At 42.7% G+C, this 230,686-nt stretch carries 200 protein-coding genes, 14 tRNA genes, 2 pseudogenes and 1 other annotated feature (1 of these 217 cut by a window edge); of the genes and pseudogenes, 92 read left to right on the forward strand and 124 right to left on the reverse strand.

Annotated elements, in window-relative coordinates:
- The first annotated feature begins 67 nt into the window (after positions 1 to 67).
- From lolB to F9817_RS00085, 17 genes are all read left to right on the forward strand, one after another.
- Positions 68 to 685 (forward strand): lipoprotein insertase outer membrane protein LolB, encoded by a 618-nt coding sequence (lolB, locus tag F9817_RS00005; RefSeq protein WP_161152915.1) that lies wholly within the window; start codon positions 68 to 70, stop codon positions 683 to 685.
- Positions 667 to 1,554 (forward strand): 4-(cytidine 5'-diphospho)-2-C-methyl-D-erythritol kinase, encoded by an 888-nt coding sequence (gene ispE / locus F9817_RS00010; protein ID WP_202436291.1) that lies wholly within the window; start codon positions 667 to 669, stop codon positions 1,552 to 1,554. Before lolB ends, ispE begins: the two co-directional genes overlap by 19 nt.
- A 29-nt stretch (positions 1,555 to 1,583) precedes the next feature.
- The gene (locus F9817_RS00015; protein ID WP_161152917.1) at positions 1,584 to 2,531 is read left to right on the forward strand and encodes a ribose-phosphate pyrophosphokinase; all 948 of its coding nucleotides are present in this window, start codon (positions 1,584 to 1,586) and stop codon (positions 2,529 to 2,531) included.
- Between the two features lie 137 nt (positions 2,532 to 2,668).
- A complete protein-coding gene (gene pth, locus F9817_RS00020; protein WP_161152918.1) occupies positions 2,669 to 3,259 on the forward strand; it encodes an aminoacyl-tRNA hydrolase in 591 nt (196 codons plus the stop codon).
- Positions 3,260 to 3,269: 10 nt separating this feature from the next.
- Positions 3,270 to 4,361: a redox-regulated ATPase YchF gene (gene ychF / locus F9817_RS00025; RefSeq protein WP_161152919.1), complete on the forward strand. Its 1,092-nt coding sequence runs from the start codon at positions 3,270 to 3,272 to the stop codon at positions 4,359 to 4,361.
- 273 nt (positions 4,362 to 4,634) lie between these two features.
- A tRNA-Met gene (locus tag F9817_RS00030) sits at positions 4,635 to 4,711 on the forward strand.
- 49 nt (positions 4,712 to 4,760) lie between these two features.
- Positions 4,761 to 4,824, forward strand: a tRNA-OTHER gene (locus tag F9817_RS00035).
- A gap of 28 nt (positions 4,825 to 4,852) precedes the next feature.
- A tRNA-Gln gene (locus F9817_RS00040) sits at positions 4,853 to 4,927 on the forward strand.
- Between the two features lie 78 nt (positions 4,928 to 5,005).
- Positions 5,006 to 5,082, forward strand: a tRNA-Met gene (locus F9817_RS00045).
- A 49-nt stretch (positions 5,083 to 5,131) separates the two neighbouring features.
- Positions 5,132 to 5,216, forward strand: a tRNA-Leu gene (locus tag F9817_RS00050).
- Positions 5,217 to 5,281: 65 nt separating this feature from the next.
- Positions 5,282 to 5,366 (forward strand) — tRNA-Leu (locus F9817_RS00055).
- A 28-nt stretch (positions 5,367 to 5,394) separates the two neighbouring features.
- Positions 5,395 to 5,469 (forward strand) — tRNA-Gln (locus F9817_RS00060).
- A 55-nt stretch (positions 5,470 to 5,524) separates the two neighbouring features.
- Positions 5,525 to 5,609, forward strand: a tRNA-Leu gene (locus F9817_RS00065).
- Positions 5,610 to 5,674: 65 nt separating this feature from the next.
- Positions 5,675 to 5,759 (forward strand) — tRNA-Leu (locus F9817_RS00070).
- An 11-nt stretch (positions 5,760 to 5,770) separates the two neighbouring features.
- Positions 5,771 to 5,847 (forward strand) — tRNA-Met (locus F9817_RS00075).
- 127 nt (positions 5,848 to 5,974) lie between these two features.
- Positions 5,975 to 6,048, forward strand: a tRNA-Gln gene (locus F9817_RS00080).
- Between the two features lie 56 nt (positions 6,049 to 6,104).
- A tRNA-Leu gene (locus F9817_RS00085) sits at positions 6,105 to 6,189 on the forward strand.
- 108 nt (positions 6,190 to 6,297) lie between these two features.
- On the opposite strand, the gene F9817_RS00090 is transcribed toward F9817_RS00085, so the two are convergent.
- The 15 genes from F9817_RS00090 to F9817_RS00160 all read right to left on the reverse strand — a co-directional run bounded on the left by F9817_RS00090 (position 6,298) and on the right by F9817_RS00160 (position 22,467).
- Positions 6,298 to 7,434 (reverse strand): flagellin, encoded by a 1,137-nt coding sequence (locus F9817_RS00090; protein ID WP_161152920.1) that lies wholly within the window; start codon positions 7,432 to 7,434, stop codon positions 6,298 to 6,300.
- A 521-nt stretch (positions 7,435 to 7,955) separates the two neighbouring features.
- A complete protein-coding gene (locus F9817_RS00095; protein WP_161152921.1) occupies positions 7,956 to 9,095 on the reverse strand; it encodes a flagellin in 1,140 nt (379 codons plus the stop codon).
- A gap of 380 nt (positions 9,096 to 9,475) precedes the next feature.
- Positions 9,476 to 10,681, reverse strand: a complete 1,206-nt coding sequence (gene flgL, locus F9817_RS00100) for a flagellar hook-associated protein FlgL (RefSeq protein WP_161152922.1) — start codon at positions 10,679 to 10,681, stop codon at positions 9,476 to 9,478.
- A gap of 14 nt (positions 10,682 to 10,695) precedes the next feature.
- Positions 10,696 to 12,600, reverse strand: coding sequence for a flagellar hook-associated protein FlgK (flgK, locus tag F9817_RS00105; RefSeq protein WP_161152923.1), 1,905 nt, complete (start codon positions 12,598 to 12,600; stop codon positions 10,696 to 10,698).
- Positions 12,601 to 12,818: 218 nt separating this feature from the next.
- Entirely contained in the window at positions 12,819 to 13,766 is a 948-nt protein-coding gene (gene flgJ, locus F9817_RS00110; protein WP_161152924.1) for a flagellar assembly peptidoglycan hydrolase FlgJ, read from the reverse strand.
- A gap of 11 nt (positions 13,767 to 13,777) precedes the next feature.
- Positions 13,778 to 14,863: a flagellar basal body P-ring protein FlgI gene (locus tag F9817_RS00115; RefSeq protein WP_161152925.1), complete on the reverse strand. Its 1,086-nt coding sequence runs from the start codon at positions 14,861 to 14,863 to the stop codon at positions 13,778 to 13,780.
- Positions 14,864 to 14,946: 83 nt separating this feature from the next.
- A complete protein-coding gene (gene flgH / locus F9817_RS00120) occupies positions 14,947 to 15,735 on the reverse strand; it encodes a flagellar basal body L-ring protein FlgH (protein ID WP_161152926.1) in 789 nt (262 codons plus the stop codon).
- A 60-nt stretch (positions 15,736 to 15,795) separates the two neighbouring features.
- Positions 15,796 to 16,584, reverse strand: coding sequence for a flagellar basal-body rod protein FlgG (flgG, locus tag F9817_RS00125; RefSeq protein WP_161152927.1), 789 nt, complete (start codon positions 16,582 to 16,584; stop codon positions 15,796 to 15,798).
- A 21-nt stretch (positions 16,585 to 16,605) separates the two neighbouring features.
- On the reverse strand, positions 16,606 to 17,355 hold the full coding sequence (gene flgF / locus F9817_RS00130; RefSeq protein ID WP_161152928.1) for a flagellar basal-body rod protein FlgF: 750 nt from the start codon (positions 17,353 to 17,355) through the stop codon (positions 16,606 to 16,608).
- A 183-nt stretch (positions 17,356 to 17,538) separates the two neighbouring features.
- Positions 17,539 to 18,846, reverse strand: coding sequence for a flagellar hook protein FlgE (flgE, locus tag F9817_RS00135; protein WP_161152929.1), 1,308 nt, complete (start codon positions 18,844 to 18,846; stop codon positions 17,539 to 17,541).
- 30 nt (positions 18,847 to 18,876) lie between these two features.
- Complete coding sequence (flgD, locus tag F9817_RS00140) at positions 18,877 to 19,584, reverse strand: flagellar hook assembly protein FlgD (protein ID WP_161152930.1); 708 nt, start codon at positions 19,582 to 19,584, stop codon at positions 18,877 to 18,879.
- 17 nt (positions 19,585 to 19,601) lie between these two features.
- Positions 19,602 to 20,018, reverse strand: coding sequence for a flagellar basal body rod protein FlgC (gene flgC, locus F9817_RS00145; protein WP_161152931.1), 417 nt, complete (start codon positions 20,016 to 20,018; stop codon positions 19,602 to 19,604).
- A 4-nt stretch (positions 20,019 to 20,022) separates the two neighbouring features.
- On the reverse strand, positions 20,023 to 20,418 hold the full coding sequence (gene flgB / locus F9817_RS00150; RefSeq protein ID WP_161152932.1) for a flagellar basal body rod protein FlgB: 396 nt from the start codon (positions 20,416 to 20,418) through the stop codon (positions 20,023 to 20,025).
- A gap of 283 nt (positions 20,419 to 20,701) precedes the next feature.
- A complete protein-coding gene (locus F9817_RS00155; protein WP_161152933.1) occupies positions 20,702 to 21,529 on the reverse strand; it encodes a CheR family methyltransferase in 828 nt (275 codons plus the stop codon).
- An 11-nt stretch (positions 21,530 to 21,540) separates the two neighbouring features.
- Complete coding sequence (locus tag F9817_RS00160) at positions 21,541 to 22,467, reverse strand: chemotaxis protein CheV (RefSeq protein ID WP_161152934.1); 927 nt, start codon at positions 22,465 to 22,467, stop codon at positions 21,541 to 21,543.
- A 77-nt stretch (positions 22,468 to 22,544) separates the two neighbouring features.
- Here F9817_RS00160 and flgA point away from each other — a divergent pair, with 77 nt between their 5' ends.
- The 3 genes from flgA to F9817_RS00175 all read left to right on the forward strand — a co-directional run bounded on the left by flgA (position 22,545) and on the right by F9817_RS00175 (position 24,193).
- Positions 22,545 to 23,288 carry a flagellar basal body P-ring formation chaperone FlgA gene (gene flgA / locus F9817_RS00165; protein WP_161152935.1) on the forward strand — a complete coding sequence of 248 codons (744 nt, stop codon included), beginning with the start codon at positions 22,545 to 22,547 and terminating at the stop codon, positions 23,286 to 23,288.
- 116 nt (positions 23,289 to 23,404) lie between these two features.
- Positions 23,405 to 23,734 (forward strand): flagellar biosynthesis anti-sigma factor FlgM, encoded by a 330-nt coding sequence (gene flgM / locus F9817_RS00170; protein ID WP_161152936.1) that lies wholly within the window; start codon positions 23,405 to 23,407, stop codon positions 23,732 to 23,734.
- Positions 23,735 to 23,767: 33 nt separating this feature from the next.
- Positions 23,768 to 24,193 carry a flagella synthesis protein FlgN gene (locus tag F9817_RS00175; protein ID WP_161152937.1) on the forward strand — a complete coding sequence of 142 codons (426 nt, stop codon included), beginning with the start codon at positions 23,768 to 23,770 and terminating at the stop codon, positions 24,191 to 24,193.
- 88 nt (positions 24,194 to 24,281) lie between these two features.
- Here the strand turns inward: F9817_RS00175 and F9817_RS00180 are convergent, their stop codons facing one another.
- Positions 24,282 to 24,716 (reverse strand): LPP20 family lipoprotein, encoded by a 435-nt coding sequence (locus F9817_RS00180; RefSeq protein ID WP_161152938.1) that lies wholly within the window; start codon positions 24,714 to 24,716, stop codon positions 24,282 to 24,284.
- Between the two features lie 12 nt (positions 24,717 to 24,728).
- On the reverse strand, positions 24,729 to 25,364 hold the full coding sequence (locus F9817_RS00185; RefSeq protein ID WP_161152939.1) for a FlgO family outer membrane protein: 636 nt from the start codon (positions 25,362 to 25,364) through the stop codon (positions 24,729 to 24,731).
- 162 nt (positions 25,365 to 25,526) lie between these two features.
- Between F9817_RS00185 and F9817_RS00190 the strand changes: the two genes are divergently transcribed.
- The 9 genes from F9817_RS00190 to F9817_RS00230 all read left to right on the forward strand — a co-directional run bounded on the left by F9817_RS00190 (position 25,527) and on the right by F9817_RS00230 (position 34,661).
- On the forward strand, positions 25,527 to 26,672 hold the full coding sequence (locus F9817_RS00190; protein ID WP_161153136.1) for a flagellar assembly protein FlgT: 1,146 nt from the start codon (positions 25,527 to 25,529) through the stop codon (positions 26,670 to 26,672).
- A 93-nt stretch (positions 26,673 to 26,765) separates the two neighbouring features.
- Positions 26,766 to 26,841: transfer RNA gene (locus F9817_RS00195), tRNA-Arg, on the forward strand.
- Between the two features lie 172 nt (positions 26,842 to 27,013).
- A complete protein-coding gene (locus F9817_RS00200) occupies positions 27,014 to 28,831 on the forward strand; it encodes an ABC transporter permease (RefSeq protein WP_161152940.1) in 1,818 nt (605 codons plus the stop codon).
- A gap of 2 nt (positions 28,832 to 28,833) precedes the next feature.
- Positions 28,834 to 30,003: an ABC transporter ATP-binding protein gene (locus tag F9817_RS00205; RefSeq protein ID WP_161152941.1), complete on the forward strand. Its 1,170-nt coding sequence runs from the start codon at positions 28,834 to 28,836 to the stop codon at positions 30,001 to 30,003.
- A gap of 33 nt (positions 30,004 to 30,036) precedes the next feature.
- Positions 30,037 to 31,143: an ABC transporter substrate-binding protein gene (locus F9817_RS00210; RefSeq protein ID WP_161152942.1), complete on the forward strand. Its 1,107-nt coding sequence runs from the start codon at positions 30,037 to 30,039 to the stop codon at positions 31,141 to 31,143.
- Positions 31,144 to 31,252: 109 nt separating this feature from the next.
- Positions 31,253 to 32,056: an inositol monophosphatase family protein gene (locus F9817_RS00215; RefSeq protein ID WP_161152943.1), complete on the forward strand. Its 804-nt coding sequence runs from the start codon at positions 31,253 to 31,255 to the stop codon at positions 32,054 to 32,056.
- Positions 32,057 to 32,067: 11 nt separating this feature from the next.
- Entirely contained in the window at positions 32,068 to 32,691 is a 624-nt protein-coding gene (locus F9817_RS00220; protein ID WP_161152944.1) for a protein-tyrosine phosphatase family protein, read from the forward strand.
- A 28-nt stretch (positions 32,692 to 32,719) separates the two neighbouring features.
- Positions 32,720 to 33,757 carry a LacI family DNA-binding transcriptional regulator gene (locus F9817_RS00225; protein WP_161152945.1) on the forward strand — a complete coding sequence of 346 codons (1,038 nt, stop codon included), beginning with the start codon at positions 32,720 to 32,722 and terminating at the stop codon, positions 33,755 to 33,757.
- A 397-nt stretch (positions 33,758 to 34,154) separates the two neighbouring features.
- Positions 34,155 to 34,661, forward strand: a complete 507-nt coding sequence (locus F9817_RS00230; protein ID WP_161152946.1) for a Fe3+-citrate ABC transporter substrate-binding protein — start codon at positions 34,155 to 34,157, stop codon at positions 34,659 to 34,661.
- Positions 34,662 to 34,767: 106 nt separating this feature from the next.
- On the opposite strand, the gene gltX is transcribed toward F9817_RS00230, so the two are convergent.
- The gene (gltX, locus tag F9817_RS00235) at positions 34,768 to 36,195 is read right to left on the reverse strand and encodes a glutamate--tRNA ligase (protein WP_161152947.1); all 1,428 of its coding nucleotides are present in this window, start codon (positions 36,193 to 36,195) and stop codon (positions 34,768 to 34,770) included.
- 238 nt (positions 36,196 to 36,433) lie between these two features.
- Between gltX and F9817_RS00240 the strand changes: the two genes are divergently transcribed.
- Together F9817_RS00240 and F9817_RS00245 are read left to right on the forward strand one after the other, a co-directional pair.
- Positions 36,434 to 39,151, forward strand: a complete 2,718-nt coding sequence (locus F9817_RS00240) for a heavy metal translocating P-type ATPase (protein ID WP_161152948.1) — start codon at positions 36,434 to 36,436, stop codon at positions 39,149 to 39,151.
- Between the two features lie 120 nt (positions 39,152 to 39,271).
- Positions 39,272 to 40,147 (forward strand): TraB/GumN family protein, encoded by an 876-nt coding sequence (locus tag F9817_RS00245; protein WP_161152949.1) that lies wholly within the window; start codon positions 39,272 to 39,274, stop codon positions 40,145 to 40,147.
- 356 nt (positions 40,148 to 40,503) lie between these two features.
- Here F9817_RS00245 and F9817_RS00250 read toward each other — a convergent pair.
- Positions 40,504 to 40,580: transfer RNA gene (locus F9817_RS00250), tRNA-Pro, on the reverse strand.
- A gap of 519 nt (positions 40,581 to 41,099) precedes the next feature.
- On the opposite strand from F9817_RS00250, the gene smrA reads away from it, so the two are divergent.
- Both smrA and rluF read left to right on the forward strand, forming a co-directional pair.
- Entirely contained in the window at positions 41,100 to 41,681 is a 582-nt protein-coding gene (gene smrA / locus F9817_RS00255) for a DNA endonuclease SmrA (protein WP_161152950.1), read from the forward strand.
- Between the two features lie 91 nt (positions 41,682 to 41,772).
- A complete protein-coding gene (gene rluF, locus F9817_RS00260; RefSeq protein WP_161152951.1) occupies positions 41,773 to 42,792 on the forward strand; it encodes a 23S rRNA pseudouridine(2604) synthase RluF in 1,020 nt (339 codons plus the stop codon).
- 85 nt (positions 42,793 to 42,877) lie between these two features.
- Here the strand turns inward: rluF and upp are convergent, their stop codons facing one another.
- Complete coding sequence (upp, locus tag F9817_RS00265; RefSeq protein ID WP_161152952.1) at positions 42,878 to 43,504, reverse strand: uracil phosphoribosyltransferase; 627 nt, start codon at positions 43,502 to 43,504, stop codon at positions 42,878 to 42,880.
- A 249-nt stretch (positions 43,505 to 43,753) separates the two neighbouring features.
- Between upp and purM the strand changes: the two genes are divergently transcribed.
- Both purM and purN read left to right on the forward strand, forming a co-directional pair.
- Complete coding sequence (gene purM, locus F9817_RS00270; protein ID WP_161152953.1) at positions 43,754 to 44,794, forward strand: phosphoribosylformylglycinamidine cyclo-ligase; 1,041 nt, start codon at positions 43,754 to 43,756, stop codon at positions 44,792 to 44,794.
- A gap of 3 nt (positions 44,795 to 44,797) precedes the next feature.
- Entirely contained in the window at positions 44,798 to 45,436 is a 639-nt protein-coding gene (gene purN, locus F9817_RS00275) for a phosphoribosylglycinamide formyltransferase (protein WP_161152954.1), read from the forward strand.
- 105 nt (positions 45,437 to 45,541) lie between these two features.
- Here purN and F9817_RS00280 read toward each other — a convergent pair whose 3' ends face one another.
- The 5 genes from F9817_RS00280 to dnaQ form a co-directional block, all read right to left on the reverse strand.
- The gene (locus F9817_RS00280; protein ID WP_161152955.1) at positions 45,542 to 46,387 is read right to left on the reverse strand and encodes a class II glutamine amidotransferase; all 846 of its coding nucleotides are present in this window, start codon (positions 46,385 to 46,387) and stop codon (positions 45,542 to 45,544) included.
- An 88-nt stretch (positions 46,388 to 46,475) separates the two neighbouring features.
- Positions 46,476 to 47,051, reverse strand: coding sequence for a D-sedoheptulose 7-phosphate isomerase (gene lpcA, locus F9817_RS00285; RefSeq protein ID WP_161152956.1), 576 nt, complete (start codon positions 47,049 to 47,051; stop codon positions 46,476 to 46,478).
- The gene (locus tag F9817_RS00290; RefSeq protein ID WP_161152957.1) at positions 47,041 to 47,181 is read right to left on the reverse strand and encodes a hypothetical protein; all 141 of its coding nucleotides are present in this window, start codon (positions 47,179 to 47,181) and stop codon (positions 47,041 to 47,043) included. The genes lpcA and F9817_RS00290 overlap by 11 nt, the downstream gene beginning before the upstream one ends.
- Before the next feature lie 76 nt (positions 47,182 to 47,257).
- Positions 47,258 to 48,508 carry a TIGR03503 family protein gene (locus tag F9817_RS00295; RefSeq protein ID WP_161152958.1) on the reverse strand — a complete coding sequence of 417 codons (1,251 nt, stop codon included), beginning with the start codon at positions 48,506 to 48,508 and terminating at the stop codon, positions 47,258 to 47,260.
- A gap of 2 nt (positions 48,509 to 48,510) precedes the next feature.
- Positions 48,511 to 49,245 carry a DNA polymerase III subunit epsilon gene (gene dnaQ, locus F9817_RS00300; protein ID WP_161152959.1) on the reverse strand — a complete coding sequence of 245 codons (735 nt, stop codon included), beginning with the start codon at positions 49,243 to 49,245 and terminating at the stop codon, positions 48,511 to 48,513.
- 56 nt (positions 49,246 to 49,301) lie between these two features.
- Here dnaQ and rnhA point away from each other — a divergent pair, with 56 nt between their 5' ends.
- A complete protein-coding gene (rnhA, locus tag F9817_RS00305; RefSeq protein ID WP_161152960.1) occupies positions 49,302 to 49,766 on the forward strand; it encodes a ribonuclease HI in 465 nt (154 codons plus the stop codon).
- A 39-nt stretch (positions 49,767 to 49,805) separates the two neighbouring features.
- On the opposite strand, the gene F9817_RS00310 is transcribed toward rnhA, so the two are convergent.
- Positions 49,806 to 50,579, reverse strand: coding sequence for a class I SAM-dependent methyltransferase (locus F9817_RS00310; protein WP_161152961.1), 774 nt, complete (start codon positions 50,577 to 50,579; stop codon positions 49,806 to 49,808).
- Positions 50,580 to 50,616: 37 nt separating this feature from the next.
- Between F9817_RS00310 and gloB the strand changes: the two genes are divergently transcribed.
- A complete protein-coding gene (gene gloB, locus F9817_RS00315) occupies positions 50,617 to 51,375 on the forward strand; it encodes a hydroxyacylglutathione hydrolase (protein WP_161152962.1) in 759 nt (252 codons plus the stop codon).
- A 73-nt stretch (positions 51,376 to 51,448) separates the two neighbouring features.
- Positions 51,449 to 53,023 (forward strand): LysM peptidoglycan-binding domain-containing protein, encoded by a 1,575-nt coding sequence (locus tag F9817_RS00320; RefSeq protein WP_161152963.1) that lies wholly within the window; start codon positions 51,449 to 51,451, stop codon positions 53,021 to 53,023.
- Between the two features lie 54 nt (positions 53,024 to 53,077).
- Here F9817_RS00320 and F9817_RS00325 read toward each other — a convergent pair whose 3' ends face one another.
- From F9817_RS00325 to rpsB, 21 genes are all read right to left on the reverse strand, one after another.
- Positions 53,078 to 53,923, reverse strand: coding sequence for an endonuclease/exonuclease/phosphatase family protein (locus F9817_RS00325; RefSeq protein WP_161152964.1), 846 nt, complete (start codon positions 53,921 to 53,923; stop codon positions 53,078 to 53,080).
- Between the two features lie 110 nt (positions 53,924 to 54,033).
- Positions 54,034 to 54,372 carry a nitrogen regulatory protein P-II gene (gene glnB / locus F9817_RS00330; protein WP_161152965.1) on the reverse strand — a complete coding sequence of 113 codons (339 nt, stop codon included), beginning with the start codon at positions 54,370 to 54,372 and terminating at the stop codon, positions 54,034 to 54,036.
- A gap of 131 nt (positions 54,373 to 54,503) precedes the next feature.
- The gene (locus F9817_RS00335; RefSeq protein ID WP_161152966.1) at positions 54,504 to 54,815 is read right to left on the reverse strand and encodes a c-type cytochrome; all 312 of its coding nucleotides are present in this window, start codon (positions 54,813 to 54,815) and stop codon (positions 54,504 to 54,506) included.
- Positions 54,816 to 54,835: 20 nt separating this feature from the next.
- The gene (tilS, locus tag F9817_RS00340) at positions 54,836 to 56,164 is read right to left on the reverse strand and encodes a tRNA lysidine(34) synthetase TilS (protein ID WP_161152967.1); all 1,329 of its coding nucleotides are present in this window, start codon (positions 56,162 to 56,164) and stop codon (positions 54,836 to 54,838) included.
- Positions 56,165 to 56,294: 130 nt separating this feature from the next.
- Positions 56,295 to 57,254: an acetyl-CoA carboxylase carboxyl transferase subunit alpha gene (accA, locus tag F9817_RS00345; protein WP_161152968.1), complete on the reverse strand. Its 960-nt coding sequence runs from the start codon at positions 57,252 to 57,254 to the stop codon at positions 56,295 to 56,297.
- A gap of 45 nt (positions 57,255 to 57,299) precedes the next feature.
- Complete coding sequence (dnaE, locus tag F9817_RS00350; protein WP_161152969.1) at positions 57,300 to 60,779, reverse strand: DNA polymerase III subunit alpha; 3,480 nt, start codon at positions 60,777 to 60,779, stop codon at positions 57,300 to 57,302.
- Positions 60,780 to 60,859: 80 nt separating this feature from the next.
- Positions 60,860 to 61,480: a ribonuclease HII gene (rnhB, locus tag F9817_RS00355; RefSeq protein WP_161152970.1), complete on the reverse strand. Its 621-nt coding sequence runs from the start codon at positions 61,478 to 61,480 to the stop codon at positions 60,860 to 60,862.
- Positions 61,473 to 62,624: a lipid-A-disaccharide synthase gene (gene lpxB, locus F9817_RS00360; RefSeq protein ID WP_161152971.1), complete on the reverse strand. Its 1,152-nt coding sequence runs from the start codon at positions 62,622 to 62,624 to the stop codon at positions 61,473 to 61,475. Before lpxB ends, rnhB begins: the two co-directional genes overlap by 8 nt.
- A 181-nt stretch (positions 62,625 to 62,805) precedes the next feature.
- Positions 62,806 to 63,594 carry an acyl-ACP--UDP-N-acetylglucosamine O-acyltransferase gene (gene lpxA / locus F9817_RS00365; protein WP_161152972.1) on the reverse strand — a complete coding sequence of 263 codons (789 nt, stop codon included), beginning with the start codon at positions 63,592 to 63,594 and terminating at the stop codon, positions 62,806 to 62,808.
- A gap of 1 nt (position 63,595) precedes the next feature.
- Complete coding sequence (fabZ, locus tag F9817_RS00370) at positions 63,596 to 64,027, reverse strand: 3-hydroxyacyl-ACP dehydratase FabZ (RefSeq protein ID WP_196123763.1); 432 nt, start codon at positions 64,025 to 64,027, stop codon at positions 63,596 to 63,598.
- Between the two features lie 120 nt (positions 64,028 to 64,147).
- Entirely contained in the window at positions 64,148 to 65,179 is a 1,032-nt protein-coding gene (gene lpxD, locus F9817_RS00375) for a UDP-3-O-(3-hydroxymyristoyl)glucosamine N-acyltransferase (RefSeq protein WP_161152974.1), read from the reverse strand.
- An 8-nt stretch (positions 65,180 to 65,187) separates the two neighbouring features.
- The gene (locus F9817_RS00380; protein ID WP_161152975.1) at positions 65,188 to 65,697 is read right to left on the reverse strand and encodes an OmpH family outer membrane protein; all 510 of its coding nucleotides are present in this window, start codon (positions 65,695 to 65,697) and stop codon (positions 65,188 to 65,190) included.
- Between the two features lie 11 nt (positions 65,698 to 65,708).
- Positions 65,709 to 68,120, reverse strand: a complete 2,412-nt coding sequence (bamA, locus tag F9817_RS00385) for an outer membrane protein assembly factor BamA (protein WP_161152976.1) — start codon at positions 68,118 to 68,120, stop codon at positions 65,709 to 65,711.
- Positions 68,121 to 68,167: 47 nt separating this feature from the next.
- The gene (gene rseP / locus F9817_RS00390; RefSeq protein ID WP_161152977.1) at positions 68,168 to 69,526 is read right to left on the reverse strand and encodes a sigma E protease regulator RseP; all 1,359 of its coding nucleotides are present in this window, start codon (positions 69,524 to 69,526) and stop codon (positions 68,168 to 68,170) included.
- A gap of 2 nt (positions 69,527 to 69,528) precedes the next feature.
- A complete protein-coding gene (gene ispC, locus F9817_RS00395) occupies positions 69,529 to 70,731 on the reverse strand; it encodes a 1-deoxy-D-xylulose-5-phosphate reductoisomerase (protein WP_161152978.1) in 1,203 nt (400 codons plus the stop codon).
- 51 nt (positions 70,732 to 70,782) lie between these two features.
- On the reverse strand, positions 70,783 to 71,625 hold the full coding sequence (locus F9817_RS00400; RefSeq protein ID WP_161152979.1) for a phosphatidate cytidylyltransferase: 843 nt from the start codon (positions 71,623 to 71,625) through the stop codon (positions 70,783 to 70,785).
- A 14-nt stretch (positions 71,626 to 71,639) separates the two neighbouring features.
- Complete coding sequence (gene uppS, locus F9817_RS00405) at positions 71,640 to 72,392, reverse strand: undecaprenyl pyrophosphate synthase (RefSeq protein WP_161152980.1); 753 nt, start codon at positions 72,390 to 72,392, stop codon at positions 71,640 to 71,642.
- Between the two features lie 98 nt (positions 72,393 to 72,490).
- Positions 72,491 to 73,048 (reverse strand): ribosome recycling factor, encoded by a 558-nt coding sequence (gene frr / locus F9817_RS00410; RefSeq protein WP_161152981.1) that lies wholly within the window; start codon positions 73,046 to 73,048, stop codon positions 72,491 to 72,493.
- A gap of 42 nt (positions 73,049 to 73,090) precedes the next feature.
- Positions 73,091 to 73,816, reverse strand: a complete 726-nt coding sequence (gene pyrH, locus F9817_RS00415) for a UMP kinase (protein ID WP_161152982.1) — start codon at positions 73,814 to 73,816, stop codon at positions 73,091 to 73,093.
- Between the two features lie 182 nt (positions 73,817 to 73,998).
- Positions 73,999 to 74,841 carry a translation elongation factor Ts gene (gene tsf, locus F9817_RS00420; protein WP_161152983.1) on the reverse strand — a complete coding sequence of 281 codons (843 nt, stop codon included), beginning with the start codon at positions 74,839 to 74,841 and terminating at the stop codon, positions 73,999 to 74,001.
- 134 nt (positions 74,842 to 74,975) lie between these two features.
- Positions 74,976 to 75,710: a 30S ribosomal protein S2 gene (gene rpsB, locus F9817_RS00425; RefSeq protein WP_161152984.1), complete on the reverse strand. Its 735-nt coding sequence runs from the start codon at positions 75,708 to 75,710 to the stop codon at positions 74,976 to 74,978.
- Positions 75,711 to 76,005: 295 nt separating this feature from the next.
- On the opposite strand from rpsB, the gene map reads away from it, so the two are divergent.
- The 3 genes from map (at position 76,006) to F9817_RS00440 (ending at position 80,272) form a co-directional block, all read left to right on the forward strand.
- A complete protein-coding gene (map, locus tag F9817_RS00430; RefSeq protein WP_161152985.1) occupies positions 76,006 to 76,896 on the forward strand; it encodes a type I methionyl aminopeptidase in 891 nt (296 codons plus the stop codon).
- Positions 76,897 to 77,009: 113 nt separating this feature from the next.
- Positions 77,010 to 79,634: a bifunctional uridylyltransferase/uridylyl-removing protein GlnD gene (glnD, locus tag F9817_RS00435; protein WP_161152986.1), complete on the forward strand. Its 2,625-nt coding sequence runs from the start codon at positions 77,010 to 77,012 to the stop codon at positions 79,632 to 79,634.
- A gap of 254 nt (positions 79,635 to 79,888) precedes the next feature.
- Entirely contained in the window at positions 79,889 to 80,272 is a 384-nt protein-coding gene (locus F9817_RS00440; protein WP_161152987.1) for a DUF3461 family protein, read from the forward strand.
- Positions 80,273 to 80,354: 82 nt separating this feature from the next.
- Here F9817_RS00440 and pgpA read toward each other — a convergent pair whose 3' ends face one another.
- From pgpA to F9817_RS00510, 14 genes are all read right to left on the reverse strand, one after another.
- Complete coding sequence (gene pgpA, locus F9817_RS00445) at positions 80,355 to 80,858, reverse strand: phosphatidylglycerophosphatase A (protein WP_161152988.1); 504 nt, start codon at positions 80,856 to 80,858, stop codon at positions 80,355 to 80,357.
- A gap of 2 nt (positions 80,859 to 80,860) precedes the next feature.
- A complete protein-coding gene (gene thiL, locus F9817_RS00450; protein ID WP_161152989.1) occupies positions 80,861 to 81,829 on the reverse strand; it encodes a thiamine-phosphate kinase in 969 nt (322 codons plus the stop codon).
- Positions 81,830 to 81,943: 114 nt separating this feature from the next.
- Positions 81,944 to 82,414: a transcription antitermination factor NusB gene (nusB, locus tag F9817_RS00455; RefSeq protein ID WP_161152990.1), complete on the reverse strand. Its 471-nt coding sequence runs from the start codon at positions 82,412 to 82,414 to the stop codon at positions 81,944 to 81,946.
- Positions 82,414 to 82,884 carry a 6,7-dimethyl-8-ribityllumazine synthase gene (ribH, locus tag F9817_RS00460; RefSeq protein WP_161152991.1) on the reverse strand — a complete coding sequence of 157 codons (471 nt, stop codon included), beginning with the start codon at positions 82,882 to 82,884 and terminating at the stop codon, positions 82,414 to 82,416. Before ribH ends, nusB begins: the two co-directional genes overlap by 1 nt.
- Positions 82,885 to 83,021: 137 nt before the next feature.
- Positions 83,022 to 84,131 (reverse strand): bifunctional 3,4-dihydroxy-2-butanone-4-phosphate synthase/GTP cyclohydrolase II, encoded by a 1,110-nt coding sequence (gene ribBA / locus F9817_RS00465; RefSeq protein ID WP_161152992.1) that lies wholly within the window; start codon positions 84,129 to 84,131, stop codon positions 83,022 to 83,024.
- Between the two features lie 45 nt (positions 84,132 to 84,176).
- Complete coding sequence (locus F9817_RS00470; RefSeq protein WP_161152993.1) at positions 84,177 to 84,833, reverse strand: riboflavin synthase; 657 nt, start codon at positions 84,831 to 84,833, stop codon at positions 84,177 to 84,179.
- Between the two features lie 3 nt (positions 84,834 to 84,836).
- Positions 84,837 to 85,946 (reverse strand): bifunctional diaminohydroxyphosphoribosylaminopyrimidine deaminase/5-amino-6-(5-phosphoribosylamino)uracil reductase RibD, encoded by a 1,110-nt coding sequence (gene ribD, locus F9817_RS00475; RefSeq protein WP_161152994.1) that lies wholly within the window; start codon positions 85,944 to 85,946, stop codon positions 84,837 to 84,839.
- 12 nt (positions 85,947 to 85,958) lie between these two features.
- On the reverse strand, positions 85,959 to 86,408 hold the full coding sequence (gene nrdR, locus F9817_RS00480) for a transcriptional regulator NrdR (protein ID WP_161152995.1): 450 nt from the start codon (positions 86,406 to 86,408) through the stop codon (positions 85,959 to 85,961).
- A gap of 104 nt (positions 86,409 to 86,512) precedes the next feature.
- Complete coding sequence (locus F9817_RS00485) at positions 86,513 to 87,763, reverse strand: glutamate-5-semialdehyde dehydrogenase (protein WP_161152996.1); 1,251 nt, start codon at positions 87,761 to 87,763, stop codon at positions 86,513 to 86,515.
- 15 nt (positions 87,764 to 87,778) lie between these two features.
- Positions 87,779 to 88,912 carry a glutamate 5-kinase gene (gene proB, locus F9817_RS00490; protein WP_202436293.1) on the reverse strand — a complete coding sequence of 378 codons (1,134 nt, stop codon included), beginning with the start codon at positions 88,910 to 88,912 and terminating at the stop codon, positions 87,779 to 87,781.
- A 130-nt stretch (positions 88,913 to 89,042) separates the two neighbouring features.
- Positions 89,043 to 89,414, reverse strand: coding sequence for a sigma factor-binding protein Crl (gene crl, locus F9817_RS00495; RefSeq protein WP_161152998.1), 372 nt, complete (start codon positions 89,412 to 89,414; stop codon positions 89,043 to 89,045).
- 96 nt (positions 89,415 to 89,510) lie between these two features.
- Positions 89,511 to 90,758, reverse strand: a complete 1,248-nt coding sequence (gene frsA / locus F9817_RS00500) for an esterase FrsA (protein WP_161152999.1) — start codon at positions 90,756 to 90,758, stop codon at positions 89,511 to 89,513.
- A 197-nt stretch (positions 90,759 to 90,955) separates the two neighbouring features.
- Positions 90,956 to 91,420 (reverse strand): xanthine phosphoribosyltransferase, encoded by a 465-nt coding sequence (gene gpt / locus F9817_RS00505; RefSeq protein ID WP_161153000.1) that lies wholly within the window; start codon positions 91,418 to 91,420, stop codon positions 90,956 to 90,958.
- Positions 91,421 to 91,454: 34 nt separating this feature from the next.
- Positions 91,455 to 92,744 carry an NCS2 family permease gene (locus F9817_RS00510; protein WP_161153001.1) on the reverse strand — a complete coding sequence of 430 codons (1,290 nt, stop codon included), beginning with the start codon at positions 92,742 to 92,744 and terminating at the stop codon, positions 91,455 to 91,457.
- A 533-nt stretch (positions 92,745 to 93,277) separates the two neighbouring features.
- Here F9817_RS00510 and gabT point away from each other — a divergent pair.
- From gabT to F9817_RS00535, 5 genes are all read left to right on the forward strand, one after another.
- Complete coding sequence (gene gabT / locus F9817_RS00515; protein ID WP_161153002.1) at positions 93,278 to 94,552, forward strand: 4-aminobutyrate--2-oxoglutarate transaminase; 1,275 nt, start codon at positions 93,278 to 93,280, stop codon at positions 94,550 to 94,552.
- 860 nt (positions 94,553 to 95,412) lie between these two features.
- Complete coding sequence (locus F9817_RS00520) at positions 95,413 to 96,885, forward strand: aminoacyl-histidine dipeptidase (RefSeq protein ID WP_161153003.1); 1,473 nt, start codon at positions 95,413 to 95,415, stop codon at positions 96,883 to 96,885.
- Between the two features lie 285 nt (positions 96,886 to 97,170).
- The gene (locus F9817_RS00525) at positions 97,171 to 97,611 is read left to right on the forward strand and encodes an ATP-dependent zinc protease family protein (RefSeq protein ID WP_161153004.1); all 441 of its coding nucleotides are present in this window, start codon (positions 97,171 to 97,173) and stop codon (positions 97,609 to 97,611) included.
- Positions 97,611 to 98,516 carry a 30S ribosomal protein S6--L-glutamate ligase gene (gene rimK, locus F9817_RS00530; RefSeq protein ID WP_161153005.1) on the forward strand — a complete coding sequence of 302 codons (906 nt, stop codon included), beginning with the start codon at positions 97,611 to 97,613 and terminating at the stop codon, positions 98,514 to 98,516. The genes F9817_RS00525 and rimK overlap by 1 nt, the downstream gene beginning before the upstream one ends.
- Positions 98,476 to 99,576: a succinylglutamate desuccinylase/aspartoacylase family protein gene (locus tag F9817_RS00535; RefSeq protein WP_161153006.1), complete on the forward strand. Its 1,101-nt coding sequence runs from the start codon at positions 98,476 to 98,478 to the stop codon at positions 99,574 to 99,576. Before rimK ends, F9817_RS00535 begins: the two co-directional genes overlap by 41 nt.
- 61 nt (positions 99,577 to 99,637) lie before the next feature.
- Here F9817_RS00535 and F9817_RS00540 read toward each other — a convergent pair whose 3' ends face one another.
- The 3 genes from F9817_RS00540 to dinB form a co-directional block, all read right to left on the reverse strand.
- Entirely contained in the window at positions 99,638 to 100,993 is a 1,356-nt protein-coding gene (locus F9817_RS00540; RefSeq protein WP_161153007.1) for a sodium-dependent transporter, read from the reverse strand.
- Positions 100,994 to 101,205: 212 nt separating this feature from the next.
- Positions 101,206 to 101,952 (reverse strand): YggN family protein, encoded by a 747-nt coding sequence (locus tag F9817_RS00545; RefSeq protein ID WP_161153008.1) that lies wholly within the window; start codon positions 101,950 to 101,952, stop codon positions 101,206 to 101,208.
- 115 nt (positions 101,953 to 102,067) lie between these two features.
- Entirely contained in the window at positions 102,068 to 103,135 is a 1,068-nt protein-coding gene (gene dinB, locus F9817_RS00550) for a DNA polymerase IV (RefSeq protein WP_161153137.1), read from the reverse strand.
- Positions 103,136 to 103,484: 349 nt separating this feature from the next.
- On the opposite strand from dinB, the gene F9817_RS00555 reads away from it, so the two are divergent.
- Positions 103,485 to 104,711 (forward strand): GGDEF domain-containing response regulator, encoded by a 1,227-nt coding sequence (locus tag F9817_RS00555; RefSeq protein ID WP_161153009.1) that lies wholly within the window; start codon positions 103,485 to 103,487, stop codon positions 104,709 to 104,711.
- A 67-nt stretch (positions 104,712 to 104,778) separates the two neighbouring features.
- On the opposite strand, the gene nqrM is transcribed toward F9817_RS00555, so the two are convergent.
- The 9 genes from nqrM to F9817_RS00600 all read right to left on the reverse strand — a co-directional run bounded on the left by nqrM (position 104,779) and on the right by F9817_RS00600 (position 112,899).
- Positions 104,779 to 105,012: a (Na+)-NQR maturation NqrM gene (gene nqrM, locus F9817_RS00560; RefSeq protein WP_161153010.1), complete on the reverse strand. Its 234-nt coding sequence runs from the start codon at positions 105,010 to 105,012 to the stop codon at positions 104,779 to 104,781.
- Positions 105,013 to 105,026: 14 nt separating this feature from the next.
- Positions 105,027 to 105,995 carry an FAD:protein FMN transferase gene (locus F9817_RS00565; RefSeq protein ID WP_427916696.1) on the reverse strand — a complete coding sequence of 323 codons (969 nt, stop codon included), beginning with the start codon at positions 105,993 to 105,995 and terminating at the stop codon, positions 105,027 to 105,029.
- A 228-nt stretch (positions 105,996 to 106,223) separates the two neighbouring features.
- Entirely contained in the window at positions 106,224 to 107,447 is a 1,224-nt protein-coding gene (nqrF, locus tag F9817_RS00570) for an NADH:ubiquinone reductase (Na(+)-transporting) subunit F (RefSeq protein WP_161153012.1), read from the reverse strand.
- Positions 107,448 to 107,480: 33 nt separating this feature from the next.
- Positions 107,481 to 108,077, reverse strand: coding sequence for an NADH:ubiquinone reductase (Na(+)-transporting) subunit E (nqrE, locus tag F9817_RS00575; protein WP_161153013.1), 597 nt, complete (start codon positions 108,075 to 108,077; stop codon positions 107,481 to 107,483).
- Positions 108,078 to 108,084: 7 nt separating this feature from the next.
- Entirely contained in the window at positions 108,085 to 108,717 is a 633-nt protein-coding gene (locus F9817_RS00580) for an NADH:ubiquinone reductase (Na(+)-transporting) subunit D (RefSeq protein ID WP_161153014.1), read from the reverse strand.
- The gene (locus tag F9817_RS00585) at positions 108,717 to 109,505 is read right to left on the reverse strand and encodes a Na(+)-translocating NADH-quinone reductase subunit C (protein WP_161153015.1); all 789 of its coding nucleotides are present in this window, start codon (positions 109,503 to 109,505) and stop codon (positions 108,717 to 108,719) included. Before F9817_RS00585 ends, F9817_RS00580 begins: the two co-directional genes overlap by 1 nt.
- Entirely contained in the window at positions 109,492 to 110,742 is a 1,251-nt protein-coding gene (locus F9817_RS00590) for an NADH:ubiquinone reductase (Na(+)-transporting) subunit B (RefSeq protein ID WP_161153016.1), read from the reverse strand. The genes F9817_RS00585 and F9817_RS00590 overlap by 14 nt, the downstream gene beginning before the upstream one ends.
- 4 nt (positions 110,743 to 110,746) lie before the next feature.
- Entirely contained in the window at positions 110,747 to 112,087 is a 1,341-nt protein-coding gene (locus F9817_RS00595) for a Na(+)-translocating NADH-quinone reductase subunit A (RefSeq protein ID WP_161153017.1), read from the reverse strand.
- Positions 112,088 to 112,590: 503 nt separating this feature from the next.
- The gene (locus F9817_RS00600; protein WP_161153018.1) at positions 112,591 to 112,899 is read right to left on the reverse strand and encodes a BolA family protein; all 309 of its coding nucleotides are present in this window, start codon (positions 112,897 to 112,899) and stop codon (positions 112,591 to 112,593) included.
- A 159-nt stretch (positions 112,900 to 113,058) separates the two neighbouring features.
- Between F9817_RS00600 and F9817_RS00605 the strand changes: the two genes are divergently transcribed.
- The 4 genes from F9817_RS00605 to F9817_RS00620 are packed head-to-tail and all read left to right on the forward strand — an operon-like array spanning position 113,059 to position 116,760.
- Complete coding sequence (locus tag F9817_RS00605; protein ID WP_161153019.1) at positions 113,059 to 114,195, forward strand: methyltransferase; 1,137 nt, start codon at positions 113,059 to 113,061, stop codon at positions 114,193 to 114,195.
- 43 nt (positions 114,196 to 114,238) lie between these two features.
- A complete protein-coding gene (locus F9817_RS00610; RefSeq protein ID WP_161153020.1) occupies positions 114,239 to 114,814 on the forward strand; it encodes a YajG family lipoprotein in 576 nt (191 codons plus the stop codon).
- Positions 114,807 to 115,352, forward strand: a complete 546-nt coding sequence (locus F9817_RS00615; protein WP_161153021.1) for a peptidylprolyl isomerase — start codon at positions 114,807 to 114,809, stop codon at positions 115,350 to 115,352. The genes F9817_RS00610 and F9817_RS00615 overlap by 8 nt, the downstream gene beginning before the upstream one ends.
- Before the next feature lie 49 nt (positions 115,353 to 115,401).
- Positions 115,402 to 116,760 carry an AmpG family muropeptide MFS transporter gene (locus F9817_RS00620; protein ID WP_161153022.1) on the forward strand — a complete coding sequence of 453 codons (1,359 nt, stop codon included), beginning with the start codon at positions 115,402 to 115,404 and terminating at the stop codon, positions 116,758 to 116,760.
- Positions 116,761 to 116,821: 61 nt separating this feature from the next.
- Here the strand turns inward: F9817_RS00620 and F9817_RS00625 are convergent, their stop codons facing one another.
- From F9817_RS00625 to F9817_RS00635, 3 genes are all read right to left on the reverse strand, one after another.
- Positions 116,822 to 117,505, reverse strand: a complete 684-nt coding sequence (locus F9817_RS00625; RefSeq protein ID WP_161153023.1) for a ChrR family anti-sigma-E factor — start codon at positions 117,503 to 117,505, stop codon at positions 116,822 to 116,824.
- Positions 117,502 to 118,101 carry a sigma-70 family RNA polymerase sigma factor gene (locus F9817_RS00630; RefSeq protein WP_196122508.1) on the reverse strand — a complete coding sequence of 200 codons (600 nt, stop codon included), beginning with the start codon at positions 118,099 to 118,101 and terminating at the stop codon, positions 117,502 to 117,504. The genes F9817_RS00625 and F9817_RS00630 overlap by 4 nt, the downstream gene beginning before the upstream one ends.
- An 84-nt stretch (positions 118,102 to 118,185) precedes the next feature.
- Positions 118,186 to 118,767 carry an LON peptidase substrate-binding domain-containing protein gene (locus F9817_RS00635; RefSeq protein WP_345789708.1) on the reverse strand — a complete coding sequence of 194 codons (582 nt, stop codon included), beginning with the start codon at positions 118,765 to 118,767 and terminating at the stop codon, positions 118,186 to 118,188.
- Between the two features lie 321 nt (positions 118,768 to 119,088).
- Between F9817_RS00635 and F9817_RS00640 the strand changes: the two genes are divergently transcribed.
- The 6 genes from F9817_RS00640 to F9817_RS00665 all read left to right on the forward strand — a co-directional run bounded on the left by F9817_RS00640 (position 119,089) and on the right by F9817_RS00665 (position 125,164).
- Entirely contained in the window at positions 119,089 to 119,883 is a 795-nt protein-coding gene (locus F9817_RS00640) for a nucleoside-specific channel-forming Tsx family protein (RefSeq protein ID WP_161153024.1), read from the forward strand.
- A gap of 155 nt (positions 119,884 to 120,038) precedes the next feature.
- On the forward strand, positions 120,039 to 120,944 hold the full coding sequence (gene panE, locus F9817_RS00645; RefSeq protein WP_161153025.1) for a 2-dehydropantoate 2-reductase: 906 nt from the start codon (positions 120,039 to 120,041) through the stop codon (positions 120,942 to 120,944).
- On the forward strand, positions 120,941 to 121,540 hold the full coding sequence (locus F9817_RS00650) for a DJ-1 family glyoxalase III (RefSeq protein WP_161153026.1): 600 nt from the start codon (positions 120,941 to 120,943) through the stop codon (positions 121,538 to 121,540). The genes panE and F9817_RS00650 overlap by 4 nt, the downstream gene beginning before the upstream one ends.
- 10 nt (positions 121,541 to 121,550) lie before the next feature.
- Positions 121,551 to 122,765 (forward strand): cysteine desulfurase CsdA, encoded by a 1,215-nt coding sequence (gene csdA, locus F9817_RS00655; protein ID WP_161153027.1) that lies wholly within the window; start codon positions 121,551 to 121,553, stop codon positions 122,763 to 122,765.
- Between the two features lie 195 nt (positions 122,766 to 122,960).
- Positions 122,961 to 123,896 carry a stealth family protein gene (locus tag F9817_RS00660; protein WP_161153028.1) on the forward strand — a complete coding sequence of 312 codons (936 nt, stop codon included), beginning with the start codon at positions 122,961 to 122,963 and terminating at the stop codon, positions 123,894 to 123,896.
- A 116-nt stretch (positions 123,897 to 124,012) separates the two neighbouring features.
- On the forward strand, positions 124,013 to 125,164 hold the full coding sequence (locus F9817_RS00665; protein ID WP_161153029.1) for an esterase-like activity of phytase family protein: 1,152 nt from the start codon (positions 124,013 to 124,015) through the stop codon (positions 125,162 to 125,164).
- 42 nt (positions 125,165 to 125,206) lie between these two features.
- On the opposite strand, the gene csdE is transcribed toward F9817_RS00665, so the two are convergent.
- The 4 genes from csdE to F9817_RS00685 all read right to left on the reverse strand — a co-directional run bounded on the left by csdE (position 125,207) and on the right by F9817_RS00685 (position 128,147).
- Complete coding sequence (gene csdE, locus F9817_RS00670) at positions 125,207 to 125,638, reverse strand: cysteine desulfurase sulfur acceptor subunit CsdE (RefSeq protein WP_161153030.1); 432 nt, start codon at positions 125,636 to 125,638, stop codon at positions 125,207 to 125,209.
- 20 nt (positions 125,639 to 125,658) lie between these two features.
- Complete coding sequence (gene tcdA / locus F9817_RS00675) at positions 125,659 to 126,468, reverse strand: tRNA cyclic N6-threonylcarbamoyladenosine(37) synthase TcdA (RefSeq protein ID WP_161153031.1); 810 nt, start codon at positions 126,466 to 126,468, stop codon at positions 125,659 to 125,661.
- 109 nt (positions 126,469 to 126,577) lie between these two features.
- Positions 126,578 to 127,678 carry a murein transglycosylase A gene (gene mltA, locus F9817_RS00680; RefSeq protein WP_161153032.1) on the reverse strand — a complete coding sequence of 367 codons (1,101 nt, stop codon included), beginning with the start codon at positions 127,676 to 127,678 and terminating at the stop codon, positions 126,578 to 126,580.
- Between the two features lie 73 nt (positions 127,679 to 127,751).
- Positions 127,752 to 128,147, reverse strand: a complete 396-nt coding sequence (locus F9817_RS00685; protein WP_329604796.1) for a DUF2850 domain-containing protein — start codon at positions 128,145 to 128,147, stop codon at positions 127,752 to 127,754.
- Positions 128,148 to 128,320: 173 nt separating this feature from the next.
- On the opposite strand from F9817_RS00685, the gene argA reads away from it, so the two are divergent.
- Positions 128,321 to 129,658 carry an amino-acid N-acetyltransferase gene (gene argA / locus F9817_RS00690; RefSeq protein WP_161153033.1) on the forward strand — a complete coding sequence of 446 codons (1,338 nt, stop codon included), beginning with the start codon at positions 128,321 to 128,323 and terminating at the stop codon, positions 129,656 to 129,658.
- 330 nt (positions 129,659 to 129,988) lie between these two features.
- Positions 129,989 to 130,180, forward strand: coding sequence for a hypothetical protein (locus F9817_RS24365; protein WP_161153141.1), 192 nt, complete (start codon positions 129,989 to 129,991; stop codon positions 130,178 to 130,180).
- Between the two features lie 47 nt (positions 130,181 to 130,227).
- Here F9817_RS24365 and recD read toward each other — a convergent pair whose 3' ends face one another.
- From recD to recC, 3 genes are all read right to left on the reverse strand, one after another.
- A complete protein-coding gene (gene recD / locus F9817_RS00700; RefSeq protein ID WP_161153034.1) occupies positions 130,228 to 132,321 on the reverse strand; it encodes an exodeoxyribonuclease V subunit alpha in 2,094 nt (697 codons plus the stop codon).
- Positions 132,321 to 135,935 (reverse strand): exodeoxyribonuclease V subunit beta, encoded by a 3,615-nt coding sequence (gene recB, locus F9817_RS00705; RefSeq protein WP_161153035.1) that lies wholly within the window; start codon positions 135,933 to 135,935, stop codon positions 132,321 to 132,323. Before recB ends, recD begins: the two co-directional genes overlap by 1 nt.
- A 281-nt stretch (positions 135,936 to 136,216) precedes the next feature.
- A complete protein-coding gene (gene recC / locus F9817_RS00710) occupies positions 136,217 to 139,669 on the reverse strand; it encodes an exodeoxyribonuclease V subunit gamma (RefSeq protein ID WP_161153142.1) in 3,453 nt (1,150 codons plus the stop codon).
- Positions 139,670 to 139,861: 192 nt separating this feature from the next.
- Here recC and F9817_RS00715 point away from each other — a divergent pair, with 192 nt between their 5' ends.
- The 4 genes from F9817_RS00715 to F9817_RS00730 all read left to right on the forward strand — a co-directional run bounded on the left by F9817_RS00715 (position 139,862) and on the right by F9817_RS00730 (position 143,768).
- A complete protein-coding gene (locus F9817_RS00715; protein ID WP_161153036.1) occupies positions 139,862 to 140,755 on the forward strand; it encodes a LysR family transcriptional regulator in 894 nt (297 codons plus the stop codon).
- A gap of 112 nt (positions 140,756 to 140,867) precedes the next feature.
- Positions 140,868 to 141,161: a YebG family protein gene (locus F9817_RS00720; RefSeq protein WP_161153037.1), complete on the forward strand. Its 294-nt coding sequence runs from the start codon at positions 140,868 to 140,870 to the stop codon at positions 141,159 to 141,161.
- Between the two features lie 280 nt (positions 141,162 to 141,441).
- Positions 141,442 to 142,473, forward strand: coding sequence for a 2,3,4,5-tetrahydropyridine-2,6-dicarboxylate N-succinyltransferase (gene dapD, locus F9817_RS00725; protein WP_161153038.1), 1,032 nt, complete (start codon positions 141,442 to 141,444; stop codon positions 142,471 to 142,473).
- Positions 142,474 to 142,760: 287 nt separating this feature from the next.
- Positions 142,761 to 143,768, forward strand: a complete 1,008-nt coding sequence (locus F9817_RS00730) for an adenosine deaminase (RefSeq protein WP_161153039.1) — start codon at positions 142,761 to 142,763, stop codon at positions 143,766 to 143,768.
- A 130-nt stretch (positions 143,769 to 143,898) separates the two neighbouring features.
- Here F9817_RS00730 and F9817_RS00735 read toward each other — a convergent pair whose 3' ends face one another.
- Both F9817_RS00735 and F9817_RS00740 read right to left on the reverse strand, forming a co-directional pair.
- The gene (locus F9817_RS00735) at positions 143,899 to 145,077 is read right to left on the reverse strand and encodes a uroporphyrinogen decarboxylase/cobalamine-independent methonine synthase family protein (RefSeq protein WP_161153040.1); all 1,179 of its coding nucleotides are present in this window, start codon (positions 145,075 to 145,077) and stop codon (positions 143,899 to 143,901) included.
- Positions 145,078 to 145,302: 225 nt separating this feature from the next.
- The gene (locus F9817_RS00740) at positions 145,303 to 146,391 is read right to left on the reverse strand and encodes a GNAT family N-acetyltransferase/peptidase C39 family protein (RefSeq protein WP_161153041.1); all 1,089 of its coding nucleotides are present in this window, start codon (positions 146,389 to 146,391) and stop codon (positions 145,303 to 145,305) included.
- A gap of 70 nt (positions 146,392 to 146,461) precedes the next feature.
- Here F9817_RS00740 and F9817_RS00745 point away from each other — a divergent pair, with 70 nt between their 5' ends.
- From F9817_RS00745 to F9817_RS00755, 3 genes are read left to right on the forward strand one after another with little or no spacing between them, the layout of a single operon-like run.
- Positions 146,462 to 147,913 (forward strand): RimK family protein, encoded by a 1,452-nt coding sequence (locus F9817_RS00745; RefSeq protein ID WP_161153042.1) that lies wholly within the window; start codon positions 146,462 to 146,464, stop codon positions 147,911 to 147,913.
- Positions 147,914 to 147,969: 56 nt separating this feature from the next.
- The gene (locus F9817_RS00750) at positions 147,970 to 148,908 is read left to right on the forward strand and encodes a zinc transporter ZntB (RefSeq protein ID WP_161153043.1); all 939 of its coding nucleotides are present in this window, start codon (positions 147,970 to 147,972) and stop codon (positions 148,906 to 148,908) included.
- 55 nt (positions 148,909 to 148,963) lie between these two features.
- Complete coding sequence (locus F9817_RS00755; RefSeq protein WP_161153044.1) at positions 148,964 to 149,524, forward strand: gamma-glutamylcyclotransferase family protein; 561 nt, start codon at positions 148,964 to 148,966, stop codon at positions 149,522 to 149,524.
- A 64-nt stretch (positions 149,525 to 149,588) separates the two neighbouring features.
- On the opposite strand, the gene galM is transcribed toward F9817_RS00755, so the two are convergent.
- Complete coding sequence (gene galM / locus F9817_RS00760) at positions 149,589 to 150,641, reverse strand: galactose-1-epimerase (RefSeq protein ID WP_161153045.1); 1,053 nt, start codon at positions 150,639 to 150,641, stop codon at positions 149,589 to 149,591.
- A 448-nt stretch (positions 150,642 to 151,089) separates the two neighbouring features.
- Between galM and F9817_RS00765 the strand changes: the two genes are divergently transcribed.
- The gene (locus tag F9817_RS00765; RefSeq protein WP_161153046.1) at positions 151,090 to 152,241 is read left to right on the forward strand and encodes an HD domain-containing phosphohydrolase; all 1,152 of its coding nucleotides are present in this window, start codon (positions 151,090 to 151,092) and stop codon (positions 152,239 to 152,241) included.
- 72 nt (positions 152,242 to 152,313) lie between these two features.
- Positions 152,314 to 153,993, forward strand: a complete 1,680-nt coding sequence (locus F9817_RS00770) for an AMP-binding protein (RefSeq protein WP_161153047.1) — start codon at positions 152,314 to 152,316, stop codon at positions 153,991 to 153,993.
- A 438-nt stretch (positions 153,994 to 154,431) separates the two neighbouring features.
- Here F9817_RS00770 and fusA read toward each other — a convergent pair whose 3' ends face one another.
- Together fusA and radA are read right to left on the reverse strand one after the other, a co-directional pair.
- Positions 154,432 to 156,519: an elongation factor G gene (gene fusA, locus F9817_RS00775; protein ID WP_161153048.1), complete on the reverse strand. Its 2,088-nt coding sequence runs from the start codon at positions 156,517 to 156,519 to the stop codon at positions 154,432 to 154,434.
- A gap of 332 nt (positions 156,520 to 156,851) precedes the next feature.
- The gene (gene radA, locus F9817_RS00780) at positions 156,852 to 158,228 is read right to left on the reverse strand and encodes a DNA repair protein RadA (RefSeq protein ID WP_161153049.1); all 1,377 of its coding nucleotides are present in this window, start codon (positions 158,226 to 158,228) and stop codon (positions 156,852 to 156,854) included.
- Positions 158,229 to 158,459: 231 nt separating this feature from the next.
- Here radA and F9817_RS00785 point away from each other — a divergent pair, with 231 nt between their 5' ends.
- Positions 158,460 to 160,802, forward strand: coding sequence for a PilZ domain-containing protein (locus F9817_RS00785; protein ID WP_161153050.1), 2,343 nt, complete (start codon positions 158,460 to 158,462; stop codon positions 160,800 to 160,802).
- A 68-nt stretch (positions 160,803 to 160,870) separates the two neighbouring features.
- On the opposite strand, the gene serB is transcribed toward F9817_RS00785, so the two are convergent.
- Positions 160,871 to 161,851, reverse strand: a complete 981-nt coding sequence (gene serB / locus F9817_RS00790; RefSeq protein WP_161153051.1) for a phosphoserine phosphatase — start codon at positions 161,849 to 161,851, stop codon at positions 160,871 to 160,873.
- 106 nt (positions 161,852 to 161,957) lie between these two features.
- Between serB and F9817_RS00795 the strand changes: the two genes are divergently transcribed.
- A complete protein-coding gene (locus F9817_RS00795; RefSeq protein ID WP_161153052.1) occupies positions 161,958 to 162,575 on the forward strand; it encodes a YtjB family periplasmic protein in 618 nt (205 codons plus the stop codon).
- A gap of 257 nt (positions 162,576 to 162,832) precedes the next feature.
- On the opposite strand, the pseudogene deoD reads toward F9817_RS00795, so the two are convergent.
- From deoD to F9817_RS00820, 5 genes and pseudogenes are all read right to left on the reverse strand, one after another.
- Positions 162,833 to 163,363: pseudogene (gene deoD, locus F9817_RS00800) on the reverse strand (purine-nucleoside phosphorylase); the annotation flags it as partial.
- Positions 163,364 to 163,470: 107 nt separating this feature from the next.
- A complete protein-coding gene (locus F9817_RS00805; RefSeq protein WP_161153053.1) occupies positions 163,471 to 164,691 on the reverse strand; it encodes a phosphopentomutase in 1,221 nt (406 codons plus the stop codon).
- 29 nt (positions 164,692 to 164,720) lie between these two features.
- Positions 164,721 to 166,037, reverse strand: coding sequence for a thymidine phosphorylase (gene deoA / locus F9817_RS00810; protein WP_161153054.1), 1,317 nt, complete (start codon positions 166,035 to 166,037; stop codon positions 164,721 to 164,723).
- 63 nt (positions 166,038 to 166,100) lie between these two features.
- The gene (deoC, locus tag F9817_RS00815) at positions 166,101 to 166,880 is read right to left on the reverse strand and encodes a deoxyribose-phosphate aldolase (RefSeq protein WP_161153055.1); all 780 of its coding nucleotides are present in this window, start codon (positions 166,878 to 166,880) and stop codon (positions 166,101 to 166,103) included.
- 381 nt (positions 166,881 to 167,261) lie between these two features.
- Positions 167,262 to 168,530: a NupC/NupG family nucleoside CNT transporter gene (locus tag F9817_RS00820; protein ID WP_161153056.1), complete on the reverse strand. Its 1,269-nt coding sequence runs from the start codon at positions 168,528 to 168,530 to the stop codon at positions 167,262 to 167,264.
- Positions 168,531 to 169,492: 962 nt separating this feature from the next.
- On the opposite strand from F9817_RS00820, the gene F9817_RS00825 reads away from it, so the two are divergent.
- From F9817_RS00825 to F9817_RS00840, 4 genes are all read left to right on the forward strand, one after another.
- A complete protein-coding gene (locus F9817_RS00825; RefSeq protein ID WP_329604795.1) occupies positions 169,493 to 170,488 on the forward strand; it encodes a BMP family lipoprotein in 996 nt (331 codons plus the stop codon).
- Between the two features lie 124 nt (positions 170,489 to 170,612).
- On the forward strand, positions 170,613 to 172,175 hold the full coding sequence (locus F9817_RS00830; RefSeq protein WP_161153057.1) for an ABC transporter ATP-binding protein: 1,563 nt from the start codon (positions 170,613 to 170,615) through the stop codon (positions 172,173 to 172,175).
- A complete protein-coding gene (locus F9817_RS00835) occupies positions 172,172 to 173,296 on the forward strand; it encodes an ABC transporter permease (protein ID WP_161153058.1) in 1,125 nt (374 codons plus the stop codon). The genes F9817_RS00830 and F9817_RS00835 overlap by 4 nt, the downstream gene beginning before the upstream one ends.
- A complete protein-coding gene (locus F9817_RS00840) occupies positions 173,296 to 174,261 on the forward strand; it encodes an ABC transporter permease (protein ID WP_161153059.1) in 966 nt (321 codons plus the stop codon). The genes F9817_RS00835 and F9817_RS00840 overlap by 1 nt, the downstream gene beginning before the upstream one ends.
- A gap of 50 nt (positions 174,262 to 174,311) precedes the next feature.
- Here the strand turns inward: F9817_RS00840 and F9817_RS00845 are convergent, their stop codons facing one another.
- The 3 genes from F9817_RS00845 to F9817_RS00855 form a co-directional block, all read right to left on the reverse strand.
- On the reverse strand, positions 174,312 to 175,088 hold the full coding sequence (locus F9817_RS00845; protein ID WP_161153060.1) for a TatD family hydrolase: 777 nt from the start codon (positions 175,086 to 175,088) through the stop codon (positions 174,312 to 174,314).
- Between the two features lie 3 nt (positions 175,089 to 175,091).
- On the reverse strand, positions 175,092 to 175,865 hold the full coding sequence (yaaA, locus tag F9817_RS00850; protein ID WP_161153061.1) for a peroxide stress protein YaaA: 774 nt from the start codon (positions 175,863 to 175,865) through the stop codon (positions 175,092 to 175,094).
- Between the two features lie 195 nt (positions 175,866 to 176,060).
- On the reverse strand, positions 176,061 to 177,491 hold the full coding sequence (locus F9817_RS00855; protein ID WP_161153062.1) for an amino acid carrier protein: 1,431 nt from the start codon (positions 177,489 to 177,491) through the stop codon (positions 176,061 to 176,063).
- A gap of 693 nt (positions 177,492 to 178,184) precedes the next feature.
- Between F9817_RS00855 and F9817_RS00860 the strand changes: the two genes are divergently transcribed.
- Positions 178,185 to 178,370, forward strand: coding sequence for a DUF3545 family protein (locus tag F9817_RS00860; RefSeq protein ID WP_161153063.1), 186 nt, complete (start codon positions 178,185 to 178,187; stop codon positions 178,368 to 178,370).
- Between the two features lie 55 nt (positions 178,371 to 178,425).
- Here F9817_RS00860 and F9817_RS00865 read toward each other — a convergent pair whose 3' ends face one another.
- The 4 genes from F9817_RS00865 to nfo all read right to left on the reverse strand — a co-directional run bounded on the left by F9817_RS00865 (position 178,426) and on the right by nfo (position 181,172).
- Positions 178,426 to 178,977 (reverse strand): hemerythrin domain-containing protein, encoded by a 552-nt coding sequence (locus F9817_RS00865; RefSeq protein ID WP_161153064.1) that lies wholly within the window; start codon positions 178,975 to 178,977, stop codon positions 178,426 to 178,428.
- A gap of 325 nt (positions 178,978 to 179,302) precedes the next feature.
- Positions 179,303 to 179,992 (reverse strand): uracil-DNA glycosylase, encoded by a 690-nt coding sequence (gene ung, locus F9817_RS00870; protein WP_161153065.1) that lies wholly within the window; start codon positions 179,990 to 179,992, stop codon positions 179,303 to 179,305.
- A gap of 100 nt (positions 179,993 to 180,092) precedes the next feature.
- The gene (locus F9817_RS24225; protein ID WP_272918861.1) at positions 180,093 to 180,218 is read right to left on the reverse strand and encodes a hypothetical protein; all 126 of its coding nucleotides are present in this window, start codon (positions 180,216 to 180,218) and stop codon (positions 180,093 to 180,095) included.
- A 78-nt stretch (positions 180,219 to 180,296) separates the two neighbouring features.
- On the reverse strand, positions 180,297 to 181,172 hold the full coding sequence (nfo, locus tag F9817_RS00875; RefSeq protein WP_161153066.1) for a deoxyribonuclease IV: 876 nt from the start codon (positions 181,170 to 181,172) through the stop codon (positions 180,297 to 180,299).
- Between the two features lie 328 nt (positions 181,173 to 181,500).
- Here nfo and grcA point away from each other — a divergent pair, with 328 nt between their 5' ends.
- Positions 181,501 to 181,878, forward strand: a complete 378-nt coding sequence (grcA, locus tag F9817_RS00880; protein WP_161153067.1) for an autonomous glycyl radical cofactor GrcA — start codon at positions 181,501 to 181,503, stop codon at positions 181,876 to 181,878.
- Between the two features lie 135 nt (positions 181,879 to 182,013).
- On the opposite strand, the gene thrC is transcribed toward grcA, so the two are convergent.
- The 4 genes from thrC to F9817_RS24470 all read right to left on the reverse strand — a co-directional run bounded on the left by thrC (position 182,014) and on the right by F9817_RS24470 (position 186,934).
- A complete protein-coding gene (thrC, locus tag F9817_RS00885; protein ID WP_161153068.1) occupies positions 182,014 to 183,303 on the reverse strand; it encodes a threonine synthase in 1,290 nt (429 codons plus the stop codon).
- Complete coding sequence (gene thrB, locus F9817_RS00890) at positions 183,300 to 184,256, reverse strand: homoserine kinase (protein ID WP_161153144.1); 957 nt, start codon at positions 184,254 to 184,256, stop codon at positions 183,300 to 183,302. The genes thrC and thrB overlap by 4 nt, the downstream gene beginning before the upstream one ends.
- A gap of 20 nt (positions 184,257 to 184,276) precedes the next feature.
- Positions 184,277 to 186,736 (reverse strand): bifunctional aspartate kinase/homoserine dehydrogenase I, encoded by a 2,460-nt coding sequence (thrA, locus tag F9817_RS00895; RefSeq protein ID WP_161153069.1) that lies wholly within the window; start codon positions 186,734 to 186,736, stop codon positions 184,277 to 184,279.
- Positions 186,737 to 186,766: 30 nt separating this feature from the next.
- Positions 186,767 to 186,885: a sequence feature (Thr leader region), on the reverse strand.
- On the reverse strand, positions 186,821 to 186,934 hold the full coding sequence (locus tag F9817_RS24470) for a thr operon leader peptide (protein WP_408063520.1): 114 nt from the start codon (positions 186,932 to 186,934) through the stop codon (positions 186,821 to 186,823). Its footprint overlaps the feature before it by 65 nt.
- Positions 186,935 to 187,220: 286 nt before the next feature.
- Here F9817_RS24470 and F9817_RS00900 point away from each other — a divergent pair, with 286 nt between their 5' ends.
- Positions 187,221 to 187,700, forward strand: a complete 480-nt coding sequence (locus tag F9817_RS00900) for a ribonuclease regulator (protein ID WP_161153070.1) — start codon at positions 187,221 to 187,223, stop codon at positions 187,698 to 187,700.
- Here F9817_RS00900 and F9817_RS00905 read toward each other — a convergent pair.
- Both F9817_RS00905 and F9817_RS00910 read right to left on the reverse strand, forming a co-directional pair.
- Entirely contained in the window at positions 187,697 to 188,188 is a 492-nt protein-coding gene (locus F9817_RS00905; protein ID WP_161153071.1) for a putative 4-hydroxy-4-methyl-2-oxoglutarate aldolase, read from the reverse strand. The two genes, F9817_RS00900 and F9817_RS00905, sit on opposite strands and share 4 nt — an antisense overlap.
- A 234-nt stretch (positions 188,189 to 188,422) precedes the next feature.
- A complete protein-coding gene (locus F9817_RS00910) occupies positions 188,423 to 188,809 on the reverse strand; it encodes a DUF3293 domain-containing protein (RefSeq protein ID WP_161153072.1) in 387 nt (128 codons plus the stop codon).
- Positions 188,810 to 189,144: 335 nt separating this feature from the next.
- Between F9817_RS00910 and arcA the strand changes: the two genes are divergently transcribed.
- Positions 189,145 to 189,864 carry a two-component system response regulator ArcA gene (gene arcA, locus F9817_RS00915; protein WP_161153073.1) on the forward strand — a complete coding sequence of 240 codons (720 nt, stop codon included), beginning with the start codon at positions 189,145 to 189,147 and terminating at the stop codon, positions 189,862 to 189,864.
- 117 nt (positions 189,865 to 189,981) lie between these two features.
- Here the strand turns inward: arcA and F9817_RS00920 are convergent, their stop codons facing one another.
- On the reverse strand, positions 189,982 to 190,428 hold the full coding sequence (locus F9817_RS00920; RefSeq protein WP_161153074.1) for a hypothetical protein: 447 nt from the start codon (positions 190,426 to 190,428) through the stop codon (positions 189,982 to 189,984).
- A 1-nt stretch (position 190,429) separates the two neighbouring features.
- On the reverse strand, positions 190,430 to 192,784 hold the full coding sequence (gene arcB / locus F9817_RS00925; RefSeq protein WP_161153075.1) for an aerobic respiration two-component sensor histidine kinase ArcB: 2,355 nt from the start codon (positions 192,782 to 192,784) through the stop codon (positions 190,430 to 190,432).
- A 310-nt stretch (positions 192,785 to 193,094) separates the two neighbouring features.
- Here arcB and F9817_RS00930 point away from each other — a divergent pair, with 310 nt between their 5' ends.
- The 3 genes from F9817_RS00930 (at position 193,095) to F9817_RS00940 (ending at position 196,410) form a co-directional block, all read left to right on the forward strand.
- A complete protein-coding gene (locus F9817_RS00930; protein ID WP_161153076.1) occupies positions 193,095 to 194,468 on the forward strand; it encodes an acetaldehyde dehydrogenase (acetylating) in 1,374 nt (457 codons plus the stop codon).
- A gap of 340 nt (positions 194,469 to 194,808) precedes the next feature.
- Entirely contained in the window at positions 194,809 to 195,660 is an 852-nt protein-coding gene (locus F9817_RS00935) for a helix-turn-helix domain-containing protein (protein ID WP_161153077.1), read from the forward strand.
- Between the two features lie 192 nt (positions 195,661 to 195,852).
- On the forward strand, positions 195,853 to 196,410 hold the full coding sequence (locus F9817_RS00940) for a sugar O-acetyltransferase (protein WP_237476175.1): 558 nt from the start codon (positions 195,853 to 195,855) through the stop codon (positions 196,408 to 196,410).
- A gap of 34 nt (positions 196,411 to 196,444) precedes the next feature.
- On the opposite strand, the gene mnmL is transcribed toward F9817_RS00940, so the two are convergent.
- Positions 196,445 to 197,362, reverse strand: coding sequence for a tRNA modification radical SAM protein MnmL/YtqA (mnmL, locus tag F9817_RS00945; protein WP_161153078.1), 918 nt, complete (start codon positions 197,360 to 197,362; stop codon positions 196,445 to 196,447).
- A gap of 594 nt (positions 197,363 to 197,956) precedes the next feature.
- Between mnmL and gltB the strand changes: the two genes are divergently transcribed.
- The 10 genes from gltB (at position 197,957) to F9817_RS00995 (ending at position 210,588) form a co-directional block, all read left to right on the forward strand.
- Entirely contained in the window at positions 197,957 to 202,420 is a 4,464-nt protein-coding gene (gltB, locus tag F9817_RS00950) for a glutamate synthase large subunit (RefSeq protein WP_161153079.1), read from the forward strand.
- A gap of 19 nt (positions 202,421 to 202,439) precedes the next feature.
- On the forward strand, positions 202,440 to 203,852 hold the full coding sequence (locus tag F9817_RS00955; RefSeq protein WP_161153080.1) for an FAD-dependent oxidoreductase: 1,413 nt from the start codon (positions 202,440 to 202,442) through the stop codon (positions 203,850 to 203,852).
- A gap of 207 nt (positions 203,853 to 204,059) precedes the next feature.
- Positions 204,060 to 204,464 (forward strand): DUF1499 domain-containing protein, encoded by a 405-nt coding sequence (locus F9817_RS00960; RefSeq protein WP_230389505.1) that lies wholly within the window; start codon positions 204,060 to 204,062, stop codon positions 204,462 to 204,464.
- 132 nt (positions 204,465 to 204,596) lie between these two features.
- The gene (gene mtnN / locus F9817_RS00965; RefSeq protein WP_161153082.1) at positions 204,597 to 205,289 is read left to right on the forward strand and encodes a 5'-methylthioadenosine/S-adenosylhomocysteine nucleosidase; all 693 of its coding nucleotides are present in this window, start codon (positions 204,597 to 204,599) and stop codon (positions 205,287 to 205,289) included.
- An 11-nt stretch (positions 205,290 to 205,300) separates the two neighbouring features.
- Positions 205,301 to 206,254, forward strand: coding sequence for a cobalamin biosynthesis family protein (locus tag F9817_RS00970; RefSeq protein WP_161153083.1), 954 nt, complete (start codon positions 205,301 to 205,303; stop codon positions 206,252 to 206,254).
- A gap of 25 nt (positions 206,255 to 206,279) precedes the next feature.
- A complete protein-coding gene (gene btuF, locus F9817_RS00975; RefSeq protein WP_161153146.1) occupies positions 206,280 to 207,119 on the forward strand; it encodes a vitamin B12 ABC transporter substrate-binding protein BtuF in 840 nt (279 codons plus the stop codon).
- A gap of 74 nt (positions 207,120 to 207,193) precedes the next feature.
- Entirely contained in the window at positions 207,194 to 207,814 is a 621-nt protein-coding gene (locus F9817_RS00980) for a TRIC cation channel family protein (protein ID WP_161153147.1), read from the forward strand.
- Between the two features lie 376 nt (positions 207,815 to 208,190).
- Positions 208,191 to 209,069, forward strand: a complete 879-nt coding sequence (gene pdxY, locus F9817_RS00985; RefSeq protein ID WP_161153084.1) for a pyridoxal kinase PdxY — start codon at positions 208,191 to 208,193, stop codon at positions 209,067 to 209,069.
- Between the two features lie 205 nt (positions 209,070 to 209,274).
- The gene (locus F9817_RS00990; RefSeq protein WP_161153085.1) at positions 209,275 to 209,688 is read left to right on the forward strand and encodes a VOC family protein; all 414 of its coding nucleotides are present in this window, start codon (positions 209,275 to 209,277) and stop codon (positions 209,686 to 209,688) included.
- A 45-nt stretch (positions 209,689 to 209,733) separates the two neighbouring features.
- Positions 209,734 to 210,588, forward strand: a complete 855-nt coding sequence (locus F9817_RS00995) for a LysR family transcriptional regulator (protein WP_161153086.1) — start codon at positions 209,734 to 209,736, stop codon at positions 210,586 to 210,588.
- On the opposite strand, the gene F9817_RS01000 is transcribed toward F9817_RS00995, so the two are convergent.
- The 6 genes from F9817_RS01000 to secA form a co-directional block, all read right to left on the reverse strand.
- Complete coding sequence (locus F9817_RS01000; RefSeq protein ID WP_161153087.1) at positions 210,530 to 211,309, reverse strand: TSUP family transporter; 780 nt, start codon at positions 211,307 to 211,309, stop codon at positions 210,530 to 210,532. The genes F9817_RS00995 and F9817_RS01000 overlap by 59 nt on opposite strands.
- A 215-nt stretch (positions 211,310 to 211,524) precedes the next feature.
- Positions 211,525 to 214,755 carry a carbamoyl-phosphate synthase large subunit gene (carB, locus tag F9817_RS01005; protein WP_161153088.1) on the reverse strand — a complete coding sequence of 1,077 codons (3,231 nt, stop codon included), beginning with the start codon at positions 214,753 to 214,755 and terminating at the stop codon, positions 211,525 to 211,527.
- A gap of 16 nt (positions 214,756 to 214,771) precedes the next feature.
- Complete coding sequence (carA, locus tag F9817_RS01010; RefSeq protein WP_161153089.1) at positions 214,772 to 215,911, reverse strand: glutamine-hydrolyzing carbamoyl-phosphate synthase small subunit; 1,140 nt, start codon at positions 215,909 to 215,911, stop codon at positions 214,772 to 214,774.
- 493 nt (positions 215,912 to 216,404) lie between these two features.
- Positions 216,405 to 217,214 carry a 4-hydroxy-tetrahydrodipicolinate reductase gene (dapB, locus tag F9817_RS01015; RefSeq protein ID WP_161153090.1) on the reverse strand — a complete coding sequence of 270 codons (810 nt, stop codon included), beginning with the start codon at positions 217,212 to 217,214 and terminating at the stop codon, positions 216,405 to 216,407.
- A gap of 100 nt (positions 217,215 to 217,314) precedes the next feature.
- Positions 217,315 to 217,713 (reverse strand): 8-oxo-dGTP diphosphatase MutT, encoded by a 399-nt coding sequence (gene mutT, locus F9817_RS01020; RefSeq protein ID WP_161153091.1) that lies wholly within the window; start codon positions 217,711 to 217,713, stop codon positions 217,315 to 217,317.
- Positions 217,714 to 217,812: 99 nt separating this feature from the next.
- Positions 217,813 to 220,527 carry a preprotein translocase subunit SecA gene (secA, locus tag F9817_RS01025; RefSeq protein ID WP_161153092.1) on the reverse strand — a complete coding sequence of 905 codons (2,715 nt, stop codon included), beginning with the start codon at positions 220,525 to 220,527 and terminating at the stop codon, positions 217,813 to 217,815.
- Between the two features lie 465 nt (positions 220,528 to 220,992).
- Here secA and F9817_RS01030 point away from each other — a divergent pair, with 465 nt between their 5' ends.
- Positions 220,993 to 221,454, forward strand: a complete 462-nt coding sequence (locus F9817_RS01030; protein WP_161153093.1) for a DUF721 domain-containing protein — start codon at positions 220,993 to 220,995, stop codon at positions 221,452 to 221,454.
- Between the two features lie 104 nt (positions 221,455 to 221,558).
- On the opposite strand, the gene lpxC is transcribed toward F9817_RS01030, so the two are convergent.
- From lpxC to murD, 8 genes and pseudogenes are all read right to left on the reverse strand, one after another.
- Positions 221,559 to 222,476, reverse strand: coding sequence for a UDP-3-O-acyl-N-acetylglucosamine deacetylase (lpxC, locus tag F9817_RS01035; RefSeq protein WP_161153094.1), 918 nt, complete (start codon positions 222,474 to 222,476; stop codon positions 221,559 to 221,561).
- A gap of 96 nt (positions 222,477 to 222,572) precedes the next feature.
- Positions 222,573 to 223,769 carry a cell division protein FtsZ gene (gene ftsZ / locus F9817_RS01040; RefSeq protein WP_161153095.1) on the reverse strand — a complete coding sequence of 399 codons (1,197 nt, stop codon included), beginning with the start codon at positions 223,767 to 223,769 and terminating at the stop codon, positions 222,573 to 222,575.
- A gap of 30 nt (positions 223,770 to 223,799) precedes the next feature.
- The gene (ftsA, locus tag F9817_RS01045; RefSeq protein ID WP_161153096.1) at positions 223,800 to 225,065 is read right to left on the reverse strand and encodes a cell division protein FtsA; all 1,266 of its coding nucleotides are present in this window, start codon (positions 225,063 to 225,065) and stop codon (positions 223,800 to 223,802) included.
- Complete coding sequence (locus F9817_RS01050; protein WP_408063532.1) at positions 225,058 to 225,789, reverse strand: cell division protein FtsQ/DivIB; 732 nt, start codon at positions 225,787 to 225,789, stop codon at positions 225,058 to 225,060. The genes ftsA and F9817_RS01050 overlap by 8 nt, the downstream gene beginning before the upstream one ends.
- Positions 225,790 to 226,024: 235 nt before the next feature.
- The gene (gene murC / locus F9817_RS01055; RefSeq protein ID WP_161153098.1) at positions 226,025 to 227,485 is read right to left on the reverse strand and encodes a UDP-N-acetylmuramate--L-alanine ligase; all 1,461 of its coding nucleotides are present in this window, start codon (positions 227,483 to 227,485) and stop codon (positions 226,025 to 226,027) included.
- A gap of 10 nt (positions 227,486 to 227,495) precedes the next feature.
- Complete coding sequence (gene murG / locus F9817_RS01060) at positions 227,496 to 228,560, reverse strand: undecaprenyldiphospho-muramoylpentapeptide beta-N-acetylglucosaminyltransferase (RefSeq protein ID WP_161153099.1); 1,065 nt, start codon at positions 228,558 to 228,560, stop codon at positions 227,496 to 227,498.
- Positions 228,547 to 229,743, reverse strand: coding sequence for a cell division protein FtsW (gene ftsW, locus F9817_RS01065; protein ID WP_161153100.1), 1,197 nt, complete (start codon positions 229,741 to 229,743; stop codon positions 228,547 to 228,549). The genes murG and ftsW overlap by 14 nt, the downstream gene beginning before the upstream one ends.
- A 15-nt stretch (positions 229,744 to 229,758) precedes the next feature.
- Positions 229,759 to 230,686 (reverse strand): annotated as a pseudogene (murD, locus tag F9817_RS01070) (UDP-N-acetylmuramoyl-L-alanine--D-glutamate ligase); it runs 421 nt beyond the window's last position.

Raw genomic sequence — 230,686 nt, forward strand, 5'->3', positions numbered from 1 at the left:
ATCTATATATACTTATATACGGTTATAAAATAGAAAAACTTCCTCTATAAAGGATGAGATTTCCATAATGACTTTGGCTAGTAAAAGACTTTATTTAATATTCGCTCTACTCATGACACTTGCCGGCTGTACCACAGTACAAACGCCAGTAACGCAGGTAAACTGGCAGGCACATCAAACTAAATTAGAACAACTCGATCAATACCGTCTGTCCGGTAAATTAGGCTATATTTCACCGCAGAAGCGCCAATCCATGAATTTTCAATGGATAAAATCACCCGATAAAACAGACTTGCGTTTAACCAACTTTCTTGGCCAAACTGTGCTGCACCTTACGGTAGACAGTCACGGTGCAAAAGTAGAAACGTATGATGACCAAGTATTTACAGACCCAAATCCTGAGGTACTCATTACTCGTTTAACTGGGTTAGTTCTGCCATTAAAATCACTCCAAGATTGGATTGTAGGCCTACCAAGTAACGCGGATGATTATATTCTCAACACCAACAATACTCTGGCATCATTAGTCAAAACCATCGGGGGACAACGTTGGTTAGTTACTTACACTGATTACGGCGAATATCCAAAGGGGAAAGAGACGCTACCTCTTCCAACTAAGCTAAAATTGGTGCAAAACCAAACTAAATTACACATCGTTATTACCAAATGGACTCTGCCACAATGATAAGCACCACAACTCACTGGCCTTCGCCCGCCAAACTAAATCTGTTTTTATACATCAATGGGCAAAGAGACAATGGGTATCATGAACTGCAAACGTTATTTCAGTTTTTAGATTATGGCGATGAGCTTGCCATTACGCCCAATCAATCTGGAGAGATAACGATTACTCCTGAGATTGCAGGGTTACCTTTAGAATCAAACCTCATTTGGCAGGCAGCCACCGCCCTGCAAACACAGACAAACACAGCATTGGGCGCAGACATACAACTGAACAAAGTATTGCCCATGGGTGGCGGCATTGGCGGAGGCTCATCCAATGCGGCAACAGCATTGGTTGCATTAAATCTTATCTGGCAAACCAATTTAAGCGACGATCAACTGGCAGAAATTGGACTGGCACTTGGCGCTGATGTTCCCGTTTTTGTGAAAGGATTCGCTGCCTTTGCCGAAGGGGTCGGTGAAAAATTATCCCAAGTTGAACCAGAAGAAAAATGGTACTTGGTGATTCGCCCTAATGTTGCCATTTCGACCAAAGATATTTTCACTCATCCGGATCTCACAAGAAATACGCCTAAGCGAGGATTATCAACCCTTCTAGAGTCACCATACGAAAACGATTGCGAAAAAATTGTCCGATTACTGTACCCAGAGGTTGATAAGAAACTTTTTTGGCTGCTACAATACGCGCCGTCAAGATTGACCGGGACGGGATCTTGCATTTTTGCTGAGTTTTCCAGTGAGCAAGAAGCAACCGCTGTCCTTGCCAAACTTGTTGATAATGTCTCAGCGTTTGTCGCCCAAGGGCGCAATATATCCCCGCTAAAAGAGACACTTGCTGCCTATAGTGCAGCACAGACCCTTTCTATTTAAAAACTGGACGCAACCCTGAGGTTTCCACCGTGCCTGATATGAAGCTATTTGCTGGTAACGCCACACCTGAACTAGCCCAACGTATTGCTGATCGTCTCTACATTTCTCTTGGTGATGCTACAGTTTCCCGTTTCTCTGACGGTGAAGTTGCAGTACAAATCAACGAGAACGTTCGTGGTAGTGATGTATTTATTATTCAATCAACTTGTGCACCAACCAACGACAACCTAATGGAACTGGTGGTGATGATTGATGCAATGCGCCGCGCTTCAGCAGGCCGTATTACTGCTGTAATCCCTTATTTTGGTTATGCTCGCCAAGATCGCCGCGTACGTTCTGCTCGTGTGCCAATCACAGCTAAAGTTGTTGCTGATTTCCTATCTAACGTGGGTGTTGACCGCGTTCTTACCATCGACCTTCATGCTGAACAAATCCAAGGTTTCTTCGACGTTCCTGTTGATAACATTTTCGGCACACCAGTACTTCTAGAAGACATGATCGAACGTGATTTAGAAGATCCAGTCGTTGTTTCTCCTGACCTTGGCGGTGTTGTTCGCGCTCGTGCAACTGCGAAAGCTATGGGTGATATCGACATTGCTATCGTTGATAAACGTCGCCCTCGTGCAAACGTTTCTGAAGTAATGAACCTTATCGGTGACGTTGAAGGTCGTGACTGCATCATCGTTGATGACATGATCGATACAGGTGGTACTCTTTGTAAAGCAGCTGAAGCATTGAAAAACCGCGGCGCAAAACGTGTATTTGCTTACGCAACTCACGCTGTTTTCTCCGGTAATGCAGCGAAAAACATCAAAAGTTCAGTGTTGGATCAAGTCATCGTGACCGATTCAATCACATTGAGCAAAGAAATGGCGGCAACTGGCAAAGTATGTCAATTGACCCTTTCAACTATGCTTGCAGAAGCTATTCGTCGCATCAGTAACGAAGAATCTATTTCAGCGATGTTTAATCAATAAACGTCCAGTTGAATAATAAAGCGCCTTATCGGTTTGGTAAGGCGCTTTTTATTTACCCGCTATTCGCCCTATCTCGCGCCAATCAGTAAATCTGTGCTATCATACGGCGCTTTTCTGTTTACGAAGGGATAATAACCTTGAGTCAACCAATAAAATTATTAGTCGGATTAGGTAATCCGGGGCCTGAATACACCAGAACACGCCACAATGCTGGTGCGTGGGTAATTGAAGAATTGGCACGTATCACCAATACGCCATTAAAAAATGAACCTAAGTTCTATGGTCTTACAGCGCGTATTACGGTTAATGGCTCAGATCTTCGTTTACTGATCCCCACAACATTTATGAACTTATCTGGTAAAGCGGTCTCTGCTATGGCGAAGTTTTACCAGATTGCACCGGAAGAAATCATGATCGCACATGATGAACTTGATCTTCCTCCAGGTGTGGCTAAGTTCAAAAAGGGAGGAGGTCATGGTGGCCATAATGGTCTAAAAGACACCATCTCTAAATTAGGTAACAACAAAGAATTTTACCGTCTGCGGATTGGCATTGGTCATCCCGGACACAAAGATAAAGTAGCAGGCTATGTGTTAGGCAAAGCTCCCGCTAAAGAGCAGGAGTGTTTAGACGCCGTGGTCGATGAATCCGTTCGTTGTCTCGACATTTTGCTTAAAGATGGTCTAACGAAAGCACAAAACCGCTTACACACGTTCAAAGCTGAATAAGGTTATAGTCATGGGTTTTAAATGTGGCATTGTGGGTTTACCAAATGTTGGTAAATCGACTCTTTTTAATGCGCTTACTAAAGCAGGTATTGAAGCGGCTAACTTCCCGTTTTGTACCATCGAACCAAATACAGGTGTCGTTCCTGTTCCGGATTTGCGTTTAGATGCACTCGCAGAAATCGTTAACCCAGAGCGTATTTTACCGACAACCATGGAATTTGTGGATATCGCAGGACTCGTTGCCGGCGCTTCTAAAGGTGAAGGTTTAGGTAACAAATTCCTAGCGAACATCCGCGAAACTGACGCTATCGGTCATGTTGTTCGTTGTTTTGAAAACGAAAACATCGTTCACGTAGCCGGTAAAGTATCGCCACTTGAAGATATTGAAGTCATCAACTTAGAGCTAGCACTTGCTGACTTAGACAGTTGTGAGCGAGCAATGCAACGCCAAGCAAAACGTGCGAAAGGCGGTGATAAAGAGGCGAAGTTTGAAATTTCAGTCCTAGAAAAACTGCTTCCAGTATTCACTGAAGGCGGTTCTGCTCGCTCGGTTGAATTAAGTAAAGAAGAGTTAACCGCTGTAGGTTATCTAAACTTCTTAACCCTTAAGCCAACCATGTACATTGCAAACGTTAACGAAGATGGCTTTGAAGAAAACCCCTATCTTGACGCTGTTCGTGAACATGCTGAGAAAGAAAATGCAGTTGTAGTGCCTGTTTGTGCTGCAATTGAATCTGAAATGGCAGAGCTCGAAGATGAAGAACGTGACGAATTCCTAGCCGATCTTGGCATTGAGGAGCCAGGTTTAAATCGCGTTATTCGTTCTGGCTACGAATTGTTAGATCTTCAAACCTACTTCACTGCTGGTGTTAAAGAAGTTCGCGCATGGACAATTCCTGTAGGAGCAACAGCACCTCAAGCAGCAGGTAAGATTCACACTGACTTCGAACGTGGTTTTATCCGTGCTGAAGTTGTCGGTTATGACGACTTTATTCAATACCGCGGTGAAAACGGCGCAAAAGAAGCAGGTAAATGGCGTCTTGAAGGTAAAGACTACATCGTTAAAGACGGTGATGTAGTTCACTTCCGCTTCAATGTCTAAGCATTAATTCTGTTTACTGTTCAAAAAGCCAACCGCCTGCGGTTGGCTTTTTCTTTTGGCAAAAGAAAGCTGCAAAATTGACTCGGCTCAATATGAATAAAAATGTTGTTTTGCTAGCAGTTTTTGATCATAAACGCGCCTCTTCGTCTAAAAAAAAACCGAACAGTCACTTTTCGGGAATTTATTCAAAAAAACTGTTGACGGTACACGGTCATATCCGCATAATGCGCTCCGTTCTCAACAAGAAGGCAACTTCTTGAAAGAGACAAAAATGGCTACGTAGCTCAGTTGGTTAGAGCACATCACTCATAATGATGGGGTCACAGGTTCGAATCCCGTCGTAGCCACCATTTCCTAAGCACTTTTTGCTAGAGTTTTTAGGAAATTACAATTTAATGTGCGGAAGTGGCGAAATTGGTAGACGCCGCAAGGTGTGGGAGTTCAAGTCTCCCCTTCCGCACCACTATTTAGATAGCATTAGCTATCACCTTAGGTCTATCGCCAAGTGGTAAGGCAGCGGCTTTTGATGCCGCCATCCCCTGGTTCGAATCCAGGTAGACCTGCCATATTTCAGTAAGTATCAATACTTAAAAAAGTATTGGAACTCAGAGTGAGATTGTATTATATTGTCTCGCTCGAAAAACGGCTACGTAGCTCAGTTGGTTAGAGCACATCACTCATAATGATGGGGTCACAGGTTCGAATCCCGTCGTAGCCACCATTTCCTAAGCACTTTTTGCTAGAGTTTTTAGGAAATTACAATTTAATGTGCGGAAGTGGCGAAATTGGTAGACGCACCAGATTTAGGTTCTGGCGCCGCAAGGTGTGGGAGTTCAAGTCTCCCCTTCCGCACCANGACCTGCCATATTACAACGATGATTTGATTGTCTATCCAAGTCANNTTATCTACAGAACAAGTTGCGGAAGTGGCGAAATTGGTAGACGCACCAGATTTAGGTTCTGGCGCCGCAAGGTGTGGGAGTTCAAGTCTCCCCTTCCGCACCANTATTTAGATAGCATTAGCTATCACCGTAGGTCTATCGCCAAGTGGTAAGGCAGCGGCTTTTGATGCCGCCATNCCCTGGTTCGAATCCAGGTAGACCTGCCATATTACAACGATGATTTGATTGTCTATCCAAGTCANNTTATCTACAGAACAAGTTGCGGAAGTGGCGAAATTGGTAGACGCACCAGATTTAGGTTCTGGCGCCGCAAGGTGTGGGAGTTCAAGTCTCCCCTTCCGCACCANGACCTGCCATATTACAACGATGATTTGATTGTCTATCCAAGTCANNTTATCTACAGAACAAGTTGCGGAAGTGGCGAAATTGGTAGACGCACCAGATTTAGGTTCTGGCGCCGCAAGGTGTGGGAGTTCAAGTCTCCCCTTCCGCACCACTATTTAGAGTGGCTACGTAGCTCAGTTGGTTAGAGCACATCACTCATAATGATGGGGTCACAGGTTCGAATCCCGTCGTAGCCACCATTTATAATTTTCACTTGATCCAACCTCTCGGTTAGAGAATTGACTGACACTATATAGCGTGCCGCTTTCAACGAGCTTAAGAGCCTAATTCTTATCTCCGCACCAGTGCTTCAAGTGAGTTTACCGCAGGTCTATCGCCAAGCGGTAAGGCTACGGGTTCTGATCCCGTCATCCCAGGTTCGAATCCTGGTAGACCTGCCATACACAACGATGATTCGATATAGTCTATCCGAGTCGAGTTATCTACAGAATAAGTTGCGGAAGTGGCGAAATTGGTAGACGCACCAGATTTAGGTTCTGGCGCCGCAAGGTGTGGGAGTTCAAGTCTCCCCTTCCGCACCATATTAACAAAACCCAGCTTCGGCTGGGTTTTGTTTTATCTGGTGGTTATACCTAGACAAAAAAATCCAGCCGAAGCTGGATTTTGGTCTTTGAAAGGGGAAATATCTTTTAACCAAGTAACGCAAGTGCCGCTTGAGGCGCCTGTTTTGCTTGAGCCAATACTGAGCTTGATGCTTGCCCCAGTATTTGTGACTTCGTTAATGCCGTTGTTTCTTTGGCAAAATCCGTATCTTTAATACGACTCTTAGATGCATTCACATTTTCGTTAATGTTATCTAAGTTGCTAATTGCATGTCCAAATCGGTTTTGGAATGCACCCAATTCCGCCCGGTTACTATCAACATATTTCAATGCTGAGTCGACTACAGCAACAGCTTGCTGAGCGCCTCCGACCGTCGTCACATCAATATCATTAACCGTTTCTGCTTTGCCAGCTCCCATATTAAGCTCACCAGCTAAACTGCCACCGAATGTTAATGGGCCAGACACTTTGCTACTGTCGGTAAACATTTGCAGCTTACCATCTTGATCAACGGATGCTGATATTAGATTGGTTTGACCATTTATATAGGTTGCTAACTCTTCAATATCATCGCCTTTTTTTGCTTTAATATTGATCGTTTGATCTTGGCCACTCATTTTATCTTTGAGAGTAATCGTTAGATCATTCGCGCCCTCTTTAACGCTCCAATCTTTGCCCTTACTATTTTGAGCAACATACGCACTGCCACCCATCAAGCTTGTGTCACTGCGCATACTGTTAAGGTTAAGATTTACCGCCTCGCCACTCATTGCGCCGATTTGAAATGCCTTACTACCAAATGTACCATTGAGTAGCTTATTTCCACCAAATGAGGTGGTTTCCGCCACACGGTTAAGTTCGTCATTCAAAGCCGTCACTTCTTCCTGAATCGCTTGACGATCAGACTTAGAGTTTGAGCCGTTAGACGATTGTAAAGATAGATCACGTATGCGTTGTAGAATATTGGTTGTCTCTTTCATTGCGCCTTCAGCTGTCTGCGCAATAGAGATACCATCATTCGCATTTCGTACAGCGACGTCTAAACCACGACTCTGAACATTTAAGCGATTCGAAATTTGCAGCCCAGCTGCATCATCCTTAGCGCTATTAATGCGAAACCCTGAAGATAACCGTTCCATTGAATTTTGCTGAGCTGCGCTCGCGCTATTCAAGTAACGCTGTGCCGTCATTGCTGACACGTTCGTATTAACATTTACCGCCATTGTGGTGCCTCCTAGTGATTTTCCGACTTAGCGGAACTCCCGAGCGGTTTCCGACGTCTCGGAAAACCAGTAGTTCTCTCAAAGTTATCTCTAATAGCGGCCTATTTATCGGCTACTTTAGATAAAGCGGATAAAAAAGAACCAAATCGTAGGAAGATTCACCAAGTTGTGCTCACTCACACGAAACACAAAGAAACACCAAGAAATCGCTAAAGTTTTCTATAGATCTGACGAATGGTTTTATCTTAATAAAAGACTCAGTAAATAAATAACAAGATGGAGAGAAGTCAGAATGGAGAAAAAGAAAAGCCCCTTTCCTTTGAGAGAACCGGGGCTATTGGTATTTAGCCATCGCCAATGTGGAGATCAAGAGAAATGAACACATGGCTGACCATTCGCATGACTACATCAAATAAAAAGCAGGTTTGATTGAGAGAGCTTTTTACATTTCAATAATCATACGTTGCCAAAGAAGCCTCATCACACACTCACGTCTGAGCTCATTGATGAAGCCTCCAAGATTACTGCAATAATTTCATTGCAGCATTTGGCAACTGTTTCGCTTGGGCAAGGATAGATGTCCCAGCCTGTTGCAGAATTTGTGCTTTGGTAAGTTCAGTGGTTTCTTTCGCAAAGTCGGTATCTTTAATACGACTTTTTGATGCTTCCACGTTTTCTTGAATGTTAGATAAGTTACTGATGCTATGACCCAAGCGGTTTTGTTTTGCACCAAGGTCTGCACGCTGCGCATCCACGTATTTTAACGCAGCATCGAGCACACCAACCGCGTTTTGTGAACCACCAACTGTAGTAATATCAATATCATTAACTGTAGTTTTTTGACCGGGGCCGCCATTAAGGCCTAATTCAGAAGCTAAACCACCCGATATATTTAGGTTACCTTGCATGCCGTACTGAGGCATAAATAATTGTAACTTACCATCTTGGTCGACAGAGGCTTTCAAGTCATCTGTTTGACCATTGATATAGGTAGCAAGTTCCTCAATATCATCACCTGGTTTTGCCATAATATCGATTGTTACAGGTTTACCTGCGCCATCAGTGTATTCAAACTTAAGATCGCGTCCTTGTGGAGGAACCCCCCAATCTTTTGTTTTACCGTTTAACGCTTTAAAAGTTTCGCCACCCATACGATAATCATCAGCACGAACACTGGTTAAACCAACGATGATCGCTTCACCTGAGCTCGAACCGATTTGGAATGCAGACTCACCAAAAGTACCGTTCAGTAACTTACGACCACCAAATGATGTCGTTTCAGCAATTCGATTCAACTCATCTTGCAAAGCTGTCGATTCTTCATTCAACGCCTTACGTTCAGATGCCGAGTTGGTACCGTTAGCGGATTGCAAAGCCAAATCACGCATACGCTGTAAAATGTTAGTCGATTCATTCATTGCCCCTTCAGCTGTTTGGGCAATTGAAATTCCGTCATTGGCGTTACGCATTGCTACTTCCAAACCACGAGACTGCGCGCTCAAACGGTTTGATATTTGTAGACCCGCTGCATCATCTTTTGCACTGTTAATACGGTTACCTGATGACAAACGCTCCATTGACGTATTAAGTTCGTTTGAAGCTTTGTTTAGGTAACGCTGAGCCGTCATTGCCGAGACGTTAGTATTTACGTTAATGGTCATAGTTTGCTCTCCTGTCGAGTTCGCAAGCCCTTTGCGAAGCGGTCAGCTTTACTCTGTTTGGAAGCATGACCGGTAATCACTGGGTTAAACCAGCTCAATGCCAGTTTAATCGGGTATTCACCCTATAAATTGTTTAATTCAATTACTGTGCCAACTTATAAGCTGGGAATTAAAAAATTAAATTATTCAGCTTATTCAATTGGTTACATATATAACGATCAATACAATCTATTGCATAAGCATTTAGATTGCCACCAGCTACAGAGGGCGTTGCCGCTCAGTTGCCGCTTTTTGCCTACCTAGTAGATAGAGCAACTTTCAGGCCAATATTTAACCAAACTCCCTTCGCTCATACGGCATTGCACGTAAGGCATTGAAGGTTAGATATAATTAAATAAAGTTAAATCTTTCGTTTTACCAAATGCTTTCTGTGACGCTTCTAAAGCTCGCGTATTTTCATTGAATTCAATAACGGCATCCGAATAATCAAGATCTTCAAATTCGCTTTTAGACTTAGCTAAACTCAGCTTGAAATCCTGATGTTGTTCTTCTTGAATATCTAACGTATCAAGTCGCGCACCGATATCAGTTCGTGCTTTATTCAAATGAATAAACGCATGATGCAGTTCTTCCGTCGCTTGTTGAAGTTTGGCGGTGGCAGAAGCATCTGAAACCGAAGCTTTTGAATATTCGACGGCATCTTTAAAACTATCGAAAATGCTGTACGTTTTACGCGGTGTTAAATCCAATTCGTCACCGGCGGTAATTTGCCCTTTCACGTGAATTGTGAGTACATTATTGCCGCTTTGATATTTAATCCCTTCTTTAGGATCAAATTCACTCGCCTGAACAACGCTGCCGTTTTGTGATAACTGATAACCAAATTTACCTGTTGGTAATTTATTAAAGGTCACTTTATAGGTTGAGTCGTCGTTAGTATCAGTATTGGTTGCGCGCTCAAGCAGTAACTCTGAGCCCTTATTCAACTTATAATCAGGTTCGTAATCACCAAATGGATTATCAATTTCCATGAATAACTTGCTACCAGGACTGTTAAATGGCATTTCTTGACTATTTGAAATACGCATTTTGCGCTGGTAATCATCACCGGAATAAGAAACATTGCCTTCGTTATCCCGAAAAAATGGCTGATTTTTAGGCTTGGTGCCAGCAAAAATATAGTTACCGGATTCATCCTGTGAATTAGCCAAATTGAGAAAGTTACTTCCCATCTCTTCAAGTTCTCGGGCATGTGCTTCGCGATCTTGTGGTGATAATGAACCGTTAATCATTTCCATCACATTACGTGTCGCATCATCAGCAAAATCTTCCGCATTAGACATCAACACTTCTTGGTGCTCTAGTCGATTTCGGACCAATGTAATAGCATCGAGATACTGACGAACCTGCTCTTCTTGTTGAGATACATTTTGAATGTAATGAGTCGCCAATGGATTATCTGCCGCTGATAACAATTTTTTACCTGACGCTAATTGCGCTTGGTTATGGTGAACTTTTGTTTCCTGACGACGTAAATCATTTTGCACAGTCTGATAGTTGTGGAAGCTAGAGATACGGTTGATCATTTACTCTCCTCCCTCTATCTCAATGCCAATATTGTTTTGAACGTATCATTAGCAGCTTGGATGATACGAGACGATGCCATATACGCCTGCTGAAATTTCATCATATTAGCCGCTTCTTCATCCAAGTTTACCCCGGAAACAGAAGCCACTCGATCCGCTGCGTTTTGCTGCTCTAAACGCGCAACATCCGTCAAGCGTGATGCTGTAGATAGCTTCAACCCAGTATTGGTATTCAAGTTGTGATAAACATCGATCAACGTGGACTCGTTATCATCCAAATTTTTCGCATTTTGAATATCAATCATCTTACGCAAGTTACCGTTATCTCCTTCAGAAGGGACAAGGTTGGCGGTAAATTTATCTTTGGGTAATGCCCCTGAGGTTAACTCAAACTGTGTACCTTGGTAGCTGACCGGTCCGCTTGGTGGATAGGCTTGATTGTCCAGCAACACTTTGCCGTTCTTATCACGAATCGAAAACATATCGCCTTTATCATTAATCACGACTTGGAACTCTCGCAGAGCGCCAGCTTCTTTGATAGTGAACTTAGCTTTACCTTGAGCAAATGTATTTGATGCCTCATAACTTTGAGCAGCAAGCTTCTCCGCATCGGTAAACTGAACTTTAATATCACCAGCACCACTTCGAGTTGGACGAATCAACACGCGTTCCCCTGTATCAGGCGCGTTATTGACCTGAATCCGCATCCCGTCTAATTCGCTGAGATCACCATTAGCGTTCTGCACATACAGATTGCCACCACTTTCGATTAAGGTTTTTTTATCGCCATTGGGCATGGCGGCAATATAATCACTGCCATCGTATTGCAGGGAATACTCACCACCTTTGAGTGCAGATACATCATCAATATAAACCGCCATATCAGCACTTGAGTTACTGGCTGTTACTACACGTGATTTAGCAATACGTTCTGAGTTAACATCGGTAAATAAGTCATCGCCAACATCACCATTGAGATCTAAACCTTGTTTTTGTAGTTTGTTCACTTGGTAGGAAAATGCCGTTGACATACGACCAATTTCATCCAAAAGATCGGGAATGTTTTTATCACGCATTTCAAATAAAGCACCAAGCTTACCGCCGATATCACGATGAGTAATCGGTTTAACCGCACCACCTTCTACCATGGCCAAACGACGCTGTTTAACATCTGGATACCCATCAATCATTTTTAATTGACTCGCTTCTGTGCCAGAAACCAAGGTATTGCCATTACCGATGTGGACGTTAAAACCTTCACCATTTTTACGTGGGGTTACCGTAACTTTGGTATATTGTGAAAGCTCTTTAATTAATTTTTCGTGCTTGTCCATCAAATCATTATGTGGACCGGGTTCTCTCATCATCAAACGTTGTAAATCACGAATTTCAATGGCCAGTTGGTTAATGCGTTTAATCCCAACGGTTAACCCTTCGTTTGTATTTTCGTATTGACGACGAACCGTCTCGTGAAAGTCATTTAAGTTCTGCGCAATAATGTTGGCTTTTTCTAACACGACTTTACGCGCACCAACATCATTTGGTGTATCGGATGATGTTTTTACCGCATCAAACCAATCGTTTAAATTTTGAGGGATTTTCTTTGAAGCAACCGAAGAAAGTAACTTAGAGAGCATTTCTAAATTTTCTTCGTGATCGCGCTTATTTGAGAAGTTGGTAGTGGCAAGGTTCAGCTCTTTAACGGCAAATTGATCCCAAGAGCGGCGAACATTGTCCACATGGACACCCATACCATAAGTTTGCCCACCAAATTGGCGAGGCATATTGGTCCCTTGGATCACAGACTGACGGCTGTAACCCTCTGTATTAACATTAGAAATGTTATGACCAGTGGTATTGAGTTGTCTCTGAGAGGTAAGAACACTTTGCCTACCTATATTCAGAAGATCAGACGCCATATTGCCCCCAAAAACCTGTAAAAACACCAGCAAAAACTGGCTCCCTACAGAGATAAAGCAACATATATGCCAATTAATGTTTTAGTCGGTAAGCGGTAGAAATATAAGAAGAAAAACAAGGAGGTCGAAAATAAAATACCGGTTACCCAAACAGCAACCGGCATACGATTTTCTACGTAGAACGACTCTATCTACAAATCTGTCACTCGGTTATAAGATTAAATCTTGTTCATCGATTCGATTTGCGATTTCAATTTCAATACCTTATCTGCGTAATTTGGATCAGTTGCATAACCTGCCTGATGGACATTACGGATAAAGTTTTCATCCCCTTTCTGAGCAAGCGCATTACTGTAACGAGGATTGTTCTTCAAGAAGTGCACATAATCATCAAAACTGGCTTGATAACTTGGGTAAGCACGAAAAGCAGCTTTTTCCATCACTGGGGTATTATCTTGATATTCCAGTGTTTGAGTCGCGATCTTATCCCCTTTCCATCCAGAGCTTGCTTTTATATTGAAAAGGTTATTACTTGTTTCACGCGCATTCTTCACCATTTTTTGTCCCCAACCGGTCTCTAGAGCGGCTTGAGCCAATAACAAGGTAGAATCAACCCCTAGCATTTTGGCGGCTTTATCTGCATAAGGCTTCATTGTTTTGACAAAAGACTGTGGCGAATCAAATTTGGTTGCAGTGCTGCTTACTGGCACTTTTGTAGCTGGTTCTGAAGATACATGTATCGGTGTTGCCAACTGCTCTGAAGCTTTCTCTGCTCTGACTTGATGAACACGTTCCATTGCATCATGGAAAGTTCGCTCACCTTGATCATTCACTAGGTTAGCCTGAGAAAGCTGTTTAACTATCATATCAGCAAGTCCTAATGAGCCATGAGCACTTAAGCTGCTTGCCATCTGTTCATCTTTCATTTTTTGATACATGTCGCCTGCTTGGCTATCAAACATGCCAGATTTAAACGCAGAGTTTGCATCACGCATCGACTTTAACATCATCGACGTAAAAATAGATTCAAACTGACGCGCCGCCGCTTGCAAAGCTTCTTTCTCAGAAGCTTTATCCCCTTTCACCGCTTTTTTACGAAGGCTATCAAGTCCAGCAATATCTTGGATAAAGCCAATGTCATTTGCGTTATTGATTGAGTTTGCCATGCCACTGCTCCCTAGATAATGATCAATTGGCCTTCAATAGCTCCAGCTTGTTTTAATGCTTGGAGAATGGCCATTAAGTCAGAAGGTGCCGCCCCAACTTCATTGACGGCTCTCACAAGATCATCCAATGTCGTCCCTGTTTGGAATTTAAACATCTTGCCTTTCTTCTCTGACACTTCAATATCAGAATCGGGGACAACAGCAGTCTGACCACCAGAAAACCCATTAGGTTGACTCACATTAAGATTTTCCTTAATAGCGACAGTCATACCACCATGAGTGACCGCAGCTGGTTTAAGACGAACATGTTCACCGACAACAATGGTACCGGTACGAGAGTTTACGATAATTTTCGCAGCACCATCTGCTGGATTAAACTCTAGGTTTTCAATAGTAGATAGAAAAGCAACTCGTTGGCTGACATCTCTCGGCGCTCTGACCTTAATCGATGTGGCATCTACTGGAGAGGCCATATTAGGCCCTAAGAAATTATTCACCGCATCAGCAAGACGTTGTGCGGTTGTAAAGTCTGATTGGAATAAATTAAAAGTGATGTAATCACCGCGGCTAAATGGACTTGGTATTTCACGTTCAACCGTCGCGCCACTAGAAATCATACCTACCGTCGGCGTATTGCCAACCAGTTTAGAACCGTCAGCACCAGTAGCACTGAAGCCACTGACAACTAAGTTACCCTGAGCGACTGCATACACCTTGCCATCAAGACCTTTAAGCATCGTTTGCATTAAAGTACCGCCCCGCAGACTCTTAGCAGAACCAATCGATGATACCGTGACATCCACTTCTTGACCGGGCTTCGAAAACGCTGGCAATTCAGCGGTTACCATCACAGCGGCAACGTTTTTGGTTTTAGGGCTAGTACCCTCCGGCAATTGAATGCCGAACTTCTGCAGCATGGTATTAAAGCTTTGGTCGGTAAATGGTGTCGATTCTCCAGTGCCTGGCAGACCGGTCACAAGACCATAGCCAACTAACTGGTTACTACGCACGCCCGCAACCTGAGCTACATCCTTGATGCGAGCGGCTTGAACGCTTGCAACAACGAACATTAATATCACGAAGGTGAGCTTTTTCATTGGATAACCCTTATAAAAAAATGAGGCCATATAGACCTCATTTTCATCATTATACTGTCAAATCTTCGACGTCGAGATCTTGTCTATAGGGAGACATTAAAAAATCGTGCCAAAAATCCAGGTTCCTGCATATCTTGTTGGTTACCAGTACCAGAATATTGAATTCGAGCATTCGCAATTCTTGTAGAATCAATGGTGTTATCGTTGGCAATATCATCTGGTCGGACCGTACCACTTAGCCGTACATATTCATCACCCGTGTTCAATGTCATCCATTTTTCACCGCGGATAACTAAATTGCCATTCGCCAGAACGTCAACAACTTGAACAGAAATCGAACCACTGATGCTATTACTCTGGTTTGCCGCAGAGCTACCAGAGAATTTGTTATCGTTTTTCAGCGCATATGAGAAGTTATAATTGCCCATCTTCAACTCCTGCCCACCGACGCTCAGTGGATCCATTGAAGCATCATTATTTTTCGATAGGTCAGCATCTGCACTTTTGGCCGCTTTAGTGCTTTCATTGAGATTAACAGTAATGATGTCACCTAAACCATGCGGTTTTGAATCATCGTATAATCCACGCTCTCCATCAGGATTAAACAAAGAGCCGGTTTCTGCTGCATAATGTTCGGGTTTCTGTTTCGGACGCACTGGTGCCCATGCCGGATCATCTTGCACGGGATCGGTTCTTTGCCGCAGCGTATCGACCAATCCATCCAGACCCTTCGATGAATTATTTGCAGAAGTATTCCCTTCAACGGCATCGACCACTGTAGGTGTTTGTTCAGTCGGCGTATTCTGTTGCAGAAAGTTACTACATCCCGACAGCAACACCACCAAACATGATAGGCTTGTTAACTTCTTCATCCCGTGTCTCTCACTCTTAACGCTGATATTAATCAACTCAACATCAATTTAACCAAAAACTTAAAGCTGCTGATTCACGTAGCTCATCATTTTATCCACGGCAGAGATCACTTTAGAGTTCATTTCATAGACACGCTGAGCTTCAATCATGTTTACGAGTTCTTCAGTGACGTTAACGTTAGAGCTTTCCAACATGTTTTGTCGAATATTCCCCATACCATCTAGTCCCGGAACCCCTTCTTGTGGATCACCACTTGCGCCCGTTGGTAAGTAAAGGTTTTGACCAATTGGCTCTAAACCACCAGGGTTAATAAAATCAGTGGTCGTAATTTGCCCTAACACTTGGTTATTCTGTTGGCCACGGATACGTGCCGATACTTCACCATCGTTACCAATCGTGATTGAAATAGCGTTTTGTGGCACCACGATTTGGGGCTGTAATGGGTAACCACTACCTGACGTTACGATGGTGCCTTCATCATTTAGAGTAAACTGACCATTACGGGTATAACCAATGTTGCCGTCTGGCATTAGAATCTGGAAGAAACCATCACCTTCAATCATCATATCTAATGCGTTAGATGTAGTCTGAGCATTACCATTGGTATGTACTTTTTGAGTTGCTACCACTTTTGAACCGGCGCCTAACATCAGGCCACTTGGTGCCTCTGTATTTTGCGATGTTTGACCGCCAGGTTGGTTAATGTTTTGGTAAAACAGATCCTCAAAAACCGCACGACTCTTTTTAAAGCCAACGGTTGAGGCGTTGGCAAGGTTGTTCGATATCGTCGCAATATTGGTTTGCTGAGCGTCTAAGCCGGTCTTACTGACCCATAGTGCTGGTTGCATACTTAACTCCCGTGACTCTCACTAACTCATACGGAGCAGCGAATCGGACGTCTTGTCGTTATCTTCTGCCGTGCGCATCATTTTTACTTGCATTTCAAAACGACGCTGTAAATCGATTAGGTTGGTCATTTCACCAACCGCATTAACGTTACTGCCCTCTAACGCTCCCGTTAGAACTTTCACACTTGCATCCGCATCATAAGTGGCATTTGGGTCTTTCGCGCGAAATAGGCCATTCACATCTTTAAATAAGGAACGATCATTCGGCTTAACCAATTTAATACGGTCAACCACTTCCATCGCATCCGGTGGAGCCCCTTGAGGTCGTACTGAAATTGTTCCATCGTTGCCAATCTCAATCTTACTCAATGGTACAGGTAGTGTGATCGGTGCGCCTGTTTCTCCCAGCACTGGATAACCATTGCCGTTTAGTAACAGACCCGTTTGATCAATACGCAAATTACCGTTACGTGTTAATCCCTCTTTACCGGTTTTATCAACCACAGAGATCCAACCCTGACCCTGAATCGTAATATCCAAATCCCGGCCTGTAGTAATCACGCTGCCTTGTTTGAAATCGTTTCCTGGTCGTTCTGTCATACTGAATACGCGGCTCGGTAAACCTTCACCATAAGCCTGCATAGACCGAGCTTGCTCTAAGTCAGCGCGAAAGCCAGTTGTACTCACGTTTGCCAAGTTGTTGGCTCGTAGCTGCATGGCTTGCATATTTTGTTTAGCGCCACTCATGGCAAGATACAGTGCGCGGTCCATAATTCGCTCCAATAAACACGTCTTGTGATTATATAAAGCAATAGGCGTGCCAATTTAAAATTGCTATTTAAATCAATTTATTAGCTTTATTTGTAGAGAAAATATATCGGAAGGTATAACAATAAACGGCAAGGAGGCAAACAAACAGAGCCAGCGATTGCCGCTGACTCTGCCACCCGATCCTTAACGAATCTGGAGGATATTTTGTTGTAGCTGGTTATGTACTTCTAGCGCACGAGAGTTCGCTTGGAAGTTACGCTGAGCTGAGATTAAATCCACCAACTCTTGGGTCATGTCGATATTTGATTGTTCAAGGGTACCGTTTTTAATAGCACCAAATGAACCTTTGTTCGACTCGCCCCAAATTTTATCACCTGAGAACTGAGTAGAATCCCATTGCGTACCGCTCTTCTTATCCAAACCTTGTTCGTTAGGTACACGAACCAGTGCCACACGACCAAGAGTCACGTTCTCACCATTTGAATAAGTCCCAAGTACACTACCATTTTCATCAAAATCAATCTTGGTTAAGAAGCCCGTTGTCGCGCCATCTTCATCAAACTTAGTGAGTTCAAATGGAGCAGCAAACTGCGTTGCCGACTGCAAATCAAATGACAATGTTTGAGTCGGATCGGCTCCGTTAAGATCAACAGGTGGCGTTCCTGAACCTAGCTGTTGAGACAAGATCGGTTGACCATTGTTTACACTGGCTAAAGTACCATCGTTATTAAATTTCAGAGTGTGACCAACTTGGCCACTTCCTGCCACAGCATCACCACCTGTGATATTGATAGGCTTTTCACCCTCTTTATCTGTCATGGTGTAGTAAACCTGCCATGTATTTGCTTGAGTCTGATCTTTCAAATAATACGTGGTCAATTTATACGACTGTCCCATCGAGTCATAGATGGTAGAAGACGTTGAACGGTTGTACGTCTCTGGATCACTATAATCAAACAAAGTTGGATCCTTTAACTTACCGTTAGCAGGCAAGTTAGCGCCAATAGTAATATTCGCGGTCTGTTTTGGCTTACCAAACTCTGCCGGGATCTTAAGAGGTTGAGGCTCGTAAGAGAGCACTTGACCCGTTTCAGGATCCACATTATAGCCAAGCAATGACTCATCGTTAGCATTGACCATGTAGTCATTCTTATCGAGGTGAAATGCGCCGTTACGCGTTAGCTCATTTTGCTGTGGCGTCATACGATCTTTCGCCACGGCAAAGAAGCCGGTACCAGCAACACGCAAATCCATAGGGTTGTTGGTATAAATACTCGACCCCTCATGAAATTGTTGTGATACTTTTTGCGCTTGAACACCACCACCAGGGGTTGTTTTCGCGTTAGTGAACAGTGAGTTTGAATACACATCACCGAACTCGGCACGAGACTCTTTAAAGCCGTAAGTGTTTGCGTTCGCGATGTTGTTACTCGTGGTATTCAAATCCAACTGAGCTGCGGATAAACCGCTAAGAGAGACATAGCTTGCCATTCCAAATTCTCCTATCTGGCTAGCGCTTAATTACGCTTTACCAACTTCCAGTACTTCAGCAAGTCGAACTGGTGAATCAAAACCAGCCAGATTGAGCAGTACATTACCATTACCTTTGCCGAGTAATACGCTATTTACATTGGCGTATGTGGAAACACTGAAGTCTTTGCTTGCGCCATCAATGAGGCCTGCAGCTTTAACTTTGTATTTTCCGGCCGGCAATGGATTACCGTTCTGGTCTTTGCCGTCCCATTCGATACGAGAATCGCCCGAAGGTTTCGCTCCTGCATCAAAGGTACGAACTAATTGACCGTGTGAATCTTCAATACGAACCATCAGGTTATCGACAGATTTTGGTACTTTCACCATAGCTGCCATACCTGCGCCATCTTTCTTAATTCCGGCAGCGCCAGGAACTAAGACGTCTCGACCGACCAGAGACGATGCTTGCAAGGCCTGATTTGAGGTCATAGATGAGTTCAGGCTTTCGAACTGTTTGTTCATTTTCCCGATACCATCGACGGTCGCAAACGAAGCCATCTGGGCAATCATCTGGTCATTGCTAACCGGCTTAAAAGGATCTTGCTGAGACAATTGCTTGGTAAGCAAAGATAAGAAATCTTCCTGTTTAAGGTCTTTCTTACCTGTTGTTTCATCAGGCTTCTTGTTCTCTTGTAGATTTTTAAGCTGATCAACATAGGACAAGCCGCTTTGACCAACGTTATTGACTCCGGCCATACGCTAACTCCTTATCCTTATTGACCCATCTGCAGCGTACGCAGCAGCATCTGTTTACTCGCATCTGCTACTTGCACATTGGTTTGGTATGCACGAGAAGCAGAAATCATATTGGCCATTTCTTCCATTACGTTCACATTTGGTTTGTAAATATAACCATCAGCGTTCGCAAGTGGATGATCCGGATTATACTCAGCAACGAGAGGCTTGTTGCTCTCAACGATGCCAAGCACCTTCACAGGTACATTCGGATCATTACGGTAACGCGCTTTGTTTAACTCAGCACCGAACACAGCATGGCGGGCTTTGTAAGTGTCCTTTGCAGAACTACTAACACTATCCGCATTAGCTAAGTTACTTGAAGTGGTATTTAGACGAACAGATTCAGCACTCATGGCAGAACCAGTTACATTGAATACATTAAATAAGCCCATCTAACTACTCCCCTTTAATTGCTTTTGTTAAGCCTTTAAACTTGCCGCCTAGGAAATCTAGTGCCGCCTGATGACGTAATTGGTTTTGCATAAACAAGTTACGCTCCAAATCGACATCAACTGTGTTACCGTCGCCCGTATCTGGCTGAGTAGGAATACGATATTCCACTTCACCTGACATAGAGCTAGAGGCAGGAATATGCCGACTATTGGTTCGATCGAGACTAACACTTGCCCCCGATGTTGCCGCCTGCAATGCCTTTTGAAAGTCCATCCCTTTTGCTTTAAATCCAGGGGTATCCGCTTGAGCAATGTTCGTTGCAATCAACTCTGCATTGTGCTCACGTAGACCAACTGTGTATTGGTGTATCCCTAGAGCTTTATCAAAAGAAATAGCCATGTTTTGCCTCTTTAATTCAGAACTGACCGTACTGCATGAATAACTGCAATTAGCATACCAACTTTCATAATTCATCATTGAAAATGGGTTGAGCCAGGTTCGATATTGTTCACAGAGTGCAAATAGCACGCCATGTTTCACTTAGGTAGTTTTAGAATGTCACTCTAATGTATATACCAAAAAGGACAGAATTGATACCTATCGCTCGGTTAGAGTAGAGGAGGATAAAATAAAAAAACCTCGACACTAGTGCCGAGGTTTATCAGTAAATCAAACATTATCGCTATTTTAATTTATAGATGATACCTGGGTTACAGCGTACCATTTCGAAACGGTCTGTCAGTCCAGTCAACGATTCTGATGCACCAAGCAATAGATATCCACCTGGATTCAAACATCCTGCCATCTGATTAAGAACTTTCGATTTCATATCAGCAGAAAAGTAAATCAGAACATTACGACAAAAGATAATATCGAACTTGCCCAGCAGAGAATAACTTTCCATCAAGTTCTGGGGACGAAAGTTAACGAGGCGCTTAACGTTATCTTTTACTTTCATCCGACCGTCACCGGCATCTTCAAAGAAAGTACGGCGACGCTCTGGAGATAATCCACGCCCTAATGCAAGGTTGTCGTAAATACCAGCCTTACACATATCGAGCATGCTCGTAGATATATCTGTCGCTGTGATTGATACGTTAGGTAACATTCCTGGACGCTTCTGCTGAACCTCTAAAATGGTCATTCCCATTGAATAAGGTTCTTGACCAGACGAACTTGCCGCCGACCAAATTTTTATCGGTCGTTTGTTTGCCGCCATCTCTGGTAACAATTTATCAGCAAGAACTTGAAACGGATAAGTGTCGCGAAACCATAACGTTTCGTTGGTGGTCATAGCGTCAACAGCCGCGACACGTAAATCACGGTTGCGCCCAGAAACAACGTCACGTAACAAATCAGACAATGTTCCACATTTGAACCTTGCAACGAGTGGGCTTAATCGACTACGAACCAAATATTGCTTGCTATCCCCCAGTACGATACCGCACTGGGATTCTAAGAATCGACAAAATTCACGATATTCTTGATCGCTTATAGTTATAGCAGTCATTCATTTCTCTTTTATTTTATGAGTGCGGATTTCACCGCATTACCAAGCTCATCGGGATTGAATTTCGCAATGAAGGAGTTAGCTCCCACCCGCTCAACCATTGCTTGGTTAAATACGCCACTCAACGAGGAGTGAAGGATAACGTAGAGATCTTTGAGATCGTTATTACGACGAATTTCAGCAGTCAATGTGTAACCATCCATTTCTGGCATTTCAATGTCCGAAATCACCAGAGCAATTTGGTCATGAATGCTCCCTTGTTCTGACATTTCTAGAAGCTTTTCATACGCATCTTTGCCATCTTTGGTAAGGATACACTCGAAACCAATAGATTCAATAGCGCGTTGCACCTGTTTACGTGCAACCGTCGAATCGTCAGCAATCAAAATGCGGCGCACAATATCTTGCTCTTGCTGTGCTTCAGCAATGCCTTGAGTAATGCTTTCGTCCATCTTCTCATTAATGGGCGCAATTTCAGCCAAGATTTTTTCTACATCAATAATTTCAACGAGTTCATTATCGATATTTGTAACCGCAGTTAGGTAGTTTGATTTACCCGCACCATTTGGCGGCGGTAGTATCGCTTCCCAACGCATATTTATAATACGCTCAACAGAGCTTACAAGAAACGCTTGTATCGTTCTGTTAAATTCCGCAATAACAACAAAACTCTTTGCAACATCAGCCGTTGGACGACCACCTATTGCTAAACTCATATCAATCACAGACACGGTTTGTCCGCGAATATGAGCCACCCCTTTAACTAAACGATGAAGGTTAGGCATAGCGGTAAGTTTGGGACATTGGAGAACTTCTTTTACTTTAAAGACGTTAATCCCGTAACGTTGTTTACCGTTAAGGCGAAACGTTAATAATTCTAATCGGTTTTGACCGACGAGTTGCGTACGCTGATTCACAGAATCAAGGATACCCGTCATAAGCTAATCTCCATCTCTAACTTTTATCCTAAAAAGTGGTAGTCTACTAAAGGCTATAAGAAACCAGAGAAACAAACATGCTCACAAAAAAGCGTTCTGATTTACATGCTGCCTCTAAGTGTAGAGCTTTCTGTCGAAGTTTATATACCACTATCGGCTTTTTATTGCTTTTCTTTAGCGTTAATGTGCTGTCTGCTACACCTGAACAAATAAAAAAAATTCAAGACGCTGCGGAACATCACGTTCTCAGTACTGTAGAAAAACCTGCGGGCAGTGAAGTTGAAGCTCAAGCGGCAGACTTGGATTCTCGCGTATATGCAACTATTTGTCCAAGCCCTTTGCAAACTTCTTCTTCTTCACATAACGGTTCCGCAAGTCATATCACTGTATTAGTCGAGTGTGAACCAGATAATTGGAAACTCTATGTTCCCGTCCGAGTAACATTGAATGTCCCGATGATCACCGCAGCGACGCCACTGACTCGGGGACAAGTCATCACTTCACAAAATATTAGTATAAGTATGGTGAATATGCTGCGTTTTAGACGGCAAGGTTTTTCCTCTGAGTCGATGGTTATCGGCGCAAAATTAAAACACAGTGTCCGTTTAGGTGATGTCATTTCACAAAATGATGTTTGTGTAGTGTGTCGTAATGAAAGCGTCATCATTAAAGCTGGAACTAGCGGGATGAGCATCACAACTAAAGGGACAGCCTTATCTGATGGGAATTACGGAGAGCAGATTAAGGTGAAAAATGATAAATCTAATCGTATAATTGATGCAAAAGTAAGCGGAATTGGTCAAGTCGTGGTACAGTTCTAGCTTAAGAGTTATTTATATAGACTTTTATTTCAGTATCGAATGATAAAATTACTAAAGTAATGCTTTTATCTGTCGATATTGGTTATAACAAAATCACACTGATTAAGGCTCGTTTTATGGCAGGCATTGATAATATTCGTTCAGGGCAGTCTTTGACTTCGACATCGTCGAATCGATCTCTGAACCGTTCAGATAGCAATGCATCTTCCGTTAGCTCTCAAGAATCGCAGCAAGCGAATCGTCCAAGAGATGCTGTTTCGCTAAGCTCACAAAGCAAAGCGATTGAGGAAATGCGTAACGACATGGCATCAAAACCTAGTTTTGATAGTGCTAAAGTCGAGGCAATTAAAAAAGCGATTGCTAACGGCTCCTACGTCGTTGATGCTGACAAATTGGCAGATAATATTATTAAGTTCGAGAAAGAACTTGGTGGTATTAAATCTTAGAATACACCCTGAGAACTAAATGGGGCGCAAACAATGGCAGCACTACAAGACCTAGTTGAGTTTCAATTACAGAATGCAAATGATCTTGCAGAACTGTTAGAGAAAGAAAAAATAGCCATAACTTCACGTGTTTCTGCGCATATAGAAGCACTAGCCAAACAGAAAGTAACCTTGGTGTCTCAACTACAACAAACAGATCAACGGATTGCTACTCATCCTCATGTTTTGAGCCTAACTGAAGATGAATATTTGAATAATCTGGTTGAAAAGATTCGTACGATCGTTGCCGATTGCCAAGAAGCCAATTTAGTCAATGGCGAAGCTCTTAACAGAGCTCAACTAAGCTTCAATAAATTAAATAACCTAATGCAGCAGAGCTTAGGAAAGAATGGTATGACCTATAATGCGACAGGACAAACCCGTGGTGTATCAACATTAGGTACCAATATAAAAGCTTAGTATCAACCGTTCGATATAATAAAAAGCGACCCAAGTGGTCGCTTTTTATTTGAAGATGATAAATGAGATCAGTGAACTTACATTCAAGTTAGAACAGTGTTTGTTGTCGTTGTTCAGGTACTTGCTGAACTTCACCCAAATTTTGCAGTTTTTCCATTTTACGAATATCTAAACGGAGTTCAGTGACATAACTGTCACCTACTTTGTAGCTACGAACCACTTCGGCACCACGAATAACGCCATCCGTTGCGCCACTCGCTCGCTCGTTACCTAAACGTTGATCGCGCAACTCGGAACTGCCACTGATACGCATACCATAGACTTGTTCAGATAATTCTCGATACGCGTCAACTTTTGAAGCTCGCATCGCCCTAATCTGCTTCTCGTGAATATCGTTCCCTTTCTGTTCACTAATAGTGGCGTAACCCACCGCCGTTAAAAAATCATCGGCGCGGAGTGACATCAATGGTTGGCACCCACTAAGAAATAGTACAGTCATTAGGATACTGATTAATACTTTCATCAAACTCTCTCCTTAATGACGTAAAATAATCGTATTTTTTTCGTTGATATTTGGGTCTGAGCGAATCAACACGCCGTCTTGACTACGCATAGTATTCAGCGTATCTAAATCACGTCCAATACGGTCAGCAGGCAAGAACCCTTGAGCAGTGGCGACAACAACACGAGATTGCAAGCCAATAACTCGAGCATTAACTAAAACGCCACCTTCTTGACGCAGCATAGTGCCCGTTAATACATACTGAATTTGTTGCTCTTTAGACAAATCTTTCCAATCTCTGCTAAAGGCAAAATCCCCCTGATTAGTCACTTGAATAGAACCTGTTGTTTTAAAATCTACGACTTTAAAACCGCGTTGCTGTAACTGATTGATAAAACCTTCTGATACGGTATTTCCCAACCAGTTAGTTGAATCCAAGTTTTGCAAGTCAACAAATGAGGTTACAGCAATAGGAGTTCTTGCAGTAACACTGGTATTCGACTTAATTAAATCGTCGGTCATACTCTCAACAAAATAATTGAGTGTATGTTGTGGACTTGCCATTAATAGGAATTGCGACCCACTATACGGTTCTTTACCATTATAGATAGGCGCATACGAACATGCTGTTAATAAAGCAGCAGGTACGCAAATAAGCCACTTTTTCATTCTCTTCATCTCCATTTATCAAACAGATGGAGCATTCGTTTTCTCTCAATCGTAAAACTGGAACGCTCTTTGCTTTTCTAAATTCGTCAACTCATTCAGAATAGCGCTATCGACATCTGCTATGATTGAAAAGCAAGATTTGTACCTGACTGGTTAATTATGATGAAAAAAATTATATTTTATTTAATTTCAATCTGTTCTGCTCTGGTAGTCACACCAACGGCCTTTGCCGCTTGGTATGAAGTCACCGGCAGTTCACCTATCGTTTCATCCAGCGATACAGCTCGCTTGCATGCTTTAGAAGATGCTTTATATAAAGCCGTCAACTTTGCTGGCGGAGATATCGGAAATATTAGTAATGTCAGGACGTTACTAAGCACAGAAAAAGATGAATATCAGTTTTCTAATAACGAGATTCGTACCATAAAGATAGAACGAACCCGAAGCCATAATAATACGATGTATGTAAAAGCTCGTATTGACATTTACCCCTCGGCAACGGGTTGCCACGTCAACCAATACAAAAAGACACTTCTAATTAGTCAATTCGATATTCAAACACCTCAACAAGCGGTTATGGGACAAATTAATGACCTTAACCAAGACTTTGCTAAAGTACTTAGCCGCCAATTTGAATTGGATTCACAAAGCTTCGTTTCGCTGGGGTTAAGTCAATATACCGTGAACGAAAAAACACCTGAACGAATTAAAATGGTGGCTGAAGACACTGGAGCTCAATACATCATTACGGGGGAAATTACCGATCTAAGTGCCACTATCGAAGCAGCAAATCTTACTCAATATAATATTAATCGCCAGTTCGCCCTGGAAATGAAAGTCTTTGATGGTAAAACTGGTACTCGAGTTTTCGATAAAACCTATCGACAAGTAGCAATATGGCCTTTTTCACGAACCAGTTTGGTCGACACCAGTAGTGCGAGATTTTGGCAGTCAAGCTATGGTGTGATGTTGCAACGACTCACTCGCGACATCATGCTTGATCTCGAATCTAATATGGCTTGTAAGATTACCTTACCCGAAGTCGTTGCCAAATTTGATAATACGGTCACCATTAGTTTGGGTCGTATTCACGGAGTCAAACAAGGGGACAAATTGGAACTCTGGCACACAGCTTCCTTTATCGATCAAAAGGGCTTACCGCGCACAAAAGTGGCTAAAAGCGATATTACGCTAACGGTTTCCCGTGTGTTTGATCATGATGCTGAAGCGAAAATTGATCAGGCAGACTTAGCTGGAAGTGTTCAAATAGGCGATGTCATGGAGAAAAAGCTACAAAATGACTTTTAGTACTCACGGGATTTTTGGACAAATTACAGTCAGTTAAGCATGCTGATATTCACGCCTTACTCAATTTGGTATACAATGCGTGGCGATCAATAAGTCCCCTTAGTTCAGCTGGATAGAACAAGGACCTCCTAAGTCTTAGACGTGAGTTCGAATCTCGCAGGGGACACCAAATATTCAAAAAGCAGCATTCAATGCTGCTTTTTTATTTTTATACCCAAGTAACCTCAAGATGCTTCCCCATATGACAGTTTCATGAACTTTTGCACATAGGTGCAAAACGTAACCATTCTGTCACAGTTGGTTTTTATATTGGCCTCATACCTTGTTAGCCAATGTAAACTATGAACATTCAGCAACCAACATCAATACCATTTGGGCAAAGATTGTATCGCAAGCTGGTTCTTGCTAAGAATGAGCCCGCCAATTTATTAGGGGTTATGCTTGCCGCTCTGTTTGCGTACCTTATTTTGGCTCCGGTCATTGCTATTTTGACCAATGCTTTTATTGTACAGTCAGGTGATGGCAACCGAGTGCACTCTGCAGAAGGTAGCATGACGCTTTACTATTTAGCGCGTTCGCTCACTTCTCGTATGTCAGAACTGTTACTTTGGGCACCTCTTGCACACACCATCAGCATTGCTTTAACCACGGTAGTACTTGCAGTATTACTCGGTATGACTCTGGCTTGGCTGGTCAACCGCACCGATATGTTCGGTCGTAAGTGGTTTGCCACAGCATTAGTTGTTCCCTTTATGTTACCTACCTGGACCTTTGCGCTAGCTTGGACCACTATTTTCAAAAACAGAACCATAGGTGGGCAACCTGGGTGGCTAGAAGCCATGGGGGTTCATACGCCTAATTGGCTTGCCTATGGCTATTTACCTATTGTGGTCATTTTGGTCATTCACTACACACCACTCGTGTTACTGATTGTGGGAAATGCATTACGACGTGTTGATGGTCAACTTGAAGATTGTGCTCGTGTACTCGGTGCCAAACCCGATATCATTGCCAAACAAATTCTTTTCCCTTTGATTCGTCCCGCACTACTGTCCTCAGGATTACTGATTTTTGCCGATTGTATTGGTGAATTCGCAGTACCGTATATTTTGGGGTTACCTGTACATTACAACACTTTAGCTACGGGACTTTATCGCTCATTAGATTCTCGTCAAAATGGCGTCGCCGCTGTCATCGCCGGTGTCATCATGCTTATCGGTATCATTACTCTATTAATCGATACACGCATGATGAAAGAAGCACGCCGATTCGTGACAGTTGGAGGTAAAGGTAGCCTAACGAGAACCAGAGCATTAGGCCCGTGGCGCTTTTCTGCCGCTATGGTAGCGGGTTGCGTAGTCACTATTGGTGTTGCCATTCCACTACTCACATTATTCTTTTCTACCATCATGAAAATTCCAGGTCGTTTCACGTGGGATAACTTTACCTTCGACTTCTGGATTGGCCATAACCTCGATACCATCGCGTTGAAAAATGGCATCTTACTTACTCCCGACTTTTGGCATGCGGTGGGGAATACCGTGCTTATCGTCGGAAGTGCATCTATAGCATCGGGCATATTAGGATTGTTGGTTGGCTATGCCGTCATGCGAGTGAATACCCCATGGCTTAGCCAGTTTTTAAGACAAATCACTTTCATGCCGTATTTAGTACCCGGTATTGCCTTTGCAGCAGCGATGTTATCTCTCTTTGCTGTACAGCGAGGCCCAATTCCAGCGCTTTACGGCACACCGATTCTGCTGATTATTGCTTTGGTGGCAGAAAAGATGCCATTTGCAAGCCGTTCCGGTATAGCAGCCATGACTCAATTAGGTAAAGAATCCGAAGAAGCGGCTCGCATTGCCGGTGCCAATTGGTTTACCCGACTGACAAAAATCATCATTCCTATTCAAGCTGGGCCTTTAGTCACGGGTATATTGCTACCGTTTATTTCAGGAATTAAAGGAGTGAGTCTGTTTATTATCTTAGCCATACCGGTGACCGATGTTCTCACTACCTACTCGTTACGCTTAATCGATTATAACTACGACCAAGCAGCTAATGCTGTCGTACTTATGATTGCCCTTATCGCTTGGTTAGGCACTGTTCTAATCCAAAAAATGACCGGAACAGGTCTCGCTCAAGGTCTGGAGAGTTAATCATGCCATCTATCACTTTATCGCACTTAGAAAAAAAGTATTCAGGTAGCAGTAAACCTGCTGTTCAAGATCTTAATTTGACCGTGAATGACGGAGAGTTCATGTGTCTACTCGGCCCTTCCGGCTGCGGTAAAACCACGATTCTGCGCATGATTGCCGGTATTGAGCATATTTCCGGTGGTCATATCGCGATTGGAGATCAACGGGTTGATAGTATTTCGCCATCCATCTACCTACCGCCAGAACAGCGGGAAATAGGATTAGTTTTTCAAAGCTACGCATTGTGGCCACATATGACAGTAAAACGTAATGTTGACTTTGGTCTGCGCCTACAAAAAGTGCCAACAGAAGAACGCGAGCGACGTACATTAGACGTCATGGAAAAATTGCGCATTGCAGAATACGCAGACCGTTATCCATCGCAACTCTCAGGCGGCCAGCAACAGCGTGTCGCATTAGCAAGGATGTTAGCTGTTAACCCGAAAGTTCTGCTATTAGATGAGCCTTTATCTAATTTGGATGCTGCTTTGCGCTTAGAGATGCGCGCAGAACTAAAACGTATCCATGAAACCTTCGGTACCACCATCGTTTTTGTTAGTCACGATCAATGGGAAGCGATGACACTTGCCACTAGGATAGCCGTCATGAAAGAGGGTCAACTACAGCAAGTTGGAACGCCTGATGAAATCTATGCTCAACCAAGCAACACCTTCATCGCTGAGTTTATTGGCAATCCCAGAATTAACTGGATTGACCCTTTCAAGCATCCACAATCCGAGCTTAATCGCTATTTACAGCCATACATAGATTCATCGGCTCATTTACATAAGGTAGGCGTACGCCCTGAAGCACTACAACTGAGTCATGACCCTATCGGTTTTCCTGTCACCATTAAGCAAATCATCCCAACCGGTGGCAGTTGGTTAATAGAGTTAACCAGTGGTGAGAACACTCTCACACTCTCTACTCAGATTTACCCGACTTGGGCGGTAGGTCAAACGGCCTATTGCTCATTCCCCGACCATGGCATACACGGTTTTAACGCGTTAGGGCAAAGTATAGAAATGCCCACCGCAACTCATAAGCAGAATATCCAATCTCATCTATATAACACAGATGCCGATTCCCTTTCTGCAACGACTTTACCCCCGTCACAGTCTTTCGCTTTTTAAGCGTTACCCAAACCATAGGATGTCATCTTCACTATGAAAATTCGCTACGCTCTCAGTGCTCTTGCATTATCGGTTGTCGCAACGTTTCCAGCTATGGCCGAAAACGATAGTTCACTACAAAAAATTATCACGGCCGCAAAACATGAAGCACCTATTACGGTTTACGCGTCAACTGGAAAAATAGTTAAACAAGCTAAAGCTTTTAGCAAAAAATATGGTCTGAAAGCCGTAGGAGTAAAAGCAAAAGCACCACAAATATTAGAAATTGTCAGCCGAGAAGCTCAAGCTCATAACATTAAAACGGATGTGGCATTCTTATCGGATGCCCCCGCGGGTATCGAGCAGTTGCTGTCTAAAGGTTATGTCGAAAGTTGGCTACCAAACGACATGACGGGCAAGATCCCCAAACAATACCAAGATCCACTGACTGTAGTAATGGCACCAAACGTATGGGCCTACAACACAGCTCAATACGATACCTGTCCAATCACCAATATTTGGCAGCTTACCGAACCGAAGTGGCACGGCAAAATCGCCATGCAAGATCCGTTAGGTAAACCCTCTTACACCGATTGGTTTAATCAGATGGCAACCCACTATGACCAAGCTATCGCACAAGCCTATCAACAAGAGTTCGGGCATCCTTTAAAAACGGATGAAAGTTCAGCGACTGCTGCCTTTGTGAAGGCTCTGGCAGAAAATGTGCCACTTTTGACTCACTCTGACAGTGATGCAGCGCAAGCCATTGGGGCTCCTGATGTAAAAGACAGTTTTGTAGGTCTCATCAGTACCGCTAAATTTCGTAAAAATAAAGACGGCATGAAACTTGGCTTATGCCATGGATTAAAACCATTTATCGGTTGGAACTACCCAAGTCTGGGACTGATCGCAAAAGGGACACATAGCCCAAATACCGCCAAATTATTTATTCATTACATGCTGACCGAAGAAGGAATAAAACCTCAGGCTGTTGACGGCAAAATGTCGACCAACAACACCTTTTCTCTACCAAGTAATGAGGCTTCAGGTATTGAAAAATACCGCTCAGAAATAATGTCTTACCATACTTCCACCGCGGATAGTGACTGGCAAAGCCGCCAAGATTGGCAAGACCTGTGGAGCTTAAGCTACCAACAATAATGATACGACTTAGTAAGTGGTCTCTGCACGATTCACCTGACAACTTACTAAGTTTTCACCGCCTTCGGGCGATGAAATAGCCACTGATTTATACGAGGAAGAACCTTCATTGAACGATGCAATTGATAGTAGAGAAAAAGCTCTTAAAACCGTTATTCTAGAAGCGGGACAGCTTGCGCTTAATCATTTCCACCAGCGCGATCCGCAAGAGATCTCTTTAAAAGGAGCACAAGACTTCCTAACTGAAGCAGATGGCTTAGTTGAAAACCTGATCCGCGATTCCATTTGCAAACAGTTTCCACAGGATGTGGTGTTTGGTGAAGAATCCGGCGGTTTTAACACCGATAGTGATTACCTATGGATTGTCGACCCTATTGATGGCACAGCGAACTTTGCCCGTGGAATCGATCACTTTTGCGTTACCATTGCCCTCGTTTATCGAGCAGAAACCTTACTTGGGGCGATTTATAATCCAGTTACAGATGAGCTCTATTTAGCACGTAAAGGCTATTACGCTCTCAAAAATCAATCCCCATTACACATTGCCAAAACCGCTCATATTGCTAGTAGCTCTTTTGAACTTGGCTGGTCAACAAGGGTTTCTCAACAACGTTATCTCAGTGCTATCGATAACTTACTCACACTAGGAACGAATATTCGCCGCGGTGCCTCTGGCGCACTGGCATTAGCCTGGGTTGCAGAAGGTCGCACTGATGGTTATGCCGAGCTACATATGAATGCTTGGGACTGCTTAGCGGGTTTATTACTGGTTCGCGAAGCGGGCGGATATACCGGGACTTACCCACAAAACTTTGATGAGATCCGATTCGGCGGCCCCGTTTTTGCCGCTGCTCCAGGCGTTGCTCAATCATTGGCTGACGCCTTAGATATTCCTTTATTATCCCAACAATAAGGCTTGATTTTATGACTGTAACAACTCCATCTAAAACCAAACATTACCCACGTCCACCTATTAGCCTTATTGAAAGCAATATTCCTCATTGGGGCGTCAATATTTATATTGGAGGGTCTGTTGGTACCGCAAATCCTGATCTTCTCAAAGAGTTAGATATCAAAATTGTCCTCAACTGTGCAGTCAACCTTGATATTGACTGGGTAGACCAACTTGATCCGAATTACACCGGCGATACTAAGGCATTTGGTGCTGGGCCAGTTCGTTATTACAAGCTCGGCTTGATTGATGGTCCTGGTAACACTGCCGAAATGATTTTAGCGGGTTACTACTTAATGCGTTCAGCCTTAAATCAGACCATTCCGGATAAACCTTCTTATAAAAACCGCGAATTAGGCAATATTTTGGTTAATTGCCGTGGAGGTCGTAGTCGTTCTGTCACTATTGTCGCGTTATTCTTACATCTGGAGATGCCAGAAAAATACCCGACATTAGAAGCCGCTATCGCCCATATTCGTCACACTCGCGAATTGCACCCAGATGAATGGTTTGAAACGCCAAAACCTATGTTGGTTGATTTAGCTAAACAAGCAGTGGCTATGCACCGAGCTATTCGCCAAGTTATTGCAGAATAAACATAAGTAACGAAGTAATCAGAAATCTATGACAAATAAAGCGCCTTTTATTCCTAAATCAATGGCAAGTGCTGCTGAAGTGGCAAAACTTGCTGGTGTCTCTCGCTCTGCAGTATCACGCACCTTCACACCAGGCGCCAGTGTCTCAGAACAAACCAGAGTCAAGGTGATGGATGCAGCAAAGGCGCTAAACTATCATGTCAACCATCTAGCCCGTGGCCTGTCAAAAGAAACCAGCCGACCGGTATGCATTCTCGGCTCTAACCTAAATGCACCATTTCAAGCCCAATTACTCGATACAATCACTCAGCACCTGCAAATAGCCGGACGAGCAGTGATGGTAATCAACACTGCGGGAGGTAAGGAGAGCACTAATGAAGCCTTAAGCCAAACGCTTAATTACCGTGCTTCAGCTACAATTGTTCTTTCTGGCTCTCCAGATAATGAATTTGTCGAAACGTGTTTAAATAGCGGACAACATGTCATCTTGATTAACCGAGGTAATCAGTTTCCACGGGCCGACCATATGGTGATCGATTATCAAGACATCATAGCCGACGCGCATCATCTACTGCAGCAGGCTGGCTGTCGGCGTTTAGCTGTGATCTCATCCACAATTCAATCACCGAGTTTATTAGCTCGTGAACAACGCTTCATGGATCTTGCCAAACAACACCAACAACCGTGTACGTTATTACGAGCAGGCCCAACTGAATACAACACAGGGGCGGAAGCAGCACGACAATTACTCTCCCATCGTCAAAAACCAGATGGCATTTTTTGTGTCACTGATTTGCTCGCCTGTGGATTTATGGATGTGGCTCGCCATGAATTTAAACTGTCGATTCCTAACGATCTCTGCATCATTGGATTTGATGATATTGAACAATCTAGTTGGCAAAGTTACCAATTAACAACCTACCAACAGCCACTCACTCAAATGGCTGCTGCGATTGTCCAACGCTTAACGAAAACATCAGAAGAACCTAACGACCCTGTTACAGAACACTTTTCTGCTATCGCTAAATGGCGTCATACCGTTCGACCATTACCAAACTCTGATTAAGGCCTATCCCAAGCACGTTGAAGTTGATAGCTTCTATGCAAGAACTCATGAGTGACACCCTGAATTCTGCCCCGTTAATAGCTAAGTTGACCACAAAGAAAGTCCATTTTATTACTGGGGAATAGAGTAAAAACAACGTCGGAATGTGTCATTGACTCGGTATTTTTAATGATTAACACGGGCTATTTTTTACTCATACTTGCATTGAATATCTTATTGGCAGCCCTTATCATTCCTTTGAGCTTTATTGAACCCACTTCACATAAGATCAATAGAACTCGCTTTTTCTCGCATTCTCCTGACTTAACTCTGATGAAACTCCGTTACATTTTTTACGCTTGGTAAAGAATCCGACACCTTTCCTTAATCAAATAATGATTATTATATAGATGAGACAATGAAGAAGAGTAATTTGGAGACCAATACCGGTCATCGATTTATTTCGAAAGCGAAAACCGCGTATAAAATCCACATTCATACCCCCGAAGATACCGTATTACACCGCTCCGTCGGTTACATACGTATCGGTGAAAAGCGTGGATTACAGAAAGCCATTCGTATGCGTAATGAACTAGGTTCAGAGATGTGGGGCAAACATTGGCGAAGAATCTTAAAAGATCCCTACTTAATGACTCGCCTTCCGCATAGTCTTGAGCCAAAGATCATCTACAAACCCCGACCAACATTGGAAAACCCAGATTGTCGCGATGCGTGCTACATTGCCGCATGGAGACACTATGATGCAAAAGGGAAATGTACGTTTAAGAGTGTCGTCTGCTCTATAAACAAGCATGGTAAACTCGCTGCCTATAGCAAAACGAAAAAAGCGCTACTTGAAGCTCATAAAGACTACCTTGATATTCTAATCTACATGGGCCGGCTTAATAGTATTGACCTAAAATAATCCTCTTTTGGCATTCATCGGTGTCGGCCTAAGAATCCTTATTGGTATAGATATAAAAAAACCGCAGCCTCTCAGCTACGGTTTTTCTCTTTATAGGTAACGCCTATTATTGTGCGTTTGCTTCACGCTGAGCAATGAACTCTAATGCCATCTTGATACGAGCGATAACACGTTCTTTACCAATTAGCTGCATAGTTGCGTCTACTGATGGTGATTGACCTGCGCCAGTCACAGCAACACGTAGAGGCATACCTACTTTACCCATGCCAACTTCTAGTTCAGCACATACCGCTTCGATAACGCCGTGTAAGCTTTCCGCAGTCCACTCAGTTAGCGCTTCGATTTTGCTCAATGCAAGAGCAAGAGGCTCTTTTGCTACGCCACGTAGGTGTTTTTTCGCTGCTGCTGCGTCGAATTCAGAGAAGTCTTCGTAGAAGTAACGAGATTGAGCAGCAAGCTCAACCAATGTATGAGCACGTTCGCCCATTAGCGCCACTAGCTCAGTCAGTGCTGGACCGTTGTCTTTGTTGATGCCTTGGTGCTCGAAGTGCCATTCAAGGTGACTTGCCACGTACTCAGGTGCAAGCGTTTTGATGTAGTGGTTGTTCAACCATAATAGTTTTTCAGTGTTGAATGCGGATGCTGATTTAGAAATCGCATTCAAGCTAAATAGGTTGATCATCTCTTCTTTAGTGAAGATTTCTTGGTCGCCATGACCCCAACCTAGACGTACTAAGTAGTTGATTAGCGCTTCAGGTAGGTAACCTTCATCGCGGTATTGCATAACAGAAACAGCACCGTGACGTTTAGACAGTTTCGCACCGTCGTCGCCAAGGATCATTGCACAGTGAGCAAAAGTAGGAACTTCTGCGCCAAGTGCTTTGTAGATGTTGATTTGACGAGGTGTGTTGTTGATATGGTCTTCACCACGGATTACGTGAGTGATACCCATATCCCAGTCATCCACTACCACACAGAAGTTGTAGGTTGGTGAACCGTCAGTACGACGAATGATCAAATCATCCAACACACTATTCGAGAACTCGATAGGGCCACGAATTTGGTCATCAAATACAACAGTACCTTCTGTAGGGTTACGGAAACGAATACAACAAGGATCACCCTCTTTTGCCGCTTCGTTTGCTGCTTTGATTTTTGGATGGTTAGCATCGTAGCGAACCAATTCTTTGTTCGCTTCTTGTTCTGCGCGAACTTCATCAAGCAGTTCTTTAGATGCATAACATTTGTACGCTTTGCCTTCAGCAAGTAGCTGATCCACTACTTCGTTGTAACGGTCAAAACGTTTAGTTTGGTAGTATGGACCTTCATCCCAATCTAGACCAAGCCAAGTCATGCCCTCAAGAATCGCATCTACTGCTGGTTGAGTAGAACGTTCTAAATCAGTGTCTTCGATACGCAAAACAAATTCACCACCTTGGTTTTTCGCATATAACCAAGAGTACAGTGCGGTACGTGCACCACCGACATGAAGAAAGCCTGTTGGGCTAGGAGCAAAACGAGTTTTAACCGTCATTATGAATTTACCTTTGTCAGAAGCCTGCGCTAAATCGACAGCGTAAGCGAAATTTGCGCGGTATTCTACCACTGCCTAGGGAATAACGACAAATATCGATTTGACCTAATAACCAACTCTTTTACCTCATTTTCCTTAACAATAGTGTTTAACTCAAACTAGAAGTCCTATTTATCCTTGACCTTACCGTTAGGGTAAGGTTTATGCTGAAACAAAATTGGTCTTGGAGGGAAATTTCATGAGCCATTATTCTCTATCATTAACCGGTCTTCATTGTATGGGCTGCGCGCGTAAACTTGAGCGTCAGTTGAATGAAGATTTCACAGTAGATATTAAAGAACTGTCCCCTACTTTCATCGAATTTGATGCTGAAGCATCACTTGATGGAGTACTAGACAGTGTTGAAACGGCGGGGTTTGGTGCCGGCCATCGTTACGATTTTGCTTTAGAAGGCCTACATTGTGGAGGATGTGTTAATAAACTCACCTCTCACCTAAAAGAATCGGATCAGATTGCTCGTTTAGAGGTAACCACCGAGCATTTAACTCTCGTGACATCTCTTACTGAGCAACAAATCGCAGATAAAGTGGCAGAAGTCGGCTTCACTGCCAAAGCGGCTAATGATGATGCAATGCAACCATCAGAAACTGACACTGTCTCTCAAGCAGATGATGTTACTGTAGAGGAGACCCCTAATACAAAACAGCAGCAAGCTAGCACGATTCATCAAGAAGACGTGGCAACACATCTCTTAGTTAAAGGGATGAGCTGTGCTAGCTGTGTTTCATCAGTTGAAAAAGCCCTATTATCAGTCGAAGGGGTTCATCGCGCGCAAGTAAACCTTGCTGAACAAAGCGCGTTAGTCCTTGCTCGTGAGCAACAACCCGACGCACTGATTAAAGCCATCACTGAAGCAGGCTATCAAGCCGAATGGGTTGATGACCCAGCCGAGCAACAACACAAACAGCAAGAACAACTAGAACAAGTCAAAAAGGAGCACTTGCGTAGTGCTGTGATGGGGCTTGTTTTGGGGGTTCCCCTCATGCTCTGGGGAGTATTCGGGGGTGAAATGATGATCACCTCGGGTTCTGCACAAATTGGTTGGGGAATCGTCGGATTACTCTGTTTAGGACTGCTCATGACGGCTGGCCGCCACTTCTATTCAAGCGCTTGGAAATCATTGACTCATGGCCGAGCAACCATGGATACGTTAGTCGCATTAGGTACTGGCGTCGCATGGCTCTACTCGATTACTGTCGTTCTTATACCCAATGCATTCCCAGATGCTGCACGTCATGTGTACTTTGAAGCCAGTGCGATGATCATCGGTTTGATTTCTTTAGGTCACTATATTGAAGCAAAAGCGAAAGCTCGCACGACACAATCATTACAAGCGTTAATTAATCTGCAACCTCAAGAAGCAACGCTTATTACTGATACCGGTGATGAAGTCATTCGTGTTGATAGCATTGAGCAAGGAATGATGTTACGCATCAAACCAGGGGAAAAAGTAGCAGTTGATGGTGTGGTTATCGAAGGGGATTCCTATGTCGATGAATCTATGCTGACTGGCGAACCTATTCCTACCCATAAGTTAGAAGGTGAACCCGTTTCAGCGGGCACGATTAACCAAGACGGCAGTTTAGTGATTAAAGCGACAGGGATCGGTAGTCAAACCATGCTGTCACGCATTATCCAATTGGTACGCCAAGCACAAAGCAGTAAACCTGCAATAGCTAAGCTCGCCGACCGCATTTCATCGGTATTTGTTCCGGTTGTAGTCGGTATCGCGATCGTTACCGCAGCCATTTGGTACATGGTAGGCCCAGAACCTAAAATCAGCTACATGCTAGTGGCAGCAACAACCGTGCTGATCATTGCCTGTCCCTGTGCGCTTGGTCTCGCTACCCCTTTATCCGTCACCGTTGGGGTTGGTAAAGCAGCCGAACTCGGAATTTTAATTAAAGATGCTAACGTACTGCAATCAGCTAGCCAGATTGATACGGTTGTGTTTGATAAAACCGGAACCTTGACGCAAGGTAAACCCAGTGTTCAATCGGTCGATGTTCTTTCTGGCACTCCAGAAGATTTATTAAAATTGGCCTACGGCCTAGAACAACAGTCAGAACACCCTTTAGCAAAAGCAATTTGCATTTATGCCAAGGAGCAGCAGTTATCCCCGATGGTTACTGAGCAATTTGCTAACCAACGCGGTAAAGGTTTGAGCGCAATGATCAATGGCCAACATGTTCTGATCGGTTCGACGACTTACATTCAAGAACTTGGGATTGAATTAGACAAGGTTCAAACTGCGTTAGAACAATATCAAAACAATGCTTGGACACCGGTATTAATTGCAATAGATCAGCAGATTATTGGCAGTATTGCCATTGCAGATCCGATCAAACCGGAAGCAAAACAAGCGATCACCACACTGAATAATATGGGAATTCACACGGTCATGTTAACTGGTGACCAACAAGGTGTTGCAGACGCTATCGGTCAAGAAATCGGCATTAAGCAAATTATTGCCCAAGTAAAACCGGATGAAAAAGCTGAGCATATTGCTGCTTTACAGCAGTTAGGTCGCAAGGTAGCGATGGCTGGTGATGGAATTAACGATGCCCCTGCTTTAGCGCAAGCAGACATTGGTGTTGCCATGGGCTCGGGGAGTGATGTCGCCATTGAAAGTGCTCAGATGACACTATTGAACTCATCTCCGGCCGCCATTGCTAATGCTATTGAGCTATCAAAAGCAACGGTAAAAAATATTCATCAAAACTTATTTGGTGCGTTTATTTACAACACTATTGGTATTCCTATCGCTGCAGGTGTGCTATATCCTGCTTTTGGGTTTATGCTCAGCCCTGTTATTGCAGGGGCAGCGATGGCATTGTCTTCAATCACTGTCGTGAGCAATGCTAATCGTTTAAGGTTATTTAAAGTACAAAACTAACCTTGGTGTACTTACTGATTTTTAAAGTAAAATGGCGATATTGATACATCGCCATTTTTTTCACACCTGCTATGCTACTCTGCCCTATTTAAAGCAATATTTATCAATTCAGGAAGAATTATGTCGCTGAGCTTACGCCTCATTGCTAGTCTGCTTGCCATTGTCACCACAGTGACTAAAGCAGAACCTCTCTATTGGCACATTTCCAAGGGTGATTTAAATATTTACGTGATCGGCTCTGTCCATGTGGGAAATGAATCCATGTACCCACTACCTAAAGTGATCACTGAGTCTTTAGCACATGGTGATGGCCTCATTACAGAGGCTGATACACGCAACGCAAATCAGGTTAACTACCCACCACAAACGGTTCGTAGTGATGAAGTACTGACTGCAAAACAATTAAAGAAGCTCGATAGAATCACTAAGAAACTGGGACTAAATAGCCAGCGTTATCGCGCAATGTCCCCTTGGGTTACAGCCATTTCGATTCAAAATGTACATCTAGAACAACTCGGGTATCAATCTCGTAACGGGATTGATAATCACCTTATCGGACAAGCAACAAAAGACAATATCCCAGTCATTGGTTTAGAAACCCTACAATTTCAGATCAACTTACTGACAAAGCAAGATCAACAAGGTAAAGAGCTGTTGGTCTCTATGTTGGATGAATGGCAAACCAGTACTGCGACTATGCAATGTTTAGTTCAAAGTTGGAAAGCAGGTGACAAAAAAAACTTATTGCGCTTTGCTCAAGCGGATTCTATGCCAAACCAAATGAAACAGAATGTACTAAGCAACCGTAATCAAGACTGGGCAGATAAAATAAACTCGAAGACTTTTTTGCCCAATCAAAATGGTCACTACGTAATGGTGGTGGGTATGTTGCACCTCATCGGCGAAGGAAATGTTTTATCACTACTTGAAAAACAAGGATTTAAAGTAGAGCGCCTCAATCGTTCCAGCCAAGCAAACTGTGATTTTCCTAAATAGGATTGAGCTCGAAACACGACTCTGCGTTAAAAACAAAAGGCCCCCCAACCTAAGGTGCTGGGAATCNATNATTCCTAAATGCAAAAAGCCCTGACATTGCTGTCAGGGCTTCTTTAAATATGGTCGGTGAAGAGGAATTCGATGCGACTGGGCTTCCAGCCCCCGACCCAAGATGCTGGGAATCAATCATTCCTAAATGCAAAAAGCCCNGACATTNCTGNCAGGGCTTCTTTAAATNTGGTCGGTGAAGAGGAATTCGATGCGACTGGGCTTCCAGCCCCCGACCCAAGATGCTGGGAATCTAACATTCCTAAATGCAAAAAGCCCCGACATTGCTGTCGGGGCTTCTTTAAATGTGGTCGGTGAAGAGGGATTCGAACCCCCGACCCTCTGGTCCCAAACCAGATGCGCTACCAAACTGCGCTATTCACCGAGATATCGCTCAACCGGAATGTTTATTACCGGGAACGGATGCGTATATTACTCATTCTTTTCTGCGGTGCAAGACTTTTATTGAAAATAAAATCCGTTCGTTCAAAATACACGCAACCCAAGCAAAATGTGACTAAATTCCCACCGTTTCATGTTGAATCTCCGACAATTCATCGCGTTTGATCTAGATCAGTGTTGCTCTGACCGGGACAATTTAACGTAACATTCGTCTTCGATACTTTGGAAGCAAAGCGCCTGCTACCCCCTCCAGATTGGCAATTCTGTGGGTTAACTCGGTGATAATGGATATTCTCGATTATCTGGTTGTCTTTCTTCAACACAAAGTCCTGAACGACAAATCTCCTCACTAGATCGCTTAGCACCTATTGAAAAATAGAGTGACGCTACGCACCGGAGTAGACCTTTTTCTGCTCCGGTTTTTTATTGTGCGAATGATCAAATTGCGTTTTCGATTGGTATACTCTTGATTATGTAGTTGCTAATGTCGAGATGCCTTCCTATGTCTCAAGATGATTTCGAGCTATTTCAACAAATGATGGGCGATGTTAAACCGCTTAAAACCAATGATGTTGCTGAACATCAAAAAACAATTCAAGTCACAGACGCGCAACTGGCACGGCGAGAAGCGGCCACTAGCCTAGATGAACGTGACTCGGATTATTTATCCCTTGATAATGCACCAATGATCAAACCGGAAGATCTCATTGAGTTTAAACGGGATGGTGTACAAGATGGTGTATTTCGAAAACTGCGTTTAGGCAAATACCCGATCCAAGCACGACTTGATTTGCATCGTAAAACCTTAAAGCAAGCAAGAGATGAAGTGGTGAATTTTCTTCGTCAATGCATGCGAATGGATATAAGAACCGTCATCATTGTTCATGGTAAAGGAGAACGTTCTAACCCTCCGGCATTGATGAAAAGCTATCTATCATATTGGTTAACCCAAATAAAAGAAGTGCAATGCGTTCATAGTGCTCAGCGTTTTCATGGAGGAACAGGAGCGGTATACGTTTTATTGCGTAAGAGTAATGATAAAAAACTGGAAACACGCGAACGTCATCAAAAACGACTTGGCTGAAAACTAAGAACTGTTAGAATGCGCGCTCTTTTGAGAAAGAGCGCTGACCGTGTAGCTCTTTATTCGTAATGTTATACGCCGGAGATTGTCCATGTCACAGCCTGCTGAAAAGCGCCTCAATAAATACATCAGTGAAACTGGCTTTTGCTCACGCCGCGAAGCGGACAAGCTGATCGAACAAGGCCGTGTCACAATCAATGGCCAGCGTCCAGAAATGGGCACCAAAGTGTCACCAACAGATGAAGTGTGTGTGGATGGCAAAGTGGTGGGCAATAAAAAACAACGCCCAATCTATATTGCATTGAATAAACCCACAGGCATTACTTGTACAACTGAACGTGATATCCCAGGTAACATTGTTGACTTTATTGGTCACTCACAGCGTATTTTCCCCATTGGTCGTTTAGATAAACCCTCTGATGGTCTTATTTTTCTGACCAATGATGGCGATATCGTGAATAAGATACTGCGCGCAGGTAACAATCACGAAAAAGAGTACGTCGTCCGTGTTAATAAACCAATTAGCGACGAGTTTATTAAGAATATGTCCACTGGTGTCAATATTCTTGATACGGTAACCCTTCCTTGCCAAGTCACAAGGGAAACCAAATTCAGTTTTCGTATTGTATTAACTCAAGGACTTAATCGTCAGATTCGTCGTATGTGTGAAGCGTTGGGCTATGAAGTATTTAAACTACGTCGAGTACGTATTATGAATATTTCGCTTGATGGATTACCCAATGGTGAATGGCGCTACTTAAGTGACGAAGAAGTCTCAGAGATACTTGCGATGTGTGAAGATTCGAGTGGTACAGAAGAGGCGTCAAAACAAACGGTTCAAGGCCAAAAGATTCGCCGTGCAACACACGCTAAAGTGTTTGATAGCAGAGAAGAAAACCAAACGTCTAAAGCACGTCGTAATCAAAAAGCTAGAACTTATCGCGGTAATAATGCCGACGAATTTCGTCATGCACCTAACTCTAAAAAAGGTCGTGAGCGTAATAACACCAATGCTCATAAATCAACAGGAAAGCCAGCTCAGCAGCGCCGTTCTAATGACAACACCACACCTCGAAAAAAGGTTGGCGGTACATTGAGTTTAAAAAAATAGATGCAGATGAACCTTAGCGCTTAATAGGTTTTTGGCATTAAAAAAGGAGCAAGATGCTCCTTTTTTATTAATCACAAAATCAGTGTTATTTTGTGCCAAAAATCTTATCGCCTGCATCACCTAAACCAGGAACAATATAGCCTTTGTCATTCAACTTTTCATCAATGGCAGCAGTATATAGCTCGACATCTGGATGCGCTTTTTCAAGTGCTTCAAGACCTTCTGGAGCAGCAACAAGAACTAAGACCTTGATATGATCACAACCATGCTCTTTTAGCAGGTCAATAGTCGCAATCATAGAACCACCAGTTGCTAACATTGGATCAACAACCAACGCCATACGCTCATCGATATTAGTCGCAAGCTTATTAAAGTATGGAACTGGCTCTAATGTGGTTTCATCACGATAGACACCAACAACGCTAATACGAGCACTTGGGATATGCTCTAACACGCCATCCATCATACCTAAACCAGCACGTAGAATTGGAACAACTGTAACTTTTTTACCTTTAATTTGGTCGATTTCTACCGGCCCCATCCACCCTTCGATGGTTACCTTTTCTGTTTCAAAGTCTGCAGTTGCTTCGTAAGTGAGAAGACTGCCAACTTCTGTGGCTAACTCACGAAAACGTTTAGTGCTGATATCACCTTCGCGCATCAAACCAATTTTATGTTTTACTAGCGGGTGTTTTACTTCAACAACTTTCATTTCCATCTCCGGCATAATTTAAACAAACCTTCTGATTATACACAGATTCGTTGTTGATTTATATTTTCTCTCCATATATCAACCTAAGTCTCTATTGCATCAATAAAAAAGATTAATAATTTCTACCACTATGCTTCGGCAGGATGCATAAAAATCTTATAAAAAATCCGACGCAAACGTTTTCCTTTTTGTTTTAAGCCCTGTAGAATAGCGCCGTTTCCATATCCAACTAGACCGAGGAATTTCCCCGTGAGCGGTAATAACACTTCTTTAAGCTACAAAGACGCTGGTGTAGATATTGATGCAGGCAACGAGCTTGTTAATCGTATTAAAGGTGCAGTAAAACAGACACGTCGCCCAGAAGTAATGGGTGGTATCGGTGGTTTTGGTGCTCTGTGTGAACTACCAACGAAATACAAGCAACCTGTTTTGGTTTCAGGTACAGATGGTGTAGGTACTAAACTACGTCTTGCTTTAGATATGAAAAAGCACGATACCATTGGCATCGACCTTGTTGCTATGTGTGTGAACGACCTTATCGTTCAAGGTGCAGAACCACTGTTTTTCCTTGATTACTATGCAACGGGCAAACTCGATATTGATACAGCTGCAGACGTTGTATCTGGTATCGCGGATGGTTGTCTACAAGCAGGCTGTGCACTTATCGGCGGTGAAACTGCTGAAATGCCAGGAATGTACGAAGGCGAAGATTACGACGTTGCTGGTTTCTGTGTTGGTGTTGTTGAAAAAGAAAACATCATTGATGGCACTAAAGTAGCTGCTGGTGATGCACTTATCGCTGTAGGCTCTAGCGGTCCTCACTCAAATGGTTACTCTCTAGTTCGTAAGATTCTCGAAGTATCTAAAGCGGATAAAAACGAGCTATTGGACGGAAAACCTGTCGGTGAACATCTGCTTACTCCAACCAAGATCTACATCAAATCAGGTCTAAAATTGGTTGAAGAACATGACATTCACGCTATTTCTCATATTACTGGTGGCGGCTTCTGGGAAAATATCCCACGCGTTCTTCCTGAAGGAACTAAAGCTGTTATCGATGGAAATAGCTGGGAATGGCCTTCAATTTTCAAATGGTTACAGGAAAAAGGTAACGTTGATACTCACGAAATGTACCGTACCTTTAACTGTGGTGTTGGTCTAGTGATTGCTCTTCCTGCCGACCAAGCCGATGCTGCCGTCGAACTTTTACAAAAAGAAGGTGAAACTGCGTGGGTAATCGGTACAATTGCGACAGCAGAATCTAACGAAGGTCAAGTAGAGATAAATTAACCTATGAAAAGTGTAGTTGTTTTAATTTCAGGAAATGGTACTAACTTACAAGCGATCCTTGATGCTTGTGATTCAAGCATTAAAGACGGTAAGGTGACGGCTGTTTTTTCTAATAAAGCAACGGCTTACGGGTTAGAACGTGCAAAAAAAGCAGGTGCAGAACCAGTATTTCTTGACGCAAAAGCCTTTGATACTCGCGATGCTTACGATCGCGAGTTAATGCGTCAAATGGATGAATTTAATCCAGACCTAGTGGTACTTGCTGGCTTTATGCGTATCTTGAGTGGTGAATTCGTTCGCCACTATAAAGGTCGAATGATCAACATTCACCCTTCTCTACTACCTAAATACCCAGGCTTAAATACCTATCAACGTGCCATTCTAGCTGGTGATGAAGAGCACGGAACGAGTGTGCATTTTGTCACCGAACAGCTTGATGGAGGTCCTGTTATCCTTCAAGCAAAAGTGCCTATCTTTGATGAAGATACAGTGGAAGTCTTAACTGAACGTGTTCAAGCCCAAGAGCACCGTATCTACCCATTGGTTGTACAATGGTTTGTCGAAGGTCGTTTAGACATGAAAGATGGCAAAGCTTACTTAGATGGCAAAGCGTTAGGTATTCACGGCCACGCATACGAATAAATATAATTCGTTATTGTAAGAATAAAAAAAGGTTGGTACTCACGTATCAACCTTTTTATTTTGTCCTGACTATACCTATGCTTTACATTCTTAACAGAACCAATCTTATTCTAATAGCTCTGTCGGCGCTTGATTTCCTGGTTTTGGTGCAGCAAATGGAACATCTTTCAAGTCGTCCATATTGGTGGCAATACGCTTTCCAAAATGAAACAGACCATATTCTCCCGGCTTCATGCGTTGCCAGTTTTCATTACCAGTTAATGGTTGAGTAGCGATAACCGAGACGACGTCTTCAGGAGTCGTTTCTTCTTGGAAATTAACCTCGACATCTTCATCAAGCAAAGTAGCATTACCAAAAGGCGCTTGACGAGTAATCCAATACAAATGATTGGTGCAATAGGTCATCAGATATTCACCATCTGATAACAGCATATTGAATACGCCCTTCTCTTTTAACTGATCGCACAGTGCTGCCACATAACGGAACACATCAACCATATCTTTCGGCGTTTCAGGAAATCTCCTTTCCATCTGTTCCAATAACCAACAAAACGATTTTTCACTGTCTGTTTGGCCAACCGGACGGTGGTTACCCGTTGGTAAGTCTTGATAATCGGTGAGCTGACCATTATGCGCAAAGGTCCAGTAACGCCCCCATAACTCGCGAGTAAAAGGGTGGGTATTTTCTAAACTGACACCGCCTCGATTAGCTTGGCGTATATGGCTAATCACAGCCCGGCTTTTGATTGGATAACTTTGGACAAGCTGAGCAATTTTAGATTGGCAACTTGGGGCAGGATCTTTAAAAGTGCGAAAACCTTTGCCTTCGTAAAAGGTGATTCCCCAACCGTCTCGATGAGGACCTGTACGCCCCCCTCGTTGAATTAGGCCGGTAAAACTGAAACAGATATCTGTAGGCACGTTCGCGCTCATGCCAAGCAATTCACACATGGTTTAAATTACTCCTCACTTTAAACCATCATTCAAACTGAAATAGAGGCCGAAAAAATCGGCCTGTTTGTCAGTTCCATAGCAGCGATTAAGCCATTTCTTTTTCAATCAACTGAATAACGATATGGATAATTTTAATATGGATTTCTTGAATACGGTCAGCATAACCAAAGTGTGGTACGCGGATTTCAACATCAGCATAACCCGCCATTTTACCGCCATCTTTACCCGTTAATGCGATGGTTTTCATGCCTTTTGCTTTTGCCGCTTCAATCGCTTTTAAAATGTTACCCGAGTTACCTGAAGTAGAAAGACCAAACAAGACATCTCCTTTTTGACCAACCGCTTCGACATAACGAGAAAACACGAAATCATACCCAAAATCGTTACTCACACATGATAAATGGCTCGGATCAGAAATCGCAATACCTGGATAACCCGGGCGATTTTCACGGTAACGACCCGTTAGCTCTTCAGCAAAATGCATAGCATCACAATGAGAACCACCATTACCACACGATAGTACTTTACCACCCTGTTTAAATGAGTCAGCAATTAACTTTGCCGCAGCTTCGATTTGCTGAATATTATGTTCATCACTCAAAAACTTGTTTAGCACATCGGCAGCTTCGGTTAATTCGTTCTTGATTAAATCATGGTACATAGGGATCAGTCTCTTTATTATTCACTGTAAGGTGGTTTTGCTCATAGAGAACAAAGCGGTCAACGCCGAAGAGTTTACCCGAAGGAAAACGGCTGTCGATAGCTAACACCAAAGATTTACCTAATTTCACTATTTTTGGACAATTAAAAAGCAATTATATAGAAAGGCTAAAACTCGTATTAGCAAAACAGAATGAGTACTGCACACTACTTCTTCGGCATATCTAATTGTAGCTCGGGCTGCAATGCTTTTTTCGCTTTGATTTTGCGCACAACAAACCAAACGAGTAATGCGAGAAGGATGACGACCACATTCCCGATAGCGATCATCATAATGCCACGTTTTCGTGCATCAGATCGGGCTTGCAACTGTGCTTTTTCCAACTCAATTTTCTTTCGCTCAGCCGCTTCTTTTTCCTGCATTAATCGGGTCTGCTCGAGATCAACTTCATGGACGATACTGTAGCTCTGTTCGCTAATAGGGAAGACTAGTGGGCGCTTGGAAGCCAAATCGTTAGCATACAGAGTACCAGACCACGTATACTGGCCATATTCACCAGAATTGGGAATATTGACCGATACTTTTAAAGAATCAGGTTCTGATTGACCATCAAAATGACTCATTGCCCCTTTGGGATCTTTATGATCAATTTGTGTAGCAAGTGAGCCAGGCTCTAACATTCCTTGTTCACCACTTAATACAATTTGATGCGGTTGATTCACCTGTCGCGATTGGATGAAAGTCGCTTCGTATGGCGTTGGATAAACGAGAACTTCGCTCTCTTGTGCTCGGAGAAAAACACCATTACCTGACGTAATGCGCACACGATACTTACCGGGTTTGGAATGAATTTTCAATCCAACCGTAAATACCCCATCCCCCGCTTTTTCATCCAAACCTCGCCCATCATCTTCAAACTCACCAATAACATCAGGAATAGGACGAGCTTCTTTCGCCAATGCGGCTTCATTCTCGATAAATTTAGTAAATGTTACTTTCAATTTTACGCGATCTAAGAAATCTCTTAATTGCAGCGGCTTATCATCCGAAGTTAAACGAGCAGTAAATTTAATTTCTTCACCTTGGTAAACACGGTCAGGAAATGAATCTGAGGACAACTTTAAGTTAGAGATAAGCTTAATATGATTTTCTGGTGTGACTTTACCTACCGCTTGCCATGGCCCTGGCATCGGCTTTTCTATCGAGATAATATCTATTGAAGGCTCTTGATACCAACGTACATTATCAGGCGCTTTCCATGCGTAATATTTATGCCCATCTGGGCGAACAAGGACAACAGGGCGCGACGATTTCTCGCGATAGATAACGAACGTAATCTGGTCGATACTAGGATCGACTCTAAACCGGTTATCTAACAGATGAATGACTGAGGGTCCAGCAGCCCAAATATTGAAGCTGATCACCAACGTCAAAAATCCTGTTATCCCCTTCCACATATTTACTGACCCCAGAGGCTATTATCCACTAACTTCATTCTTTCTTCGTGTGCTTGAACTTCATCGGCCGAGGCATACAAAACCTTTAGTGGTTTTCGATCAGAAGCGACTCTTTTTATTGAGTTTGCTCCCATTTCTCCTCCGTCCTGAGCGCCAGCATTAAATTGCATGGATGTCTGGCCACCTGTCATCATTAAGAATACATCGGCCAAGATTTCCGCATCGAGCAACGCCCCGTGAAGAGTACGATGTGAGTTATCTATACCATAACGTTCACACAATACGTCCAAGTTGTTCCGTTTCCCTGGGAAGATTTTCTTCGCCATTGCCAAGGTATCGGTAACTTTACATAGGTCATCCGTTTTAACCGCGGCTCCACTGAGTTTAGCAAACTCATAATCCATAAAGCCCACATCGAAGGGCGCGTTATGAGCAACTAACTCTGCTCCACGAATAAATTCGAGAAATTCTTCATGCACCTCTTTATAGAGGGGTTTATCCACTAAGAATTCATCAGTAATACCATGGATTTCGATCGCTTCTTCTTGGATTGTGCGATCGGGTTTTAAATAGACGTGAAAATGTTTTCCGGTCAGTTTACGATTAATGATCTCTACCGCACCGATTTCAATAATCCGATGCCCTTCGTAGTGAGGTCCACCTTCGCGGTTCATACCTGTGGTTTCAGTATCGAGAACCACAATGCGGTTGTATTCTGAATTGCTGCTAGTATTCATTACAATATATATGTCAGACTATGCCAATTGTGTGCGTTAACCAATAGTATCAAATCATGAAGAAACAGGTGGAAATTTTCACTGATGGTTCTTGTTTAGGTAATCCCGGACCTGGTGGTTACGGAATCGTCATGCGCTATAAGCAAGTGGAAAAAACATTATCCAAAGGGTACAAGCTTACAACCAATAATCGTATGGAAATGCTGGCAGCGATTGTTGCGTTGCAATCTTTAAAAGAGCCCTGCCATGTGATTTTAACCACGGATAGCCAATATGTTCGTCAGGGCATAACTCAGTGGATCCATAATTGGAAAAAACGCAATTGGAAAACTGCGGATAAAAAACCCGTCAAAAACGCGGATTTATGGAAAGCATTAGACCAAGAAACCGAGCGCCATAAAATCGATTGGCACTGGGTTAAAGGACATGCAGGGCATCGAGAAAACGAAATGTGTGATGAACTGGCTCGAACCGCTGCAGAAAATCCGACAGAAGAAGACCACGGTTACCAACCCAATTAATGTCCTACTCCCCAAATAGCTATCTATTTGGGGTTTACTTTAATGACTTTCTGATGACGTATCACACGATGTTGAGTGGTACTTTCCAGAATCCTCAACTCGATAATTTAACCCCACAGGATAAAACCGACGTTTAAAACGCCAATGAGGTTTAATCGGTTGCAATGGGTAAGTGCGCTTTTTCGCAACAATAAAGTACAAACAACCAAATGATGACGCCCAGTGCCCCATGGAACTCTCTAACCAAGTCCACATCGCACGATATTTATAAATGGGAAACACAGCGTATTGGTCACAGGTGAGCACTTGATAATTGAGTAAACCCAGCCAATCTTTGATTCGATTCGGGGTAAACATGCGTCCGCTCCATGGCAAATTATTTTTTCTCCATGGTAATAACCGGCTCATTCCAATCCAACTGACAGGATTAAAGCCAGTAATAATCACGCAACCATCATCGATCAAAACTCGGTCAACCTCGCGCAACAAGCGATGTGGGTCATTACAGTAGTCGAGTTGATGAGATAAAATAACAGCATCAATGCTTTTTTCGAGAAAAGGCAACTCATAACTATCGGCAATCACCGTATGCAGCGAGTTTTCAATATCCATATGAACTTGGTGTTGAATATTGCAGTTACTACTGGCAAGCTCACAACTCAAACCACCTAATTTGAGCAAGTGATAGCCAAACAGTTTCGGACACCATTCATCAAGGCGCATTTGGATAGTTTCACTGACCCACTGGCCATTTTTCAACTGTGACCAAGAGTGGGGATGCTCAATATTACGTTTACTGCGTGCTGGTTTCATTGCTAACTCGCTTCACCTAGGCGACTGGAGATAACTCATGTTACATATCAAAAGCATACCTGCATTTAACGATAATTACATCTGGCTGATTCAAAATAGCGATCAGCGTTGTGCTATCGTCGATCCCGGAGACGCGAAACCGGTATTAGCCTACTTGAAAGAACATCAACTCACTCCAGAAGCGATCCTGATTACGCACCACCATCATGATCATATTGGTGGCGTTCCTGACATTGTTCACCATTACCCAGACATTAATGTTGTTGGGCCAAAACAGGAACCAATCCCTACCCTAACCCATCCTGTGCAAGATGGCGATCAAATCGAATTATTTGACGTTCGTTTTACCGTACTGGAACTACCAGGACACACTCTTGGTCATATAGGGTATGTTGGTGATGACAAGCTATTTTGTGGCGATGTGCTATTTTCTGCAGGGTGTGGCAGAGTTTTTGAAGGTACGATGGAGCAGATGTTCAATTCTCTTAACAAGCTACTGACACTGCCTGACAATACCGAGGTGTATTGCGCTCATGAATACACCACCAGCAACATTGCATTTGCAATGGCAGTTGAACCGGATAATCAAGAACTTAAACATTATCGCGATGATGTTATTCGCCTAAGAGCACAAGATAAAATAACATTGCCAACAACAATAAAAACTGAAAAAAACATTAATCCATTTTTACGCACTGAGGCGGCAACCATTGTAAAATCAGTGGCTAACCGCACATTAAATGCTGAGCCTTTGTCGATATTTACAGCGCTACGTGAGTGGAAAAACGAATTTTAACGTTTTCTTACTTGTAATAAAGTCTGTACGACAAGTATTATCAGCAGCCAAATTAGAAAAAAGGCTGTCTTACATGCGAGTACATTTCAGTTGGGTATTGGCTCTGCTGCTTGCCGGTTGTCAAATTACCCAGCCAGAGAACCAAACAACACCTGAGACTAATGGAGACTCTTCATCTCAGTCTGATAGCGTAACAGAGTCTTCTGCTGTACAAGCAGAGCATGATACAGCTGCTATTCATAAACCGAAGGTTGCCACGCCACAAGAGCAAAGCGACCTTTGGAAACGTATTGGTATGCAATTAAAGATCGGTATTCCTAATAACCGTTCTGTTGCTTATTACCGTACTTGGTATCTAAAACATCCCAAACACCTAGAAATCGTTGCTCAGCGTGCGAAGCCATTCTTGTATTTGATTACTCAAAAAATCGAAGACCGAGGCTTACCATTAGAGCTCGCACTACTTCCTATTGTTGAAAGTGCATTTGATGCATTTGCTTACTCACATGGCAGCGCAGCTGGCCTGTGGCAGTTTGTACCGAGTACTGGCAAAATGTATGGTCTTGAGCAAAACTTTTGGTATGACGGTCGTCGTGACGTTGATGCTGCGACAGATGCCGCTCTAGATTATCTATCTGTGTTGGGCAAACGCTTCGACGGTGACTGGTATCAAGCAATCGCTGCCTATAATAGTGGCGGTGGTACAATCTCTCGAGCAATTCGCAAAAATGAGCGATTAAATAAGCCCACCGATTTTTTCTCCTTGGATCTACCAAAAGAAACCACGGGATATGTACCTAAGTTACTCGCTTTGGCTGATATCGTGGCACACCAGAAAAAATACGGTATCGATTTACCAGAGATTCCAAACGAACCAGTATTACAGCTCGTTGATCCCGATGAGCAGCTCGATCTCGCTATTGCTGCAAAATATGCGGGTATGAGCGTTAAGGAGCTCCAAAGCTATAACCCCGCTTATAATCAATGGGCAACAGCGCCAAATGGACCTCATCAATTACTTATCCCTGTTGGAAAAGTCACGACCTTTGACAAAAACCTTGCCGAAAACCAAGGCGATGGTATGAAGTTGATTCGTTACAAAGTTCAATCGGGTGATACGTTGAGTGTGATCGCAGCAAAACACAAAACAACGACTAAGGTGATCGAAACGGCGAACAGCCTATCAAGTAACGTGATTCGCGTCGGACAGTATTTGATGATTCCGACATCGGTAAAAGATCCGAAAGCCTATGCGTTAACAGCCAGTAACCGATTGAAGAGATTACAATCTCTCGCTCGTGGTCAATATAAGATAGATCATGTAGTACAAAGCGGTGAGAGCTTATGGACAATTGCCCGCCAAAATAATGTGTCATACCGTTCACTCGCCAAGTGGAATGGGATGAGCCCGCTCGACACATTACGTTTAGGGCAAAAACTGGTCATTTGGAAAACCAGCTCAGATGGCGCAATCATCCGTACAGTGTTCTACCATGTACGCAGCGGTGATTCACTCAGCACCATCGCACAACGATTTAAAGTCAAAACCAACGACATCATTCAATGGAATGATTTGGCGAATGAGAAATACCTGCAGCCGGGTCAAAAATTGAAACTCTACGTTGATGTCACCAAAGTGAGTGTTTAATACCTAAAAGAAAAGAGCCCTGTTGGGCTCTTTTCTTATATAGAGTTTAAACGATTAGCGTAATCGGAACGCCACCTGTAATGGGTTATGATCGGATGCATCACTTTTCGGCGCTTCAGCGTTAACTAAATCTAATCCTCGATAAAACACATGATCCAGAGCTAAACCATTAAAAAAGGTCACGCGGTTATCGGGAGAAAACGACACTTCCTCAAGACCAATCTTATGAAAAGCCTGCGTCAAGATATGCATGCGTCTTGAACTCCAACTATTAAAATCACCAGCAAGAATAATAGGTCCTCGATGGTGTCCTAATCGCTCTAATAGACGTTCAATTTGCGCCTCGTACTCGGCCGTGCCATACGTAAAATTAACCGCATGCAAGTTGACACTCGCTAATGTTTCTCCATTACTTAATGGGTATTCAGCATAGATACCAGATTTAGGTAAACGTAACCAAGGTTCTACCTCAGTGTAAGCGCAGGCGAGCTTGGGCATCACTTTCGAAAGGTTAAGCACCCCAGTCGATTCACCAAGAACCCTAAATGCATTGGCTTGGGCACCATCCCAATTATTAGCAGAAATCCAATTTTTTAAAGGCTCGGTCATACTCGCTTCTTGTAGAAACAATAAATCCGCCTGTTGGCTGTATTGAGTTAACGCTTGCGCCCAATTGTCGCGATTCTGCTTGTAAATATTCCAGACTAAGACATTGAGTTGACCAGCCCTATCGACCGCCTGTTCTGGATGACCTTGATAACAGACGAGTGGCTGCTCCTCACCTTCATCGTTGATGGTAAGTAATTGAGGGTGTTTAGGAATAGAAAAAATGGTCAGAAAACTGCTAACACCAGAGCCTATTAGCAGCAAACTAGAAAAGAATAAATAACGTTTTCTCATAATACCTACACTTCATTAGCAGGAAGGCAAGCCTTCCTGCTAATTGCGTCGCTGAGCCCGTTATCCATATTCCCCTAATAAGGGGGATAAGCTCATACCGCTAAAGGAGTTTAGATAGCTTCCTCATCTTCTTCACCAGTACGGATACGTACGATACGTTCCACTTCTGTGATGAAGATTTTGCCATCACCAATTTTACCAGTCTGAGCAACTTCGATAATGGTGTCAACACACTGATCAACCACATCGTCACCCACGACGATTTCCAATTTTACTTTAGGTAGAAAATCCACCATATATTCAGCGCCACGGTATAACTCAGTATGACCTTTTTGACGACCAAAACCTTTCACTTCTGATACTGTCATACCCGTAATACCAACATCCGCTAATGCTTCGCGAACGTCATCAAGTTTAAACGGCTTGATAATCGCTTCAATTTTTTTCATGTTCGTCCCTTAAACTTCATACACTTGCCGGCATTATTATCTAGCCTAGGCAAACAATCAACGAAAAAGCCTGAACCAAGGTCAGGCACTAGATAACTTTATTCAATTGGCTGATATTGAACACCTAAGTGTTATTTTAAACTCGCAAAATACGCAGCTAGGTTTTCAATATCATCATTACTCAAAATCGACATTTGCGCCTGCATCATATTTGCTAGGCCGCCTTTACGCTGTTTCTTCTTGTAAGCTTGCATCGAAGACACAAGATACTGCTCGTTTTGACCTTTTAAACTTGGATATCCCGGAATAACAGCGACACCATTCGCACCATGGCAACCTAAACAGCCAGCCGCTTTTTTCTGTCCCGCTGCAATATCACCAGCCATTGCGTAACCTGCAAATACCGTGCTCATAATTGCTAAACTTAGCGTGAATACTCTCATTGCTTCACCTTTTTTTTATTTTATGTAAAGTTTGCCACGTTATGTGCAGATTTATCCCAGATGAGCTCACACTCCTGACCATAAAAATCACGGCTAACAAATAATCCTGCTATGGCGATAACTTGTTGTTGATAAAGTAGAATAGGTAACCTTCGACGTAACCAGCTTGGCACACCATATTCTTGATATAATTTTTTTAATTTGCGACTTCCAACTCGGCCATATGGACAAGCAGACAAACCAGTCGGGTCAAAAATAATATCCACTGACTTGCACTCTTTCGGCAATGCTATTTGCCCCTTTCCTGTGCGAATCAGTTGTAAGCTACCTAAAGAGTCGGGTAATACGACTGGCTGCTCTAACGTTAGCCGATCAGACCACTGCGAAATATCTCTTTGATGTGCAACGCAATACAAACGCTGCTGAAAACGACGAATATCATACTGACCTAAGGTTAATATGGGGTTGGCATCTAGGCTAGCTAACGCCACTTCATACCATATCATTTCAGTATGCTGCCGGCTTGGCATTGGTTGATTTAGCTGTTTTAACCAATAGCGGCATAATTGAAGTCTCACTTGCTCAGTACAATCTTGTAATTTTTCAATCGATAAGCTGCCATCTGAATAGAGCGCCTGATCCAGTTTATCGGCCAGTAACTCTTCAAGTAATAACTCTTGTTGAGCGCACAACTCAGCACTGCGCAGTACGGCTTGATGAAAGCCACTCCAGCGCTGCGTTAATAAAGGTACAATCTGATGACGCAAGAAATTCCGGTCAAAGCGCTCATCTTGATTACTTTCATCACTTACCCACTCTAGATGATGCTCATGAGCAAATGCTTCAATTTCACTGCGAGTCACACCTAATAAAGGACGTAACAACTGCCCCTGAGCAAAAGGCCCTAGGGCTCCCATGGAAGAAAGCCCTTTAGGGCCACTGCCGCGTTTTAACGCGAGCAAAAACGTTTCAATTTGATCATCGGCATGCTGGCCAAGCAATAAACAGTCACCATGAGATACATGCTTAGATAACGCGGCATATCGAGCCTCTCTAGCCACACGCTCTAAGCTCTGTCCGGACGAAAAATCTAAACTCACCTTTTCAACAACAACCGGAATACCAACCTTTTTACCCCAGCACACACACTGCTCTGCCCAATCATCGGCATGAGCACTGAGTCCATGATGAACATGTACGGCTAAACAATCGATCTTATGTGTATCACGATACTGAGCAAGCAGAGTTAAAAGAACATGAGAGTCTACTCCGCCACTAAAAGCAACGACCGCTTTATTTGGCGCAATATTACCCAGTTGTTCTGCAAAATAAGAGTAGAGTTCGGTCATTAAGTGTCAGTAATGAAATCAAATATATGAGCAAGTGTACCGCGTTGACTGGAAAACAAAAAGGGCTGGACTTAGTCCAACCCTTTGACATTTTTGTTCGAGTCATACTGCGGTGTATGACAAGATAAACTTAGCAGTAACCGTAGCTCATTAGACGTTGGTATCGACGATCTAGAAGGTCGTCTTGTTCCAATTTGTCTAGCTCAGCAAGTTGACGAATCAACGTTGCTTTCATGTTCGCGGCAGTTAACTCGTGATCGCGATGAGCGCCACCTAATGGCTCTTCAATGATCTCATCAATCAACTCAAGCTCTTTAAGGCGAGGAGCGATTAGACCCATTGCTTCTGCAGCTTGTGGGGCTTTATCTGAATCACGCCATAAGATTGAAGCACAACCTTCAGGAGAGATAACTGAATAAGTAGAGTACTGCAGCATGTTAACGTAATCGCCAACACCAATTGCAAGTGCACCACCAGAACCGCCTTCACCAACAACGTTACAAATAACAGGTACTTTTAAACCAGACATTACTTTAAGGTTCGTTGCGATTGCTTCAGATTGACCACGCTCTTCTGCACCAACACCTGGATAAGCACCCGCGGTATCAATGAAAGTGATGATTGGCATATTGAAACGCTCAGCCATTTCCATTAAACGTTTTGCTTTACGGTAACCTTCAGGTTTAGGCATACCAAAGTTACGCTTCACTTTTTCACGTGTTTCGCGACCTTTCTGGTGACCAATCACAATCACTGGACGGCCATCAATACGAGCCATACCACCAATAATCGCTTTATCATCAGCAAATGCGCGATCACCTGCTAGTTCATCAAACTCGGTAAACATGTGTTTGATGTAATCTAGAGTGTATGGACGTTGTGGGTGACGAGCAAGTTGAGCAACTTGCCATGCACCTAAATCACTGAACGTTTTCTTTTTAAGCTCTAAGCTTTTCTTTTCTAGCTGTTCAATCTCTTTTTCAAGATCCACAGAAGAATCACCGCCGTGAAGAGAAACATCACGAAGCGCCTGAATTTTGGCTTCCAGTTCTACAATAGGTTTTTCAAAATCTAGAAAATTGAGGCTCATCTAACGATCCTTTTTCTACTCAGTGGCAAAATGGCCACCGAATTTTTAGTTAAATTCGAGTTCTACTCGGTGGTTACCAAGTAGCTGTTTTAATTCGTCTAACAATGCATCATTGGGCGTTACACGCCACTCTGTACCAAGGGCTAGCCGGGCTCGTGCATCGGCGCGTTGGTAATACACATTGACAGGTACGGTTCCTGCTCGGTGAGGCTCTATGATCTGACTAAAGCGCTCAAAAAATTGTTCATCTATCTGCGATTGTTCAATCGACAGAGATAAACCACGGGCGTATTTCTCTCGCGCGCTGCCCAAATCCATAACTTCGCGCGCCGACATTTTAAGACCACCGTTGAAGTCATCAAAGCTGACCTGTCCGGAAACGACCAAAATTTTATCTTTTTCTAACAATTCTGCATAGCGATCTAAAGCATCTGAAAACAGCATCACTTCCATTCGCCCAGAACGGTCATCCAGTGTAAGCAGACCAATGCGCGATCCTCGCTTAGTTGTCATCACACGGGCGTTAATCACTAACCCTGCCACTGTTAAAGACTGATCACGTCGAGTTGGTGCAGCCTCATTCAACCGGCAACTGGTATAGTTATTTAACTCTTTTAAATACGCATTAATCGGGTGGCCGGTTAAGTATAGTCCGAGTGTTTCCCGCTCCCCTTCTAACCAGACCTTTTCAGGCCAAGGTGGGACTTGAGTATACTTTTGTTCAACCTCTTCGGGAGCATCGGTCAACACACCAAACATGTCAGCCTGCCCAAAAGCTTCCGCTTGATGGTATTGGTTAGCGGATTTCACCGCATCATCCAAAGATGCCATCATAGCAGCTCTGTGTGGACCTAAACGATCTAAAGCACCTGCGTAAATAAGTTTTTCAATCACGCGTTTATTCACGCGTTTCAAATCAATTCGTGCACAAAAATCAAATAGGTCTTTGAAATAACCGCCTTCTTCGCGCGCTTGGCAAATCGCGTCGATAGGACCTTCACCAACCCCTTTAATTGCGCCGATACCATACACGATCGCACCATCATCGTCGACATTAAAGCGATATAAGCCTTTATTGATGTCTGGTGGTAATACCGCTAATCCCATGCGGTTGCATTCATCAACCAAGCCAACCACTTTCTCAGTATTATCCATGTCGGCCGTCATTACCGCCGCCATAAATTCTGCTGGATGGTGAGTTTTAAGCCAAAGAGTTTGATACGAAACTAAAGCATAAGCAGCAGAGTGCGATTTGTTAAATCCATAACCAGCAAATTTTTCCACCAAGTCGAAGATTTTCATCGCTAGCTCACCATCAATACCGTTATTCTCGGCACCTGATTGGAAAACTGCGCGCTGTTTCGCCATTTCTTCTGGCTTTTTCTTACCCATTGCACGGCGCAACATATCTGCACCGCCAAGCGTATAGCCAGCGAGAACCTGTGCTATCTGCATTACCTGTTCTTGATACAAGATAATGCCATATGTAGGTTCAAGTATTTCTTTTAACGACTCATGTTGCCACTTTTCATCGGGGTAGGAAATTTCTTCTTGACCGTGTTTACGGTCGATAAAGTTATCTACCATACCTGATTGCAATGGCCCAGGACGGAACAACGCCACCAATGCGATGATATCTTCAAAACAGTCTGGCTGAAGTCGTTTAATCAACTCTTTCATACCGCGAGATTCCAACTGGAATACAGCCGTCGTTTCAGAGTTTTTCAAAATGGTAAATGACGCAGGGTCTTCAAGATCAATCGCTTCAATACGAACAGGAGGCAACCCTTTCTTTTCTTGACGTGGGTTAATCATCCCCAATGCCCAGTCAATGATTGTTAGCGTTCTCAAGCCTAAGAAGTCAAACTTAACTAGGCCCGCGTATTCCACATCATTTTTATCAAACTGAGTAACTGGATGATTACCTTCTGCATCACAATATAACGGTGCAAAATCGGTAATGGTGGTCGGTGAAATCACCACCCCACCAGCGTGTTTACCGGCATTACGTGTACACCCTTCAAGGATGCGACACATATCGATCAGCTCTTTGACTTCTTCGTCATTGTTATAAAGCTCACCTAAAGCGGGTTCCGCGGCGAATGCCTTTTCCAAGGTCATACCTGGATCAGGTGGAATTAGCTTAGAAATACGATCACAGAAACCAAATGGATGGCCCAACACCCGACCAACATCACGAACCACCGCTTTCGCAGCCATGGTACCAAACGTAATGATCTGAGATACCGCATCACGTCCATACATATCTGCAACGTGATCGATCACCTTATCACGTTTATCCATACAGAAATCGACATCGAAATCGGGCATAGAGACACGTTCAGGGTTCAAGAAACGTTCGAACAGCAAATCGTATTTAAGTGGATCGAGGTCTGTGATTTTAAGCGAATATGCCACCAATGAACCGGCACCAGAACCACGGCCTGGCCCAACAGGGATATCGTTATCTTTCGACCATTGGATGAACTCCATTACGATCAAAAAGTAACCAGGAAATCCCATCTGGTTAATTACCCCAAGCTCGCGTTCAAGTCGAGCATCATATTCGGGGCGTTTTTCTAACCGCTCTTGCTCATCGGGATATAAAAATTCAAGGCGCTCTTCTAGACCATGGTGAGACTTTTTAATCAGATAGTCTTCAATCTCCATCCCTTCTGTCGGGAAGTTAGGTAGAAAATATTCGCCTAAGCGAACAGTGACGTTACAACGCTTGGCAATTTCTACCGTATTAACTAAAGCTTCTGGAATGTCAGCAAATAGCTCACACATCTCATCTTCACTACGAAGATATTGCTGTGGACTGTAATTTTTGGGGCGACGTGGATCATCGAGAGTATAACCATCATGGATCGCGACTCGAATTTCATGAGCATCAAATAGATCCTCAGTTAAGAACACCACATCATTGGTTGCAACAACAGGAAGACTTTCTTGTTCTGCTAAATCTAAAGCAAAATGCAGATACGTTTCTTCATCTAAACGGCCGGTACGAGTCAGCTCTAGATAGAAGTTATCTTTGAAATGGGTTTGATAAAAATCGACGCATTGGCGCACTGTCGCCATATTACCTTTGAGCAAAGCTCGGCCAATCTCGCCCCATTTACCACCGGAAATGATAATCAACCCTTCCGCACGTTCAATAAGCCATTCTTTGTCAATGACGGGTTGATGCTGAACATGACCGCGTAAATAAGCCTCTGAGATTAACAAGGTCAGGTTTTTGTAACCCGTATTATCTTTCGCCAGAATCGTCAGCTTAGTGAGCTCATCACCAAACTCTTCTGATTGCATTAGAAAGTCGGCACCAACAATTGGTTTAACACCGCTCTTGTTAGCATTACCGTAAAATTTCACCAAGCCGCATAGGTTAGTAAAATCAGTGAGTGCCATTGCCGGCATGCCCATTTCGGCCACTTTTTTCACTAATGGTGGAACCTTACCGATCCCATCAACCATTGAGTAGTCACTATGAATGCGTAAGTGGATAAACTTTGGGTCAGACATTCAATTCAATCCTGGCTTTAAATATTCTTTGTTCTTTATTCTACGCAAAAGCGTCACAAATTTCAGAGTGCTATTGGCTTTTATGCAAGCCCTAACGCACGCTTCACCGGACCAAAACTCTTACGATGTTCATCAATAACACCATATTCTTCAATAGCGGCAAAATGCGCTTTGGTTGGATAACCTTTGTGTTGAGCAAAACCAAATTCAGGATGCTTTTTATCCAACTCTTCCATCTCATGGTCGCGAATCACTTTGGCAATAATTGATGCTGCACTAATTTCTGCAACTCTCAAATCGCCCTTCACCACCGCCTGAGCTTCCATCGGTAAGTTAGGAACTTTATTACCATCAATGACCACAAAATCAGGTGTTACAGATAATCCAGCCACGGCACGCTGCATGGCAACCATTGTCGCCTGAAGTATATTTAATTTATCTATTTCTTGCGGAGAACAACGGCCTACAGACCAAGCTAATGCTTTTTGTTGAATTTCAGGAAACAGTGCCAGACGCTTTTTCTCAGATAGTTTCTTTGAATCTGTTAACCCAGCGATTGGGTTATTGGGATCTAGAATGACGGCAGCAGTAACAACATCACCGACTAAAGGGCCTCGTCCAACTTCATCCACACCTGCAATATATTGGAAGCCTTGCGGATATTCGTATGGAGGTAATTCTTTTTGCTCTTTTTTAGGCATGAACAGGCTTCTCTATTAAAGTTAATACCGCATTTGCAGCTTGTTGATCGGCATCTTTGCGGATCCAATGGTGCATTTCATCAAATTTTTCTAACATCGCTTGATTATCACCATCTAGAACTTGACTGATATGTTGATACAGGTTTTCCACTGTACAGTCATCTTGTAATAGCTCGGTCACTAGAGGTTGATCCGCCAATATATTAGGCAGTGAAACATATTTCGTTTTCAACAAACGCTTAGCTAAGAAAGCCGTAAATGCATTCACTTTATAACCAACCACCATCGGCCGCTTAAGCAACATACACTCTAATGCGACCGTTCCAGAAGCCAACATCACGGCATCAGACGCTGCGATTACGTTGCGAGCGGTGTCATCAACAAGAGTAAATTCCAACTCGGGCGCAATGTCTTGCCATACTTGCTCAAATTCAGCACGACGCTTTTGATTCACCAACGCGATAATGAAACTCAAGTTAGGATGAGTGTCTTTGAGTTTTTGGCAAGTACGAATAAAAGGCTCTGCCAACATTTTCATTTCGCTACCGCGGCTACCTGGTAATACCGCTAACCATTGACGGTCGGAATTGAGTCCAAGCTGCTCCTGAGCGAATCGTCTGTCTGTTTTGTAGGGAATCGCATCTGCAAGTGTATGACCAATAAATTCACATGGAACATTGAATTTATCGTAGAACGCTTTTTCAAACGGCAAAAATGCCAGCACCAAGTTCGTTGCAGCTTCGATTTTAAAAATACGCTTTTGACGCCATGCCCACACTGATGGACTCACGTAATGCACCGTTTTTATACCCGCTTGTTTCAAATCGAGTTCGAGGCGCAAGTTAAAGTCTGGAGCATCAATACCAACAAACACATCGGGTGGATTTTGGGTAAAATACTTTACGAGTTCTGCTTTGACTTTTAATAAACGAGGCAAACGGCCAAGGACTTCAACTAACCCCATTACCGCCAGCTCTTCCATATCAAAGAGAGATTGACACCCTTGTTCGATCATCTTTGGGCCGCCAATACCGACAAATTCTGCATCAGGGTATTGAGCCTTTATCGCTTTGATAAACCCCTCGCCAAGAGTATCTCCAGATAACTCTCCAACAACGATGCCGATACGTAGTGGTTTTTCCACACTCAAATCCTCTTACCAGCTTAATGCCATTTTATGAATAATAACTGTAGAGACAGACACTCCATCGAATGTGACAGCCCAGTTTTTCATTCATAAAAAGGAAAAATATCACCAGCCTAAAAATGGAAAAGATCGCTGCCCTAAAGCAGCGATCTTAAGTCTTATACACACGACAGCACTATTAACGAATAATGCCACGTGTTGATGTTTCAAGGAAATCTAAGAAACGCTGCACAGCAGGAAACTCAGCAGTCTCTTGCGCAATTTGTGCTTTCGCTTCTTCAAGGGTAATCCCTGAACGATAAATCGCTTTATAAGCGCGGCGAATCGCGTGAATTTCACTCTTTTCAAAACCACGACGCTTCAAGCCTTCCACGTTAATACCAAATGGTTCACAGTGATTGCCTTGAGCCATTACATATGGAGGCACATCTTTCACGACAATAGAACCACCACCTAGCATCGCGTGAGCACCTACTTGGCAGAATTGGTGAATCGCAGACATACCACCAATAATGGCATTATCTTCGATAGTAACGTGACCAGCTAGCGTTGCATTGTTAGCAAAAATACAACTGTTCCCCACCACACAGTCATGGGCAACGTGAGCGTTAATCATAAAGAGGTTATCATTACCTACTTTAGTAATACCGCTGTCTTGTATCGTACCACGGTGCATAGTAACGCTTTCACGAATCGTATTGCGGTCGCCGATAATCAATTGAGTATCTTCGCCTTTATATTTCAGATCCTGACACTCTTCACCAATAGAGGCGAATTGAAAAATACGGTTTTCTTTACCGATTTTTGTTGGCCCTTTCACAACCACATGAGACAGCAATTCTGTGCCTTCATCGATCTCGACTTTGCTATCAACAAAGCAGAATGGGCCAATTTTTACGTTAGCACCGATAACGGCACCTTCTTCTACCACCGCTGATGGGTGGATTTGTGCTGTTTCGTGGATCATATTAAAACTCTCGACGTGCACATTTCAGTTCAGCTGAACATACCACTTCGCCATCAACTTTCGCTGTACCATGAAATAGAGCGATGCCGCGGCGTTCTTTGACAAATTCCACTTCGACCATCAGTTGATCACCAGGGCCAACTGGACGACGGAACTTCGCATTATCAATACTAGCAAAGTAATACAATTCATTTTCTTTTGGTGCGCCAAAAGTTTTGAAAGCAAGGAGGCCTGTTGCTTGAGCCATTGCTTCAAGGATAAGGACACCAGGGAATACAGGTAGTTGAGGGAAATGACCAGTAAACTGAGGCTCATTCACTGAAACGTTTTTCAGACCAATTAAGTATTTGCCTTCTTCATAATCAGTAACACGATCAATCAGCAAAAATGGGTAGCGATGAGGAAGAAGCGCCTGAATTTCAGTGATATTCATCGTTTTCTTTTCAGTAGTCAAAGTCATATTCCTATTCAAAATTACATATTAATTTAATCTGCGGGCATTATAGACGAAAAAGACTCGCAGCATGCGAGCCTTTTTGACAAAAAAGCCAATTTAAGCGTCTTTTTTTCGCTCAAGTTGCTTTTCAACAGCTTTCAATCGTTTATTCATTTCGTCAATTCTATGAACACGTGTTGCTGTTTTGCGCCATTCTTTATTGGTTTGTAGAGGAATCCCGGAAGAATATACCCCTTTTTCTGGGATGCTACGCATCACCATACCCATACCAGTAATCGTCACGCCATCGGCAATCTCAATGTGACCATTAAGCACAGAAGCGCCACCGATAATGCAATATTTACCTATCGAAGTACTGCCGGCAACAATAGTACCACCAGCCATCGCTGTACCATATCCGATGTGAACATTGTGAGCAATTTGCATCTGGTTATCGATGATGACGTTATCTTCAATAATCGTATCTTCTAGGGCACCACGGTCGATAGTGGTACAAGCACCGATCTCAACGCGATTACCTACGCGAACAGAACCAAGCTGAGGGATTTTAATCCACTCACCTTTTTCATTCGCATAACCAAAACCATCGGCACCGATCACTGTGCTGGATTGCACCAAACAGTCATCGCCTAGGACAACATTGTGGTAAATGGTCACATTAGCCCAAAGCTTAGTATTATGACCAATTTTGGCATGTTTACCGATGAAACAACCGGCACCAATCACCACGTTATTACCTAGCTCAACGCCAGATTCAATCACAGCATTAGCACCGATAGATACGTTATCACCTAACTTAGCATCATCGGCAATGACCGCACTCGGCGCAATACCTGTAGCTGGAGATGGCGTGGTATCTAATGCTTGAGTAACACGAGCAAAAGCCACATACGGATCAGCAACCACCAACGCATTGGATGGGCACAATTCACGCTCTGATTCTCTTACCATAATTACCGTCGCTTTACATGCAGCGAGGTGTTTACTGTATTTAGGATTAGACAGGAAAGTAACATCACCTTCCTGAGCTTTGTCCATAGGAGCAACAGCAGAGACAACAACAGAGCTGTCACCATGTAACTCACCACCAGTAATAGTTGCCAATTCGGCTAAAGTTAGTGTGATCATAATAACGATTACTTAATAGATTTAATGACTTCTTGTGAGATGTTGTATTCAGGTTTGCCGTACTGCATAGCACTGATATCAACAATCATATCATAGCCATCTTTCTTCGCGACTTTTTGAACCGCATCTTGAATGATCTTAAATAGTTTGTGTTTTTCTTCTGCTTCACGGCGTTTAGATTGGTTTTCTAACGCTTGAGCTTTCACTTTGTATTTACTTTGTAACTGGCCAATTTCAATACGCAATTTTTCTTGGTCGTCATCACTCATTAGCGAAGAATCACGTTTCAGTTTTTGCATTTTCTTTTGTGCAGTTTCTTGGATGCTTTTCAGTTCATCCGCTTTATCTTTGAACTCTTTCTGCAGTTTTTGCAACACGACTTCACGTTGTGGCAATGATTGGAAAACCTCTGCAGTGTTGATGAAGCCGACTTTTTGTGCCGCTTCAGCAGCATTAGCAAAGAATGATGAGCTAAGAATAACAAGGCTTACACCTGCCGCTTTGAAGATACTTTTCAAAATATAGTCCCCTAAAAGGTTTTTCCGATAGTAAAGGTAAAGAATTCTTCGTCATCACCTTCGTATTTTTTAATTGGCTTAGCTACAGAGAACACTAATGGTCCCATTGGTGATACCCACTGTAATGCCACGCCCCATGAAGAACGGTAGTTCGTTGGATCTGAATAGTCGTAATAGTACTTGTCACCATATGCAACAGATCCATTATAATCAAATTCAGTATCCCAGACACTCGCCATATCAAAGAAGACACTGGTTCGAATTTGGTTTTGAACTTCTTCTGAGACAAACGGAGTCGGTACAATCAGCTCAGCACTTGCAAGTGCTGTCGCGTTACCACCCACAGATTCATCCGTTGCAGTATCAGTACCATTGTTGGAATCCGCATAACTACGATATACCGCTTTAGGACCTGCTGTGTTAGAGCTAAATCCGCGTAGTGTAGAGAAACCACCCGCATAAAAGTTTTCATAAAATGGATAGAGGTTATCTACACCATTCGTTTGACCGTAGCCGTTACCGTAACCTAAACGGCCACGTAGCAATAACGTAAAGTCTTGTTTCTTAGTCAACGGAATATATTGGCGCACGTCATACTGCATCTTAAAGTAAAGCGCATCAGAACCAGGTACGGTCATATCATAGTATGCACGTTGGTAGTTACCTTCTGTTGGGAAGTAACCACGGTTCAGGTTATTACGTGTCCAAGTAAGGCTGACATCAAAGTCATCCGTCACTAAACTGCCGTCTGAAGAAACATTATCAGCTTGCGCTTCTAAGAACTGCTCGACTTGTAAATAAGGTTTTAAGTTACCGATTTTGCTGTGTGTGTAGCCCACACCAAGTTCAAGACGGTTCAATTCATTAACCGGGAAGCCCCACGTTAAATTAGTACCGTAACTGGTGTTATCATAGTCGACGATACCAGCATCAGATGCCTCAAATTTATTGATAAAGACTTTACCACCCAAGCTAACGCCATCTAATGTAAAGTAAGGGTCTTTATACTCTAACGTCACATTTTTCTGGTAGTCATTGGTCGTCGCACTGATGCTTACACGGTTACCTGTACCCAAGAAGTTATCTTGTGTTAAACCGACTTGGAAGCTGACCCCTGATTCAGTACCGTAACCAACACCGAAGTTAATACTGCCAGAGTTAGCCTCTTTGACGTTATAAACCACATCGACTTGGTCGTCTGTACCAGGCACACGCTGTGTTTGTACATCCACTTTTTCGAAATAACCCAAACGGTTCAAGCGCTTTTTACCCGTTTCGATTGATTTCGAGTTTAACCAGCTACCTTCCATTTGACGCATTTCACGGCGCAACACTTCATCTTTAGTAATCGTGTTACCAGTAAATCGGATATCACGCACATACATACGTTTACCCGGGTCAACCTGAACGGTTAATGAGACTTCTTGCTTGTCATCATCAAATGTTGGCACAGTGCGAACTTGAGGATACGCGTATCCTGCTTCACCTAAAACTTTCTTAACGTTCTCTTCTAATGAGGTAACCGCTGAGCCCTTATAAACGCTGCCCATATCGAAATCGACGAGTTTTTCAAACTCATCTTTCTTACCGATTAGATCACCTTTAAACTGCACGTCTTTTACCGTGTAAGGCTTTCCTTCGTGCAGATTAAGCGTGATATAAACGCCTTTCTTATCTGGAGAAATCGACACTTCTGTCGACTCTACTTTAAACTTAAGGTAACCGCGATCTAGGTAGTAACTTTTCAGTTTTTCCAAATCACCCGCCAGTACCTGCTTTTGATACTTATCGCTAGAGAGGAAATTCCACCAAGAGACATCTGCATTCAAATCAAATTTGGATAACAACTCATCATCAGTAAAGACCTTATTACCGATAAAGTTGATTTGCTTGATTTTTGCAGAGACACCTTCAGTGAAAACAAATTTCAAATCAGCACGGTTACGTGGCAATGGGGTCACTACCGCTTTTACTGTGGCGTTGTATTTACCAACACTGTAGTAAAAGTCTTCTAAACCTTTCTCAATATTGCTCAGTTTAGTACGATCAAGAGCTTCACCAACTCGAATATTAGACGCATCTAAGTTCTGTTTCAGTTGATCTTCTTTAATCGCTTTGTTACCAGAAAAAGAAACACTCGCAATGGTTGGGCGTTCTTTAACTTTCACAACCAAAGCTGAACCATCACGGAATACTTCAACATTTTCAAAGTTACCGGATGCATACAGTGATTTGATAATATCTGCAATATCTTGTGAGTCTACGGTATCACCCACACGTACTGGCATTTTCAATAATGCAGCACCTAGAGCGACACGTTGAAGCCCCTCTATTTGGATGTCCTGTACAACAAAGTTTTCGGCACCATACGCTGACACGCTTGTTGCGAGCAGTGTCGCGAGGAGGATCTTTTTCATCGCCATATTTGTTTGAGTTATTCCTTACTACAACCCTTGCCTAATGCTTGAAATCACAGGCGAGTAAAATCATTAAATATTGCCACGGCCATTAAAGAGAAAATGATGGCTCCACCAATGCGATATCCCATCTCCTGCACTTTTTCTGGCACAGGGCGACGAATTACAGCTTCAATAGCAAAGAACAGTAGATGTCCACCATCGAGCATTGGTAATGGGACAAGGTTGATGATTCCTAGGTTGACACTAATCAGTGCCAAAAAGCCAAGAAAATACACCAAGCCATAATCCGCCGTCGCTCCCGCTCCCTTCGCGATAGAGATAGGGCCACTAAGATTATTTAAACCGACATCACCTACTATCAACTTTTTCAGCATACTGACAGTAAGATCAATAATTTGTCCTGTTTTATCAACCGCTTTACCAAAAGATTCAACAACACCAAACTGCTGTTCGAATCGATAATCTGCCGGCCAATCCGCTACTTTCGGAGCAATTCCTGCAAACCCGATCACTTTTCCTTTGCTAAGTTCGCGACGCTCAGGAGTCAAAGTCACTGAGACTAACTGATCATGACGTAAAACATCAATGATCAATGACTTATTTGGGTGATTTTGTATGCTGTCTACAACTTGTTGCCATGTCGAGATCTTTTGACCATCGATAAATTGCAACTTATCACCTACTTTTAGTCCTGCTTTTGCGCCAGCACCATCTTCAGAGACATTCACTAACGTCAACGAAATCTTAGGCGTAAATGGTTTAAAACCAAGCGCTCCCATAGCAGACTCTGATTCGGGGTCAAAGTTCCAAGTCTTTAGATCTAATGTTTTGATTTCTTGGACTCCGACACCTTCTGGGTCAGAAACCGTCATAGTAAGCGACTCGTCACCAATGTGTGACGCTAGCTCCATATTCACCGATTCCCAATCTGGGGTATGCACACCAGAAACGGAAATGACTTCCATACCACTTTTCAACCCACCATCAGAGGCAATAGAATAAGGAGTCACGTTTCCAATCACCGGTTTTACAGAAGGAACGCCGATAGTAAACACTAACCAATAGGCAAAAATAGCGAAAAGAAAATTAAAAATCGGTCCAGCACTCACTACGGCAGCTCGCTGCCATAGCGACTTTTTATCAAAAGCTTGGTTTTGTAATTCTGGTGGCACATCATCGACACGGCCATCCAGCATTTTAACGTAACCACCGAGCGGAATAGCCGCAATGCTGTATTCAGTACCGTCTTTGCCAACTCGTTTCCATAACGCTTTACCAAACCCAATAGAAAATTTTTCTACCTTGATACCACAGCGCCTTGCCACCCAAAAGTGACCAAATTCATGCACTGCCACCAAAATACCTAGGGCGACAATGAAAGCCACTAAATTCCATATTATGCCAGTCATAATTAATGCTCTTTCAATACCTGTTGAGCCTGTTTGCGAGCTATTGTATCTAGCTCAAGTAAGGTTTCCAAGTCATAGCTATGTAACGAACTGTTAGCTGCACATACGTTAGACAACACCTTTTCATTAACCACTGCGATATCTGTAAAGCGAATTTGACCTTTAAGAAAGGCATCGACAGCAACTTCGTTGGCAGCATTTAAAGACGTAGTCGCATGCTGGCCTTCATAACAAGCATCAATTGCCAGTTTTAGACATGGGTAACGGGCGAAATCGACGTCAAGGAATGTGAGTTCACCTAACTGAGTAAAATCGAGAGGAGCAACTCCCGCATCAATACGCTGCGGATAATTCATCGTCACCGAAATAGGAGTCGCCATATCCGGCTCGCCCATTTGTGCAATCACCGAACCATCTTTGTATTGCACCATTGAATGAATCACTGACTGGGGATGAATCAAAACTTTTAATTGCTCTTTCGACGCATTAAACAACCAGCGAGCTTCAATGTACTCAAGACCTTTATTCATCATGGTTGCTGAATCGACAGAGATTTTTGGCCCCATTGACCAATTAGGATGAGCGATGGCCTGCTCGGGAGTTACACTGGATAAAGTGCTCACGTCACTGTAACGAAACGGCCCACCTGACCCCGTCAATAAGATATGAGAAACGCCTGCACCGGATAAGTCACAACGCCCCATTTTAGTTTGGATATCCGCAGGCAAACATTGAAAAATAGCATTGTGTTCACTATCTACCGGAAGCAGCTCTGCACCATATTTTTCAACCGCATCAATGAACAGCTGGCCAGACATGACTAGAGCTTCTTTGTTCGCAAGTAGAATACGCTTGCCGGCTTTCACCGCAGCCATGGTAGGCAACAATCCTGCAGCACCTACAATAGCGGCCATTACCGTATCAACTTCATCTAATGCAGCGACTTGGCACATCGCCTCTTCGCCATACAGTACTTCAACATTCAGTTTTAACTCTTGGCACTGGTTTTTCAGCTCTTTTGCAGCATCTGCCGTTGCCATAACAGCGTATTTCGGTCGCCACGTTTCACAAAGTTGACGCATCTTAGTCACATTACGTCCGGCCACTAAAGCAACAATAGAAAATTGTTCCTTATTCTGAGCGACAACCTTTAACGTACTATCTCCAATTGAGCCAGTAGCACCTAGAATCGTTAACTTACGCATAGCTAAAACCGTTGTTAAAGAAAGCAGGTGACATTCTCACCTGCTCACTAATTAGAAAAAGAAATAAAGAAATGCAAATACTGGGAAAGCCGCGGTTAGGCTATCAATTCGGTCTAAAATACCGCCGTGCCCAGGAATGATATTACTGCTGTCTTTTATATCGGATACACGTTTAAACATACTTTCAACCAAATCACCGAGCACTGAAATACCTGCAGTGCATAATATAGTGACATACATCATGACAGATGAAGTAAACGCCAAGTCAAATAGGTAAGCGAATACGGTTCCGACAATCACAGAGATGACTAAACCACCGAGTAGACCTTCGATAGTTTTATTTGGGCTGACTGCAGGAGCCATTTTGTGTTTACCAAAACTCTTGCCAGCAAAGTAGGCCCCACTATCCGCAGACCAAACGATCAAACATACAAACAGCACTAGTTTGGCACCATGGTACAGATCAACGCCCATGGATTCAGCTCTGAGAAAAACGACACTCCAGTAAAATGGTAATAGCGTCAAAATACCAAATAAATGACGTAATAGACTCGAATTTTCCCACCACGGTCGGGATTTAGGATAACTTACCGCAAGAAAGCTAGAAACAATCCACCATAAAGTGCCTACAACCAAAAATGAGTGGTGAACTGACGTTAAATGATTCAATGAGTCAATATCAGGATTGATCCAAGCAAAACTTGCCAGACCAATGATCACAGAAGGAATGATTGCCAGTGTACGATTTTTAGAGTTAACAAACTGAGTCCACTCCCAAAAACCGACCAAAGTAATGACAGCTAAAGCGAAAATAAACCAAGCAAGGGGCAGAAAAATAATGCCCAAGATAACGAGGGGGGCAAGAATGAGCGCTGTAATAATTCTTTGCTTCAAACTTTAGGTCCTATTTATTTGTCCATTAAGGCCTTGATCTGCTCACCGGTGCAGCCAAAACGGCGCTCGCGATTAACAAACCATGAGATAGCCTCAATTAGGCTATCTTCTCCAAATTCAGGCCAATAGAGCGGCGTAAAATACATCTCAGCATAGGCTAATTGCCACAGTAAAAAGTTACTGATTCGGCATTCACCGCTGGTACGAATAAGTAGATCCACATCAGGTAAATCAGACATCGCGACGTGCTTACTCATCACCTCTTCAGTGATGTCTTCCGGTGCTAACTCTCCTTGTTCTACTTGCTGAGCAAGAACTTTGGCCGCTTGGGTAATATCCCATTTACCGCCGTAGTTTGCCGCAACATTGAGGGTCATACCGGTATTATTACGAGTTAACTCTTCCGCCTGAGCAATTTTCTTCTGCAAGCGTTGGCTAAAGCGAGTTTTATCGCCAATGATACGTAAACGAATGTTGTTTTTGTGAAGGCGTTTCACTTCAGCAGAAAGGACGGTAATGAAAAGTTCCATTAATAACCCGACCTCATCTTCAGGCCGACGCCAGTTTTCACTACTGAATGCGAACAAGGTAACAGCCTTGATATCAAGCTTAGCAGCTGTCGAAATGGTTTTCCGAACTGCATCCACTCCTTTTTTATGACCAAATACCCGTGGTTTACCACGCTCTTTCGCCCAACGTCCGTTGCCATCCATAATGATAGCGATGTGCTGAGGGAGTGCCTCAGAAGAGAGTTGTGAATCTTGCATTGTAAACTTTGTTTTGTACCAAATGACGTTAGATAGTACCGAATAAAAAAACGCTGAGCTGTAAGCACAGCGTTTTTTTTATTTAATTATTAAAATTCTTAGACGTCCATCAACTCTTTTTCTTTAGCAGCAAGCAGATCGTCAACTTTTTTAACCGCTAGGTCAGTCAGTTTTTGAATCTCTTCTTGTGCTTTACGGTCTTCGTCTTCTGAAATTTCTTTATCTTTTAACAAAGCTTTTAAATCGCCATTAGCATCACGACGGATGTTACGAATTGCAACACGGCCACCTTCAGCTTCACCACGTACGATTTTAACTAGATCGCGACGACGTTCTTCTGTTAGTGGTGGAAGTGGTACACGAATAACTGTACCTGCAGACATAGGGTTTAAGCCAAGGTCAGCAGTCATGATTGCTTTTTCAACTTTAGGCGTCAGCTCTTTATCAAACACAGTGATTGCAAGAGTACGCGCATCTTCAGCAACTACGTTAGCAACTTGGTTTAGAGGAGTTGGAGCACCATAGTATTCCACTGAAATACCAGACAATAGGCTTGGGTGCGCACGACCAGTACGAATCTTAGCCAGGTTATTTTTCAGCGCTTCAACGCTTTTATCCATACGCTCTTGAGCGTCTTTTTTGATCTCATTAATCACGATATCACCTTAAATTCTTTTTTATCTTGAGAGTGATTATACTTAAGCGCTGATTAGCGTACCTTCCGCTTCACCCATAACAACACGGCGAAGAGCGCCTGGTTTGTTCATGTTGAAAACACGGATTGGCATAGAGTGATCACGAGCCAGCGTAAATGCGGCTAGGTCCATCACTTTCAGCTCTTTATCTAACACATCATTATAAGCGAGCTTATCATAGAGTTGTGCATCAGGGTTAGCGACAGGATCGGAACTGAATACACCGTCAACTTTTGTTGCTTTTAATACAACATCCGCTGAGATTTCAATACCGCGTAAACATGCAGCTGAATCAGTTGTAAAGAATGGGTTACCTGTACCTGCAGAGAAGATAACAACACGGCCATCACGCAACTGACTAATTGCTTCTGCCCAGTTGTAATCATCACAAACGCCGTTAAGTGGGATAGCTGACATAACACGAGCATTAACATAGGCACGATGCAGAGCATCACGCATTGCTAGACCGTTCATCACAGTCGCTAGCATTCCCATGTGGTCACCAACAACACGGTTCATTCCCGCTTTTGCTAGGCCTGCGCCGCGGAACAAGTTACCGCCACCAATGACAACCCCTACTTGTACGCCTAATTCAATCAATTCTTTGATCTCTTGAGCCATACGATCAAGAACGGTTGGATCAATACCAAAACCTTCTTCACCTTGCAGTGCTTCACCGCTAAGTTTTAACAAAATCCGTTGATATGCTGGTTTAGGGTTCGTTGTCATGGATCTTACCTTCCAAAGAGAGTGGTTAATTAACAGTCAAGAATAAATTCTAAAACGCGGGACTACATAGACCAAATGTAGTGTGTTGTATTTAGAACCAATTCGTCACAATTAACATCACAACAATCGTGAAAAGACCGCAGCCTAGGCTACGGTCTTTAATTAGGCAATATCGTAAAAGATTAACCTTTTTGAGCTGCTGCTACTTCTTCAGCAAAGCTCATTTCTTCTTTCTTCTCGATACCTTCACCTACTTCTAGGCGAACGAAACCAGATACTGTAACGCCTGCTTCTTTAAGCACTTCGCCAACAGTTTTCTTAGGTTCCATGATGAACGCTTGACCAGTTAGAGAGATTTCGCCAGTGAATTTCTTCATACGGCCAACAACCATTTTCTCTGCGATTTCAGCTGGTTTGCCTTCGTTCATTGCAATTTCAACTTGAACAGCTTTTTCTTTCTCAACTACGTCAGCAGGTACGTCAGAAGGGTCTAGGTATTCTGGACGTGATGCAGCAACGTGCATTGCTACGTGTTTAAGAGTTTCTGCATCGCCTTCACCAGCAACAACAACACCGATTTTCTCGCCGTGACGGTAAGAAGCAACGTGTGCGCCATCGATGTAAGAAACACGACGGATATTGATGTTTTCACCAATTTTTGCAACTAGAGCGATACGAACATCTTCGAATTTAGCTTGAAGCTCTTCAGCAGATAGCTTTTCTGCAGCTGCAGCTGCAGCAACTTCTTCAGCGAACGCTTTGAAGCCAGTGTCTTTAGCAACGAAGTCAGTTTGGCAGTTGATTTCAACTAGAGCAGCAAAACCTTCGCCTTCTTTGATGATGATGGTACCTTCAGCAGCCACATTACCTGCTTTTTTAGCAGCTTTAGCAGCACCGCTTTTACGCATGTCTTCAATTGCTTGTTCGATGTTGCCATCTGTAGCAACAAGCGCTTTCTTACATTCCATCATACCTGCGCCAGTACGTTCACGCAGTTCTTTTACTAGAGCAGCAGTAACAGCCATTCTCTATTCCTCAGTTTGATTCTGGATGTGGTAAAAATTGGGGGCCTACATCTTCGGCCCCCAATACTAACTATAACTTACTCTACCGTGACACCTTGATGACACGCTAGGTTAAGTGTGACTTAGAGCCGCTATTATTCAGCTTCTACGAAACCGTCTTTTTCTGCAGCTGCTGCTTGAGCAACGTCTTTGTTACGACCTTCGTTTACAGCTTCAGCAGCAGCGTTTAGGTAAAGTTGAACAGCGCGGATTGCGTCGTCGTTACCTGGTACGATGTAGTCGATACCGTCTGGGTTAGAGTTAGTATCAACAACAGCAAATACAGGAATACCTAGGTTGTTTGCTTCTTTAACAGCGATGTGCTCGTGATCAGCATCGATTACGAATAGAGCATCTGGAAGACCGCCCATGTCTTTGATACCACCAAGAGATTTCTCTAGCTTCTCCATTTCGCGAGTACGCATTAGAGCTTCTTTCTTAGTCAGTTTATCAAAAGTACCGTCAGTAGACTGAACTTCTAGGTCTTTTAGACGTTTGATTGATTGACGAACAGTTTTCCAGTTAGTTAGCATGCCGCCCAACCAACGGTTGTTTACGTAGTATTGGTTGCTTGCAATAGCAGCTTCTTTAACAGCTTCAGATGCAGCGCGTTTAGTACCAACAAAAAGAACTTTACCTTTTTTCTCGCCTAGCTTGTTTAGTTCAGCTAGAGCTTCGTTGAACATAGGTACAGTTTTTTCTAGGTTGATGATATGAACTTTGTTGCGAGAACCAAAGATGAATGGTTTCATTTTTGGGTTCCAGTAACGAGTCTGGTGACCGAAGTGAACACCAGCTTTAAGCATATCGCGCATTGATACAGTTGCCATTATATAATCCTCTATGGGGTTAGGCCTCCACACTCCCCATGCATCCGACTCTGTCTATGCAGAGCACCCCGGAACACGTGTCGGAATGTGTGTGATTTAAAATTAAAGTATGGAACACTTACTCGGCTTCGCCAAAGTGAAGAAAACAGAGTGAGAGTTCGGCGCGCTTTATACCATATTTTACCCTTTACTGGCTAGTAAAAATTGTTTTATCTCGGCTAATCACTCAGTGAACTTGAGATAAATTCTTATTCGTATTAATTGGATTATTGCGCTTCCGTAGTGCCCTGTTACAATGTTACCCCATCGCACACCTGTGCTTAGAAAACAATTGAGAAAGCCGATGTCTGTAAAAATCAAGAATGCTGAAGAAATCGAGAAAATGCGCGTCGCGGGTCGCTTAGCGGCTGAAGTGCTAGAAATGATTGAACCATATGTAAAACCTGGCGTGACCACTGAAGAATTGGATCAAATTTGCCACAAATACATCACTGAAGTTCAAGGCGCGATCCCAGCACCTCTTAACTACCACGGTTTCCCTAAATCTATCTGTACATCGATTAACCACATCGTTTGTCATGGTATTCCTGCAACTGAAGACTCTGAGTTTGGCCCATTTGTTCGACCAGCAGTACTCAAAGATGGCGATATCATGAACATCGATATTACCGTGATTAAAGATGGCTACCACGGTGATACGTCGAAAATGTTCCATGTAGGTGAAGTTTCTCCTGCAGACAAACGTCTATGTCTTGTTGCACAAGAATGTTTGTACCTTTCTTTGAAAAAAGTAAAACCGGGCGCTCAGCTGGGTGAAATTGGTACATCAATTGAAAAGCACATCAAAACCAACAACAAAAACAACCCACGCATGAAGTTCTCTATCGTTCGCGACTACTGTGGTCATGGTGTTGGTGCTGAATTCCACGAAGAACCACAAGTGGTTCACTACCGTAACAGTGATCGCACAGTGCTTCGTGAAGGCATGATTTTCACGATCGAACCTATGATTAATGCAGGTAAATTTGGTTGCCGTATTGATGAAGAAGATAACTGGACTGTATACACCGCAGATGCGAAGAACTCAGCTCAGTGGGAACATACACTACTCGTGACAAAAGACGGCTGTGAAATTCTAACACTACGCGAAGAAGAAACGATTCCTCGTCACTTCCATAACGCGTAATTTAACTTGCCGTTTCATTTTATTGATATCCCTGCCTCGCAGGGATATTTTTTTATCTACGTCAATCTGCTACATTCTATTCCAGTCGGAAATCACGTGCATGGAACGCAGTTATGCCATTTCAATCCCCGAATACCTTTAGTGATGAACAACTTTCAATCACAGAGCTCAAACAGCAATTAGATTTCTTTGCTGACTACCAAAAAAATCAATTTTTAGCGCGAGACCCAATTTCAGATCTCGTTCATGGACGTTCGCATTACATGGATGAACTCCTGCAACGTTTATGGCACAGCTATGAGTTTGACAAAATTGCAGAAGTTGCTTTAGTTGCTGTGGGTGGTTATGGTCGTGGGGAGCTACATCCCTTATCAGACATTGATATTCTGGTTGTGTCTCAAAAACCATTACCCGAAGAACTTGGCCATAAAATCAGTGAATTTATTACTTTTCTTTGGGATCTCCGTTTAGAAGTTGGACACGCAGTACGCACTGTACAAGAGTGTTCGGAGATTGGCCGTGAAGACTTAACCGTTGCAACTAATTTGCAAGAAGCTCGTCTACTTTGCGGCTGTGACGATACGTTTTATCGTCTGAAAATGGTCATTCTTTCCGAATCTTTTTGGCCGAGTGAAACCTTCTATCGCGCTAAAATTCAAGAGCAGCGTGAACGCCACGCTCGTTATCATGACACAACCTATAACTTAGAACCGGATATTAAAAACACGCCTGGGGGATTACGCGATATTCATACCCTCAGTTGGGTCGCACGCCGCCATTTCGGCGCCACGTCACTATACGAAATGAGTCGCTACGGATTTTTAACTGACGGTGAATATCGTGAGCTGTTGGAATGTCAGGATTTTTTATGGCGAGTCCGTTTTGCACTGCATTTACAGCTAAAGCGTTATGATAACCGCCTTAATTTTGCCCATCAGGCCCAAGTCGCAGAGTATTTAGGTTTTACAGGCGAGGCCAACCAGCCTGTCGAAATGATGATGAAAGAGTTTTACCGCACCTTACGCCGTGTTGTAGAACTGAATCGAATGCTGCTGATGTTATTTGACCAAGCCATTCTTAATAATGGAGAAGAAGACGAAGCTCAAATTATTGACGAAGATTTCCAACGTCGAGGAAATTGGATTGAAGCGCGTAAGCCAGCATTGTTTCAAGCCCGACCGGAAACCATTTTGGATATGTTTCTCCATATGGCTCACGACTCTTCAATTAGCGGGGTCTCCCCCACTACGATGCGTCAACTTAGAACGGCGCGCCGTCGTCTCAATCGCTTCCTACATACAATTCCGGAAGCGAGAGAAAAATTCATGGAGCTTGTTCGCCACCCAAATGCTCTGCAAAATGCATTTCCACAAATGCATGAGCTAGGCGTTATCGCAACATATCTACCACAATGGAGTCACATTGTTGGACAGATGCAGTTTGACTTATTCCATGTTTACACTGTGGATGAGCACAGCATGCGGTTATTGAAACACATCAATACCTTCAATGATCCGGCTAGTTATGAACGACATCCTATCTGCTGTGAAATTTACCCTCGAACTCAGAAGAAAGAGCTCCTAACACTGGCCGCTATTTTCCATGACATTGGTAAAGGCCGCGGTGGGGATCATTCTGAAATTGGCGCTGTCGAGGCTTACGATTTTTGCCTAGAGCACGGGCTGTCCAAACCTGAAGCTCGTTTAGTGTCATGGTTGGTCCAAAACCATCTGTTGATGTCAGTCACCGCACAACGACGCGATATTTATGATCCTGATGTCATCATTGATTTTGCCAAGAAAGTGCGTGATGAAGAGTATTTAGATGCTCTAGTGTGTTTAACGGTAGCTGATATTTGTGCGACTAATCCCGAGCTATGGAACAGTTGGAAACGAACGCTACTAGCGGAGCTTTACTACTCGACACAACGTGCACTGCGCCGCGGCTTAGAAAACCCGGTTGATGTTCGTGAACGTATTCGTCATAACCAACAAATGGCATCAGCACTATTACGTAAAGAAGGTTACACACCGCAACAAATTGATATGTTGTGGTTACGCTTTAAGGCGGATTATTTCTTGCGCCATACGCATAAGCAAATTGCATGGCACTGCTCTCATTTATTGCGCCTAGACGATCATTCTCAACCCATGATTTTGATCAGTAAAAAACCAACCCGTGGCGGTACGGAAATCTTTGTCTATACCAAAGATCAGCCGGCGTTATTTGCAACTGTTGTTGCTGAGTTAGATCGACGTAACCTTAACGTTCACGATGCGCAAATCATGACAAGCAAAGATGGTTATGTTCTCGATACTTTCATGGTTCTTGACCAAAATGGCGATGCCATCGAAGAAGAAACCCATGAAACCTTAATTAGTCATATAACCAAAGTATTGGCTCTAGGTCCTGCTTCGCTTGCTAAAATGCGCCGTTTACCGCGTAACCTGAAGCATTTCAAAGTAAAAACAACCGTCGACTTTTTGCCTACTCGTAGTCGTAAGAGAACCTTGATTGAACTGGTCGCTCTTGATACTCCAGGATTACTGGCAACCATAGGGGCTACTTTTGCCGAACTGAATTTGGATCTGCACGGCGCCAAAATCACCACTATCGGTGAACGAGCAGAAGACTTGTTTATTCTCACTCGTAATAATGGCGGCAGATTAACCCTAGAAGAAGAGCAAACGCTTAGCCAAGCCTTGATTGACAATATTTCTGAACTCGCGCCAAACTAATACTTCCTACCTCCTGAGTGACCGAGCTCAGGAGGTTTTATACACCGCACACCTAGCACTCATGACCCCATTTCATTCACAGATCGTATTTTTGTGCACTGGATTCCACATGATCTAAGTCAAGAGACTAAGATCTAGCGCGATCATGACCACAAACTCAGCGTTTTTTCTTTATCTGGCTCTATCTGCCACGAAATTTCGCTGCTACATTGGTCATGAAATTATTACTCTTTAACTAAAAATAGAGGTCGCTTATGTTTCCACACCTAAATGGTTTAGGTATTCAAGATCCAACGCTAATTGAACGTTACTCAGTTCGTCAAGAAGCTCAAAAAGATGTCCTCAAAATTTATTTTAAGAAACAGAAAGGGGAATTATTTGCCAAAAGCGTTAAATTCAAGTTTCCTCGTCAGCAAAAAAATGTCTTAGTTGATAGTGGCACTCACCAATACAAATCCATCACTGAAATCAGTAGAAATCTAACGCTAGTCATTGATGAGCTAAACAAAATCACTAAACCGGAAGCTCCACAAGAACAGGATGTTAAAGAGAAAATATTGAGCGATTTACGCCACTTAGAAAAAGTGGTTTCCAGCAAGATTGCTGAAATTGAAGCGGACCTAGCTAAACTGAAATAGTTTAAGCTGTAGAAAAAATAAGGAAGTTTACCAGCAATAAGTTAACTCTTAACTTATTAAGGCACGCGAATGCGCGTGCCTATTATACCCAACCACACCAATGACCAAGCGCTGCGAGACAAATAGCAGAAATCACACCAGCGACAAGATCATCTATCATAATCCCCAATCCACCGTGAACTCGTTTATCAAACCAACAAATAGGCCAGGGTTTTAGCATGTCGAAGAAACGAAAGAGAACAAATCCGGATACGATCCAGTGCCAATCTAACGCAGAAATCCCATAGATAGGTACCACCAGCATGGTTAACCAAAAGCCAGCAAATTCATCCCAAACGATCGAACCATGATCATGTACCTGCATATCGTCCGACGTAATTTGACAAATTTTAATCCCAATAATACTCGCTATAATCACAACGATAATATAGAGCCAAAGTGGTAACTGCCCAAGAAGTAAGAAAAATGGCACCGATGCCAAAGTCCCCATTGTTCCGGGCACAACGGGAGATAAACCACTACCAAATCCTGTGGCTAACAAATGCCATGGATTAGAAAGAGAAAGTCGTTCTTTTGGGTCAAGCATATCTACGCCTTAAAATGATCATAACCAGAAAGCTGCCAATCAACTGGCTTTCCATGATGTAATACTTCAAATATTCCTTGAGTTCGCACTTGGCCAATACATGTCACTAATGTACCAGTATGGGCTAACGCACTCTCTATCGAGCCTCTATTTTCTTCTGGAACGGTAAAACAAAGCTCGTATTCTTCACCACTACTCAGCGCATACTGTTGAGCAACTCTTGAGGAATAACAAAAGTCGAGCAACTCTTTTGAACAGGGTAAATCTTCAACGTTTAAGCTGGCTCCTACTTCAGAACGATGCAGAATATGCCCTAAATCAGCGATCAGACCATCGGATATATCAATCGCTGCAGAAGCAAGATCGAGCAAAGCTTGACCAACTAAAATGCGTGGAGAAGCCAAATAATGGCGTTTTTCTAATTCAGATGCAAAAGGTTTATGACGTTGATTTTCATCTAGAATTACTTCTAATCCAGCCCGACTATCACCCAATTGTCCAGTCACGTAGATCCAATCCCCTATCTGGGCACCATCACGAGTCAACGCATTATCTTCAGGTACAAAACCTTGTACCGTCAAAGTAATACTTAATGGACCTTTGGTCGTATCACCTCCTATCAATTGAATATGATAGTAATTAGCCAATTCAAAAAAAGCATCACAGAAGGATTTTACCCACGGCTCATCAATCGTTGGTAATGTTAACGCTAGAGAAACCCATGCAGGTGTTGCCCCCATAGCAGCTAAATCACTTAAGTTAGAAGCGAGCGCCTTATGAGCAATCCAAGCAGGGTTAGCGTTCGCAAGAAAGTGAGTTCCAGCGACAAGAGTGTCTGTACTTAGCGCTATACGCACATTTTCTGGTGCTTTTACAATGGCACAATCATCTCCTAATGAAAGATGGACATCTTTCCTATTCATTTGACGATCAGATAAGTAAGTTTGAATAAAATCGAATTCGCCGGACATGATATATTCCTAGGCTTCAGGTTACGACAATAGTGTTATACCACGAGATATTAGGTATTTTCAGGCAATAAAAAAGGCCAGCGCATCTGGCTGACCTTTGTATTGTATCGCGAATTACGCCTTTTTGCGTACATGTGGTGCCGCTTTATCAAGCACCCCATTAATGAATTTGTGGCTGTCTTCAGCAGCAAATACTTTCGCTAGTTCAATCGCTTCGTTAATAACCACTTTATATGGTACATCTTCACGGCGAGTCATTTCGTACATAGCTAGACGAAGTAGAGCTAATTCCATCATATCCAAGTCTTGCATTGGGCGAGAGACGAATGGACGTAATTTACTGTCTAACTCTTTGTGGCTAAGCACAACACCAGTCAAAAGATCACGGAAGTACTGAACATCAGTTTCTGGTGCAACTAAAGCAGGCTCAGACGCATGATTTTCTTCTTCATCATACTTACCACCAGAAAGGAATTGTTCTTCAATTGTTGCTACATTTTCATGAGAAATTTGCCATGAATAAATAGCTTGTAGTGCAAATTGGCGTGCATTACGACGTGCGGCTGGTTTCACACTGGCCCCCATTAGGAATCAATTTCAGATAGAACATTAATCATTTCAAGCGCGCTTAGTGCAGCCTCTGCACCTTTATTACCAGCCTTGGTTCCTGCGCGTTCAATCGCTTGATCAATAGTGTCAACAGTCAACACACCAAATGCCACAGGAATGCTGTACTCCAATGAAACGTGTGCCAAACCTTTGTTCATCTCACTACTTACGTATTCGAAGTGTGGTGTACCACCACGGATAACCGTACCAAGAGATATGATTGCATCGAATTTGCCAGTTTTTGCTACGCGCTGTGCAACTAGAGGGAGCTCAACCGCACCAGGGCAACGAACAACAGTGATGTTGTCATCTGCTACTTGACCATGACGCTTCAAAGTATCGATGGCACCAGACAGTAAACTTTCATTAATAAAACTGTTAAAACGAGAAATTACGATTGCAATTTTCGCATTTGGCGCTGGGAAGCCACCTTCGATCACTTTCATAAGCTATCCTTTAAACTCTAATCATCACGTGAGAATCGCCGGATTCTAGCACAAATCTGTGAACTATATCTAATAGTATTTACGCAAAAATAAGGCTTAGGCCCGCCCACAACAGTGAGAAGGCCATAAGTTCGATTTTATTGGCACACGTACTCAACGACGTTAAGACCAAAGCCGGCTAATGCATGATACTTTTTCGTTTCAGAAGAAAGCAAACGCATATTCGTGACGCCTAAATCAGCAAGAATCTGTGAGCCAACACCAACACGACGAGAGGTACCTGGTTTTTTCGCAGAGGTTGGAGCTTCACCTTTATCTTGTTGTTCAAAGGTTTTCACTCGATGCAGAATGAGCTCACTTGTTTCTTCTTTACCAAGAATCACTAATACTCCGCCTTCTTGACCAATACGCTGCATCGCTTTATCCAAACCCCAGCTGCGATCTGAATTACGATTGCTACGTAGCAAGTCGTTGAATGTGTCTTGTAGATGAACCCGAACTAACGGTGTATCTTTCGTTAAATCACCTTTTTTCAATGCATAGTGAATTTGATCATCAATAATGTCGCGGTAAGTGACTAATTCAAAATCACCAAATTCTGTTGGTAAATGGCATTGAGCAACACGTTCAATGGTTGTTTCGGTATTATTACGATATTCAATTAACGCAGCAATCGTACCCAATTTGATACCGTGTTTAGCGGCAAAGACTTCTAGATCCGGACGACGAGCCATCGTGCCGTCTTCATTTAAAATTTCGACAATCACTGCCGCAGGTTCTAACCCCGCCAAACGAGCTAAATCACACCCCGCTTCAGTGTGCCCAGCGCGCATTAGTACGCCACCATCTTGAGCCGCTAGAGGAAAGACGTGCCCAGGTTGAACTAAATCCGATGCTTTCGCGTCTTTTGCAACCGCAGCTTCAACAGTACGCGCACGATCTGCAGCAGAAATCCCCGTAGTGACGCCTTCCGCTGCTTCAATCGAGACAGTAAATGCCGTAGAGAATTGTGCGCCATTGTCTTTGACCATAGGGTTTAAACCCAATTTCAGACAGCGTTCTTTTGTCAAAGTTAAACAGATTAGACCACGACCATGAGTGGCCATAAAGTTAATCGCTTCTGGCGTTACAAACTCTGCCGCCATAATGATATCGCCTTCATTTTCACGGTCTTCATCATCCATCAGGATGACCATTTTACCTTGACGAATATCTTCGATAATTTCTTCAGGCTTACTAATTGTCATGCTTCTTATCCTATTGATTTTTCTATTTGCCTAAGAGACTCGTGCTTAAGCAAAACCATTTTGTTGTAAGAATTCTAGTGTAATACGAGATTCTGGTTGTTCTTCTGCTTGTGGGCCGCGCAATAAACGCTCCATATAACGAGCTAATACATCAACTTCAAGGTTAACTTTACGCCCAACATGAAACTGGTCAATGGTTGTTTCTGCCGTGGTATGAGGCACAATGGTCAATTTAAACGCATTTTTGCGTAAATCATTTACCGTTAAACTAATACCATCGACCGTGATAGATCCCTTTTCGGCGACATATTTAGACAAATCTTCCGGCATTTGAACCCAAAACTCAATCGCACGACCAACGATATTACGTTCAACTATCTGTCCGACACCATCAACATGGCCAGAGACAATATGCCCCCCAAAACGGGTTGTCGGTAACATGGCTTTTTCCAAATTGACAGGATCACCCACTTGGCTATCAGCAAAACTGGATTTCTTTAGTGTTTCTACCGATAAATCCGCGCTATACGAATGATCAGTGAACGCAATCACCGTTAAACAGACGCCGTTGGTTGCAATACTATCGCCCAATTTCACGTCAGACATATCTAGGCTTCCGGTCTCGACGGTCACGGTCACATCCTCGCCTTTTGGTGTGATGGCTCTTAAACGACCTACTGCTTCAACAATTCCAGTAAACATAATTTATTCTTCTTTCCAAATCGGCGTCATAACAACGCGAATATCTGGGCCAACTTGGCGCAGTTCTTTAATATCAAGATCGATGGCCTGTGCCATATCGTTTAAGCCAAGCGCACCAAACAATCCCCGACCATCCGCCCCCATTATTTTAGGAGCCATATAGAGGATAATTTCATCCACTAGCTGCTGTTCAATTAACGATTTTGCTAACGTAGCGCCTGCTTCTACCCAAACATGATTGATGTTGTGTTCAGCAGCAAGCGTTTGGAAAAGTTGGTCTAAGCGCAGTTGATGATGGCTATCGAGTTCAACACAGATATCCGCATCCGTTTCAGCCACAGTGAGTATCGATGAATTAGATTGATACAATTTTAGCTCGGAATGTAACTGGTGAGCACGATCCAAAATCACTCGAACGGGCTGACGCAGCGATGTTTCAGCGTAATGACGTTGGACATCTTGCGGCAATTCAGACCAGCGAACATTGAGCGAAGCATCATCAGCTAATACCGTCTGGCTCGTAGATAATATTGCACTTGCTTGTGCCCGATAATGCTGAACATCTCGACGAGCTTGTGTGGATGTAATCCACTGACTGCGTCCATTCGCGAGTGCCGTTTGACCATCGATACTGGCCGCCATTTTTAGCTGCACAAATGGCTTTCTTGTTTCCATACGCTTCAAAAAGGCTGGATTTAACGCGCGGGCTTCTTGCTCAAGTAAACCGACGTCCACCTCGATACCAGCTTCACGTAACATATTGAAACCACGCCCACCCACCTGAGGGTTAGGATCAGTCATGGCACAAACCACTCTTTTCACTCCAGCATTAATTAACCCTAGAGAGCAAGGTGGAGTACGTCCGTAATGAGAACAAGGTTCTAACGTGACATACGCGGTGGCACCGCGAGCTTTATCACCCGCCATACGCATTGCGTGCACTTCAGCATGAGGCTCCCCCGCTTTCGCATGGAAGCCCTCACCGACAACTTTTCCTTCATGAGCAATCACGCAACCCACATTAGGATTTGGGGAAGTGGTATAAATCCCGCGCTTGGCTAAACCAATAGCCCGAGACATCATTTGATAATCAAATGGAGTAAACTTTGACATAATTGAAAGGGATTAATCTTCTAGTTTGGCAATTTCCTCGCCAAATTCACGAACATCCTCAAAACTACGATACACAGACGCAAAACGGATATAGGCGACTTTATCCAAGACTTTGAGTTGTTCCATTACTAAGCTACCGATCATTTCACTCGGTACCTCTCGTTCGCCTGTCGCACGTAACTTAGATTTAATCGTGCTAATAGCAAGTTCAATAGAATCAGCGCTAACCGGACGTTTTTCTAACGCTCGTTGCATGCCACCAACCATTTTATCTTCGTCAAATGGTTCACGGTTACCGTTAGATTTAATCACTTTAGGCATGACTAATTCGGCCGTTTCAAAGGTGGTAAAACGTTCATGACACGCCAAACATTGACGACGACGGCGCACCTGATGGCCATCAGCCACCAGTCGGGAGTCGATTACTTTTGTATCGCTCGCAGAACAAAAAGGACAATGCATATCACCTCCATCTCACTGAATTCAAGTGTAACGGAATTCAAGAAAGGAAGAAAAGGAAAAGGGGCCTTTTCGACCCCTTTTTAACTGATGTTTAGAGAAAAATGTTAGCTACGCGACAGATAATCGGCTTTACCGACCCATTTATAGCTAGTCAGCTCCTCTAAGCCCATTGGTCCACGGGCATGTAGCTTCTGTGTTGAAACAGCAACTTCAGCACCTAAACCAAACTGAGCCCCGTCGGTAAAACGGGTTGAGGCATTGACATAAACTGCAGCTGAACCGGCAGCGTTAATAAAACGTTCTGCATTAGTGAGGTTATTGGTCATAATGGCATCCGAGTGACTGGCATTATGTTCATGCATATGTTCAATCGCTTCTTGCACATCCTTGACGACTTTAACGCCCAAGGTAAAGGTCAACCATTCTGTATCAAAATCACCCTCTTTAGCGGCACGTACAGTTGGAGCAAGATTGAACCAAGCTTTAGCTGAATCATCGACCACAAAAGTCACTTTTTCACCGATTTGCTTAATCAATTTTGGTAAAAACTCCGCGGCCACCTGTTGATTAACCAATAGGGTATCGAGTGAGTTACACGCCGATGGACGTTGGGTTTTGGAATTATCCACGACCAAAACAGAACGATCGAGATCCGCACTATCATCGATATACATATGGCTGATACCAAAACCACCGATAATGACAGGAATAGTGCTATTTTCTTTACACATTTTATGTAAACCAGCACCACCACGAGGAATAATCATATCCACGTAATCATCAAGTTTTAGTAATTGAGAAACTAATTCTCTATCAGGCTTTTCAATGTATTGAACCGCTCCTGCTGGAAGCTCTGCTTTATTTAGCGCTGATTGGATAACTTGCACCAGTTCCATATTGGAATAGAACGTCTCTTTACCGCCACGTAGAATGCTTGCATTACCGGTTTTTAGACACAATGCGGCAATATCAATTGTGACATTTGGACGTGCTTCATAGATCACGCCAACCACACCGAGAGGAACGCGGCGACGCGATAAAGACATGCCATTTTCAAGTACTCGACTATCGATTTCACTACCAACAGGATCGTTGAGCGAAATTACATTTCGCACATCACCGGCTATCGCAGCTAGACGCTCTTCAGTCAGTAATAATCGATCGAGCATTGCCTCACTCAAACCGCTAGCTCGCCCGGCAGCAATGTCTTTTTCATTGGCTGCTAAAATGGCCTCAGCATTTGCTTCTAATTCATCAGCAATTAAGGCTAATGCACGATTTTTTTTCGCGGTAGGAGCAATAGCTAATTGAAACGCGGCTTCTTTGGCAGCTTTGCCCATTACTGTTAAATCCACAACTATCTCCTACTGTTATTCTTGAATGATGACCATGTTATCGCGGTGGATGACCTCTGAGCCATGGTCGTAGCCAAGAATGTCATAAATCATTTTACTGTGTTGCCCAGCAATTTTTGCTAATTCTAGACTTGAATATGCCACGATACCACGAGCCATCATATTGCCTGCCGTATCTAACACTCGAACGACTTCACCTCGAGCAAATTCTCCTGCCACACGCACAACACCTTTAGCGAGCAAACTGCTGCCTTTTTCTTCAAGCGCTCTGACTGCACCATCATCAATGGTAATGTCTCCCGATGAAGCGGGACCGGCTAAAATCCAAGTTTTTCTATTCTCTAATGACTCTTCTAGAGGAAGAAAGCGAGTTCCTTGTGGGGTTTCGCTTAATGCATCAAAAATCACATTAGGTGCACGACCAGCAGCGATGATCACCTCCATTCCGGCACGACGCGCAATATCCGCCGCTTGCAGTTTAGTTGCCATGCCACCAGTACCTAACGTAGTGCCACTATCGCCAGCAATTTTACGCAAAGTGTCATCGATAGTTTTCACTTCTTTGATTAATTCCGCATTGGGGTCTTTACGCGGATCGGCCGTAAATAGGCCTTTTTGATCCGTAAGCAATAGCAATTTATCTGCACCGCACAAAATACCCACTAGAGCCGAAAGATTATCATTATCTCCGACTTTAATTTCATTGGTCGCAACGGCATCATTTTCATTCACGATCGGCACAATATCGTGCTCAACTAAAGCATGAATCATATCGCGTGCATTTAAAAAGCGTTCACGGTCTTCTAAATCAGCACGAGTTAACAGCATTTGACCAATTTTAATGCCGTAAATAGAGAACAGACGCTCCCAAGCTTCTATCAACTGGCTTTGCCCTACTGCGGCTAACAACTGCTTGCTAGAGATCGCATTGGGCAGTGCGGGGTAACCAAGGTGTTCACGTCCTGCTGCAATAGCACCAGACGAGACGATCACTACTGAGTGACCTAATTTTTTCAGTTCAGCACACTGACGGGCCAACTCGACCATATGGGCACGGTCAAGGGCCAGTGAGCCACCGGTAAGTACACTGGTACCCAGCTTAACAACGATAGTATGTGTTGTTTTGCCGTTTTGTTGATTTGTAGTCATGATTGCTTCTGTAATGGAAAACATTTAAGAGTGCTTGTTTTAGCAATCCAGCCGTCAATAAACAAGCAAAAAAGGTGCATAATGCACCTTTTTCGTTAAGATCAGATAATTTGAAGATATTCTTGAAAGGCTATTCTACTGCGGAAATAGTTTGTGCAAAGCGCTCTTCTAGCATTTTGTGCAGTTTTTTCTCGAAGTCATCACGCGTACGAATAATCTCAGCCACGTCTTTTTCTGGTGGTTCTTTATTCACCCAATCGCCTGCTTGATTGTACATACCGACGTGATATTGAACTTTAAAACCGGATTCAGTTGTCGTTAGTTCCATCCACCAGCCCCAAAACTCACGTTTTTCAGGTGCTTTTTTATCGTCAATACAGACAGATAGACAGTCAAACCAGTAATAACCATCTTTACACAACTCTTCTCTAACATAAGGGCCGATTGCTTTAAATGCGGCTAGCAGGCGAAAATGAGTCGGTAGCTTCGTCACCTCTGACATTTTTATTCTCCATTTTCAATTGCTGAGAAGACTAAGCTTCTACATTTCAGTTGTTTACAGCATTAGAGTCCACTGTTAAACAAATTCAACCAAATGTCATCGACTAAGTTCATCTTCTAGCCACTTTATCGCTAAATCGAGCGCTTGCTCATATCCTTGTGAAATTGTTTTGCTTTTTATTTGCGTAGCTTTGCCATATTGACTAAAGAGAGCCAGCAATTGGTTATCTGAATGGGGACAAACAGGATCCCCCTCCATCCCTAATGCTAATATAGGCACTTTAGTGCGTCGACTAGATAAAAACCCTTGCACTTTCAATGACCAAGCCATGATTTGCCCCGCCATACTACTAATATCAACAGCGTTTTTTCCTAACCGAGAAGCCAACACATCCAAATACATTTTGGACATTTTCTTCAACTTGTCAGGCGCAACAAACACGTCGTGAATAGGCGCGCCTAAAGTAACACAAGCTTTTACTCTCTCAGGTTCCAAGAAGGATAAACGCGCCATGGCATTACCACCAAATCGAAAACCAACCAAGCCAACACGGCGATGATCCACCCACGGTAAATCATAAAGTTGATGTAAGACTTCTTGATGAAGAATGGACGTATTCTCACTGATGCTCCAGTGGCTGCTTTGGCCAATCGAAGGCATATCAATGGTTAACATTGCGATATCTCGCTGTGCAAAATAGTCACGGAAGAGTCGCCACATATCCGTCTGCAGACTATCTAGCCCGCCACTAACGATAACCACTGGCTTAGGCGTGTCCGTTTTTGCTAAATGCAAATGACCAATGATTTTTTTGCCTTGAAAAGGAAATTCCAGGCGCTTGACAACATACTGGGTTTGTTTAGCGCCTTCTTGATAGGCGGTATTAGCTAAGTTTTGCGCCTGCAACGCCAAACTATCATTTTTTAAATGCGGGTAACCGGCAATGCTGTAACACAATGCCGCGTTAAACCATTCGTCAGCGGCTACTTCACCTTCGTTATTTTTAGCACGTTGCTGATGACGCATTCCCAAGCGATTCCACTCAAATGTCCAATTCCCGCTGTGGTAGCCCATCACTGTATCGAGCCAAGTATCGACCGTACGTGAGTGTTTGGATGCAGCAATTCGAGCTAAAACTTCTTCTTGTTCAACAGGATCAATCCCCTGCCATATCCATTGCAGGCGTCTTAAATTTCGATACCAAGCAAAACCTTCCTCTTCCCGCTTTTTGCGCAGCAATTCAACGCTACTGGGTAAATAACTCGCTAATGCGGAGGTTTCTTTAGCTTGTTTATGCTTTCTAAATAACGTTTCAGAAAGGTTTTTACTTTGTTCTTCAGGCATATCAACGCGTCTCGTCGATGGAATAATGTTTTAGGCGCAAACCGAAAATCGTTCATCTAATTGCAGATAAGGTTATCCCGAGTACAACCTAACTGTCTATGATCCCGATTACGTTCATGATGACAATTACGTAACTCGGCAAAAGATACCAAAAAAAAATGGCCCTTAAGGGCCATTTCTTATAGGAAAGATTATCTTTATTTTTGCTTACGGTTGATTGGCTCAACGAAAGACAAAGATAGATCCCACGGCTGCTCAATCCAAGTATCTTGAGCAATATCAACAATGTATTGATCAACGAGATCTTTACCTGCAGGTTTAGCACAAACAGTCACAAATTTCGCTTTTGGGTACATTTCGCGGATTTTACGAGCAGTGTCGCCACTATCGACCAAATCATCAACGATCAAGTAACCTTCACCGTCGTGATCCGGTGCTTTAACTACTGTCATCTCATGCTGGTGATCGTGGTCGTAGCTAGAGATACACACAGTATCAACATAGCGAATACCTAATTCACGAGCGAGAATAGCAGCAGGAACCAAGCCACCACGGCTTACACCTAGGATACCTTTCCATTGTTCTGCAGGCATTTGAAGTTCAGCAAGCTGACGGCAGTACGCCTGCATATTGTCCCAAGTGATAACGAATTTTTTGCTCATTTGTATAACCTAAATTTGTAAAGTGTTGTATCTCTTATCCAAACGCATATTTCACGGCAAATACAATTGCCATGAACCAAACACTGACAGACACTTCGCGAGCTTTGCCACTTAATAGTTTGATGAGTGCATAAGAAATGAAACCAAAAGAGATACCCTCAGCAATTGAGTATGTCATTGGCATCATGATACATGTAACGGCAGCAGGTGCCGCTTCTGTTAGATCATGCCAATCGATATCAGCAAGACCAGAAAGCATTAGAACAGATACATACAGCAGCGCACCAGCTGTTGCATAAGCAGGGATCATTCCTGCAACTGGAGAGAAGAATAATGCAAGCAGGAACAAAATGCCAACAACAACTGCAGTTAAACCAGTACGGCCACCAGCGGCAACGCCCGCAGTACTCTCTACGAATGACGTCGTGTTTGAGGTACCAAATAGCGCGCCGATAGACGTTGCGGTTGAGTCAGCAAGTAGAGCGCGGTTTAACCGTGGTAATTTGCCGTCTTTATCAACCAAGCCCGCTTTAGTCGCGACGCCCATTAAAGTACCAGCCGTATCAAAAAGGTCGACAAATAGGAAAGCGAATACAATTGAAATCATCCCAACTTGGAATACACCTGCGAAATCCAACTGAAGGAAAGTGGGTGCAATGCTTGGTGGCGCAGAAAAAATACCGTGGTATTGAACGTCGCCTAGCAAAATGCCAAGAACAGTAACAATCAAGATTGAAATCATAACTGCGCCAGGAACTTTACGGTTCACCAAACCTACGGTAATGAAGAAGCCTGCAGCTGCCAGCAAACATTTCATTGAAGTGATATCACCTAATGAAATCAAAGTCGCTGGGTTATCAACGATAATGCCTGCACTTTGTAGCGCGATAAACGCCAAGAACAAGCCAATCCCCGAAGATATACCCATACGAAGAGACATAGGTATCGAGTTAATAATCCATTCACGAATGCGGAACAAGCTTAGTAGGATAAAAAGTACACCAGAACAGAATACTGCTGCTAGCGCTACTTCCCATGAGTAATGCATTCCTTTAACAACAGCAAAAGTAAAGAATGCATTGAGTCCCATACCAGGCGCTAATGCAATTGGGTAATTAGCAATAAAGCCCATGATAAAGCAGCCAGCAGCAGCAGCTAAACACGTTGCTACGAATACGGCTCCACGATCCATCCCTGTTTCAGATAAAATCGCTGGGTTCACAAAAATGATGTATGCCATTGTCAGGAAGGTAGTTAATCCTGCAATGATCTCAGTGCGCACGCTAGTCCCGTGTTCACCGAGTTTAAAGAGTTTTTCCAGCATGTTCGATTCCTATAAAGGTAAAATTAGTAAACGGTTGCGTAATCGATTGGGCGCCGATTATAAAGTCATAATTTCACAAATTCCAGATGGAATTGGTTGCGCATCACATTTTTCGCAGAAAACCATGCAAACAATCAGCGCAATATTCACACGATTTAGAATATTAGCACCAATTTCTGGTGCAATAACAACACAATTGGCTCCTGACCAACTAATCAACATTTGTTTCTCTCTGTTGTCAGAAAATTTTTTAAAATGTGCGGCAAGTCGCTACTTAATTATCAAAGAGCGAAGAAATCTTAGCGGTAAACTACGGTGATAATTTGCTTCTATCTGGTACCAACACTTTATATTAACTGGTACTAAGTTTGGCCCCATTTTCTCGCTACCATGAGCCTATAGAACCAAGTAACAAGCAGATTGATAAATCCTTGCTATCGATGCGTTCACATTAAGGGAAATAATCATCTGAGTGGGAAGTTGCCCATTCAATGTTATTTGACATCATGAGCTATGAAATAAGGACATACATCATGACAAATATGGAATGGCAAAGCCGTAAAGAAAAAGTGATTTGTAAAGGTGAAGCAAACCTTGCACCGATCTACGCTGCCAAAGCAAAAAACGCGATCATCACTGACATCGAAGGTAATGAATATATCGACTTTGCTGCTGGCATCGCAGTAAATAACACTGGTAACTCTCACCCTCGAATCGTCGCAGCAGTTAAAGCTCAGCTAGAAAACTTTAGCCATACCTGCTCAACAGTTGTTCCTTACACTAGCTTTGTTGAACTCGGTGAAGGTGTCGTTGAAGCAGCACCTGGTGATTTTGCTAAAAAAGCGGCATTTCTTACCACTGGCTCTGAAGCTGTAGAAAACGCCATTAAATTTGCTCGCCACTACACAGGGCGCCCAGGTGTGATTGCCTTTAAAGGCGGCTTCCATGGTCGTACTAATATGTGTATGGGTCTAACAGGAAAAGTGAACCCTTATAAAGCTGGGTTTGGCCCCTTCCCAAACAACATATACCACCTACCATACCCTAACGAGTATCATGGTGTGACAGAGCAAGAAAGCTTATCTGCGATTGATGATTTATTTGCTTGTGATATCGAACCGTCACAAATTGCAGCGATCATTTTTGAACCTATCCAAGGTGAAGGAGGCTTCTATCAAGCACCTGCTTCTTGGGTAAAAGAGATCCGAGCTCTATGTGATAAACATGGCATTGTCATGATCTGTGACGAAATCCAAAGTGGTTTTGCTCGTACAGGTAAAATGTTTGCTTGTGAATATTATGATGTGGTTCCAGATCTTATCACTATTGCCAAAGGCCTCGGTGGCGGTTTCCCTATTTCAGGTGTTGTTGGTCGTGCAGAAATCATGGATCATCCTCAAGCTGGCGGTATTGGCGGAACATATGCTGGTAACGCACTGGCATGTACCGCTGCTGTTGAAGTGTTAAAAGTCATCAAAGAAGAACAGCTGTGTGAACGTGCACAACATATTGGCTTGCTGTTCAAAGAACAGCTAGAAAGCATGCAACGTGATATTCCTCAAATTGGAGATATCCGCCAAGTTGGTTTAATGGCTGCTGTTGAATTTAATGACCCAGAAACGGGCGCCCCATTAGCAACCCTTACCAAACAGTTGGTGAAAAAAGCCAATGAAAATGGCCTAATCTTGCTGTCATGTGGTGTCAAAGGTAATGTGGTACGTTTCTTACCTCCATTAACGATTGAAACTGAGTTAGTAGTGAAAGGATTAGAGATTGTAAAAACTCAACTTTTAGATCTCACCAAATAACGATCTAAAATACATTCCCAACATCATATTAAAGACATTTAAGGCAGTGAATCATCACTGCCTTTTCTTTATACCCAAATGACCTCAAGATGCAGGATTCAGAGCTTCATCAACGAGCCTAGGTCAAGCTCAATCACTTTTCTTACAGGCAAAAAAAACGCCACCTCATAGTGAGCTGGCGGTGAATTATGATAAGTCCAATTGGACTTTCAAAGAATTCCAATAATTAGGGGTGAACAAACTGTTCGAGTCACAAGTCTTGGGGGGTAACCTCGACTTGAGGAACAGTGACGCTAAGCTGCAAACGGTCAATTCGCCTTAACACCACTGGGTAAACCTTTGAAGATCGTAAGAAATCAAACCCTACGATTGATCTCTCAACTTCCTTAAATGATCTTCTGACTCGTCCATTGAGCTTTAACTTCAACATCGAAGTTGGTTATAAATATACCACAGAGAAAATTTATTACAAGAGTTACGGTGATAAAAATCACATATATTTCATTTTTTGATTTATATCAATTAAATTATGTAATTTAATTACAGAATTTAATACTTTATATGACTAAAAAACATCAAAATAGATCATGAGGATACATATCGTTTCATAATGGAATGATCTTTGTCCCACAAAGTGAGGTCATCAATCTCGCTTTTTAAAACTACTCCCATTACTAGCACAGTGGTATGCTGTAACCGATATACCCAAGTCACTTCTACACATCGAATTGAATCACTGGATTGAAGTAGCACTTTTTTCCTCAATAAGAGCAAAACGAAGTCGTTTGGTTATGTAAACCATCTCTTTTTTAGATCAGCAAGATTAAGATCTAAGACGAATACACATTTAGGAGTTATCTGTGTCTGAATTCCATTCTGAAATAAGCCAGCTGTCGCCTGCCCCTGTATGGCAATTTTTTGACAAAATCTGTTCTATTCCCCACCCGTCGAAACACGAAGAGCAACTGGCTCAATTCATTGTTGATTGGGCGACCAGCGAAGGATTAGAAGTTCGCCGTGATAACACGGGTAACGTTTTTATTAAAAAGCCTGCGACCACAGGCATGGAACACAAGAAAGGGGTTGTTCTTCAAGCGCACATCGATATGGTGCCGCAAAAAAATGAAGATACAGACCATGATTTTACGAAAGATCCAATTCAACCATATATTGATGGGGAATGGGTAACAGCCAAAGGCACAACTCTTGGTGCCGATAATGGGATTGGCATGGCAACATGTTTAGCTGTTCTTGCATCAAAAGACATCAAGCATGGTCCTATCGAAGTTCTGCTTACTATTGATGAAGAAGCAGGTATGACCGGCGCGTTTGGGCTTGAAGCCGGTTGGTTAGAAGGCGATATTCTTCTGAACACCGATTCAGAACAAGAAGGTGAAGTTTACATGGGCTGTGCTGGCGGTGTAGATGGAGCACTTGGTTTTTCTATCCAACGTGAAGCCATTCCTGCAGGTTACGTAACTCGTAAAATCGTATTAAAAGGCCTAAAAGGTGGTCACTCTGGTGCCGACATTCACACAGGGCGTGCCAATGCTAATAAACTTTTAGCCCGTTTCTTTGCCGATCACACAGCAGGGTTAGATCTGCGCTTAATTGATTTTAATGGCGGTACATTACGTAATGCAATTCCTCGCGAAGCTTTTGCCACAGTAGCTGTCGCAGCAGACTCTCAAGCGGTTTTAGACAAAGCTCTTAACGCTTATACGCTACTCATTCAAGAAGAGTTGCATAAGATTGAAACAAACATCATCACACTCAATGAAACCATTGACACTGAACAAAATGTGTTTACTCAGGAGTCTCAAGCTACCTTTATCGCAGGGCTAAATGCTTGTCCAAACGGTGTTATGCGTATGAGTGATGAAATTCCTGGAGTGGTAGAAACATCATTGAACGTTGGTGTAGTTACTACTGAGCAAGATAAAGTCACCGTATTGTGCCTTATCCGCTCTTTAATTGACTCTGGACGTATCCAAATTGAAGGGATGCTGACATCTATCGCTCAACTATCAGGCGCGACCATCGAATTAGCTGGTGCTTATCCTGGTTGGAAACCCGATGCTGACTCTGACATTATGCATTTATTCCGCGATATGTACCAAGGTATCTACGGACACAAACCGAATATCATGGTTATTCATGCGGGCCTAGAATGTGGCTTGTTTAAGAAACCTTACCCAGAAATGGATATGATTTCATTCGGCCCAACGATTAAATTCCCTCACTCTCCTGATGAAAAAGTGAAAATTGATACGGTAGGATTGTTCTGGCAACAGATGGTTTCTCTTCTAGAGCACATCCCAGCGAAAGCATAAATCACTGCGACGCTACCCTACTTCAAACCGAGGCATACATAGTCTCGGTTTTTTATTATCACCTTGTCATTTCAATCCGTTTCCCTAACGCCTATTACAATCAAGATTGATAAAATAATTTTGTCGAAACGAACGATATTTTTCATTAGTCGTCATAAACTTATTACTGTTAGAGTCCGCGCCTTTAGACGTACACTTCACAGGTGCAAAGCAGTCTATCAACTCACGTTACGCTACATTTTAGTAATGAAAACAAATAGTCCTTTAAGTAGAAAAGACATGGCAATGACAGAAAAAATGATGGTTGGATGGCGAGAAACCTTAAGCCTACCCAGTTTAGGCATTGAAAAAATCAATGCAAAAATCGATACCGGAGCAAAAACGTCTTGTTTACATGCTTTTAAAGTCGAACCTTTTACCCGCGATGAACAACCTTGGGTACGCTTTTCGATGCATCCTATTCAGCGTGACGACTCTTTGGTTGTGGAATGTGAAGCGCCGGTCGTAGATGAACGCGTTGTTCGTGATTCTGGCGGCCATGAAGAAAAACGTTATGTTATTGTCGCGACCATTGAATTAGGCCAGCAACGTTGGGAAGCTGAAATCACTCTCACCAACCGAGAAAATATGGCATTTCGTATGCTCTTGGGACGAACCTCTATGCATCATCGCATCACTGTCGATCCCGTCGCGTCTTTTTTAATTCCATTTAAGGAAACAAAATAATGAAAATTGGTATTCTATCGCGTAACGCTTCGCTTTATTCCACTAAACGTTTGATTGAAGCGAGCAAACAGCGTGGCCATGAAGTAAAAGTCATTGATGCGCTGCGTTGTTATATGAATATCAATTCCGAGCAGCCAGAAATTCACTGTAAGGGTGAACAATTGTCTGATATCGATGCTGTGATTCCACGTATTGGTTCATCAGTCACATTTTATGGCACTGCGGTGTTGCGCCAGTTTGAAATGATGGGTGTTTACCCAGTTAATGAATCAGTGGCGATTAGCCGTTCACGTGACAAACTACGCTCAATGCAACTATTATCACGTAAAGGTATCGGTATGCCGATCACTGGTTTTGCCAGCAAACCCGATGATGTGAAAGATCTATTAGACATGGTTGGCGGCGCTCCAGTGGTGATCAAGCTACTTGAGGGAACTCAAGGTATCGGTGTCGTACTGGCTGAAACTCGCACGGCTGCCGAAAGTGTTATCGAAGCCTTTATGGGTTTAAAAGCCAATATCATGGTGCAAGAATACATTAAAGAAGCTGGCGGAGCTGATATTCGCTGCTTTGTTATAGGTGATAAAGTCATTGCATCAATGAAACGCCAAGGTGCCGAAGGCGAATTTCGTTCTAACTTACACCGCGGCGGAAGTGCTTCTCTCATCAAAATCACACCACAAGAGAGAAAAACCGCAGTTGAAGCGGCAAGAGTGATGGGACTGAATGTGGCTGGTGTTGACTTACTCCGTTCAGCTCGCGGCCCACTGGTGATGGAAGTAAACTCATCACCTGGCCTTGAAGGAATAGAAGCTGCAACTGGCAAAGACATTGCTGGGATGATCATTGAATTCATTGAAAAGAATGCAGCGAAAAAAGGAACCAAGACACGTGGAAAAGGCTAAGATAAGGCACAAAAATACCGCATATCAACTTTTGGGGGAATCCGTTCCCCCAGCTAGTCGAATGGTAATAGAGCTTGAGGGAGCAAAACTTTATACTCACTCACCACTTTCTATTCCAATCGAAGTCATCAATGGGGCACAAAAAGGCCCAGTGATGATGGTGAATGCCGCCATTCATGGCGATGAACTCAATGGTGTAGAAATTGTTCGTCAACTGGTAAACAGCATTGATGAAAACAAATTGAAAGGAACACTCATTGCTGTTCCTATAGTGAATGTATTTGGATTTATTCACAAATCTCGCTATCTGCCTGACCGCCGAGATCTTAACCGCTGCTTTCCTGGCAGCGATAAAGGCTCACTTGCCTCCCGTATGGCGTATACGTTCTTTTCTCAAGTCGTCACTCAATGCCAATATATTATTGATCTTCACACTGGTGCGATTCACCGTACTAATCTGCCTCAAATTCGTGCCGACCTAAGCAGTCCAGAAACGTTAAGAATTGCTAAAGCTTTCGGAACGCCAGTAACCATAGATTCTCCATTACGTGGAGGCTCATTGCGTAGCGAAGCGGAAAAATGTGGGATTAATGTTCTCACTTACGAAGCCGGTGAAGCTCTGCGCTTTGATCCCTTGGCTATTCATGCTGGCGTGATGGGCATTAAACGTACCATGCAAGAAATTGGTATGTTACGAAAAAGTCGCCGAAAAACACCAGAAACTTTCATAGCTAAATCGACCAGTTGGACCAGAGCTGAATCCGACGGCATTGTACGAACCGTCGTTCAGTTAGGTGATAAAGTCGAAAAAGGGCAAATTCTTGCTTACGTCAATGCACCACTGGGTAAAGCTAAAGTTGAACTTAAAGCCAGTAAAGGTGGCATTATTATTGGCCAACAAACTTTACCACTGGTTAACGAAGGGGATGCCATTTTTAATATTGCGAACTTCTCTCAAGATGACGACAAAGTTGAGCAGTTGGTGGAAGATTTTATCGAAGATATTAGCGACATGGATTTAGAGCCCCTCACAACAGGACACTTACAGATAGGCAGTTAATGCCTGATTTTTAAGTCATTAGGCTCAGTGCCCCAACTCTATGGGGCACGGTATTTTCGACTCAGTTAAATGAAGCCCAAATAATTGCTATCACCATTAACGGACAAACAAATCGCACATACCAAGGCCAGATTTTTCCAAACGTTGACTGACGAAATTCTGTAAAGCCTTGCTCAAGCTCTTTCAACTTCGTGTTTCGATTCCATACCCAGCCACCAAACAGACAGAACAATAACGCTGTAAAAGGTTGTAGATATTGAGTAGCAACCGTTGCCACTAAACCAAACAGGTCTGCAAAGTGATAAACAATCACGACACTAAAAATCGCTATAATCCCGCCTAGAATCCAACTGGTTGGCGTGCGTTTAGTGTGAAAACGCTCTCCCACAAGAGCAACCGGACACTCTAACATCGAGATAGACGATGTCAGTGCTGCAATAGTTAAGAGTAAGAAAAACACCACAGCAAATAGCTGCCCAAGTAACCCTAAACTATCAAACATCATAGGTAGTACTCGAAATACCAAAGTATCTGAACTCAACAAAGAACCATCTGGCGCATAAATTTGTACGCCTTTATGCATGGCAACAAACATCGCAGGTAATACAACCAGACCAGCAATAAACGCCACAGCAGTATCAACTAACGTCACATTCATCGCCATTTTAGGTAGGTTTTCTTTCTTGCTGAGGTATGAACCATAAATTAGCATTGAGCATCCGCCAATGGTTAGAGAGAAAAATCCCTGTCCCATTGCAGCTAGGATTAATTTTTTATCCCAAATCTTATTAAAATCAGGAATCAAATAATGGCGTAGACCTTCTACTGCCCCTTGCTGCATCATGATATAGACAAACAACACCACAAAAAGAGCAAAGAGTGCCGGCATCAGTCGAGTTGACCATTTTTCGATACCTTGTTTTACGCCACCTTGAACGATCAGAATAGTAAAAATATAAAATACGATCGTTCCCAACAGATTACGCTCAACACTAAATCCTTTAAGCCATGTAGTGGCCGCTTCCCAGCCTAAGATATCGGTCATTGCACCGAGCATATAGCAGATAATCCAGCCACCCACAATACTATAAAATGCAAGCACAGCACTGGGCACACTTAAACCTACCCATCCAACGGTTGCCCCCAAGCGTTTAGTCTTTTTATCACTGGTTAAAGCGCGCATGCTATCAACCGGGTTTGCTTGTCCATACCGACCTATCGCCATTTCAACAACCAACATGGGATAAGCAACGACCAAGATCAAAACAAGATAAACCAATAGAAATGCCCCACCACCATTAGTGGCGGCCTGAGTTGGAAACCCCCAAATATTACCAAGCCCGACAGCAGCACCTGCTGCAGCTAAAATAAAGCCAAGTCGAGAGCCGAATGTTTCGCGGGAATTTGCCTGTGTCATGCTTACTCACAATACCAATGAACTAGTTAGCTAGTACGATAAATTAAAACAACTACTCATGCAAACTTTAAAAACATATATAACCAGATAAATATGATTTTTATAACATTAAACTCTAATAATAAACCAAATTTAAGATTTGTATTTTAAGCAAAAAAAAATACCCTACCTTAGTAGGGTATCTCATCGATTCTGTGAGAGGACATATAGGGTTATATGGTAAATACTTGGTAATCTTTCAACTCAGGAATCTTTTTATGCAGTGATTGCTCTTGTTCAACCATGTCATCAACCGAGTCACACAGCTCATCACGCTTTTTCTCAACTTCTTGCTTGTGATCATTTAGCTGTTTCGTCATTTTTTTCTTCAATTCTTCCATGGTGTTGTTTAACTGAGTCAGATTAAAACCACCATCTTGCTTCATACTTGTCGCGACCGTATTAAATGCACTAGTTAAAAACTCGCTGCTGAAGAGTGTCTGTGCTTTTTTAAACTCTTCTGTCCATTGCTTCTGCATGTTATCAAAAGAACTGGCCGGAAAGACAAACTCGCCGTTTTTATAATACCGACTCTGGATTTTGTCGCTGTATGCCTTAACACTCTGCTTCAAATTATCAAAAGCATGAGGAGCCTTTAAGCTAGTAGCGACATCATCAATAATGCCATCAGCTAAAGTTAGCCCATCGCTAATCATCTTTTGTACCTTAGGTACACTTTGATTCAAACTTTGACGAAATTGTCCGACTTGAGATTTTTGCTCGTCGTTTAAGTTAACCTTTTTGCCATCAATAACCACATTATTGTCCGGCTGCAATTTAGCAACTTGGCCATCGGCTCGGTGAATTTCAACTTTAGAACCATCGAGATGAATTTCATTTTTCACGTCAACACGACACTGAGCTGCCCATACTGAAGAACTGGCCATGAAAGCCGTAAAAAATAGTAATACTTTTTTCATTATCATCTCTCGTTTAACCGATTAAATTCTTTGCTCGAGTAGTTTACCGAACTTTGCTTTTATACCCAAGTCACATCAAAATACGGCGGTGTCAAATACCTAAATAACAAAATAGTTAAATATCAAAAAAGCTTAGCTGCTCTGCGGGAAGTTCTGGTTTTAACATCACTGATAACCCCAATAAACGAATTTCACGACCTTGCTGGCGCTTAAGCACATCACTAAGTAACCCTTTAAAGTCATCCAGTTCAAGTTGGTGATGAATATGTTCAATGGTCGTCAGTTGAAAATCAGCAAACTTAACCTTTATACCCTGCTTTATGATGGCTCGTTCTGGAGAAGCTTTGGTGAGTCGTTGGTCAAGTTCTGGAAATAATTTCTGTTCAATAACCTGCCAACATTCCTCATAACTGGAAATATTTTCACTAAACGTACGCTCAACACCAACCGATTTACGCTCCCGCTCAACCACGATATCTCGCGCATCGACCCCATGGCTCTTCTTCCATAGAGAAGCCCCTAACCGGCCAAACTTAATCAGTAAATCTCTATAATCACTATTTTTAATATCCTCACACAGATAAAAACCAGCACGATGCAATTTTTCTAAGCTTACTTTTCCAACCCCTGGGATTTTTTCTAACGGTAATTTATCAACGACCGCTTGCACTTTATCAGGCGGAATAACGAATTGCCCATTAGGTTTGTTCATATCGGACGCAACCTTAGCCAGAAACTTGATAGGAGCCACTCCAGCAGATGCTGTCAAGTGTAATTCTTGCCAAATATCACGGCGAATAGCTTCAGCAATAAGGGTGGCACTTCCATGACACAACGTTGTATTGGACACATCTAAATAGGCTTCATCTAAAGAAAGAGGTTCAATAATGTGGGTATATCGGTGAAAAATCGTATGGATCTGTCGAGATACATCTTTATAAACAGACATACGTCCCGGCACCAACAATAGATGCGGGCAAAGCTTAAAAGCTTGCGCTGTTGGCATTGCAGAATGTAAACCGTATTGTCGCGCCTCATAGTTACAAGTACTCAACACGCCTCTCTGCTTCTGGTTACCACCAACAGCAAGAGGTCGACCTCTGTATTGAGGGTTATCTCTCATCTCAACGGCGGCGTAAAAACAGTCCATATCAATATGAATGATTTTCCGTTGTTGTGATATATTTTCCACAGCCAACCCTCAACGCTGTATATAAAAACAGTGTAGATGAGATTTTTGCACAATCGATGATGAAAAGAAAGCTGAGTCCACACTTACTAGGAATTAAACTGTTTTAGTATTCGGATTAACAATTATTTTTCGCAATTTTCTTTTGTCATTTCTATGCTTAAAAAGTCTCAGACTAAGTGCTGTACGCAAAACTCAGGCGGTTGACTCTCCAAATGACCTCAAGATGTAGCATTCTGAGGTTACTGGGTATGAACACAATATTATGATTGATACCATGCCTGCCTGATATTCGCGAAGCAATGTAACTCCTAAAAACAATTGAACATGAAAGGATATCTCGTTGGATAACAAAGTATTGGTTGTTGAAGATAGCCGCGCATTTCGCAACTACTTACAGAATCAATTAACCAACTTAGGCTACGAAGTGATTTGCTCTGAATCTTTAGCCGAAACAAAAACAATTTTGGCGCAAGAACGTGATTTTTTCTGCACCATCTTAGATTATTGCTTACCTGACGCTCAAGACGGAGAAGCAATAGACTTAGTTCTTGATGCGAAACAAAAAGTGGTGGTTCTCACCGCTACCTTTAATGATGTTATTCGTGAACGTTTTATCGCAAAAGGCGTTTTAGACTACATTTTAAAAGATAGCATGAGCTCTGTTTCTTATCTGATTCCAATGATGAAGCGCTTGCTGAACAACAAACAGCATCACGCTCTCGTTGTCGACGACTCAAAGACCGTGCGCCGTCATGTTTCTCAATTGCTCGAACATCAATACCTCCACACCACCTTAGCTATCGATGGGAAAGATGCTTTACAAAAGATACAAGACAATCCAGACATCAGTATTATCATTACCGATCATGACATGCCCAATATGGACGGCATTGAAATGATTCGTGAAATTCGAATGAAATACAGTAAGAACGAATTAGCGATCCTGGGTGTGTCGAGTTCAGACGATAAAACGATGACAGCTCGTTTTCTTAAAGCTGGCGCCAATGACTTTTTGGTTAAACCGTTTAATCAAGAAGAGTTTTATTGCCGAGTACATCAACTACTCGATATGAAAGAAGCGACCTCAGAACTCTATAGATTGGCCAATGAAGATGCTTTGACCGGATTGTGGAATCGTCGCTATTTCTTCAGTCAGGATGAAAACACGAGTGATAGTTATCAAAGACACATTGCAATGATGGATATCGATTACTTTAAGAAAGTTAATGACACCTATGGCCATGATGGCGGTGATAAAGTACTCACCTCTATTGCTCATATCCTTAGGCTCTATTTTGCTGATGCGGTGGTAGCACGATTTGGTGGCGAAGAGTTTTGCATTCAGTTTTGCGGTGAATATCAATCATTTATCAATCGATTAGAGAATATGCGTCATCGTGTAGAAAATACCTCTATCCCATTTAATGAAGATTCTATCCGGATAACTATGAGTATTGGGGCGGTCAAAGGCGAGAAAAAGAGAATGGTAGAACAGTTAATTAATATTGCAGACGACAGACTCTATCAGGCAAAAAATAGTGGGCGTAATCAGCTCATTTATCAATGATAGATAGTCTGCTACACCCATGTTCACGTTGGTATTTATAAAATAAATACCAACATCTTATCCCAAATTATGCGATTCGGTCTTTTTCCCATTCTGCAATCATAGCGGCACGTTTTGCCGCTTTAGCTTCACGACGTTTACGCGCATCACAAGGTTCTGGGCAGTTACACACTTTTTCAATACCCACTGCACCTAAGCCGCCACAACTACCACGCACGACTTTTCTTTGAAAAATATAGCCTACTGCCATTGCTGCAATCACACAGACAAAAACAGCGAACGTAATAAGGAATGTATTCATACAATCTGCTCACTCTATTCTTGCTGTTTCAAATAAGGATGAAACCTTTCTGAAACTAGTTCTTTAAATCCTTCGTCAGTTTTGACTATCATCAGCACCGCGATCTGATTCTGCTCAGCGACCTGCATTCCTTTTTTATCACCAAGCACCATTAGTCCTGTTGCTAATCCATCAGCCGTCATACACGATGAATGGATTACGGTTACCGACACCACACGGTTATCTATCGGCTTACCCGTATCTGGATCGATAATATGCGAATAACGCCGACCCTCTTGCTCAAAATAGTTGCGATAATCACCGGAAGTGGCGATTGCCATTTCACCGGGTGAAATCACATGTTGCACCAACCGCTGCTCAGCAATTGGCTTTTCTAATGCGATACGCCATTTGGTATTATCAAGCCTATGGCCTTTAACCTTTATCTCACCACCGATCTCAACCATATAATTATCTATATGGTTATCTTCGAGGTACTTTGCCACTTTATCAGCCGCAAACCCTTTCGCTAACGTCGATAAGTCAACATAAAGGTTAGCCATATCTTTGGTAACAAATAACCCATCAAGCTTAAGATGCTGTATGCCTACTCTCTGTTTACCCTGTTGCAAAGCTTGCTCGCTAGGAATCTTATTAGGACGTCCATTGGGACCAAACCCCCATAAGTTAACCAGCGGTCCTACTGTGACATCGAGTTTCCCCAGGGTCAATGAATGTAAACGAATAGCTTCAGCCAACACCGTTGCCGTATCCGGAGATATACCAAACGGGGTATTGCTCTGAAAACGATTGAAACGACTGAGTTCCGATTCAGGTAAATACGTCGACATCTGATCATTCACTTGCTGCAAGATTGCTCCAATCTCACTTTGCACTTGCTCTGCATCAGGTGCTAACTCATTCGTCACATACTTTATATTGAACCGAGTTCCCATTGTGGGACCACTTAAATGTTGCTGCTCGACCGATGGAGAACACCCCATCAATAGAAATAACCAACAAGCACATAAGAACGCTTTCAATGTTACACCACACCTATTTTGTGTAGTGATGTTAATCTTTGTCAGGCGTGAGCCTGATAATTTCAACATCAATATAGGAAAAAGACCGACTTTTTCATATGTTGACGTTTGACTCTTTGTTTTGCCGACCCAAACAAAGAATGGCTGACTCAGTTGAGTCAGCCATAAACACTTTAGACTATTTGGTGATTAACCACCAAAGTCATCCAATAGAATGTTTTCGTCTTCAACACCTAGGTTGTGAAGCATGTTGATTACCGATGCGTTCATGATCGGTGGACCACACATGTAGAATTCACAATCTTCTGGTGCATCATGATCACGTAGGTAGTTTTCGTACACAACGTTATGGATGAAGCCTGTGTAACCATCCCAGTTATCTTCTGGAAGAGGATCAGACAGCGCAACATGCCATGTGAAGTTGTCGTGCTCAGCAGCTAGTTGATCAAAATCTTCAACGTAGAACATTTCACGAGTAGAACGAGCACCGTACCAGAACGAAATCTTACGTTTAGTATCTAGACGTTTTAGCTGGTCGAAGATATGAGAACGCATAGGAGCCATACCTGCACCACCACCGATAAATACCATTTCAGCGTCAGTCTCTTTCGCGAAGAACTCACCAAATGGACCAGAAATCGTACATTTATCACCTTCTTTAAGTGACCAAATGTAAGAAGACATTTGACCCGGTGGTACGTCTGGGTTGTTTGGCGGCGGAGTCGCAATACGTACGTTCAGCATGATGATGCCGTGCTCTTCTGGGTAGTTCGCCATAGAGTATGCACGGATAATTGGTTCATCCACTTTAGACTCGTAGCGGAACAGATTGAATTTGTCCCAGTCTTCACGGAATTTCTCAGGTACATCGTAGTCTGAGTATTTCACGTGGTGAGCTGGTGCTTCAATCTGAATGTAACCACCTGCACGGAACGGTACAGATTCACCATCAGGAATTTGCAGTTTAAGCTCTTTGATGAAGGTTGCTTTGTTATCGTTAGAGATAACAGTACATTCCCATTTTTTCACACCAAAAATTTCTTCTGGCAATTCAATTTCCATGTCTGTTTTCACAGCAACTTGACATGAAAGACGTTCACCTTCACGCGCTTCACCTTTAGTAATATGGTCAAGCTCGGTAGGTAGAATGTCGCCACCACCAGATTTTACTCTTACACGACACTGGCCACAAGAACCACCGCCACCACAAGCAGAAGATACAAAAACACCTGCACCAGCAAGTGCAGACAGTAGCTTACCACCTGGCTGAGTCACGAACCCTTTCTCAGGGTCGCCATTGATAGAGATTGTAATGTCACCCGTTGGAACTAGCTTAGATTTAGCGAATAGAATCACTAACACTAATACTAGAACAATCAGGGTAAACATCACTACACCAAGAATAATGTCCATTGACTATTCCTTAATTGTTGCGGTTTACCCGACTTACAGTTGAACACCAGAGAAAGACATAAAGCCAATCGCCATCAGACCCGCAGTGATGAACGTAATACCTAGACCACGTAAACCAGGAGGTACATCAGAGTACTTCATTTTCTCACGGATACCTGCAAGAGCAACGATTGCTAACATCCAGCCCACACCTGAACCGAAGCCGTAAACAACCGATTCACCGAAGTTGTAATCACGTTGTACCATGAAAGATACGCCACCAAAGATCGCACAGTTAACTGTGATTAGCGGTAGGAAGATACCTAACGCGTTGTACAAAGGTGGGAAGAAACGGTCCAGAATCATTTCTAGAATCTGTACCAATGCCGCAATAACACCGATGAAAGTAATAAAGTTAAGGAAACTTAGATCAATGCCTTCACCTAATGCACCTGGTTTTAATAGCAGGTTGTACACTAAGTTGTTCACTGGCACAGAGATAGTCAGAACCACTGTTACAGCGATACCTAGACCAAATGATGTCTTAACTTTCTTAGATACGGCAAGGAATGTACACATACCTAAGAAGAAAGACAGCGCCATGTTTTCGATAAAGATCGATCTAACGAGTAGACTAATATAATGTTCCATGACTACCTTACTCCTTCGCTTCTACTTGTTCAGGTTTGAGTGTACGAATCGCCCAAATCAAGAAGCCGATTAGGAAGAAAGCAGATGGAGCTAACAGCATTAGACCGTTTGGCTCGTACCAACCACCATCTTTAACTAAAGGCAACACTTCAAGACCAAAGATTTTGCCTGAACCTAGAAGTTCACGGAAGAAACCAACAACAATCAGAACAAAACCGTAACCTAGACCGTTTGCAATACCATCAATGAATGATGGGATTGGTGCCGATTTCATAGCAAATGCTTCAGCACGGCCCATTACAATACAGTTTGTAATGATAAGACCAACGAATACTGAAAGCTGTTTTGATACATCATAAACAAAAGCTCGCAGCACTTGGTCTACCACGATAACCAAAGAAGCGATAATAGCCATCTGAACGATGATACGTACACTACCTGGAATGTGGTTACGGATTAAAGAAACAAAAAAGTTTGAAAAAGCAGTTACTACCATAACCGCAATAGTCATAACAAATGCTGTTTCTAGTTTAGTCGTCACAGCAAGAGCAGAACACACACCCAGCACCTGAAGTGCGATAGGGTTGTTGTCCAATACAGGCTCTAACAAACTGTTTTTTAGACTTTTCGCACTAGACATTAGTTTATACCTCCGTCACGACGAACGCTCGCTAGGAAAGGACCGTAGCCCATGTCACCTAACCAGAAGTTGAATTGGCGTTGAACACCATTACTTGTCAGTGTTGCACCTGAAAGCGCATCAACACCGTGAGTAGAGCCTTTAGGAGCACCACCTTTCACGATACGAATTGCCGGTTTGCCATTTTCATCAAACAATTTTTTACCAACGAATTGTGCACGCCATTGTGGGTTTTCAACTTCACCACCCAATCCTGGAGTTTCACCTTGTTCGTAGTAAATAATGCCATCTACTGTGTCCGCATCCATTTCAACAGCAACAAATGCATACATCATAGACCATAGACCATTACCGTGAATCGGAAGGATCATACGAGTGAACCCGTTATCGCCTTTCACTAGGTATACAAGGCCGTAGTTAGCACGACGAATGATTTTACCTGGATCTTTATCTGTTGGTAGTTTGATTGACTGCTTAGGATTGTTCGCTGCTGCACGTTGGTTGTACTGAGAAGCAGGAACACCGTCTGCGGTTTTATCTGACAATTTACCAGTATTGAAGTCCAAAACTTTTGGCACGATATATTGAGAGTAAAGTTCTTGAATAGAACCTTTGCTCATATCAACACCTGATACGTCCAAAATTTTGCTTTGTTTATCTAACGCTGCATTCAGTTCCTGCTTATCGCGTAAACCGACTGCCGCTACCGATACGATGATTGAGCACACTAGGCTCAACACGATAACGACTAACAGCGTTTTCTTAATGCTATCGTTATTGCTTGCCATAGCGCGCTAGTCTCCGCTTGATATTTTTTTCTACAACGAAATGGTCGAACAGAGGAGCAAATAGGTTAGAGAATAGAATCGCTAACATCATGCCTTCTGGATATGCAGGGTTTACTACACGAACCAAGACACACATTACCCCGATCAGAATGCCGTATGCCCATTTACCTTTATTAGTAAATGAAGCAGATACAGGGTCTGTCGCCATGAAGAACATACCAAATGCGAAGCCACCTAAAACTAGATGCCAGTGCCAAGGCATGCCGAACATTGGGTTAGTATCAGAACCAATAACATTGAACAGAGTTGATAGTGCGATCATACCGATCATAACACCACCAATGATGCGCCATGATGCAATACCCATGTAAACGATGAATGCTGCACCAATTAGCAATGCTAACGTTGATGTTTCACCGATTGAACCAGGAATATTACCAAGGAAGGCGTCCATCCAAGTGATTGTTTGGCCTGTTGCTGCATTAATTAAGTGAGAACCGGTATGACCTTGAGCCCATTGGCTAAGAGCAGTCGCACCAGAGAAACCATCTGCTGCAGTCCAAACTACGTCACCAGAAATGCTAGCTGGGTAAGCGAAGAATAGGAATGCACGGCCCGCCAACGCAGGGTTAAGGAAGTTACGACCAGTACCGCCGAACACTTCTTTCGCCACAACCACACCAAAGGTAATACCTAGTGCAGCCTGCCATAAAGGCATTGTTGGTGGAACAATCAAAGCAAATAGAATTGAAGTAACAAAGAAACCTTCGTTCACTTCGTGCTTACGTACCATACAGAATAGCACTTCCCAGAAACCACCAACAATAAAGACTGTTAGGTAAATAGGTAGGAAGTAAGTGGCACCCAGCAACATTTTGCTGCCCCAACCAGCATCAGTACCCATGGTGCCACCGATCATTTCGGTGAACCAGTAATGCCAGTTACCGTTAACGATTGCAGTGAATTGCTCACCAGAATACATGTGGTGTAGAGCGGCAATAGCTTGACCACCCGCGTTGTACATACCAAAGAACATCGCAGGGAAAACAGCCAGCCAAACCATGATCATGATACGTTTTAAATCAACGGCATCACGAACGTGCGAGCTTTTATTTGTCACTGTACCAGGAGTGTAAAAAATGGTTGCTGCTGCTTCGTAAAGCGCAAACCACATTTCATACTTACCACCTGGTTCAAAGTGATGCTCGATATCTTCAAGAAACTTTTTAAGGCCCATGAAATTACCCTTCTTTCTCAATCTTATCCAGGCACTCACGAAGTAACGCGCCGTACTCGTATTTACCAGGACATACAAAGGTACACAGTGCTAGGTCTTCTTCATCAAGCTCTAGAGCACCCATGCGCGCTGCGCTATCGGTGTCGCCAGCACATAGATCACGAAGCAACAAAGTTGGCTCCATATCTAACGGCATTACTTTTTCGTAATTGCCGATTGGCACCATTGCACGCTCACTACCACCAGTCGTGGTTGTCATGTTAAACAACTGACCAGAGAATAAGTGGCTAATGAAAGAACGAGTCACTGAGAATTTATTCTTACCAGGCAATGCCCAACCAAGAAACTCTTTATCACGACCTTCACGCAACACAGAAACTTGTAAGTGATAACGGCCAAGGTATGCGTGTGGACCAGAAGCATGAGTACCAGATAGTACTGAACCAGAGATCACTCGAACTTCACCCTGCATGATTTCGTTATCAACGATATCATCAAGGTTTGCACCAATTACGGTACGGATAAGACGAGGATTATTAACCACTGGGCCTGCTAAAGAGATAACACGCTCATTATTAAGCTCACCAGTTAGGAACAACTTACCGAACGTAATCACGTCTTGGTAGTTGATATGCCAAGCAACATTGTCAGCATTCACTGGGAATAAGTGATGCATGTGAGTGCCTGGTAAACCAGCTGGATGCGGGCCGTCAAAAACGTGTTCTTCAACATTTGACTGAGTAGAACGCGGTAAACTTGTACCTTTTTTACAAACGTACACTTTACCTTCGGTAAGGGCAGAAAGCACATCTAGACCAGCAGTAAATGCTTCAGATTGCTCGTTGATAACAACACTAGGCTCTGCCGCTAATGGATTCGTATCCATTGCTGTCACAAAGATTGCTTTCGTGTTTGAATCGATTGCCGGTACCTTGCTAAACGGACGAGTACGTAATGCAGTCCAAAGGCCAGAATCCACCAATTGAGTTTTAACCGCTTCACGGTCAATACCTGCAATTTGGCTGGCTTCAAACTTGTTGAAAGTCACTTGGTCATCACCTGCAACTTCAATCACAACAGATTGAAGTACACGTTTTGCACCACGGTTGATTTCAACGACAGTCCCTGCAGCTGGCGCAGTAAATTTGACTCCTGGGTTCTTTTTATCTTCAAAAAGAACTTGAGCTTTCTTCACTACATCACCTACACGAACATGCATTGTTGGACGCATGCCAACATACTCTTCGCCAAGCAAGGCGACTTTTTTGATGGTTTTACCATCATTAATCACCTGGGCAGGAGTTCCAGAAATAGGAAGGTCCAAACCCTTTTTTATTGTAATCATACGCACTTGCACTACTTTTTTATCGGGAAAAAGATTCTTTGATTGCGCAAATTTGAGGCACACATCACCGCCGACTTGCCTGAAATCGCTATGATATAAAGACAACCACGATTCGAGTACCTCTTTGACACGACATTTGCTGTGTCAGCTTTGACGTTTTATTAAACACCAAAGTCGCAACATCCTTTTAAAAACCCCATCACATTTTTCACATGAGGTTCGTTAGGTGCCATAGTTTAGCATTTTTTCCGAACTCGATGCCATTATGAATCATGATATTAAAGAGTAATTTCATGATTAATCTCAAGGTTAATCGGATTAATTTGTAGCTACCTGACATATTGCACAGTAACAATTATCCACACCATGAATAAGGAGAATGGTAAATATATTTACCATTTCAATTATAAGTATGAATTATGCTTCGTCGATTTGTTTAAATCCTGTTACATTATTGTCCAAAAAACGGCACCTTGCTGCCTTTTCACACTCATAACGAATAATTAATGACCACCACCCATACACAACGGGCTGTCCGGACTGCCAGAAGTACGCTCTTTCCACTCGTCTTGTGTATAAGTATGAATGGCTAGCGCATGAATATGAGTCCCCAGTTCATCTGCCAACGTTTGATTCACCAAACGATGGCGAGCGATGAGTTTGAGCCCTTCAAATTGGCTACTAACCACTACAACTTTAAAATGACTTTCAGAACCTGGCGGAACGTTATGCATGTAACTTTCATTTTCCACACTGAGATAGTCAGGCTGTAGCGCATTGTGTAACTTCGTTTCGATCACTTCTTGAATCATACTGCTTCCTTGTTGCCCTTTCGGTGTCCAACAAATAGGTTATACGGATAATATAGCGACTAAGTTTACCTCTCAAAGCAGAATAATAGAAAGGTTTTGGTTTGCAGTTCAGTTGCCATTTGCGACAATAGTGGTAATGCCTGTTAATCCATTAAAACTATGAATACTGAGCTAACGCTACATCAAAAAACGCTAACGTTGCACCGTTACCCTGTCCGTACTAATGAGATGCTCCAAGCATGGGATGCTGGGGATGAATATTTAATTAATCATATTGAAGAACAAGAAATCACGCCCCAAAAGCATATTCTTATTCTTAATGATCATTTCGGAGCTCTGAGTTGCTGGTTTTCACAACACCATCGTGTCACAGTCATCAGTGATTCGTTCATATCTCATCAAGGAATTAAGCATAATTTAGAACAAAATCATTGCCCCACAGTGACATTACTCACTTCCGTTGATGATATACCTAATGATGTTGATATGGTTCTTATGCAAATTCCTCGAAATAATCGGTTCTTGGGATGGCAGTTAAGCCAATTACGTACTGCCCTTTGCTCTAATGTTCCTTTGATTGCAGTGAACAAAGCAAAAGACATTCATAATTCAACGCTAAAATTGTTTGAACAATGGTTTGGTGCCACAACGACATCTCTTGCATGGAAAAAACATCGTCTCGTATTTAGCCAACCAAACACTAAAAAAACGGCTGAACATCCACCTTATTTAGAGTGGAATATTGAACATGAGTCGATCATGCTAAAAAACTTACCTAATGTTTATTCAGGTGAAAATTTAGATCAGGGTGCTCGGTTTATGTTAGAACATTTACCGGCGGATCCAAACATCCAGCATTTTACTGATTTAGGCTGCGGAAACGGCGTGCTCTCTGTCAAAATGGGGCAACTTAACCCACAAGCGAATATCCGTTGTGTGGATGAGAGCTTTATGGCGGTGGAATCGGCGCGACAAAACTTGCTATCTAACTTGCAGCATGCTCACCAGCGAGATATAGAATGTTTGGCGAACAACTGCTTAGATAATATTGCAGGACAAAGTACTGATATGGTGCTGTGTAACCCTCCATTCCATCAGCAACAGGCTATCACTGATCACATCGCCTGGCAGATGTTTTGTGATGCTAAGCATGTCCTGAAAAAGCAAGGTAAATTACTGGTTATCGGCAACCGACACCTAAGGTACGATATAAAGTTAAGTAGATTATTCGGCAAGTCTAACGTCAAGACTGTCACAGGTAATAAAAAGTTTGTTATCTTAGAAGCTACTAAGTGAAGGCTATAGCATTATCATGCTCAAACAAAGAAAGGAATTAACCATGAAAAAACTGGTTCTCGCGGCGTCTATCGCCTTACTGACCGCTTGTGCTGCTCCTCAGCAAGAACAGGTTAACTTTATGCCAAAAGCGGTATTGAGCCAATCTGACATCGTTAATAACGCATCATTTACTCTAACGAGCAAAGATGTACGCTCTGCTCAATACGTAGCCCTAGTCGATAGCGGTCGTAACCATATTGAACCAGTTCATGCTCGTCAAAATGTTCGTATCGCACTAGAAAATACACTAGCGGAACAGTTTAATTCTCAAGGCTTCAATATCACGGTTAACAGTGAGAATACGCTAACGGTAGATGTAGAACAGGCACTAGTGAATGTAAAACATTCCATTATGGAAAACCAAATGGATGCCAAAGTGGTTATCCAATTAACCGCAGAAACGCCTAAAGGTCGCTTAGTAAAAACGTACACAGGTACAGCGAAACGTACTGCTGCTCTAAGTGCATCGGTTCAAGATATCCAAATGGTGTTAAATGATGTGGTAAACAACGTGTTGAAGGAAATTGCCAACGACTCTGAACTGAAAAATTACATGAAGGAACGTTTCCATGGCTAAATGGTGTTTCGCCCTATTCATGTGTTTTAGTGCCTCAATTTGGGCGGCACCTACCGTAGTTGTTGACACGAGTTTGGGCTCTTTTACCGTAGAGCTCAACCAAGATAAAGCGCCAATTACTGTGAAAAACTTTCTTCGTTATGTCAAAGATGGCAGCTACGAAGGCAGTATTTTCCACCGTATAATTCCAGGCTTTATGGCGCAAGGTGGTGGTTTTGATGCTGATTTAAAACCATTACAAACCTACAAGCCGATAAAAAATGAATCGACCAACGGCCTACGTAATGATACAGCAACCATTGCAATGGCTCGGACTCAAGCACCGGATTCAGCGACTCGACAATTTTTTATCAACTTTGTAAATAACGGCTTTCTAAATGCAAGAGCTGGCCAAGCTGGTTATGCCGTGTTTGGTAAAGTCGTCAAAGGCTTTGATGTGGTAAAAAGTATGGCAAAAGAAGCCACACATAATGTGGGCTATCTGCAGAATGTACCAGAAAAACCGATCATTATTCGTCACATTAGTCTTGTGAAATAAACTCTAAAGCTCCAACAATGCTGTTGGAGCTTTCTCATAGGGAGCCTTCATGTTCTCCAATTCACCTCTCTCTTGGCGACAAACCTATCAAAGTTACCGTGACATTCGTTTAATTTGGGTCTTCTTACTCGGTTGCTCAAGCGGTTTCCCTTGGGTACTTATCGGCTCGAGCATGTCCGGATGGTTAAAAGATGCAGGGCTAAGTCTTGCCGCAATCGGATATTTTGGCAGTGTTTTTGGTGTTTATGCCATTAACTTTCTTTGGGCTCCATTAGTTGACCGTGTAAAACTTCCTTTGCTTGGCAATAAACTTGGACAACGACGCAGCTGGATTTTTCTGTGTCAATTCATTATCTGCATTACTACCGTATTTTTAGCTGGGATGCATCCGGCAACAAATTTGTGGCTAACGTCATTATTGGCATTAATTATCGCAACCTCTTCTGCAACTCAAGATATTGCCATTGATGCTTTTCGTATCGATAGTTTTTCTAAATCAGAAGCCGATAAGATGCCTCAAGCCTCAGCGATGTCAGTTATTGGCTGGTGGACTGGCTATTCTCTACCCGGCTATCTCGCCTTCATCAATGCTGATAGCCAAGGTTGGAACACAGTATTTTATGGTATGGCTGCCATTGTGGTTCTGCTGATGTTCTTTACATTATGTGTTGGAGAACCTAAAACACATCGTGATGAATTACAGCATTTAGCCGAAGAGCGCTACAACAAAGTATTTAATAATGGAACGGTACAAACGTGGCTGACAGTGACGATTGTTGAGCCATTTTTAGATTTCTTCCGCCGGAATGGAGTACGCGTTGCGATTACCCTACTATTGTTTGTCTTTTTATTTAAAATCGGCGAAGCATTCTTGGGTCGAATGTCTATCGCGTTTTATAAAGAAATAGGCTTTAGCAACGAGCAAATTGGCTACTATTCAAAACTCATCGGTTGGGGAGCCACTACGGTTTTCACTTTGCTTGGTAGTGTCATTAATGTTCGATTTGGTATCATAAAAGGGCTAATGATAGGTGGAATAGCGATGTCTGCCAGTAACCTGATGTTTGCTTGGATTGCTCAAGTTGGACCAAATGAACACCTGTTCTTGGCTACAGTGATTACCGACAACTTCACAACCGCTTTTTCAACAGTGGCATTTGTTTCTTTCCTTACCTTACTGACAGGTCAAGCGTTCTCTGCAACCCAATATGCTCTGCTTGCTTCACTCGGTAATTTTAGTCGTACTACGCTCTCATCATTTAGTGGTCAGTTTGCGGAATACTTAAATAACTGGTCGCTGTTTTTTGTCTTCACAGCAATCATGGTCATTCCAAGCTTAATCATGCTTTACACACTTCGGCACTACTTCGATAATTTACTCGAACAAGCCAAACATAGGCAAGATTAAGGCACAAACAACGAAAGGAGGCTTTGCCTCCTTTCGCTATGATGAATGGCGTCAAAGTGGGTTAAGGATAAAGCCCCTTACCAAAACGGTTGAACAATCGCGCAACCCCTTGAGTAAATAGCATGGTATCAGTCAATACAGTAAGACACAGGCAATCTTGATCAGTTGAGGTTTGCGGCGAGTGTTTGATTGACGCATCTCTTTGCATAAAATCCCCTGCTTCATAATGCCCGTCTTCATCACTAAATCCACCATGTAAAACAAGGGTAGATTCTATGCCACGGTGCGTATGCTGCGGGACCGACACACCGGGTTTCATATACATTAAATTGAGCCTAACGTCCTCATCACTGTCGAGCGCTAAACTGAGTACTCGCCCGCCATAACTGCGCCAATCCTTCATGTTTTTAACAAAAGGCTGCAGTACCCTAGGAACTCGGATAACTTGACCTTCTATATTCACAAATGAAGCCTTACGAGCCGCTTGTCCACTAAGCCTATTTTGATGTGCTTGAGGAAGAGCAACAATATTTTCAAACATCGCGTCAAACTCAGGCTCCCAGCCTATCATTTCTGACGATTGTTCTGATGATAATTGATCACCCAAAACCTGCTCGAACTGGCGAACTGTCGCTCGACAATGGGGACAAAACTCAAGGTGAGCAGATACCGCTATACCATGCAGATAATCAATGCTTCCATCGGCGTATGCTGCCAACAAATTGGATTCAGGATGATGACTCATAAATGCTCCGCATCAATAGAAATTCGTAATTTTTCAACGGCGAGTCGCAAGCGAGACTTTACCGTACCTAAGGGAATGTTATACATGTCAGCAACTTGTTGATGAGGGAGCTCGTCTAAATAAATTGCCCTAACCACCTTTTGCTGCGCATCGGGTAACTGGTCCAAAAACTTAATTACCTGCTCTTTCAACATCTCATGCTCTGGCGCATAATGCTCAACCAAATCTGGCGGACAAAAATCGGCTGGCCAAATATCATCAGCAAGTAGATATCCGTCTTTGCCTTTCTGCCGCCGAAGCGTGTCAAAGCAAAGATTACGAGCAATAGTAAATATCCATGTTGATAATCCACTTTTTTCACCATTAAAAAGGTGTGATTTTTGCCAAACCACCGCAAGCGTTTCTTGCACCAACTCTAAAGACGCTTGCTCGTTACCAATATGCTTAAAAACAAATTGTTTAAGGCGAGGTGAGAAATAACTGAATATCAGAGCAAAAGCATGTTTGTCACGCTGTTTGACTTTTTCCATACAGTCGGTCCAATCAGCACGTTCAAACTTACTTGCAGTTAAAAGCAATATTTCAGACTGTCGCATCGGCTTACTTTCCATCGTCCACCAGCACCTAAGTTATGCTCACTAACCTTTCTACGTATCTCACATGTATTCGATCACTCAAGATTAAGAGTGATCGAAAAATTCTTTTGCGTTGACGAGATAAGAGATAGCTGTTTCACAATTTGAATGTTGCGAAAGCTGATCGAATTGCTCATTAGTCAGCGGCATAAGTTCAAGCCAACGCTGGGCAACCCAACTTGCATCATCGTAAAAACAGTGTGTATACAGATCGCCCAGCTGCGGAAATTGCTCGTATACTTTTTGCAAACGCTGTGCGAGAAACATTTCATCATCTTCCATTTCACGAACAGACCAAGTAGGCAACCACTCCACTTTTGCTTTTCTCAGTCCATCAAACTCGGAACGCACTGAATGAATGCAAAATCGCTTGACTCCAACAACGGTTATACCGAGCAAGCCATCAGATAATGTTTCAAAATCAACTATTTTGACCCAGGTTCCATAACTGGAAAGTGGGTTTGCAGGTTGGTTACCACTACTATCGAACAAACAAAGCCCAAAACCAGAATCCGCTTTCGAACATTCAGCAACCATACGTCGATATCTAGGCTCAAATATTCTTAGCTTCATCTTTCCTTCTGGCATCACGATAGAACCCAGTGGGAACAACATTATCTCTTCCACGAACCGCTCCTTGCGCAAGTTAATTCGTACTTTGTACGAACCACTTTTTTTCTCGATCACTTTAAAAGATAGCAAACGTTTAGCCGTTACGAACCTCGCCAAACAAACGATTAAGATCACATAAAAAATGCAATAATATGAAAATAAAATAAAGTTCCGTAGGTATTTTTATTAATGTGATAATAGTCACTATTTTTCATTGGATTTACATTATTTACTTCTTTTAATTGAGATATTTATCGCTATTATCGCCTTAAATGGAAGCTCGCAGTTGTTATAGAACTTCTGAATCAAAAAAAGCAAACGTAGAGAATCACAGAAATGCGCAAATTACTTTTAGCTCTTGGGCTAGCTCTAACTGTAGCGACACCAGCAATGGCAGCAGACTACAGTGATGGCAATACACATAAAAATGATTATAAGTGGATGCAGTTCAACTTAATGTATGTACTTAATGAAAAACCAGGAAACACTGACCACGAATACTTTGAAATGGAGTTCGGCGGTCGTTCTGGAATTTTCGATCTTTACGGTTACCTAGACGTGTTTAACCTAGCTGACAAAGATAGCAACGACAAAGCTGGCAGCGACAAAATGTTTGCTAAATTTGCGCCTCGTATGTCTCTTGACGGTCTATTCAACACTGACCTATCTGTTGGTCCAATCAAAGAATGGTACATCGCTGATTACACAACCATTGACGGTGGTGATACATCTAGCAGCGGTTACGCGACTAAAAATGGTATCGGTACTGACGTAATGGTTCCTTGGTTTGGTAAAGTGCAGTTTAACCTTTACAAAACGTACAACATCAAGAAAAACGAATGGAACGGTTACCAGTTCTCTACTGTTTGGTTTAAACCTTTTGTTAACTTCGAAAACGGTTCATTCATTGCTTACCAAGGCTACCTAGACTACGAATTTGATCTACAAGAAAAAGCAGGTGCAACGTCTAAGCACGGTCTAGCTTGGTTTAACGGCATCTACTGGCATAATGACCGTTTTGCAGCAGGTTATGGTCTAAAAGTATTTGATGACGTTTACGGCATCAAAGATACTTCATCTTTCAGTTCTTCAGGCGTTAGTCACTACTTCGACGTAACTTACAAATTCTAATCTGCTTTGATTTAAGAATGTACAAAAATGGCGCGTTTATACGCGCCATTTTTATATCCCACTGTTACGGTCTCACATATTCAAAAATGTTCTGCTTGGCTTTATCACCTCCGATCATTATCCTTACATGGCAATTAACGAGGTGAGATAAAGAAATGAATATTGTAATCGTGGGTCCTGGCGCTATAGGCTCACTGTGGGCTTACTCCTTATATCAGGCTGGGCACAAGGTCAGTTTGTGGAGTAAACACATTCGCCCGACTTCATCTCTTACTCTTGAAAACGTCGATGGTGAAATACATCCACACATCTCATTTCCAGCACAAGAATACTCTCAACTTAACCATGCAGATCTTATTTTGGTTACCGTTAAGGCTTGGCAAGTAACACAAGCCCTATCCCCTTTGCTTGAGCATATTCATACAGATACCATTTTGATGTTCATGCAAAATGGAATGGGGGCAACCGATCAATTATTCCCAGCGCTAAAACATTACCCAACATTACTTGCAACCACGACTCATGGTGCGTGGAAACCTTCGTCAGATTACGTTCGACATACTGGTCTTGGTCAAACCACGATCGGAGCTCTCAACAGTAAAGGAGAGTCATGCCAGTTTATTGCTGATGTTTTTGAGCATGCTTTACCAAATAGTCTTTGGGTCAATGATATTTCAGTGCCTTTATGGGCCAAATTAGCGGTAAATTGTGTGATTAATCCTTTAACAGCGATTCACCAATGTAAAAATGGTCAGTTGTTAAGTGACACATTTACCACCACGATCAACAAATTGGTGGAAGAATTGGTTTTAGTCATGTCGCAGGAAGGCATCTCTATCACACACGCTGTACTGCGCCAACAGATCTTGTCTGTTGCCCAAGCGACCGCCGATAATTTTTCCTCAATGCAACAAGATATTATTCATCAGCGCCCAACCGAGATAGACTTTATTAACGGTTACTTAGTAAAAATAGCCCAGCAGCATGGGATAAAAACACCAGAAAATAAGCAATTATTTCAACAAATTAAAAAATTAGAAAAACAATGGAGTCAATTATGACTAAAAAGATTTTAGTGCCAATTGCACCCGGTACGGAAGAAATGGAAGCCATTACCATTATTGATATTCTGACGCGTGCAGGCTACGAAGTGACCATTGCTAGTGCTGATTTCGAAGGCAATCTGACGATGAAAGCGTCTAGAGGAGTCACATTAACCGCAGATTGTACTCTTGTTGATATTGCTGATGATGAATTTGATGCTGTTGTTCTCCCCGGAGGGTTAGGTGGCGCAGAAGTCTTTCGTGACAGTACTGTGTTAATTGAGATCATTAAACAACAGAAATACGATGGTAAACTTGTGGCGGCAATTTGTGCTTCACCCGCCATCGTATTACAACATCACAATTTATTTTCTGGCGCTCTAATGACATGCCACCCAAATTTTCAGTCTGATATTCCAGCTGATTTATGGCGAGCTAAACGCGTCACTTTCGATGTGAATCAAAATTTGCTGACTAGCCAAGGTCCAGGCACGGCACTAGAATTTGCTATAGAAATTATTATTCGCTTATCAGGCAAGCCATTCGCCAAGCAAATTGCCGAGCCACTCGTGGTTCTACCTCAACTTCACTATGATAAACTCAGCGAAGAATAAGCAGTTACTAATGATCAATATTGAACAAATTAGAGCGCAGTTTCCAGCTTTAAATCAAAGTGTTAATGAATATGCATTAACATATTTAGATAACGCAGCCACCACTCAAAAACCTCAATGTGTCATTGACGCAATGGCTGATTATTACCAAACCCATAATGCCAATGTACACCGCGGTAGTCACCACCTCACCGCTCAAGCAACCACATTGTTTGAACAGGCACGAGAAACGGTTGCCCAATTCATTGGGGCTTGCTCTCCTGACACCGTTATTTGGACACGGGGCGCGACAGAATCGATTAATCTCGTTGCTCAAAGCTATGGCCGCCAGCAGCTGAGTGTTAACGATGAAATTTTGATCTGTGAAAATGAACATCACGCCAATATTGTCCCTTGGCAACTCATCGCGGAACAAACGGGTGCAAAAGTAATTAAAGTACCAATCACTCACAATGGTGAGTTTGATATTGATGCATTTAATTCTTTGCTTTCAACACGTTGTAAAATTGTCGCCATTGCCCATATCACCAATGTCACTGGCGCACGTCAGCCTATTGAGCAAGTGATTACTGCTGCTCATCAGATTGGAGCCAAAGTTCTGGTTGATGGCGCACAAGGCATTGTCCATGAGAAAGTGAATGTCACAGAACTGGATGCAGATTTTTATGTATTTTCAGGACATAAACTCTATGCCCCCAATGGCATCGGTGTTCTTTATGCTAAGCCAGAATTACTTGATACCATGCCTGTGTGGCAAGGTGGCGGCAAGATGGTTGATAAGGTGTCATTTGATACAGGCACAAGCTTTGCTCAAGCCCCTGCAAAATTTGAAGCGGGTACACCAAATGTCGCGGGAGCCATTGGCCTCGCTACGGCAATTAATTGGTATCGACAATTTGATCATCATGAGGTGAAGCAGCATATTCATCAATTGCAATTGAATGCCCAGATGGCGCTAAACACCATTGATGATATCAAAATTATCGGTTTTCAGCCTGATGCAGGTATCATCAGTTTTGTTATGCCAGGCGTTCATCATCAAGACATTGCTACTCTGTTGGATCAACAAGCTATTGCGGTACGAGAAGGACACCACTGCGCCCACCCACTGATGGATGCTCTGGGAATAAAAGGAACAGTAAGAATCTCGTTTGCTATTTACAACACACAACAAGATGTCGACCGCCTGATCTCCAGCGTAAAAAAGGCTGTGGATATACTGTAGCAACGCATCTTTTATTTTTATCGAGCGATAAATATTGGCTTTAATTCATTTAAAATAGATAATTTGCAAAATTTTACCAAAAATTGACTTACTTAAAGTTAGTATTTATGTATATTACAGTGTTAGTAGGAATTTTATATCTAATCCTATTAACACTATAAAAATTAAGTTAGTAACAATACCCTAAGCGTATTTATGAAAGATAAGATTGATGTTGTCTATACATGGGTCGATGGAAACGATCCTGAATGGTCAGCAAAAAAACAAGCATACTTTAAGGATAGCAATATTTTTAAAAATGATATCATCGATCAGGCTGGTGATATTCGGTATGTTGAAAACAATGAATTAAAATATTCATTACGTAGTATTGAAAAATATGCGCCTTGGGTAAATAAAATTTTTATTATCACAGATAACCAAATCCCTCATTGGTTAAAAACACATAAACAAATAGAAATAGTAGATCACACACAAATCATTCCTAATAAATATCTTCCAACCTTTAACTCTAGTGTTATAGAAGCTCACATACATAATATTAGTGGATTAAGTGATAAGTTTATTTATTTTAATGATGACATGTTCTTAGGTCGACCTTCAAAACCAAGCGACTTTTTCAAAAAAAACAAACCAAAGGTATTTACATCATCCATTTTAAAAAAAACAAGAAAGATAAAAGATAACCTCACTTATAATCAATTAGCTATTTATAAAAGCCGAGAGTTTATTGAAAATTATTATAACATAAGGCTTGGTTACGGATTAAAGCATGGGATTAGACCTATGATAAAATCTCGTTTAAAAGAAGTAAGCGACAAATTTTCTTTTACATATTCTGATTTTTTAAATGATAAATTTNCTTTTTCTTTACTCTACCTATATGAATTTAATGAGTTAGCCGAAAGAAAAGGGAAAAAGAAATATCTCAGAAACATACAAAAACATAATATACTAAAATTCATTCCTGGATTTTATCATCTAAGTGAAAGTAACCTAGCTTATTTCTTTGACAATTACACAAGACTTTCACCTTTAGTGTTTTGTATTAATGAAGTTGATACTAATTTAGATGAGTATGCTATTTTTTCACATGGACCATTAAGAAAAAAATTTAAAGCCGAAAAATAAATTTAAATAGATAGCTTAGAGATAACAACCTGTCGGCTTATTTGATTAAACTTAGATCTATACAGCCTGTCTCCTTAACGATAAATTATGCAATAGCACACACTTAGGGAGACAGCATGAAAGGAACACACTCAGCACTATTTATACTTGCCGCTATCGGCGGCTTGTCAGGGTGCCAAACCGTACCCACCACTTCACAATCAAGCTCAATATGGCCAATACAGAACCTACAATGGATTGGCGAAACTCGCATCCCTAACAACACTCACTTCAACCACACTTGGGTTGGTGGGCTTTCCGGTATTGATTACAACCCCAAAACAAAACAGTGGGTTGTGATCAGTGACGATCGTGTCGAGCATGGCCCAGCTCGGGCATACTTAGGTACCATGACCATCACTGCGACTCAAATATCACCATTCAAAATAAATCAGATGGTCACCTTATATCAACCGGATGACCACCCTTATTTATCCGCTAAGCAATTCGATCATCATGGTACAGTACCCGATTTTGAGTCCATCCGGTTTAATCCTAACAGCCACACTTTACGCTATACCAGTGAAGGGGACCGTAAGTTATGGCTGAATCCATTTATCAGGGATGCTTCTGTGCTCGACGGTCAATTTCGTGACTCGGTGGCCGTGCCTAAGCAAATTAAGCTACAAAATAAGCAACCGGAATACGGGTTCTACGATAATCTAGCATTAGAAGGCAGTAGTTTTACTCCATCCGGAGAGTACTATTTTGCTGCAATGGAAGCACCAGTTAAACAAGATGGAAATGTCCCAAATGGCAAGCACGGAGCGAATGCCCGACTCACGAAATACGATGCATCAGGACATATTGTTGCGGAGTATGTTTATCCTGTCGACGCTTGGCCTGCTAATCCTGACAAAGGAAAACATGCAGACAATGGCGTATCAGAAATTTTAGCTATTGATAATAATCACTTACTATTTTTAGAACGTGCTGGGATTCAAGATGCTAAAGGCAGCTATCATAATTTTATTCGCATTTATGAAGTTTCCACACAAGGTGCGACCAATGTTATGAATCAAGACAGCTTGGCATCAACATCGTTTAAGCCAATGAAAAAGCATTTATTACTCAATTTGAATACTCTGAATCTCAAGCAACTTGATAATATCGAAGGGATAAGTTTTGGGCCAACCTTAGAGGATGGAACTAAAACGTTAGTCTTGATCTCAGATAATAATTTCAATCGCCACGAAATAACTCAGCTATTGGCGTTTTCCATTCATTAATTACGGATAATACAAGCGAAGTCCCTGAGTGGGACTTCGTTTTTACTGGGAAATGTTTTTCACCTGATCAACGATGGCTTTCAAACCATTACCTCGTGATGGCGATAAATGACTCAACAGATTTAACCTTGTAAAATAACCATCGATATCAAACTGCTGTATTTGCTCGGCAGTGTGGCCATTATACGCAGCCATTACGATAGCAATTAAACCACGTACTATTCTCGCATCTGAATCTGCGTGAAAATACCACAAGCCATTATCCTCTTGCTTTGCAATCAGCCAAACCTGACTTTCGCAACCACTTACCTTTATCGTTTCAGATTTACATTCATCATCCATTATCGGGAGTTTTTTACCCCACATAACTATCTGACGATAACGATCTTCCCAACTGGTAAATTGTGACATGACATCAACAACCTGTTCGCTACTTATATCAGTACCAAAGGGAGAAGATGGAAAAGAGGACATAGCACACTCCAAGCGATACATTATTTACGATGTTTTTGAATCAATTTATCTACGATGCGAGACACAGCCACAAAGCCAAAACTCGCAGTCACAACGGTTGCGGCTCCAAACCCACTCGCACAGTCCATACGTTTAGGACCTTCAGCTGTCGCTTTTGTCCCACACACTGAACCATCAGCTTGCGGATATTTAAGTTGTTCTGTAGAAAACACACAATCAATGCCAAATTTACGGGCAGGATTCGTAGGGAAATTATGATGGCGACGCAGACGATCTTTAAGTTTTTTAGCCAGTGGGTCTTGAATGGTTTTAGTAAGATCAGCCACTGTAATTTGTGTTGGGTCTACTTGGCCACCAGCACCACCAGTGGTAATGACTTTGATTTTATTACTGCGACAATAAGCCAAAAGTGATGCTTTCGCCTTAACACTATCAATAGCATCTAAAACGTAGTCAAACTCTTTTGATAAGTATTCATGTTGATTGTCCGGCGTAATAAAATCGTCAATTAAATTGACTTTACACTCGGGATTAATCAATTTGACGCGCTCAGCCATCACTTCAATTTTGCTCTGACCAACAGTCCCAGTCATGGCATGAATTTGTCGGTTAATATTCGTCACGCACACATCGTCCATGTCGATCAACGTTAATTCACCGATTCCTGTTCTTGCCAACGCTTCTACTGCCCATGACCCAACACCGCCAATGCCTATGACGCAAACATGAGCTGCTCGCAAAATATCGACCTCATCGTAACCATATAAACGACGAGTACCACCAAAGCGTTGGTTGTAATTATCAGAAGCGGGGGAGTCAAGTTCACGCATAACACTATATCCAGATGCAGTTATTCAGCCAACTCGCCCTTAAAAAGCAGAATTGGGTGGTGTTATAAACACAAAGAGTGCGTTTTATACTCACTCTTGTCTAAAAAGTCTATTCTAACTTTTCTGGAGGCATAGCCCAAGGTGATTGTGTCGTGGAATCTTTGAGGCCCAACTTCCATACTCGACCAAAGTGCTTGTAATGCCCAGCCTCAGTGCCGGCTCTAGGCCCCATACCATGATATAAATCGAGATGATTATCTTTCACCGCGCCGCCGGTATCTAACACAATCAGCAGTCGCAGTTCATGAGTACCAGACCAAGTACCATCCGCATTAAGTAATGGCACTTCTGCCAAAATTGGTGTCCCCATTGGGAGAATAGAACGATCGCCAGCCACTGATGCCATTGGTAACAAAGGAACGCCAGCCGTACCGGTTACCGGAGCTGCCGCTCTTGGTTGGAAGAACACGTACGATGGGTTTTGCTCGAGTAACTCTTTAACTTGTTGCTCGTTATGGCTATCAACCCACTCTTTGATGGCTTTAAGTGACATTTTTTCTCTTGGCACTTCACCTTCATCAATCAAGATTTTACCAATTGAAATATACGCTTTGTTGTTCTTTCCTGCGTAAGCAAAATACTCGAGTGTGTCATCATCGCCAAAGTGAACAAAACCGCTGCCTTGCACTTCCATAATAAACGGGTCAATCAAATTGCTCGAATACCCTAGCTCGAGATTTTTCCCGTTGAGTGCCCCATCGTATATTTGCGCTCGTGTTGGGCAATCGACATCACATTCTGGTTTTGCGTAAACCGGGTATTTATAAGTTTCATTGGCTTGATGGCGTAGTTCAATCACCGGTGAAAAATAGCCAGTAAATAACACATTACCTTCGCTATCTCCTCCGCCTAACTGCGCAGTTTGAATACCATACTTAGCGAGCTCGGATGGATCACCACTTTCAAGAGACCACTCTTTAAGTTTTTCATACAACGGTTGATAAACATTAGCGAGAGATGGAGATGTTTCTACGACTTCATCACTCTGCTTAGCAAAAGTCGCGTAGTCACGTGGAGAGTTGGATGATATGTGGTCGACTCGGTTTAAGCGATCCGGAAAGGTCTTATCTAAATATTGTTGACCACGATCTGTTGGAGCACAACCAAACAGTAAAGCAACACAAGCAAGAGGCAAAAAACGTTTAATCACAAGCTAGTTATCCGTAAATTTAGGTACGGTCCAAGCATGGCAAACTCAAGCCTTTAGCGCAACGTTAGAAACGTTACCTGATGTTATTTTTGTATTTTCCTGACAGGCGATAGACAGGGTTATAATACGACGGAGTAATTAACTTCATTTCGGTATTCGAGTTATCAGCCATCTTATATTTGTATTCGATGCCCCCTACCTCATAACTTAAATACACACCATCAAAATCATAATCAGTCGTAACAGTGTGCCCATGTATGACAATCGCATTCTTTCTGATCTCAATCGTCATCGCTGCGTAATGCGCCACATTTTGCTCGACCCAATCTCCTATAATACTTTTTTTAGGAGAAAGTGCAGATTGAGCTTTGTGATACAAAAAACCATAGAGAACTGCAACACAGATAGTGCCAACTAAAGCAAATGTCAATAACGACCACTCTACGATCTTCTTTTTGTCTTTGGCCACTATAATCTACCTGTCAAGGACATCGAATGAGGACTTTATCAAAAGTGTAACCCACAAGAGGTATAGTCCCAAGGAATGTCGCAATTAATTCCACAAGAGCGCAAAAAAAACTTGTTTATACCTGAATAAAAAGTCATTATTTAGACATATTTAAACAAAAGGAACGTTTAGCAGTGAAATTTCGCAGTACCGCACTTGTCAAAGGGTTTAGACAATCTGCACCTTATGTCAACGCTCACCGTGGTAAAACCATGGTGGTTATGCTTGGTGGCGAAGGCATTGCAGATAAAAACTTCCCTAATATTATCAGTGATTTGGCACTTCTACATAGTTTAGGGATCAAGATTGTTCTTGTCTATGGTGCTCGTCCTCAGATCAACGATCTGCTTACTGCTAAAGATCATTCAACTCCCTACCATAAAGGTGTCCGCATCACTGATGAGCTCACGTTAGGTTTAGTTATGCAGGCCGCTGGTCAGTTACAATTGGCCATTACAGCTCGCTTATCAATGAGTATGAATAACACCCCAATGGCGGGGAATAAACTCAACATCGTTAGTGGTAATTTCGTTATTGCTCAACCCCTTGGCGTCGATGACGGTATTGATTACTGCCATAGTGGCAGAGTAAGAAGAATCGATATTGAAGGCATTAATCGTATCCTCGACCAAGACTCTGTGGTCTTGCTTGGCCCTATCGCAAGCTCAGTGACAGGGGAATGCTTCAACTTACTATCAGAAGAAATTGCCACCCAAGTTGCTATTCGACTTAAAGCCGACAAGCTGATTGGCTTCTGTTCTGAGCAAGGGATTATCGATGAAAAAGGTAATGCAATTGCAGAACTATTTCCGACTGAAGTAGAAGAGCTGATTCAACGTCTTGAGTCTGAAAGTAACCCAGAGTTAGATGACACTACTGGCACATTGCGCTTTTTACGTGCTTCCGTTTCTGCTTGCCGTGCCGGTGTACCCCGTAGCCATTTAGTGAGCTACAAAGATGACGGTGCAGTACTGCAAGAGCTATTTTCTTTTGATGGTATCGGAACCCAAGTGGTCACAGCTCGTACCGAACAGGTTCGCCAAGCCCATATCGATGATATTGGTGGCATTTTTGATCTGATTCTTCCTCTTGAAGAAAAAGGAATTTTGGTGCGCCGCTCTCGTGAACAACTGGAACAAGAAATACACAAATTTACGGTTATTGAGAAAGACGGGCTCATTATTGGGTGTGCCGCATTGTACACCTACCATGAAGAAAAAATGGCCGAGATGGCTTGCGTTGCCATTCACCAAGATTATCGAGATGGTCATCGTGGTTTAGTGCTACTGAATCATATGAAGCATGAGGCTAAAAATATCGGTATTAAGCAGTTGTTTGTCTTAACAACACAAAGTTTACACTGGTTCAGAGAGCAAGGCTTTAACGAAGTCGGTGTCGAAGCCCTTCCTGTTGCGAAACAACACCTTTATAACTACCAACGCCGCTCAAAAATTCTCGTATTGAAGCTGTAATAACTCCATTCAAACAAATTCAATAAGTTGCATATAACCCCCTACTCAGGGGGTTATTTTTGAATGCAACTAATTTCATCAATTAAACACTTTATAACCACTTTCTTTTTGAGTACAAACTGTGTAAAATTCGCTCACCTTGTGATTCAGGTCATGTTTTACTGAGCACTCAAAAAGAGGTTGAGCACGTCTAAAGGAAGCGGTAAGTGCGCGAAAAGCGGAGCAGAAGGAAGCAGACGACCAGCCTTATAGTAAATATTCAAAGGATAGATATTGATGGCAAGGATGATTTTTACTACTGATAACCACCAAATTCAGAGCAATAAATCAATGAAAACCGTCATTTGCAACTCACTGCAAAGTTTTTGGGATATGGCTGATAATGAACTCTTAGAAGGGCTCAACGTCCACTGTGTTTTTCATGCTAATACCCAGTTAAGATCTTATATGTTGGGCATTAGAGAACGCTACAAGATTAACAACATTAGTTTCTCAAGTGTCGTCGCTCCAAATCCCATCTAAGAGAATATACCCAAGTACCAGGGAGACCACATCTCTCCCTAATACAGTTACAGACGTTCGCTTAAGCCGCTGGCACGCAGCGTCTGTAGTTTAATACCACGCTTAAGTATCCCCGTGTCACAGTAAAGATCGAGTCTCTTTTTCGCCCGAGTGATCCCGGTATAAATCAGTTCACGCGTCAAAATAGGGCTAAACTCTGGTGGCAAGATCATCAATGCATGTTCAAACTCACTCCCTTGTGATTTGTGAATTGTCATAGCATAAGCGGTTTCATGTGGCGGCACTCTGCTTGGCAGCACGCCTTTCACACTACCATCTGGCAATTCAAAATAGACTTTTAGTCTTGAGGTTGAATCACTCTCATCGCGCATACAGATGCCAATATCACCGTTATACAAACCTAACGCATGATCATTACTCGTCACCATGACCGGCCTACCGTGATACCACTGCTCATCTTGCACTTTTATTTTATTTCTAGCGACGAGTCCTCGCTCAATACGATGATTGAGCCCTATTACACCAAAGTCGCCATCACGTATCGCACAGAGTAAACGTACTTGGTTAAAGCGTTGCAATACTGTTTTCGCTTTTAGTGGCATGGATATTTGTTGACTTTCACTATAGAAACTCTGGTTTGTCGCTTCCAAATAAAACGAATAGGATTTCACCAATGCTTGGATCATCTGATTGTAAGCATCACTACTTAAAGCATGGTGAGTAATATCATCAAACTCTCGTTGCCATACTTGGTCGACTTTTAAACCCTGCCCCGAATTCACCGCTTTCGCTAATTGCCCAATGCCAGAGCTGGCGTTAAACCGATAGCTTTTCTGTAACATACAAAGACAATCAGCAATTGAAGTTACATTGGTTTGATGCACTGATGCCAGTGAGTCATAGCCAGTCAAGTTAGCAAGCAGTTGCCCTTGTGTTAGGCTATACCCTTGGCGTAAAAAAGAGCAAATATCCCCTAACACAGCTCCTGCTTCAACTGATGCCAACTGATCTTTATCACCTAACAACACTAAACGCGCATGTTTAGGTAAAGCCTCAACGAGTTTGACCATAAGTGGTAAATCCACCATGGAAGCTTCATCTACCACCAACAAATCGAGGTGTAATGGATTGTGTTGATTATGGCGAAATTCAGCACTGTTTGGCATGGCTCCCAACAATCGATGTATGGTGCTCGACTCGGTTGGAATAAGCGTTTTTAGTTCAGGCTCTACGGGTAATTGATTGACTGCTTTTGCAATAGACTCAGTAAGACGCGCAGCAGCTTTACCTGTCGGCGCTACCAATTTGATGGTGAGGCTTTGCTTAGCTTGGCTAATCAATGCCGCAAGCAATTTCGTCACCGTCGTCGTTTTTCCCGTTCCAGGGCCACCAGAGATCACGGTAAAGCGACGAGTTAAAGCCACAGCAGCCGCTGTTTTTTGCCAATTCAAACAAGCTGAAAGAGGAACTAAGTGATCAAGCTGATTAAGGTCTTGCGCTGTTGTCGCCTGCGTTAAACACACATCTATCGCTTGCCAATTCAAACCATCAGGGGCAACGATATCAAGCACATCAATCAGCTTTCTCTGCCGCTCAACCTCAGTTGTCGATTCTTGTAACGCTTGCATTACCCAGTGATAGTCACGACTAAACAAATTATCCAATCGCGCTCTGAGTGTTGAAAGCTCACCAGGCTCAATTGCGACAGGGGCAGCTAGCGAGTTCAATCGCTGAGATAATGCTATTTCATAATACCAGTAGCGATGTAAATAAAGACGCTTGCCATCAAAAACCAGAGGAACACCATGCTGCTGATGTTGTTGTTCAGTCAAAGCAACTAAGCTAGATGAACGCAACAGCTCAACCCAATCCGTTTCGATCCAGTCACGTTTAAAGGCGTCAGCACTGGCACCAAATAAGCCGAGCTTAGCCAGAATATCCGTTAGCTGACCGTGATTATCCCACATAGGTAAACAGATATGTCCACGCCCTAACTCAGCACTTAAAGCAGCCGCAAGCACTGCTAAAGGCAGCTCATTGTCATCACATTGGGAAGCGATAAAACGCGCAAACTGATAATCAAGCTGACGAATCGTCCCTTGCTGCGCGAGTAAAGATAAATCCGATAAAAGGGAAGACATTATAAATCGAGCTCCATTTGTCCTGCTGAAGTGGCGCGTGCGTCTGGCTGATGCCCATCGATCAGTTGATCTAAATCCGTCAAAAATTGCTTACTCGGTTTAGCGTGAAAAATTCCGTGGTTAGGTTGCCCATCAATCCCCCGCAAGAACAGATAATAAACGCCACCAAAATGTTGCTCATAATCATAGTTGGCGACTCGACTACGTAAAAAGCGATGCAACGCCAGTGAATAAATCTGATACTGAAGATCGTAACGGTGCTCTGCCATTGCGGATTCTAGTCGCCCACCTTGATACGCTTCTGGTTCATCACCCAGATGGTTCGATTTCCAGTCCAATACATAGTATTTCCCTTGATGTTCAAATACCAAATCGATGAAACCTTTCAACATGCCCTGCACAGTCGAAAACCCTAGATTGCCCGCTTTAGCCGACAAAGGATCATGGCGCTGAGTTATGCGATTCAAGCTTGGGGAATCTAATACCACCAGCGGTAATAAAAACTCCATTTCAACCAAACGTTGCTCTGATGTTTTGCTTCCTAAACAGAGCTTCTTACCATCTAAAGCGGTGTTCATTACCTGATCAACTAACTGTTGTAATACCGGTAACCATTCAACATCAAGTTGTTCCCGTTCTAACAAATCCATCAGAACTTGAGTATTATTTTCACTGGTTGCGGGTTCGGTAAATTCAACATGCTCAAAGACACTATGTAAGAAGGTTCCCGGTTGCGCTCCTTTCGGAAAGGTAAAAATCGTCCGTTCAGGCTCTAGCAGTAATGTTTCATCATGCTCATCAGCCGAGTCGATATCAAAGCCCGATATTTCTACGGTAGCATCCACGCTATGGTGGCTCCCTTGCTTCACTAATCCAGAGTAACTGGTCATTCGCCAATGGCGATCAATCGGAGTGGTTAATTCTTGGATAGGCAGACTGTCTTGCTCTTGAGCAACGGGTACAAATGGCGTATCAGGTAACTCAAGCGGTGATGTCACTTGCGCATTCAACCCATCAATGGCTTGATGTAAAGAGTGCTCAAGTAAATCGATGCCACCTTCTTGACCATTTTGTAGCAAATATCCCATTGCACTTTGATGAACACCTGATGGCTCTTTGGTTGAGCGACCATTACGCAGAGGAGCCACGCCAATAAAACAGCCATATACTGCTCGGGTTAACGCCACATAAATCAAACGTAAATCTTCAGCTAACCGCTCTTTATCTGCCTGTTGTAATGCAGAGCTATCGCCAGTGATATCTAACATGGTTTTACCACTATTGGGATCGTAATACTTCCCTTCAGACGCAGCCCGGTAGCCGATAACAAAAGGCAAAAAGACCAAGTCGTATTCCAAACCTTTCGATTTGTGAATGGTAACAATCTGTACCAAATGTCGCTCAGATTCCAAACGCTGAATTTGATCTTCTGCACCACCAAAACCTTGTTCAACATCACTAATCGTCTGGGCTAACCAGCGCAACAATCCATGGTCACTATCGATATCTTGATTGGCTTGCTGCAATAATTCGCCAATATGTAAATAATCGGTTAAGTAGCGCTCCCCGTCCGATTCAGCCAACCAACGCTCAGCAATATGGCGTTGACTTAACACCGCACGAAGCATCGGTAATACGCCTCGGTTAACCCACAGTTGCCGATAGGACTTAAACTCGTTGACAGCATTCTCCCACTCATTTTCATCATTATTGAGAGCATCAAGCTGGCGTGCATTCAAAGCAAAAAGCGGACTGGCCAGTGCCGCTCGCAACGTGCGATCATTTTCGGGGGTTAACACCGCTTGTAGTAAACGCTGAATATCTTGCGCAATTGAACTGGTAAACACGCTGTCACGATTCGACAAATAGACGCTGGCAATACCTTGTTTAGCTAATGCCTCTTTAACCAAACGCCCTTCATTTCCCGTTCTGACCAGCACAGCAATATCACCCGCCTCAATGGCTTTAGATTGATTAAACGTTGCTTGTCCTTGCTGCGCTTGGGTTAATATGGCTTGAATTTGACTGGCCGTCGCCGTTGCCATCGTAGTTAAATAATCGCCTTTAGTGATTAACTGTCCCTCTGTATCTGGTAACCAATAAGTGAGTGCAGGCTGTTGCTGCTCACCTAAATACCAATGTTTACTGGCAGCGGTTGGGCTCGCTTTTACCGGATAAAAGGGAATATCTTGATCATAAATAAAAGGGCTATCTGGATTGGTAAAGACTTGATTAACGCACGCAACCATATCCGCACTAGAACGCCAGTTCGTTCCTAACGTGTAATGAGTGGTCACCTGGTTACGCGCGCGGATATAAGTAAAGATGTCGGCACCACGAAACGCATAAATTGCCTGTTTGGGGTCTCCAATCATAAATAAGCCTGTCGCTGGATTATCCAGATAGATTCGACTAAAAATACTGTATTGCAGAGGGTCGGTATCTTGGAATTCATCAATCATGGCAACCGGATAAAGCTGACGAATACGCTCAGCGAGTAAGCCTTGTTCATCCTCATCAAGCGCTGCAGAAAGCTGAGTTAACAAATCATCAAACGACAACCACTGCTTAGTCTGCTTCGCCTTCGCTAGCATAGTTCGACATTCTTGAATGGCATGAGCGATCAAAGGGGCTTCTAAACTCACAGGACGTTCGAGAAACTGTTCGATTGCGACAAACAGCTCATGCGTCGGAGCATTACCTTTTGGTGTTTTCTCGATCAGCTGATGTTGGGCAAATTTCTCTAGTTTATCGGGGATATCATAACCCGTTGTTTCCATTGCAGCCCAATGACTGACCGCTTCAACCCACTGTGGCAGAGACTTTTTACTATAACTGCGTTTGTTAATATCAGAACCTGCAATCCAACCTTCGATGTCATCTTGATGCTCGCGCCACAGCGCTTTCAACTCATCAATTTTACTTAAATTCTGCTGATGTAATTGCGCTAAATCACCACTCATTGGTAGCGTAGTCAAGGTCAAAGGAGAACCAGTCAGGTAACCACCGATTTTTGCTAACAAGTCATCTGGTGATCCCCACATACGGCGAATTTCCGCCGCCAATGCAAGTGGCAGTGGATAAAATTGACGACGCCAATAGTCCGCAACGACTTGTGCTTTCAGTTGGCTTTCATCGGTAACAAACTCATTATTGAAGCGACTTCCTGATTCAAACGCATTTTGTGTCAGCATTCGTTGGCAAAAACCATGAATGGTATACACCGCCGCTTCATCCATTTGACGTTCAGCTTCGGTTAACAATTTAACGGCTAAAGGATGATCTTCATAATCAACTAGCAACGGGTTTATGACCGGGTCGCTACTCTGACCCCGAGAAAAAGCAATTTTAGCATCATGAATACGAGCTCGAATACGATCACGCAATTCTGCTGTTGCAGCCTCGGTAAAGGTCACGACCAAAATTTGGTCCACCGTTAATGGCATCTGGTGGCGAGTGTCTAAAGAGCCATGTCCAAGTAATAAACGTAGATACAGACCGGCAATGGTAAATGTCTTCCCAGTCCCTGCGGACGCTTCGATTAAACGCGCTCCATGCAGAGGGAATGTCATGGGATCGAGAGCAACGGGTTTTATATCTGATGTTGCAGTCATGATTTAATTACCTTCTTTAACGTCATACACCTGGTTATTCGCCAAGAGACTTCTGTGTGATCTAAACAACATTATTGGTATTTAGTCGCTATTTTAGGGGCAATGCCCTCATTTTGTGAGATCTTGTTCACGGCGCACCATACTGGTGCCCGTTACAATCGCCGCATAACATATCTTAACGGATATAAACCTATTACAGGTCCCTCTGACCCGTGGCCGTACAGTAAACACCCTACACTTATAATGATTTCCTGGCGGCCACAAATACCTTTCTCATTCCTTTATTCATTAGCCATTTCATCATGCAAACCTAAGCGCGGTGCTTGTAAAACCAATGTGGCGTATGTTCTAACTTGGTGCGCTAATGCCTCATGCCATTGCGGCCAAATACGCTGAATATACGGATTATTACCTTCCCCTACACTCATGTAGCCATCATTAAAACTGTCGGCCATTTTTTTGTGGGATTTATCTTCATCATCAACCCATTTGCCACGAGAAAAACCCGCTTCAATACTCGCTAGCGCGGTCTTTGGAAAATAAGGTAACGGCTCGGTCAATCCTTGATAAAACAGTCTGACTAGTTCATTCAATAAAGACAGAGCCACTTGCGATGATTCCAGTGGAGCAAACGATTGATGGACAACCCCTTCTTTACGGTCGTAACCAATCAAGTGCGTTGGCTTATGAATACCAGAAACCGATAAACACAAATGATCAATCCATGCAGCCAAGATATCTTGTGAACGAATACTGCCACTGCGGTAGCGCACTAAACCCGATTGATAAACTTGTGTTAACCACCCCACCAGCACGACTGGCTTACCTTCACCGAGAACATCAAGCTGAACATTCACTTCCGCATCCTCTAATGGCGATTGACACAAAAAGCGAATTCGTTGGGCTAACTCTTGTGTTTGCACCCGGTTGGTTTCCAGTTCTAACGTACCAAAAGCCCCTACGGGTAACTTACCTTGAGCTCGCTGCTGTTTAGCGAAATGCTCAATGGCTTGCTGCTGCTCTGTGTCACTTTCACACTCTAATAAAACACCCAACAATTCATCGCGCAATTGGTAACTGGCTAACCCTCCTAAAGCAAACGGCTCATCATCTTCCATTACCGCTTGCGGCATTTCAAACTGCACTTTCAAGCGTCGATTGAAAAAGTACTGCACGGGTAAACGCCAAAACCGTTGCAGCTCGACTAGGTCTAATTCGAGAGGAAAACTTGCATCCAATAAGTAATCATCCAAAGCGAGATTAAATTGCCCGGCGGCTTGTCCTTGCCTTAACGCCGCCGGAGCCCATTCGCGTGCATAACTGCCATCTTGCAAAAAGCTATTCGGACTAAATGGCACCATCGCGTGGTGCTGAACAAGGTGACGAGAGACATTTCGTGCCGACTCATCGTTCTCCAACGTTTCATCACCCACTAAGGCATAATTTTGCCCACAATATTCAAGTAATTCACTCACCAGTACTGAAGGTACACGTTCGGTGTTGTCTTGAATCGAACGTCCCACATAGCTGATGTACAAAATATGCTGGGCTGAAAGCATTGCCTCTAAGAACAGGTAACGGTCATCATCTCGGCGAGAACGATCACCTGGACGAGTTCGATTATTCATTAAATCAACCCCTTCAGGCGGCATAGAGCGCGGATAGACGCCATCATTCATACCAAGCAGGCACACAACGTCAAATGGGATTGAGCGCATTGGCATCAAGGTACAAAAGTTCACTTGCCCAGCTAAAAACCGCTGGCTAACTCGTGTGCCCGACAGTTTATCGGTTAGATACTGCGTGATAATAATCGGCGCGATATCCTGCTCATATTGAGCATCAATCAACTGTTCTTTAAGCTGCGCCAACGTATCCCGTATAGATTGCAGCGCGATCTCTCCCTCTAAATCAACCGCAAAAAAATCGTTGAGCATTTGAGTCAAATGTTCACGCCAAGATTCTATTGATTGCGTTTGATTTAATTTCTGGCGGTAGTCACTGACCGTTTCGATGAAGTGAGCTAACTTACCCGCCAACTCGGCACTCATACCCTGCACTTCATTGTAAGGGGCTAACGCAACCTGCTGATGCTCATAAAGATCGACACTTGGTGGCATCGCATAACCTAATAGCATCCGTGTGATACCAAACTGCCATGTATTTTGATCGGTTTCCGGTAAATCAAACTCTTGGGCAGTGGAAGCATTCAATCCCCAACGAATGCCAGACTCTTCGATCCAACATTTGGCAATATCAAATTCGTCCTCATCCAACTCAAAACGCGCCATCATGGCTGGCGTTTCTAGCATTTCGAGTAATTCAGAGGCTAAACAACGAGACTGTGGTAGTTGAATCAATTGCAAAAATGCGTTCAGTAACGGACTTTCTTGATCGGCAGTACGGTCTGATATCGAATAAGGGATAAAACGTTCGCCCGGTGCGTTACCAAACACCGCCTGAATATAGGGGCTATAGGCATTAATATCCGATACCATAACGATAATATCGCGCGGTTTTAACTCGGGATTACGATCAAACATCGCCAACATTTGATCGTGTAATACTTCCACTTCCCGCATAGGGCTATGGCAAGAGTGGAAAGTGACAGAACGGTCGTCAGTCGTTAATAACAGTTTATGTTCACTGCTATCGATAATTTGATCATTTTGATGCTCTTCAAGATTCAGAATATCGGCTTGCAAATGATGGAGTAAATTATCACGGTCAAGATCAATGAACAGTTGGTGCTCATCATTTTCACTTTGTGATAAGAGGTACAAATTATCTCGCCCTAATTTTCCCATTGAAGCCAGTAAACTGTTCCCGACCGCTCCAGCAGTATGCAGTTCATCTTCGATATAATCATCAAGCGAGCCTTTTAAGGGCGATACCTCTTCCAGCACATCTATCGATTGAGCTTGTAAAATAAGCTTTTTACGCCGTTGACTCTCAACCCGAGCCAAATATTTACGATCGCGAATATCCCCCCAATAATGCTGACAAGGATTGGTAAACATAAGATGCACATCGATGTGTTCACCCAACGCTTTAAGCGCTTCTAAATATCGAGGAGGTAATGAAGAAATACCAAAAATAAACAACCTCTTCGGAAGTTTACTCAGATCCACAGCCCCTTGAGCTAGCGCTTCAATAAAGCGATCATAGAGGTTAGCACGATGATAATGAGATTGACCGAGGGACAAGGTGTATTGGTACAGCTCTCGCCATAAAATCGGCTGCCAAGGTTGTTCATCACCAATTTCATCCACGATATCACCTTGCTCCCAAGCTGCAATCCAGTCTGGGCGATATACAAGATAACCATCGAAGATATCGGCGATTTTTTCCGCTAATTGATAACACTTAGATTGGTCGACATCCCCTTGCAGGTAACGCTGCAAAGGCGCAAATTCGTCTTGGTCGAGTAAACTTGGCAAACACTCCATTAATTTCCAAGTCATGGCTTCTTTATTAAACGCACTGCGACTTGGCACATCAGGCAGCACCCGAGTAAACATTTCCCAAATAAACGTCGCGGGGAGTGGAAACGTAAGGTTCGCCGCCACACCAAGCTCCTGCGCTAACGCCATTTTCAACCATTGCGACATACCAGGGCTTTGCACCAATATTTGCTCAGCCTCAAAAGGGTTCGCTACAGGATCATTTTTGATTAGATGAACCAAGAGAATTTTTAGGGTATCGACTTTATTGGAATGATAAATGGTAAACACAATGCGCACAGCCATTTCAAAATTAAACTCTGTTGAGAGTAACATAACTGACTACCACCAAAGAGCAAATTCACCGCTTTACAGCTCAAAGGATGAAGAAAGCAGCAATATTGAATTCTCATTCTTCACTTGCACTTTGTTTGGCTTTTCCTAATTATTAGACATATTCGTTCAGCAAGACTTAACTTATTTATGGCCGCCCATATTTCTCTCAAGCAGTTACGTGTTTTCACCACCATCACACAACTAAAGACCATCACCGCAGCTGCCGAAAAACTCTTCTTATCCAAAGCCGCGGTGAGCATGGCGCTGTCAGAACTGGAAAAACAGTTAGGCCACGATATGTTTGACCGCGTGAACAACCGTTTAATCCTCAACCAAGAAGGGCAAAAACTGCTCCCCTTTGCTGATGAGCTACTTGGCCGCATGGATGAACTTGATCAAGTTTTTAACGACGAGCAAACGCTATCTGGTCAATTGCATATTGGCGCCAGTGATACGATAGGTAACCAAGTCGCGCCGTATCTATTAAGTGAGTTTCGCGAGCAATACCAGCACAATGCCCAAAGCTTGTTTATTTCCAACTCTGCACTGATTTGTAAAAAACTGGTCGACTATGAACTGGATATTGGCTTAATAGAAGGAAAAACCCAGCATCCACAATTAATGAGTCGTCAATTTAGCCAAGATGAAATGTGTATTATTTGTTCACCCATTCATCCATTAGCGCAACAAGATAAAATTGCGGTCAGCGAATTAGAAAACAGTGAATGGATTTTACGTGAGGCAGGCTCGGGGTCACGCGAGTTTTTCTTACGTACTGTAGCTCCGCGCATAGAACAATGGCATGAAGCCTTCGAGCTCAATACCACAGAAGCGATCATTAATAGTGTCTCGGCAAATTTGGGCTTTGCCTGTTTGTCACGCCTTGCTGCTCACGCTGCCGTGGCGGACCGCCGAGTTCACATTTTAAATATTCCTTTAGATATGAAGCGTCGCTTTTGGATTCTAGTTCATAAAGAAAAATACCAAAGCCCATTATTGAAACACTTTATTCACTTTTGTCATCAATGGGATAGTGAATAGTGCAACGCCTGCCTGCGTGTTATCTCACTTTACCAACAGTCACTAGACTTATTAGTAAACCTGCTGTATAAATAGACAGTAATTTTATGAGCAAACTAATAGAGGATTAACCATGGCTGTCATCGTTAAGTACGTGGTGGAACGCAACGGAGAAGAGAAAATGACCTTTACCTCAAAAGCCGAAGCTGACGCTTATGACAAAATGCTGGATATGGCGGATGAGCTTTTTGAGTTGCTAGGTAAAAGTGAATTAATAGAGCAGGAAGACAAGCAAGAAGAACTGGCCATGTTCCTTGCGCAAAATAAAGAAGACGTGCTTTATGCTCTCGGTGCAAAACGTAAACCAACGCCGAAAAAACCAAAAGCAGTAAAAGAAGAAAAACCAGCGGTAGACGACGCAGCGTAACCTCTCTTTTTTCTTTCGCTATATCATCAGTCTCAAATCACTGAGACATTAATACCTAACCGTTGCCATCGCAGCGGTTTTTTCATTTAAAACAGCCAACTTCCGCCTAAAGATACATATCGATAAAAAGACAAAGGGTATCGTCTAACCGACGTCTTACACTTTTGCCCTTTCTTCTGCGGAAAACTCTCTTTAAGATGGCTCTCAACAAATCAAATCACCGTGGCTCGGCTCAACCCACGAGTGCTGGAATAACAAATTAAATAAATGGAGACTCCTTATGGCTCACTTTGCAATTGGCTTTGGTAGCGCAACAAAAAACCGTGATGGAAAAATCATTGAAGCATTTTTCCCAACGCCAATCCTAAATCCAAGCGACAAACTGGTTGCAGAACTAACAGCAGCAACCGATTATGCTGAAGGTAATCAAGCGGTTGAAGTAGCGGCAGAACAAGCATCGGCTATCGCAGCAGTATTTGCAGCAAACGATCAGGCAGCAAGCGCAACATTTGCAGAAAAAGCAGCTGCTTCATCTCAACCTCTTGTACTCGTTATTTTGGCGACGGATGAACAGCCAACAAGCGTTGCTGAAGGTTTCCTAAAACTTCAACTTATCTCACACCGCCTAGTACAACCTCACGGTACTGTGCTTGATGGCATCTTCGGTCTTCTACACAACATTGCATGGACTAACGAAGGTCCAATCGATCTACCTGAATTGGCAGACCGTCAAATCGAAGCTCGTCTAGCAGGCCGTGCACTGTCTGTCGATTGTGTTGATAAATTCCCTAAAATGGTTGATTACGTGGTACCAACGGGTACTCGTATTGCTGACACGTCTCGTGTACGTTTGGGTGCTCACGTGGGCGAAGGCACAACCGTTATGCACGAAGGTTTCATTAACTTCAATGCAGGTACAACAGGTGTAAGCATGGTTGAAGGTCGTATCTCTGCTGGTGTTATGGTCGGCAATGGTTCAGACATCGGCGGCGGCGCATCTATCATGGGTACGCTATCTGGTGGCGGTAAAGTCGTTGTATCTATCGGCGAAAACTCACTGCTTGGCGCAAACGCAGGTCTTGGTTTCCCTCTAGGTGACCGTTGTACTGTTGAATCAGGTCTTTATGTAACAGCGGGTACAAAAGTACGCATGCTAGATAAAGAAGGAAAAGAAGTAGAAATTGTAAAAGCACGTGACCTAGCAGGGGTTTCTGATCTACTATTCCGCCGTAATTCACAAACTGGTCAAGTTGAGTGCCTAGCAAACAAATCAGCAGTTGAACTAAACAGCGCGCTACACAGCAACAACTAATCAGGCCAGAGTTTTAAAATTATCTTTTAAAACATGCTATTGATGGAAGGCTAGCACCTAAGTGCTAGCCTTTTTCCTATATCCGTAATATGGCATATTTTGTGCTTATAGTTATACCCAAATGACCTCAAGATGCAGGATTCAGAGCTTCATCAACGAGCCTAGGTCAAGCTCAATCACGGCAGGAATGGTCATTCCCTTTTAACGTGATTGGGCGCAGAAATAGGTTTGTTGATGAGCTCCCGAAGGGCGAGTTTTATTGCTTTGATGAAAAACAAGGGGATTGCATGCACCGCTTTATTCAGCAACTACCTAAGGTAGAACTGCATCTACATATCGAAGGTTCACTAGAGCCTGAATTGATGTTTGAACTGGCTCAGCGTAACCAGGTAGACATACCCTTCACTTCACCACAGGAAGTGCGCGATGCCTATCAGTTTACTAACTTACAAGACTTCCTAGATATCTATTATCAAGGTGCAAACGTACTTCTCCATGAGCAAGACTTTTACGATCTGACTTGGGCTTATTTACTGCGCTGTAAAGAAGACAATGTTATTCATACAGAAATCTTCTTTGATCCACAAACGCATACTGCGCGTGGTGTGGCTTTTGAAACCGTGATTGAAGGAATCAGTAAAGCGCTAGACCAAGGCAAAAAGGAACTGGGGATCTCTAGCCAGATCATCATGTGTTTCTTACGCCATCTCAGCGAAGAAGACGCCATCAAAACACTTGAACAAGCATTACCATACAAAGACAAAATCATTGGTGTGGGTCTCGACTCTTCTGAACAAGGTCATCCACCAGAAAAATTTACTGAAGTTTTCCGCCAAGCTCATGAGGCCGGATTTTTAGCCGTTGCCCACGCAGGTGAAGAAGGCCCAGCAATGAATATTCGTAATGCCATCGATATTCTCGGTGTCCACCGTGTCGATCATGGGGTTCGCTGTGTTGAAGATAAAGCATTAGTCACTGAATTGGCTGAAACGCGCATGCCACTCACCGTTTGCCCACTGTCAAATCTCAAACTAAAAGTGTTTGAAGAGATGGAAGAACACAACATCGTGGAACTACTGCGTCAAGGATTGTGCGTCACCATCAACTCCGATGACCCCGCCTACTTTGGTGGCTACATGACCGACAACTTCAATGCCGTTGCAGATGCGCATCCAATGAGCCATGAAGAGCTAGCACAATTTACGCTTAATGCGATTGAAGCAAGCTTCATTGCTGATCAAGAAAAACAGCAAATGAAGAACACGGTGCACAAATTCTTAACCATTCATGGCTAATTCCTAAGAGAGTCTCGGCTCTCTTTTTCTGTCTATGCGTGAATGATTTAAGTAAGCTACAACAAAAAGCAGTATCTCAACGAGATACTGCTTTTTAAAAGAAAAATTATATCTATTTGATATATTTAACTTATTCCCAAACTTGTTTCGCTACTTCTTGAACCAGTTTGATTTTCGCCCACTGTTCTTCTTCAGTCAGAGCATTACCTTCTTCAGTAGAAGCAAAACCACACTGAGTACTTAAGTAAAGACGTTCTAAAGGAACGTATTGAGAGGCTTCTTTAATACGAGCCACAATCGTCGCTGCATCTTCTAGCTCTGGAATTTTAGAAGAAACCAATCCGAGAACGACTTTTTTATCACCCGTTACTTCAGCAAGTGGAGAAAAATCACCTGCGCGGTCAGTATCAAACTCTAGGTAGTAGGCATCAACATTTTCACGACCAAATAAAACTTTAGCAACTGGAGCGTAACCGCCACTTGCAGCCCAGTGAGAACGGTAGTTACCACGACATACGTGAGTCGTTACAGTTAAACCTTCCGGTGCGTTCTCGATAGCTTTGTTGTTTACTGTTAGATAAGCTTCTGCTGCATCAGCAACGCGAGTTTCATGGGATAGCTCATGAGAAGCGCCACATCCGCATGCACTTGCTTCTGATAATGGTGTATCTGCTGCGCCTTTTGCTGCGAATTTAGGGTCAACAAGCATGCCCCAAGTACAGTCATCAATTTGTACGTTAGTACAACCTGCCGCTGCTAGCTCTTTAAAGAACGTTTGGTATGCTTTAGCAATATCTTCGATAAGTTCATTTTCATCAGCATAAACTGCTTTGGTTGTTTCCTGATTTTCAGAACGTTGAAGTTCCGCAAGAAATTGTGCTGGCGCAGGAACAGTCAAACGAGGAAGAACGTTTTCATCCGCTAAGTCAGCCAAGAACTTGAAGTGCTCAATGAATGGGTGATTTTCACCGGATAATTTACCAGTTAGGCGAGCACTGTCTGCACGGGTTACCATATTCACGAATTGGTAGCCTTTATTTAGTTCATGGTGTTCAACACCGTTTAGACCCCACATAAAATCTAAGTGCCAGTATGAGCGACGGAATTCACCATCGGTAATCACTTTCAAGCCTAGTGATTTTTGTTTTTCGACTAATTCAGTGATGGCCTTGTCTTCAATCGCTTTTAGCTGAGCGGCATCAATATCACCGTTTTCAAATTGGCGACGCGCATCATGGAGATATTGAGGGCGTAGGTAACTACCGACAACGTCGGCATGGAAAGGTGCTTTAAGCTGAGATTGAGGCATTGTATTTCTCCCTGAATTTGTAGGAATTCTTTAGTTCCGTTTCATAATACTCAGAGACGTATAGATGGCCAAATGAAAAAACTTCATATTGAATAATATGAAAATTCAATTGCACCTAATTTAATATTATTATTAAAAATCATTTAATATTAATTAGTTATACATAAAATACAGACTGAATTTTTATAATAAGGACTGGCATGAAACCGTGCCTGTCCTTATTTTTTATTTATTTTGGATCACGACGCAAGCGATCTGTTTCTGCTTTCCAAAACCAATAATCTGTTGGAGCGCAGCTTTACCAACAGGCACGTAGCCAGATGCCATCACATCATTTTCTGTTTCAGAGTGAGGATCGTGAAAGAAAAAAAACTTCTCACTCATGCCACTTAAAATAATCCAATGCGGTTCCTTTTTACCATCAAACCGATAAGTACTAATCAGTAGTAATACGCAAGCACCTTGCCTTATCCACTGTTCAAATTGCGCTTGGGTTGGTGGAGCATCAATCATATGGGTATCTGAGTGCTCTAACTGATGGCAAAAGTCTTGATGAACGATTTCTATCACTGCTTTTTTATTCTCATCCCGCACACTATCAATAAACGGGATCCCTCTCGATTGACTCCAAAGCTCGACATGATAACCACGACGAGATGCAGCTAACGCTAAACCATGACCACTACACCCTCCATGTCCAGCAGCCATAAAGATCGTTGTCGCCTCACGCCACAGTTGCAACTCTTCAGTTCGGCTAGGTTCATACTCTGGATTCAAGCACCCAAAACTCATTAAAAGACATGCAGCACCACAAGTAAAAGGGGTCGTTTGCACATACAAAGGCATATTGAGCATGACTTTGGGTTCTGTTGGAGTTAAGCGCTTTTGTAACCGACGGCCATCACACAGATCGTCGTAGTAATGAATCAGTAGCTTGAATGTCTGATAGCCTAATTTTTCATATAAATTTATCGCAGCAGTATTGTCTTCTCGCACTTCTAGTCTTAATGTAGTCGAGCCTTGATCAAGAGCAGCACGCTCGCATTGCTCCAGTAATTTTTGAGCAATCCCCCGGCCTCTGAAATCAGGTGTTACGGCAATCGAATATAACCTTGAAAGCTGTGTACCTTGATGAAATAGTAGTAATGCATAACCCGCTAATTGCTCGCCGGAATCCGCAACAAAGAGAATGGCATGAGGGGATTGCAAAAAGCGCTTCATTTGGCGGGGAGAAATTCTATCTCCATCAAACAGCGCCAGCTCTAATGCATTAAGCGCAGTGAGGTCAGTACTCTTCGCATGACGAAAGTCCATACGATGTCCTTAGGTGGTTAGCAAGATTGCGCATCAATCATAGATCCAATGCAACAGGAAACCTATAGTTATGGCTAACCTTTTAATCGTGACCGATAAAGTCAGTGACTGGCAGCAATATTTCCCTTCTGAACAAGTTGTTAGTGTCGATCAATATCTCAACTCTGATTGGAAACACAATCACAAAAGTATTCAAGTTGTTAACTTGTGTCGCGATTACGGTTATATGAGCAGCGGCTACTACTGCTCTTTAATGGCGGAAGCGCGGGGTCACCGTGTTATTCCACGAGTAATGGCAATTAATGACATCAACCAACCGCTTTTACTTTCATCTGATTTAATCAAAATTCATAAATTATGTAGTGAAGAAGATCCTATCCGCTGCAAAATTTACTTTGGCCGTACCCAACATAAAGGTTTGGAAAAACTCGCAAGATTGTTATTTGAACAATTCATGGTGCCCGTGATCGAACTTGAAGTCGGTACGCTTGACGGACATTGGCAAATCAAGAAAGTAGCGCCATTTCCATTTCAGGATCTACAAGGTCAGGAAGAAGACTTCTTCATTGAATCGCTGGAAATGTTCTCAAGTAAGGTATGGCGTCGCCCTAAACAGGATAAAAAATATCGCTACGATATTGCTATGTTGGTGGATGAAGAAGAAAAAATGCCACCTTCTGATAAGTCAGCACTAAAACGATTTCGCCGTGCAGCCAATCGTTTAGGCATGAATTTAGAAGTTATTTCTCCCGATGATGGCTCACGTCTTGGTGAGTTTGATGCACTATTTATTCGTGCAACAACCAGCATCAGTAACTACACTTACCGTTTTGCGAAAAAAGCAGAAAAAATGGGATTAATTGTGATGGATGATCCTGAATCCATTATGAAATGTACCAATAAAGTCTTCCTCACAGAGCTACTCCAGCGTAACCAAGTTCCTGCACCTAACAGTGTCATATTGCAGAGCTTTGATCCTGATTGGAAAGAGCACTTGTTGGAAGTATTGGATTTCCCATTGGTATTAAAAATTCCAGATGGCGCATTTTCACGTGGGGTAGTGAAAGTAAAAACCGTTGAAGAACTGGAAACTGAAGCGGACAAACTATTTAGCAAAAGCGCGTTGATTTTGGCGCAAGCCTTTATGCCAACTGACTACGACTGGCGTATTGGTATTTTAAACCGTCATCCAATTTTTGCCTGTAAATACATGATGAGTCGTGGTCACTGGCAAATATACCAACACTTTAATAGTGGCCGGGTAAGTTCGGGCGGTTTTGAAAGCTTTGATATGAAGCAAGTACCCAAAGCGGTAGTTGATACTGCATTAAAAGCAGCAAACTTAATTGGTGGTGGTCTCTATGGTGTTGACCTAAAAGAGATAGATGGTCAAGTTTATGTCATAGAGGTTAACGACAACCCAAGTATCGACCATACTGTAGAAGACGGCTTCTTAGGCGATCTCCTTTATGACCGCATCATGACCGAGTTCCTACGCCGTATTCAGCTGCGAGGATTGTAACCCCAAAGTACAGCTTCTTTGATTGAAGCTGTGCCTACTTATCTCAAGGAGATTGCATGGATTTTCTACTTGATCACTGGCAATTTAACGAAACCAATGCACAGCGTGATATTTTAAGCCCAGAGAGTATTGAACCGAATCATTGGTATCACTGTATGCGTGATGAACATGCCGTTCGTCCTTGGCTAGAAAAGAATCAAGTACCGACATCAATCATTGATAGTTTACTTGCCGAAGATACTCGGCCTCTATTTGAAGAGTATGAAGATAACCATTTCTTACTGATTTTACGTGGTGTCAACCTCAATCAGAATGCCAATCCAGAAGACATGTTGAGTATTCGTTTACTCTATGTAAATGGTGCCATTATTTCTACTCGCCGGATCCCTTCTAAAACCGTCGCGACCATTCGTGAAAAATTGGAAAATCAAAAAGGCCCTAATAATTTGGCCGATTTGGTCATGAATATCATCGATGGATTAAATCGTAATATTGATAACTACCTAGATACGATTGAAGATAAGATCGATAAATTTGATGAAGAGCTAGAGCTAAGCGAAGAGTTAATGCAAACGCATAAAGCCTTACTAAAAATTAAACGGTTTATTAAACCTCAGCAATATGCCATTGACGACTATTTCAATTCGAACATTCCTCTGTCTGAATCTAAGCAGTTACGCCTTCGTCACAGCGTTAATACCATCGTAAGAATTAATGAAAATTTAGATTTTTTCTTGAGTGAACTGGACATTATTAAAGGTGAATTGCGCCAATATCACGCAGAAAAAATGAACCAAAACACCTATTTATTTTCGGTTATCGCTGCGATCTTCTTACCTACCAGTTTCTTAACGGGCTTGCTAGGGGTTAATGTGGGAGGTATTCCCGGCACAGAATCCCCGATTGCGTTTACCTTGTTTTGCCTTGGATTAGTGGTTATTTTTGGTCTTGAATTTTTCATTCTGAGTCGATTAAAATTTTTCAGTCAATCTTAGAATCCGCTGTTACCCAGTCTGCAGGATGCAATCAGGGTCGTTTTAAGGAGTATTTATGTATATTTTCGGCTACGGTAGTTTAATTAACGCCTCCTCACGTCAGTTAACCGGTCAAACCGGAGACGCTATCCCTGTTGTTGCAAAGGGGCTAGTACGTTATTGGGGAAAGATTGACGATAGCTATATCATGTCACCACTGATAGTCAATCAAGGGGAGGGAGAAGTCAGCGGTGTCTTGCTGCAAGTTGATGATAATGAGTTACCTAATTTCGACCGTCGTGAAGCTGGCTATCAACGTATACAAATCAATGCTAATCAAATAGAAACCGAATGTTCATTCGATACTGCTCAACCTATCTGGGTTTATGTGACTGATAATTATCAACAACCTTGCTCAAATAGCCCTATTGTACAAAGTTATGTCGACACGGTTATTGCTGGGTGTTTGGATATATCAGAGCAGTTTGCTCGCCACTTTATTGAGCACACCGTTGGGTGGCATTGTCCTTATGAAAATGATCGACAAGCACCGAAGTATCAAAGAGTGGCAGGTGTTAAACCACATCACCAAGTATCGATCGATAAGTTACTGACCCCAGTATTCGCGCTTTCTTAACCCATCAAGATAAAAAACCTCAGTTTAGTGAACTGAGGTTTTTATCCATCGACCCGTTTACCCGTTATTTAAATTGATAAATGGTAGAGAATTGATACGTTTGTCCCGGCTCTAACCAGCATTCGTCATGAGGCCAATCAGAACGGTTGGGAGAATCTGGCAAATATTGCGTTTCTAAAGCAACACCTTGGTAGTTTTGATAATGCCCCCCAGTTCTACTTGGAGTGCCTTCTAGCCAGTTACCGGTATAAAGCTGAATAGCAGGTTTATTCGTGAATACATTCATGGTTATTGCTTTGTCAGCAGACAACACAGTAGCAACCGGTGTATCTAATGATGGACTGCCTAAGTAATAGCTATGGTCATAGCCATTGACTAATTTCTGTTGTTCTTCCTTGAGTAAGCAAGCCCCTATTTTTTCACCGTGTCTAAAGTCAAAAGCCGTTCCCTCAACCGGCACTAAACCTTGTTGCAAAGGAATGCCTAAGTTATCAGTGGGTAAGTAACTATCCGCTTTAATCGTTAACGTATCCTGCAAAACATCCGTGCCCGAATCTGCCCCCATCAAATTAAAATACGCGTGATTGGTTAAATTAATAGGTGTGGTGGCATCGGTCGTCGCGGTGTAATCAATCAAAACCTGATTATCATCGGTTAACGTGAAAGTCACTGTTGCTTCAACATTACCTGGAAAACCTTGGTCTCCATCTGGAGATGACATAGAAAATACAACTTTTTGCGCCTGCTGATCTTTAATAGCCCAACGCAAATGACTCCACCCTTGAACGCCACCATGCAGACAATGCTGAGCTTGATTCGCTGTCAGGTGATAGCTTTTACCGTTAAGTTCAAATTGAGAATTAGTAATACGGTTTGCATAACGACCGACAGTCGCACCTAAGAAACTGGTTTGTTTCTTAAAGCCTTCCATGTCACCGACGCCGAGTAAAACCTGACGTATTTCGCCTTTTACCGGTACTTCACAACTTAACCATGTGGCACCAATATCCATAAACACAAGCTGCATACCATTTGCATTAGTAAGCGCAATTAATTGGGCTGGTTGACCGTCATAAGCCGGCTGTTCTGCCATCGATGTCAGTAATGTTTGACTCATTATTCATGTCTCCTTCCCAACATAACGTGACTAATTTATCCCTATCCTTCGCAGGTTTGACATTCACCGCGTCAAAACCCAGACAATGTCTTTTGAAGTGATTGGTATATATAAGTTTTATCGCTTGTTGGTGCTTAAATTAGTTGTGGCCCGAAGTCTAACAACGTGAGTGATTTAGGGTCTGTGATCAATCCTTCAAAGTGTAAACGTTTCCAAAACAGTAAAATAAGACTTCAATAACATTACGTCAGACTTTAGTCGTAAATTTGCCAATGTTTGAAGTCATGCCCAAATACTTAAAAAAGCGCAATCATCTTGAAAGCGTTACAAATGGTCACAGTTTTTTGTTTCCCTTTGAGCAAAACTGAAATAGTTCAAATAACCACCAACGGGACAACAGACTACACTAAACAGAGGTGTTTAATCAGGAGAGCACAATGGGGGCATTATGGAAAGGATGAGCAATAATGACGCGCTGAGTAATACTAGCTTCTCAGCCACATTGAATCATCAGCTTGCTGATATTCATTATCAAATCCGTGCTCATATTCCTAATGTTGACCGACTCTCTTTCGCGTTATACGACCGCGATACAGATATCCTGAAAACTTATGCTGACAGCGCTGCAAATGGAACAGAATTAAGTCAGCACTCTGCATACTTAAAAAATCTTCCCACATTACAATCTTGTGCGAAAACAGGTGAAAGACGTGTCGTTAATAATATCGAACAGCGGTTTTCTTCTCATTCTCATCACACCAAATGGCTGCTTGGACGCGGCTATCACTCTTCGTTAGCAGTACCTGTATATAGCCAACACCATTTCATCGGTATACTGTTTATCGATTCGCATCTTGAAGATTTTTTCACGGAAGTGATCGTCAGTGCTCTAAATGAATATATCGACATCCTACTGATCTCTATTATTTCCGAATATGAGCTCGTACATGCTTTGTTGGATTCGACTCGAAATCATCACCTATCATCACCTCGTCATTGGTCCGCGGGAGCTGCACACCGTGAACGGATCTGGAGAATGACACAAATCATCGCAAGAGATGTCGCTAATGCTTTCGAACTCAGTGATGAAGATATTGAAAACATTACCCAATTTTCTCGTTATCACGATATTGGTAAGCTATCTATCCCTTATAACGTGCTCTCATCAACAGAAGAACTGACACCAGCACAGCGCAGACTTATCGATGAACATATCGAACACGGCGTACAGTTTGTGGAGCAAATTATCGAGCAGCTTAATCACCCCAACCACCATTGTGTAAACCTACTCAGAGAAATCGTTGCCTATCATCACGAATATTTAGATGGTAGTGGCTACCCTTATCATCTGCATGGTAATGACATTCCTCCTTCAGCACGCATTATTGCTGTCGCTAATATTTTTGATGCACTAACCAGCCATCATCCACATAAACAAGGCTGCTCAACGATTTACGCTCTGCTAGAGCTAGAAAAGATGGTCAACCAAGGAAAACTAGACTGGCATTGTGTCAACGCCCTACGGGAACACCAAGACGAGCTAGATGATATTATTCGCCATAACCCTGGGAAAGATCCTTGTATATCATTAATTAATTAGGATGAACTACACTTAGCTGAAATCTATCCCAAATTAGCCCGACTGACTCTTTCCGTTATGTAGGAGTATGAAATGCGGACACAGGATGACAAATCACCACGCTGTACTCTGCCGCCCCCCAATGAGTTGCTTCTTAATTGGGCGAGAGTCCGGCCAAATGATGTTTACTTGAGACAAATAAAGCGGCGAAAATTTAAAGAATACACATATATCCAAGTGGCCGAGCAAGCGCTAAGATTAGTCACGGCACTGCGAGATTTAGGTGCGCAACCCGGAGATAAAATATCCATTATTTCAAAGAATTGTGCTGAATGGTTTATCTGCGATATCGCCTTCATGTTAGGTGACTTTATCAGCGTTCCTCTCTTTCCAACCGCCAATTCACAAACTATCGAGTACTGTCTTACCCATAGTGATTGCCGCTTCGTTATTGCTGGCAAACTGGATGACTCATCCGCAGTTCAACAAGTTTTTCAAGATATGAGTGATTTGACGACGATCGCTCTCCCCTATGATTCAGCACCACCTTGCCAATATCATTTCGATTACCTCATTAGTCATTATCCACCCAGTAAAGAACGCCCAATCCATCATGATGACAAAGTCATGTCTTTAGTTTATACCTCTGGCACGTCTGGTATTCCGAAAGGCGCAATATTAACCTATGGGGCCTACTCATGGTCAGTCAAACAGATCGTTGACCATATCGGTATTCATTCACAAGATACCCTATTTTCCTACCTCCCTTTGGCGCACATTACCGAACGAGTATATATTTTGGGCTCTTCTATCATGGTCGGTATCCCAACTGCCTTTCCTGAATCATTAGACACCTTCATTGATGATGTCAAAATGCAGCGCCCAACCTTATTTATTTCCGTGCCTCGACTTTGGCAACTATTTCAACAACGAATTCAAGACAAACTCTCTGATAAGCTATTGAAAACACTGCTCTCAATTCCTTTCATAAAAAGAGTAATTCAGCGCAAAGTCATCCATGGATTAGGGTTAGAAAATGCCCGAGTGCTTGGCTGTGGGTCAGCGCCAGTCTCACCATCTCTATTACAATGGTATAACCGGCTTGGGTTGGAAATTACCGAAGCCTGGGGAATGACTGAAACCTTTGGTTATAGCACTCTAAATTATCCGTTTTGCGAAAATAAAATAGGAACAGTTGGAAGAGCCGGGCCGGGGATTGAACTTAAAATCGCAGAAGATGGAGAAGTATTAGTCAAAAGTTCTGGTTTATTCGCTGGCTATTACCATAGTCAAGAAGAGACTCGAGCTATGTTTACTGACTATGGCTGGCTTAAAACCGGAGACATTGGTGAAATAGATGAATCCGGATATCTCACATTATTAGGCAGGAAAAAAGATAGCTTTAAAACAGCAAAAGGTAAGTTTGTTGCACCAGTTCCGATTGAAAAACGTCTTTATGAACATAGTCGAGTGGAGATGCTTTGCTTGATAGGTTCTGGGATGACGAGCCCATTACTTCTTGTCGTTCCACATCAATTTCCTCACTTTGATAAACAGCGGTATGAGAAAGCAACACAGAGAATTATTGATCATATTAATCAAGACTTGGAGCCTCATGCGAAAATCAAGCGCGTATTGATGGTTAAGGAACCATGGAGTATTGAAAATGGTATTTTGACTCCCACACTAAAAATCAAACGCTTTGAACTAGAAAAAAAATACCACGGCCTTGAAGAACATTGGCCAGACAACCAACTGATTCACTGGGAATAAAAAAGACGCCATATAGACGTCTTTCACAATATTCAACGCTTGTCTGCGCTAACTGTTTTACAACGAAATCCAATTAGAACTAATCACGGCAATGGCTGCACTCGCCACTGCCCAGAGCGTTAGTATACCAAAAGCATTTTTCACGGTATCACGTAAAGAAGGTGAATGGGTTATTACACTGACTTCACTATGACTCGCTACATGTTCATAATTATTCATTTAATCTCTCTCACTGCTGTTTTAATCACCAATCACAGTACAATATATAGATATAAATGTGACACATATCAAGTTTTATTTGATGACAAATTTTCATATACAGATAAAAACTAGATATATACCCAAATGACTTCTATATGCAGGATTCAGAGCTTCATCAACAAGCATAAAAAAAGCCCCTATCAAGGGGCTTTTTATCAAATACAGTTCAAAGAACTATTATTTGTTAGCGTTACGCTCTTTAACTTCTGCGATAACTTTTTCAGCAACGTTTGCTGGACAAGCTGCGTAGTGATCGAATTCCATAGAGAATTGACCACGGCCAGAAGTGATAGTACGTAGGTGACCGATGTAGCCGAACATTTCAGATAGTGGAACGTCTGCTTTAATACGAACACCAGTCGCGCCAGCTTCTTGGTTTTTGATCATACCACGACGACGGTTCAAGTCACCGATTACATCACCAACGTTATCTTCAGGAGAGAATACGTCAACGTGCATGATTGGCTCTAGAAGCTGAGGACCTGCTTTAGGCATAGACTGACGGAATGCACCTTTCGCTGCGATTTCGTAAGCGATTGCTGAAGAGTCAACTGCGTGGAAACCACCGTCGAACAGTTCAACTTCAACGTCTAGTACAGGGAAGCCTGCTAGAGGGCCTTCAAGCATCATGCTGCCGAAGCCTTTCTCAACTGCTGGCCAGAATTCTTTCGGTACGTTACCACCAACAACTGTTGAAGAGAACGAGAAGCCAGAGTTTTGCTCACCTGGTTTGATACGGTAGTCAATTTTCGCGAACTGACCTGAACCACCAGACTGTTTCTTATGCGTGTAGCTATCTTCAACAGGTTGAGTGATAGTTTCACGGTAAGCAACTTGTGGAGCACCCACTTCTAGTTCAACGCCGTAAGTACGTTTAAGGATGTCCACTTTGATGTCTAGGTGAAGTTCACCCATACCTTTCAGGATAGTTTCACCTGAATCTTCATCAGTCTCAACTTGGAATGATGGATCTTCTGCAACCATTTTACCGATCGCGATACCCATTTTCTCAGTTGAACCTTTGTCTTTAGGTTTCACTGCGATTGAGATTACTGGAGTTGGGAATACCATTGGCTCCAAAGTAACTTTATCTTTAGGATCACATAGAGTGTGACCAGTTTGAACGTTCTTCATACCAACGATAGCGATGATGTCGCCCGCTTGAGCAGTAGTCAGTTCTTTACGATCGTCAGCTTGCATTTCAACCATACGACCAACACGTTCAGTTTTACCAGTAAACGCGTTAAGGACGGTGTCGCCTTTGTTCAATTTACCAGAGTAAATACGAACGAAAGTTAGTGCGCCGAAACGGTCATCCATGATTTTGAATGCTAGCGCTTTGAATGTTTCGTCAGCAGAAACGATAGCGTGTTCGCCAGTTTCGTTGCCTTCTTCATCCATTAGCGGCTGTGGCTCAACTTCAGTTGGAGCTGGTAGGTAATCGACAACAGCGTCAAGTACTAGTTGAACACCTTTGTTTTTGAACGCAGAACCACAGTAAGTTGGGAAGAACGCTAGGTCACGAGTACCTTTACGGATACAACGTTTGATGTCTTCGATTGAAGGCTCTTCGCCATCCATGTAAGCCATCATTAGTTCGTCGTCTTGCTCAACTGCAGTTTCGATTAGCTCTTCACGGTATTGCTCAACGTCATCTACCATGTCAGCTGGAACTTCTTTGATTTCGTAGTTTTCAGGAAGACCAGTGTCATCCCATACGAACGCTTGGCGGCTAAGAACGTCAACAACACCCACGAAATCTTCTTCGATACCGATAGGTAGAGTCATTACTAGTGGAGTTGCAGCAAGAACGTTTTTAACTTGGTCAACAACGCGGTAGAAGTCTGCACCCATACGGTCCAGTTTGTTCACGAAGATGATACGTGATACTTCTGATTCGTTAGCGTAGCGCCAGTTAGTTTCAGATTGAGGTTCTACACCACCTGAACCACAGAATACACCGATACCACCGTCTAGAACTTTTAGAGAACGGTAAACTTCTACTGTGAAGTCAACGTGTCCTGGGGTGTCGATAACGTTTAAACGGTGACCTTTCCAGAAACATGATACTGCCGCAGATTGGATAGTAATACCACGTTCAGCTTCCTGTTCCATGAAGTCGGTAGTTGATTCACCGTCATGAACTTCACCAGTTTTGTGGATCATACCAGTTAGCTTTAGGATACGCTCAGTAGTGGTAGTTTTACCCGCATCAACGTGCGCGAAAATACCAATGTTTCTGTATTTCGATAAATCAGTAGTCATTGTCTTACTCTGTTAATAAGGTATAAAGTGCGCGCAGAGTATACCATAATCTATCTAGACTGATAGTCCTGCGTGCATATTCAAATAAAAAATTTACTGCTTGCGTTTTTAACCACTTGTTAAGAGTGCGAATAAGCATTTGAACATTTTATTACACCCTTAATAAGTCACTATTTTATATATAAAAATAAGTCCTATTTTATCGAACTCCATGACTAACTAACATGTTCCTTTACAAGCAGAACTTCAGCCAAGAATTATAGCTAATAACAAGATAGCCGCCATATTTGGCGGCTAGTTTTATGCATTTTCTTAGTGAAGGCACATACTATCTAAAGTTCATCAAAGGCTTCAATGGCTTCTGATAATTTTTTTACACCATGTATCTGCATACCTTCAATACCATGTTTAGGCATATTAGCAGCAGGAACAATTGCTTTGCGAAAGCCATGCTTAAACGCTTCATTCAGTCGTTCTTGCCCGCTCGGTACCGGACGAATCTCTCCAGCCAAGCCAACTTCACCAAACACGACCACATCTTTAGGAATACTACGATCTCGAAAACTCGACAATAACGCGATCACCAACGCTAAGTCGGCGCTGGTTTCGGTTACCTTTACCCCACCTACCACATTAACAAATACATCTTGGTCCGCCATTTGGAGTCCGCCATGCTTATGTAAAACCGCCAATAATAAAGAAAGGCGATTCTGTTCAAGACCAACCGCCACTCGGCGCGGGTTCGCCAATTGTGAATAGTCGACTAAGGCTTGAATTTCCACCAGCAAAGGGCGAGTTCCTTCCCACACCACCATCACAGAGCTGCCAGACGTTTCTTCTTCGCCACGAGATAGGAATATTGCAGAAGGGTTTTTTACCTCACGTAAACCCTGCCCTGTCATCGCGAACACACCAAGTTCGTTCACGGCACCAAAGCGGTTTTTATGACTACGTAAGGTACGAAAACGTGTGTCAGTACTGCCATCAAGTAACACTGAGCAATCAATAATGTGCTCAAGCACTTTAGGACCTGCCAAAGTGCCATCTTTGGTCACGTGACCAACAATAAAGACAGCGACATTATTTTGCTTTGCATAACGCGTTAATGCCGTCGCAGATTCCCTTACCTGCGAGACACTACCTGGTGAAGACTGAACATCAGAAACGTGCATCACTTGAATCGAATCAATCACCATTATTTTGGGTTGTTCTTTTTCTGCTATCTGACAAATCTTATCGACGTTCGTTTCCGAGAGCATTTTCAAATGCTCTTTGGGTAAACCTAAACGAGATGCTCGCATTGCCACCTGTTGCAGTGATTCTTCACCCGTGACATAAAGTGTTGGCATTTGTGATGACAAAAAACACATGGTTTGTAACAGTAATGTCGATTTACCTGCGCCAGGGTTACCGCCAATTAAGACAGCCGCGCCAGGCACAATCCCGCCACCGAGCACTCGATCGAATTCTTTAAAACCACTAGTAAAGCGCGGTACATCTTCTAAATCAATTTCCGACAGAATTTGAACTTTGGACTCACTGGCTCCAGCATAGCCACTCAAGCGTTCATTGCGAGCAACTTGTGGAGAGGCAGCTAAACGAACCTCTGTTATGGTATTCCAAGCACCACAAGCACTGCATTGTCCCTGCCAACGTGGAAAATCAGCCCCACATTCATTACACACATAAGCACGTTTTGCTTTAGCCATGAAACCTCAATAATTCTATTCAAAAAATGACAATTCTAGTCTAATCACCAATAATATACTTATTGCGTTATTAAGATGCGAGAATCAAAGTACCTTTGGACCAGTATATTTACAAAAATGGGCGATTTAATAGCCGCTGATTACAAGATGGATCGCGGAAAGACCGTTGTATCTAAAGATATAATGAAAACTGCCGATATTTTATTCAAACTATAACTCTGAAAGATATGTATGCAGCAATCAGACATTCTCTCCCTCGCTGAGCGGTTGATCCCCGCTTATCACTCAGGTGATTTAGATTATCTTCTTGATCAAATAACTCAAGGGGAAGGACCTTCCGCGAAGTTACTTGTGAAAATGGAACTAAATCGCATTATGGCCCCGTGTTCAAAGACCATCGATCTACGAGGCCGTGTCAGTGGAGATTGTCGAGAATACGAATTAGATGGAATTAAACATTGGTTCGATGATGTTGCGTTCAATGCCTACCATAAAAACATTCGTAAATATGGTGCTTATACAGAAGGTGTTTGGTCAGCGCTAAACAATACTCGCAATAACTTTCGTGTGATGCAAAAACATGGTGATAATCCCAAAGATTCGGAAACACAAAAGCCGTTATTTGAAGCTGAGCCGATTAAACTTGGCTACGATCTAAAGCGGGCAGAAAATCGTCTACGTATTAGCACGCAAATACAAATACACCTCAATAATAAACAGCAAATCATTCATGGGTTAAGTGTTGATTTATCAAGCTCAGGAGCTCGCCTAAAAGTACCGTCTTTTTTTGACTATAAATTAGGCGACACCATCACCATAAAATTTGTTGAGCTATTAAAAGATCATGACATCACAGAATTAGAGCAAGGTGTTGAGTATCGTATTCTCGCCGTTGATGACTCTTATGATAATGATGCGGTTAAGTTTCTGCGTGTTCTTAGACTAACAAAAACTGACGCGGTGGAACGAGTGATCGTTGAATCACTCAACTCAACTCGTAAAAAAGCCAAACATGATAATCAAGATAAAATAATTCGCGCTCGAACAAGGGCTTATGAGCATGCCTATTTAAAACACAGCTGCTCTCTCCCCTTGTTCTTCAGTGGTGATGAATTAAAACTGGTGCTGATTACTGAAAACAATTATCCACTTTGGCAGTATTGGCATGATGAACGCAACCAACAAGCACTAGGCACCCTTTTTAATAAAAGCAGAATGGAAAACTTGGTGCGGCCGGGTTTGCATGACAGCAACAATGTCCTTTATTCGTTTAAACACGAATACCAAGATAAAACTTTATTCTTTTCTATGATGATGCCAGAAGCAACGCCCGATCAGAGAAAGCTGTTTTGGCATATCGGTGCAAAACGAGATAGCTGGAAAGTCTTTCGTCTCTATGTATTTGAGCTATCAAAAGAAGAAAGAACACTTTTGGCAAGTCATAGCGATGAGCTTGCCCAACGATCTCGTAATCTTACTCACTACGGTGTATTGCAAGAGATCAGCGATATTGAGTCAGCTAAAGATTACTTATTTGTCGACAAACCGAATTTAACCTCAAAAGCCATTAACGAATTCTGCCATCCGAGAAAAGTCAAAGGAATGCCAATGAGTGTTTACTTTGATGCATTGTGTCGCCGGAAAGAACCTCGCTATCAATTTCAGACACCGCTCGATCTGGTAGACAATGAATCAGGAAAACACACTGGCTATACCGTCGATATATCGAAGCGTGGGTTAAGCATTATTGTCGAGGAGCCACTGAATTTACGGGTACAAGATATTGTTACTATCGATTTCAAAGAACTGAAACTGTATGACAAAACTCTGCCCTTAGACAAAGTGCCCTATCAGGTTATACGCGTTAGCCCTGAAGGACGACGTATTCAACTGATGTTGGAAGAGAATTCCCACACAATGAAGGTCATTGCTTTCTTTAGTAGTGTCATAAATCACAATCATCACAAATTAATTGAGAAGCCAGAACTTCTTCCATCACCACAATTACTAGAGAGTTTGCATAATATCTTGCTAGATAGGATGGTAAGTTCGCCGGTTTTTGTTGATAAAAGCTCACGTAACTTACGCCCTAAAATTGTTGGGGTGAACTTTCCGCTTCCCAAGCATATCGAGTTTTTATCTAAATTAGGCCAAGAAGGGAAACTCTCTTTAGACCCAATTTATAAAGGGCATACTAGCTCTTTATTAGCCAATCCGATGAAGAGAATTGAAGGCGTAGAACCGCAATTTAACGAAATATACATTTCTATACTTAAGTTTGGTTCACGCGTTAATTCGATAGAAACGCGCCTACGCAGCGATTTCACCAGTGCGCAGGAACGAATTGAGTTTTTGAAGAATGCCCAGAACATGGGCGAATTATTTATACTCCGCTTAGCATCTGCGCCGATATTTGATGCGTTCACTAAGCTTTCCGGTTCTGATCTTGATGAGCTCGCTCAAGTCAGTATTCCTAGTGCTGCTAGCATTGAAAAAGAAATTGGCGCGCTCGCGGGATACAGTGAAATCATTAACATCACAGATGAAGTTTTAGGGCGATTACAACTGATATAAGCAATTCATTTGGCCCATAATCTCTGAATCATTTTGAGGATGATTCAGAGATTCAATACTTAAAGTGACTATGGTTTTGCAACCCAAGAGAGCTTCTGCTGTTTCACTAAACCTGCCGATAAAATACATAACACCCCACCAAGGCCAATGTATTTTACTGAGGTTTGTGCCATCGCCTGCACTTTCGGTTTAGCATGATAAGCAATACCAAGCCCTGCAGCCCCCATCATCACAAGATCATTTGCACCATCACCAATCGCTACGGTGTTATGCGCTTCAATTTCATATTTTTCTGCCAGATCATTAAGAATATCAGCTTTCGTTTGGGCCGACACGACACCACCAAGCACTTTTCCAGTTAACTTGCCATCAACAATGTCTAAAACATTGGATTGTGCATGATCAAGCCCTAAGCGCTGCTTAAGATGATCAGAGAAGTAAGTAAACCCGCCAGATGCAATAGCAGTTTTCCAGCCAAATTGCTGCAGCGTCGTCACCATTTCACCAAGATCTGGCATAAATGGTAGACCTTCTCGTACCGTATCAAGAATACTTTGGTCAGCACCTTGGAGTTTGCCAACTCTCTGACGCAAACTTTGCTCGAAATCGAGTTCTCCTTGCATCGCACGTTCTGTCACAGCCGATACCTCAGCACCCACACCAGCTAATTTCGCAATTTCATCAATACATTCAATTTGAATAGCCGTTGAGTCCATATCCATCACAATCAATCCCGGTTGGTTCAAATCCGGAACATCATGAATGCGGGCGTACTCCAAATTCAATTCATCGAGAACGCGGGCCTTTCTATCGCTTAAAGTCCCAGCCATTAACGCAACTTCATAATGACCGACTTGCCATACTTCGAGAATGGCATTGTGCTCTCGAGTATAAAAATCGATATCAATAAAATGTTCGGGCGCCAAATGCTCACCAAACACAATCCAGTTCGCGTTTTTTCGCTCAATTTGCGCAGCAAAACGAGTCTCTGGAAAACGTTGAGTTAAAGATGGGTGTTTTTTTATCGGTAAAGTCTTAAAAGCGTCCATGTATACTATCCTTTATTGGGAGAACAGAACGTTACCCTATTGCAATTTAAAAACGCAAGTCCCAATATGGGCGAACTCTTAATTTTTTGATTAGGTGAAAAGCTTTATGAATGGCTCACTATTCTCTTTTCGCGTGGTGATTCGAGTGCTGGCTGTTGTTCTGGTAGCCGTGATGTTTATTGTAACCATCACTAACAGCGTCATTATCAGCAAAGGAAATGAGCGCATCCAAGCCAACCAATTAGAAACTTTGACCAAGGTTCTAATCACCCAAGCAGCAATGACCGCTAGTGATATGATAGCGGATCAAGACCAAGAACGCCTACTGGGGTTAACTAATCAGCTTGCCAAAGATCGGCTTGTCTTTGATGCCACAATTTATGATGCAGAGGGAGTTAAGCTTGCTTCCAGCGATAACGCGATGAGTGTTCGTGAAGTGCTTGGTTTAGACACACCGCTTCATACAGCCAGCATCGGGCGTCAACAATTGGTTGAGCCAGTTATGCATGATGGCGATATCATTGGTTTTGTTCGGATTACATTTGAAACTGGTAAAGTAACGGCAATTTCCGACCATCACTACCGCAAAAGCGATCGTTATATGTATTTAATGATTTTGATGAGCTTTATTAGTGGTGTACTCATTACACTATTACTGCGCAACCGCTCTAAGAGAATTCATCGCGGACAAAACTTATTGCTGCGTAATGCCTCTCAACAATGAACCACAAATAAACAAGCCTCGAAGTCAATACTCCGAGGCTTTCATTTATCTTAATCGTATCTCTAATACCCAAATAACCTATCATTTGGGTATATACCCAAATGACCTCGAGATGCAGGATTCAGAGCTTCATCAACGAGCCTAGGTCAAGCTCAATCACGGCAGGAATGGTCATTCCCTTTTAACGTGATTGGGCGTAGAAATAGGTTTGTTGATGAGCTCCCAAAGGGCGAGTTTTATTCGCTCCTAGGCTGTGTTACAATACCGTATTTATCCATAACATCAAACATGTCTGGATCTGGCGTGTAGAACAACTCCGCTGAGAACAAGTTACCTACTTTTACTTTAGTGCCACGAGCTTTTGCCGCTTCTTCTGCTGCGCGTACCATTTTGTAGTCTGCAATAGCTGCAAAATCATGACCTTTGAAACGGATACGGTTTACTTTGGAATCTGTACAAGCGCCCATACCAATCACAACATCACGCACTTTAATATCAGTACTTACTGCACCACAACTACCAACACGGATAATTTTCTTCACGCCGTAGTCTTTCACAAGCTCAGTTGCGTAGATAGAACATGAAGGAATGCCCATACCATGGCCCATTACAGAGATTTTGCGACCTTTGTAAGTGCCTGTGAAACCGAACATATTACGTACATCACAAACTTGAACCACATCTTCTAAAAAAGTTTCCGCAATGTATTTTGCTCGCAAAGGGTCGCCCGGCATAAGAACGACATCTGCAAAATCACCCATTTCAGCATTAATATGTGGAGTTGCCATTGTTTGTATCCTTTAAAATTAATTAGTTGGCTAAGTCCAACACTCAGTATAAGACTTAGCCCTATTCACGTTGTTAACGTCATAAACACATAGTACGTGCTTAATGACTATAAAAAGCTTTGCCCAAACTCCATTGGCGTCAGAGCAAAATAGTCTGCTAAAGATTGGCCTATATCGGCAAATGTATCGCGTTGTCCTAAGGATCCTGGTGTGACCTTATCGCCGTAGACTAAAACGGGAATATGCTCACGAGTATGATCGCTCCCAGGCCAAGTAGGATCACATCCATGATCAGCGGTCAAAATCAGCACATCCTCGGGTTGCATTAACGACAGCAACTCTGGTAACCGTTGATCAAAATATTCAAGTGCTGCGGCGTAACCAGCAACATCGCGACGGTGACCATACGCAGAATCAAAATCGACAAAATTAGTAAAGACAATACTGTTGTCTTGCGCCAACTTTACTTGATCTAATGTCGCTTCAAACAAAGCGGGAATACCGGTTGCTTTCACTTTTTGTGTAATTCCACAGTGAGCATAGATATCCGCAATTTTACCAATTGATATGACTTGGCCTTGGCGCTCCTCCACCAGTTTCTGTAACACTGTCGCTGACGGTGGCTCTACTGATAAATCGCGGCGATTTCCTGTTCGTTCAAACTCACCTGACTTAGGCCCAATAAAAGGACGAGCAATCACGCGACCAATATTGTAATCAGCAAGCTCTTCGCGAACGATATGGCAAAGTTCCATTAAGCGCTCTAAGCCATATGTCTCTTCATGGCAGGCAATCTGAAATACTGAATCAGCCGACGTGTAAAAGATAGGTTTACCTGACACCATATGCTCTTCACCCAAATCATCTAAAACTTGAGTCCCCGAAGCATGGCAGTTTCCTAAATATCCCGGTAAATTTGCTCGAGCAACGATACGATCTAAAAGCTCTTGGGGAAAACTTTCAGTTTTATCCGTAAAATATCCCCAATCAAATAATACCGGAACACCAGCAATTTCCCAGTGACCTGATGGCGTATCTTTCCCCGAAGAAAGCTCCGCTGCGTGACCATAAGCACCAATAATATCCACTTGTTCATTTAATCCATGAGCATATCTTCCGGTTGATTCTTGGTGCGCACGCCCCAAACCTAGACGAGATAGATGAGGCAGTTTTAACACGCCACTGCGCACCGCATTATCAGCGTTACCGGCTGCACATTGTTCAGCGATATGCCCTAGCGTATCCGCGCCGACATCACCGAAATCCTTCGCATCGGCAGTTGCGCCGATACCGAAAGAATCTAAAACTAAAATAATGGCTCTTTTCATTATGATTATTTCTTAGTTCAATCCTTGTGCTATTGCACATAACGATAAATAACAGGGCTCGCATGGTATTGTTCACCAATGCAGATAGCTTGACGCAAATTCTGAGCCGCTATTTGCCACTCTTGTTCATTACGCGCATGCAATATAGCAAGTGGAACTTTTGGTGAAGCAACGTCTCCGAGCTGAATAAACTGATCAAACCCAACTGAATAGTCGATAACATCATCAGCGACACGACGACCACCACCGAGACCAACGACAGCCATACCGATCGCTCGGGTATCCATTGCCGTTACCACACCAGATTTCTCGGCATAGACGGGTTTTATCACCTGAGCCCGTGGTAAATACTGATCATAGTGCTCGACAAAGTCGGCCGGTCCACCGAGTCCTTCAACCATTAGACTAAAGCGTTTAGCCGCTTCACCACTGGCAAGGGATGCCGACAATTTGTCCATCGCATGCTTTTTATCTATCGCGAGACCACCAAGGACAAGCAATTCACTAGCCAGTGCCATCACCACTTGTTTGAGTCTTGAGTTCTGTTGCTCACCAGTCAAAAACCGAACGGCTTCGGCGACTTCTAAGCTGTTTCCCGCTGAAGAAGCGAGTACCTGATTCATATCAGTTAACAGTGCACTGGTACGAGTTCCAGCACCATTGGCAACACTCACGATAGAGTTAGCCAATTCTTCTGACAATGCATCCGTCGGCATAAAAGCACCTGAGCCAACTTTGACATCCATGACCAGCGCATCAAGCCCTGCGGCTAGCTTTTTCGACAAAATCGATGAGGTAATCATCGACATATTTTCAACCGTTGCTGTGACATCGCGTACGGCATAAATGCGTTTATCTGCTGGAGCAAGATCATGGCTCTGACCGATAATGGCGACACCAGCCTGCTGCGTCACTCGAGCAAAAGTGTCGCGATCAACCATGACGGTATAACCCGGTATTGCTTCCAATTTATCAAGAGTGCCACCAGTATGACCTAAACCACGACCAGAGATCATAGGTACATAACCACCACAAGCCGCCACCATAGGCCCTAGGATCAATGAAGTCACATCGCCAACCCCTCCTGTTGAATGTTTATCCAACACAGGGCCATCAAACTTCATATCACTCCAATCAATCACCATACCTGAGTCACGCATGGCACAAGTAAGTGCAATCCGCTCAGGCATAGTCATTTCTTGAAAATAGACAGCCATTGCAAAGGCCGCAATTTGGCTATCAGACACAGTTTGTGCCGCTACACCTTGAATGAAAAATTGAATTTCGTCATCCGTAAGAACGTCACCATCGCGCTTTTTACGGATAATTTCTTGAATCAAATACATGACTGTTCCTTAATCCACATGCTGTTATCAGCGGAGCATTACCAGCTCCGCTTTTATCTGGAATTAATAAGCAGTAGGGTCAGCTTTTTGATCAGAAACATCCAAGGTGTTTAATAAGTTAGTTAATAGGCTTGAAGCACCAAATCGATAGTGGCGACTATCAACCCAGTCACCGCCCAAAATATCATCAGCCATCGCTAGATATAGCGCTGCATCTTCAGCAGTGCGTACACCACCAGCTGGTTTAAAGCCCACTTTATCGGCCACCCCCATATCGCGAATCACTTCTAGCATCATGCGCGCTGAATCAGGGGTCGCATTCACTGGCACTTTACCCGTAGAGGTTTTAATGAAATCAGCCCCCGCTTCAATCGCAATTTTTGATGCTTGCTTAATCAGGGACTCTTCCTTTAATTCACCCGTTTCAATGATGACTTTAAGTAGCACATTCGCGCCACATGCCGCTTTACATTGCTTAACCAGTTCAAACCCACAAGTTTCATCACCTGCGATTAGAGTTCGGTATGGAAATACAACATCGACTTCATCCGCGCCGTACGCAACAGCAGCTCTGGTCTCAGCAACCGCAATATCAATATCGTCATTACCATGTGGAAAATTTGTCACAGTAGCAATACGAATCTCCGGTGTGCCTTGCTCTTTTAGCGTCTTCTTAGCAATAGGAATAAAGCGAGGATAAATACAAATTGCAGCAGTGTTACCTACAGGACTTTTGGCGTCATGACATAACTGAATCACTTTAGCGTCAGTATCGTCGTCATTTAGCGTCGTTAAATCCATTAGTTTTAGTGCACGTAAAGCTGCCGCTTTTAAATCGCTCATTTCTTTCTCCAATCAAAATATTCAAACGGTGTGATCCGTAAGGAAATAGAGCACACCAATGAACGGACTTGGTTCCTTGAAGACTCAGCAGAATACACTGCTAATCGCTATCCATAGCGCCGCACAGGACCCAGAGGTCATTCGGTAAAAATAACAAGAGCTATCATACGCTCTCATAGGGTTACATGTGTCACTGTGTTATCGCCAACCCTAGCCTGATTTACGTCAAATCCATAGTGAGGTCCTCAACGCAAACGGTTTGTATCTCAAAACCGAAGCCATACCAGCGATAATCACCCTCCCACAAAACAAAAAACCCCGCAGCAAGTGGCTTGCTACGGGGTTCGTATTAATGGCGTCTATAAATCTATAACTCAGATATTAGAGTGATAAGAAGAAGCCAGCGATGGTCGCAGCCATCAAGTTCGATAACGTACCAGCTGCTACAGCACGCATACCGAAACGAGCGATATCATGACGACGGTTAGGAGCCAAAGGACCTAAACCACCAAGTAGAATCGCTACAGAAGAAAGGTTCGCAAAACCACATAGAGCAAATGAGATAATTGCTTGTGTTTTTTCAGTCATCGGTAGACCCGTTGAAGCAACAACATGGTGAGCCGCATCTTTAACGTAAGGAACAAAATCTAGGTAAGCAACGAATTCGTTGACTACGATTTTTTGACCGATGAATGAACCAGCAATGTTAGCTTCGCTCCAAGGCACACCAATTAAGAATGCAACAGGCGAGAAAATCCAACCAAGAATCAATTGTAAAGATAGGTTACCGTAACCAAACCAATCACCCACACCGCCAAGGATACCGTTGACCAAAGCAATCAAACCTACGAATGCAAGAAGCATTGCGCCGATGTTTAGAGCAAGTTGTAAACCAGTTGCGGCACCGCTTGCTGCTGCATCGATCAAGTTAGCAGGTTTATCTTCTTGATCGGCAAGGCCTTCTTCTAAGATATTTTCATTTGGTTTTTCAGTTTCAGGCTTGATGATTTTTGCAAACAATAAACCACCAGGAGCCGCCATGAATGATGCTGCAACCAAGTATTCAAGTGGAACACCCATTGAAGAGTAACCAGCAAGAACACCACCAGCAACAGAAGCAAGACCGCCACACATTACAGCAAACAGCTCTGATTGAGTCATACGTGAAATAAACGGACGAACAACAAGAGGCGCTTCAGTTTGACCAACAAAGATGTTTGCCGCTGCTGAAAGTGATTCTGCACGAGAAGTACCTAATGCTTTTTGTAAGCCACCGCCAAGAATGCGTATAACCCACTGCATTACACCTAAATAGTACAATACCGAAATCAGCGCAGAGAAGAAGATAACCGTTGGAAGCACTTGGAATGCGAAGATGAAACCAATGCCATCAACAGAAAAGTTAACTAAGCTTCCAAATAAGAAGCTGATACCATCTTTACCGTAATCGATAACGTGTTGAACACCGGCTGAGAATCCAGCGAGCACGTCGCGACCCCATGGTACGTATAAAACGAAACCACCGATAATAAATTGGACGGCAAATGCACCACCCACCGTTCTAAAATTGATAGCTTTGCGGTTATCCGATAACAATACTGCAAAAGCAAGAATTGCTACCATACCGACTAGGCTCATAAACAGGCTCATAGTTTATGACTTCCTTACTGGTTAAATGTTGGCGTGTTTGGACACTGGATTAATTTCGGGGCGGATTATACGCACGACATAAGCAAAAGTAATGAGCTGCTCACGCTTTTATGAACAGATTTATTAACGTACATTTACAATTGAGACTTTTATCACATCATAAGTGCTAATTACACCAGCAAAACACCTCAAACAAACAAATAATTAACAATTATAAAACATAATATTCTTTAATCTAGCAACCGTTTGCGAGTATAAAATAGCAACCAATTTAATACCATTACCGACAAAATCTCGACTTTTACCTTACTTTTCTCATTCATTTTATTAATCCTACCAGAAGTAAAAGCGAGGCCTATATCACATAGGTTGGCACGGTATTTTCATAGCATCTCATGAAAATGATGATGTGGGTTAAGAAAAAGCAATGAGCATATGTCTTGATACGTGGTTAATTTTTCTGAGAAAAACTAGGTTCAAACCATTAAATATCAATACATTACATTGATTTATTTAGCTTAAAATCTGATTTAAAAGCCTCTTTTTTGTTTCACGAGGTTATATCGCACTTGCTCCGTGATGATTGCATCATGGAGGAATTGTGTTGCGCACTTTTTTGGGGAGTTCGCCTCAAATTAGTGCAAAAAAACGTTTGCACTGAGTTTAGTAAGCAATATCACAGCTTAAATTCGGTCCGGATCATAAAAAGTAAAATTCATTACATTTTCGCAACATAACGTCGAAAATTCCGGTGAAAATTTGGACCTTCTTGTGAAGTAATCCACTTTTTTTTTCTTAGCAAACGATAAACTGAGTCGCTATTTGTGTAGCTAATTTGACTCATTTTGTGCCTTATGATTCTGGTTTCTTGACCTTAATGATATGGCATCATTTAACTTTCCATGTGTTTTCAATAAGGATTGAAGACATAGACAGTGGCATTGCAACGTAGGGATTTCATTGTGAAAAAGTCCATTTTAAAACTCACCACTTTGGCGCTAGCCGTCACTTCTTGTCATGTTCTTGCAGCCGTAAAACCTGCAGTTATTTATGATACAACCGGTAAATTTGATAAATCGTTCAACGAAGCGGTTTACCAAAATGGTGTCAAACCAATGAATGCCGAAGGTAATAAAGTTCGTGAATTTGAACCACAAAACGAAGCTCAACGCGAACAAGGTTTACGTAAACTTGCAAGCCGCGGCTTTTCTCCAATTGTTGCTGTTGGCTTCAATATGGTATCCGCAGTGACTAAAGTGGCTGATGAATTTCCGAAAACACACTTTGTGGTATTAGACTCAACGATCAAAAAGCCCAATGTTCAATCGGTCGTATTTAAAGAGCACGAAGGTTCATTTCTAGTTGGTGCGATCGCGGCTAAATACTCGAAAACAGGTGTCGTGGGTTTTATCGGTGGTATGGATATCCCTCTGATTCGTAAATTCGAATGTGGTTACGAGCAAGGTGCAAAATACGTTAATCCTAAAATTACCGTATTACAAAACATGACCGGCTCTACTGGCGCAGCATTTAATGACCCAGCTAAAGGATCTGAATTGGCAAAAACTCAGTTCTCTAAGGGTGCTGATGTTATTTATGCAGCAGCAGGTGGTACAGGGCTAGGTGTTTACCAAGCTGCTGTCGATGCAGGTAAATATGCTATTGGTGTGGACTCAAACCAAAACCACCTTCATCCAGGAACAATGCTAACATCTATGGTGAAAAACGTAGGTCAAGCAGCATACAACAGCTGGCATGAAGACATGAATGGCACTTGGAAACCAGGCATCAAAGTTCTTGGTTTAGAAGACAATGCATTGAGTTATGCTGTTGATAAATACAATGAAAAACTTATCACTCCAGAACTCAAAAAATACATCGATGGTCTAAAAGCTGACATTATTGCAGGAAAAATCAAAGTACATGACTATACAGTGGACAACACTTGTAAATACTAAGCTTTTGATTTGAATAGATCTTACCTTACGCCGCTGTCTACAGCGGCGTTCTGCTATACACAATTTAACAAAAAGATAGCGAAGGTAAGTTACATCTTTTTTTCTTTGTTCAGGAAGTTATCTCGTGACTCAAGCTCAAAATTACGCAATCGAGCTGAAGAAAATTGATAAACGTTTTGGTGCAGTACACGCTAACAATAATATCGATTTACAAGTTCCTTCAGGTACCATTCACGGCATTATCGGAGAAAATGGTGCCGGTAAATCCACATTGATGAGCATTATTTACGGCTTCTATCAACCTGACTCAGGTGTCATGAAAGTCTCAGGTGCTCCATATCATCCAACCAATTCCCAAGAAGCCATTGCAGCAGGTATTGGTATGGTCCACCAGCACTTTATGTTAGTGGACACTTTCACTGCTTTGGAAAATATTGTTCTTGGTGCTGAATCAAGCTGGAAACTAACCGAAAGCTTGTCTTCTGCGCGTAAAAAATTGCAGAAGCTTGCCTCGACCTACGGATTAGAGGTGCCTCTAGATGAGCTAGTGGGCGATCTACCCGTTGGCATTCAACAACGTGTAGAGATCCTTAAAGCACTGTACCGTAATGCCAACATCCTCATTCTTGATGAACCAACAGGCGTACTGACTCCTCAAGAAGCTGATCACTTGTTTGCTATTTTGGATAAGCTACGTAGCCAAGGCACCACGGTTATCGTGATCACACATAAACTCCGCGAAGTCCTTGCGATTACGGATAATATTTCGGTAATGCGTCAAGGACAGATGGTTGAACATCTTGCGACCAATACAACCAATAAAGAAGAGTTAGCCGAGTTGATGGTGGGCCGTAAGGTTCGTTTAAAAGTCGATAAATCAGCGGCTAAACCAGCCCAGGAATTGGTCAAAGTACGTGATCTCAACTACGTTGACGAATCGGGTGTGACTCGCGTTAGCAACGTAAACTTTTCAATTCGAGCCGGTGAAGTTGTTGGTGTTGCTGGAGTGTCAGGTAACGGCCAGTCAGAACTATTAGCTCTTTTATCTGGAATGATGGCACCAAGCTCAGGTCACATTGATTTAAATGGAAACACAATTGATGCAGACCACACAACTAACCCGCTGAAGGTTCGGGCGATGGGTGTAGGACATATTCCCGAAGACCGTCACAAGCAAGGTCTAATCAATAAGTTTGATGCGAAAGAAGCCTATATTCTTGGTTACCACACCCAACCAAAATACAACAAAGGCTTACTACAAAATAAGAAAGCCATCGATAAATACTGCCTCGACAGTATGAACAAATGGGATGTGCGCCCTAATGACATCAATCTAAAAACAGCCAATTTCTCTGGTGGTAACCAGCAAAAGCTTGTCATTGCTCGTGAGATGGAAGAAAACCCTGATGTGTTACTCATCGGCCAACCAACGCGAGGGGTTGATATTGGTGCCATTGAATATATCCACCAGCAAATTATTGCCAGTCGCGATGCAGGAAAAGCCGTGCTTTTGGTTTCGGTAGAATTGGATGAAATCATAGCCCTCGCTGACCGTATTTTAGTCATGTTCGATGGCAAAATCGTGGGCGAAGTTTCCTGTGACCAAGCTGATGAGAAAACATTAGGCTTAATGATGGCGAACATCGTCCCTGATCATATTAAATCACACCAAGGAGAAAACGCATGAGCCAGGCAAAAGTTCCAGCTTGGGTAACCATTGGTGTACTCCCTGCACTTAACGTGCTAGTCGCTTTTATTATTTCAGCTTTTCTATTTATGTATATTGGCATCAGCCCCATTGATGCTATCAAAACCATGTGGACCGGTGCTTTTGGCTATTCGGACGGTTTCGGCTATACCCTTTACTACACCACTGGATTTATTTTTACCGGTTTAGCTGTTGCTGTCGCTTACCACGCAGGTCTATTCAATATTGGGGTTGAAGGCCAATCCTATATTGGTGGATTAGGCGTGGGGCTTGTCTGTTTATCCTTAGGTGATGTTGCTCCTTGGTATGTCGTTTTTCCTGTTGCTGTTATCGCAGGTGGTCTATTCGGTGCCGCTTGGGCATTAATTCCCGCCTATTTGCAGGCAAAACGCGGGTCACACATAGTCATCACCACCATCATGTTCAACTTTATAGCCTCATCGGTCATGGCCTACTTGTTGGTGCATACGCTAAAACCTGAAGGTTCAATGGCTACGGAAACTCGCGTTTTCGCTGAACAAAGTTGGCTGCCACAAATGCATCAAATTATGGCTTTCTTTGGGGTTGATATGGCGCAAAATCCACTGAATATCAGTTTTATTTTTGCGATTTTATGTTGTGTCTTCGTTTGGCTATTGATCTGGCATACCCGTTGGGGTTATGAAATTCGCTCAATCGGCTCTAATCCATCTGCAGCTTCGTATGCAGGGATCAATTACGTAAAGGTCGTTGTCATTACTATGTTGGTTTCCGGCATGCTGGCCGGTTTCTTTGGCGTCAACGTACTTCAAGGTGAACTGCACCAAGTAAAACTTAACTTTGTTGAAGGTTTTGGCTTTACAGGGATTGCAATTGCTTTAATGGGCCGTAACCACCCTGTGGGAGTATTCCTTGCGAGTTTGCTGTTTGGCTTCCTATACCAAGGAGGAGCCGAACTAAGCTTCGATTATGGTGTCGACCGTAACATCGTTGTCGTATTACAAGGATTGGTGATCCTTTTCTCTGGTGCTTTAGAGCACATGTTTAAACCTTCCTTAGAGCGCTTCTACTTACGTGTAATACACCGACTTGAGCGTCAATCTGCCAAAGGAGAAGCATAATGTTTGAGACTATAATTCAAATGCTCGACTCCACTGTACGTATGGCAACCCCACTGATTCTTGCCTCTTTGGCAGGTATGTTCAGTGAACGTTCCGGGGTCGTAAACATCGCGTTAGAAGGTAAACTCCTTGCAGCAGCATTTGCTGGCGCAGCAGTGGCTTACCTGTCAGGTTCTGCATGGCTTGGGCTTGGTGCCGGTATTTTAATCTCTATTTTACTATCGATGGTGCATGGTTTTGCATCCATCACTCACCGCGGAGACCAAGTTGTCAGTGGTATGGCCATTAATATTTTGGCTGCTGGTTTAACGGTCACTTTGGGGCGCTACTGGTTCCACCAAGGCGGACAAACACCGGCACTGTCTGGAGACGGTCGTTTTGCACCGATTCACCTGCCTGGCGCAGACGCCATTCATTCAATTCCATTCATTGGGCCTATCTACTCAGATCTTCTCAGTGGGCACTCATTGATTGAATACCTCGCGTTCGCTATGGTGCCACTTTCTTGGTTTATTCTATTTAGAACTCGTTTTGGCTTGCGTCTACGAGCAGTGGGAGAATCGCCATCAGCCGTGGATACCGCGGGCATTTCTGTCGTACGAATGCGTTACAGCGCCTTGGTCATTTGTGGCATTTTAGTCGGTATGGGTGGCGTATATTTATCGGTAGGACAAACCGCGCAGTTCATCCCTAATATGAGTGCGGGCAAGGGCTACATGGCTCTAGCTGCATTGATTTTCGGTAAATGGAAACCTAAAAATGCCATGTTTGCCTGTTTACTATTTGGCTTTTTAGATGCATTAGCCATTCGTCTGCAAGGGGTAACCGTTGACGGGTTCACCATCCCGGTTCAAGCGATTGAAGCTCTACCGTATGTGCTAACCGTATTCTTACTTGCTGGATTTATCGGTAAGGCAATCGCACCTAAATCAGTGGGTGTACCTTACACCAAAGAGCGTGAATAACGACAACGCTATACTTTAAGGGCTGCAATCGCAGCCCTTTTTGTCAGTCTCTATTTACGCAAATGGAACAACGATAAACTATTTTGCCAGAGCTGCTGCTCAAGCATACTCGGCTCATCACCTCGTAGGTCGGCTAACGTCGTCAGCACAATAGGCAAACGCGCTGGAGTATTAGGCTGACCTTGAAATCCATTGAGCGGCATATCTGGCGCATCGGTTTCTAGAACTAATGCGTCAATGGGCAAAGCTGCAATCGCTGTACGCGTTTTATTGGCTCGAGGGTAAGTAATACTTCCCCCTACCCCAATTTTAAACCCCATATCAATAAACTGACGCGCTTGCTGCTCACTACCAGTAAAACCATGTAATACACCACCTAAATTAAAATGATGCTGCTTCAATAGCTGCAATATGCGGTGATGCGTTTTGCGACTGTGTAATACTATCGGCAAATGATGCTCTAGCGCTAAGCCAATTTGGGCAACAAAAACCCTTTCCTGAACCTCTTGCGAAACAGAAATCATCGCATCTAGGCCACACTCCCCAACGGCAACAACCTGGCGAGTCTTTTTATTCAATTGTTCAGATAGTGTTTGTAAATCCAAGGTAGGTACTTCATCAGATAAAAAATAGGGATGAAGACCCAAAGCATAGAAAATATTCTGAGGATATTGCTGAGCAAGGTTTTTAACTAAAGACCAGCTAGAACGAGTGGTCGTTGGGACCATAAATCGCTCCACACCGGTCTCTAAAGAGACCTTAATCGTCTCTTTATGCGGCTGCAGTGCAGCAAAGTCTAAATGACAGTGAGTATCAAATAGTGCCAATGATTATTGCTCTTCGCGTTTAAACACTAGCTCTGTTGCCGTTGATTCGGCAGGAACATAGTAATAACCCGCAGTATCAAAATTTTGCAACTCTTGCACTGATTCAATTTTGTTTTCGATAATGTAGCGAGCCATCATACCGCGCGCTTTTTTCGCATAAAAACTGATGACCTTATATTGCCCATTTTTACAATCTTTAAATACAGGCGTTACTACATCTCCTGCCACAGCTTTAGGTTTTACCGCCTTAAAATATTCGTTAGAAGCCAGATTAATTAGTACTTCCTCATCTTGTTCTTTTAAGGTCTGGTTAATTTTATCAGTGATGATATTTCCCCAGAACTGATACAAGTTTGTGCCTCTAGGATTGGCTAATTTAGTCCCCATTTCCAAACGATATGGCTGCATTAAATCCAATGGTTTGAGTAAACCATACAGCCCAGATAACATGCGCAGATGATTTTGCGCATACTCAAGATCGTCTTCACTTAACGATTCGGCATCAAGACCTGTATACACATCGCCTTTAAAAGCGAAAATAGCTTGGCGAGAATTGTCGAAATCAAACTGAGTGCTCCACTGAGCAAAACGAGCCACATTGAGCCCCGCGATCTTGTCGCTTACCTTCATTAATTGAGCAATGTCTTGCGGTGAAAGCTTTTTGCACACATCAATCAGTTCTGCAGAGTGTTCGATAAATTCAGGCAAAGTATGACGCTCCGTTGGTAATGGCGAGTCATAATCTAATGTCTTAGCGGGTGAAACGACAATCAGCATAACAGGTATCCTAAAGTTATTAGTTGAGCATATTTTTGTATCCAAGTGACTGACATTTTAGTTACCTAAAAGCCCAAGTAACTTGGTTTATGTTTTATCTAGAATACAAAAAAAGCCATGCACTGTCTGCATGGCTTTTTCTATCTTTGCTATGGGCTTAACCAATCATAGCAAGATACGTAATACTAAAAAGAACTACGCTTTTTTATTTTGATCCCAAATACCTTCTTCAAGCTGTGCTTTTAGCTCTGGGTAATCGTTCACATCGAAAGTAGGCAATTTACCTGCTTTTAACTGCTGGTTGTAATCTTTGGTCAGCTTAACCACGATTCCGGACAACAATATAATCGCAACTAAGTTAACAATCGCCATTAGTCCCATAGAAACATCAGCCATTGACCATACCGTTGGTAAGTTCGCCAATGAACCAAACATAACCATACCTAGGAAGATGATACGGAACAGAATCAATCCTTTCTTATTACGTTGCTCTAAGAAGATAAGGTTCGTTTCAGCATATGAGTAGTTTGCAATAATTGAAGTAAATGCAAAGAAGAAGATAGCCAATGCGATAAAGGTTCCGCCCCAGCCACCGACTTGTGCGCTTAATGCGCGTTGAGTCAGTTCAATACCTGTTATTTCGCTGTGTGGTACATACTCACCAGACATCAAGATAATCGCCACTGTTGCTGAACAGATAACGATAGTATCGGTAAATACACCAAGCATCTGTACATAACCTTGAGAAGCCGGGTGTGGTGGGTAAGGTGTTGCTGTTGCCGCCGCGTTTGGCGCAGAACCCATACCACCTTCGTTTGAGAACAAACCACGTTTTACACCGTTGATCATTGCTTGAGCAATGGCGTAACCCACACCACCAGCGGCAGCTTGTTGGAAACCAAAAGCACTCTTAATAATCAGAGCAATAATGTCTGGTAGTTTCTCAATGTTAGAGAACATCACAAACAGAGCGATAGCTAAATAAGCCAGCGCCATGAATGGAACGATAATCTCTGCTGTGCGAGCAATTTTACGAATACCGCCAAAGATAACGAAACCCGCTAGGATAACGATACCGATACCGATGAACTTCTCATCAATATGGAATGCAGTGTGAATCGCATTGGTAATAGAGTTTGCTTGAACTGCGTTGAAAACAAGACCAAATGCGATCAGTAGAAAGATAGAGAAGATAACCCCCATCCAACGCATACCTAAGCCTTTTTCCATATAGTAAGCAGGACCGCCACGGAATGCGCCTGACTTATCGCGAGTTTTGTATAACTGAGCAAGCGTACTTTCAGCATATGCCGTAGCCATGCCCAGCATTGCAGTTACCCACATCCAAAAAATAGCACCAGGGCCACCCGCAGTTAATGCAACGGCAACGCCAGCCATATTACCAGTACCGACACGCGCAGCTAGGCTTGTACAAAGCGCTTGAAAAGATGAGATGCCTGAGCTGTCGTCTTTGCGGCTGTTCTTCAATACAGAGAACATGTGCCCAAAATGGCGAACTTGGATAAAACCAAGACGTATGGTGAAATAAATACCAACACCAACAAGTAAATATACAAGAATCGACCCCCAAAGCAGGTCGTTCAATAAATTAATTAAATCTGTCACAAGGAACCTCTCGTAGAGTTTTGACTAGTGCTCCGATGTAAAAAATCTGAGCATATCAAACGTACTTCGCACAAGGCGATTGTAGGAAGTTAAGCACGTACGTTTAGTTGTCCTAAGGCAGATGAATCCTTTCATTAATATCCAGCACATAGATTGACGGCGGGATAATGCAGACTCGAAGCGAAAAAATCAATAGCAAATCATATGCATAAAGATGTTATTTTTTACTATATAATCACCTAATATTAACAGTTCATTAGTCATTAGACGCACAAATAAGAAACATAAACCCACAAAACACGCAACATACTAGTATAAAATATCACCACATAGAGTAATCCATTACAAANTGTTACACTAAAAATGGATAATTTTTTAGATAAAAAATTTAAAAAAAGCGCGTTTGAACAAAAAACAAACAGGAATAAAAATTAGCTCTATTTTCTCAACAGTAATTTAACAAGCAGTTTTTTATCATTTAATCGTTTGCGTCATTTAATTGATGCTTTTTTAACCACCACTAAAGTGGTAAAAATGTGAATCTGACTCCAAATAACAAAAAACTTTAATTATAGCGTAACAAATGAGAAACAAATCATAGATACGCTCGCTGTTGCGTGGTAAATAAATCCACTCAAGGATTGAAGTACTTTGGCATTTATTAATGAACAACCACTCAGATGAGGCTTGCTTATGGATGATATGCATTTAGTGGAACTGTTAGAAAACGAAATTAATAAAATTCGCGCTGCCCGTGCAGCCAAACCGGGTAAAAGAATGTGGAGAGAAATCGAAGCGCTAAGGGACAAACGACAGCTAGAGAGGGAACTAATGGAAATGGATGCCTGCTTAGATATTAGTGACATTCAACAAATTTAGAATTAGTAAAAAAGAGGCATCCAAGTGATGCCTCTTTTATTTACGATGACTTAAATTAATGGTACTCAAGATCAGTGGCTCTGACTAACTGGGCTATCTGTTTATAACGGTCTGCGATCGTCTCACCAAACAAAGGATCCGATTCATTTTGACTCCACATCGATTCAACAGTCTGCCAATCTTCTGCTGAAAAGGTCTGATTAATCTTTGGTAGCACCGATTGTTCTTCTAAATCCAGATGCTGTTTCTGAGCCACAATAAACCCTTCTAATTGTTTGAGAAAAACATCTTGAGGCACAATCGCATCTTGAAGGATCATCTCAACTAAATTAAGAAACTCGTGAGTTTTCTCGGCTAAAGAGAGATGCTCTTTCTCCAAATTCGCCATGTTTTCATCTACACCGTATTTATCAATGTAATAACGATAAATAATGTCCTCTTTAGGGTGGTGTATTGCTTCTGAATGCGTCGCTAAGTAATCAACGATCTCTTTTACCAGACTATAGCTAATTCCTTGCTCTGCTCGTAACTCTTCAAATTTATGGCGTAGAATAGCGAGTAATCGAACCATATAACCATGTTCACGTCTAATCCGCTCAATCATCATAGTGCCGCTCCTTATATGCCCAAATGACCTCATAGGGGAAACAACCTGCATACCGCTATAACTTAATTATCACTACAACTAATAGAAGTGTAACCTCTGTTAGGCAATGTCACTTGGGTATATATCTACTTTAAGTGTATAAAACTCACTTTGTAGACACTTTGACTACGGTCGAATATTTAATATCAACCATAATCATTATCCCCAAGTAACCTCAAGACGCTGTTTCAGCGAGGATGTATTCGCTCTTAGGCAAGACACTGATTTGAAGACATAGTGATACTATGTTGAAAGTAACACGGATTAATTAAGTCTCAATCGCTAACTAAATAGTTGGCGGGGTATGTTCTAGCTGCCAATCAATAGGCGACTTACCTTGCTGCTCAAGCAGTTGATTAGCCTGTGAGAAATGGTGGCAACCAAAGAACCCGCGATGAGCAGAAAGAGGCGAAGGGTGCGGTGCTTTTAGTACATAATGGCGATGAGTATCAATCATGCTGCCTTTTTTCTGTGCATGAGCCCCCCATAATAGAAACACAATGCCCTCTCCATGTTGATTTAAGGCATCAATCACTCTATCTGTAAAACGTTCCCATCCTGTCTTAGAGTGCGAGTGCGCCTTCCCTTGTTCAACAGTGAGAACAGTGTTAAGCATCAGCACTCCCTGTTTCGCCCAACTCTCTAAATAGCCGTGAGAAGGGATTTGAAACCCTGGGATATCTTGAGCTAACTCTTTATAAATATTGACTAATGAAGGTGGTGTTTTAACACCAGGAAGAACAGAAAAACATAGGCCATGTGCTTGGTTTGGACCATGGTATGGGTCTTGGCCGAGCATCACGACTTTAACTTGATTAAATTCGGTAAAGCGAAAGGCATTAAAGACATCATGCGTGGATGGGTAAATAACTTTTCCAGCTTGACGTTCTGAATCTACAAATTGCAGGGTTTGACGGAAATAATCTTGCTCTTTTTCGGCACCAATCACGTCATGCCAGGTAAATGACTGAGTCATAAAAGATCCTTAATTCTCAACTAATCAGGGTATTGTATACCTAATTGAGGTCAAGATGCAGAAAGCAATCTCTTAATAACTCAGTCTATTCCATAGCGCATTATTTAGATGCACGCTGAGGTGATCGATGATGCCCTTGCCCATTCACATGACGATTGGGTACAGGCATACGATGAGCATAACTCTGTGGGCGAGAAGCCATCATTCTTGGTGTGGTATGTGACATTGTGAATTCCTCCATTACAACTACGTCATAATAACTTATGAAAAAAAGATGCCACATTGAACGATCATCACAAAAAAATTACGCCTCTTGGTGAAAACGACGTAATGTTGCAATTTCTTGGTGCCAAATATCGGGATTGATTGTTTCTAAAATCAGAGGGATATGATCAAAACGAGGATCCTTAGCGATATATTCAAAACAAGACCAGCCAATGGTTCCTTCCCCTAAAGAGTGATGGCGGTCAACGCGACTACCGCATTCATTTTTTGAATCATTAATATGCATTGCCCTTAAATAGTGCATCCCTACCACTTTATCAAACTCTGCAAACGTTGCTTCGCAAGCTTCGGTTGAGGTTAAATCGTATCCAGCCGCAAAGGTATGGCAAGTATCAATACATACTCCAACTCGAGATTTATCTTTTACTTGTTCAATAATTTCAGCAAGATGCTCAAACCTCCAACCTAAATTACTTCCCTGCCCCGCGGTGTTTTCTATCACAGCGATAACATTGGGCACCGCTTCGTGAGCTAAATTGATTGATTCAGCTATCTTACTCAGACACTCAGATTCAGATATCTGTTTTAAATGACTTCCAGGATGGAAATTCAATAGCTTAAGTCCAAGTTCGTGGCAACGTTCCATCTCATCGATAAACGCTGCGCGCGATTTTGCGAGCTTTTCGTCGTCAGGTGCACCTAAATTGATCAGGTATGAGTCATGCGGCAAGATTTGATCAGCAGAGTAGCCTAAAGCGACACATAAACGCTTAAAGTTTGCCACCACTTTATCATCCAGCGGTTTGGCAACCCACTGCCGTTGATTTTTGGTGAACAAGGCAAAAGCATTGGCACCGATTTCCTTAGCTCGTTTAGGTGCCTGATCCACCCCACCCGCAGCCGAGACATGTGCTCCGATGAATTTCTTGTTAAATGCCAAGTTAGAATTTGTCATTAAATCACTTTTCACTTTCAGTTTTACACTCTAACAGATTGATATTATGCAAAGTGAGCATATTAAAAAACATAAAATGTAGTAAATTTACAACATTTAACCAATACAACTATTTTTTAATTCATCAAATATACTGTTAGTTCGTTATTTTTATTAATCTTATTGATTCAAATCAAGAAAATAACCTCTAAAAAAACATGGATAATTGTTGTTATTTGACTTAAATCAATACTATAATTGTGGTCATTAGGTATACAATACCAAGCTCGACAAAAGAATTGAAATTTAACACCAACAAACACCACATTAAGTGGTTTAGGAGATTGTGATGATCCAAGGTATTCAAATTACTAAAGCAGCTAACGACGCACTACTAAACTCTATTTGGTTAATCAACAACGAAACTAACGAAGCTCGTTGTGTTGCTGCATTAAATGGTTTCGAAGCGGATCAAGTTGTTCCTGTTAGCGATCTAGGTGAATACGAAGGCCGTGAAGTTGCAGTTAAAGCCGCTCCACTTGTTGAAGGTGGCCAACACCTAAACGTTAACGTTTTACACCGTGAAACTCTACTAGACGCTATCGATCACCCAGAAAAATACCCTCAATTAACTATCCGTGTATCTGGTTACGCAGTGCGTTTTAACTCATTGACTCCAGAACAACAACGTGACGTTATCTCACGTACTTTCACTGAATCTATGTAATATAGCGTCAGTCAATCGGGATAGTTTATCCGGTTACAAATAAAAAAGCGGTGCCCTAGGGCATCGCTTTTCATTTGTATAGACAATAAAAGTTGTATCGAAGATAGAGGCGGCGCAAGCACCGCCCTATAACCATTAAGCTTGCTGTACTTTAATCAGTAACTCACGCAATTTCGCAAAATCGTTGTCAAAGTTTAGAGACAATAGATCCATCGCAGCATGCTTCGCTAAAGGTGCAGGAAGTTCGATATCAGAACCTAAGATATCATCGACAACTTCTTTAAATTTAGCTGGGTGAGCAGTACACAAGAACAGACCTGTTTCGTCTGCTTGACGCTGCTCTTCTAATACGCGATAAGCAATGGAACCATGTGGTTCGCATAAGTAACCTAACTCATTCAGGTCGCGTACTGATTCAGCAGCTTGTGCATCCTCAACCACAGCACCTTTACCTAATGTTTCCAATCCCCATCCTTGAACTTTGCATAGTTCTTCAATACGCGGCCAGTTATTAGGTTGGCTCACGTCCATTGCGTTAGATGTGGTTGCAACAGTTGGTTTTGGATCCCACTTACCTGTTTGAAGATAACGAGGCACAGTATCATTCGCGTTGGTCGCCGCGATAAAGCGCTTAACTGGTAGACCAAGCGCTTTCGCCAATAGGCCTGCGGTTAAGTTACCAAAGTTACCGCTTGGCACTGAGATTACTAGATTTTCACGCTCAGCTTTGCTCATTTGAGCAGCAGCTTCAAAGTAATAACAGATCTGTGCCATTAAACGGCTAATATTAATTGAGTTAGCCGAGTTTAGACCGACTTGCTCACGCAATTCAGCATCATCAAATGCGTGTTTAACCAAAGTTTGGCAAGCATCAAAGTCTGCGTTAACCGCGACTGTGTGAATATTTTTACCGAGAGTACAGAATAACTTTTCTTGTAGAGGGCTAATTTTGCCTTTCGGGTACAAAATCACGACGTTGATATTTTCCATACCATAGAAAGCATGCGCGACTGCAGCACCTGTATCACCAGACGTTGCCGTCAAAATAGTGATTTTGCCACCATCAGAAACAGCAGCTAGTGATTGAGCCATAAAACGGCCACCAAAGTCTTTAAACGCTAACGTCGGGCCATGGAATAACTCTAACGCATAAACTCCATCTTTAACCTGTTTAATTGGCGCTGGGAATTGAAAAGCGTTGTTTACTAATTCATAAACCTTTTCTGCGGGTAGTTCATCACCAATTAATGCAGATAAAATTTTTGCACTGCGTGGCACAAAGTCTTCAGCTAATAAAGCATCGATATCATCGAACTTCGGTAACTCAGATGGAAAAAATAGACCTTGGTTTCGACCTAACCCTTGGCGTACGGCTTGACCAAAGGAAACTTGTTCATCATTTTCTTTTATATTGTAAAGCTTCATAGCTCACTTCCTGTCACTTTCGAACCTTGTTTGTCTAAACGACAAATATGCACAAAACCTTCTTCATTTTGTACGTAGTTTTGTTCAAGCCAACGTGCAACACGTTCGGCAACTTCTTTTTCTTTACATACACTAAACAGCGTAGGGCCACTACCAGAAATACCGGTTGCTAACGCACCTGCTGATAATGCATATTTTCTTGCTTGTGCAAAACCTGGCAGTAGTTTTTCACGATAGGGTTCAGCCACGACATCTTTGATCATTTTGGCAGCTAAATCACCTTGCCCACTATGACAAGCATGGACGAAACCTGCAAGATAACGACCGTGGGCAATAATGTCTTGGCGGCGATATTGAGCAGGTAGAATGGCGCGAGCTTCTGCTGTAGAGACTTTGATCCCGGGATAAGCCATCACCCAAAACCAATCATCAAAACAAGGGATTTCTTGGCTAATAATATCCAGCTCTTCCACCATCAATTGAACACCGCCCAAATAACAAGGAGCAACATTATCGTAGTGGACACCACCAGAGATTTTACCTTCCATCTCACCCATTAAGGCTAAAAGTTCTGTCTCATTTAATGGCTGACCGTGAAAACGGTTTAGCGCATCAAGAGCAGCAACGATTGAACAAGCACTAGAGCCCAAACCTGAACCGATTGGCATGTTCTTCTCTAATGTCATCGCCACATTTTTTAGCGGTAACTGTTTTTTCGCTAACTCACGCCCGAACACCTGCCAACAATCGTAAACGATGTTCTCTTTAGGTTCTGATGGCAACTTAGACACAAAGTGCCCCGCAGTTGCCAAGCTGAACGGTTGGTCGCCTAGTTTTACTTCTACTCTATCACCAAGCAGTGTGCCATCAATTGGAGACACAGCCGCCCCCAACACGTCAAAACCGACGCTGACATTACCAATAGAAGCTGGGGCGTAAACGACAACGCCCATGTCATCAGAACTCATGTGGATTAAACCCCTAATTTCCAGCCTAGTGTTCGCATCACGTCAGAGAAGACACCAGCAGCTGTTACTTCAGTACCGGCACCATATCCGCGCAGCACTAATGGAATTGGTTGGTAATAACGACTATAGAATGCCAGTGCGTTTTCACCCTCTTTTACTTTGTACATTGGATCATTTTCATCGACCATCGCGATACGCACTCGACATTGGCCATCAGCAATCTCACCAACGTAACGTAACACTTTGCCTTGAGCAGACGCTTCATTAAACAGCTGAGTAAAGTATTCATCAGCTTGAGGCAGACGCTCGATAAACTCAGCAACACTGCCACTATCATCAAAGCCTGGTGGTAGTGCTTGTTCAACTTTTACATCACTAAGCTCTAACTTCATGCCACTTTCACGAGCAAGAATAAGCAGTTTACGCGCAACATCCATCCCGGAAAGGTCATCACGAGGATCAGGTTCCGTAAACCCTTTTTCCTTTGCAAGTAGTGTTGCTTGGCTCAATGTTAATCCTTCGTCTAACTTACCAAAAATAAAGGATAAAGACCCTGAAAGAATACCATTAAATTGTTCTAACTCATCCCCAGCAGCAATAAGGTTCTGTAAGTTCTCAATGACAGGTAAGCCAGCCCCAACTGTTGTTTCATACATTAACTTACGGCGAGAGTGACGCGCCACTTCACGCAACTGCTGATAGTAAGCCATGCTAGCGGTATTTGCCTTTTTGTTGGGAGTCACAACATGGAAACCCGCCGCTAAGAAATCAGCGTATTGTTTAGCAATCTCGTCACTAGAAGTACAATCCACCAGCACTGGGTTGATAATATGGTTACGTTGAACCAATGCAATCAAACGAGCAAGACTGAACTCTTCCGTCACGCTATCCATGCGATCCCGCCAATTATCGAGTGGTAACCCCTCACTATCGAGCAACAAGCCTTTACTGTTAGCTAAACCGCACACTCGTAAAATGGTCCCTTTCGTCGCCAATTTTTCCTGCTGACGATGAATTTGATCGACCAATTCGCCACCGACACCGCCAACACCGACAACAAAAACATCGAGGTAATGCTTAGAATTGAAGAAGTTTTCGTGACAAGTCTTAATCGCCTCTGAAATTTTTCCTTCAGGAATAACCGCAGAGATTGCTCGTTCGGAAGAGCCTTGAGCAATAGCAATGATATTAACGTGAACTTCAGCTAACGAAGTAAAGAATTGGGAAGCGATTCCGCAAGAAGTACGCATACCATCACCCACTAAACTGATGATAGCTAAGTCATCCATAAACTCGACCGGTTCTAATAGACCATCTTTCAGCTCCAATTCAAACTCATCAGAGAGAGCCAATTGTGCTTGAGCTTTATTATCAGCTTCAATACAAAAGCTGATGCTGTATTCAGAAGAAGATTGCGTAATCAGTACAATCGACACCCCATGGGAAGACATAGTGCCGAAAACACGGCTAGCCATGCCCACCATTCCTTTCATACCAGGGCCTGAAACATTTACCATGGTTAAATTACTTAACGTGGTAATGCCTTTAATTTCTAGCTCATCTTCGCCTGTATCTTGACCGATTAATGTGCCTGCACCTTGAGGATTAAAACTGTTTTTAATGAGGCAAGGAATTTGGAACTGGGCAATAGGAGCAATCGTCTTAGGGTGCATAACCGAAGCGCCAAAGTAAGAGAGTTCCATCGCTTCTTGATAACTAAGCGATTTCAATAAGCGGGCGTCTTTCACTAAGCGAGGGTCACAGTTGTAGACGCCATCAACGTCGGTCCAGATTTCACAACAATCGGCACGTAAACACGCCGCTAACACAGCAGCAGAATAATCCGAACCATTGCGGCCTAAACAGACTAGCTCACCTTTTTTATTACCCGCAGTAAAACCAGGCATGATATGCACATGATCATCAGCTAATGGATGTTGACGGAAATTGTTGGTTGACGCTTCCACATCAACCATGGCTTCCAGGTATTCCCCTTGCGCACTCAGATATTTCACAGGGTCAATCAGATCAGCTTTTAGCCCTTTAGCTTCCATCACAGCTTTCATAAGCTGAATAGAAACTCGTTCCCCTTTACTAATAATGCGAGCATTAACATTATCAGGACACATACTAAGCAGCGTAATACCATGTACAAATTCACGTAATTTGGACATAGACTGACGAACCTGCTTATCAAATTCATTACCTTCTATGTTTGGCAATACGGCTTTAATGTCGTTAAACAGAGTATGAAATGCTGTTTCGAGCTGTTCTACTTGTAATTCAGCTTCACCGTGGCGCATTGCACTTTCAATAATGGCAACAAGCTTGTTTGTTGTTTTTCCTGGTGCCGACAGCACTACAGCCACTTCTTCTTGCTTGGCATTATTGGCGATGATGTCAGCCGCTCTTAGAAAACGATCTGCATCCGCTAACGATGAGCCTCCAAACTTTAATACTCGCATCCCTTCCCTCCGAGAAGATAAAAATAGGTATAAAAAAAGGCCTGTATCGTTGGGATACAGGCCTTTTTTTGTGAAATTTTACGCTCAGCAGCCTGCCCCAACATGCGTAATGTCGGTAATAATAATGGTGGTGGTCATTACTACTTGGCTGATGGATAACATTGTCGTTCTTGCGTATTTATGTGTTTGCGTGACCATACGTTTACCTTATTTCACTATCAGCCGTCAATTAAAAATTGATTTTTTTTCTTCTTACTTGGCATATGCACTTAAAATGATAGCAATACCTATATAATCCGACAAAAAATACCATTATGGCAATATATTATCCGTTTTTACCCGCTGCGCTTATCGAACAATAAATAAGCAAAATGTCGTATCTATGCTTTACTTATAACCAGACAAGGTAGTTTAAAATGACACTAGTTTCATTTGATTGGATTGTTATTTAATCAATATTTAGGATTCATTCAGGGAGGACGTTATGGTGAAATTACGGCTTATCGTATGTTCCATACTATTGGTGCCTTCCGTCTGTCTAGCTGCAGATTTTTTACCATTAGATAGCGTAACCTCACCTGCCACTTCACTATTTTTTTCAAGTGAGCAAAACGGCAGTCAAGTAGACAGTTGGACATTGAACAGCGGCTATCGATATTCCATTGATCCAAACTGGCATATCTTTGTTGGTACGCGATTAGACAGTCACCCCACGCAAATAAGTAACGGCGTAATGAGTGGTATAAGCTACCAATATAATGATAAATTGCTGCTCAGCAGCACCTTACACTCTGTCGTCAATACCTATTCTTCAGGAGTGGCTGCTCATGACGACAACAGTGATGACTTATCCGCAGAGTTATCGAGCCAATACAGATTTAATGATCAACTAGACATGCATGCCACGCTTGGTTACCAAGGGTGGCAGCAAGATGTTCAGGTAGGGATAGGATTTCGTTTTTAATCGAAAGTCAGATCTAATTCGGTTGGAGATACCAACATACCGTTCCAATCTGAATAAATATAATCACCAGGTAAGATGATTTGATTCATCATGGTCAGTTTAACGTTGATCTCACCAGCATTACGCTTTTCTGTTTTTATCGGGCAAGTACCTAATGCTTTAATCCCTAAATCCATTTCAGACATGGCAACGACATCTCTTACCGCGCCATAGATAATGACGCCTTCCCAATCGTTTTCAATCGCTGAAATAGCAATTTGATCGCCCATTAAAGCGCGTTGACACGACCCATGACCATCAACAACCAGCACTTTTCCTTTACCATTTTGTGCCAAGACTTCTTTTACTTTGGAATTATCATGGTAGCAACGTACCGTTACAACCTCCCCCCAAAAACAGAAGCGTTGCCCAAAATTTTGTAACGGAAGATCCAGCAAACTGACTTGCGAACCATATTTATCACTAATATCTGGCGTTAAATCTCTCATCGTTCCTCCATGATTTTTATGTCTCCAATTCGCAAAGTGCGTCTTGGCGATACCTAAACGTGATCGAATTTATATCCCAGAAAATACGGACATTAACAAAGATAGACTCTTTGTAGATTTGATACTCGATTAGAACTCAAGGCTAGATACTTACCAGAGGTGGCCTAGGTATCGGGTGTAGAATCCAAATTATTTCAAGGTATTCTTCATTATCCTCAGAAATCGTTTGGTAACTTATTTTAATTTTTCTTCTAATGACCCTAATTGTACGACGTGTGAATCGACACAAGAGTACAAATAAAGTGCACCATTTCTAACAAAATAAATGGCGTTTTGTTTAAAAGTGAGAGCTAGGTCTAATGCTGCTTCAAGTGGCATTGCAACCGCAAAACTCTCTTCGAACCATTGAAAATCTGGGTCGCCAACCACAACACTTACCCAATCATAATCGTTTAGTTTGAGCTGTAAACGATGATTGTTTAAGCAATTCTCATTATGTGACAACCTTTCGCTTCCGGGGTTCCAAGCTGTGATCACAGCATAACATTCAGCATTAATTACCGCTTTGAAGTCAAACCTTACTGATGAATAAGCTTGCCAAAGATGTGAATTAATTTGCATAAAAACTCCTGAGTCACATCAATTTACATTTGATTACGACTGTTAATAACGCTTACATTACAACTCTTGATGTAAATCAACAAAGTGCTTGGAATTAACATTTGGTCGTTGTTAGCATGCTGTTAACATTATAGAATCCGCTTCATAGACTAGTGGAACCAGTAACTAAGAGGAGACTTTAGTAATCATTAATGTCTAAGGATGGCGGGCAATTACAACTAGTATTTCGTTAAAAATACATAGCTTTATGATCAACATAACATTACATGTATGTTATATTTTTGCCTAGTATGAGTTCTATTAGCACAGTTTTTTCACAATTTTAGGTAACGCCAATGCAAACCCCGCAGATTCTTATTGTTGAAGACGAGCAGGTGACTCGTAACACTCTAAAGAGTATTTTTGAAGCAGAGGGATACGCTGTTTTTGAGGCAAGTAACGGTGAAGACATGCACAGCGTATTGTCTGAACAACCGATCAACCTGGTCATTATGGATATTAATCTACCAGGTAAAAACGGCCTTCTGCTCGCGCGTGAATTACGCGAACAAGCTAACGTAGCTCTTATGTTCTTAACTGGTCGCGATAATGAAGTGGATAAAATTCTAGGGCTAGAAATTGGTGCGGATGATTACATTACCAAACCATTTAACCCACGAGAATTGACCATTCGTGCTCGTAACCTACTCAGTCGTTCAATGAACGCTAATGCGTCACAAGAAGAAAAACGCTCTGTTGAAAAATACGAATTCAATGGTTGGGTTCTTGATATCAACAGCCGTTCTTTGGTTAGTCCAAGTGGTGATGGCTATAAGCTTCCTCGTTCTGAATTCCGTGCCTTGCTTCACTTCTGTGAAAACCCGGGCAAAATTCAAACTCGTGCCGATTTATTGAAGAAAATGACCGGTCGTGAGCTTAAACCACATGATCGTACGGTTGACGTTACCATTCGTCGTATTCGTAAACACTTTGAATCTGTTTCAGGTACACCTGAAATTATTGCAACGATTCACGGTGAAGGCTACCGCTTCTGTGGTGACTTAGAAAACAACTAAGTAAAGTAACTCGCAAAAATATTGCAGAGTGTACGATGGATTAAAAAGCCCCAGCTCAAACTGAACTGGGGCTTTTATTTTTACATCAGTGAATACGATTATCTTCTGAAGAAGAGATTAGTATACTTTGTCAATCGAGACATTGTGCTCAACTAACCATGCATTTTTTCCATCATTAGATAATTCAAGTGCCACTGAAACAGGTTTATCAACGTTCACTTCAATGGATGACTGAAATACGACTTCCCAAACATCTTCACTTTGAGTACGTAGCTCAACATTATCACCATCAATGGTCCAGACTTGATCCCCTTGCTTAATCACTAATTGATTTACGTTGAGATCAGCCGGCAGTTCACCCGATGTTTCTAGTGTTAATGTGCCATTTAGGCTCTGAGTCTCTGCGCCCTGTACTTTAGGCAGTTGATCAGTCCAAAGGTTACTTTTGAGTTGAATATCGATTTGCGCCAATACTGCTAAACTACCTTGCTTCCAATTTACATTGGGAGAAAAAGCACAGGCGGTCAAAGCTGACATCAAAGCGATGAGTACGAATTTTTTCATATTACTTCCTTTGCGCTAACCACTGTTTAAGAACTTGAATATCCGATTGATATTCATTTTTAATTTCATCCACCCAATCGGTGATATTTTCCCACCAAGCGGGAGCGTCCGGTGTTTGTGCTTTCTGCGCAATACCTTGGATACGTTTTAGACCAATCGAACCTGCAGCCCCTTTAATCTTGTGAGCTTCAGAGGCAATACCTGCCTGATCTTTGGCCACCATATTCGAATCTAACACTTCAATATACGATGGCATCATTTGTTCAAATAGCTCAATACTGTCGACCACAGGCTGCGCACCAACAATGCTGACATATGACTCTAACATATCCACATCCAGAAGCCTTAAATAAACTTCATCTGTCATATTGGATTGGCTCGGGGCTTGTTCTATTGCCGGTTCATTCACTTGCTCATCGCTTCCTGTCATTTTCGCAATCACCTCTTGAACAGCAGAAACCGATAACGGTTTACTGATCGCATCGTCCATCCCTTTTTCTCGGTATTCATTTTTATTTTTCAGCACATTGGCAGTTAGCGCGACCAAAGGAGGTAAATCGCTATATTGTTTACGCAGTAACTGAGCAATATCGAATCCGGTCATATCGGGGAGTTGAATATCTAAGAACACCAAATCGTATAGTTCAGGAACAAACTTTTCGAGCGCCTCTGTACCTGTCATTGCCACCGTGACCGTATGACCTAAACTCTCTAATAAAGATCGAGCAACGGTTACGTTCAACTCAATATCCTCAACCATAAAGATATTTAGCGCTCTTTGGTTATGATATTGAGGCTCGTTAATAGCAGCATCTTCAACTAGCGGAACATGAATAGTGATGGTAAAGGTACTACCGTAACCTTCTTCACTACTGACCATGATATCCCCATCCATCAAATTAATTAACTGGCGAGATACCGACAAACCAATACCCGTTCCAACGGCATGTAAATTATCTTTACCGGATTTAACTTGATAATACATAGCAAAAATCTTATCAATTTCAGATTCCGGAATCCCTATCCCAGTATCTTCAATGTCCATGGTAATTTCGGCTTTGCTACCATCATCTATCGTTTCAGAGCTCACCGTCATAACGACACCGCCTTCTTTAGTGAACTTCATCGCATTACTAATGACATTCCACAAAACTTGACGTAAACGAGTCGCATCCACCTCAATAATTTTAGGTAAATCAGTCAAACGTTCCAGATCAAATCGTAACCCTTTTTGTTCCGCCATTAACGCAGAAAGGCTTTCTAACTCAACAACGAACTCTTCAAAATCGAGTGGTGCCGGAAGGAGTTCTAATTTACGGCGGTCAAATTTATCCATATCAATAATATCGTTAAAGATATTACCGAGCGTGACAGCACTGACATTGATAGTTTGCATCTGTTTACGCTGTTCTTGAGTTAATGTCGTATCCAGCAGCATACGGCTCAAACCAACGATACCATTAAGTGGTGTGCGTAATTCATGACTGATAGTGGAAATAAAAGTGGTTTTATCTCGGCTGGCCTTTTCTAAGGATTCTTCATGACGTTTACGTTCAGTAATATCACGCCCAAATCCCACCAAACCTAAATGATCGCCTTCTTTGCTGTAAAAAGGCACTTTGCGTAATTCAAAATAGCTCTTACGCCCATCTGGATACTCTAACCACTGTTCATACGTAAGAGGGCTATCGTTAGTAAAAACTTCTTGGTCTGTTTCTACAATTGATTGGGCAATCTCTTTGCGGTATACATCCCAAGGCGTTAAGCCCACTAATTCATGTTCGCTGCGCCCAGTGAGTTCTTCCATCGCCCGGTTACAACCAGAAAAGACGCCATTAGCATTACGATAATAGATAAGGTCTGGAGATGCATCGATGAAAGAACGAAGTAACGCCGTTCTTTCTGCCAATTCAAGTTGCGTTTTTTCCCGCTGACGAACTTCCGCTTCTAAATCGATCATCGCCATTTCGCGAGCTTCTTCCGCTTTAATCCGCTCTTCGATTTCTTGGTTCAGTTTAACGATATTTTGCTGAAGCTTTTGATTAAGCACTTGGTCGCGGGCTCGCATATCTTTGAGCTTTGAAACCAATTTAGATAAACGTTGGCGTGACTCTTCTAGCTGATCAACCACAACAGAAAGAAAGTACACCGCCCACGGAGTAATAAGTAAACCAAAGAAGACCGAGCGCACGATATCGATATCGTCCACATGACCTTTTAAGGCGAGAGTTATACCAACCTGCACCACCACAGCTAAAGCAACCAGTGCTAGTGCTAATAATATAGAGAAACGCAATATGCCCAGCTTTACCAGCAAATCAACATAGTACTGGGCAAGGTTCTTCATCGGTTTCATTCAAGACTCCATAGGAATGAATTAGAGGCAGTTGACCTTAGCGCTAGTCTAGCGTGTTTCACCCCTATTCGTCAGTTTTATCAAACACAAACAGTTGAAATAAACCAAATATCATCAAGCAACTAGAAGAGGAAAATATAATTATGTTAATTAAGATCGAATCTAGATCACGTATTTTAACCATTAGATCGTTCCATTAAAAAATGAGCTATTTTTTTAAAATGTGAATTAGTTGCTAAATGACCTGATTGTTATTATTCGCGCCATGGAAAGCTCACAACATAGTGAGTACAAAACCGGAGACACTCCCATGACACGTGAAACAGTGATTAACGATTCTGTACAAGAAGCGATTGACCTAATTCAACAAGCTAAACAAGCACAACTTGTGCTAAAAACTTTCTCTCAAGAAAAAATCGATGCCATTGTAAAAAGCATGGCTGATGCGGCACTACGTGAAAGCATCCGTTTAGCCACTATGGCTGCAGAAGAAACCGGCTTCGGTAATGCTGCAGACAAAGTCGTTAAAAATGAATTTGCAAGTAAACAGCTTCTTGAGCACATAAAAGATCAAAAAACAGTCGGTATTTTAAGTACTGATCCTGTAACACGCACTATGGATGTCGCGGTTCCAATGGGGGTTTTAGCAGCGTTAGTACCTTCAACAAACCCAACATCTACTACTATCTATAAAGCGATTGTAGCGATTAAATCAGGTAATGGTATCGTTGTTTCTCCACACCCAACGGCACTAAAATCTATCACTGAAACTGCAAAAGTTGTTTACGAAGCAGCACTAGCAGCAGGCGCTCCAGCAGGCATCATTGGTTGCATTAGCAAACCCTCTCTTGAAGCAACTCAAGAGCTAATGAAAAACCACGATACTGCTCTTATCCTTGCAACTGGTGGCGAAGCAATGGTTCGCGCAGCATACAGTTCAGGTAACCCTGCAATCGGTGTTGGTCCAGGTAACTCACCGGCTTACATTGAAAAATCAGCCAACGTAACTAAAGCAGTAGAAAAAATCTTCCTAAGTAAAACATTCGACAACGGTGTTATCTGTGCATCAGAACAATCTATCGTTGTAGAAAAATCAATGGAAGAGCGCGTACGCGCTGAAGTTGTGAAAAATGGTGGTTACTTCCTAACTGCAGAAGAATCAGAAAAATTAGGCAAATTCATTCTTCGTGAAAACGGCACAATGAACCCACAAATCGTTGGTAAAACAGCGCAATACGTGGCAGATCTTGCTGGCCTAACTATTCCAGAAAACACTCGTATTTTGCTATCTGAGCAAAACACAGTAAGCAAGACTAACCCATATTCTCGTGAAAAACTGACTGCTATCCTTGCGTTCTACGTAGAAGAAGACAACCAAGCAGCTATCAACCGTTGTGCAGAACTTCTAGAAAATGAAGGCGCTGGCCATACTGCTTCTATTCACTCAAACAACCAGAGTGTTATTCAAGCGTTCTCACTACGTATGCCTGTTTCTCGTTGTCTTGTAAATACGCCAAGCGCTCTAGGCGGCATCGGCGCTACTACAGACCTAACTCCAGCATTGACTCTAGGCTGTGGCGCTGTTGGCGGTAGCTCAGTATCTGACAACGTGGGCCCTGAACACCTATTTAACGTTAAGAAAGTGGTATACCACTTCAATGAAGAACTAGAAGAAGTTGCTTAAGCATTGAGTGAGTGAGAGACCGAGACAACCCCAAGCTATCGGTCCCTTTACCTCTTCTATCTTCATGTCACCAATAGAAGAGGTATCACTCTTTGTCACTAAGCCAGCCCAACAAGTATTTCTACCTTTTCTTGTTGGGCTATTTCTTAATCTTTCTCATTTCGTTACTGGTCACAAAGTTAATAAATAGCTACTTTCTTTTCTATCGCTATCTTACTTATTTATATGAAGAAAATAAAAACCCACCCACTATGTAAGTGTTTTAATTCATATAGTGGATAACGTCACTCTCCATTATAATCTGCTGTAATTAGTCTATCCGTTCATTGCGAGGTGCTTTGTGTATAAAATTCATAATTTTAACAAGGTAGCAGAAACCGAGTACGCCTTTGCAACTGATAGTTTAAACCTGCTCTATTACGATTTACCAAAACACTATAACGATGAATATCGCTCGTATGATGCACCACGCTTATGCACCATTATCGATGGTGCAAAAACGGTCAGTATCAATCAATCTGAGCAATTCGTTTACAATCGTGACCAATTCATATTATTACCACCACACTCGAATGTGTATATGTCGATGTCCGAATACACGCGTGCATTAGTATATGAATTTAGCGATCAGCTTATTAACGATGTCAATCAGAAGGTATCGTCTCAATTGGAGATTGAGCCATCAAAAAACATCACCTACTCCACTTTTTTTCTTGATTCGATCTCTCATCGCTTGTCTGCCTTACAAGATCGAATGCAGGAAATCATGGCCGAACGAGATCTTAATATGAAGTTTCTCGTCGACATCACCTGCCAAGAGTTGGTTTATGAATTAATGAAGATTCAGGGATGTCACGAAATCATTCAACACCACCAGCATCACCCAATCAATAAAGCGATTCGGCTGATGAACTCTACCCAAGGCAACTACATGTCTATCTCTGATATTGCAGAAGAGGTTGATATGTCGATCTCCAATTTCAGTCAGAAATTTAAATTCATCACCAATCAATGTCCCAAAGACTACTTCACGCGCTTACGGTTACAGAAGTCACGTCAATACCTACGCCACTTGTCTGTTACAGATACAGCCTATGAAGTTGGCTACGATAATATTTCCTATTACATACGCCAATTTAAAAAGGAATATGGTCTAACTCCAAAGCAATACCAATTAATGGAAGTGCGTTGATCTACCTACGTAAAAAGACTCTATCTTTCAATCAGTACCTTGCCTAAGAAAGAAGGCATTACCGAAAGAATATTGAGATGACTGAGGTAAAACTCTGATTCATTTAAATGACAAATAGAGAGGCAGATCTAAGTTACTCGAATATGAAACCGGTACCATCGTATTTTTTATAATGAAGAGATGTACTGAGATATGACAGCCCGCCAAGATATGCTGGCAGGAGAACGTTACCCTATCAACGATCCTGAACTGGTTAAAATTCGAAATATTACTCGCAATCTCGTAGCAAAATACAACGAAATTGAACGTGAGAATGTAGAAGCCCAACAAGATCTACTCAAACAAATGTTTGGTTCTCTTGGAGAAGATGTCCATATTGAAAAACGTTTAAATGTCGATTACGGCATGAACACCACGATTGGAAATCATGTTTTTATTAACTTTAATTTCACTCTGCTAGACCCCGCACCGGTGACGATTGGTGATCATGTCTTCATTGGTCCAAATGTCCAGCTTTATACTGCTCATCACCCGTTGGATGCAGAAACGCGTAATCAACACATTGGATGGGCTGAGCCGATTACAATCGAATCCAATGTCTGGATGGGTGGAGGTGTGATCGTATTACCTGGAGTCACTATCGGTGAAAGGGCTGTTGTTGGTGCAGGAAGCGTAGTAACTAAAGATGTGCCACCATATCATTTAGTTGCGGGCAATCCAGCTCGCGTCATGCGCCAATTAGATCAATAAAGTGAATGACAGCTGTATATATGCGGCTGTCTATTTATCTAAAAGACTGTCCAATTAAAGAACCTTGTGGCCCGAGTTTATCTAGGACCTTACCAATTTCCGTCATTGCTAGCCAGCGGTTTTCACACCATAACGGAGCTAATAAGGTAGGACGCCGAGCCGCAGACGAAACGCGATGATAAACGATATTCGACGGCGTACGACGAATCATTTCGCAAGCAATATCAACATATTCAGGCAGTGAGATAGCCGCTAATCGCCCCGATTGCCACGCTTTAGCCATGGTACTTCCTGTGACAATATGCAAATTATGAAGCTTGATCCCATCAGTCTCTATAGTTAAAACTTTATCTAAAGTCTCAAGGTTATCGGCTTTTGTTTCTCTCGGTAACCCAACGATTAAGTGCGTGCATACTTTAATACCTAAGCGACGCGCCTTCGGCACAATATCGGCATATTCAGCAAAACCGTGACCACGATTAATACGCTTTAAGGTTTGGTCATTGGCGGTTTGCAGCCCGAGTTCTAACCATACCTCATAACCTTGAGCGACATAATCAGCAAGTAAAGTTAATACCGCATCAGGCACGCAATCAGGCCGAGTTCCTACACATAGCCCAACAATATCAGCCTGATGTAATGCTTGCTCATACATATTTTTTAATAACTGAACTTCAGCATAAGTGCTGGTATAGGCTTGAAAATAAGCGAGATACTTTTTGGCTCGGGAGATTTCTTGAGCTCGATGAGTAAGCTGCTGCGGGATAGATTCAACTTGCGTGTTTTCATCCACAAAAGAGGCGACATTACAAAAAGTGCAACCACCACGGCCAATCGTTCCGTCACGATTAGGGCAGCTAAATCCACCGTGTAAAGTCAGTTTATGAACCTTTTCTCCATAACGTCTTTGTAAATCCTGACCAATTGTATTGACTAATTCATGGAGCTGCATTGATTTTCCTACTCACCTCACCTTAACTAAGAGATGCAGTTTAGGTCAGTGTGACATGTGAGTTGCTAATCGAAATCAATAAATCTTAGTCTTTTGTATCATCAATAGCGCTATATTCTTAATGAACAAGGTAATTAACTAGCCTCTGTGTTTAGATTGAACTAATTTAGAACATTAATCCATAATTAAATTAAAAGTTAGTTATTTACACTATATATCATCTCTGTCACATAATAAGTTTCTCCTCAGCAAATAACTTACCTCACCACTCGCTAACATTCGATAATCTCATTTTCTCATGTAATGAGAGAAAAATGTTAAATCTTTGCGGCAAGGAGAAAGATAACACATTGATATATAGATGATTATATTTGTATTTAATAGTAAATCTCATCTACGAACGATTTTTCACCAGTAACTTGACCTTTTGTACAATAAGCTATAGGTTGTGAGCTCAGTGAAAAATTTTAGACAGAGCTCTTTTACAGTTTTAATCATATTTTAAATATAAACATTCATATAAGTATAATTTACAAGAATATCTAGTCATTTACTGTCTGGAAGACAGAACAAAGGCAAGAAGGGAGAATTGCAATGGCTCTATATGATCCAAGTTTTGAACGAGATAACTGCGGATTCGGGTTAATTGCCCATATGGAAGGGCAAGCAAGTCATAAGCTTGTTCGAACCGCTATTTCAGCTCTTGATCGTATGACACACCGTGGCGGTATTGCTGCTGATGGTAAAACCGGTGACGGGTGTGGCCTACTATTACAAAAACCTGACTCATACATGCGTTTAATCGCTGATGAGCAGAACTGGAAGCTTGGAAAACAATATGCTATCGGCATGATTTTCCTCAGCCAGGATCCTATCAAAGCACAAACAGCTCGCGATATTATCAACAAAGAACTTGCGCAAGAAACTTTAACTGTTGCAGGTTGGCGTACTGTGCCAACAAATGCAAAAGTCCTAGGTCCTATCGCAAGCAGCTCTTTGCCTGATATTCAGCAAGTCTTTGTTTCTGCACCTGCTGGCTGGCAAGCTCGAGATATTGAGCGTCGTTTATACATCGCTCGCCGTCGTATCGAAAAACAAATTACGGAAGATGACGATTTTTATATCTGTTCATTGTCCACTCAGGTGATCGTCTACAAAGGCCTATGTATGCCTGCAGACCTTCCCCGCTTCTATAAAGATTTGGCTGATTTACGTATGGAATCTGCCATCTGTCTATTCCACCAGCGTTTCTCGACCAACACCCAACCTCGTTGGCCGTTAGCTCAACCATTCCGTTATCTTGCCCACAACGGTGAGATCAATACCATTCAAGGTAACCGAGAATGGGCGCGCGCTCGTGGCTACAAATTCTCATCACCATTACTGCCCGATTTGCAAAGTGCCGCACCGTTTGTCAACGAAACAGGCTCAGACTCATCTAGCCTAGACAATATGCTGGAATTGCTTCTACAAGGCGGTATGGACCTGTTCCGTGCAATGCGTATGCTAGTGCCGCCAGCTTGGCAGCACCACCCAGACATGGATGAAGATTTACGCGCCTTTTATGATTTCAACTCAAAGCATATGGAACCATGGGATGGCCCTGCTGGTATCGTCTTATCTGATGGCCGTTTTGCTGCCTGTAACTTAGACCGTAACGGCCTACGTCCTGCGCGCTATGTGATCACTAAAGATAAGTTAATTACACTGGCTTCCGAAATCGGCATTTGGGATTACGCACCAGATGAAGTGGCTGAAAAAGGCCGTGTTGGTCCAGGCGAACTGCTCGTTATCGACACGAAAGAAGCTAAAATCTGGCAATCCAGCGAGATCGATAACGACCTAAAAGTGCGTCACCCATACAAAGAATGGTTAAGCCGTTGTGTCTACCCACTAACACCATTCTCTGATTTACCGGACGATAAAGTGGGTCAACGTGAATTTGAACCCGATCTGCTGAAAACGTACCAAAAGCAATTCGCGATGAGTAATGAAGAAATCGATCAGATTCTTCGTGTTCTTGGCGACATGGGACAAGAAGCGGTCGGCTCTATGGGTGATGACACCCCAATGGCCGTTTTGTCTTCAAAAGAACGGTTAGTCACGGATTATTTCCGTCAAAAATTCGCTCAGGTCACTAACCCACCGATTGACCCATTACGTGAAAAACACGTGATGTCTCTTGCCACTTGTATCGGCCAAGAAATGAACGTGTTCAATGAAACCGACGGACACGCTTACCGAGTGACATTTGATTCGCCAGTGCTGCTTTACTCAGACATGCAGCAACTACTGACACTCAATGATGAACACTACCGCAATACCATTCTCGACATCAATTTTGATCCTGAAGAGAAAGATTTAAAACAGGCGGTTTTAGATCTTTGTGATGAAGCTGAGCAATTAGTTCGCGATGGTACAGTACTACTGGTACTCTCTGATCGCGCACTCACCAAAGGCAAACTGCCAATTCCAGCAGCTATGGCTGTCGGTGCGATTCAAACTCGCTTAGTGAAAACACAATTGCGTTGTGATGCCAACATTATTGTTGAAACCGCTGCGGCTCGTGACCCACACCAATTTGCCGTTTTAATCGGCTTTGGTGCTACTGCGATTTATCCTTACCTCGCCTATGAAACACTAGGCAAGTTGGTTGACGATGGTGCGATAGAGAAAGACTACCGTACCGTCATGCAAAACTACCAATACGGCATCAACAAAGGTCTGTATAAGATCATGTCGAAAATGGGGATTTCAACTGTAGCGTCTTACCGTTGTTCACAACTGTTTGAAGCCGTTGGTTTGAATTCTGAACTTGTTGAGCTGTGCTTTAAAGGTGTGGTTACTCGTATTCAAGGTGCAAACTTTGCTGATTTCCAACAAGATTTGTACAACTTGTCTCGTAAAGCATGGACCAAACGTAAGTCAATTGAGCACGGTGGTTTACTGAAATATGTTCACGGCGGTGAATACCACGCATTTAACCCAGATGTCGTGCAAACATTGCAAAAAGCGGTTAAATCAGGTGAACAATCGGATTACAAAACCTTCTCTGCCCAAGTCAACAATCGCCCAGTGGCAACACTGCGTGACTTGATGAAGCTGAAAAAATCTGACCAATCTATTCCACTAGAAAAAGTAGAGCCGACAACTGGCCTATTTAAACGGTTTGACTCGGCGGCAATGTCGATTGGTGCATTAAGCCCTGAAGCTCACGAAGCACTTGCAACAGCGATGAACCGCCTTGGCGGCTTCTCAAACTCTGGTGAAGGTGGTGAAGATCCACGTCGTTTTGGCACTGAACGTAACTCTCGTATCAAGCAAGTTGCATCAGGTCGTTTCGGGGTGACACCACATTACCTAACGAATGCAGATGTCATTCAAATTAAAGTTGCTCAAGGTGCAAAACCGGGTGAAGGTGGTCAGCTACCAGGCCATAAAGTGACTGCAGAAATAGCTAAACTGCGTCACTCGGTGCAAGGGGTTACCCTAATTTCTCCACCACCGCACCACGATATTTACTCTATCGAAGATTTGGCTCAGCTCATTTTCGATTTAAAACAAGTTAACCCAGATGCTCTCGTGTCGGTAAAACTCGTTTCTGAACCAGGCGTAGGGACTATCGCAACAGGTGTTGCTAAAGCCTATGCAGACCTTATCACTATCTCAGGTTATGACGGTGGTACGGCAGCAAGTCCATTAACTTCCGTGAAATATGCGGGTTGCCCTTGGGAACTTGGCCTAGCTGAAACTCAGCAAGCTCTTGTTGCTAATGGTCTTCGTCATAAAATTCGCTTGCAAGTCGATGGCGGTTTAAAAACAGGGTTAGATGTCATTAAAGGTGCCATTTTAGGTGCTGAAAGCTTCGGTTTCGGTACTGCACCAATGGTTTCGATGGGATGTAAATTCCTTCGTATCTGTCACCTAAACAACTGTGCAACAGGTGTAGCGACACAAGATGAAACACTGCGTAAAGAGTACTTCAAAGGCCTACCTGAAATGGTGATGCACTATTTCACTGGTCTTGCAGAAGAAGTACGAGGATATCTTGCTGAACTGGGTGTAGAGAAATTGACAGACCTTATTGGTCGTACCGATTTACTGGAAACTATCGAAGGTTTAACAGCGAAACAGAGCAAACTAGATTTATCTAACATCTTAGAAAAACCAGTTTCTCCAGAAGATTTTCCATTCTACTGCACTGAACCAAACACACCGTTTGATAACGGTGAGCTAAACCAACGCATTGTTAAAGATGCGATAGCAGCAGTGGAAAGAGAAGAATCTCAAGAGCTTTACTACAGCGTTATTAACACCGACCGTTCAATTGGTGCTCGCCTATCAGGTGAAATTGCTAAACGATACGGTAACCAAGGTCTAGCAGGCTCACCGACTCGAATTATTCTTGAAGGTACTGCGGGGCAATCATTTGGTGTTTGGAATGCAGGTGGTGTTGAGCTTATTTTAACTGGCGATGCAAACGACTATGTGGGTAAAGGTATGGCTGGCGGTAAGCTGGTTGTAAAACCTCACCAAGGTACAGCATTCGCTTGTAATGAAGCAACGATTATTGGTAACACCTGTTTATATGGTGCGACGGGCGGTAAGCTCTTTGCGGCAGGTAAAGCAGGTGAACGTTTTGGTGTTCGTAACTCTGGCACTATTGCGGTTATCGAAGGCGCGGGTGATAACGCTTGTGAATATATGACAGGCGGTATTGTAGCAATTCTAGGGGCAACAGGTGTTAACTTTGGCGCAGGTATGACAGGCGGATTCGCTTATGTACTTGACCAAAATGGCGACTTCCAAGGTCGTGTTAACGAAGAGTCTGTTGAAGCACTGTCTTTAGAAGACCTATACATTCACCAAGAACATCTACGTGGTCTGATTGCAGAGCACTTAGAAGAGACAGGTTCGGTTTACGCTGAATCTATCTTAGCGAACTTTGATGAATGGATTCCTAAGTTCTATTTAGTGAAACCGCAGGCCGCGGATCTTCAGACTCTATTGGGTCACCAAAGCCGTAGTGCAGCTGAACTTCGCGTTCAGGCACAGTAATTGGAAGGAGCCAAAAACAATGAGCCAGAATGTTTACCAGTTTATTGATGTAAACCGTGTTGACCCGGCTAAAAAGCCACTCAACATTCGTAAAATCGAGTTCGTAGAAATCTACGAACCCTTTACTAAACAACAAGCGACCGCACAAGCGGATCGCTGTTTAGACTGTGGTAACCCATACTGTGAATGGAAATGTCCTGTACATAACTACATTCCTCAATGGTTGAAACTTGCCAACGAAGGTCGAATCCTAGAAGCGGTTGAGCTTTCTCATCAAACAAACAGCTTGCCAGAGGTATGCGGCCGTGTATGCCCACAAGATCGTTTGTGTGAAGGTTCTTGTACCCTGAGTGAAGATTTCGGTGCTGTGACTATTGGTAATATTGAAAAATACATCACCGATAAAGCTTTTGAGATGGGATGGAAACCTGACATGTCTAGTGTGACATGGACAGATAAAAAAGTTGCCATTATCGGAGCTGGGCCTGCTGGTCTTGCTGCCGCAGATATTTTAATTCGTAACGGTGTAAAACCTGTTGTGTTTGATCGCTACCCTGAAGTTGGCGGTCTCCTCACGTTTGGTATTCCTTCGTTCAAATTAGAAAAATCGGTCATGGAAAACCGCCGCCGTATCTTTACTGAAATGGGCGTTGAATTCCGCTTGAACACAGAAGTGGGCAAAGATGTACAAATGCAAGATCTGATCGATGAATACGATGCCGTATTCCTTGGTGTAGGGACTTACAAGTACATGCGTGCAGGTTTAGAAAATGAAGATGCATCAGGTGTTTACGATGCCCTTCCTTTCCTTATTTCTAACACTTACAAAGTGATGGAAATAGGGAACAACGAACCTTTCATCGATATGGCTGGTAAAAAAGTGGTCGTTCTTGGTGGTGGTGATACCGCGATGGACTGTGTACGGACTTCCATTCGTCAAAATGCCCAACAAGTCATTTGTGCTTACCGCCGCGATGAAGCCAACATGCCAGGCTCTCGTAAAGAAGTAAAAAATGCGCGTGAGGAAGGCGTTGAATTTATGTTTAACGTTCAACCACTTGCTCTCGAAGTTGATGGTCAAGGTAACGTCACGGGCGTGAAAGTGGTCAAAACAGCGCTAGGTGAACCTGATGCAGCTGGCCGCCGCCGTCCAGAACCAGTACCAGGTAGTGAGCATGTTCTTGCCGCTGATGCTGTGATCATGGCCTTTGGTTTCCAACCTCATCAAATGACTTGGTTAGAACCTTATGGCGTAGAACTTGATGATCGTGGCCGAATTAAAGCGCCAAGTGAACAAGAGTTCCAATACCAAACGTCGAACGCAAAAATATTTGCAGGCGGTGATGCAGTTCGAGGCTCTGATTTGGTCGTCACAGCGATTGATGAAGGTCGAAAAGCTGCAAATGGCATCCTAGATTTCCTCGATATTTAGTGTTTTAGCGCACATAAATCATAATTTATTAAAGGATTCATAGTGATATGGATCCTTTTTTTTATATCTGAGCCTATAATCGCAGCAATTGTTTATTTTTTGTGTGCCAGTCCAAAGAGTTAGCACAAAGGATTGGTATCGATAGTTTGATTAAGCACCCGAGGTGCAGTCATGATTCATCGTATTACACTCATTATTTGCTGTTTAATGCTAGGAGCATGCAGTCAAGGAATCGCGCCAGCGAAAGACCGTACTGATATTCCCTGTAGCCAAAAAGCCAGCTGCGTTTCCACATCAGACAGCCGAGAAGATTTTTATCTTGCGCCCTATATTTTGCGACCCGGTGTGACATTAGACCAAGTCAAACGAGTAGTGCTGACCCTTCCCGGAACAAAAATAGCGGATAGAGACAAAGACTCTCAGTATTTACGAGTTGAATGCACCTCAAAAATACTCCGTATAGTTGATGACTTGGAGTTAAAGTTAACGGATTTTCAATTAGTCGTACGCTCTCAATCTCGTGCAGATTATCCCGATTTTGGCGCCAACAGACGTCGAGCTGAAACGCTACGTGACAAATTGGATTTAGCGGGACTTTTAGACGAGCCCTAAGTTAAACGTATCGATTCAAATAGAAAGGTCGTGTTAAACTATATTTATATTTGAATTTAATGAGTGGAGAGTGGCGGCAACTTAACGATAAGTTGTGCTCTCAACATGATTTCCAACCGATAGAGATTATCCATGAAAATTGGCATCATTGGCGCGATGGAGCAAGAAGTCGCAATCCTTAAAGACGCAATGCAAAACGCTGAGCAAGTAAACAAAGCGGGCTGCACATACTACTGTGGTCAAATCAATGGCGCAGAAGTTGTACTTCTTCAATCAGGGATTGGTAAAGTATCTGCTGCTGTCGGCACTGCCATTTTACTTAGTGATTACCAACCGGATGTCGTGATTAACACTGGCTCTGCGGGCGGCTTTGATACTTCCCTAACAATGGGTGATGTAGTCATTTCAAGTGAAGTTCGTCACCATGATGCAGACGTAACGGCTTTCGGTTACGAGATGGGGCAAATGGCAGGCCAACCTGCAGCATTTATGGCTGATGAAAACCTTATGTCAGTGGCAGAAAAAGCCCTTGGTACAACGGATAAACACGCAGTACGTGGCTTGATCTGTACTGGTGATGCCTTTATTTGTAAGTCAGAGCAACAAGAATACATCCGTAAGCACTTCCCATCAGTGGTTGCTGTTGAAATGGAAGCGTCCGCGATCGCCCAAACTTGTCACCAATTTAATGTGCCATTTGTCGTTGTTCGCGCTATTTCTGATGTTGCGGATAAAGAGTCACCAATGTCATTTGATGAATTCTTACCACTTGCAGCACAAAGCTCTTCAGAAATGGTTCTGAAGATGATCGAACTATTAAAATAAGTGCAGGCTAAATGGACGAATTTTTTCATTCTGTCTATACCAATGGTGCGCTCTTAGCCTTATGGGGCGCACTACTATTTCATTTAATCATCCCCATTCCTCATAGTGCTCACCCTGTTACCTTATGGCATAAGTTTGCAGAGCTATTAGCTGACAAGGTCAACCGTAATAATACATATCAACAAAGTTATATATCCGGCACACTCGCTTGGTTATTTATGTTGTTACCAACATTAGCGGTATTGATTGCATTAAAAATGTTAGTTTGGCAACCCGCTCTATTTGAACTTGCACTGTTATTGCTCGCAATTGATTGGCGCACACAAGAGGGATTAACCAAACACATTTCACTCGCCCTAGCCGAACAAGACAAGGTGGCAGCAAGGGATAAACTCTCGGTTTATGTCAATCGTGATACTTCACGTCTATCCGCTCTTGGCCTAGGAAAAGCTACCGCCGAAACTCTAATCATGGGCTTTGGACGTAATGTCATTGCCGTATTATTTTGGTATGGGATTTTTGGCGGGATTGGGGCTCTCACCTACCGACTATTAGCCGAACTGGCTCGCGCTTGGTCACCAACACGGGATAATTATTCCCCGTTTGGTCTCCCTGTTGTTCGAGTTGTCGCGGTTTTAGATGTTATCCCTCTGCGTTTATTTAGCTTATTGCTACTCGTTGGAAAGCAGAGCGGATATGTATGGCAAAAAATGCGCGAACAAGCACCGACATGGCCGCTTCCAGGGCCAGCATGGCTGCTCTGCGTCGTTAGTAACAAACTCCAGTTGGCACTTGGCGGTCCCGCTATTTACGGTAAAAAGAAAGCTGTGCGTAGTAAAATTGGTGGACGAATCGCTCCTGCCGCGCTTCATCTTTCCCAAATTCAAAGCCTGCTTGCTTGGCGATCATTTATCTGGATTCTGCTAGAAAGCCTGCTCATGCTTGCTATCTACCACGGAGTATAATTTCTTGTTGTTTATTCGCCTATTTATGTCTTATGGCGCAATATGTTTAACCGCATTATTGTTTATTGCCAGCTCTGCTGTTTATGCCTCTACCCCGCAAAGAATCATTAGCTTATCACCTCATGCTACAGAGCTAGCCTTTGCTGCTGGACTAGGAGATAAGCTGATTGCTGTTAGTGACTACAGCGATTATCCCCCCGCAGCGCAAAAGCTGGAAAAGATTGCGAACTACAAAGGCATCAATGTCGATAGGATCGTAGCGCTACAACCCGATCTCATTATTACTTGGCCAGAAGGCAATCCGGTACGAGAGATCAATAAATTAAAGCAGATGGGCTTTCATCTCTACGCATCCCATGTCCAAACACTGGCAGATATCAGCAAAAATCTTATCGATTTAAGCCAGTTTGCAACTAATCCCAGTATTGGCCAACAAGCAGCTAAAACATTTAACTCACAACTGAAAGCACTCAAGCAACGTTATAGTCATCAAACACCCGTTCGTTATTTTTATCAGCTCAGTCAAAAACCGATTATTACTGTGGCTCAAGATAACTGGCCGAGTGAAGTCTTCTCTTTTTGTGGCGGTAAAAATGTATTTGGTGACAGCCCCAGTCCCTATCCGCAAGTTGGTATAGAACAGGTCGTCCTCGCCCAACCCGATGTTATTTTCACCTCAGAACATGCGATGACTGACGGTTCAATGTGGCAAGAATGGAAAAATGAAATTCCAGCTGTCGGTCATCATCGGGTTTGGTCGCTTCATTCTGACTGGCTTAATCGCCCAACTCCGCGCACCTTACGCGCGATTAAAGAAGTCTGCCAATATTTCGCTCAAGCACGAGAAAATCTGACCAGAAAATAGTAGCCGATCGCCCACTAAATCTCGTACAATCCGTGGCCGATTGACTTCCCTAAATGACAAGAGCGCGATTAACGGTGGATATTTCATTACTCTACTCTATTGACCTATTTGGTACGGCGATATTTGCCGTTTCTGGTGTCCTACTTGCTGGTCGCTTACGTATGGATCCATTTGGGGTAATCGTTCTCGCCAGTGTTACTGCGATTGGCGGCGGTACTATTCGTGATATGGCCTTGGGCGCAACCCCTGTCTTTTGGATTCGTAACACCAGCTACCTGTGGGTTATTCTAATCACTTGTATTATTACTATGTTGATCGTTCGACGCCCTAAAAGAGTAGCTTGGTGGATTCTGCCTGTCTGCGATGCTATTGGGCTTGCTGTTTTTGTCGGTATTGGTGTCGAAAAAGCCATGAGTTATCAAAGTTCACCGCTCGTTGCAATTATTATGGGCGTTCTAACTGGCTGTGGCGGTGGTATCATTCGTGATGTGCTGGCGAGAGAAATCCCAATGGTGTTGCGTAGTGAAGTTTACGCAACAGCTTGTATTATAGGCGGTGTATTTCACACCTCTGCGCTCGCATTAGGCTATTCATCCGAAACTGCCCTTTTATCTGGTATATCGTCGACACTTATTATTCGGTTAGGCGCTATTCGCTGGCATTTATCACTACCAATCTTTGCTCTACAACGTTAATAACCTATACCCAAATGCTCGCAAAATGCAGAATTCAGAGCTTGATCAACGAACCTAGATCAAGCTCAATCACGGTAGGAATGCTCATTCTCTTTCAATGTGGAGTGACTGGAGCTTCATGCCCAAATACGAATACATTCTCGCTGAAACAGCCTCTTGAGGTTAGTCGGGTATAGAATAAGAAAACTCGGTAAAATCAGTTAACAGCAGTTGAAACCATTTGTAATATTCGCTGTTAATGAATAAATATCACTGTTGCTTTTCACCACTTAGGTGTAGCCTTAATGACATGGTCTGAAGCACAGACTCAATCAACAACTGACGGTGTTCACCGTTTATTTATATATCAAAGTTAATCAAAAGAGATACGATTGTTATGCAAGGGATTCTATCCATCCAATCACATGTGAGTTATGGCCATGCAGGGAATAGCAGCGCTGTTTTTCCAATGCAACGAATGGGGTTTGAAGTCTGGCCAATCCATACTGTCCAATTTTCTAATCATACTCATTACACACAAGGATGGACTGGACATGCCTTTACTGCTGACGATATTGCTGAAGTCGTTCGTGGTTTGGCTAACCTTGATGTATTAACCGAATGCCAAGCTGTGGTTACAGGTTACCAAGGGACTGCAGAGCAATGTTCTGTCGTCGCCGATACAGTAGCGAAAGTAAAACAAGCCAACCCAAATGCTCTTTATGTCTGTGACCCGGTTATGAGTAATCCTGAGAAAGGATGTATTGTGGCACCGGGGATCACTGAACAATTGATTAATACCTTGATTCCAATTGCTGATGTCATTGTGCCAAACCAGTTCGAGCTTTCACAAATTGCGAATATGGAAATTAATAGCTTAGAAGATGCCGTCAAAGCTTGTCATAAGGCGCTGACTAAAGGACCTAAACTTATCATTGCTAAACATCTACATGGTATCGATAAACAGAATTTCAATATGATGCTAGCCACCAAAGATGGCGTCTATTTGGCAAAACGCCCTCTTTATCAGATTTGTAAAGAGCCCATCGGTGTAGGCGATTTAATCACATCAATCTTTACTGCAGGTTTACTAAAAGGCTGGTCTCCACTACAAGCATTCCAACACTGCCATGATGCAGTGCATGGCGTTCTAAAAACAACCTTTAAAAGCGGAGAATGGGAATTGCAAACGATTGCAGCACAAGATGAACTCATCAATCCTAGTGAACACTTCCCGGCAGAATTAGTCGAACAACATTCCGAAAGTTACGCGTAATCTATCATAATGCTTAATTATCCCATCGAGCCTCGCTATTTACGCGGGGCTTTTTATCGCTCTCCAAACTCTATTTGATCATATCAACCAAGATATTGATCACAATTCCATCTGACCAAGCCACTTAAATAAAGTTTTTTATTTACTTATATAGCTCCACGTGACTATATAAACAAAAAACTTTATTTAAGTGGAGAAATGTTATATGCCAAGCTATGTTGAACACACCAATGTCACTGTAAAAAATATCGATGAAGCTATTGAGTTTATTCAATTGGCATTACCTGATTTTAAAGTACGTCATCAAGGAGAAAATGGTTACCGCTGGGCACATATCGGAACACAGGATAGCTACATTGCATTACAGGAAATGACCGATAAAGAAAATAGCAATCGCACACCATATAACGATGTGGGTATTAATCATATTGGAATAGTCGTAGACGATGCCCTTGCTGTAGAGCAAAGACTATTAGATGCGGGTTACCGACTTAATGAAATTAATGAAAACAGCCAATATAGAAAACGAGTCTACTTTTTTGATAACAGCGGGATCGAATGGGAATTTATCCAATATTTTTCAGCTGATAATGCGCTAAAAAATCACTACCCATCTTAAGACTAATTTGCTTAAATGAGGCCGTCAGCAGTATGAGAAAGCGCAATGTTATTGGAAGGATTAGAAACATTACTGGTACTTAGTAAAGAAAAAACCATGAGCCGAACTGGGGCATTACTATATATCAGCCAATCCGCTGTCAGTAAGCGCATCGCCAACCTAGAACAAAAGTTAGGTAAAAAACTTATCGTTCCAGCCGGGCGCCATATTAAGCTCACCGCTGATGCCGAACAGTTAATTGCGAATATCGAACCAACATTTAATGAACTACGCGGATTGATGTTTGATCAACAAACTCTTGAGGATCACACCCCGATCAGGCTCGACTGTTCTGAAACATTGGTTGCAGGTTATATTAATCAAGTAATTGGTGAATATAGAAAACTCGATCCTCACTTTACGATCACGACCAACCACACTCCGCGAATTATTGATAATGTAAAATCAGGACGAGCAACCATTGGTTTTTGTGCTGGGCATTTATCAGCAAACCATGGTTTACTGGCTTTTCACCTCTGTGACGAGCCTTTCTTGATCGTCAGTCATCAACCTTTAACCACACTCCCTAGTGAATTGATCACCAATGACCTAGTGAATACGGCCAATACATATCAAAGTTCCATATTGGCAAAGCTGGGAATTCACCCAATGATGCAAATGGACTCTTACACAGCAGCGGCGCAATTAGCTCTTGGGGATACCGCTCCAGCCCTTGTTCCTCTCTCAGTGGTACAAACGTTACGCATCGATGCCAAATACTGTTTTGATTTTCCGCAATTAGCGCAATTAACTCGCCCGATACACATTTGTGTTCGAGCGAATACTTACCGTTCAACACGTGTTAAAAGATGGATTGAAACCATTGCTGGTACTGTTCCAACAGCAACTTTAACGCCATAATTAGACACATGATAATCACCAATGGACGAATCCACTTTTGTCCTTTGGCGATAACGACCTTCGCCCCTAATCGCCCACCTAAGAACTGTCCAACAGCCATCACCAAACCGATTTTCCATATTGGCAAACCAGCAATTAAGAAAAAAGTTAGCGCTGCAATATTAGAGGTAAAATTTAAAACTTTCGCCCGCGCTGTGGCTTGCACCAGATTACAATGCCCCAATAAGATAAAGCATACGGCAAAAATTGAGCCTGTTCCTGGCCCAAAAAATCCATCATAAAAACCAATGCAAGTTCCCACAGTAAGGGCAAACCACAAAGGGTTTAGTGGTTGTTTACTGCTATCTCTGCGCGTTTGTGGCGCTAATAAAAAATACAAAGATATGGAAATGAGTAAGCCAGGAATAAGCGTGGTCAGTACTGAGGCATCAATGCGCTGGACTAACTCGGCCCCCGTTGCTGCCCCAATGTAAGTGCAAACAATCGCAAGCCCCATTTCTTTTAGTTTGACGTGCCCATTACGGATAAAATATAGCGAAGCAGAAAAACTACCAAATGAACTTTGTAATTTATTCGTTGCCAGCGCTTGAGCTGGAGAGACACCAGCAGCAAGCAAAGCAGGTAAAGTAATTAACCCTCCACCACCAGCCATCGCATCGATAAACCCCGCGGCACCTGCAACAAAAAACAACATCGTAAGTACTTGTAACGAAACGTCCATTAACCCTCTGAAGATACAACTAACAAAAGGCGCAAATTATCACTGTCATTAATCAATAAACAGCGAAAGTGGCGACACTGATCTATTCCAATTTTTCATTATTTAACTAGGTTCTAAAATAATCGAATATTTGGTTATAATCAGCAAAATAGCAATAAAAAAGCCCACCATAAGGTGGGCTAAATTAAGTTCAATGCTTGACTAACTAGTTAGTATCATGCCTGATTTTCGCGAACTAATGCGTGCAGCTCTTGTACTGAACGAACTGCTGCTTTTGCGTCTGCAGTGTGTGCCATACAGGTTGCAAATGCCGCGTTAAGAGTCGTAGTGTAGTTCACTTTTTCAAGCAAAGCACCACGGCGAAGTACTTTTGAATCTTCAATCGCTTGACGACCAGCTGCCGTATTTACAATGTAGGTATACTCATTGTTCTTGATACGGTCAAGAATGTGAGGGCGACCTTCATGTACTTTGTTAACAAGACGAGGGTTAATACCAGCTTCGCCAAGAATAACAGCTGTACCGTGAGTGGCATCAAGTTTGTAACCAAGCTTAACGAGCTTAGATGCAAGGTCTACAACACGCTCTTTATCACCATCACGAACAGAAAGAAGCGCACGCCCCGCTTCTGGGTAATAACTACCACAAGCCATTTCTGCTTTTGCGAAGGCTTCAGCGAATGTTTCACCAATCCCCATAACTTCACCCGTTGAGCGCATTTCAGGGCCTAACAGTGGGTCAACGCCAGGGAATTTGTTAAATGGCAGAACCACTTCTTTCACTGCGTAGTAAGGTGGGATAATTTCTTTCGTGTAACCTTGTTGTTCAAGTGTTTGACCAACCATGACACGAGCAGCAATTTTCGCTAACTGAGCACCCGTTGCTTTTGATACGAATGGAACCGTACGTGCAGCACGAGGGTTCACTTCAATCAGATAGATTTCGTTATCTTTAACTGCAAACTGAGTATTCATTAGACCGCGAACGCCAAGTTCAAATGCCAGTTTTTCAACTTCTTCACGCATTTTATCTTGAATTTCATGGCTTAGCGTGTAAGCAGGAAGCGAACATGCAGAGTCACCAGAGTGAACACCCGCTTGTTCAATATGCTCCATGATACCGCCGATAAGCACACGCTCACCGTCACAGATAGCATCGATATCCACTTCCGTTGCATCATCTAGGAAACGATCAAGAAGGACTGGTGATTCATTAGAAACACTTACCGCTTCATTGAAGTAACGACGCAGGTCTGCTTCATCGTATACGATTTCCATTGCACGGCCACCCAATACATATGAAGGACGAACCACTAATGGGTAACCAATCTCTCTTGCTTTTTCTACTGCTTGATCAATCGCTGTAACCGTTGCGTTTTCAGGCTGTTTCAAACCTAGACGTTGAACAGCGTGTTGGAAACGTTCGCGATCTTCAGCACGGTCGATAGCATCTGGGCTAGTACCGATAATTGGCACACCAAATGCTTCAAGTTCACGAGCCAATTTCAGAGGAGTTTGACCACCGTATTGAACAATCACACCTTTTGGTTTTTCAACACGTACAATTGAAAGAACATCTTCCAGAGTAACGGGCTCGAAGTACAGGCGATCTGATGTATCGTAGTCAGTTGATACTGTTTCTGGGTTACAGTTCACCATGATGGTTTCGTAACCGTCTTCACGCAGTGCTAGTGAAGCGTGTACACAACAGTAATCAAATTCGATACCTTGACCGATACGGTTTGGACCACCACCCAGAACCATTATTTTCTCACGATCAGTTGGGTTTGCTTCACACTCTTCATCGTAAGATGAGTACATGTAAGCAGTATCTGATGCAAATTCAGCCGCACAAGTATCCACGCGTTTGTATACAGGGTGAATATTGTATTGGTCACGTACTCGACGAATTTCTTTTTCAGCTACGCCAAGCAGTTTAGATAAGCGAGCATCGGCAAAACCTTTACGCTTAACACGACGCAGTACATCTTCAGTTAAACCAGCAAAACCACCCGCTTTAATATCAGCTTCTAGTTGAATTAGCTCTTCAATTTGAACCAAGAACCAGCGGTCAATGTTAGTTAGATTGAAGATGCCATCAACAGACATACCTGCACGGAATGCATCAGCAATATACCAGATACGCTGAGCGCCAGCTTCTTTTAGCTCATAACGAATCTTAGTTAATGCATCAGGCGCTTCAAGATCAACCATACTATCGAAACCAGTCGCGCCTACTTCAAGGCCGCGAAGTGCTTTTTGCAGTGATTCTTGTTGGTTACGACCAATCGCCATCACCTCACCCACTGATTTCATCTGAGTGGTGAGACGGTCGTTAGAGCCATTAAATTTCTCGAAGTTAAAACGAGGAATCTTAGTAACAACGTAGTCGATAGTAGGTTCGAATGATGCTGGGGTAGCGCCACCAGTGATGTCGTTCATTAGCTCGTCTAGGGTGTAGCCGATCGCCAATTTTGCTGCCACTTTTGCAATAGGGAAACCTGTTGCTTTCGATGCAAGTGCAGAAGAACGAGATACACGAGGGTTCATCTCGATGATAACCATGCGGCCATCTTTCGGGTTGATACCAAACTGAACGTTTGAACCACCTGTTTCAACACCAATTTCACGCAATACCGCTAGAGAAGCGTTACGCATTAATTGGTATTCTTTATCTGTAAGCGTTTGCGCAGGAGCCACTGTGATTGAGTCACCAGTGTGGATTCCCATTGCGTCAAAGTTTTCGATAGAACATACGATGATACAGTTGTCGTTTTTGTCACGAACCACTTCCATCTCGTACTCTTTCCAACCGATAAGTGATTCATCGATTAATAGCTCATTGGTTGGAGATAGGTCTAAACCTCGACGACAGATATCGTCAAACTCTTCTTTATTGTATGCGATACCACCACCAGTACCACCCATGGTAAATGAAGGGCGGATGATACAAGGAAAGCCAACCATCTCTAGGACTTTGTAGGCTTCTTCCATGCTTTTTGCAGTATCAGCACGAGGACATTCAAGACCAATCGACTTCATCGCTTTATCAAAACGAGAACGGTCTTCCGCTTTATCAATCGCGTCAGCAGTTGCACCAATCATCTCGACATTGAATTCAGCCAATACACCGTATTTTTCTAAATCCAAAGCACAGTTCAGTGCTGTTTGACCCCCCATGGTTGGCAGAATGGCATCAGGGCGTTCTTTCTCAATAATTTTGCGCACAACTTCCCAGTTGATTGGCTCGATATAAGTCGCATCAGCCATCTCTGGGTCAGTCATGATAGTTGCAGGGTTTGAGTTCACAAGGATAACTCGATAACCCTCTTCGCGCAGCGCTTTACAAGCTTGAGCACCTGAGTAGTCAAACTCACAAGCCTGACCGATAACAATAGGACCAGCACCTAAGATTAGAATGCTCTTTATGTCAGTACGTTTTGGCATTGTTTACTACTCCAAATTAAGCGCGGTGTTGTTGAATCAAATCGATAAAGTGGTCAAATAATGGCGCAGCATCATGTGGACCAGGGCTCGCTTCTGGGTGACCCTGGAAACTAAATGCTGGCTTATCTGTACGATGAATACCTTGTAGAGAACCATCAAACAGCGATTTATGAGTCGCACGTAGATTGTCAGGTAACGTCGCTTCATCAGCAGCAAAACCATGGTTCTGCGAAGTAATCATCACTACATCACGATCTAAGTCTTTTACTGGGTGGTTAGCACCGTGGTGACCAAACTTCATTTTGATAGTTTTAGCGCCAGACGCCAAAGCCAAGATTTGGTGACCTAAACAGATACCAAATACTGGAATACCTTTATCTAAGAAAGTCTTAGTCGCTTCAATCGCGTAAGTACATGGTTCTGGGTCACCAGGGCCATTTGATAAGAAAATACCGTCAGGATTCAACGCTAACACTTCTTCTGCTGAAGTTTCAGCAGGAACAACCGTTAGTCGACAGCCTCGGTCAACAAGCATACGTAAGATGTTACGTTTTGCTCCAAAGTCATAAGCAACAACATGATAAGGTAATTCACTATCATCTTTTGCTTGTGGTAAACCATTCTCTAGTGACCAAGAGCCTTGTTTCCAAGGGTAAGCTTCTTTTGTGGTTACTACTTTCGCTAAATCCATGCCTTTTAGGCCTGGGAATTCTTTTGCCTTAGTTAGAGCTAAAGCTTCATCCAAGTTATCACCAGCAACGATACAACCGATCTGAGCACCTTTTTCACGTAATAGACGAGTCAACTTACGTGTGTCGATATCAGCAATACCAACAATATTGTTATCTTTAAGGTAATCAGAAAGGGATTTTTCGCTGCGGAAGTTAGAAGCAATAAGAGGGAGATCGCGGATCACAAGGCCTTGAGCATGAATCGCAGTGGATTCTTCATCTTCGGTATTGGTACCGGTATTGCCAATGTGAGGATAAGTAAGAGTAACGATTTGTTGAGAATAGGAAGGATCAGTGAGGATTTCTTGATACCCCGTCATCGAGGTATTAAAAACGACTTCACCAACGGATGAACCATCTGCGCCGATGGACACTCCGCGGAACACTGTCCCATCTTCTAGGACTAACAGTGCTGATTTACTCAAGACAACCTCCAGAATAAAAATGCAAAAAATTTAAATTAAACTTCACATTTGCCTTCCATTTCGCGATTTAAAATTGCTTTTGGGTCTTACAGACAAATTGGCGGTATTCTAATTAGCACAACGAAACCTGTCAATATTGAGTAAAAAATAAAATGAATATTTCTTGGTTTATTTAAAGATTTTGCGTAAAAAAGGTGAAAACGATGCTTTTTCTATTATCCCTTTCTAATGTGAATGAGATATGACTAAAAAACCACCACCACATACTCCCCAGAGAACGATAGCGAATTTACCCACATAAGCAAACGATATCACCACAAACTTAACAATAAAAAATAGGAACTAGAAACAAAAAAGCATTCATAAGCGACAAAAAACACAATTAAATGCACCAGAAATTGCTTTTTTAGACCAGTTATTTTTTCTAATAAAAAAACGAGTAATGGATAGATAAAAAAAAGCGCCACCCTTAGGTGACGCATAATTATGTATTTTACAAACTATTCAGTTCAAGAACTTCGGTCATCGTATAAAAGCCTGCTGGTTTGTCCGCTAACCAGATAGCTGCACGCACAGCACCATTAGCAAATGTCATACGATCGGTCGCCTTATGAGTAATCTCTACACGCTCACCGATATCAGCAAACATCGCAGTATGTTCACCAACAATGTCACCCGCTCGAATTGTCGCAAAACCAATTTCGTCACGAGTACGTTCACCCGTAATACCTTCACGAGCATAAACAGCAACATCACTGAGCTTATTGCCCATCGCTCCTGCAATAGCCTCACCCATACCGATAGCAGTACCAGATGGTGCATCGACTTTATGACGGTGATGCGCTTCAACAATTTCGATATCGCAGTAATCACCCATCACTTTCGCCGCTTTTTCAAGCAGTTTAAAAACAAGGTTTACTCCAACACTGTAGTTGGGAGCCATTACGATAGATATTTCTTTCGCTGCTTCGTCGATTAAAGTACGTTCTTCATCACTAAAACCAGTAGTACCAATGACCAGTTTTTTATTATATTTCTTACAAAGCTCAATGTTTGCCAGAGTACTTTTAGGTGCTGTGAAATCAATAATTACATCAAATTGTTCGATGGACTGCTCTAAATTATCGACGAGTGATACATCCAAACGGCTTTCACCACACAGTTCACCAATATCAACTCCAACTAAAGAAGACTCAGGGCGCTCTGAACCAGCACCAACACTTGAGTTAGGGTTGTGATTTGCCGCTTTTACAAGATTTCTTCCCATTCGACCAGCAGCGCCAGCAATTGCAATTCTTACCATTGCATTATTCTCCATTCTCTTAAACCGGCTTAATATTGTTTGCTCGGTGTTCCAACTGTATCTATCTAAACTACCAACTATCCGAATGTCTTGCTAGCACTTAGCAAAACTCTTTCATCACTTGCTCTAAAACTGGCACATTCGCTTCAGGAAAAGTGTAATCAGATAACGATTCGACTGCGACCCAAAGGCCTTCCTGCCCTTCTTTTCCATAAGGCTCATGATTAAAAGCAGTAATTGTTTGAAAATCAAATTTGAGTGACTTCTCAGGATAATCAAACTCTAACTGTTGGAAAGACTGTTGCGCTGTGACTTCAATGCCAATCTCTTCAAACAATTCTCGACTCATTGCTACTTCAACAGATTCACCCGCTTCCACTTTTCCACCAGGAAACTCCCAAAAGCCACCTTTATGTTTATCACTTGGACGCTTGGTAATAAATACATGTGTTTGGGCTGGGTTTAAAATAATACCAGCAACAATATGCGTGCGTTTCATATTCTTCCTTCGACTCATTGAAGCGTAAAACTCATCTGGGACGTCATTTTATCTAAAAAAAGAGTCGCCTTAGCGACTCTTTTTTATTTATCAATAGGATCAGTGAGTGATTCTACCGTGACAATGTTTGTATTTTTTACCACTACCGCATGGGCATGGATCATTACGGCCAACTTTTGGATAATCACGAGTGATCGGTTGTCCATCATTCACATTATCTTGCTCGCTCATTTCACCATTATGTTCTTTAGCCAAACGAGCAGCTTCTTCTGCCTGAGCAATACGCTGAGCTTCCATTCGTTCGACTTCTTCTTGTTGTTGAACTCGAACTTTAGACAGCACCATAATGACATCCGCTTTCAACGCATCAAGCAGACCTTCAAACAGTTCAAACGATTCACGTTTGTACTCTTGTTTTGGATCTTTTTGAGCATAACCACGTAGATGGATACCTTGACGCAAATGATCCATCGCAGCCAAGTGCTCTTTCCACAATGTATCCAGTGTTTGCAACATGACTGATTTTTCGAAGTTGCGCATCACTTCAGAGCCAACCGCTTCTTCTTTTTCACCGTAGACACGAACCGCTTCTTCTACAACACGTTCACGTAGCGTTTCTTCATGAAGACTATCGTCTTCGTCTAACCATTTCTGAATCGGAAGTTCTAGATCAAAGTCGTTTTTCAAGCGTTCTTCTAGACCAGAAATATCCCACATATCTTCCAAACTTTGTGGCGGAATAAATTGGTCAATAACAGCGTGCAGTACGTCTTCACGATGTTGATTAAGCATTTCACTAATATCATCAGTGCCAAGTAAAGCATCGCGTAGTTCGTAAACCACTTTACGTTGATCATTAGCGACATCATCGTATTCAAGTAATTGTTTACGAATGTCGAAGTTACGACCTTCTACTTTACGCTGAGCTTTTTCAATGGAGCGCGATAGCATTTTACTTTCAATCGCTTCACCTTCTTCCATACCGCTCTGAATTAGGCTGGCCATACGGTCAGAGGTAAAGATACGTAATAAAGTATCTTCCATCGATAAGTAGAAACGAGTTGAACCTGGGTCACCTTGACGGCCAGAACGACCACGCAACTGGTTATCGATACGACGAGATTCGTGACGTTCAGTACCAATGATATGTAAACCACCCGCTTCTAGTACTTTCTCGTGAATTTCTTTCCATTCCGCTTTGATCTTGTCGATCTGCTCTTGAGTCGGCTCATCCAGAGTTTCAACTTTAGATTGCCAGCTACCACCCAATACAATATCGGTACCACGACCTGCCATGTTAGTTGCAATAGTCACAACACCAGGCATACCAGCACTTGCTACAATTTCCGCTTCTTTTTCATGGAATTTAGCGTTCAGTACATTGTGTTTAATCTTAGCTTTCTTCAATGCGTTTGATAACAGCTCTGATTTTTCAATCGAAACCGTACCAACCAAAACAGGTTGACCTTTCTCAACACATTTCTGAATATCTTGAATGATTGCAGCAAATTTTTCCGCTTCAGTACGATAAACCATATCAGGCATATCAATACGACGGATTGGGCGGTTAGTCGGAATAACCACGGTTTCTAAACCGTAAATTTGTTGGAACTCAAATGCTTCAGTATCAGCAGTACCGGTCATACCTGACAGTTTTTCATACAAACGGAAATAGTTCTGGAACGTAATAGATGCCAGAGTCTGGTTCTCGTTTTGAATTTTTACGCCTTCTTTTGCTTCTACCGCTTGGTGTAAACCATCAGACCAACGACGACCTTCCATCGTACGGCCTGTATGTTCATCAACGATAACCACTTCGCCTTTTTCATTTACGATGTAGTCAACGTCACGTTCGAACAATACGTGAGCACGCAGCGCTGCATTCACGTGGTGTAGCAGACTGATATTGGTCGGAGAATATAGCGTATCGCCTTCTTCCATTAGACCGTTAGTGACAAGTAATTCTTCAACGTACTCTTGACCCGTTTCAGTCAAGTAAACTTGCTTAGATTTCTCATCAACGGTGTAGTGGCCATCACCACGGTATTCTTCTGAGTCTTCTTGATCTTGTAATTTCAGGTATGGAATCAGGGTATTGATGCGCGCATACAGCTCTGAACTGTCTTCAGCAGGACCCGAAATAATAAGAGGAGTTCGCGCTTCATCAATTAATATTGAGTCAACTTCATCGACAATGGCAAAGAAGCGCTCACCTTGAACACGGTCTTCAACACGAAATGCCATGTTGTCACGCAAATAGTCGAAACCAAATTCGTTATTTGTTCCGTAAAGAATATCCGCTTTATACGCTTGTTGTTTCTCATGAGGCGGCATGTTTGGCACGTTAACACCAACGGTCATACCTAGGAATTCGAATAAAGGACGGTTAGTTTCCGCATCACGTTTAGCCAAGTAATCATTGACTGTAACGATATGAACCCCTTTCTGAGGAAGAGCATTAAGATAGGCAGGCAATGTCGCGGTAAGGGTTTTACCTTCACCAGTGCGCATTTCAGCGATTTCACCGCTATTTAGCACCATTCCACCAATAAGCTGTACGTCAAAGTGACGCATACCATAAATACGTTTAGAGGCCTCACGAACAGTTGCAAATGCTTCAGGAAGAAGTTGGTCTAGAGTTTCACCTTGCTCTAGACGTTGGCGAAATTCTGCAGTTTTTGCTTTTAATTCTTCATCGGAGTAAGCTTCAAAAGCTGGCTCGTAGTTATTGATTTCTTTAACAATCTTTCTCAAGCTACGCAATGTACGATCATTACGACTGCCAATTACCTTTGTCAGTAACTTAGTTATCATTTCTTGTGGATCTCTCTGTAATTAGATCGTCATCGATCGACTTCTTAATGCCTTTAGTCTCTTTCTGTTATCAACTAAGGATACTGAGATAAGTCATATGTCTTGATATATGGTGATGACAATGTTCATTTTCAAGGCATTTAGATATAAGTAGCGCCTAGTTTAAGGAATTTTTGTCCCTACGACCAACAACAATCCTCTGTGTTTCGATCTTACTTGGGAATTTGTGTACTTAACCTAAGGTTTTTCACTTGATCTATCAATAGTTGAGCAGTTTGAATGCCGTATAAATGAGCAAAAAACGCACATATCGGCAAGTAATGTTTGGACAAGACTCATTATTGTTATTTGACGATATTTTCGACTAAAACTTTGCCATCAACAAATGACTAGCCTCACGGCTATTAGACATGCGATCATAGGCTATGTTTATATAATAAAGACGACCATCATAGGATTATCCCAATGAGAGATCATAGACCGACCGCAACAACTGAGTTAGTTGATGGGTCTCGCTTTAAAAAACTACAAGAACACGCAGGTGAGATCTTAATGATCAACCAAGCACTAAAAAAGATCTTGCCGAGAGGGACAGAAGATCATATTCGTGCGGCAAATATTCGCCATGGTCAACTGGTGATCGAAGCAGCCAGTGCTGGGTTAAAAATGAAGATCGAACGTGATCGATTAAATATCCTAAATCAATTGCGAAATCATGGATTTGCTAAATTAATTTCAATTGAAATACGCATAAACCCAGCGATTTACCGAATTAAGAACAATGACGTTGAAACGCAAAAAGAGGCAAAGTCACGCCCCCCAATTTCGGAAGATGCCGCTGGATATTTATTGGCAGTGGCTGAACATGCTCCAGACAAAATCCAGAAGCGACTCCAGCGACTTGCCGATATGGCAAAGAAGAGATAAAAATCTTAGGATCAAAAAAGCCAGACTTACGTCTGGCTTTTCAAATAATTCTTTCAGTTAAAACAGATAAAAGCGTTTAATCCAACCGTTTAAATCTATTTCAATTATGCTAGTACAGTATTAGGTTCAGCAAACATTACCGGAGAACCAACTTCTTCTTCGAATGTTGCCCATTCCCAAGCTTCTTGATTTGCTAACAATGCACGCAATAGTTGGTTATTCAAACCATGACCTGATTTAAAGGCACGGAATTCCCCAACAATTGGGTGACCGCACATATATAAATCGCCAATTGCATCCAATACTTTGTGCGTAACAAATTCACTGTCAAAGCGCAGACCATCTTCATTCAAGATTCGGTAATCATCAAGAACGATTGCACAGTCAAAGCTACCACCTAAACATAAATTCTGTGATTGAAGGTACTCAATATCACGCATAAAACCAAAGGTACGTGCACGAGAAATGTCTTTCACAAAACCTTGAGAAGAAAAATCAAACACCATGTGCTGCCCATCACTATCGATAGCAGGGTGATTAAATTCAATCTCGAAATCCATTTTGAAACCATTGTGGGGAAGAATTTCTACCCACTTATCACCATCTTCGATACGAACTGGTTTCTTAACACGGATGAAACGTTTTGGCGCATTGAGTTCTTCTACACCCGCTTGTTGTAGAAGGAACACAAATGGACTCGCGCTGCCATCCATGATTGGGATTTCTGGTGCATCAACTTCAACAATCAGGTTGTCAATTCCCATCCCAGACAATGCTGAACTTAAGTGTTCAACCGTGGAGATGCGCACACCTTCATCGTTCACTAGTGCTGTACACAGCATAGTATCGCGAACGTCTTCAGGATTAGCAGGAAAATCAACTGGTGGATTCAAGTCGGTACGACGGTAGATAATCCCAGTATTTGCAGCAGCAGGGCGAAGAGTTAATGTGACTTTACGACCAGAGTGTAATCCCACCCCAGTTGTTTTCACTATTTCTTTCAGAGTACGTTGTCTGATCATCTACTTGCCTCAAATTAGTGCCACAAAGCTCGACTCATAGGTGAGCCGAGCGTCATCCTACCAGAATTTTGAACAGTGTCAAATTGTGGCGATTATTTAATCAGCCTGACGACGTAGGAATGCTGGAATATCCAAGTACCCACTTTCTTTCTCTGGTTTTGGAGCTGTGCTCTGATTACCAGAAGAAGCGTTTGCAGTCGAAGCCGGAGTTTCCGTTTTCTCTTGCACAGGCTGTGCCACTTTTTCTTCCACTTTCGCAGCCACTTGTTGCTGTGGTTGTGCTGGAGCAGAAGCTTTTGCTTTGCCACCAGCGACTAGTGTGATGTCAGGGCGTTTTTCAGTGCCGATGCCGGTTGCCACAACAGTAACTCGGATTTCATCAGCCATATCTGGGTCAAGTGAAGTACCGATAACCACAGTTGCGTTATCTGATGCGAAAGCTTTAACGGTGTTACCCACTGTTTCAAACTCATCTAGACGCATATCCAAACCAGCAGTAATGTTAACCAGAACACCACGAGCGCCAGCCAAATCGATATCTTCTAGAAGTGGACTAGAAATTGCCATTTCCGCCGCTTCTTCCGCACGATCTTCACCATTTGCTACACCGCTACCCATCATCGCGTGACCCATTTCTGACATCACAGTACGAACGTCAGCAAAGTCGACGTTAATCATACCCGGACGAGTAATCAGCTCAGCAATACCCTGTACTGCATTTTTCAGTACATCGTTCGCGCTAGCAAAAGCTTCAAGTAGTGTAATGCCACGACCTAACACTTTTAGCAATTTTTCGTTAGGAATAGTAATCAAAGAGTCAACATGCTTAGAAAGCTCTTCAATTCCTTGCTCCGCGAAAGATAAGCGTTTCTTACCTTCAAAGCTAAATGGTTTAGTCACAACAGCGACAGTTAATACACCTAGGTCTTTAGCAACTTCAGCGATCACTGGAGCAGCACCAGTACCTGTACCACCGCCCATACCAGCTGCGATAAATACCATATCGGCACCAGTTAGAACTTCTTTAATGCGATCTTTATCTTCGAGAGCTGCATCACGTCCAACTTGAGGGTTTGCACCCGCACCCAAACCTTTTGTGATGTCGCCACCAATTTGAATGACAGTGCTAACGCTGGCCTTGCGAAGTGCTTGTGCATCTGTATTGATACTGATGAATTCCACGCCTTCGATGGACTCACGCACCATGTGTTCTACGGCATTACCGCCGCCACCACCAACCCCAACGACTTTAATTACAGCATCGTCAGACATTTCCATCATCGGTTCAAACATGTGTTATCTCCGTTTTTCCTGCAACTCAGGTTAAAACTCTTTTTGTATCCAATTACGCAAGCGACTGAAGAGGCTTGAAGACGGAATCTGGCGTTTAGGCTCCTGATAATCCGTCTCATCACTCATCTGCACATCTCTTGCATAATGAAGTAAACCCACTGCCGTAGAATGATACGGCTCTTTAACGTAATCAGTAAGGCCACTCACTTCGAGTGGTTTGCCTACTCTTACTTGATTGCGGAATACGCGTTCCGCACACTCAACTAATCCTTCGATTTGCGCAGCACCGCCAGTCAAAACAATCCCTGCAGCAAGGTGATGCTTTATACCATCCTTACGCAATTGTTCTTGCACCGAATCAATCGTCTGATTAACCATACCCATTAATTCAGTGTAGCGAGGCTCAATCACTTCCGACAAGGTTTGTCTTTGTAAACTTCTTGATGGGCGACCACCGACACTCGGAACGTTCACCGTATCATCTTTACTAACCAGTTCACTTAAAGCACAGCCATATTTGACTTTGATTTCTTCCGCGTCACTGACCGGAGTACCAAAGGCAAATGCGATATCACTAGTGACGGCATTACCTGCATACGAAAACACTTCTGTATGTCGCAATGCTCCACCGGTCCAAACTGCGATATCCATGGTGCCCGCGCCAATATCAACCACGCACACACCTAGCTCACGCTCATCTTCGGTGATAACAGCATTACTTGCTGCTAAACCTGAATATACTAATTGTTCAACTTTTAACCCGCAACGCTCAACAGCTTTAATGATGTTTCTTGCCATATCATTATGACAAGTGATCAGGTGCACACTCACTTCCATGCGTACTCCTGATAAGCCTAGCGGATTTTTAATTCCTTCTTGGTAATCAATCGTAAATTCTTGCGGAATGACATGCAAAATTCGCTGCTCTTCACCAATTTTAATTGATTTAGCGGTATGAATAGCACGATCCATGTCGTCTTGGGTCACCTCTTCGTCAGAAATGGCCCCCATACCTTTTTCAATACGACTTGCAATATGCTTGCCAGAAATCGAAAGAAAAACATTACTAATTTGGCATTCCGCCATTAATTCAGCTTGATCGATAGCTCTTTGTACCGATTTTACGACCGACTCCAAATCATTGACACCGCCCTTATCCATTCCACGTGAAGGACTCGTACCCGCACCAATGATATTAATCTGACCATCAGGAAGCACTTCTCCTACCAACGCAGATACGGTGGCAGTACCAATGTCCAAACCAACAATGAGGTTGTCTTCGGCAGTTTTAGTCATCAGCCTTCTCTTGTGTTAACTCTTGCTCAGGAATCCAGCCTACAGCGGCTCCTGTATCATAGCGTAGGTCTATATAACTGATACGCTCAACGCTATCGCCTAATTTTTTGTACAGTAAAAAGAATCGTTGAATACGTTCGTCTAACGATTCTTTACCCAATTCTAAACGAATGCCGTTATCTAAAATAATTTGCCATGCGCGGCGTTCATTAAGCAGCAATGAAGATATGTGTAAACCTAATTGCTTAAATTCTGGATTATATTTCTGCCATACTTTTAGAACCTCAGGAGCGGTCCCTTTAGGTCCATACAGCTTAACGTGCTCATCTTTGACTAAGGAAACGTCACCGTGAAACACTTTTCCTTTACCATTTAGTAAAGCGTTACCGTTCCAGAAAGCGGTAACATGATATTCGGTCAGAAAGACTTTGATCGTATCGGGCCACTGCTTGCGAATAGAAGCATGTTCCACCCAAGGGATGCTTTCGACGCTTTTCTGTAAGTCATCAATATTCTGCGACATAAAAGTGCCAATATGATCTAACTGTCCGAAAGCGTGCTGTACGTCTTGTGGAGTCACGTACTTTAAATCACCTTGCAATACGATTTTTGAGAGAGGAAGACGTTGATCATCCCACATCCAACTGACCGTTGAGTACAACAAAATGCCAATCAACAGTAATACCGCGAGTAAAAACAGTCCGCCAGGGGCGTGACGTCTCATAAGCGGAGAACTGGATAGTCGACGGCCTTTGGCTAAAGCTTGATATATCAAAGTCCGATTATCCTGTTAACGACTGGCAATTTAATTCCCTATTTTTAATTGTAATAGAGGTAAAATCATTAGCTGTAACTTTCGGATTATACTGAGGTCATTAAAAGTATCAAACACTGTTATAAAGAAATCTGCGATTGATACAAAGATGAGCAGCAAATAAACCGAAACCATATAACTTATCTTAGTTTTGTTGCATCTTTTCGATGTTTAATTGCAATGCAGCTAATTGTTTAGCTACTTTGCCTATATCCCCAGCCCCTTGAGTCAATACTAAGTCACCATCTTGTAATACATTTGCTAATACCGACGGTAAAGTATGGCTATCTGGAACAAAAATGGGGTCAACTTTACCTCGACTGCGAATCGTCCGACATAAAGAGCGCCCATCAGCACCTGATATTGGTTTTTCGCCTGCTGGGTATACATCCAACATAAGTAGCACGTCAACTTGTTCTAAAACGTTAGCAAAATCATCATATAAATCGCGAGTTCGTGTATAACGATGCGGCTGAAAGATCATCACTAGACGTTTATCAGGCCATCCATTACGTGCTGCCTTAATAGTCACACCAACTTCTGTTGGGTGATGTCCATAGTCATCAACTAGCATAGCTTTACCATGGCCAGTTTCAAACTCTCCAAGCTGATCGAAACGTCGCCCGGTGCCCTGTGTGCTTTCCATGGCGCGAAGAATGGCTTCATCACTAATATCATCTTCGGTTGCCACTGCAATGGCAGCAGACGCATTAAGTGCATTATGACGTCCAGGGATATTTAAGGTTATATCTAAGTTATCACGTCCTTGACGTACCACTGTAAATTTACCTTGTTGACCTTCTTGACGATAGTTTTCAATCCTAACATCAGCATCTTCCGAAAATCCATAGGTAATCACTTGGCGGCTGACTCGTGGAATTAACTCGCGCACAACAGGATCGTCAATGCACATCATAGCTTGACCATAAAAAGGTAAGTTATGAAGAAAATCCACAAAGGTTTGCTTCAAGGTTTCAAAATTACCACCATATGTATCCATATGATCAGCTTCGATGTTAGTTACAATTGTCACCATAGGCTGTAGGTACAAAAATGACGCATCGCTTTCATCAGCTTCAGCAATCAGGATTCGACTTGAACCTAAACGCGCATTTGTACCTGCACTTTTCACCAAACCACCGTTAACAAAGGTAGGATCTAAGCCAGCTTCATTATAAATTTGAGTGACAAGTGCTGTTGTGGTGGTTTTACCATGTGTTCCGGCTACAGCAATACCATGGCGATAACGCATTAATTCAGCCAACATTTCAGCACGACGTACTACTGGAATACGTTTTTCACGAGCCGCGGATACTTCCGGGTTGCTCTCATTAATCGCAGTAGAGACCACAACAACACTCGCCTGATCAATGTTTTCAGCCGCATGACCAATATGGATGTAAGCGCCTTTTTCAGTTAGACGCTGCGTCACCGCATTCTCAGCAATATCAGACCCCGTAATCTGGTAACCTTCATTAAGAAGAACCTCGGCGATACCGCTCATTCCTGCGCCACCAATACCAACAAAGTGAATGCATTTAACACGACGCATTTCAGGGATGATTGCTCTAATCTGAGCTAAGTCTGGAGTATGTTTAACTGTCATGAATTTTTTCTCAATTGTCACTTAGTGCGATGATGGCATCTGCCACAACTTTATCCGCATCAATTTTTGCCGCTTGACGAGCTTTAATCGCCATAGATTTAAGTGCGCTGCGATCGAGCTTTTGAATCGCGCTTGCCATTTTTTCAGCACTTAAATCAGGCTGTTCGATCATCAGTGCAGCACCGGATTCCACTAAGTGATCGGCATTTAATGCCTGCTGTCTGTCTTTGTGCATGAAGGGAACAAAAATAGCCCCCACCCCTGCAGCTGATACTTCAGATACGGTCAAAGCGCCTGAGCGACAAACTAACACGTCAGCCCAAGCATACTCGCTTGCCACATCATCGATAAATTCGGTCACACTGGCGTTCTTGACCCCTAGTGTTTGGTAGCCTTGTTCAACACTTGGTTGATTATTTTTACCAGCTTGGTGGCGAATTTCATAACCATCGCCTAGCAACGCCATGACCTCTGGCATCGTTTGATTCAAGATGCGAGCACCTTGGCTGCCCCCCATCACTAAAATGCGAATAGGACCATTTCTATCGGCAAAACGTTCCTCTGGAGAAGCAATAGACACAACATCACTGCGCACTGGGTTACCCACGACAGGGACGTTAGGAAATGCTCCTTTGAATGCCTGAAACACTTTGGTAGCAACCTTAGCCAACCATTTGTTAGTCAGGCCTGCAACTGCGTTCTGTTCATGCAACACAACTGGAATACCCATTAACCATGCAGCAATACCGCCGGGACCGCTCACATAGCCACCCATGCCAAGCACTGCGTCAGGCTGCCAGCGTTTCATATGGGCGCGAGCTTGACGTACTGCATTCACAATTTGAAATGGTGCTTTTAGTAAGCGCAGGAATCCTTGACCGCGTAATCCTTTCACGCGAATAAAATCAATGTCAATTCCGTGCTTTGGTACTAAGTCTGCTTCCATACGATCAGCAGTACCTAACCAACGGATTTCCCAACCTTGGTCTTGTAATTGTTTAGCAACCGCTAGCCCCGGGAAAACATGTCCTCCCGTCCCACCAGCCATTACCATTAAACGTTTATTTTTCTTCATCTATCGTTGTTTCTTCTACTTTTTGGAGACTTTGCAAACGACATTCGTAGTCGATACGCAATAGAATCGATACCGCCACAGACATGATAATCAAACTTGAACCACCATAACTGATCAAGGGCAAGGTTAAACCTTTGGTTGGCACTATACCGGCTGCTGCACCCACGTTAACCAGTGTCTGGAACGCAAACCAGATACCAATCCCAAATGCTAAATAGCCGCCAAAATCTTGTTTGTGTTCAAAGGCTTTTTTACCAATGAAAATCGCTTTAAGCACCAAACTAAAAATCAGCATAAGTACTAAAACTACGCCGACAAAACCGAGTTCTTCACCTAACACTGCGAACACAAAATCGGTGTGAGCTTCTGGTAAATACTCTAATTTTTGTACTGAATTTCCTAACCCTTGGCCAAACCACTCACCACGACCAAACGCCATAAGTGACTGAGTTAACTGATAGCCACTACCAAATGGATCTTCCCAAGGGTCCCAAAACGACGTCACACGGCGAATACGGTACGGCTCTGCTGCAATGAGAGCCACAACAGCTAAAATACCCGCCACCATTAACGAGATAAACTGAGTCAGTTTAGCTCCAGCAATGAATAACATACCAAATAGCGTTACGAGCATGACGACCACAGTACCTAAATCCGGCTGTCCTAATAGCAACACCGCAAGTGTGCCAAACACCATAATTGGCTTCATAAAGCCGCCAAAGAAGGTTTCACGAACTTCGTCCTGTTTTCGGACTAAATAGCCCGCCATGAACAGGAATAGTGATAGCTTCGCCACCTCAGCAGGCTGCAAGTTAAATAAGCCTAAAGGAATCCAACGTGAAGCGCCATTTACCGAGTGTCCCGCAACCAATACCACCACTAATAAAAAGAATGAAACTGCCAACATCGCTGAGCTGTATTTCATCCACTTAGCCATTGGTATCTGCAGCACGACGGATGATGTAATTATGGATAACAGCAAAAACAGTGCATGCCGAAACATAAAATGGAACGGCTGATGAGTCAGGCGTGAGCTGATCGGAAACGATGCGGATGTTACCATCACTAAGCCAATCAGCATTAGCCCTAATGCTATCCAGACCAATTGACGATCAAACAGCGCTTCTGGAGATGGCGTTTTTAGCCAATGCCAAAATTTGTTCCACGGTTTGGATAACACCAAGACACTTACCTTTTATTACGCATACTGCTCTGCAAGTGAAGCAAAAACCTCACCTCGATGCATGAAGCTATTAAACTGATCAAAACTCGCACAGGCTGGAGACAGCAACACCATATCTCCAGATTTTAGTTCTGGACGTATCGCTTTAATGATGACTTCCATGGATTCGAATGATTTAGCTGAAGGATGCAAAGACATAAATTGCTCACCATCTCGACCAAAACAGCATAGTTGCAGCGGAAGAGCGGCTAATGCAGGTTTTAGAGGTGAAAAATCCGCCCCTTTACCAACCCCACCCACTAACAAGTACAGCTTGCCTTTAAGTTGTAATCCAGACAGTGCTGCCAACGTGCTAGCTACATTTGTCGCTTTCGAATCGTTAACCCATTTTATACCCTGATTATCCGCAACCACTTGGCATCGATGTGTCAGTCCAGTGTAAGACTTCAGTGTCTCTAACGCGGGGGTATAATCGATGTGAGCTGCATCAAGTAATGCTAATACGGTAAGAACATTTGCCACATTATGGCGTCCAACTAAGCTTAGCTCAGAAATGGCCACTACAGGGTGGCCTTTTGCCATTAGCCACATATGTCCATCTTTGAGTTCTTCACCATAATTAGCTGGGTTATCGAGACCAAAGGAAAGAACATCAGCAATAGAAGATTCAGGAAATGTTTGCGGATCATCGGCATTCACCACCGCAATTTTGGCATGATCAAAGATACGTAATTTAGCAACACGATACGCTTGCAGACTGCTGTTGTATCTGTCCATATGATCTTCAGATAAATTCAGGAACGCGGCAGCGACAAGCTCTAAAGATGAGGTTGTTTCTAATTGAAAGCTTGATAACTCAAGCACATAGAGTTCAGCATCTTGCTCAAGTAAATCCAATGCTGCCACACCGATATTGCCACCTATCGCAGTCTTTATGCCACTG

Source organism: Vibrio eleionomae (assembly GCF_009874545.1).
Classification (GTDB): domain Bacteria; phylum Pseudomonadota; class Gammaproteobacteria; order Enterobacterales; family Vibrionaceae; genus Vibrio; species Vibrio nitrifigilis.

What these genes read in the sequence shown, in the direction of transcription:
- lolB (WP_161152915.1), top strand. Translation starts at nt 68, where the DNA reads ATGACTTTGGCTAGTAAAAGACTTTATTTAATATTCGCTCTACTCATG.
- ispE (WP_202436291.1), top strand. Translation starts at nt 667, where the DNA reads ATGGACTCTGCCACAATGATAAGCACCACAACTCACTGGCCTTCGCCC.
- ychF (WP_161152919.1), top strand. Translation starts at nt 3,270, where the DNA reads ATGGGTTTTAAATGTGGCATTGTGGGTTTACCAAATGTTGGTAAATCG.
- F9817_RS00090 (WP_161152920.1), bottom strand. Translation starts at nt 7,434, where the DNA reads ATGGCGGTAAATGTTAATACGAACGTGTCAGCAATGACGGCACAGCGT.
- F9817_RS00095 (WP_161152921.1), bottom strand. Translation starts at nt 9,095, where the DNA reads ATGACCATTAACGTAAATACTAACGTCTCGGCAATGACGGCTCAGCGT.
- flgL (WP_161152922.1), bottom strand. Translation starts at nt 10,681, where the DNA reads ATGATCAACCGTATCTCTAGCTTCCACAACTATCAGACTGTGCAAAAT.
- flgK (WP_161152923.1), bottom strand. Translation starts at nt 12,600, where the DNA reads ATGGCGTCTGATCTTCTGAATATAGGTAGGCAAAGTGTTCTTACCTCT.
- flgJ (WP_161152924.1), bottom strand. Translation starts at nt 13,766, where the DNA reads ATGGCAAACTCAATCAATAACGCAAATGACATTGGCTTTATCCAAGAT.
- F9817_RS00115 (WP_161152925.1), bottom strand. Translation starts at nt 14,863, where the DNA reads ATGAAAAAGCTCACCTTCGTGATATTAATGTTCGTTGTTGCAAGCGTT.
- flgH (WP_161152926.1), bottom strand. Translation starts at nt 15,735, where the DNA reads ATGAAGAAGTTAACAAGCCTATCATGTTTGGTGGTGTTGCTGTCGGGA.
- flgG (WP_161152927.1), bottom strand. Translation starts at nt 16,584, where the DNA reads ATGCAACCAGCACTATGGGTCAGTAAGACCGGCTTAGACGCTCAGCAA.
- flgF (WP_161152928.1), bottom strand. Translation starts at nt 17,355, where the DNA reads ATGGACCGCGCACTGTATCTTGCCATGAGTGGCGCTAAACAAAATATG.
- flgE (WP_161152929.1), bottom strand. Translation starts at nt 18,846, where the DNA reads ATGGCAAGCTATGTCTCTCTTAGCGGTTTATCCGCAGCTCAGTTGGAT.
- flgD (WP_161152930.1), bottom strand. Translation starts at nt 19,584, where the DNA reads ATGGCCGGAGTCAATAACGTTGGTCAAAGCGGCTTGTCCTATGTTGAT.
- flgC (WP_161152931.1), bottom strand. Translation starts at nt 20,018, where the DNA reads ATGGGCTTATTTAATGTATTCAATGTAACTGGTTCTGCCATGAGTGCT.
- flgB (WP_161152932.1), bottom strand. Translation starts at nt 20,418, where the DNA reads ATGGCTATTTCTTTTGATAAAGCTCTAGGGATACACCAATACACAGTT.
- F9817_RS00155 (WP_161152933.1), bottom strand. Translation starts at nt 21,529, where the DNA reads ATGACTGCTATAACTATAAGCGATCAAGAATATCGTGAATTTTGTCGA.
- F9817_RS00160 (WP_161152934.1), bottom strand. Translation starts at nt 22,467, where the DNA reads ATGACGGGTATCCTTGATTCTGTGAATCAGCGTACGCAACTCGTCGGT.
- flgA (WP_161152935.1), top strand. Translation starts at nt 22,545, where the DNA reads ATGCTCACAAAAAAGCGTTCTGATTTACATGCTGCCTCTAAGTGTAGA.
- flgM (WP_161152936.1), top strand. Translation starts at nt 23,405, where the DNA reads ATGGCAGGCATTGATAATATTCGTTCAGGGCAGTCTTTGACTTCGACA.
- F9817_RS00175 (WP_161152937.1), top strand. Translation starts at nt 23,768, where the DNA reads ATGGCAGCACTACAAGACCTAGTTGAGTTTCAATTACAGAATGCAAAT.
- F9817_RS00180 (WP_161152938.1), bottom strand. Translation starts at nt 24,716, where the DNA reads ATGAAAGTATTAATCAGTATCCTAATGACTGTACTATTTCTTAGTGGG.
- F9817_RS00185 (WP_161152939.1), bottom strand. Translation starts at nt 25,364, where the DNA reads ATGAAAAAGTGGCTTATTTGCGTACCTGCTGCTTTATTAACAGCATGT.
- F9817_RS00190 (WP_161153136.1), top strand. Translation starts at nt 25,527, where the DNA reads ATGAAAAAAATTATATTTTATTTAATTTCAATCTGTTCTGCTCTGGTA.
- F9817_RS00200 (WP_161152940.1), top strand. Translation starts at nt 27,014, where the DNA reads ATGAACATTCAGCAACCAACATCAATACCATTTGGGCAAAGATTGTAT.
- F9817_RS00205 (WP_161152941.1), top strand. Translation starts at nt 28,834, where the DNA reads ATGCCATCTATCACTTTATCGCACTTAGAAAAAAAGTATTCAGGTAGC.
- F9817_RS00210 (WP_161152942.1), top strand. Translation starts at nt 30,037, where the DNA reads ATGAAAATTCGCTACGCTCTCAGTGCTCTTGCATTATCGGTTGTCGCA.
- F9817_RS00220 (WP_161152944.1), top strand. Translation starts at nt 32,068, where the DNA reads ATGACTGTAACAACTCCATCTAAAACCAAACATTACCCACGTCCACCT.
- F9817_RS00225 (WP_161152945.1), top strand. Translation starts at nt 32,720, where the DNA reads ATGACAAATAAAGCGCCTTTTATTCCTAAATCAATGGCAAGTGCTGCT.
- F9817_RS00230 (WP_161152946.1), top strand. Translation starts at nt 34,155, where the DNA reads ATGAAGAAGAGTAATTTGGAGACCAATACCGGTCATCGATTTATTTCG.
- gltX (WP_161152947.1), bottom strand. Translation starts at nt 36,195, where the DNA reads ATGACGGTTAAAACTCGTTTTGCTCCTAGCCCAACAGGCTTTCTTCAT.
- F9817_RS00240 (WP_161152948.1), top strand. Translation starts at nt 36,434, where the DNA reads ATGAGCCATTATTCTCTATCATTAACCGGTCTTCATTGTATGGGCTGC.
- F9817_RS00245 (WP_161152949.1), top strand. Translation starts at nt 39,272, where the DNA reads ATGTCGCTGAGCTTACGCCTCATTGCTAGTCTGCTTGCCATTGTCACC.
- smrA (WP_161152950.1), top strand. Translation starts at nt 41,100, where the DNA reads ATGTCTCAAGATGATTTCGAGCTATTTCAACAAATGATGGGCGATGTT.
- rluF (WP_161152951.1), top strand. Translation starts at nt 41,773, where the DNA reads ATGTCACAGCCTGCTGAAAAGCGCCTCAATAAATACATCAGTGAAACT.
- upp (WP_161152952.1), bottom strand. Translation starts at nt 43,504, where the DNA reads ATGAAAGTTGTTGAAGTAAAACACCCGCTAGTAAAACATAAAATTGGT.
- purN (WP_161152954.1), top strand. Translation starts at nt 44,798, where the DNA reads ATGAAAAGTGTAGTTGTTTTAATTTCAGGAAATGGTACTAACTTACAA.
- F9817_RS00280 (WP_161152955.1), bottom strand. Translation starts at nt 46,387, where the DNA reads ATGTGTGAATTGCTTGGCATGAGCGCGAACGTGCCTACAGATATCTGT.
- lpcA (WP_161152956.1), bottom strand. Translation starts at nt 47,051, where the DNA reads ATGTACCATGATTTAATCAAGAACGAATTAACCGAAGCTGCCGATGTG.
- F9817_RS00295 (WP_161152958.1), bottom strand. Translation starts at nt 48,508, where the DNA reads ATGTGGAAGGGGATAACAGGATTTTTGACGTTGGTGATCAGCTTCAAT.
- dnaQ (WP_161152959.1), bottom strand. Translation starts at nt 49,245, where the DNA reads ATGAATACTAGCAGCAATTCAGAATACAACCGCATTGTGGTTCTCGAT.
- rnhA (WP_161152960.1), top strand. Translation starts at nt 49,302, where the DNA reads ATGAAGAAACAGGTGGAAATTTTCACTGATGGTTCTTGTTTAGGTAAT.
- F9817_RS00310 (WP_161152961.1), bottom strand. Translation starts at nt 50,579, where the DNA reads ATGAAACCAGCACGCAGTAAACGTAATATTGAGCATCCCCACTCTTGG.
- gloB (WP_161152962.1), top strand. Translation starts at nt 50,617, where the DNA reads ATGTTACATATCAAAAGCATACCTGCATTTAACGATAATTACATCTGG.
- F9817_RS00320 (WP_161152963.1), top strand. Translation starts at nt 51,449, where the DNA reads ATGCGAGTACATTTCAGTTGGGTATTGGCTCTGCTGCTTGCCGGTTGT.
- F9817_RS00325 (WP_161152964.1), bottom strand. Translation starts at nt 53,923, where the DNA reads ATGAGAAAACGTTATTTATTCTTTTCTAGTTTGCTGCTAATAGGCTCT.
- glnB (WP_161152965.1), bottom strand. Translation starts at nt 54,372, where the DNA reads ATGAAAAAAATTGAAGCGATTATCAAGCCGTTTAAACTTGATGACGTT.
- F9817_RS00335 (WP_161152966.1), bottom strand. Translation starts at nt 54,815, where the DNA reads ATGAGAGTATTCACGCTAAGTTTAGCAATTATGAGCACGGTATTTGCA.
- tilS (WP_161152967.1), bottom strand. Translation starts at nt 56,164, where the DNA reads ATGACCGAACTCTACTCTTATTTTGCAGAACAACTGGGTAATATTGCG.
- accA (WP_161152968.1), bottom strand. Translation starts at nt 57,254, where the DNA reads ATGAGCCTCAATTTTCTAGATTTTGAAAAACCTATTGTAGAACTGGAA.
- dnaE (WP_161152969.1), bottom strand. Translation starts at nt 60,779, where the DNA reads ATGTCTGACCCAAAGTTTATCCACTTACGCATTCATAGTGACTACTCA.
- rnhB (WP_161152970.1), bottom strand. Translation starts at nt 61,480, where the DNA reads ATGCCTAAAAAAGAGCAAAAAGAATTACCTCCATACGAATATCCGCAA.
- lpxA (WP_161152972.1), bottom strand. Translation starts at nt 63,594, where the DNA reads ATGATCCACGAAACAGCACAAATCCACCCATCAGCGGTGGTAGAAGAA.
- fabZ (WP_196123763.1), bottom strand. Translation starts at nt 64,027, where the DNA reads ATGAATATCACTGAAATTCAGGCGCTTCTTCCTCATCGCTACCCATTT.
- lpxD (WP_161152974.1), bottom strand. Translation starts at nt 65,179, where the DNA reads ATGATCACACTAACTTTAGCCGAATTGGCAACTATTACTGGTGGTGAG.
- bamA (WP_161152976.1), bottom strand. Translation starts at nt 68,120, where the DNA reads ATGGCGATGAAAAAGATCCTCCTCGCGACACTGCTCGCAACAAGCGTG.
- rseP (WP_161152977.1), bottom strand. Translation starts at nt 69,526, where the DNA reads ATGACTGGCATAATATGGAATTTAGTGGCTTTCATTGTCGCCCTAGGT.
- ispC (WP_161152978.1), bottom strand. Translation starts at nt 70,731, where the DNA reads ATGCGTAAGTTAACGATTCTAGGTGCTACTGGCTCAATTGGAGATAGT.
- uppS (WP_161152980.1), bottom strand. Translation starts at nt 72,392, where the DNA reads ATGCAAGATTCACAACTCTCTTCTGAGGCACTCCCTCAGCACATCGCT.
- pyrH (WP_161152982.1), bottom strand. Translation starts at nt 73,816, where the DNA reads ATGACAACGAACCCTAAACCAGCATATCAACGGATTTTGTTAAAACTT.
- tsf (WP_161152983.1), bottom strand. Translation starts at nt 74,841, where the DNA reads ATGGCTGTTACTGCTGCTCTAGTAAAAGAACTGCGTGAACGTACTGGC.
- rpsB (WP_161152984.1), bottom strand. Translation starts at nt 75,710, where the DNA reads ATGGCAACTGTATCAATGCGCGATATGCTTAAAGCTGGTGTTCACTTC.
- map (WP_161152985.1), top strand. Translation starts at nt 76,006, where the DNA reads ATGTTACCCCATCGCACACCTGTGCTTAGAAAACAATTGAGAAAGCCG.
- glnD (WP_161152986.1), top strand. Translation starts at nt 77,010, where the DNA reads ATGCCATTTCAATCCCCGAATACCTTTAGTGATGAACAACTTTCAATC.
- F9817_RS00440 (WP_161152987.1), top strand. Translation starts at nt 79,889, where the DNA reads ATGTTTCCACACCTAAATGGTTTAGGTATTCAAGATCCAACGCTAATT.
- pgpA (WP_161152988.1), bottom strand. Translation starts at nt 80,858, where the DNA reads ATGCTTGACCCAAAAGAACGACTTTCTCTTTCTAATCCATGGCATTTG.
- thiL (WP_161152989.1), bottom strand. Translation starts at nt 81,829, where the DNA reads ATGTCCGGCGAATTCGATTTTATTCAAACTTACTTATCTGATCGTCAA.
- nusB (WP_161152990.1), bottom strand. Translation starts at nt 82,414, where the DNA reads ATGGGGGCCAGTGTGAAACCAGCCGCACGTCGTAATGCACGCCAATTT.
- ribH (WP_161152991.1), bottom strand. Translation starts at nt 82,884, where the DNA reads ATGAAAGTGATCGAAGGTGGCTTCCCAGCGCCAAATGCGAAAATTGCA.
- ribBA (WP_161152992.1), bottom strand. Translation starts at nt 84,131, where the DNA reads ATGACAATTAGTAAGCCTGAAGAAATTATCGAAGATATTCGTCAAGGT.
- F9817_RS00470 (WP_161152993.1), bottom strand. Translation starts at nt 84,833, where the DNA reads ATGTTTACTGGAATTGTTGAAGCAGTAGGTCGTTTAAGAGCCATCACA.
- ribD (WP_161152994.1), bottom strand. Translation starts at nt 85,946, where the DNA reads ATGTCAAAGTTTACTCCATTTGATTATCAAATGATGTCTCGGGCTATT.
- nrdR (WP_161152995.1), bottom strand. Translation starts at nt 86,408, where the DNA reads ATGCATTGTCCTTTTTGTTCTGCGAGCGATACAAAAGTAATCGACTCC.
- proB (WP_202436293.1), bottom strand. Translation starts at nt 88,912, where the DNA reads ATGACTACAAATCAACAAAACGGCAAAACAACACATACTATCGTTGTT.
- crl (WP_161152998.1), bottom strand. Translation starts at nt 89,414, where the DNA reads ATGTCAGAGGTGACGAAGCTACCGACTCATTTTCGCCTGCTAGCCGCA.
- frsA (WP_161152999.1), bottom strand. Translation starts at nt 90,758, where the DNA reads ATGCCTGAAGAACAAAGTAAAAACCTTTCTGAAACGTTATTTAGAAAG.
- gpt (WP_161153000.1), bottom strand. Translation starts at nt 91,420, where the DNA reads ATGAGCAAAAAATTCGTTATCACTTGGGACAATATGCAGGCGTACTGC.
- F9817_RS00510 (WP_161153001.1), bottom strand. Translation starts at nt 92,744, where the DNA reads ATGCTGGAAAAACTCTTTAAACTCGGTGAACACGGGACTAGCGTGCGC.
- gabT (WP_161153002.1), top strand. Translation starts at nt 93,278, where the DNA reads ATGACAAATATGGAATGGCAAAGCCGTAAAGAAAAAGTGATTTGTAAA.
- F9817_RS00525 (WP_161153004.1), top strand. Translation starts at nt 97,171, where the DNA reads ATGACAGAAAAAATGATGGTTGGATGGCGAGAAACCTTAAGCCTACCC.
- rimK (WP_161153005.1), top strand. Translation starts at nt 97,611, where the DNA reads ATGAAAATTGGTATTCTATCGCGTAACGCTTCGCTTTATTCCACTAAA.
- F9817_RS00535 (WP_161153006.1), top strand. Translation starts at nt 98,476, where the DNA reads ATGCAGCGAAAAAAGGAACCAAGACACGTGGAAAAGGCTAAGATAAGG.
- F9817_RS00540 (WP_161153007.1), bottom strand. Translation starts at nt 100,993, where the DNA reads ATGACACAGGCAAATTCCCGCGAAACATTCGGCTCTCGACTTGGCTTT.
- F9817_RS00545 (WP_161153008.1), bottom strand. Translation starts at nt 101,952, where the DNA reads ATGAAAAAAGTATTACTATTTTTTACGGCTTTCATGGCCAGTTCTTCA.
- nqrM (WP_161153010.1), bottom strand. Translation starts at nt 105,012, where the DNA reads ATGAATACATTCCTTATTACGTTCGCTGTTTTTGTCTGTGTGATTGCA.
- F9817_RS00565 (WP_427916696.1), bottom strand. Translation starts at nt 105,995, where the DNA reads ATGGGGTGTTCTCCATCGGTCGAGCAGCAACATTTAAGTGGTCCCACA.
- nqrF (WP_161153012.1), bottom strand. Translation starts at nt 107,447, where the DNA reads ATGGACATTATTCTTGGTGTAGTGATGTTTACCCTGATTGTTCTAGTA.
- nqrE (WP_161153013.1), bottom strand. Translation starts at nt 108,077, where the DNA reads ATGGAACATTATATTAGTCTACTCGTTAGATCGATCTTTATCGAAAAC.
- F9817_RS00580 (WP_161153014.1), bottom strand. Translation starts at nt 108,717, where the DNA reads ATGTCTAGTGCGAAAAGTCTAAAAAACAGTTTGTTAGAGCCTGTATTG.
- F9817_RS00585 (WP_161153015.1), bottom strand. Translation starts at nt 109,505, where the DNA reads ATGGCAAGCAATAACGATAGCATTAAGAAAACGCTGTTAGTCGTTATC.
- F9817_RS00590 (WP_161153016.1), bottom strand. Translation starts at nt 110,742, where the DNA reads ATGGGCCTTAAAAAGTTTCTTGAAGATATCGAGCATCACTTTGAACCA.
- F9817_RS00595 (WP_161153017.1), bottom strand. Translation starts at nt 112,087, where the DNA reads ATGATTACAATAAAAAAGGGTTTGGACCTTCCTATTTCTGGAACTCCT.
- F9817_RS00600 (WP_161153018.1), bottom strand. Translation starts at nt 112,899, where the DNA reads ATGATTCAAGAAGTGATCGAAACGAAGTTACACAATGCGCTACAGCCT.
- F9817_RS00605 (WP_161153019.1), top strand. Translation starts at nt 113,059, where the DNA reads ATGAATACTGAGCTAACGCTACATCAAAAAACGCTAACGTTGCACCGT.
- F9817_RS00610 (WP_161153020.1), top strand. Translation starts at nt 114,239, where the DNA reads ATGAAAAAACTGGTTCTCGCGGCGTCTATCGCCTTACTGACCGCTTGT.
- F9817_RS00615 (WP_161153021.1), top strand. Translation starts at nt 114,807, where the DNA reads ATGGCTAAATGGTGTTTCGCCCTATTCATGTGTTTTAGTGCCTCAATT.
- F9817_RS00620 (WP_161153022.1), top strand. Translation starts at nt 115,402, where the DNA reads ATGTTCTCCAATTCACCTCTCTCTTGGCGACAAACCTATCAAAGTTAC.
- F9817_RS00625 (WP_161153023.1), bottom strand. Translation starts at nt 117,505, where the DNA reads ATGAGTCATCATCCTGAATCCAATTTGTTGGCAGCATACGCCGATGGA.
- F9817_RS00630 (WP_196122508.1), bottom strand. Translation starts at nt 118,101, where the DNA reads ATGCGACAGTCTGAAATATTGCTTTTAACTGCAAGTAAGTTTGAACGT.
- F9817_RS00640 (WP_161153024.1), top strand. Translation starts at nt 119,089, where the DNA reads ATGCGCAAATTACTTTTAGCTCTTGGGCTAGCTCTAACTGTAGCGACA.
- panE (WP_161153025.1), top strand. Translation starts at nt 120,039, where the DNA reads ATGAATATTGTAATCGTGGGTCCTGGCGCTATAGGCTCACTGTGGGCT.
- F9817_RS00650 (WP_161153026.1), top strand. Translation starts at nt 120,941, where the DNA reads ATGACTAAAAAGATTTTAGTGCCAATTGCACCCGGTACGGAAGAAATG.
- csdA (WP_161153027.1), top strand. Translation starts at nt 121,551, where the DNA reads ATGATCAATATTGAACAAATTAGAGCGCAGTTTCCAGCTTTAAATCAA.
- F9817_RS00665 (WP_161153029.1), top strand. Translation starts at nt 124,013, where the DNA reads ATGAAAGGAACACACTCAGCACTATTTATACTTGCCGCTATCGGCGGC.
- csdE (WP_161153030.1), bottom strand. Translation starts at nt 125,638, where the DNA reads ATGTCCTCTTTTCCATCTTCTCCCTTTGGTACTGATATAAGTAGCGAA.
- tcdA (WP_161153031.1), bottom strand. Translation starts at nt 126,468, where the DNA reads ATGCGTGAACTTGACTCCCCCGCTTCTGATAATTACAACCAACGCTTT.
- F9817_RS24365 (WP_161153141.1), top strand. Translation starts at nt 129,989, where the DNA reads ATGAAAACCGTCATTTGCAACTCACTGCAAAGTTTTTGGGATATGGCT.
- recD (WP_161153034.1), bottom strand. Translation starts at nt 132,321, where the DNA reads ATGTCTTCCCTTTTATCGGATTTATCTTTACTCGCGCAGCAAGGGACG.
- recB (WP_161153035.1), bottom strand. Translation starts at nt 135,935, where the DNA reads ATGACTGCAACATCAGATATAAAACCCGTTGCTCTCGATCCCATGACA.
- F9817_RS00715 (WP_161153036.1), top strand. Translation starts at nt 139,862, where the DNA reads ATGGCCGCCCATATTTCTCTCAAGCAGTTACGTGTTTTCACCACCATC.
- F9817_RS00720 (WP_161153037.1), top strand. Translation starts at nt 140,868, where the DNA reads ATGGCTGTCATCGTTAAGTACGTGGTGGAACGCAACGGAGAAGAGAAA.
- dapD (WP_161153038.1), top strand. Translation starts at nt 141,442, where the DNA reads ATGGCTCACTTTGCAATTGGCTTTGGTAGCGCAACAAAAAACCGTGAT.
- F9817_RS00730 (WP_161153039.1), top strand. Translation starts at nt 142,761, where the DNA reads ATGCACCGCTTTATTCAGCAACTACCTAAGGTAGAACTGCATCTACAT.
- F9817_RS00735 (WP_161153040.1), bottom strand. Translation starts at nt 145,077, where the DNA reads ATGCCTCAATCTCAGCTTAAAGCACCTTTCCATGCCGACGTTGTCGGT.
- F9817_RS00740 (WP_161153041.1), bottom strand. Translation starts at nt 146,391, where the DNA reads ATGGACTTTCGTCATGCGAAGAGTACTGACCTCACTGCGCTTAATGCA.
- F9817_RS00745 (WP_161153042.1), top strand. Translation starts at nt 146,462, where the DNA reads ATGGCTAACCTTTTAATCGTGACCGATAAAGTCAGTGACTGGCAGCAA.
- F9817_RS00750 (WP_161153043.1), top strand. Translation starts at nt 147,970, where the DNA reads ATGGATTTTCTACTTGATCACTGGCAATTTAACGAAACCAATGCACAG.
- F9817_RS00755 (WP_161153044.1), top strand. Translation starts at nt 148,964, where the DNA reads ATGTATATTTTCGGCTACGGTAGTTTAATTAACGCCTCCTCACGTCAG.
- galM (WP_161153045.1), bottom strand. Translation starts at nt 150,641, where the DNA reads ATGAGTCAAACATTACTGACATCGATGGCAGAACAGCCGGCTTATGAC.
- F9817_RS00765 (WP_161153046.1), top strand. Translation starts at nt 151,090, where the DNA reads ATGGAAAGGATGAGCAATAATGACGCGCTGAGTAATACTAGCTTCTCA.
- F9817_RS00770 (WP_161153047.1), top strand. Translation starts at nt 152,314, where the DNA reads ATGCGGACACAGGATGACAAATCACCACGCTGTACTCTGCCGCCCCCC.
- fusA (WP_161153048.1), bottom strand. Translation starts at nt 156,519, where the DNA reads ATGACTACTGATTTATCGAAATACAGAAACATTGGTATTTTCGCGCAC.
- radA (WP_161153049.1), bottom strand. Translation starts at nt 158,228, where the DNA reads ATGGCTAAAGCAAAACGTGCTTATGTGTGTAATGAATGTGGGGCTGAT.
- F9817_RS00785 (WP_161153050.1), top strand. Translation starts at nt 158,460, where the DNA reads ATGCAGCAATCAGACATTCTCTCCCTCGCTGAGCGGTTGATCCCCGCT.
- serB (WP_161153051.1), bottom strand. Translation starts at nt 161,851, where the DNA reads ATGGACGCTTTTAAGACTTTACCGATAAAAAAACACCCATCTTTAACT.
- F9817_RS00795 (WP_161153052.1), top strand. Translation starts at nt 161,958, where the DNA reads ATGAATGGCTCACTATTCTCTTTTCGCGTGGTGATTCGAGTGCTGGCT.
- F9817_RS00805 (WP_161153053.1), bottom strand. Translation starts at nt 164,691, where the DNA reads ATGAAAAGAGCCATTATTTTAGTTTTAGATTCTTTCGGTATCGGCGCA.
- deoA (WP_161153054.1), bottom strand. Translation starts at nt 166,037, where the DNA reads ATGTATTTGATTCAAGAAATTATCCGTAAAAAGCGCGATGGTGACGTT.
- deoC (WP_161153055.1), bottom strand. Translation starts at nt 166,880, where the DNA reads ATGAGCGATTTAAAAGCGGCAGCTTTACGTGCACTAAAACTAATGGAT.
- F9817_RS00820 (WP_161153056.1), bottom strand. Translation starts at nt 168,530, where the DNA reads ATGAGCCTGTTTATGAGCCTAGTCGGTATGGTAGCAATTCTTGCTTTT.
- F9817_RS00835 (WP_161153058.1), top strand. Translation starts at nt 172,172, where the DNA reads ATGAGCCAGGCAAAAGTTCCAGCTTGGGTAACCATTGGTGTACTCCCT.
- F9817_RS00840 (WP_161153059.1), top strand. Translation starts at nt 173,296, where the DNA reads ATGTTTGAGACTATAATTCAAATGCTCGACTCCACTGTACGTATGGCA.
- yaaA (WP_161153061.1), bottom strand. Translation starts at nt 175,865, where the DNA reads ATGCTGATTGTCGTTTCACCCGCTAAGACATTAGATTATGACTCGCCA.
- F9817_RS00860 (WP_161153063.1), top strand. Translation starts at nt 178,185, where the DNA reads ATGGATGATATGCATTTAGTGGAACTGTTAGAAAACGAAATTAATAAA.
- F9817_RS00865 (WP_161153064.1), bottom strand. Translation starts at nt 178,977, where the DNA reads ATGATGATTGAGCGGATTAGACGTGAACATGGTTATATGGTTCGATTA.
- ung (WP_161153065.1), bottom strand. Translation starts at nt 179,992, where the DNA reads ATGACTCAGTCATTTACCTGGCATGACGTGATTGGTGCCGAAAAAGAG.
- F9817_RS24225 (WP_272918861.1), bottom strand. Translation starts at nt 180,218, where the DNA reads ATGTCACATACCACACCAAGAATGATGGCTTCTCGCCCACAGAGTTAT.
- nfo (WP_161153066.1), bottom strand. Translation starts at nt 181,172, where the DNA reads ATGACAAATTCTAACTTGGCATTTAACAAGAAATTCATCGGAGCACAT.
- grcA (WP_161153067.1), top strand. Translation starts at nt 181,501, where the DNA reads ATGATCCAAGGTATTCAAATTACTAAAGCAGCTAACGACGCACTACTA.
- thrC (WP_161153068.1), bottom strand. Translation starts at nt 183,303, where the DNA reads ATGAAGCTTTACAATATAAAAGAAAATGATGAACAAGTTTCCTTTGGT.
- thrB (WP_161153144.1), bottom strand. Translation starts at nt 184,256, where the DNA reads ATGGGCGTTGTCGTTTACGCCCCAGCTTCTATTGGTAATGTCAGCGTC.
- thrA (WP_161153069.1), bottom strand. Translation starts at nt 186,736, where the DNA reads ATGCGAGTATTAAAGTTTGGAGGCTCATCGTTAGCGGATGCAGATCGT.
- F9817_RS24470 (WP_408063520.1), bottom strand. Translation starts at nt 186,934, where the DNA reads ATGGTCACGCAAACACATAAATACGCAAGAACGACAATGTTATCCATC.
- F9817_RS00900 (WP_161153070.1), top strand. Translation starts at nt 187,221, where the DNA reads ATGGTGAAATTACGGCTTATCGTATGTTCCATACTATTGGTGCCTTCC.
- F9817_RS00905 (WP_161153071.1), bottom strand. Translation starts at nt 188,188, where the DNA reads ATGAGAGATTTAACGCCAGATATTAGTGATAAATATGGTTCGCAAGTC.
- F9817_RS00910 (WP_161153072.1), bottom strand. Translation starts at nt 188,809, where the DNA reads ATGCAAATTAATTCACATCTTTGGCAAGCTTATTCATCAGTAAGGTTT.
- arcA (WP_161153073.1), top strand. Translation starts at nt 189,145, where the DNA reads ATGCAAACCCCGCAGATTCTTATTGTTGAAGACGAGCAGGTGACTCGT.
- F9817_RS00920 (WP_161153074.1), bottom strand. Translation starts at nt 190,428, where the DNA reads ATGAAAAAATTCGTACTCATCGCTTTGATGTCAGCTTTGACCGCCTGT.
- arcB (WP_161153075.1), bottom strand. Translation starts at nt 192,784, where the DNA reads ATGAAACCGATGAAGAACCTTGCCCAGTACTATGTTGATTTGCTGGTA.
- F9817_RS00930 (WP_161153076.1), top strand. Translation starts at nt 193,095, where the DNA reads ATGACACGTGAAACAGTGATTAACGATTCTGTACAAGAAGCGATTGAC.
- F9817_RS00940 (WP_237476175.1), top strand. Translation starts at nt 195,853, where the DNA reads ATGACAGCCCGCCAAGATATGCTGGCAGGAGAACGTTACCCTATCAAC.
- mnmL (WP_161153078.1), bottom strand. Translation starts at nt 197,362, where the DNA reads ATGCAGCTCCATGAATTAGTCAATACAATTGGTCAGGATTTACAAAGA.
- gltB (WP_161153079.1), top strand. Translation starts at nt 197,957, where the DNA reads ATGGCTCTATATGATCCAAGTTTTGAACGAGATAACTGCGGATTCGGG.
- F9817_RS00955 (WP_161153080.1), top strand. Translation starts at nt 202,440, where the DNA reads ATGAGCCAGAATGTTTACCAGTTTATTGATGTAAACCGTGTTGACCCG.
- F9817_RS00960 (WP_230389505.1), top strand. Translation starts at nt 204,060, where the DNA reads ATGCTAGGAGCATGCAGTCAAGGAATCGCGCCAGCGAAAGACCGTACT.
- mtnN (WP_161153082.1), top strand. Translation starts at nt 204,597, where the DNA reads ATGAAAATTGGCATCATTGGCGCGATGGAGCAAGAAGTCGCAATCCTT.
- F9817_RS00970 (WP_161153083.1), top strand. Translation starts at nt 205,301, where the DNA reads ATGGACGAATTTTTTCATTCTGTCTATACCAATGGTGCGCTCTTAGCC.
- btuF (WP_161153146.1), top strand. Translation starts at nt 206,280, where the DNA reads ATGTCTTATGGCGCAATATGTTTAACCGCATTATTGTTTATTGCCAGC.
- pdxY (WP_161153084.1), top strand. Translation starts at nt 208,191, where the DNA reads ATGCAAGGGATTCTATCCATCCAATCACATGTGAGTTATGGCCATGCA.
- F9817_RS00990 (WP_161153085.1), top strand. Translation starts at nt 209,275, where the DNA reads ATGCCAAGCTATGTTGAACACACCAATGTCACTGTAAAAAATATCGAT.
- F9817_RS00995 (WP_161153086.1), top strand. Translation starts at nt 209,734, where the DNA reads ATGTTATTGGAAGGATTAGAAACATTACTGGTACTTAGTAAAGAAAAA.
- F9817_RS01000 (WP_161153087.1), bottom strand. Translation starts at nt 211,309, where the DNA reads ATGGACGTTTCGTTACAAGTACTTACGATGTTGTTTTTTGTTGCAGGT.
- carB (WP_161153088.1), bottom strand. Translation starts at nt 214,755, where the DNA reads ATGCCAAAACGTACTGACATAAAGAGCATTCTAATCTTAGGTGCTGGT.
- dapB (WP_161153090.1), bottom strand. Translation starts at nt 217,214, where the DNA reads ATGGTAAGAATTGCAATTGCTGGCGCTGCTGGTCGAATGGGAAGAAAT.
- mutT (WP_161153091.1), bottom strand. Translation starts at nt 217,713, where the DNA reads ATGAAACGCACGCATATTGTTGCTGGTATTATTTTAAACCCAGCCCAA.
- secA (WP_161153092.1), bottom strand. Translation starts at nt 220,527, where the DNA reads ATGATAACTAAGTTACTGACAAAGGTAATTGGCAGTCGTAATGATCGT.
- F9817_RS01030 (WP_161153093.1), top strand. Translation starts at nt 220,993, where the DNA reads ATGAGAGATCATAGACCGACCGCAACAACTGAGTTAGTTGATGGGTCT.
- lpxC (WP_161153094.1), bottom strand. Translation starts at nt 222,476, where the DNA reads ATGATCAGACAACGTACTCTGAAAGAAATAGTGAAAACAACTGGGGTG.
- ftsZ (WP_161153095.1), bottom strand. Translation starts at nt 223,769, where the DNA reads ATGTTTGAACCGATGATGGAAATGTCTGACGATGCTGTAATTAAAGTC.
- ftsA (WP_161153096.1), bottom strand. Translation starts at nt 225,065, where the DNA reads ATGACTAAAACTGCCGAAGACAACCTCATTGTTGGTTTGGACATTGGT.
- F9817_RS01050 (WP_408063532.1), bottom strand. Translation starts at nt 225,789, where the DNA reads ATGAGACGTCACGCCCCTGGCGGACTGTTTTTACTCGCGGTATTACTG.
- murC (WP_161153098.1), bottom strand. Translation starts at nt 227,485, where the DNA reads ATGACAGTTAAACATACTCCAGACTTAGCTCAGATTAGAGCAATCATC.
- murG (WP_161153099.1), bottom strand. Translation starts at nt 228,560, where the DNA reads ATGAAGAAAAATAAACGTTTAATGGTAATGGCTGGTGGGACGGGAGGA.